Source organism: Corynebacterium coyleae, assembly GCF_030408635.1.
Classification (GTDB): Bacteria; Actinomycetota; Actinomycetes; order Mycobacteriales; family Mycobacteriaceae; genus Corynebacterium; species Corynebacterium coyleae.
Genome location: NZ_CP047198.1, coordinates 1,248,105 through 1,478,790, shown reverse-complemented (window position 1 = coordinate 1,478,790; position 230,686 = coordinate 1,248,105). Strand labels below are relative to the sequence as shown.

The following is a 230,686-nucleotide window of genomic DNA, read 5'->3' as shown; positions in this document are numbered from 1 at the left end:
CGCCCTGCAGATTAGAGAGTGGGCACAGCGACTCGCTGACAGCGAGTAAGGCGCTATTGAGCGCGCTTCCTGCGACGGCGACGTGCTGCAGCTCGCCCAGATGACGGGGTTTTGCCCTGCGGGATTCCTGCTGCTTTCGCTTCAGCTTGGGCCCGTGCGAGCAGCGGTGCCGTAAGGGCGATCTGCCATGGGCGTGCCCCAGCACGCTTCAGTTGCATAGCAGCAGCGTCAGTGCTCCATACGGCGTCGGAGTCTGGGGCGGTCCACATAACTTGTCGCAGCACTGCAGAAGAGAGCAGCATATCTGGACGGATGTTTTGTTGCGCCGCCACTTCAGAGACGTACTTTCGCGCCGACTGCAATGCGTGCCAGGAACGTGGGTAGTCGTGTTCCCACACAATTTTTGCGGGAGGGTCAGTCGGTGCAGGCTGCGCGGGGGTTGGCCATTGTTCGGGGTCCTCAGCGAGCGCCTGTTCGACGAGACTAAACCAGAATTTGGCTTTCGTTGTATTGAGCGATCGGTAGCGCAGGCAGTTTCGTAGTTCCCATGGGGAGGATGGCACAGTACGAGCGATGGTGACGATTGATTCGCTCGAGAGCATGTGACCGGGAGAGATGTCTTCTTTTCGGCAATGTTCGTCGCGGGCGGTCCACAGCGTTTTAGCGAGCTGCAGGCTCCTGGCGGAGCGTAGCCCTGACACTCCCTTCATGTCACGCCATGTCTCATTAAAGGGTGCGTTGTCCGGTCCGAGCTCGTTGACAATCCGCTCAAACTCCTGCTCGGCGAACGAAAGCTTGCCTTCGTTGTCCAATTGCTCGGCGAGAGCCTCTGCGAGATCGTGGAGGTGTGCGACATCTAACGCGGCGTATTCTTGCCACGTTGGTGGCAGAGGTGTGGTGGACCAGTCCTCGTGGCCGTGACCTTTTTTAAGTTCTACTCCCACGAAGTGCTGCACCATCGCCGCCAAATTTGGCCTATTAAACCCTGCGAAGCGGGATGCGAGTTCTGTATCAAAGATTGTGCCTGGGTAGAGACCGAGCATTGCGAGCGACTTAAGATCATCGACGGCAGCGTGGATAATCCAGTCCTCACCGTTGATGACGGGAGCGAGGGCATCATGAAGCGCGTCTCGGTTGCCTTCCGGGGCGAACAGGTACGTATCGGTATCTCGTCGATAAATCTGCACGAGAAACGCTCGGTCGTCATAACGAAATGACGCTGCGCGCTCGGTATCGATGGCGTAAGCGCCTCGACCTTCTGCCAATGCCGCCGCTGCGCGAGAGAATTGCTCGGGAGTTTCTACGAGGTGGTACTGCACCTGGGATGTCATGTTGCGTAAGTATGCCCTAGCGTGCGTTGAGCTGTGTCACACCCTCTGGTGGAAGCCCGGCAACATGGGCCAAAACCTTGGAAAAAGCCTCGACGTGGCTCTTCAAGTCGATCCCCTCAGCAGTCCAGGAGGCGCGCATCTCCAACTGGTATGCGCGGGGAGGTCCACCGATCTCACCGAAGCGTACTGATGCGGTCGACGTAACCGTGCCGCCAAGATTGGTGAACCCAGCACTGGTCTCCGCGAGCGATTCATTGAGCCACTGCCAAGCGACGTCAGGTAGCAACGGGTCTGACGCCACAGCATCATCCATGTCCGCTTGGATATAGGCCACCAGCCGCATGGTGCCCTCCCAGGCCTCCTCGGCGGCAGGGGAGTGCAGCAGGATTAGTCGGCCGAAAGCATCGCCTTCTGAATCGACCGGGATGTTGTCACCGTCCTCGTTCGGGTGAACGACTTCGAGCCCCACAGCATGGCTAAACGGTGCAGGTCGCTGCGGCGGTCGAATGGTCCCGAGGGAAATCTCAGGACGCAGCTGGGCTGCATGCATTGACTCGACGGCCTTAGAAAAATCCGCCGGCCAGTTCTCGTTCGCGCCTTCCCCGAGCGTATCCGCACTATGTGTGGAGGTCTGGTGGGTGGTGTCCGGATTCATCACACGCATAAAGGTATAGACCCGTTGCGTGTGGTGGGGGAGGCGCGCCGACATATCGTCGAGACGCAATGTGCGACAGCGTAGACTCATTACGACTTTAGTTTGATCTGCCGTATCGGCAGGGAAGGAGCGTCATCATGGCCAAGCTTGACTTTGCGAAACTCAACGCCACGCAGCGTTATCTGCAGTTTGCAGTGTTCCGTGCAATTCCCGGTGCTCTTGGGACGGAACGTACTCGTATCATCGAAGAAGCGCAGGCTTTCTTCCGCAAGCTTGAAGAAGAGGGCGTCGTTGTTGTTCGTGGCATCTACGACAACACCGGCATTCGTGCTGATGCAGACTTCATGATCTGGTGGCACGCAGAAGAGTTTTCCGACCTACAAAAGGCACTGGCTGATTTCCGACGTGAGACTGCGTTCGGTCAGCTCGTTGAGGTGAGCTGGCTTGGCAACGGTTTGCACCGTCCTGCAGAGTTCAACAAGTCCCACCTGCCGAGTTTCATTATGGGGGAGGAACCGGGTGACTGGATCACGGTCTACCCCTTCGTTCGCTCGTATGACTGGTACATCATGGACCCCCAGAAGCGTCGCCGAATTCTTTCTGAACACGGCCAAGCCGCCCGCGACTTTGCGGACGTGCGCGCGAACACCGTCGAGGCGTTTACGCTCGGCGACTACGAGTGGATGCTGGCATTTGAGGCGCCAACGCTCGAGCGCATTGAGGCCCTGATGAAGACGATGCGCTACACCGAGGCCCGCCTGCACGTGCGCGAGGAGGTTCCGTTCCAGACCGGACGTCGCGTCAGCGACATCGCGGAGATCATCAACATCCTGCCGTAGGCCGGATGAGGCCCTAGGCCTCTTCCAGCGTCAGGCTAATGGAGTTGATGCAGTAACGCAGGTCGGTGGGGGTGTCAAAACCCTCGCCGGCAAACACGTGGCCGAGATGAGAGCCACAGTTCGCGCAGAGTACTTCCGTACGGATCATTCCGTGAGAGCGGTCTTCGCGCTCAATAATCCGATCGCCCGCCAGTGGGGAAAAGAATGCTGGCCACCCGCAGTGTGCGTCGAACTTTTCTGAGGACCGAAACAGTTCCTCACCACATGCTCTACAACGGTAGACACCTTCAGTGGTGGTGTTGGTGTATTCGCCCACACCGGGTGCCTCGGTGCCGGCCTCCCGCAGGACCCGAAACTCTTCAGGGCTAAGTTTTTCTCGCCACTGTGCTTCGGTGAAGTCCTTGTAATTTGGTTTGGATTCGCTCATTGTCGCGTCCTCTCCTTTTGTGGCGCCGATGTGATTTGAGTAGACCATACCCACGATGCCACCGCGACAATAAACACGGCCCATCCAAATGTGGGAAGAAAAGTGTTCAGCCACCGTCCAAGCAGTATCGCGTCAGGCGTAACCCAACTCAGTGGCGCGAGACATAAAACGGCGCCCAGCCACGTTGGCCAAGTGTGAAGGGGGCTGGCGCGGTGAAACACAGTAAACAGGGCGGGGAAGAGCATCATCGAGTAGTACGCCTGTCCGAGTGAGGACAGTAGGCATACGCCTGCGAGCAGGACGCCGGTGCTCAAGGTCAGCCAAAGCCATTCGTCGCTATAACGCCAGCGGGCTAAACCAATGATCGCCGCCGCAACAGCAGATGCAGCGACGACAAAGAGGATGGTGTGCGCCCAGGCAGGCATACCGAAATAGACGGCAAAACCTGCGAGCGAAGAGTTGGCATAGTCGCGTGTGATGCCTAGATACGGCACAACAACGTCGATGTAGTCGCGAGCACCTGGAGTCAGCGGCCAGGCAATGACGTTGAGGAATACAGGTACGGCGACACCGCTAGCAACGACCTTCCACCGCATTTTCATCAGTGGCAGTACGAGAAGCGGAGCGAACATTGGCTTGACGACGACCGCCAGCCCGAGCACGATACCCGCACCGACATCACGCCTAGCGAGAAACAACGCGATAAACGCAGTCAGGGCGAGAAGCAGTACGCCGTTGATGTTCGAAAACACCAAGGTATTTGTCACGGCTTCCGTCATAAATGCAAGGGCTAATGCGATTGGAAGCACCGGGTGAGACATGCGGAAGCCCGCTAGCCGCGTAAGCCATGTGACTGCAGCAATAATGCAAAGCGCGTTGAACAGGATGAAAAATGGCCTCGCGCTTTCCATACTTGGAAGCATCCCAAGAGGAGAAAGTAGCAGCGTAGCACCCGGGTTATAGAGGTAGTGCGGGTCAACGTGCTCGTAAATCTCGTTGTACACAGGTACTCGGTCGACGAAGCGGCGTGCCGCCGACCAGACCGTAGTGAAGTCGTCGGTCACCGATCCGGTGCGTGCGAGGACAAAAAGCCTGTGCACGATCAAGATGACTGCCAGTGGCCAAGCCAAAGCACCTGCGCCTCGAAGCGTGGAGGTTGGTACCTCCGCGTGGGAACGCGTCGCGACGGGCGCTGGGGCGACCCAAAAATCATGGAGGCGAGTTTGCAACATCACGGGTGATACCGTACCGGCTCGATTAGCCTTTTCGGTCCCGCACCCTTCGGTAACGGCAAAACAGCAGGGAATCGCTTGTTGCTTTAACCGACTCGAGAACAAAGGGGATGTTGCGATCGTCGTCACTGTGCCCGAACAACCTCACTTCAGAAGGCTGCAGCACTGCGTGAGGGCTGATGGTGTAATGAAATACGTCTACCGCGTCTTCATTCAGCATCTGGGTGTTGAGCTGTGGACCTCCCTCGCAAACGATGCGGGACATACCGTGCATGTGCAGCGCTTCAATTGCTGTTCGCATGGAGTCATCTACGAGCGGGAGGATGCTGCCACCAGCCTCGGTGATGTCATGTGCGCGAGCAGCAACCTCAGGGGTATCGAGCATATCCTGGGGGACGGCGAATATCGGCGCTGCGAGACTATTGGAGAAGAGCTGCGAGGACGTATCAAAACCGAGGCTGCGGCTTAACACCACAATCGGAGGTGCGACAGACTGCCCGTTTTCCTTCCGTTGTTGCTGTTTCTCTGGCGAGACTCGCGCACCGAAGTAGTCTTCCTTTCGTACCGTTTCCGCACCAACGAGCACTGCATCAGACCACACGCGAAGGGCGTTGAGCAATGCGAAATCGGTCGCATTTCCCAAGCCGGCAGATGCTCCCTCGATTGCGGCAACCCCGGTGAGCGAAGCAATACCAATCAAGCGTGTCTCGCACTCCCCAGGTGGAAGAACCGGCCCAATCAATACCTGCGTGTCGATCGAGTCGGGAAGCTGGTCTGAGGTGTTGGGGGTAAGCATCGTCGTTAATTGTAAAGCGGTTTTGTTTCTGGCCTCGTGGTTTTGGAACGTGGTGGGTTGAAGCTGATCAGCTTCGGTGAAAGCGTGAGCTGATGCGTGCTCCCGTAAGCGCCAAACCAGCGCAGGTGAGCACGCCGAGCGCCATCGCAGCGGCTGGGTTTGGGCCGAGCGCAACAAGTGGTGGAACGAGTCCACCGATAATGAATTGGAAGAACCCCATGACACCGGTTCCGGCTCCGGTACCGATGTCTCGCACTTCCTCGATAGCGAGAGCGGAAGCATTCGCCATGATGAATCCCGCCATCGCGGAGAGGATTGCGATAAAAGGAATCATTGCGGTGCTTGGACCCAAAATGGAAAATGCGAGGAGTATCGCACCCACTGTGAGATCAACTCCGAGTGCGACGGTAAGGAGCGCGCGCGGCTGGTGCCGCTTGAGCAGCCGCATGTTGAGCGTGTTGCTCAGTGGAATGAGCAACGCGATGCTCCCGAAGACGAGAGAGAATGTGGTTGGGCTCAGACCGAGCTGCAATTGGAGGACTAGGGGAGAAGCCGCGATGTAGGAAAAGAGCGTGCCAAAGCCCAAACCTGCAGCCACCATGTATCCAGTGAACGCGGGACGTTGTAGACAGCGCCCCATCCGCGGAAACATCTGGCGCAAGGTGCCACTTGTCCGCTTGTGGGAGGGCAGCGTCTCGGGAACGAGCCACAAAGCGACAACGAGCTGCGCAAGATTGACTGCAGCGATTGTCCAAAAAACGCCGCGCCAGGTGAATGCGGGAATGATGAGGCCACCAAGCACCGGGGCGATTGCAGGCATAAACCCGGAGATCGCCATGAGCGCTGAAAGTCCGCGCGCGGCTTGTTTTCCGTGAGCAATGTCGGGGACGACAGCACGAGCAACGACGATCGCGCATCCACCTGCGAGGCCTTGGAAGAAGCGGGCGCAAATGAGGAATGCGATGGAATCGGCTAGCGCGCAAGCCACCGAGGCAACAAGGGCAACGGCGGAAGCCACAATAATGACAGGCTTTCGTCCAGTCCCGTCGGAAATCGCCCCAAACAAGAGATTGCCAAGGGCCATACCGAGCATGAACCCGGTAATGGTCATCTGGGCAAATGAGTGTGACGTCGACAAACTCGTCGCAAGCTCTGGCATGCCCGGGAGGTACATGTCGATGCCCAGGGGGCCAGAGGCGGTAAACAAAGCCAGCGCGGCGAGGAGGCCACCAGAAAGTTTCTGCACGCCGGTAGGATAGCCGCTCCGGATTTTGGTGAAGCGATGCCTATTGAAGTCTCATGACCATTGCAGTGAGCGAGAACAGCAGAGGCAACAATCGGGGGAGCTGCACACACAGATTCGCTAATAGGTTGGGAACAGGCATAGCGTGGTTATCATGCAGTTGCCAAAGTACGGTCCGGCGTGGGCCGGTGCCTTGATGGGCACTTCAATTGCCTCCACCTTGTCTGGTTTGCATGGCTTTCGTCTCTGCCAGATCGCGTTCGCCCTGTGTGCCGCTGTGTTGCTTGCGGTTTTTACGGTGGGCGCTCGACATGAGCCTCCTCGCCACCAAAATATGGCGGCGTGGGGCATGTACACGATGGGGCTACTGTCTTGCGGCTCAGCGTGGACCGCGCTGACCGGTAACGATGGATTCCAGTTGGCCAGTTGGTGGATCGGTGCACCGCTTTCCGCACTAGTGTGTTTGTGGCAGCTTTGGGCGTTTTGGAAGCGACCGAGCCTCTATAGAAAACCTGCGTTTCCCTGGGGCCTTGCGTTGGTCACGCCAATGGTGGCCGCAACGTCTGGAGGGCAGCTATCCGATGAGCATGGAGCGCTCTACCACTATGTCGGTGTGGTGTGTTTCTGGCTCACGTTGACAACAGCAATTCCGCTGTTTGCCTATTGCTTTTGGTCATTCATGCGCCACCGTTACCACCCAAGTGGCGCAGCCGCAGGTACAGCCTGGATCCCACTAGGCGTCGTCGGGCAATCGACTGCCGCTTCAACAGTGCTTTTCGACGCCCACCTCTACGGCATTGTCATGTTCGTGATCGGAGTGCCGTGTTCCTTGTTTGCAGTGTATTGCTTCTACCAGGCGGTAGTGGCAATTTCGCCCTACGGTCCGGGGTGGTGGGGTGCCACATTCCCGGTGGGAACGCTGTGCTTAGGCGCTTGGTACCAGGGGTGGTCCCAATTATCCTTTGCGCTGTTGATTCTGCTTCTTGTGCACTGGAGCATTTGCGCGGTACGTTTCTGGGCTTGGCAATTGCAGCGCCTATAGAAAAGGGGATAAAAGAAAGACTGCCTACCGAAACGATAGACAGTCTTTTTTGGAGCGGATGACGAGACTCGAACTCGCGACCCTCACCTTGGCAAGGTGATGCGCTACCAACTGCGCTACATCCGCATCTTGTATTCAGTTGACGAGGGGAAGACCCTCTGTGCGCGATACTGGGATCGAACCAGTGACCCCTACCGTGTCGAGGTAGTGCTCTACCGCTGAGCTAATCGCGCTTGGCTGGTGACAGCTTGGAGGTGGATACGGGAATCGAACCCGTGTACACGGTTTTGCAGACCGTTGCCTAACCACTCGACCAATCCACCGTGGAGTTACCTCCAAAGTATTCGGGAACTCCGAAGTACTTGGAGCGGATGACGAGACTCGAACTCGCGACCCTCACCTTGGCAAGGTGATGCGCTACCAACTGCGCTACATCCGCATCTTGTATTCAGTTGACGAGGGGGAGACCCTCTGTGCGCAATACTGGGATCGAACCAGTGACCCCTACCGTGTCGAGGTAGTGCTCTACCGCTGAGCTAATCGCGCCCACGTTCCTTGATGGAACTGGAGCGGATGACGAGACTCGAACTCGCGACCCTCACCTTGGCAAGGTGATGCGCTACCAACTGCGCTACATCCGCATGCTCTCCGCGCTTACCGCGCTGATTGCGAGAACAAACCTTATCCTCATTCACCGCTTGTATCCAAATCGGCAGTTCACGGCACTTGGTGCGGGTTGGTTAATGAGGTTTCAGCGATGTAATTCTCGGGAGCCGCACGCGATTCAAGGTGTCAAACTAAGCAGGGGAAGGCTCTCTTGGGGAAAGTGGTTGTGGCCTGCGGATTCGTCCGTGGCGCTCCATCCGTGTAATCTAGCAACTCGTTCGGTCCTATGGCTCAGTGGAAGAGCGTTCCGTTCACACCGGAAAGGTCGCTGGTTCGATCCCAGCTAGGACCACAACGCAAACCGTCAGGAAACTGACGGTTTTTCTTTTTCTTCAGGCAGTCAGGCTGGGGCCTGCGATTCCTAGCTGCCAATATTGGGGGTTTTGTGCCAGTGTGGGAACTATTCGGCCGTTTTAGGCGACTACTCATTTCGAGTGCGAAAATTACGCACTCAATAGTTTGAACAAGGAGACGAAATGCCCAAACCTGCACATTGCAGGCAAGTTGCACGAGTGGGCGGTATTGCTGCCGCGGCGTTGGCAACTGCTCTGGTTACCTCGGCTCCCGCGGTTGCGCATGACGTTGTTATCGGATCCAACCCCGAAAACAAGTCTGTGGTGCAGGACTTTCCTGAGCGGATCGAGCTGGAGTTTTCTGGCGAGCCCAAGGAAGGTTTCAATACCGTCGCCATCTCACGTACGGAGAATGGAAGCACGGATGTGCTGTTCACCGGCGAACCGGTAATTGAGGGCCGAAACGTCACACTCGACCTTCCGCCAGATCTGCAGCCGGAGGCCGGAGACTACAAAGTTGGCTTCCAAATCGTCTCGTCCGACGGACACGCAACTAAGGGCATGACCTCGTTTAGCTATCAGCCAGATGGCGCTGGCTCGCAATCGCAACAGGATTCGACCGCTACTAACGCTGCAGAAACGAATGAAAACTCAAGCGTTTCTGCTCTCTGGCTGCTTGCTCTTGGCACCATCGTGCTTGCGGTCATCGCGGTGTTGGCCGTGACGAATCGTTCGAAGAAGAGCAAGACCATAACTGATGACGTGCGCAAAGGCGCGCAGTAAGGAAACTTGATGAAGAATCGTTTGATGGCCACGGCAGTTGTCGCTGCTTTCGCTTTGACCCCGGCGCTGACCGCCTGCTCTAGCGACTCTAATGAGGCGGCAACCGACACAGCTACCTCGTCCGCTGCAACGTCGGCAAGTGAGACTGCCACGGATGCTGCCGCCACCTCGGACGTTGAACTCGTCGATGGCACTGTGCGTGCAAAGGCTGCCAAGGACGCAGAAAATGGCAGTGATATGACGGCGATCTTTGGCACCTTGAAAAATGGCACGGATGAAGACATCCACGTGATTGGCTTCACTACCTCGCTGGGTGAAGCCATGTACGAAATCCACGAGGTAGTGGATGGCGTCATGCAGGAGAAGGAGGGCGGCATCGTCATTCCGGCCGGTGGCACTTACGAGCTGAAGCCGGGCGGTGACCACTTCATGGTGATGGGCTACCCGGATGAGATTCCTGCTGGAGACACCGTTGATGTCACGCTGCTGACTGAGGGTGGCACCACCATTGATATTCCGGAAGTAGCCGTCCGTACCATGCTGCCGGGCGATGAGGACTACGGCGAGGATGGCCAGGTCATGGACCACAGCCAGCACAAGCACGGCGACGATGCAGCGCATGGCGAACACGCCGAGCACAGCGAAACCGCTGAGCACAAGCACTAGGAGGAGCGAATTCAATGGTTGAGCCACAGCGTGGCGGAGTTTCCCGCCGGGTGTTTCTGGCCGGTGCGGCTGGGGTGGCGGGGGTTGCGTCATCAAGCATGGCGCTCGTTGCGTGTAGCGGTGAGGATGATCGCGAAACTGCATCACGGGCACTTACCGAATCAACTATCGCATTCGATGGCGCTCATCAGGCAGGCATCCAAACGACTACACAAGCGAATCTCAACCTCGTTGGGTTCAACCTCAAAGACGGCGTGGAGGCCGATGGAATCCGCCGTCTAATGCGGTTGTGGACGGAAGATGCGCGAGAGCTCGTCTCCGGCCGCAACCCTTTGTCAAGCCTTGAGCCAGAAATGGTAGACAGGCCAGCAAACCTCACAATCACATGCGGCTTGGGCGAGCGAATCTTTGACGTCGCCGCCCCCAAAAGTAAGCCGGCGTGGCTGCACGACATTGAGCCGATGCCACGGGAGAAACTCGTTCCAGAGTGGGGACAAACCGATATCGTTCTCCAGATCTGCTCGGATGACCCGATGGTGTGTGCATGGGTAATGCGCCACATGACCCGCGCAGGGATGGACTACGTAAAAACTGCGTGGGTGCAGCAAGGGTTCATGAACGCCTACGGCAATATTCCGAAAGGCCAAACCCCGCGCAACCTCTTCGGTCAAGTCGATGGAACCGTCAACCCACATTCGGACGATGAATTCGCGGAGCAGGTGTTTCACGAGGACGGCTCTTCCTCACTGGTAGTGCGCCGGATCGCGATGGATCTCGACGATTGGGAGCGGCTCGACCGGGCTTCACGCGAGGAGTCTGTCGGCCGCAGGTTGAGCGACGGTGCCCCGCTCACTGGCGACAGCGAATTCGACAAACCAGATCTCGATGCAATTGATGAATACGGTCTGCCCGTCATTGACAGGAACTCGCACATGGCGCGAGCAATGCCGCCGAAGGACCATCCGGAGCAGCGTTTCTTACGCAGACCGTACAACTACAACCTTCCGCCGGATCCGAACTCGAAAGGTCTCTCAAATGCAGGCTTGGTCTTTCTGACTTTTCAGAAGGACCCGGATACCCAGTTCACTCCGGTGCTTCGCCGCCTGCTGGAGATGGATCGCCTTAACGAATGGACGACTCACATTGGTTCCGCGGTGTACTGGGTGCCACCGGGCACTGTGGAGCCGGGTAGTGGTAACTCCGGTGATACGTACTGGGGCGAAGCCGTACTTTCCGGCACTCGGGGGTAGAATCCCTATCGACCGGCGTGCGTCTGCGCCGTCGGGACAGTGAACAGCACGATGGGGTTGCGTCCAGGTATGACGCAGCCCAATGACGCGCAAAGGAGCGCACGACACCTATGTCAAACGAAGCAGTAGTCGAGTTTGCAACGTTCGAGGTCCCCGCAGGCACCGCCGTGGGTGCAGCGATGCGGGAGTTGAACCTGCCAAACAAGGGCGACGACGCCGTCGTTTGCGTCTTGGATGCAGAGGGCGAACTCAAAGATCTTTCCCACGTGCCGGAGCAAACCGCCACGTTCACTCCTGTCCCGGCAAACACTGAGCTTGGTCGCTCGGTTATCCGCCACTCCTGTGCGCACGTACTTGCACAGGCTGTTCAGGCGGAGTTCCCGGGAACCAAGCTGGGCATTGGCCCTGCGATTGAAGACGGCTTTTACTACGACTTTGATGTCGCCGAGCCGTTTACGCCTGAAGATCTGAAAACGCTTGAACGGCGTATGAAGAAGATCATCAAGCAAGGCCAGAAGTTTGTCCGCGGTGTCTACGCATCCGTGGAGGAAGCAGCCGAGGATCTCAAGGATGAGCCGTACAAGCTCGAACTGATCAACGACAAGGGCAACGTCGACCCAGATTCTGACGAAGCTACTGAAATCGGTGCAGGCGAGCTGACCCACTACGACAACGTCAATCCCCGCACGGGCGAGGTGGAGTGGCATGACCTTTGCCGTGGCCCGCACGTTCCAACGACGAAGTACATCCCGGCATTCGCACTGACCCGTTCGTCCGCTGCCTACTGGCGAGGCGACCAGGACAATGCTGGTCTGCAGCGTGTCTACGGCACTGCGTGGGAGTCGAAGGAAGAGCTCGACGAGTACATGACCATGCTCGAGGAGGCTGAGAAGCGCGATCACCGCCGTCTTGGCAATGAGCTGGATTTGTTCTCCTTCCCAGACGAGGTCGGTTCTGGTCTTCCGGTATTCCACCCGGACGGTGGCATCGTGCGTATGACCATGGAGCAGCACTCGCGTGAGCGTCACGTGGCAGCCGGCTACTCCTTCGTCAACACTCCGCACGTGACCAAGGGTGACCTTTTCACGAAGTCTGGTCACCTGGATTGGTACGCGGACGGCATGTTCCCGCCGATGAAGCTCGACGGTGAGGTTGACGCCGACGGCAACGTGACTAAGCAGCCGGTGGACTACTACGCCAAGCCGATGAACTGCCCGATGCACAACCTGATCTTCGACTCTCGTGGTCGTTCCTACCGCGAACTTCCGCTGCGTTTGTTCGAGTTCGGCACGGTGTACCGCTACGAAAAGTCTGGTGTGGTGCACGGTCTGACTCGTGCTCGTGGCTTTACCCAGGATGATGCTCACATCTACTGCACTGAGGAGCAGCTGGAAGAAGAGCTCACCAGCGTTCTGGAGTTCATCATCTCGCTGCTGCAGGACTACGGTCTGGATGACTTCTACCTCGAACTGTCCACGAAGGACCCGAAGAAATACATTGGCGACGACGACATCTGGGAGCGTTCCACGAGCATTCTCGAGTCGGTGGCGAAGAAGTCTGGCCTTGAGCTGGTTCCGGACCCTGCCGGCGCCGCTTTCTATGGCCCGAAGATTTCGGTGCAGGCACGCGACGCCATCGGTCGCACCTGGCAGATGTCGACCGTCCAGTTGGACTTCAACCTTCCTGAGCGCTTTGACCTGACCTACACCGCCTCTGACGGTTCGAAGAAGCGTCCGGTGATGATCCACCGTGCACTCTTCGGCTCGATCGAGCGTTTCTTCGGCGTGCTGCTCGAGCACTACGCGGGTGCGTTCCCGGCATGGCTGGCGCCACACCAGGTTGTGGGTATTCCGGTTGCTGATGCGTTTGCCGACCACCTTGATGGGGTCGTCGCAAAGCTGCGCGAGCGCGGTATTCGTGCAGAGGTTGACCACTCGGACGACCGCATGCAGAAGAAGATCCGTACGCACACCACGAACAAGATCCCGTTCATGCTGCTTGCGGGTGAGCGTGACGTTGATGCCAACGCTGTGAGCTTCCGCTTCCTTGATGGCACGCAGATCAACGGCGTGAATGTCGATGAGGCAGTGGAGATCATCGCGGACTGGATCGCGGCGAAACGTAACGATCAGCCGAGTGAGGCAAACGTTGCAGCCCAGCGGCAGTAATCATGGCGAGGACCCCTACATCGATACCGGTGTAGGGGCTCCTGACCGTCTTGTACGTCTGTGGGCGCCCTACCGGTCGAGTTACATTGCGTCGGCGCCGAGATCGTCGAAAAGCAATGACCCGTTTCTAGAGATACCGAAACTCAGCGACGAAGACGGATTGATTATTGCCCGTGGCACGCGTGTATACGCGGTGTTGAACCTGTATCCGTACAACGCCGGACATCTCATGGTTGTGCCGTATCGCAAGGTCGCGGAGCTTGAGGCGCTTGACGACGAAGAAACAACCGAACTGATGGCATTTGCCAAGCATGCGGTAAAGACGCTGAAGCATGTGTCGAACCCAGAGGCGATTAACGTCGGTTTGAACCTGGGCAAAGCGTCCGGAGGGTCGGTTGGAGATCACCTGCATCTGCATGTGGTTCCGCGCTGGTCCGGTGACTCGAATTTTATGACTGTGCTTTCCGGAACCAAGGTTCTGCCGCAGCTCCTGCGGGAGACTCGCGAGCTGCTGGCGCAGGGGTGGCGCGAGGTCGAACAGGGCGAGGGGAGAAGCCACGATGCTTAGTGTGCATGGGCGTAAACCGGCAGCTGTTGTCGTGGAACCGGTGGCGAAGGGCTTGTTGAAAGCCGGCGTCACGCCGAACATGATCACTCTTGCCGGCACGATTGCCACGATGCTGGCGATGATGGTTCTCATCCCGACGGATCATCTCGTGTGGGCAGCGGTGTTGAGCACGATTTTTGCAGCGTGTGACATGGTGGACGGCACCATGGCGCGATTACGTGGTGGTGGGACGGCTTTCGGCGCAACACTAGACGCCAGTTGTGACCGTCTCACGGACGGCGCCCTGTTTGGGTCGATCGCTATGTGGATGGTCTACGTTGCGGACTTGTCTGCGGCCCATGTTGCAGCCTGCCTAGCTGTGTTGGTCCTCTCGCAGGCGATCAGCTACATCAAGGCTCGCGCAGAAGCCGGCGGCATCAGCGTCGTCGGCGGCCTCATTGAACGGCCAGAGCGTTTGATCCTTGCTTTGGGCGGGCTAGCGCTCGAGGGGTTTGGGGTGCCGAACGCTGTCGTGGTGTCAATTTGGCTTCTGTTAGCAGGGTCGCTGTTTACCGTGGTGCAGCGGCTGGTCTTCGCCGCGCGAGACGATCAGGCGAACGCGAAGATGGCGCCACCAGCAGGGGCGTAGATGAGCGGCATTGGAATGCGTGTGTCTTCGGCGGGTTACATCGCCGGGTGGAAGATCGTCGGGGCGCTGCCGGAACGCATAACGCGTCCGTTAGCTGCTGCTGGTGCGGATTGGGTATCAAACGACGGCGCCGGAATGGACATGCTGCGCCGCAATCTCACACGCGTCGTCGGTGCAGAAAACGTCACCAAGGAGCTGGTGCGTGACAGCGTGCGTTCCTACGCAAGGTATTGGCTCGAAGCTTTCCAACTGCCTCGCATTGCGGATGATCCAAACTTGGATGAGCGACTCACTGCAGGTCTGGTTGGTAGGGAGTATTTGCAGGAGTCGATCGATGCTGGCAACGGGGTCGTACTGACTCTGCCGCATTCCGGGAATTGGGATATGGCGGGAATGTGGCTTGCAAAGCACTATGGAACGTTTACAACGGTTGCTGAGCGGCTCAGGCCTGAGAAGCTGTTTGATGCGTTCGTGGAGTATCGCGAAAGCCTGGGTTTCGAAGTACTTGCCCTCACCGGGGAGAAAACTCCTCCCTATGCAAGGCTCAAAGAGGTCCTCCAAGGCGGGGGCATCGTGTGTTTGATGGGCGAGCGCGACCTTGGGCGTCGAGGCGTGCCAGTGACATTTTTCGGCGAGGATACGACTTTTCCTGTAGGGCCAGCAAAGTTGGCATTGGAGACAGGCGCGAGCCTTCACACAGTGCATACGTGGTTTGCAGGTTCGCAGACGGATCCTCGCTGGGGGATGAGCGTTGCACCTGCGCTGAAAGTAACCACGCTTGAGCGAACGGTGCAGGCAATTGCAGACGAGTTCGCTGTCGCGATTGCCCACCACCCGCAGGATTGGCACATGCTGCAGCCGTTGTGGCCTGTCGATGTCCCGGTTCGCGGGAGGCGCTGGGCGCTCGACAACCGTTCAGACATCTCAAGGGAGACCTAGCCGATGCGGGTTGGGCTAGTCTGCTCCTATTCTTTTGATGAACCTGGTGGGGTTCAAGCGCATGTCCTTGACTTGGCGGAGCGGTTGCGGGAAATGGGACATCACAGTGAAGTCCTCGGCCCTGCATCTGCCGATACACCGTTGCCCGAGTGGGTAACTCGGGGCGGGCCAGCGGTTCCGATTCCTTACAACGGTTCTGTGGCGCGCTTGTCGTTTGGCCCGCGAGTAGTGAGGACGACCAAGCGATTCATCGAACTCGGCGATTTCGATGTGCTGCATATCCACGAGCCAAATTCGCCGGGCTACGCCATGGTTGCGAACCGAATAGCTGCGGGTCCGATCGTGGCTACCTATCACACCTCTGCGGAGAGCTCCTATGCGCTGAAAGTAGCGCTGCCTGCGTTGCGTGCGAACTTGGAGAAGATTCGTGCCGGAATCGCAGTGAGCGAGTTGGCATGGCAGTGGCAGGCAGAGCAGATTGGCACTGACCCTGTGATCATTCCGAACGGAGTTGACACGCGACGCTTCGCGCGGGCTCGTGGTGTGCGCAATGACTCTTCAGACGTGGAGGTTGTGTTCCTTGGGCGACTCGACGAGCCACGTAAAGGCCTCGATGTGTTCTTGGCTGCCCTGGAGCGTCTTCCGCGCCTTCCTCAGGTGACGGTGATGGGCGGAGGTGCTGCACGCGAAATGGACGGGGTGCGTTTCGCTGGGAAGGTTACGGAGGATGAAAAGGTCGAGATTCTCGGCCGCGCCGACATTTTTGTTGCCCCGAACCTCGGCGGCGAGTCGTTTGGCATCATTCTGGTCGAAGCAATGGCGGCGGGGTGTGCCGTGGTAGCCAGCGATATCCCTGCTTTTGCCGCCGTTGGCTCTGACGCTGCGGCATTCTTCCCACCGGGGGATCCCGATGCTTTGGCGCAGCAGTTGCAGCTGCTTATCGACGACGCCACTTACCGCAACGACTTGATTAACCGAGGTGCACGTCGCGCCACGGAATTCGACTGGGCAGTGGTGGCGAACCGTATTTGCGCTGTGTATGAGGCTGTTTCCTACAACGAGAAGGTGAGGATTGAGCGGTGACATTTGGTGTCGTGCTTCTCGTCGTCGCGCTGATCTGCGTTGTTATCGTGGCTGCCTGGGCGTTTCACACTGCGCAGCGACTTCACCGATTGCATATTCGTTTGGATAGGTCCCGTGATGCGCTGCAGGCTGCTCTTGACCGCCGCTGCGCTGTAGTTGCGGCGCTGTTTCCCGAGCTCGCGCAGCAGGCTCACGAAACGGAGGCGCTTCGGTTCAGCTCGAAGGATCTTCGGCTGCGTCTTGGTACTGAGGGGGATCTGATGCAGTCGGTCAGGGAGTCGTCGCAAAGCGGTGGCGACGTACCGGCTGAACTCCGTGATGCACATACGCGAGTAGAACTCGCCCGGCGGTTCTATAACGATGCGGTTGCGGATACGTTGGCGCTGCAGTTGCGACCTATGGTGCGGTTTTTCCGTCTTGGCGGTACGGCGGTAGTGCCGCAGTTTGCCACCGACGGCCAGTAACAGCGTATTTATGCAGCTGGCGTATACTTGCGCTCTGTTAACCGTCAACAGAGGAATGAAGGGGTGCTCGATGGCAGGCCACTCAAAGTGGGCAACGACCAAGCACAAAAAAGCGGCGAACGATGCAAAGCGTTCCAAGCTCTGGGCGAAGATGATCAAGGATATCGAGGTCGCCGCCCGCACAGGCGGCGGTGACCCCGCTGCTAACCCGACCCTCGATGACATGATCCGCAAGGCGAAGAAGGCCTCGGTCCCCAACGACAACATCGAGCGCGCTCGCAAGCGTGGCTCCGGCGAGGAAGCCGGCGGATCCGACTGGGAAACTGTCATGTACGAGGGCTACGGCAACAACGGTGTTGCTGTGTTGATTGAGTGCTTGACCGACAACCGCAACCGTGCCGCAACCGAGGTACGTACCGCCATGACCAAGAATGGTGGCAACCTGGGCGAGTCCGGTTCTGTCGGTTACATGTTTGAGCGCACCGGTGTGGTCACGATCAAGAAGGGTGATCTCTCCGAAGATGACGTGCTGATGGCAGTGCTCGACGCCGGCGCTGAGGAAGTCAACGACCTCGGTGAAGAGTTCGAAATTACCTGCAAGCCGACTGACCTGCCTGCAGTGCGTGAGGCCCTGATCGGTGAAAGCATCGAGATTGAAGACGCTGGCCAGGAATTCCGTGCCGACGTTCAGGTCGATCTGGATCTCGAGGGCGCACAGAAGATGATGCGCCTGATCGACGCGTTGGAAGATTCCGACGACGTCCAGAATGTCTACACCAATATGACGATCTCGGACGAGGTTGCAGCGCAGCTCGACGCGTAACACTTCGTCGTGAACCGGCGCGCCCTCTTTGAGAGGCGCGCCTTTTTCGCACGTTGTGGTAGAACATATGTGTCATGAGCGAAGGAGTGGTTGCGTGAACCTCGAAGGACTACGGGTGATGGGCATTGATCCCGGTCTGACGCGTTGTGGCTTGTCTGTTGTGCAGGCAGGTCGTGGCCGCCAGATCATTCCCGTAGCAGTTGGCGTCGTGCGAACTCCCTCAACAGCGGAGCTTGCGGAGCGCCTGCTCAGAATCTCTCGGGCGGTGGGCGAGTGGATGGATGATTACCAGCCCGATGTTGTTGCTATGGAACGTATCTTTGAACGTGGCAACGTCTCCACGGTGATGCACACAGCGCACGCTGTCGGTGTCATGGTCTTAGCCGCTGCGGAGCGTGACATCCCGGTGCACATGTACACCCCTTCAGAGGTAAAGAAAGCAATATCTGGCAATGGACGTGCGGACAAGAAGCAAATGACCACTATGGTCACGCGCATTCTTGGTTTGAGTGAGGCGCCGAAACCAGCAGATGCTGCTGATGCGCTGGCCATTGCAGTCTGTCACTGCTGGCGCGCGCCACTTATCGCTCGAACGCAACATCTCCAACAACTTCAACACCCCAATACGAAGGCGGCAGTGCAATGATTGATTCTCTCAACGGTGAGGTGCTCACTATTGGTCTCGACCATGCGGTCATTGAGTGTTCGGGGGTGGGGTATAGGTTTCTTGCTACACCGCAAACGCTTGGCGGTCTTGTGCGTGGTGAAACGCGTCGAGTGATGACCTCGATGGTGGTCAAAGACGACGGCGTCACCTTGTATGGCTTTGGCGACAATGAATCGCGCGAGATGTTCCATAAGTTGCAGACCGTGACTGGCTTGGGGCCGAAACTGGCTATTGCCGCGTTGTCTGTTTTTGAGCCTGGCGAGCTTTCGACGCATATTGCAAACGGTGACGCGAAGAAGGTTCAAACGATCCCCGGCGTGGGCAAGAAAATGGCCGAGCGCATGATCCTCGAGCTCAAGGACAAAGTTGAAGCGATGTTGCCGGCGCAGTCACCAAACGGTGTGGGGGCTGGTACAGCAGCAAAGCCAGCCACCACTTACGCCTCGGAACAGGTTGTGGAAGCGCTGGTCGGACTCGGATTCCCAGAGCGTACGGCACAGTCGGTCGTAGATCAGCTGACAACAGACCAGCCGGATCTCGATGCTTCTGCGTTGTTGCGTCAAGCGCTGACGCATTTAGGCAAGAAGTAGGCTAAAGCGCAATGTCTGATGTGGAAAAGACCGAGTTCCAGCTCCCTGAAGGTTTTTCAGCGAAAGCACCGTCGCCTGTCGACGCCAACGTGCAGGCCGACGAACACGATATTGAGCGTTCGTTGCGTCCGAAGTCCATTCAGGAATTCATCGGCCAACCCAAGGTACGAGAACAACTCAGTCTTGTGCTTACGGGCGCCCGAAATCGTGGTGTGACGCCGGATCATATCTTGCTGTCTGGTCCGCCTGGACTGGGCAAGACCACCATGGCAATGATCGTCGCACAGGAATTAGGCACGTCGTTGCGCATGACCTCCGGGCCTGCTCTTGAACGGGCAGGCGACTTGGCGGCGATGTTGTCTAACTTGATGGAGGGCGATGTGCTCTTCATCGATGAGATTCACCGCATCGCACGGCCGGCTGAGGAAATGCTCTATATGGCCATGGAGGATTTCCGTATCGACGTCATTGTTGGCAAGGGCCCGGGCGCGACATCGATTCCGCTAGAGATTCCTCCGTTTACCCTTGTCGGGGCAACCACGAGGGCAGGTATGCTCACCGGCCCGTTGCGTGACCGCTTTGGGTTTACAGCTCAAATGGAGTTTTACGATGTCGACGACCTCACCAAGGTTGTCAGCCGTGCAGCGAACATCCTTGGGGTGCAGATTGATACTGACGCTGCGGTTGAGATCGCCTCGCGTTCACGTGGAACCCCGCGAATTGCGAACCGACTCCTGCGTCGAGTGCGCGACTGGGCTGAGGTCCATGGCGACGGCAGGGTAAACCTGGATGCCGCACGAAGTGCGCTCGAAGTGTTCGATGTCGACGAGCTAGGGCTAGATCGCCTCGACCGTGCTGTGCTTGGTGCCCTGATCAGGGGACATGGCGGTGGCCCGGTAGGTGTAGGGACCCTTGCGATCGCGGTTGGCGAGGAATCCGGCACCATCGAAGAGGTCTGTGAGCCTTATCTGGTGCGCGCGGGACTGATGTCGCGAACAGGCCGGGGGAGGGTTGCTACCGCCGCCGCGTGGGAGCACTTGGGTTTGCAGGCACCTCCCGAAGCGCCTGGGCAGATGCCGCTCTACTAAGCCCACGATTGTGTTGTGCAATGATGGTTTCTCATGGAACCAATTTTGCTCATTGTCATTCTGGCCTTGTTCTTGCTGCCTTCCATCCTCATGATGCGTGGCCAGAAGAAGCGTCAGGCTCAGATTGAACAACTGCGTCAGTCGATTCAGCCTGGCGATCAGATTGTCAACGTTGCAGGCTTCCACGCCACGGTCGTGGAGCACAATGGCGAGACCATGCTTGTGGAGCTTGCCCCGGGTGTAGCCGTGACGATGGATACGGCTGGTGTGATGCGCAAGATTGAGCCTGTGGCACCTGTCGACACAAATGAGGTACCCAACTAAGTTTTTCTGGCCTGATGGCGTAGCATATTTGCGTTGTGCCATCACCGGCTCGCGCGATTGTTTGTGTCCACCGCACCTTGAAAGATGCTGCTGGATCGGCGTGTGCGCCGGTGTAAGGCGGAAAACCCGAGCCTGAACAAAGAGGAGTCTGCTCAGTGTCTACACGCACTCGGCGATCCGGCGAGGCGAAGTCGAAGCGGCAGTGGCCCGCGAAGGCGCTTGCCCTATTCGCTCTCATCGTCATCGGCGTCTACGCCCTTGTATTTTTTACCGGCACGAAGAGTGCTACCCCGAAGCTAGGTATTGACTTGCAGGGCGGTACTCGTGTGACACTGGTGCCGCAGGGTGAAGAGCCTACGTCAGAACAGCTCCAGGATGCTCGTCGGATTCTGGAGAACCGTGTCAACGGCATGGGCGTCTCGGGCGCATCGGTCGTCGTCGATGGCAACACCATCGTGATCGAAGCAGCTGGTGACGATACCTCGGAGATCCGTAACATCGGACAGACCTCCCAGCTGTTCTTCCGACCTGTGCTTGACCCTCCGGCTGCAAACCCAGCTGAAGCAGATAAAGCCATCTTGGATATGGCGAACGAGTGGGTAAAGTACGGCATCTTCACGCCCGAAGAGGGCCAGTCACTGCTGAAACAGTTCGCGGCTCGCAAGGAGCAGGCTGAGAAACAAGCCGAGGAGCAGGCCAAAGCTGCTGAGTCAGGCGATGCAAACAACCCAGAGGTTGGCAAGGACGTCGCGCCAAGCGAGGAAGAAGCGCCAGCAGAGCCGAAGAACGTCCCACAGATTTCCGCTGAACCACTGCCGGAACCGAACGGTCCGGTTGAGGCCGCTGAGCGCCGCCAGGAAACAACCGAAATGCTGCGGAAGACCCGCCAGTCGACTGACCCGACTCAGCAGTACGCTGCGTTGACGTTGATGTCCGCACGCTGCTTCGGCCAGGCAACCGACCCGCTCGCTGGCTCGGATAAGCAAGATCTTCCGCTAGTCGCTTGTGACCCGTCGACCGGTCAGGCGATGTTGCTTGACGAGGTCCCGCTGCTCAGCGGTGTAACAGATCCGGAAGGGCCCCGCCTGACCGGCGAGCAGATTGATACCAGCCGCGCGATTACCGGCGGATACAACCCGCAGTCGGGACAGATGGAGATCAGCTTCGCCTTCAGCCAGGCTGGTGATGTCAACGGTTCCGCTACCTGGGCGAAACTCACCAGTGAGATGCTGCAGAAGCAGATCGCAATCACACTTGACTCCCAGGTGATCTCCGCTCCAGTTATCCAGGGCGCAACCCCAGTCGGTTCCGCAACCTCGATCACGGGTCAGTTCACTCAGGAGGAAGCTGAGGGTCTCGCGAACAACCTGCGATACGGCGCGCTGCCGCTGTCGTTCGCCGGTGAAAACGGTGAGCCAGGCGGAACTGCGATGACGGTTCCCCCTTCACTCGGTCAGGCCTCCTTGAAGGCTGGCCTGTATGCGGGGCTGGTGGGTCTTGCCATGGTGGCGATCTTCGTTTTCGCCTACTACCGCCTCTTCGGCTTCATCTCGTTGGTCACCCTGGCAGCAGCAGGTTTGCTTGTCTACGGCATGCTCGTGTTGCTCGGTCGCTGGATTGGATACTCGCTCGACCTGTCGGGCATCGCTGGTCTGGTCATCGGTATCGGTACGACCGCAGACTCGTTCATCGTGATTTATGAGCGCATCAAGGACCAGGTACGCCACGGCAAGACATTCCGTTCGGCGACCGCGTCCGGTTGGGAACGGGCCAAGGAGACGGTCATCACAGGCAACATGGTGACCCTGATTGGTGCGGTCATCATCTACTTCCTGGCAGTTGGCGATGTCAAGGGCTTCGCCTTCACCATGGGTCTGACAACCATCTTCGACCTGTTGGTCACCTTCCTGGTCACTGCGCCGCTTCTCGTGCTCGCATCTCGCAGCAATTTCTGGTCGAAGCCGTCTGTCAACGGTATGGGTGCCGCATTCCGCACCGCAGAAGAACGCCGCGCTGCAGGTGATCTTGAGGAGGGCGACGGCGTCGTCGTCAAGCAACAAGCTTCCGTGGAAGCATCCGCCGCGAATGAGGAGGCCTAATCATGTCGAGCACTGTAGCTACGACCGAAACCCCCACGACGAAGCGCGGCTTTGCACGTCGCGACCGTGAATCGCTGTATGACGGCTCCGGCGGCCTCGACTTCGTTGGGCACCGCAAGACCTGGTACAGCATCACCCTCGGACTTATTGTGGTCGCGATCCTGGCGATGTTCATTCGTGGCTTCAACATGGGTATCGACTTCGAGGGCGGCACCAAACTGACGATGCCTGCCGGCGATTTGGTCGCGACCGAGGTCGAGGAAACCTTCGTCGAGGCCACTGGTGTGACACCTGAGCTCACACAGATCGTTGGCGCTGGAGACGCCCGCACGCTGGAGATCAACTCTGCCCACCTCTCGCAGGAGCAGATCGATGCCGCGCGTCAGGCTATTTTCGATACCTACCACCCACAGGATCACAACGGTGAGCCGAGCGCTGACGCTATCGGTGACTCCACCGTGTCGGAGTCGTGGGGTTCCACGATTACGAACCGCATGCTCCTGGCTATGGTCGTGTTCCTTTTGGCAGCTTCCGTGTACGTCGCGGTGCGTTTGCAGCGCGCGATGGCGCTGGCTGCAATGGGGGCGCTGTTGGTTGATGCCATCCTCATCATGGGTATTTACGCATTGTTCGCCCTTGAGATCACCCCAGCGATGATCATTGGTTTCCTGACTGTGTTGACGTTCTCGCTTTACGACACGGTGATTGTGTTTGACAAGGTCAAGGAGAACACGTCGGGAGTGCTTGATTCTCGACGATCCACCTACGCGGAAGAGGCCAACCTCGCGGTCAACCAGACCGTAATGCGTTCGATTTCCACCTCGGTTATTTCTGCGCTGCCGATCATCGCACTGATGATTGTCGCGGTATGGATGCTGGGTGTGGGTACTTTGAAGGACCTTGCGCTCATCCAGCTCATTGGCGTCATTCAAGGCGTGATCTCCTCGTTGTTCTTGGCCACCCCGATGTTGGTCAGCCTGGTAAACCGCCGTCAGGAGCACAAGGACCACAATGCTGCGGTTGAGGCATTCCGTAGCCGTGGCCAGGTCGAAGAAGTTGAAGAGGAACCGGTCGAAGAGAAGAAGCGCCACGTGGCTACTCCGATTCGACCTGTGGAAGACACGGGTGCATCTTCGACAAGCACCTGGCGTCCGAACGCGTAAGAAAGCGGCAAAAACCTAGTGGTGCGTGGACTCATGAGACCGAAAATGGTGATTGGCAGCAAGGTTGCGGCTGTGTTGGCCGCAACGGCGCTGGTGCTTTCCGGGTGCGCATCTTCAGACAACGACGATGATGAGTCCACGAAACTTTTCGGTTACCAGGTAACAAGCAATCTGCGCACCACAAACGCTGGATCCCTCGAAGGATCGACAGACTTAGCGCAATCGTTGTCCGGTCGCCTGTACCCCGGGGTGTATGTTCCCGGTCCAAGCGGACAGTTGATCCCCAACACTGACCTTGTAAAAACCCAGGTGCTGCCGGGGGATCAGCGCAAGGTGATTTACACCTTGTCGGAAGCGGCAGTGTTTTCGGACGGCACTCCCGTCACCTGCGCTGACTATCTTTTGACGTTTGCTGCCGGACAATACCCGGCGACGTTCGGTTCGAATATGCCTTTGTTCGGCGACACGGATTCGCTGTCATGCACACCCGGATCGAAAGAGTTCACTGTGACCTTCAAGGAAGGCCGTGGTGCACGCTGGCGTGGCCTTTTTGAACCAGGCACGGTCCTTCCCGCACATGCTGTTGCTGCAAAGACCAATCGATCTGTCGAGGACCTCGTCGCTGATCTACTCTCGGATGATCTGGAGCGACTCAAACCAATCGCGCAGGTGTGGCGCCACGGGTTTGACCTCAAAGAGTTCGATCCTGAACTCCAAGTCTCGTTTGGCCCGTTCAAGGTTGCGGAGGTAGGAGAGAAGGGCCAGGTTCGGCTCGTCGCTAATGAGCATTACTACGGGGACGCTCCGCAGACAGCAGCAATGGTGGTGTGGCCTGGTTCCGTAGATTCTGCGGAGCTGGCAGCATCCAAGGCGATGAAGATCGGCGACCTGCGGCAGTTGCAACCACAGTGGTACGACGAGGACGCAGAAGGCAATCGATTGGATGTGAAAACGGCCATCGGTGAGCTCACCGAGATGTTGACCCTGCCGGAGGTTGGTTTTTGGGCGGATCCGGAGAACCGGAAGGCACTTGCACGTTGCATCGATCCTCGCGCTGTTGCCGCCGCTTCAAGTGAGAAGGCCGGGGTTGAAGTGCCAGTTGCACCGTTGCATGTCATTCAGCACACCGATCCGTTGGCTCAGCGTATGGCAGATATCGCTGCTCCGCTTTTGGACGTGAATATCCAGGAAGCTTCCGCACTTCGGGGTTCCACGTTGCGTATCGGTTACGTGTATCCGGACGACCGTTGGGCCGCGATGGTGGAATCGATGCGCCGCACCTGCGAGCCAGCAGGAATTACGATCATCGACGTCACAGGCGAGGGGAAGACGCTCGCTGACCTGCCTCACGTGGAGTACGACGAGTGGCGCAACGAATCCGTGCATGACGGCGAAGCCGACGCTATCTTGCGAGTCGTTGACCCGATGAGCGAGTACCCAGCGGCCAACAATCGCGCCCAGGATCTGGGGGCGTTGCGTGCCCAGGAGGGGCATCTGTGGAAGACGCTGCCATCGATTCCGCTGGCCGCACAACCCCGAACCTTTGTCGTCGATAATGCAGTGCGCAACGTGGTGCCGTATACAGGACTTTCCGGCATTGGCTGGAACATGGACAGATGGTCCAACTGACCAAACTTAATTCCCGACCCTAAAAACCCGATAAACCTGACCAGGAGACGATCCGAAATCATGTCGCCCACCCCGTCGATCAGCCCGCATGGCGGTCAGCCTTACGCTTCCGCTCTTGAGGCACTGCAGGACAAGATTCGCCGCGTTCCGGATTTTCCGGAGCCGGGAGTGCTGTTCGAGGACCTGACTCCGGTGCTTGCCGACCCAGCCGCGCTCAACGTGGTCATTGCAGAGATGGCCGAGGCGAGCAAGGAGCTCGGCGCCGATCTCGTCGGCGGTCTTGATGCCCGAGGGTTTTTGCTCGGCTCCGCTGTGGCGTACGAGATGGGCACCGGCATCCTTGCGATTCGCAAGAAGGGCAAGTTGCCGCCACCGGTGATTACCCAGGAGTACACCACGGAGTACAGCTCCGCTGCGCTGGAGATCCCCGCGAATGGGGTGGATATCTCTGGCAAGAGCATTGTGCTTGTCGACGACGTCCTGGCTACCGGCGGGACGTTGATCGCGGCGCGCGACTTGATTGAGCGCGCCGGCGGGCGAGTTGCCGGCTACGTCGTCGTCTTGGAAGTCCCGGGACTTGGAGGGCGCGAGCGACTCGACGGCGCTCCGCTTGTGGTTTTGGGGAAACAAGAAAACTAGCCGGGTAGTATCACAGACTTAGTACCTGCTGACAGTGGAGGAGTCCTGACATGACAGATAAACCAGTCAAACGGTCGGGCCCGACCGTGCGCAGTGTCTCCGCCAGGTTGGCCCGCTCTCTTACGGGAGGTGGGCGTCCGCGAACGAACCCAGTGCTCGATCCGCTGTTGTCGATTCACCACAAGTATCACCCGAAGGCTGACGTAGAGCAGCTTGGATTTGCATACGAAACGGCAGAGCGGTTGCACGAGGGTGTGTTCCGCAAGTCAGGTGATCCCTACATCACCCACCCGCTCGCCGTCGCAACGATTTGTGCCGAGATTGGTATGGATACCACCACGCTGGTGGCGGCTCTGCTCCATGACACGGTAGAGGACACCGACTACTCACTTGATGAGCTCACCCGTGATTTTGGCCCTGAAGTGGCCAAACTTGTCAATGGCGTGACCAAACTGGACAAGGTCGCGCTCGGCGCCGCCGCAGAAGCGGAAACGATCCGCAAAATGATCGTTGCTATGTCCGAGGATCCTCGCGTACTGGTGATTAAGGTCGCGGACCGATTGCACAACATGCGCACAATGCGTTTCTTGCCGCCGGAGAAGCAGGCGAAGAAGGCGCAGGAGACGCTCGACGTCATCGCACCGTTGGCGCACCGCTTGGGTATGGCGACGGTGAAGTGGGAGCTAGAAGATCTCGCGTTCGCTATTTTGCAGCCGAAGAAGTACGAGGAAATTGTGCGTCTTGTGGCGGATCACGCTCCGTCACGCGACCGTGCCCTGCGCGAGATCACTACCGATCTGCAGCGCGAGCTGAGCACGAATGGCATCCAGGCTGAGGTCATGGGCCGTCCGAAGCACTACTGGTCGATCTATCAGAAGATGGCTGTGCGCGGTCACGACTTCGCGGAGATCTTCGATCTGGTCGGTATCCGTGTTCTGGTGGATACGGTGTATGACTGCTACGCCGCTGTTGGTGTGGTCCACTCGCTGTATTCGCCGATGCCGGGCAGGTTCAAGGACTACATTTCCAACCCGCGTTTCGGTGTCTACCAGTCGCTGCATACGACGGTGATGACGACGACCGGTCGCCCCCTTGAAGTGCAGGTGCGTACACACGAGATGCACTACAACGCCGAATACGGTGTGGCTGCCCACTGGCGTTACAAAGAGACGAAGGGCTCCCACAAGGGCGATCAGGCCGAGGTCGACCAGATGGCGTGGATGCGTCAGTTGCTTGACTGGCAGAAGGAAGCCGCGGACCCGAATGAGTTTTTGGACTCGTTGCGTTACGATCTGACAAGCCAGCAGATTTTCGCGTTCACTCCGAAGGGCGATGTAGTGGATTTGCCGGCAGGCTCTACTCCGGTCGATTTCGCCTACGCCGTGCACACTGAAGTTGGCCACCGCTGCATTGGTGCGAAGGTTAACGGCAAGTTGGTCACCCTAGAAACCGAGCTGAAGTCCGGCGACAGGGTAGAGATTTTCACTTCAAAGGATCAAAACGCTGGGCCAACGCGCGATTGGCAGGACTTTGTTGTCTCCCCGCGCGCGAAGGCGAAGATTCGACAGTGGTTTGCCAAGGAACGTCGCGAGGAGCAGCTCGACGCGGGTCGCGATGCCCTGGCTGCTGAGGTGCAGCGTGGCGGGCTGCCGTTGCACAGGCTGTTTACCAACGAGTCGATGCGCCAGGTAGCAACGCGTTTGCACTACCAGGACGTTGATGCGCTGTATACGGCTATCGGCGCGGGAACAGTGTCTGCAGCGCACGTCGCGCACTTGCTCATGGACATGTTCGGCGGCGACGATGACGCCGTAGACGCCCTCACAGCGCGTACCCCTGTTTCTGCACTTGTTCGCCCGCAAACAACCGGCGACGGCCCTGCGATCCTGGTTGAGGGCAGCCCGGATGTGATGGCGAAGTTGGCGAAATGCTGCCAACCCGTCCCCGGCGATGCCATCTTCGGGTTTGTCACCCGTGGTGGGGGAGTTTCCGTGCACCGGACTGACTGCACGAACGCGACCAAACTTAACGACGAGCCAGAGCGTCTCGTCGAAGTGTCATGGTCCGCCCCCGGTGGCACCAAGAGTGCGTCACGCGCGACGATTCAGCTGGAAGCACTCGACCGCAATGGTCTGCTTACCGAGACCACCGGGGTGCTCTCCGAGGCGAAACTCCCAATCCTCGCGATGTCGTCTCAAGCAGGGGAGGACCGAGTGGCGACGATCCGACTGACCATTGAGGTGTCAGACATCAAACAACTCGGCTCGATCATGAACCAGATTCGCAACATTGAAGGTGTGTTCGACGTCTACAGAGTGACTGCGTAACCTAAGCTCGTTCGAGACCTGTTCAACGTTGCGTTGATAGGAAGGTTGCGATGCGGTTCAAACGGGTCACCCTTGCACAAAAGTTGACAGGGGATGCGTCTCTTGTGCGACTGCTTTCCTCATTGGCAATGCGAGCGAGTGCGGATACGTATCCGCTTCGTAATGTTGCAGCTTGCGTTGTTGAAGACGGAAAGGCCAACTTTGCTGGGCTCGGGGCGGATGAGCACGCTGAGTTCGAGATTGCCTCAATAACCAAGACGTTCAATGCCGAGCTGCTCGAGCAAGCCATTACCAAGGGGTTGGTTGACACCGATACAACGGTCGGAGATGTGCTTGGGCAGCGTGTGCGAGGTAACGCATTAGCAGATGTGACGCTGGCTGAATTGGCGAACCACACCTCGGGCTTGCCACGAACCGGCAAGCAACGACCGCGAAACATTGCACGAGCACTACTCGGCTTGAATCCTGACGTAGGAGTCACATCCGAGGATGTCATCGAGCAGGCACTGTCAGCGACACTGCGAGAGCGTGGCGTGGAGGAATACTCTAACCTCGGCCACGACTTGCTCGGGCTTCTACTGGCCAGGGTTTCCACCACGACCTACCCGACGTTGATCAAAGAGTGGGTGCTCGACCCGTTGGGGATGACGGAGACTTACGTCGCTTTGCCTGGAACAGTCGGACCGGATAGACCCAGGGGAGTCTCCGCACTCGGTCTACCTGTTCAAGCTTGGGAGATGGACGGCACAGCTCCATCCGGCGGCCTGCGTTCGACCACCTCGGACATGGCGAAGTACGCCATGCATATCCTTGAGCGTCGCAGTACGCGATTTACGTGGGCGAACATTAAGGGCACGGAACTGTACTGGCATAACGGTGCAACGCGGGGATTCTCCTCGATGCTGCTGCTGGACTTAAGCACTCAGCGTGCATCGTTTGTCACGACGGATTCGTATGCAGACATTGAATGGATTGCGTTTGAACTCATAGGCCTGCATGACCCAGCGCGAGAGAAATGACCACGAAACAGAAAAGCGTCTCCGGCGAGAAACCGGAGACGCTTTTCGCAGTGACGCGTTTTAGCGCATGAACTTCATGGCAACCGTAGCCACCTGGCTCAGGATGCCGATGATCGCGGTGACAACTGCGAGCCAATCCTGGATCTCGGACGGGCTCATGTCGCGGATGGACGAGCCCTCTTCGTTGGACGAAGATCCATTGTCGTTAGTGGTGTTGGTGGTGTCATCGCCGACGACGGTCGGCGCAGCCTCAGCCACACCTGCACCGGTGAAAGCGACTGCGGTGACGGTAGCGGCTGCAACAAGGCTGGTGCGAGTCTTCATGAGGGTCCTCACTGAAAAGGTTTGAAACGGAATCTCTGCAGGATGCTATCGCCTGCGAGGGTTGCGTGCAATAGCGATATGTATGTGAGTGCTACTTCACGCTTGCTGCGGTGATACGCACTTCCTCGGCCGGTGCGCCGCCAGTCCCGCCGCCTTCAACGCCCTTTTCGGCGATCTTGTCCAGGGTGGCAAGGCCCTCGTCGTCAATCGTGCCGAAGTAGGTGTACAGCGGCGGCAGGACCGAGTCGCCGTAGTTTAGGAAGAACTGGGAGCCGTTGGTGTCCGCGCCGGCGTTAGCCATGGCGATCGTGCCACGGTCATAGCGCTTAGGCTCGTTTTGCAGCATCATCTGCAGGGTTTGGTTTTTGGTTGCCTCATCCATATCGGCTGGTAGGTCGAGACCTTCGGTGTCGATGCCGTCGAGTGCCTCGTCAGTGGGAAGCTCATTGGCGAACTGGAAGCCAGGGCCACCCGCACCGGTGCCATCCGGGTCGCCACACTGCAGCACCTTCAGCCCGTCGGCAGTGGTCAGACGGTGGCAGACCGTGTCGTTGAAGTATCCCTCGGAGGTCAGGTACTCGATGGCGTTGACCGTGCACGGGGAAGCTGCGCGATCGAGCGTCATGCCGATCGGACCCTGGTTGGTCTCGAGCTCGACGGTGACGGTGCCTTCGGTGGACACGTTCTCGGTCGGCGGGGTGCCAGCGCGCAGCTCGGCGCCGTCCTCGTTTTCATAGGTGCACGAGACGGTAGCCGGCAAGGCCTTCTCGCGCTTCGTAGCAATCGGCGCGAAGGTGGAAGCGTCGAATTCTTCCTGTTCCGCGTTGTCAGTCTCCGAAGCGGCGGAGGTATCGTCAGTTGCTAGATTGTCCTCGTCGCCCTGGTTGGCTGCGACGTAGATGCCGCCACCAATCAGCGCGATGGCAACGGCGGAAAGCGCTGCGACAGACCACGGGCGGGACTTTTCCTTGCGGTCGCGGGAATCGAGTTCCCGTTCCAGATTGGACAGGGCCTCTTTGCCACGCTGTTCGTTGCTAGCCACTGGCGATGCACCTCTTCGAGTATCGGGGAAAGCGCGTGCGTGATGTCGTCGAAAAGCACGCGCGCATTGAACGGTGCAAAAGCCTAGCAGGGCTAATCGCAACAGCGGTGGAAAGACCACAGCGACAAGTGCGCCCGCACAGGGGAGAGGTTGGTTAGACTAAGGCCTCGTGAGTGAGAATCAAGCCGAGCAGTTCCAAAAACTTTCCGCACCGAAAGGCGTGCCCGATTATGTGCCGCCCGCCTCGAGTGCGTTCATCCATGTCCGCGACGAGTTCGCGCGCCAGGCACGGATCGCTGGCTACCAACACATTGAGCTGCCGGTGTTCGAAGACACCACCTTGTTTGCCCGCGGCGTCGGTGAATCTACTGACGTAGTGAGCAAGGAGATGTACACCTTCGAGGACCGCGGTGGCCGTTCGGTAACGCTGCGTCCCGAGGGCACCGCCGGCGTCATGCGCTCCTTCATCGAGCACAACATGGACCGCGGTTACCTGCCCGTGAAGCTCAACTACTACGGACCGTTCTTCCGCTATGAGCGCCCGCAGGCCGGACGCTACCGTCAGCTGCAGCAGGTGGGCGTGGAAGCCATTGGTGTCGACGATCCGCTGCTCGACGCCGAGGTGATCGCCTTGGCAGACCGCAGCTACCGTGCGATCGGCCTGAGCGGTTTCCGTCTGGAGATCACCAGCCTCGGCGACAAGAATTGCCGCCCGGCCTACCGCGAGAAGCTGCAGAAGTTCCTGTTTGATCTCCCACTCGACGAGGAAACTCGCCACCGTGCTGAGATCAACCCACTTCGAGTGCTCGACGACAAGCGTGAGGCGGTCCGAGAGATGACCGCCGATGCGCCGTTGATGCTGGATCACCTTTGCGACGAATGCCGTGCCCACTTCGAGGCCGTCACCGCAGCGCTGGATGACTTCGGCGTGCCGTACGTCATTAACCCACGCATGGTTCGTGGTTTGGACTACTACACCAAGACCACCTTCGAGTTCGTCCACGATGGCCTCGGCGCACAGTCCGGCATCGGTGGCGGTGGACGATACGACGGCCTGATGGCCCAGATTGGCGGCCCGGACCTCTCCGGCATCGGCTACGGTCTCGGCGTTGATCGCGCGGTACTCGCCCTCGAAGCTGAACGCGTCGAGCTTGAAGCAGCAGCCCACCGTGTCGATGTGTTCGGTATCGCGATTGGTGACGAAGCACGAGTGAAGATGAGCAAGCTTGTCGACGAACTCCGCGCGGCCGGTATCAGCGCCGACATGGCTTACGGCCACCGCGGGCTCAAGGGCTCAATGAAGGGTGCTGACCGCGCGGGCGCACGCTTCGCGCTGGTGCTCGGCGAGCGTGAGCTGGAGGCAGGCGAGGTTGCAGTCAAGAACCTCGCCGAGCACTCACAGGAGGCCGTTGCGCTTTCCGCTGAAGCGGTCGCGCAGGCAATCAGCACTCAGTAATGTTCACGGGCAGGCCGAGCTGGACTGCGAGGCCACCCATGGACGTTTCCTTGTACTGAGTCATCATGTCGCGGCCGGTGGCTGCCATGGTCTCCACCACGTCGTCGAGGGTGACGATGTTGGTGCCATCTCCAAGCTTCGCCAACCGTGCCGCGTTGATGGCCTTTACACCACCAATTGCGTTGCGTTCGATGCACGGAACCTGGACCAGACCGCCCACAGGATCGCAGGTCAGGCCAAGGTTGTGCTCGAGCGCGATCTCAGCTGCGTTTTCAACCTGCTCAGGGGTGCCGCCCAGGATTGCGCACATGCCAGCAGCGGCCATCGAAGAAGCCGAACCGACCTCGCCCTGACAGCCGACTTCTGCGCCTGAAATCGAGGCGTTGGTCTTGATGATCGACCCGATCGCACCAGCCGTAAGCAGAAATTCGCGGGCGCGCTCAGCAGTGAAGTCGTCGGTGAAGTCGCGGCAGTAATGCATAACTGCAGGGATAATGCCGGCTGCGCCGTTCGTTGGCGCGGTAACCACCTGGCCGTGAGCCGCGTTTTCTTCGTTCACGGCAAGCGCGTACAGGTTCACCCATTCCATAGCGTCAAGCCCACGGGCAGTGGATGCTTCGTACTCTGCTGTCAGTAGACGGTGAAGACGGTTCGCGCGACGCCTTACGTTCAAGCCGCCGGGAAGGATTCCCTCTGTCTTCAGGCCATGCGCAACGCATTCCTGCATGACGTCCCACACCGCATCCAAATGGGAGTTGAGTCGCTGCGCCCCGTGGATCGACTCCTCGTTCGCACGCATGATCTCTGCGATTGTCATCCCATGTGTTCGGCACTGCTCCATGAGTTCTGCGCCATTGTTAAACGGGTAGGGGACCGTCGCAATTTCACGAGCGGATGCAACACCGGATTCTTGTCGGTGCGCTTCCATCTCCCAGCGATCCAGAATGAAGCCGCCGCCGACAGAGTAATAGTCCTCGCGTTCGGCGATCATGGTGCCGTCTGTGTCCCACGCATCGAAGATGAGACAGTTCGGGTGCTCGGCCACCGGTGCCGGGTCGAAGCGAAGCTCGTACTCCACGCGCCCTGTCGGGCCTTCGATCACGCCTGTGGAAGGGATCGGCTCCCCAGGTTTTGGAGCAATGTCTGCAGAAGTGGTGGTGGGGGTGTACCCAACCAGCCCGAGCAACGCAGCACGGTCGGTGCCGTGGCCGACTCCCGTGGCGGCGAGGGAACCACGCAACTCTACGACAACCTTCGCCGGCACTTTCCCGAGTTTCTCCACAAACGTCATTGCGGCCCGCATCGGGCCAACGGTGTGAGACGAGGAAGGACCGATGCCGATACTGAACAGGTCGACAACACTGACAAAGTTTGCTGACATGCGGCGAATCCTACCGCAGAAACCGGTTGTGGCTCGTCGATAAGCGGGATGCGCTACTGCGCTTGAGATAGTGCAGGGATGTCGGTTGCCCCCAGAACCGAGATCGGCCGCTGGTTTGCCTTGCCGTGCTCGGTAATGATGGCCAGGCGCGGCACCGCGCCGGTTTTCAATGGAGTGCTCAACGCATCAACAGCACGTGCGGCGGTTACGGTCCGTGGAAGAAACACCGGGTGGTCGAGTTTGCCACTGTGGGTGAGCACATCGCGAACGGTGGTAGCCGGAATGCGGTCATCATCTGTCAGTTCCGCCGCCACCCAGCGCGCGATTGCATTCGTGGTGAGCAGCCCGACGCACTTACCTTCGTCGTAGATCGGGAATTGCGTTAGTCCCTGTGTCGCGATTGTCTTCAATGGCTCATGAATGTCCGTCTCCGGCGTAAACGTCACCACCTTCTGATGCGGGACCACCTCAAGGGCCAACGGCGGGGAGAGTATCGCGTCGCGCAAATGCTCGATTGTTTGAACCGTCTCGGGGAGCGGCTCTGCAATCGGGCGGAGATTGTCGTACTCCCCATGGCTAATCGCGTTGCGCAGATCCGCAAACTCACGCAAGGTCTCGGCCTGGTCGCGAGCAAGAATCCCTTTCTTTGCGGCGAGGCCCACCATCCACGTAAACGAATCGGATCGTTTGGCATCCAATTCGCTGCGCAAATGCGACTCGATCGAATTGAAGGCGGCAAGGAACGGGATAGCGCGGTTTGGTGCGGACTTGGTCATAAGCGAACGGTGCCTTTTAGTTGTAGACGCCGCGGTTCAGCGTGTCACAGGCGGCCATTTGTCCGGAGTTGTACCCGGAATTAAACGCTTCCATACGCTGCTCAGAGGAGCCATGTGTCCACGCATCCGGGTCGACGTCGCCGCCTGAGCGTCGTTGAATGTTGTCGTCGCCAATCGAACGAGCGGTCTGGAGCGCCTGCTCGAGCTGTTCGTCAGTAATCGGCTCCAAAACACCCTGTTCAGCAGCGTGTTTTGCCCAGATTCCGGCGTAGCAGTCCGCCTGCAGCTCAATTGCGACAGCCGCAGAATCCTGGCCTGGGTTCTTATAGTCGCTTAGCCCCAACGTTCCTTCCAGATGCTGGATGTGGTGGCCGTACTCGTGGGCAGTCACGTACTCCTGAGTAAGCGGACCGTTCGCGCCACCGAGTTGGCCCAGCTGCTCAAAGAAGCTCACGTCAAGGTAAGCGGTGGTATCGCGAGGGCAGTAGAACGGGCCGGTATCGGAGGTAGCGTAGCCGCAGCCAGTGGTGACATCGTTGCGGAAAAGCACCATATCTGCCGGCTCGAACTCGACATTCGCCTGCGCAGGGAGTACTTCGCTCCAAATCTGTTGGGCAGACCCGAAGGTTGCCGCCGCGCGGCAATCGTCGTAGGTGTTCGAGGATCCTTGTTCGTTGCAATGCTCGAGTGAGTAGTCACCCTGCGACTCAGACTGGGATTGAGAATTGCTCCCGCCGCCAAGGAGTCCATCTAACGCACCGCTGAAGTACAGCACCGCGAGCAATATCAAGATGACAGTCCCTCCGCCACCGCCGCGAAGCAGCATCGGAAGAATTGCCATTGCGCCGGGGCTGACCCCGCCGCCTCCGCGACCGGAGCCGGAGCTTGTCCTGACGTTGCCGCCCTGACCCTGCGCGTAATCACCACGAAATGTCATGGCTGAATTGTGCCAAAGATCCCTACCGAGTGTCGCGGTTGGGCCAAAACATCGTGTCTCGAGCGACTGGGGTGGTGTGGGGCGGACCTCGCCGAGGCACCACTCAGCCAGGGTAGGTAGACTTTGTCAGGTTAGATTCGCCATCACGTGGAAGGACGTGGAAGAAACCGTGCTGCGCACTCACCTTGCGGGGAACTTGAACAAAGAACTCGACGGTCAGACCGTCACGCTCACAGGTTGGGTGGCCCGCCGCCGTGACCATGGCGGGGTCATCTTTATCGATCTGCGGGACCGCTCTGGTCTCGCTCAGGTTGTATTCCGTGAGTCCGAAGTAGCGGAGGCTGCACACGACCTGCGCAGCGAGTTCGTCATCCAGGTCACCGGTGTGGTTGAGCCACGCCCGGAAGGCTCTGCGAACCCGAACCTCGCATCCGGTGAAATCGAGGTCAACGTCACTGACCTGAAGGTGCTGAACAAGGCTGCAGCCCTGCCATTCCAGATCGAGGATGCATCCTCCAATGAAGTTGGCGAGGAAGCACGTCTGAAGTACCGCTACCTGGACCTGCGCCGCGAGCGTCAGGCTAAGGCAATTCGCCTCCGCGCTAAGGCCAATCAAGCCGCCCGTCGCGTCTTGGACAACCACGACTTCACCGAGATCGAAACGCCTACGCTGACGCGTTCGACCCCGGAAGGTGCACGTGACTTCCTTGTTCCTGCTCGTTTGAAGCCAGGTTCTTGGTATGCGCTGCCGCAGTCGCCGCAGCTCTTTAAGCAGCTGCTGATGGTCGCGGGCATGGAACGCTACTACCAGTTGGCACGCTGCTACCGCGATGAAGACTTCCGCGCAGACCGTCAGCCTGAGTTCACCCAGCTCGATGTCGAGGCATCCTTCGTTGATCAGGACGACATCATCGAGCTGGCCGAGGAAATCCTCGTCGAGCTTTGGAAGCTGATCGGCTACGACATTCAGACGCCGATTCCGCGCATGACCTACAAGGAAGCGATGGAGAAGTACGGCTCCGACAAGCCGGACCTGCGCTTCGACATTCCATTGGTCGAGTGCACCGACTTCTTCAAGGACACCACCTTCCGCGTATTCAAGGCCGAGTACGTGGGTGCTGTTGTGATGGAAGGTGGCGCATCCCAGCCTCGTCGTCAGCTTGACGCATGGCAGGAGTGGGCAAAGCAGCGCGGTGCGAAGGGCCTGGCCTACATTCTCATTCAGGAAGACGGCGAGCTCACCGGTCCGGTGGCGAAGAACATCACTGACGAGGAAAAGGCTGGCATCGCTGCGCACGTCGGCGCGAAGCCGGGTGACTGCATCTTCTTCGCAGCAGGCGAAACCAAGGCATCTCGTGCACTGCTTGGCGCAGCCCGCGGTGAGATTGCGCGCAAGCTTGACCTGATCAAGGAAGGCGATTGGGCGTTCACGTGGGTTGTGGATGCACCGCTGTTTGAGCCTGCTGCAGACGCAACCGCATCCGGTGATGTCGCGTTGGGCCATTCCAAGTGGACCGCAGTCCACCACGCGTTTACCTCTCCGAAGCCGGAGTTCCTGGACAACTTCGAGCAGAACCCGGGCGAGGCTCTCGCCTACGCATACGACATTGTGTGCAACGGTAACGAGATCGGTGGCGGCTCCATCCGTATTCATGAGCACGATGTACAGAAGCGCGTGTTCGAGGTCATGGGCATCACCGATGAGGAGGCCGAAGAGAAGTTCGGCTTCCTGCTCGAAGCGTTCAAGTTCGGTGCTCCTCCGCACGGTGGTATTGCCTTTGGCTGGGACCGCATCGTGTCGTTGCTCGGTGGGTTTGAATCGATCCGCGATGTGATCGCTTTCCCGAAGTCCGGCGGCGGTGTCGACCCGCTTACCGACGCGCCTGCTCCAATTCCGGCTGAGCAGCGCAAGGAAACTGGAGTGGACTTCAAGCCGAAGAAGGTTGAAGACAAGGCAGACGGCGAAACGGACACGAAGTAGCCGATTGAATGCAGCCACCGCAGGAACCTGCTCCTGCGGTGGCGCACGACAAAGGGGACCGGATGCAGCCCGAGCAAGTAAGTGACGAGCAAGTCGTTGCAAGCGCTACAGACATTCTCACTCGCCGTTACGGCGGTGAGCAGTCGTTGTTTGAGGTTGAACGCCTTAATGGCTCCGGTCCCTCGATCGTGTTGAGGGCTCGTGTTAAAACGAACCCGTTTTTCCAGCAGCGCTCAGTCATCATTAAGCAGGCGCCGCCAACGGAGTCTGTCTTCGAAGAGGCGGCGTACCTTCGAGAGGTTGTCGCGTACCAATTCGCCACTTCCTTAAGTGAAAAGACCAGGCCTGGCCCTGCGTTGTTGGGCTACGACACGCAGCAACGCATCATTATCATCACCGACTCCGGTGATGGGGAAACTCTCGCAGAAGCGCTTGAGACTGCAAGCGAAGAGGACCACATCGCACTGTTGCGCAGCCTGGGCACAGCACTTGGCCGAATGCATGCAGGTACTGCCGATGAAGAGGAAGCGTTTAACGTCTTACTGCATCGGATGACGCGTTCACGGCCCAACGCTGCACCGCTGCAACGTTTGAGGGACCGGTTGCTGTCCCATCGGATCAGAGTTGGCTTGCGGATCATGCGTGAGGCCGGAATTGAGATTCCTCAAGAGGTGGTTCTCACCGCTCGTAACATCGAGCGCCGGCTGCTGCGTGGCGGTATGCGTGCTTTTACGCCGTTTGACCTGGCACCAGATAACGTCATTCGGTCTGGGAACTCGTTTCACTTTCTTGATTATGAATCAGCGGGCTTTCGGGATGTTTCATTCGATGTTGCCTACGTAGTTGCGCGGTTCCCGGTGTATTTGGCTTCGCAGCCGTTTAACGAGGAAGCGACCAAGGCGTTCGTCGATGCGTGGCGGATACAGGTCTCTGACCTTTGGCCAGGAGTGCAGCATCCTGATACGTTGCAGGCGCGCATCACGGGTGCACTGGTGGGGTGGGCGCTTAGTAGCGTCGCCATGTTGGAACCGAAGCCTATGGCCGCGTTGTTGCAGGATGATCCGACATTTGAGAAAGAGCTTGAAGCTGCTGGTCTTTCGGCAGGTGATATTCAGGATTTTGATCTTGTAGATGGGGTAGCCGAAGCCATTGGCGACGACGCCGAAGAGAATGCTGGCGTTGTGCTTCGACCGCGAGGTGGAGAACCATTGACCGAAGATGAGCTTCTCGTGCGGCGTGATTTGCGCGAGACGTTCGAGTCGTTGGCAGCTTATGCGGGTAGCGGTAAAGACCCCGCATACGTTGTCGTTGCTGAGTTCGCGTCCGAGGTCGCAAGGCGGTTGCGTTAAGGCAATGGGCCAAGAAGAACTTTTCGCGGCTGCTTCTAGCAACGACGTTCCCGGTGCAGCATCGGGAAATAGGGGTACCTCATTTTTTGAAGCTGGCTCGACAGCACCGCTGGCCGCACGGATGCGCCCCCAGTCCCTAGATGAGGTAGCGGGGCAGAAGCATTTGCTCAGCGAGGGAAAGCCGCTGCGTCGGCTCATCGAAGGCTCTGGTGCAGCATCGGTGATTTTGTATGGTCCGCCTGGGACAGGTAAGACCACGATTGCATCGTTAATCGCAAAAACGATGGGGCAGAACTTTGTGGCGTTGTCCGCGCTGTCTTCCGGCGTGAAAGAAGTCCGCGCGGTTATCGACGAGGCGCGGCGTGACCTCATCCGCAGTGAGAAAACCGTGCTCTTTATCGACGAGGTCCACAGGTTTTCTAAAACGCAGCAGGATGCGCTGCTTGCGGCCGTCGAAAATCGCACAGTGTTGCTGGTTGCCGCCACGACGGAGAACCCGAGTTTTAGCGTTGTTGCTCCGTTGTTGTCGCGCTCGCTGCTGCTCAAGCTCGAGTCGCTTAGCGACGAAGACCTTGGCGGAGTCATCGACCGCGCATTGGCAGATGAGCGGGGGTTGCAGGGGCAGGTTTTGCTTGACGACGAAGCCCGCGCACAACTCATTCTGCTCGCTGGAGGCGATGCGCGTCGGGCGCTGACGTACCTCGAAGCTGCCGCTGAAGCTGTTTCTGGCGGTGGCACGATCACGCTGGAGATTGTGCGTGAAAACGTCAATCGTGCGATTGTTCGCTACGACCGCGATGGCGATCAGCATTACGACGTGGTCAGCGCCTTTATCAAGTCGATCCGCGGGTCTGATGTCGATGCAGCGCTGCATTATCTGGCGCGAATGATCGAGGCCGGGGAGGACCCCAGGTTTATCGCACGACGTCTGGTCATTCACGCTTCGGAAGATATTGGTATGGCAGATCCGACTGCGTTGCAGACTGCTACCGCTGCGGCGAATGCAGTGCAGTTTGTCGGCCTGCCAGAAGGGCGTCTTGCGCTAGCACAGGCGACAATTCACCTGGCTACGGCGCCGAAGTCGCCTGCCGTCATTAAGGCCATCGATCGTGCTTTAGCGGACGTGCGTGAGGGGCATGTGCCTCCAGTGCCGGCCCATTTGCGCGATGGCCACTATGAGGGCGCAAAACAGATGGGCAATGCGGTTGGATATGTCTACCCGCATGACGACCCGCGGGGAGTGGTCGAGCAGCAATATATCCCGGATGGGCTGGAAGAAGCGGTGTATTACGAGCCGACGGAACACGGCGCGGAGCGCCGAATTAGCGAGTTTATTGGTCGGTTACGCCGGCTTGTTCGCGGGCGGTAGCCCAACTGTAGAGGAGTCGCGGGTAAAGTAAGCGCGGAAAAACTCCGGAGCAGTTGAAAGGACACCGAAGCGTGCAAACCCATGAGATCCGAGAGCGGTTTACCAACCATTTCGTTGAGGCCGGGCACACCCCGGTACCGAGCGCCTCGCTGATTCTCGACGATCCGACGCTGCTGTTCGTCAACGCAGGAATGGTGCCGTTTAAGCCGTACTTCTTGGGCGATCAGACCCCAGACTTTGCCAACGGCACGGCGACTTCGATTCAGAAATGCGTGCGTACCCTCGATATCGAGGAAGTGGGTATCACCACCCGCCACAACACGTTCTTCCAGATGGCTGGCAACTTTTCGTTTGGTCAGTACTTCAAGGAAGGCGCCATTACTCACGCGTGGAACCTGTTGACGGGTGCTGTTGCTGACGGTGGCTATGGCCTTGATCCGGAGCGTCTCTGGGTTACGGTCTTCCTTGACGACGACGAGGCGGCCGCAATCTGGCGTGACAAGGTTGGCGTTCCGGACGAGCGTATTCAGCGCATGGGCATGGAGGATAACTTCTGGTCCATGGGTATCCCCGGTCCGTGTGGCCCTTGCTCTGAGATCTACTACGACCGGGGTCCGGAGTACGGCAAGGAAGGCGGCCCAATCGCCGACGACAACCGCTACATGGAGATCTGGAACCTCGTGTTCATGGAGTCCATTCGCGGCGAAGGCGACAAGAAGGGCAACTTCGAGATCGTCGGCGAGCTGCCACAGAAGAACATCGATACCGGTCTTGGCATTGAGCGTGTGGCCTGCATCCTGCAGGAAGTAGACAACGTCTACGAGACGGACCTTCTGCGTCCAGTCATCGATGCAGCCGTGGAGCTCACCGGTTCGAAGTACGACGGCGGCAACAAGGAAGACGATATCCGCTTCCGCGTGATCGCTGACCACGCCCGTACCGGCATGATGATCATCCTCGACGGTGTTACCCCGTCGAATGAGGGCCGCGGCTACATCCTGCGCCGTCTGCTGCGTCGCATCATCCGTTCCGCGCGTCTGTTGGGTGCGACGAAGCCGGTTATGGAGACGTTCATGAACACCATCATGGACACCATGACGCCGTCCTTCCCCGAGATTGCGGACAACCGCGAGCGCATTTTGCGTGTTGCTGTGGCGGAGGAGAAAGCGTTTTCCAAGACACTGGAGTCCGGCACGTCGCGTTTCGACGAAGCCGCAACCGCTGTGAAGGCTTCGGGTGCTGCTGTCCTGCCGGGTGATCAGGCCTTTGAGCTGCATGACACCTACGGCTTCCCGATCGACCTGACGGTCGAGATGGCGCGCGAGGCCGGCCTGGACGTCGATATGGATGCCTTTAACGCTGCGATGCAGGAACAGCGAGAGCGCGCGAAGGCCGACAACAAGGCGAAGAAGCACCGCAACGTTGACGAGTCGCTGTACCGCGAATGGGTTGACAACAACCCGACGGAATTCGTCGGCTACGAGCAGTTGGTTCACGACGGCACGGTCATTGGCCTCGTGCGCGACGGTGAGAAAGTTGGCGAGGTTTCCCAGGGCGACGAGGTCGAGGTCATCCTCGACGTCACCCCGATGTATGCCGAATCTGGTGGTCAGATGGCCGACCGTGGCCGCTTGATCATGGGGGACACGATCCTCAACGTCAACGACGTGCAGCGCGTGGGCAAGAAACTGTGGCTGCACAAGGCGACGGTCCAAAACGGTGGACTGGATCTCGGCTCGACGGTCACGGCTGAGGTTGACGGTGCGTGGCGCCACGGTGCCCGTCAGGCGCACTCCGCAACGCACCTTATTCACGCTGCGCTGCGTGAGGTGCTCGGCCCCACAGCAGTCCAGGCTGGTTCCTTGAACAAGCCGGGTTACCTGCGCTTCGACTTCAACTACACCGAGGCGCTGACCGAGGCGCAACTGCAGGAGATTGCGACGATCACGAATCAGGCTGTCGACGCAGACTTTGCTGTCAACACCATTGAGACCACGCTGGACAAGGCGAAGGCCATGGGTGCGATGGCGCTGTTCGGCGAAAGCTACGGCGACGTTGTCCGCGTCGTGGAGATCGGCGGACCGTTCTCCGTCGAGCTTTGTGGCGGTACCCACGTGGAGCACGCCTCTCAGATCGGCCCTGTCGCCGTGCTTGGCGAGTCCTCGGTCGGTTCCGGAGCCCGCCGTATCGAGGCGTACTCCGGTATGGATTCCTTCAAGTACCTGTCGAAGGAGGCAGCGCTGGCTTCTGGCCTGGCTGCGGAGTTCAAGACGCCGATGGAAGATCTTCCGGACCGTATTGCCCAGCTTGCTGAGCGACTGCGTGCGGCTGAAAAGGAAATCGAGAACCTGCACCGTCAGCAGCTGTTGGCTTCCACTGCAAGCCTTGCGGAGGAAGCAGAGACCATCGGCGCGCGTCGCCTCGTCGCAAAGCAGCTGCCCGACGGGATCAACACGGGTGATCTGCGCACGATTGTTTCTGACCTGCGTGGCAAGTTGCAGTCCGAGGATGCGCTGATCGTGCTGACCTCGAAGGTTGGCGACAAGGTTTCTCTGGCGGTTGCAGCAACAAAGGCTGCAGTGGAAGACGGCATCAAGTCGGGCGATGTGGTCAAGGTGCTTGGCGAGTACGTCGATGGCAAGGGTGGCGGAAAGCCTGACCTTGCGCAGGGCTCTGGTGCGAAGCCCGAAGGCATTCCTGCTGCTTTGTCCGCTGTGCGTGACTGGCTTCGCCGGGACTAAGCCTCGCGTTCGCGGACAAACTCGACGCTGACACGCCGAATGCGCGTCCGACGAGACGCACAGCTAACGGCTAGGTTGAGACCAGGCCAGCAGACACGGAAAGGAGCAGCGATGAAGGTGGAGCCAGATCGCCCTGGGGTCGACGACCCCGGTGCGGGACGCCGACTTGGCATTGATGTCGGCACTGTGCGCATTGGCGTTGCCCGCTCCGACCGGGATGCCCGCCTGGCAACACCGGTCGAAACGATTGACCGTGTGACCGGCTTCAAGGACCGCGATGGGCAAGATATCGAGCGGATATTGGAACTCATCGCTGAGAATGAAGCAGTCGAAGTCATTGTGGGGCTTCCTCGTGATCTGCAAGGCAATGGATCAAAAAGCGTGAAACATGCGAAGGAAATCGCATTCCGTATTCGCCGGCGTAGCGATGTGCCGGTGCGGATGGCGGATGAGCGTCTCACCACAGTTGCTGCGACGCATTCATTGCGGATGTCTGGTGTGAATGAGAAAGCAGGCCGTGCGGTCATTGATCAAGCAGCTGCTGTAGAGATTTTGCAATCGTGGCTTGACGGCCGACTGAACTACCTCAAGGAGAACTAACCGTGTCTACCCGTGAAGCCGCACGCCGGCGTACCCGAGGCACCGCGGTGCTAGTCGCATCCATTTTGCTCATCATTGGCCTTGTCGCTTGGATTGCCGTCTTGCGCAACCTTTCGGGTTCGGCAGACTTTGAGGGTGCAGGCAACGGTGAGGAACAGGTCGTTCAAATCAAGGAGGGATCGAGCCTGTCAGCGCTCGGCCCCGAGCTTGAAGAGCGCGGCATTGTTGCCAGCGACGGTGCTTTCCAAACAGCGGCAGCGAATAACCCTGATGCGGGAAACATTCAGCCCGGCTTCTACAGATTGCAGGGCAAAATGAGCGCGAAGTCAGCGGTTGAGGCACTCCTTGATCCCGCGCAGCGCATCACCCCTCTGCAGGTTTACGGAGGTGCGACGTTGATGGATATCAACGTCGTTGGCGGCCAGACTCGGTTCGGTATTTTCTCGATGATCCAGTCGGCTACCTGTGGCGAGGAGGTAACACCGGATTGTGTCAACGCGGAGAAGCTGAACAACGCTGCGGCGAACAGTGATCCTGAGAAGCTCGGTGTGCCGGAGTGGGCTCGTGAAACGGTTGCTGCCCGTGCTGGCGACGCGAAGCGTTTGGAGGGCCTCATTGCCCCTGGTGAGTACATCATCGACCCGCACGCGAGCGCCGAGGATATTCTTTCGGATCTGGTGACGCGCTCTGCGAAGCAGTATGACGCAACTGACATTGTCAACCGCGCGCAAGCGATTGGCTTGAGCCCGTACGAGTTGCTTGTCGCTGCGTCCTTGGTTGAGCGTGAGGCGCCGGCCGGAGAGTTTGACAAGGTCGCTCGCGTCATCTTGAACCGTCTCGATGAGCCGATGCGACTGGAATTCGACTCCACGGTGAACTACGGGTTGCCGAGCGTTGAGGTTGCAACCACAGATGAAGACCGCAAGCGGGTTACTCCGTGGAACACGTACGCAATGGATGGCCTGCCGCAAACGCCGATTGCATCTCCGTCCATTGAGGCGATCGATGCAGTAGAGCACCCAGCTGACGGCAACTGGCTGTTCTTTGTCACCGTGGACAAGGACGGCACAACCATCTTCAACGACACGTTCGAGCAGCACCTCAATGACACGCAGCGCGCGATCGAGTCGGGCATCCTGGACTCGCAGCGTTAGTTATGGAGTCGTCGCGCAGCATGAACTCAGCCAAACCTGTGTCGGGGACTGTGACGAATCGGGCAGCGGTCCTCGGTTCACCGATCGAGCACTCCTTATCGCCGGTTCTTCACAATGCGGGTTACGAGGCGGCGGGCCTCACTGGGTGGCATTACTCGCGCCAACAGTGTGTTGCGGATGATTTGGCTGATCTCGTCTCCAACGCTGATCCGAGTTTCCGGGGCTTTTCTGTAACCATGCCGTGCAAGTTTGCCGCTCTCGCGGTGGCGGATGAAGTCACTGACAGGGCACGTGAGATCGGCTCCGCAAACACGCTGACGCGTATCGACGACAACCGTTGGCGCGCCGACAACACTGACTGCGAGGGCGTGATTGCTGCCATTGGGGAGCTACTTGGTCCCGATTCCCCGGTTCACGCCGTTATCGTTGGCGCGGGCGGTACAGCGCGCGCAGTCATGTGGGCCTTGCGGCATATCGGAGTCCGTGAGGTAACCGTGGTCAACCGCACTGACCGCAGCGGGGAGTACACAGACCTTGCTGCGGGGATGGTGCTTAACTTCGTGGATTTCGAGGCACCTCTAGCGGACATTACGTCCGCATCGGACCTCGTCATTTCGACTGTCCCCGCCGGGGCAGCTGACTACGTGGCATCCGATCTTGCACACGCCCCGGTGTTTGACGTGATCTACGACCCGTGGCCCACGCGGCTCGCCGTAGAGGCTGCAGCGAACGGCTACCGCACCGTTGGTGGACTGTCGATGCTTGCCGGACAGGCGTACGCTCAGTTCGAGCAATTCACCGGTGTGGACGCACCGCGACAGGCGATGCGCGACGCGCTGATGCGGCACGCGAACTCGTAAGAAGCAGCTCGCTTGCCAGAGCGGTTCGAAGTACTCAACTTCGGTACGCTGTCCATATGGAATTCGGGGGAGTGTTGGGGGCCACTGTTGCTGCCTGCTGGACAGCGGCCCTGATGGTGTTTGATGTTGCGTTTCGGCGTCTGCCGAATGCGCTGACAGTGCCGCCGGCCATTGTGGCGCTGATTGCTTGCCTTCTCGCGCCATTTCTTGGCGAGGCGACGTTGCTGTGGGCACTGCTGTGGCCGGGGCTGTATCTGTTTTCGCCTCAGGGGGTCGGTGGTGGGGACGTTAAGTTGGCGCTGCCGCTGGCGATGGTGTGTGTGATCTCCGGAAAACTGCCGGCGGTACTCGTTGCGATTAGTGTGTCCGGCCTGCTCACAGTCTTAATGGCGTGGTTAAGTCGCAGCCGAACCGTCGCACATGGTCCATCGATGCTTGCCACAACGTGGCTCGTCGTAATGTATTTCGGGGTATAAGCACATCTATCGCAGCTGCTTGTGCGAGAATGTCGCCATGCTTCGTTGGACTACAGCCGGTGAATCGCACGGCCAGGCCCTCGTAGCCCTCGTTGAGGGCATGCCTTCTGGGGTGCCGGTATTGAAAGAAGAAATTGCTCATCAGCTCGCTCGTCGCCGTCTCGGTTATGGCCGTGGCGCGCGAATGAAGTTTGAGGCGGATGAGCTCACTTTGCTGACGGGCGTCGTGCACGGCTCATCTATCGGTAGCCCGGTGGCTATCCAGATTGGCAACACCGAGTGGCCGAAGTGGACCACGATCATGTCTGCTGAGCCGGTTGATGCCTCTGACCCTGAGGTGGCAAAAGAGTTGAGCTCTGGTCGCGGTGCGTCGTTGACCCGTCCGCGTCCGGGGCACGCCGATTTCGCCGGCATGATCAAATACGGTTTCGGTTCTGCACGTCCTGTGCTTGAGCGTTCCTCTGCACGAGAGACTGCTGCCCGCGTAGCAGCCGGTACGGTTGCCCGTAGCTACCTGCGTGAGGTTCTCGGGGTTGAGGTGTTTTCCCATGTGGTGTCGATTGGGGAGTCGGTGCCGTACGCAGGAGAATCGCCAAGTTTCGGAGATATCGAGGCAATTGATGCTTCCCCTGTTCGTGCGTTTAACAAGGACGCCGAGGCGGACATGGTCGCGTGCATTGAGGCTGCGAAGAAGTCGGGCGACACGCTCGGCGGGATCGTTGAGGTCATTGTGGATGGGCTGCCGATCGGCCTTGGCTCCCACATTTCTGGCGAACGACGCTTGGATGCGCAGTTGGCAGGCGCGCTGATGGGTATCCAGTCGGTGAAAGGCGTCGAAATCGGCGACGGTTTCGAGGAGGCGCGTCGCCGTGGATCGCAGGCGCACGATGAAATCGAGCGCACCGAAGATGGTGTGCGGAGGCTGACCAACCGTGCAGGTGGTATCGAAGGTGGCATGACGAATGGGGAGCAGTTGCGCGTTCGCGCTGCGATGAAGCCCATCTCGACTGTCCCTCGTGCCTTGAAGACGGTTGATATGAGCACCGGCGACGCTGCCACGGGGATTCACCAACGCTCCGATGTCTGTGCCGTGCCCGCTGGTGGTGTCGTTGCAGAGGCAATGGTTGCGCTTGTTCTGGCACAGGCTGTCTCTGAGAAATTCGGGGGAGACACGATTGAGGAGGTGAAGCGCAACGTAGAGTCGTACAAGGAGTACGTCGCGCAACGTCTTGCGTTTGATCAAGGTGGGGGTGCCGATGACTGAGCTCACTGATTTGCAGGCAGTAGAGGCATGCAACGAGGAGACAACGGGTACAACTCCGGCGACGGTTCATACGGCTCCTCGCGTGGTGCTCGTCGGTATGCCGGGGTCGGGTAAGTCAACGATTGGTCGTCGAATAGCTAGCGCGCTGAACCTGCCGATCGTGGATTCGGATCTGCTCATCGAGCAGGCTGAAGGCAAAGCATGTGGCGAGGTGTACGCCGAGTTGGGTGAGGATGCCTTCCGTGAGCTCGAAGTCGGGTTTGTGGCACGTGCTCTGGCCACCGGTGGGGTAGTGAGCCTCGGGGGCGGTGCGATCGTGACCGAGGAAGTGCGACAGCTGCTGCAGCGCCACACTGTTGTTTGGATCGATGTCAGCGCGGAAGAGGGTATTCGCCGCACAGCACAGGATTCCACTCGACCAGTGCTTGACAGTGATAATCGCGAGCAGCGTTACCGCGACCTCATGGATCAACGTGAACCGCTGTACCGCGAAGTGGCCACGTTCCGCGTCCGCACGGACGCGCGGCCACCGCAGCGTGTTGTCGCAGAGATTTTGGGTTTCATCGACGGCGAGTAGTTTCCGTCAGGCTTCAGTTCTGTCAAGCGAAGGAGCAAACAATGGCAGTGGTATCCGTCACGGGCCCAAGTCCGTACGACATTCATATTGGCAGCAATAACCTTGACGCCGTAGCAGGTCACCTTGCGGATTCCGGCGCACGCCGTGTGCTGGTGGTCCACCAGGAACCGTTGCGTGCCGTTGCTGAGGACCTTGAGCACATGCTTGAGCAAGCGGGCCTGGCGCCGGTCTTGGCATGTGTTCCCGATGCGGAGGCTGGAAAGGATCTTCCGGTGCTTTCCCACTTGTGGGACGTGTTAGGGGAGCACGGGTTCTCGCGCCAGGACGCCGTTGTCGGTTTGGGTGGCGGCGCTGTGACAGATCTTGCCGGTTTCGCCGCGGCCACGTGGATGCGCGGCATCAAGGTTGTGCATGTGCCGACGACATTGCTCGCCATGGTTGATGCGGCAGTCGGCGGCAAGACTGGCATCAACACGACGGCAGGCAAAAATCTCGTCGGTGCGTTCCACGAGCCGAATGCGGTGTTTATTGATCTCGCTCGTATTGCAACGCTGCCTGAGCAAGAGGTTGTTTCAGGTTCTGCTGAGTTGGTAAAGACGGGCTTTATTGCGGACCCGCGGATTTTGGAGCTCTACCAGGAGGGCCCAGAGCATCACTGGGCGGAGCTTGTCGAGCGCTCTGTCAGCGTAAAAGCCAAGGTCGTGGGGGAGGACCTCAAGGAAGCTGGGCTGCGCGAGATTCTTAACTATGGCCACACTCTGGGCCATGCGATCGAACGTCGCGAGCATTACACGTGGCGCCACGGCAATGCCGTCGGGGTGGGCATGATGTTTGTGGCACACCTTGCTCATGCGCGCGGGCTTATCGACGATGACCTGGTCGCCCTCCACGAGACCGTCATCAGTGGTGCGGGACTTCCCACGCGCTACGAGGCCGGTGCGTTTGAAGAGTTGCATGAGGCGATGCTTCTGGACAAGAAGAACCGCGACGGCAAGATCCGATTTGTCGTCCTGGACGGCCTTGGGTCCTGCACTCGCCTGGAGGACGCAACTGTGGAAGAGATGCGCGCGGCGTACGCAAAGATTTCGGAGTAGAACATGAAAATCTTGGTACTCAATGGTCCGAACCTCAATCGACTCGGCAAACGCCAACCGGAGGTGTATGGGACGGTCACGCTGGCGGACGTCGAAAAGCAATTGCACGATCACGCAGCCGATCTTGGGGTTGAAGTGGAGTGCCGCCAGTCCAACTACGAGGGCCAACTCATTGACTGGGTGCATGAAGCAGCCGATAACACTTGGCCGGTGATCATTAACCCGGGTGGTTTTACCCATACCTCGGTTGCGCTTCGTGATGCACTGGTAGAACTAAATGATCACCAAGGTTTTATTGAGGTGCATATTTCGAACGTGCACGCGCGCGAGTCGTTCAGGCACCATTCGTACCTCTCGCCAATCGCCGTAGGCGTGATCGCGGGGTTGGGTACGGAAGGCTACCGGCTCGCGTTGGACTACTTCGCAAGGAGGAAATGATGGCATTGGCCGATACTCGTTTTGAAACTCGTCGGAGGAAACTCTCGTCGCAACTTGCGGCACAGCGTATCGACGACATGCTGGTCACCCATTTGACCCACGTGCGTTACCTGTCTGGTTTCTCCGGCTCGAACGGCGCGCTTCTGGTGTCGAAAGACCGTACTGCGAAGATCGCAACCGACGGTCGTTACACCACCCAGATTGCTGAAGAGGTCCCGGATATCAAGGCGACGATTGCTCGCGCGACAGCAACCGAGTTGTTGTCGCAGGTTACCGAAGGCCACCGTGTGGGCTATGAGGCCGATTTCGTTTCCGTTGCGGAGCTCAAGCGCCTCGAGGATGCATGCCCGGAGGGCGTAACCCTTGTGCCGGTTTCTGGCGTGATTGAAGGGATCCGCTTGTTTAAGGACAACCTTGAACTCACCCGTCTGACTGAGGCTGCCGAGCTGGCCACACAGGCGTTGGAGGAACTCGTCGCCGCAGGAGAATTGCGAGCAGGCCGTTCTGAGCGTGACATTGCCGCTGACCTTGAGTACCGCATGCGTCGACTTGGTGCAGAACGCCCAAGTTTTGACACGATTGTCGCCTCCGGCCCGAACGCCTCGAAGCCACACCATCAGGCCGGCGACCGTCTTATCGCCGAAGGCGATTTGGTGACCATTGATTACGGTATGCACCGCCTCGGGTTCAACTCCGATATGACCCGTACGTTTGCTATCGGGGAAATCGGTCAGTTGGAGCGCGAGATTTACGAAGTGACGCTTGCATCCCAGCTTGCTGGCGTGAAGGCAGCCACGGCGGGAACGGCACTTGTGGATGTAGACAAGGCCTGCCGCGACGTTATTGAAGAGGCAGGCTTCGGCGAGTACTTCGTTCACTCCACTGGCCACGGTGTCGGCCTGGACGTGCATGAAGCCCCGTCTGCCGCACAGACCGGCAAGGGAGACCTAAAGGAAGGTATGACCCTGACCATTGAGCCGGGGATCTACATTCCGGGCAAGACCGGTGTGCGTATCGAGGACACGTTGATCATCACATCAGGGAAGCCACGGATTATCACCAAGTACCCGAAGGAATTGACGGTGCTGTAGCATTGCTGTGTTTGTACACGTTCCGAAACAATTACGAGGAAGGTACCACCCATGGCAACTACCGCCGATTTTAAGAACGGTCTTGTGCTGAAGGTCGATGGCAAACTGCAGCAGATCGTTGAGTTCCAGCATGTCAAGCCCGGTAAGGGACCGGCATTCGTGCGCACCAAGCTTAAGGATGTCGTCTCCGGAAAGACCGTGGAGAAGACGTGGAACGCAGGTGTGAAGGTGGAGACCGCGACGGTTGATCGTCGCGATATGACCTACCTGTACAACGACGGCACGAGCTACGTTGTCATGGACGACAAGACCTTCGAGCAGTTCGAGCTGCCGGCCGACAAGTTCGGCGATGCAGCACGCTTCCTGCTGGAGAACATGCATGTTCAGGTTTCTTTCCACGAGGGTGAAGCACTTTTCGCTGAGCTTCCGATCTCTGTGGACCTCAAGATCGAGCACACCGAGCCGGGTCTGCAGGGCGACCGTTCCACCGGTGGTACCAAGCCGGCAACGCTGGAGACTGGTGCTGAGATCCAGGTTCCGCTGTTCCTGGAAACCGGCAACGTGGTCAAGGTTGACACGCGTACTGGCGAGTACCTCTCTCGCGTGAACAACTAATGCTCGACTACAAACGTCATGGCGCCCGTTACCGGGCGCGCCGTCGTGCGGTAGACATGCTGTTCGAGGCGGAGACACGGGATATCGATCCCGTTGCCATCGTTGAGGACCGCACTGAGCTTTCGCGGAATCCGTTGAACGCAGTTGCGCCGGTTGCTGACTACACTCGCGAGATTGTCGCAGGCGCTGCTGAAAAGCTCGACGATTTGGATGACGCGATCGAGCGCTCACTCAGCGAGGACTGGGAGCTGTTTCGCTTGCCAGCCGTCGACCGTCAGATCCTGCGTGTGGCCGCCTGGGAGATTTTGTTTAACGACGAAGTCGATGCGCCAATCTCGATCAAGGAAGCTGTCGAGATGGCTTCTGAGTACTCGGGCGCCAAGGCTGCGCCTTACATCAACGCTGTGTTGGATCGGATTGCATCGTCCGTTGATCCGAATTCGCCGTTCTTCGTGTCGCCTGATAGCGAAGAAGACGCCGAAGATACCGACCAGTCCGCAGACCAGGACGGTGGCGTAGGCGTGGCGGAAACGTCGGAGGATGACGCCTCCGAGTAATCCAACTCGCTCAAACCCAGATAGGCCGTTGCCAGCAGGTTTTCCTCATTAGGGAATGAACCTGCTGGCAACGGTTTTGTTTTTCTTCGGTTCTTCCTCGGCTGTGCCCAGACACCTGTAAGGTTACTAACGACAATCATTTTCAGTAACCTTAAGGAGCGGCCATGCCCCGCCGTACTACTTCCGCTATGGGCGATCTAAAAGACGTGCATCCTCGGAAGAGCTTTGTGGCGCTGTTATCCGCGGTAGCGCTCACGGTGCTGTGTGCACCGTTGTCGTGGAGTGAAGCCTCACAGCCGGTTGTGCGAACCCAAACACACGTCGACTCACCCCACGCTGTGTGGGAGGATGGAACGTTTCGCCTCATGTCCAATAGTGCGGGCTACCTGCCCATTGAGGACACCGTGAACTGGGTGAGTAGGGGACGCGTGGACGGCGGCCTAGGCGCCTACGCCTGGCGTGTTCCCGACGATCCCCGATTCGATTTCCTCGACCCGTACGACGAGCAACTGATGTACTTCGGTGGGCCCGCGCACGGTTTCCCTAAGAACACCATGCCGATTTGGGCAGGTTTCGGAGCGGCCGCTGACTTGCCGACAGAGGATTTCCGTGCGGCTTCCTTCAATATGGAGATCGTCGATTTCCACGGTCCCGGAAAGATGGAGTTGTTTAACTACAGCGACGAGGTCTATCCGCTTAACCGGCTCTGGTCGTCCCACGATCCAGGTTTCCGTGCAACGTGGGTCAACGCCGGTACCCACACTCACAACTCGACGACCTTCACTCGACCGGGGCGCTATGAGGTGACGTATCGGGCGACAGCCCGTCTCAAAGACGGTTCCTTTATCCATTCGGAACCCCAGACACTCGTGTGGCAGGTCGGCGGTACGAACCCGGCTGACCGCACAATCAACGATTTGCCCCGAGCCTATAGTCAGGCAAACACGTCGGGGACAGGTTCCCCAACGTTCCAGATGCGCCCTGCACAAGGAGAGACCAAGGGCGCACAGGAGGGGATCCTGACCAATTTGGCGTTTGATACCGGTAACCCGAAAGATGCTGGGCATGTCGTGTTCCTTATCAACGGCTTCTACCTTGCGGAACGGGAAGTAGTCGACGGCAAGGCCTCGTGGGATGAGATGATCGGCGAAGAGTTTTCCGACTTCCAGGCGGTCTACATTCCTGTATCTGGATCGCCGTCGCCACGTTGGATTTCTGCGCCGTTGACGTTTAGGACTGGGGCGGTGGCGTCGTCGACAAGCGAGCGCGCTGAGGAGCTTCCAACCCCGCAGATGGATGACATCGCGCCTTTTGAAACCGAGCCGTTCAACATCACCAGTCCAGATGTCGTGGTGTCTACGGGAGAGGTCTACGGCGAGGACGACCGCAACATCGACATCACGGTGCGCCCAGCTGATGATCGCACCACGCTTCGTGTCTCCGGTGGTTTCTACCGCATCGACGGTGACCCGTTGACTGAATTGCCAGAACACGCTATCGCCGATTGCGAAATTGAATTCACCTCAGCACCTGGCACCCGAACCAGCAAACAACTCGTTGACGGTTGCCGCCGTCCTGGGCATCAATTGATCTTCAAGATTGTGCCCGAAGCGCGATCGAACGCCACTGACGCAGCTTTGTTTAACCACCTGCAGGAGGCTGATTACTCGCCGATTCCCGAGACCACAGTGACGTTGGGTGAAGCACCTGCAACGCCACCTGCAGCGCCGACTGCAACCTCTGAAGCGCCGTCGCCGCAGCCGTCTTCACCGGCGCCTTCACCGGCGCCTTCGGCGGAACCCTCACCATCGTCGACGCCCACTCCAGCGCAGGAGAAAGTGCTCAACCTGCACTCCGGGCACGTCGATATTGCACCGCTCTACGAATCAGGCACACTTCACCTGCGCGTGAAAGACGAGACGAATCTTTACGACAAGGGTGCGGTGTGGCGCTCGCCATCCAGCGTTGCTTTCACCGTGCCGAAACAGGTCGGGACAGTGCTGGATGACGATATCGAAGGCTTCGCAAAAGCAGGGGAGGTCGCATATATTCTCCCAGAAACACAGCGCCGTGGAGTTGTCTGGCCTGGCTTAAGCACAGAACATGCTTTCGGTGAGACAGGGAAGAACTACACCTTCACGCTGACACCTGTATCTGCACCACGGGGCGGTAACTGGATCGCGTTTCGCGGTGATCAGACAGATCCGAGCATGCGTCTTGCAGGCAACGACGCAACCCGTGCGTACACCACCGACGGTCCAGAACACATGCATGTTTCCTGGGCCTTTAATAAGCCAGGCAGCTATGAAATCGGAGTGTCCGTCGCCGAGGTAGGAGGATCCACATCAAAGCAGGAAATTCTGCGGTTCGAGGTAGCAGCCGACGGGGAGTTCGTTCCGCCGACGGTGCCCGACACGACCGGGCCCGACACGACGGTCGCGACAACGGCACCGGCACCAACGCCGGCACAGACAACGGCACCAACGGCAGCACCGACTACGTCTGCCCAGGCGACGACCCTGCCGTCCTCAGAACCTCCAGCTGAGACTACGCCGGTCGAGATCACCACAGGCCATGTTGATTTTGGCCCAAAGGTTATCGACGGCAAGACTGGCTTCTTCGTCCACGAAGGAAGTACCCATCACATTCCCGAATCGGTTGCACTGCGTGTGTTCGATGCTCGAAAGATCACAGTCGATCAACGCACTGCACAGGTTGCAACGAATGTCGGATTCCTCCAGGAAGGTGACACGGTGTATCACCTTCCGCTCGGGCAGCTTCACGACGCCGTCTGGCCCGGGTGGGACACGATGAAAGTAGCGGAGACTTACCCAGATGGTGTCAACATTGAAGTGCGCCCGAAAACTGCGCCAACAGGTGGACGTTGGTGGGCGGGGCACCTGCCAACTATCGGCGTGCCGCCTGCGACGTTGGCCGATGATTCCCAAACGCACACCATCACGGGAGTCACACCGGGCAATTTCCACGTGCACGCAGACTGGATCTTTACGCAGCCCGGCGTCTATGACATTGAGATGCGTACCGTTTCGCTTAGCGGCGAACCTGTGACGGAATGGTCAACGGTGACGTATCTCGTTGGCGATGACACGCAGATTTCCAGCAGGAACGACGTGCCTCAGGCGTCGCCATCGGCCAGCGGCTCGACATCGGCCAGCGGCTCGACATCGGCCAGTGGCTTGCCAACGCCTACCAGCCCAACGAGCACTGTGCGAGAGAGTCAACAGGCAACCGCTCGGCCAACTGTGTCTGCGACGGTGACTGCGTCCGCGTCACGGACTTCGGCATCATCAACGGGCTCGAAACAGAAAACCCCTACGAGCCTCACGACCCCCACGACGCAGCGGTCGCGTGCAAACTCGGTGGTTGCGCAAGGCGCAGCCGTCGGCAGCACACAGAAGGTGGCGCGGGGGACCGGAGAAGGTACCGCGCAAAGCCCTCGTGTCTCTGATGAACAACGAGGAGGTTCGCTGGCCTCGACGGGAGCTGAAGTCCGCAATGCTCTCGGCTTGGCAATCGCGTGCCTCATCGTTGGAGGCGTTTTGATGAGCAGGCGTAAATAGGGGAGAAGGGCGACCTAAGCGGTGAGAAAACCGCTTAGCTCTCCTCGGTATCGTTCTGCGCTGCGCTTGCTTCCTCAGCGGTGCGCTTGATCTCGCCCACCAGCACCTGCATGGCATCTTGGGTTTCCAACACACCAGCAACAGCGGCCTTGAGCGAGGACGCGAGTTGCTCGTCGCTTAGCCCTGCGCCGATCGCGATTTCCGATTCGGTGCGCACAACGATCGTCTCGGTGCGGTTGACCACGAGCGCACGCGCGTCGAGGTACGAGCTGTTGACCTGGTTTGCGGCCAGGTACAAGGTGGCATCGGGCGTGTCGGACGGGGTGTCGGTAACCGAGTCCGCACGCAGGATCAACACTGAGTCCAACAGGACAAACAGCAGGTTGAATCCCTTGTAATGGGCGTGGCCTGCGCGGCCAGACGGGTCGTCGGAAACTTCGATGCCCTGCTTCGCCATCGTTTCGATGACGCGGTCGATGGTTACTTGAGTTGCGGTGCTCACTGCTGCGGTTCCTCCCAGTTCACGACGGTCGGGAAAGTGGTTTTGAGGTAGTCGAATGCCTGAAGCGTGGCGTCGATAGACGTCACAATGAAAGAGCCGAGCTGGTTGAATGAGGCTCCATCGGCGATGTTCATCGAGCGAATGGCGCTCACAGCCAGGTTGTCCTCACCGCGTTCGAAGAAACGCAGGGTCGGTGCAAAATGCGTCTGGTTGTGCTCGTTGCAGGCAAACAGCACCTGCGATGCGCTATCGCGGGGAAACTCGCCACGCCACAGGGCCTCGAAGATGAGGTGATCGCCGTCGAGGGCAATGACGATTGCTGCGTTGATAAAACCAGAGCGCACGGCTTGATCTTCGACGCGGTATTCAAGATTTTCTTCCTCAAAAATCGCGGCGATTGCTTCGGTAGTCACCGGTTCCGGAACGTTGCGTTCTGGGTGCTCGTTGGGCTGGATGGCTTCAGTCTCTTCTGTAGTCACACTTGCGAGAATACCCATCTGGGTGAAACTCCTCGCGATGGCGCGGTGCTGGTGCTAATGTGAAGCGCAGTCTCCGAGACTTCACACGGCCCCGATAGGCGGGACCGCGTCGATATTTCCTTTAAATGCCGCACAGAGAGGCGGGGAAGGAGGTTCGATGAGTGGAAACGAACGGTCGACGGTTGAGCTGCTGAACGCTCAGGACGTCGGTCGCACTGTTGCACGCATCGCGCACCAGATCATCGAGAAGACAACGCTGGACGACAGCGACGGACCGCAGGTCATTCTGCTGGGGATCCCGTCCGGTGGTGTTCCGTTAGCGCAGCGTATTGCGGAAGCGGTTGAAGAATTTTCAGGCGTGAGCGTGCCAGTAGGCAGTCTCGACGTCACTTTGTACCGCGACGATCTCCGCGACAAGCCACATCGGGCACTGCGCCCAACCCACATTCCGGTCGACATCGACGGGGCAATTGTCGTGCTTGTCGACGATGTCTTGTACTCCGGCCGAACCATTCGCGCCGCCCTTGATTCGCTGCGCGACATCGGTAGGCCAGCCGCGATCCAGCTCGCAGTGCTGGTCGATCGTGGCCACCGGGAGCTGCCAATCCGCGCGGATTACGTAGGCAAGAACATCCCCACATCTAAGGACGAAGATGTCACTGTCGCGATCGCCCAGCTCGACGGTGAAGATCGCGTGACCCTGGAACGGGAGGCGTAAATGAGGCACCTCATCGATATTGCAGATCTCAGCCGCGAAGAGATCATCGAGCTGATGGATGAAGCGGACCGCTTCCGGGAAGCTCTGGATGGTCGTGAGATCAAGAAGCTTCCGACCCTGCGCGGCCGCACTGTGATGACGTTGTTCTACGAGAACTCGACGCGTACCCGCTCGTCGTTTGAGACAGCGGGCAAGTGGATGAGCGCCGATGTGATCAATCTGTCTGCGTCTTCATCTTCGGTGAAGAAGGGTGAATCGCTCAAAGACACCGCTGCAACTTTGGAGGCAATCGGTGCAGACGCGATCATCATGCGCCACCCTGCTTCGGGTGCTGCACAGCTTCTGGCCAAGTGGTTGCCGAATACAAGCATCGTGAACGCAGGTGACGGCCAGCACCAGCACCCGACACAGGCTTTGCTGGATGCGGTGACCATGCGCCAGCACATTGGCGATGTCGCTGGAAAGCGCGTCCTGATCGTCGGCGATATTTTGCACTCCCGTGTTGCTCGCTCCAACGTGGATCTACTGCACATCTTGGGCGCAGAGGTTGTGTTGGTTGCGCCGCCGACGCTGCTGCCTACCGGTGTGGAGTTCTGGCCGGCACGTGTCTCGTATGACTTCGATGCCGAGATTGAGCACGCAGATGTCGTGATGATGCTGCGCGTGCAGGCCGAGCGCATGAACGGCGGGTTCTTCCCGTCGCACCGCGAGTACGCCACCTTGTACGGCTTGAGCGTTGACCGAGCCGACCGCATGAAGGATTCGGCGTTGATCATGCACCCGGGTCCGATGCTGCGTGGCATGGAAATTAACTACGACGTGGCCGATCGCGACAATGCTGTCGTTCTCGGCCAGGTCTCTAACGGCGTGTACACCCGCATGGCCGTGTTGTTCACACTGCTCGCCGGCACTGGCGGCGAAGAAGGAGCGATCAAGTGACCAAGCTTGCACTCAACAACGTTCGTCCATATGGCGAGGACGTGACCAGCATTCTCATTGATGTGGAAGACGGTGTCATCGACTCCATTGGGGACAACCCGTTTGACGATGCTGATGAAACCATCGACTGCGGTGGCAACGTGTTGTTGCCTGGTCTCGTCGATATGCACGTGCACCTGCGTGAGCCGGGCCGCGAGGACACCGAAACCATCGCTACCGGCTCGGATGCTGCCGCCAAGGGAGGCTTCACCGCTGTATTCACCATGGCGAATACCAACCCGGTGATCGACCAGCCGTTCCTCGCCGAGGCGGTCTGGGAGAAGGGCCAGACGTACGGTAAGTGCGATGTCTACCCGGTGGGCTCGATTACCAAGGGACTCGAGGGCAAGACGCTCACCGAGATCGGTCTGATGGCCCGCAGCGGTGTGCGCATGTTTTCCGACGATGGCAAGTGCGTCAACGACCCGCAGCTCATGCGCCGCGCTATCGAATACGCCAAGGCACACGACGTGATTCTCGCCCAGCATGCGGAAGATCACCGCATGACCGAGGGCGCTGTCGCCCACGAAGGCGAGCAGGCAGCGCGCCTGGGGCTTCGCGGTTGGCCACGTGTCGCGGAGGAATCCATCGTCGCACGCGACGCCATCATGACTCGTGACTACGGTGGTCGTTACCACCTCTGCCACGCGTCGACCGAAGGCACGGTCGAGCTGCTTCGCTTCGCCAAAGCACAGGGCATCAACGTTACGGCAGAGGTCACCCCGCACCACCTGCTGCTTACCGACGAAATGCTGTCCACCTACGACGGCCTGTTCCGCGTCAACCCTCCACTGCGCGAAAAGCGCGACGCTGAAGCGCTCAAGCAAGCGCTTCTCGACGGCACCGTGGACGTCATCGCCACCGACCACGCTCCTCACGGATCTGAAGACAAGTGCGTGGAGTTCGAGCACGCCAAGCCAGGCATGCTCGGCCTAGAAACGTCCATGGCGATCGTGCACCGAGTCTTCGTCGAATCGGGTCTTGCTGACTGGCGCTTCGTGGCCAAGGTCATGAGCGAGCGCCCTGCCGAAATTCTGCGGCTTGAGGACCAGGGCCGTCCGATCGCGGTTGGCGAGCCAGCAAACCTCACCTTGATTGATCCACAGGACACCTGGACCGCAAAGGGCAAGGATATGGCGTCGAAGGCGTCGAACACTCCCTACGAAGGCATCGAATTTAACGCACGCGTAGTTGGCACCTGGCTGCGCGGCACCCAAACCTACTCTGCAAAGAAGGCCTAAACCCATGACAAAAACACAGCAGCAGCGCACCCGCGCACAACTCGTCCTCGACACAGGCGAGAAATTCACCGGCTTCGTCTTCGGCGCAGCACCGGAAGGTGACATTGAAGGCGATCTCAAGAGCATCATCGATATGTTCGGTTACGAGCGCGAAATGTGCTCTGCCGATAACGACGGCAAGATCCTGGTGTTCGCTACACCGCACATCGGCAATGTTGGCTGGACAGGTGAAGGAGCAGGGGAGGAACGTACGGCAATCACGGCAAAAGCCGTGGTGATCCGCGATCTCGCTCGCATCGCATCGAACCAGGAAGCAAAGCACAGCCTGGAAGAAGAAATGAAGGCGCAGGGCATTACCGGCATCTGGGGTGTAGACACCCGCAGGCTGGTCCGCCACGTCTCACAAGCGCAGCACGAGGGTAAGTCGGTGCGCGTGCAGGTAATCGTCGAAAAGCAAGAAGCTTAAAAGAAAGACCAGGAGAAACATTATGAAGCGAGAAGATCTCAACCACGTCCTGGTCATCGGCTCCGGGCCGATCGTCATCGGACAGGCGTGCGAGTTTGACTATTCCGGCACCCAGGCGTGCCGCGTGCTCAAAGAAGAAGGCCTGCGTGTCACCCTGGTGAACTCGAACCCGGCGACGATCATGACCGACCCTGAGTTCGCCGACCACACGTACGTAGAGCCGATCCAGCCGGAGTACATCGACCGCATCCTCGCCCGCGAGGCAGAGCAAGGCCACCCGGTTGATGCGATTCTGCCGACGCTCGGTGGTCAGACTGCACTCAACACGGCCATCAAGCTGGACCGGCTTGGCATTCTGGAAAAGCACGGCGTTGAACTCATCGGCGCAGACATCGACGCGATTGAACGTGGCGAAGACCGCCAGAAGTTCAAGGACATCGTGGAAAAGATCGGCGGCGAGTCTGCCCGTTCCCGTGTCTGCTACACCATGGAAGAAGTGGAAGAAACCGTCGCGGAGCTCGGCTTCCCAGTCGTCGTGCGCCCGTCGTTCACCATGGGTGGTCTCGGTTCCGGCCTTGCCTACGACATGGACGACTTGCACCGCATCGCAGGTGACGGCCTGACCGCATCGCCAGAAGCGAACGTGCTCATTGAGGAATCCATCCTCGGTTGGAAAGAAATCGAGCTCGAGCTCATTCGTGACTCGGATGACAACTGCATTACGGTTGCGACGATTGAGAACGTGGATGCCATGGGTGTCCACACGGGCGACTCTGTCACGGTGGCGCCGGTGTTGACGATGACCGAGCCCGAGGTCACCAAGATGATCGAACAGGGCAAGGCCATCATCCGTGAAGTCGGTGTCAGGACCGGTGGCTGCAATATCCAGTTCGCCATCAACCCCAAAGACGGCCGCATGATCACGATCGAGATGAACCCGCGCGTGTCGCGTTCGTCTGCACTTGCGTCGAAGGCGACCGGCTACCCGATTGCAAAGGTGGCAACCCGACTAGCTATTGGCTACACGCTCGACGAGATTGCCAACGACATGACCGGTGGCGCGACCACTGCGCTTGAGGAGCCGTCCCTCGACTACGTCATCGTCAAGATGCCACGCTTTACCTTTGAGAAGTTCCCGGGCTCGGACGAGACTCTGGGCACCTCCATGAAGGCGGTTGGCGAGGCCATGGGGATTGGCCGCAACTACATCCAGGGCCTGAACAAGGTCATGCGCTCGATGGAAGACAAGCCAAACGGCTTCTGGACTCGTTCCGACGAGTACGTCGCAGGAGAGCGTGCAAATGACGTCGCAGCGGTGCTCGAAGACCTTAAGGTGCCGACCGACAAGCGTCTCTACGATGTCGAGCTTGCGCTCCGCCTCGGCGCGAGCGTTGATGAGGTCTACGCAGCCTCCGGCATCGATCCGTGGTTCCTCGAGGAAGTCACTGGGCTGGTCGAATTCCGCCAGGTGCTTATCGACGCCCCTGTGCTCGACGCAGATCTTCTGCGTGAGGCAAAGGCTCAAGGCTTGTCCGACGCCCAGATTGCTACGCTGCGCCCAGAACTCGCGGGCGAAGATGGCGTGCGTCAACTGCGATGGACGCTGGGTATCCACCCGACCTTCAAGACCGTGGACACCTGCTCGGGCCAGTACGAGGCGAAGGTTCCGTACTTGTACTCGGCGTACGAACTCGACCCGGCTGCCGAGTCTGAGGTTGACCAGTTCACCGGTGCAAAGGAAAACAGCAAGGGCAAGGTCATCATCCTGGGCTCTGGTCCGAACCGCATTGGTCAGGGCATCGAGTTCGACTACTCCTGTGTCCACGCCGCCCTGGAACTGTCCCGCGTTGGCTACGAGACCGTGATGGTCAACTGCAACCCGGAGACCGTTTCTACCGACTACGACACCGCGGACCGTCTCTACTTCGAACCGTTGACGTTCGAAGACGTGATGGAGATCTACCGTGCGGAAGCCGCTACCGGTGAGGTCGCTGGCGTTATTGTGCAGCTCGGCGGTCAGACCCCGCTGGGCCTCGCGCAGCGACTCGCGGATGCGGGCGTGCCAGTCGTCGGTACGAGCCCCGAGGCAATCGATCTGGCGGAGGACCGCGGCGAGTTTGGCAAGGTGCTCGAAGCAGCCAAGCTTCCAGCTCCCGCATTTGGCACCGCAACCTCCTTCGAAGAGGCTCGCGAAGTGGCCAACAAGGTTGGTTACCCCGTCCTCGTGCGCCCGTCTTACGTGCTCGGAGGCCGTGGCATGGAGATCGTTTATGACGAAGACTCCCTGCGCAACTACATCGAGCGCGCAACCGAGCTCAGCCCGGACCACCCAGTGCTTGTGGACCGCTTCCTTGACAACGCCATCGAAATTGACGTCGATGTGTTGTCTGACGGCAACGAGGTCTACCTCGGTGGTCTGATGGAACACATCGAGGAAGCCGGCATTCACTCTGGCGACTCCGCCTGTGCGCTTCCGCCGATGACGCTCGGCCCCGACGACATTGAAAAGGTCCGTCGCTCCGCTGAGGCACTCGCTCACGGTATCGGGGTGAAGGGTCTGATGAACGTCCAGTTCGCATTGAAGGACGACATCCTCTACGTCATCGAGGCAAACCCGCGCGCATCGCGTACGGTGCCGTTCGTCTCCAAGGCGACCGGCGTCCACCTTGCGAAGGCTGCAGCACGCGTCATGCTCGGCGCGACGATCGCTGAACTTCGCGACGAGGGCCTCATCCCGTCCGACTACGATGGCGGATCCTTGCCGCTGAACCACCCGATCGCTGTGAAGGAAGCGGTACTACCGTTTAGCCGCTTCCGCCGCCCAGACGGGTCGATTCTGGACACCATCCTCGGCCCGGAAATGAAGTCCACCGGTGAGGTCATGGGGCTTGCCCCGTCGTTCGGTGTGGCATTTGCTAAGACCCAGGCCGCTGCTTACGGCGAACTGCCAACGGAGGGCACGGTCTTTGTCTCCCTGGCTAACCACGACAAGCGCACCCTGATCTTCCCGATCCAGCGTTTGTCCACCATGGGGTTCAAGGTGATCGCGACGGCAGGTACAGCGCAAATGCTGCGCCGCAACGGCATCGAATGCGAAGTAGCACTCAAGGGCTCCGAGGTCCGCGAAGGTGCGAAGGGCCGTTCCATCGTGGAGCGGATCTTGGACGGCGAGATTGATCTCATCCTGAACACTCCGGCGGGCTCGACAACCGCGCGCCACGATGGCTACGACATCCGTGCCGCAGCCGTGATCGCGGATGTACCGATCATGACCGATGTGCAGGGTGTTACCGCCACAGTCCAAGGCATCGAAGCAGTGCGCAGCAACTCTATTGATGTGACCAGCCTCCAGGAGCTCGAGCACAGCGTCTCCAAGAACGCAGAGGGTGGCCAGTAGTGGTACAGCCCCATGCCTCCTTCGGGGAGCGTCTCGTTGCCGCTGGTAACGAATATGGCCGACTGTGTGTAGGCATCGACCCGCACGCGGCGCTGCTAGACAAGTGGGGTCTTCCGGACACCATTGATGGTCTGCAACGGTTTTCCTCGGCTTGTGTCGAGGCCTTTGCAGGATCAGTTGCGTTGGTCAAGCCACAGGTTGCCTTCTACGAGCGGTTCGGCTCTGCGGGTTTCGCGGTACTCGAGGAGACCCTCGCCGCACTCCGTGAGAGCGGGACGCTCGTCGTCGCGGACGCCAAGCGCGGCGATATCGGCTCCACGATGGCTGGATACGCCGCCGCGTGGCTGCAACCAGGCTCACCGTTGGAAGCGGACGCGCTCACGCTGACACCGTATCTGGGTGTCGGGTCGCTGGAGCCTGCCATCTCACTTGCTGCAGCGCACGGTAAGGGCGTGTTCGTGATGTCTGCGAACTCCAACCCTGAAGCTGAAGCGTTCCAGACGAGTGAAATCGATGGACGCATGGTGTCGCAGTGGATGGTCGATGAATGCGCCACGTACAACCAGGGCGCTGCAGTAGGCCACGTTGGTGTCGTTGTCGGTGCAACTGTGGCGAAGCCGCCGGTGCTCGACGCGCTCAATGCTCCAGTGCTTATGCCTGGAGTCGGAGCGCAGGGAGCGACGATGGAAGACGCGGCGCAGATTGCAGGTGCAAACGCACACCTGGTGTTCCCGAATGTTTCCCGTTCCGTCTTGTCTGCTGGACCGGACGTTACTGAACTGCGGAAACGTGTCGCTGAACTGGTAAAACAGCCATAACTAGCGGGTCCATTTCATCGGCTGAGAAAAACCCTGGTAGTTTAGGTGCGTCGCAACGGTGACATGGAGAAATGCAGCAAGAATGCGCTCCATTTTCCCGGTGCCAACCAGATGCAGTGTTAGACTGTGTCGGATGCGGTGCGCCTTCTGAAACGCAGAGTGTGGAGGAGGCCCCGCGCCGGCACGAGTCGGCCTGAACATATTGAATGAACTACCTACATGGAGGAACCCGTGGCACTTCCACAGTTGACCGATGAACAGCGCAAGGCAGCCCTCGAGAAGGCGGCTGAGGCTCGCAAGAAGCGCGCTGAGCTGAAGGCCTCCCTGAAGCGCGGCGAGACCACGCTCAAGGACGTGCTGGAGAAGGCTGACACCGACGAGATCATCGGCAAGACCAAGGTTTCCGCTTTGCTCGAGGCCATGCCGAAGGTTGGCAAGGTCAAGGCTCGCGAGATCATGGAGGAGCTGGAGATCGCTCAGACCCGTCGCCTGCGTGGCCTGGGTGAGCGTCAGCGTCGTGCTCTGCTCGAGCGCTTCGGCTTCGAAGAGAACTAAACATGGCTGAGGTGGCGCCCCGCGGGCAGCTGGTCGTTTTGGCCGGACCGTCTGCCGTAGGTAAGTCAACGGTGGTTAGCCGCCTGCGCGGCGAGGTGCCGGACCTCTACTTTTCTGTCTCGATGACAACTCGGGCTCCACGCCCGGGCGAAGTCGACGGCAGGGATTACTACTTCGTCTCCTCGAATGATTTTCAACAGCGCATCGATGCTGGTGAGATGCTGGAATGGGCTGACATTCACGGAGGCCTTCAGCGCTCGGGCACGCCTGCGGGTCCGGTCCGTGAAGCTCTTGCAGACGGGCGCCCGGTACTCGTAGAGGTGGACCTCGCAGGTGCTCGCAACATCAAGCAGCTCATGCCTGAAGCGCGTACAGTGTTCCTTGCACCCCCGTCGTGGGAAGTCCTCGTTGAACGTCTCACGGGTCGTGGGACCGAGACGGAAGCTGTGATTGAGCGCAGGCTCACCACCGCGCGCGAGGAGCTCGATGCGCAAGGGGAGTTCGACACCGTTGTTGTGAATGACGATGTCGACGATGCCGTTGCACACATTGCGCGCATCCTTCTAGGCGCAACATCCGACAACAATTAGCGAGTGGGTTTTAGTGACTGAATCAACCAATGACCTGTCGCAGGACACCGCTGTTGAGGAGACTCAGCAGGAACGTGTCTACGACACCCCGGACGGCATTACCGCGCCGCCGATCGATGAACTGCTGACGAAGGTCTCGTCGAAGTACGCTCTGGTGATCTTTGCGGCCAAGCGTGCACGTCAGATCAACAGCTTCTACCAGAACTCCGAAGATGGTGTTTTCGAGTTCATCGGCCCGCTGGTAACGCCAGAGCCTGGTGAGAAGCCGCTGTCGATCGCGCTGCGTGAGATCGAGGCAGGCCTCCTCGAGCACGAGGAAGGCCAGTAAACGCTTCTGCTAATGACGCCGTTGTGTGAGCCATTGGGGCTTCCGCAACGGCGTTTTTGTATGCTTGGCCCACATGAACGAAGCCACGTCTGCCCCCAAGAACGTTGTGATCGGTGTCTCCGGCGGAATTGCTGCGTATAAGGCATGCCACTTGGTCCGCGACTTTAAAGAGCATGGCGATAATGTGCGCGTTATCCCTACGGAAAGCGCGTTGTCGTTCGTGGGCGCAGCAACATTTGAGGCGCTGAGCGGAAACCCAGTTGATACTGGGGTATTCAAGCGTGTCGACGAAGTCCAGCACGTCCGTCTCGGTCAAGAGGCCGATCTCATCGTTGTTGCACCTGCAACCGCTGATCTCATGGCCCGTGTCGCAGCAGGCCGAGCAGATGACCTGCTGGCTGCAACCATTCTTGTGGCCACATGCCCCGTCGTGCTTGCGCCTGCAATGCACACCGAAATGTGGCATAACCTAGCGACGCAACACAATGTAGAGGTGCTTCGTTCGCGTGGGATTACGGTTCTTGAGCCGGCGCATGGGCGCCTGACGGGTAAGGACACGGGCGCGGGTCGTTTGCCGGACCCTGAGGCGATTGCGCAGCTAGCCCGTACGGTGTTGGCAACCGGTCCAATGAAGCAGACGCTCGCAGGAACCCGCGTACTTATTAGCGCGGGAGGAACGCAAGAAAATATTGATCCTGTGCGTTTCATTGGTAACCGATCCTCTGGCAAGCAGGGGTTTGCACTCGGGGACATCGCAGCGCAGCGGGGAGCACAGGTCACGATCGTGGCTGGAGCAACCGCGGAACTATCTGTGCCCTCAGGGGCGGAGGTGGTGCGTGTGCAATCCACACGTGAGATGAAAGACGCGATGGATGAGCGTGCCGCAGGCGCAGACATCATCGTGATGGCGGCCGCTGTGGCCGATTACCGTCCAGAATCTGAAGCTACGACGAAACTGAAGAAGGGCAAGAGCGATGACGCGCTCTCCGTTGTTCGCTTGACCGAGAACCCGGACATCCTTAAAGGTCTCGTCGAAAAGCGAGATGCTGGCGAGACTCATGCCACGATCGTCGGGTTTGCAGCTGAGACGGACAACGAACTTGAGAATGGTCGCGCGAAACTCAAGCGTAAGGGCGCGGATTTGCTCATGCTGAACTCGGTTGCTGGTGGCAATGTGTTTGGCCAGTCAACTAACCGCGGTTGGTTGTTGAGTGCGTCTGGCGAAGAACTGGAAATTGAGGACGGAACGAAACACGAGGTAGCTGCTCGGATCTGGAATGCGATTGAAAAGCTTCGCGCTTAGCTTTGCGTACTTAGACCGCTTGGTCTAGTGTGTTGGAGAATCAGCCTCAAGGCCACGTAAAGGAAAGATCCGTTGTCACTCGACACTTACTACCGACTGTTCACCAGTGAGTCCGTCACTGAAGGGCACCCAGACAAAATCTGCGATGCGATCTCGGACGCGATTTTGGACGACATGCTCGCGCAGGACCCACAGTCCCGCGTTGCAGTGGAAACGCTCGTTACCACTGGACAGGTTCACGTTGTTGGAGAGGTTCGCACGTCTGCGTACTCCAATATTGCGAAGATCGTGCGCGACAAATTGGTGGAAATCGGGTTCACCTCTTCCGAGGTTGGTTTCGACGGCAACAGCTGTGGCGTCAACATCGCAATCGGTGATCAGTCGCAGGAGATTGCGGATGGCGTGACCACCTCCCAGGAGGTGCGCGAACAGTCCTCCACTGAAGAGACTGACCAGTCTGGTGCGGGTGACCAGGGACTGATGTTTGGGTACGCCTCCAACGAGACCCCTGAGTACATGCCGCTGCCAATTGCGACTGCGCACCGCCTTTCACGCCGACTGTCCCAGGTGCGCCACGAGGGCATCGTCGATGGCCTTCGCCCAGACGGCAAGACTCAGGTCACGTTTGCGTACGACGGTGATACTCCGGCGTTTATCGACACGATCGTGATCTCCACGCAGCACGACCCACACTTCACTGGTGAGGCACTTGAGAAGGCGCTGCGAGAGCACGTTATCGCTTGGGTCATGGAAGACGCCGGTCTGGAGAAGTTCTACCGCGAGGACACCAAGGTCCTGATCAATCCGTCTGGCTCGTTTATCTCCGGTGGTCCGATGGCGGACGCAGGCCTGACCGGACGCAAGATCATTGTGGATAGCTACGGCGGTATGGCACGCCATGGCGGTGGCGCGTTCTCTGGCAAGGATCCCTCAAAGGTGGACCGCTCCGGCGCGTATGCGACACGTTGGGTGGCGAAGAACATTGTCGCTGCGGGCCTCGCAGACCGTGTTGAGGTTCAGGTTGCGTACGCAATTGGTCGTGCAACCCCGGTTGGCCTGTACGTGGAGACGTTCGGTACCGCCGCTGAGGGGCAGACCAACGAGTCGATCCAGCAGGCAGTGGAGAAGGTCTTCGATCTGCGACCGGATGCGATCATCCGTGATTTGGATTTGAAGCGCCCGATCTACAGCCAAACCGCTGCCTACGGCCACTTTGGTCGCACAGACATCGATGTGCCTTGGGAGCACACCGACAAGGTGGACGACTTGCGCGCAGCCGCAGGCGTTTAAGTTTCCTTCGAAGCCGCTTGGGGTTTGTCCCAGGCGGCTTTTTGCTGTTCAGACTTCTTGTGGTTGCGCAAGGCCACGATTCCGACAACCACGCCAATGAGGATTGGCAGCCAGATCTTGGAGTATTCGAGCGCAACAAGAACCCACTCGGGCAAGTCCGGGAGGTCTAATTCAGGCCAGTTGATCTGGGGGAGCGGAAGATCCATTTGGGGAAGGTGCGGGACCGGAAGATCCATGTGCGGCAAGGTGATGTCGGGGAGTTCCCAGTCCGGAAGGTAGCGCAGAAGCCGGTCGATGATTCGGCTTACGATCGGACCGAGGACAATCACCGCCAGCGCCCAGCCACCTTTGCCCAAGCCTTCGGCCATAGGGATGAGTGTGCGCTTGAGCGAACTCGATTCCATTGTCCGACGCCGTTTCGCACCGCGTGAGCCTTCTGGAGGGTCGAACTCGACGATGGTGTCGCCCTCCCGAAACTCGACACTGAGCAGTTCGTCGAAGCCACTTGCACGCAGTTTAAGGTGAGGCTTTTGGCGGTCAACGCCGATCCCCATTGGAGTCTCGAGTTTTGCCCCGCCGTTTCCAAAAAGGGGGAGTCGCCCGCTGTTCACGTCGTTGTAGCGGTGCTGCACGGTGCCGTCGACACGCACTTCCATGCGCTCACTCGGATTCTTTGCCCAGAGTTCGACGCGTTCGGGCAGCGTGTGTTTGTCTGTGGCCAGGGTGCCTTCCTTGTCAGTCTCATCTCCGGGCCACTCAGGGTCCTCTGCCGCGAAGTCGCGGTCGAATCCCACACGCAGTTCGATAAGCCCATACTTCGGGTGGTTGAGGCTCCAGGTTTCCATCGGCTACACCTGCGCACTGCTTGTCGACGACACCGGGGCCGGCTGCTTGCGCACCAAAGACATCAGCCATACGCAAAGTGCCGACACGACAGCCACGCCGAGTGCATAGATGAAGGTGCCGTCATTGAAGTAAAGCATCTTCGCCACCCAGAAACCGCCAGCGGCGGATAGTGGCAATGTCCAAGAGGGACGGAAGCAGTAGCCGTCGACAAGCCCTGCGATGGCAGCGACAGCAAAGATGAAACCAACGAGGAGCCATGGCGTGCCAGCGACGGGAATGACGAGTGCAGGTGCGATCACATACAGTGCAAAAACGGCATAGGGAAGTGCCTTGAGCCAACCTTCGCGGTCTGCAGTGTCTTCCGATTGCTCGTCTGTATGCTCGCCATGCTCGCCTGGATCAGTCATGGCGACGAAGTCTAACGGCTAATTCGCGTGGGTGTACACACGCCCCGGGACGGGGTCCTTAATCATCTCGTCGAGGCTTACCGGACGCAGCCCCTTGGCGCGCAGACCATCGATGATGCATTCCGCTGCGTTGATGGTCGGCTCGTGGATGTCGTGCATGAGCACAATCGATCCAGCTTGCGCCTGATTGACCGCTATGGAGCAGGTGCGTGCGGTGTCACGGTGGCTCCAATCCATCGTGTCAACGTCCCAAATTGCCAGCGATAGGCCACGGGCCTTGGAAGCATTGATTACACGGCCGTCGTAGGAACCATAGGGCGGGCGCACCCAGTGCACCTTCACTCCCGATTGCTTCTCAATGGCAGCACTCGTGTCGCTGAGCTGTGACCCGATCGTTGCGTCGGATTGGCGCGCCAGGTCCGGGTGTGAATACGAGTGGTTGCCAATCGTGTGGCCCTCGGCGCGGATGCGGCGCAGGATCTTCGGGTTTGCATTGACGTTGTTACCGACGACGAAGAACGTCGCATGCGCATTCTTGCGCTTGAAGATGTCGAGCAGGCGGTCCGTACCGGGAACCGGTCCGTCGTCGTACGTAATTGCTACGCAATTGCTGCAGTTGGCCGCGTTAGGAGACAACGTTGGCTCCGCTGCCGGGACCACGGTTACCGGCACAGTCTCTTCTTCCTGCGGTGCAGGGCGCAGGTGAGGTGGCACGCTATCTCGAACTTGTTGGGGGAGTTGGTTGTATGCCTTGCGCCAGTTGTCCTGTACGGCTTGCTGTGCGCCTTGCGACGAGCCGTGGATGTAGGCGGATACGTTGTCGATCGGCGAGCCGTTACCTGGACTAAGTATCGGGCCAAGGGAGGAGCCTGCAAAAAGCAGTTGTGTCTGCTTGCTTCCTAGCGAAAGATTTGTGACGTCAACCGCATGTGTTTGGGGAGCAGTCATGGCTCCTGCGGCAACTGCAGCGGATATACAGACGGATAAGACTGCGGGAAGCAGACGTTTCATGGCGGAAGCGGGTCCCTCATCGGCGCGATTGATTTGTGATGCATCTATTACTACCGCACTGTTTCGCACAGCTGAGCCTTAGGTCCGGAGTGTCGTGTCGTGGCGTGGTTTAGAATGCTGCACCATGTCGAACACGCGAGCTGCTAACCTGCCTGTGGCCCGCGTGCTGCCTATGTTGGGGCTCGCGCACCTTGATCGGGCCTTCGATTATCTTGTCGACGAGCAGGATGCCGATGCCGCACAGCCAGGCGTCCGCGTGCGGGTTCGGTTTGCAGGCAGGCTCGTGGATGCGATCGTGCTGGAGCGGGTGTCGTCGACAAGCCATGAAGGCTCACTGCGCTTCATCGAACGCGTCATCTCACCCGAGGTCGTGGCCCCGGAGCACACGCGCATGCTTATCGACGCACTCGCGGACCGGTACGCAGGCATCCGATCCGACATTTATCGTTCTGCAATACCCGCACGACATGCGAAAGCGGAAGAAACGGATACCTCCACACCATGGGTGGAGCTCGGGGAGGTAGCCGAGCCGGACCTTTCCGCATGGACGACGTACACACACGGTGAGTCCTTCGTCGATGCCGTAGTAGAGGGAAAGCTGGCTCGTGCCGCGTGGCAGTTGGTGCCGGGCGAGGATTGGCCTGCCGCGCTTGCCGCACTCGCTGTCAAGGTGGCAAAGGACGGCGGTGGCGCGCTCATTGTGGTTCCGGACCAAGATGCTGTTGACCGTTGCGAGGAAGCGCTACGCGAGCTCGTTGCGGCAAAACAAGTGACGACTCTGACCGCCTCCCAGGGACCCCAAGCACGGTATTCCCGCTACCTGTCCGTTCTCCACGGCCAAGGGCGCATCGTGGTAGGGACCCGCTCCGCCGCGTTCGCGCCGGTCCAGAACTTGCGGTTGATGGTCGTGATGTTCGACGGCGATGACAACCTGGTGGATCCCCGCGCGCCCTACGTTCACGCCAGGGAGGTGCTCACGACGCGCTCGAGCCTTGAGCGCGCATGTTTGGTCATCGGTGGATTCTCACGCACAGCAGAGGCGCAACTGTTGGTGGAATCTGGCTGGATGCACGAACTGGTCGCACCCCGCCAAACGCTTCGTACACGTTCGCCTTACATTCACGCCGCGGGCGATTCTGACTTTGAGCTTGAACGGGACCCGAGGGCTAAACAGGCGCGTCTGCCTTCGTCAGCATTTGCAGCCGCGACGAAAGCCCTCGAGCGGGGCACACCCGTGTTGTTCCAGGTGCCACGCACCGGCTATATCCAATCTCTTGCGTGTGGGCAGTGTCGTACACCGTCGCGTTGCCGTTGGTGCAACGGACCGCTGGGGTTGCCGTCCGGTGGTGAAGCAGCGGCACCGACGTGTCGGTGGTGTGGCCGAATGGACCCTGCACATGTGTGTCCGTCATGCGGTTCCCGGCGCGTGCGGGCCGTCGTGCTGGGCACTGAGCGCACCGCGGAAGAGCTTGGCCGTGCCTTTGCCAAATACAGGGTGAAGACGTCCGGGGGCGATCGTATTTCGCGCACGATTGACGCGGGGCCTGCGATTGTCGTCGCCACGCCAGGTGCGGAGCCTCGAGTACCAGGCGGATACGGCGCTGCTGTGTTGCTTGACGCGTGGGCGCTCGTGCAACGCCCTGACTTAAGGGCAGTGGAGGACACGCTGTCGAAATGGATGGCTGCTGCCACGCTCGTCCAGCCGCACGCCGACGGCGGGGAGGTCGTGGTGGTAGCGGAGCCAAGCATGCCGGTGGTGCAGCACCTCATTCGCTGGGATGCGCCAGGGTTCGCGGCGGCAGAGCTGGCGCTGCGTCGGGAGGCAAGGTTTCCACCGGCGGTCCACGTTGCCGTGGTTGACGCGCCTCGCGACGCGCTGGAGCAGTTCTTCGAACGCACCGACCTGCCGGACTACGCGGAGATTCTGGGGCCTGTGGATCTGCCACCAGGTGTTCGTCTGCCGGGCGAGTGGGATCGGCGTGAATACGGACCGGCACAACGCATGTTGGTACGTGCGCCGCTGACCGGGCGGTCGGCGCTGGGCAAGGCGCTGCGGGCAGGGGCAGTCGCGTGGACGACGTCCAAGCAGGAACTGCCACTGCGTATCCAGGTCAATCCGGTGGATATCGGGTAAGCGAAATTTCGCTTGTCCAGGTCAGTACACTTGGCGTTCATGGCCATACGCGACATTCGTCTATTCGGGGATCCGGTGCTCAACACGGCAGCGGAGGAGGTGGATGTGTTCGACGAACGCCTGCACAGGCTCGTGGGTGACATGCTTGAGACGATGGATGCGGCTGGGGGTGTTGGCCTAGCGGCAAACCAGGTCGGTGTCGCACAGCGAGTGTTTGTGTTCGATTGTCAGGGCCTTCGGGGACACATCGTGAACCCGGTGTGGACGCCGTTGGGCGAAGATACCCAAATTGGTGTGGAGGGATGCCTTTCGGTGCCTGATGTTCGCGGGACTGTTGAGCGGCACAACACCGTGGTTGCCCATGGCGCCGACATGTGTGGGCGCCCGCTGACACTACGCGGCAGCGGATTGCTCGCACGCTGCATTCAGCACGAAGCAGACCATCTCGACGGCGTGATGTTTACGGCCCGAATGTCGCCAGCTGACCGCAAAGCGGCACTCGATGCGATTGCCGCGGCGGAGTGGAATAAGGAGAACTAACCGTGAGACTTGTATTTGCAGGCACCCCTGAGCCGGCGGCAGTGGCACTGGAGCGGCTGCTGGCATCGGAACATGAGGTAGTGGCCGTGCTGACGCGACCCGATGCACGCAAAGGCAGGGGGCGCACGTTGCATCCGTCGCCGGTGAAGGCAGTTGCACTCGAGCATGGCATTGAGGTGCTCACACCCGAGAAACTTGACGACGACACCGCAGCCCGACTGCGCGACATCGCCCCAGACGCGATCCCGGTCGTTGCGTACGGCAACCTGATTCCTGCTGGCATGCTCGATATTCCGACGCACGGTTGGGTGAACTTGCACTTCTCGCTGCTGCCGCAGTGGCGCGGTGCTGCGCCGGTACAGGCCGCGATCCGCGAGGGCGATGCCACCACCGGTGCGACGACGTTCCGGATCAACGAAGGGTTGGACACCGGCGACATTTTGGACACGCTCACAGACACAATTTCCGACGACGACACCGCCGGTGTTCTTCTCGAGCGTTTGGCGTACTCCGGCGCAGACCTGCTCGTTCGCACCATGGATGGTCTTGAATCCGGCACACTGACGCCGAAAGCACAGCCTGAAGAGGGAACCTATGCGCCAAAGATTCTCACTGCAGATGCGCGCGTTGACTGGGCCGCCGATTCCACGGTCATCGATCGGGCAATTCGGGCGCATACTCCAGCGCCTGGTGCGTGGACTATGCGAGGCGAGGAGCGGTTCAAGCTCGGGCCAGTAACGTCTGTCGATTCAACCGAGCTCGCCCCGGGCCAGGTTGCATTTGGCAAGAACGAGGTGCGAGTGGGAACCGGTACTCGTGACGTCGTGCTCAGCACGATTCAGGCACCCGGCAAGAAAATGATGAACGCAGCTGATTGGGCTCGAGGCTTGGCAAACGACGTGCGGGCGGAAGGGATGACGTTCGAATGAGTGGTGGATTCCGGTCACGCGCAGCAGGGCGCCGTGAACACCAGCCGAAGCGAAACGGGCGAGCAAACACGCGGCAGGCGCCGAGGCGTCGCAAAGAAGCAGCACCCGTGAACGAAACCGCACGCATCGGTGACCCGGCGCGCGAGGCGGCATTTGAGGTGTTGGTACGCGTCGAGCGCGACGCGGCGTTTGCAAACCTCACTCTGCCGACGGTCTTGCGTGAGCGAAAGATCACCGGTCGTGACGCGGCGTTTGCAACCGAGCTGACTTACGGTACGCTGCGCAGCCTTGGTGTTCTTGACGCTGTGATTGCAGACAACGCATCCCGCGGCCTGGACCGAATGGCTGTTGAAGTGCTGACTGCGTTGCGGCTCGGCACCTACCAGTTGCTGTACACGCGAGTGGAGGACCATGCGGCCGTCGACACCTCCGTGCGTTTGGTTGAAGCGGCCGGTCAATTCAAGGCCAAGGGCTTTGTCAACGGCGTATTGCGCTCGATTACGCGGACTCCAGCGGAGGAGTGGCTGCGCAAGCTTGAACCGGAGGACCCGCTTGCTGCGGTGGCGTTCCGCCATGCGCACCCGGTGTGGATCGCGGAATCGATCCGTGCTGCACTGGGCTCGAGAGAAGACGAGCTTGAGGCCGCACTTGAGGCCGATTCAGCCCGTCCGGTCGTACATCTTGTTGCGCGACCAGGCGAGATGAGCGCAGAGGAGTTAGCGCTGGTCACTGGCGGGGAAGAGGGGCGCTACTCACCGTACGCCGTCTACCTCCCCGAAGGAGATCCAGGACAGTTGCAGCCGGTACGCGAGGGGCTCGCCGCAGTCCAGGACGAGGGCTCGCAGGTGATTGCGCGTGCGGTAGTGGACGTGCCGGTCGAAGACGAACAAGGCCGATGGCTCGACTTGTGCGCTGGGCCGGGAGGTAAGGCGGCACTCATGGGGGCGTTGGCTGCTATCGATGGCGCAGTAGTTGATGCCGTCGAAGTGAGTCCGCACCGTGCTGAACTCATTCGGAAAACCGTGCGTGATCTTCCTGTGCGCGTCCATACTGCCGATGGTCGTCGTTCTGGCCTTGAGCCGGGCTACGACCGTGCTCTCGTCGACGCACCCTGTTCCGGTCTCGGAGCGCTTCGCCGCCGCCCAGAGGCGCGTTGGACCAAGCGTGAGGAAGACATCGCGGAACTCAACGTGCTTCAGCGCGAATTGCTCTCGGCTGCAATCGAGCTAGTTAAGCCCGGCGGTATTGTCGTCTACTCCACGTGCTCACCCGATGTGCGAGAAACCAGGGGAATCGTCGACACGATCCTCGCTGATGGCAAGGTCGAGGAGCTCGATGCGAGCCAGTACGCAGCGGGCATGGATGACGTTGGCGACTTGCCAAGCGTCCAGATGTGGCCGCACCGACACGGAACAGACGCTATGTTTTTCGCTGTACTGCGAAAACTCGGACCCAAGCCGACCACCGAAGTTTAAGGACACCTCATGATTTACATCGCACCATCAATTCTTGCCGCTAATTATGCAGCGCTTGGCGACGACGTCCGCAAGGTCCCCAACGCAGACCTGATCCACGTTGACATCATGGACGGCCACTTTGTGCCCAACTTGTCCTTTGGTCCCGACGTGACCAAGGCGGTTGACGGCGTGACGGACCAATTCCTGGATATGCATTTGATGATCGAGGAGCCGGAGCGGTGGTTTGAAACCTACGTCAAGGCCGGCGGCGACCGCCTCGTGTTCCATGTCGAAGCGACCGACGACCATGTAGCTGCTGCGAAGCAGTGCCGCGAACTCGGTGTACAGTCCGGCTTCGCCATCAAGCCAGGGACCGCAATCGAGCCGTACCTCGATGACCTCGAGCATTTTGATCAGGTCATGGTCATGAGTGTCGAGCCAGGATTTGGCGGCCAGAAGTTCATGCCCGAGGTCCTGGGCAAGGTGATGACGCTTCGCGATCGCATTGCGGAAGCGGGCCTGGACACCATCATTGGTATTGACGGTGGCATTGCCAACAGCACTATCGCACAAGCGGCAGCGGCCGGTGTGGACGCATTCGTTGCTGGTTCCGCCGTATTCGGCGCTGATGACCCAGCCCAGGCGGTAGAGCGCCTCCGCGAGTTGGCAACTGAGGCTGCGCAGGCGTGACACGTGATAACCCCGCGTTAGCCAACGCGGTTTCTGCGGCCATAGCGGCGGGTGACGCAGTGCGCGGGACGACCTCGCCGAACCCGCCGGTGGGCTGCGCAATCGTGACCGCATCCGGGGAAGTTATCGCGACTGGCGGGACCTCTCCCGCGGGCGGGCCCCATGCTGAGGTCAACGCCCTGCGTGAAGCGGGACCACGGACGAAGGGCGCGACAGCCGTTGTCACTTTGGAACCGTGCAACCACACTGGCAGGACAGGTCCGTGCACCCAAGCGTTGGTGGATGCCGGAATTGCGAGGGTGGTGTATCTGACCGCTGATCCGTTTGAACCTGCATCCGGCGGCGCAGATTGGCTGCGAACACATGGATTGGATGTGGCCCTACTTCACACCCGTGTGGAGGCACTGCAGCCCTGGCTTCGCTCGGTGCGCAACAACCGCCCGAGTGTGACGCTGAAGTTTGCGTCGACGCTGGACGGGTTTACGGCAGCGGCCGATAAGACGAGCAAGTGGATCACTTGCGACGAAGCCCGCGCCGCTGTGCACGCAGATCGCACGAAACGTGACGCGATTGTCATTGGCACGGGGACCGCGCTTGCTGACAACTCATCGTTGACCGCCCGCCACAGCGATGGCGCTCTGTATGAGCACCAGCCGCGACGTGTGGTCGTCGGTAAGCGGGCTGTTCCCAGCGGCAACCTGACCGAGCTCGGGTTTGAGCAATACGACACTCCACAGGCCGCGCTGACAGCGCTGTGGAATAGCGGCGCGAGAGATGTGCTTGTAGAAGGCGGGGCAACATTGGCGGCGAGTTTCCTGGAACTCGACCTGGTCGACGCGGTGCAGGCCTACATTGCCCCTGCACTGCTGGGGGCCGGGCGGGGAGTGCTCGACCGCGAAATCGCGGGAACGATTGGCGACGCTAAACGTTTCCGCACCACTGATGTGCGCCGGATCGGCAACGATGTGCTTATGGAAATGGAGAAGGACTGAACTGTGTTTACGGGACTCGTTGAGGAGATTGGTGTCGTCGACACGCTTGAGCAGCTCGAGGATGCCGTTCGGATCGCGGTGCGTGCGCCGAAGGTCACCGAGGATGCATCACCGGGGGACTCCATCGCGGTCGACGGCGTGTGTCTGACGGTGGTTGACAACGTTGCTGGCGTATTCACCGCTGACGTGATGCGCGAAACGCTGGATCGCTCGCGTCTCGGCACCTATAGCGAGGGGAGCAAGGTCAACCTAGAGCGCGCGTTGGCTGCTGGTCAGCGCATGGACGGACATATCGTGCAGGGCCACGTCGATGGTGTCGCCGAGGTTGTCTCTCGCACGCCTTCGCAGCACTGGGAGGTAGTGCGCTTCACTCTGCCCGCGAATCTTGGTCGGTATGTGGTGGAGAAAGGATCCATTACGGTCAACGGAACGTCGCTGACGGTTTCCGCGGTTGGAGACGATTTTTTCGAGGTGTCGCTGATCCCCACCACGCTGCGCGATACCACTGCTGGTGACCTTACGGTCGGTGATCCGGTGAACCTTGAGGTGGATATCGTGGCCAAGTACGTTGAGAAAATGGTGCAGGGCTAGGGTTGAACGGTATGACAGCATCCGCCGGTAGCGCCGGTAATCACACCACCGACTTGGACACCGAGTTGAACACTGTGGAGGAGGCGATTGCCGCCATCCGCGAGGGCAAAGCAGTCGTCGTCGTGGACAGTGAGGATCGCGAAAACGAGGGCGATCTCATCTTCGCCGCACAAGACGCCACGCCGGAGTTGGTGGCGTTTATGGTGAGGTACACCTCTGGCTACATTTGCGTGTCCATGTCGGACGAGCGGGCTACTGCCCTCGATCTGCCCCCGATGGTTGCGCAAAACCAGGACCTGCACGGGACTGCCTACGCCGTGACCGTTGATGCAGCAACCGGCACCACCGGTATTTCCGCACGTTCGCGCGCCACGACGATCGCATTGCTTGCCGACGATTCCGCGACCCCAGAGTCGTTTACGAGGCCCGGACACGTTGTGCCCCTGCGGGCGCGTGACGGGGGAGTACTTGTCCGGGATGGACACACGGAGGCAGCGGTAGACCTTGCGACGCTTGCGGGTAAGGCCCCTGTCGGTGCCCTGTGCGAGATCGTTTCTGAAGATGACCCTGCAGACATGGCTCGATTCGACGAGCTCCGCAGGTTCGCGAATACGCACGGGCTTCCGATGATTTCGATCGAGCAGCTCGCTGCGTACCGTCGCCAGCATGAACGATTTGTCGAACGCAGCACTGCTACTCGTTTACCAACGGAGTTCGGTGAATTCACTGCGGTTGGCTACCTGGATACGTTGACTGAGACCGAGCATGTTGCGCTGATCGCTGGGGAACTTGATGCACTGCGCGACGCCGAGGACGTTCTCGTCCGCGTGCATTCGGAATGTCTCACCGGCGATGTGTTTGGCTCCCGCCGTTGCGACTGTGGTCCGCAGCTTCAGGAATCAATGCGCCGCATTCAGCAGGAAGGCCGCGGCGTTATCGTCTACTTGCGTGGACATGAGGGACGCGGAATCGGGTTACTCGCCAAGCTGCGCGCCTACCGTTTACAGGACGACGGGCTCGACACCGTTGATGCAAACCTTGAACAAGGCCTGCCAGTCGACGCACGCGACTATTCCGCAGCAAGCGACATCCTTGCAGACCTGGGTATCGGTTCGGTCGATCTGATGACCAACAATCCCCAAAAAGTCGATGCCTTTGCCGGTCTGATCCCCAAGGTTGCTCACCGCAGTAGGATCGAAGTGGTTCCTAACCACGACAACATCGCCTATTTGCGGACGAAGCGCGACAGGATGGGACACGACCTGCCCGGCATTCTCGGTTGGACTGAAGAACACAACACACAACACCCACAACACCACACCAACTAGGTATCAAGGAGACCCACCAGTGGCAGCTACTGGAGCACCCGAGGACTATTCCCTGCAAGCGGAGGGGCTTACCGTCGCCGTCGTTTACACCCGCTGGAATGAAAAGATCGTCGAGATGCTGCGCGCTGGCGCACGAGATGAGGCCCGAGAACTGGGCGTTAAAGTCGATGAATATGCGGTAGCAGGCGCGTTGGAGTTGCCAGTTGTGGTGCAGGCATGCGCAAAGCGCTACGACGCGGTAGTGGCCCTCGGCTGCGTCATCCGTGGCGAAACTGCCCACTTTGATTACGTTTGCGACTCTGTCACCGCTGGCCTCACCCGTATTGCATTGGATGAGGAAACGCCGGTAGGCAACGGCGTGCTCACGGTTGAAGAAGAAGACCAGGCTTACGAGCGTGCCGGTGGGGAAGACGCGAAAGAAGACAAAGGCGCCGAAGCGATGCGTGCGGCCGCTGGAGCCTTAGTTGAACTGCAGAAAGTTCGCGCTTTGCCGCTAAAGGGTTAAAGTAGCCGGAGCGAGCGCGGCACGGAGTCGTCGAGAAGCAAGAGCGTTTTCAAGTTGACAAGGAGTGCGGAAGTGACTGATCAACCAGCAGGCACACACATAACGAACGAGCAGGAAGCTGCTTACCTGACTGCGCTTGATCCGCACGCCAACACCTCGACGAAGCCGTGGGAGCTTGAGATTTCGTCGAGGTACCTGCGAACCGTGGCGATCGGCTGGATCATCCTTGTCATGGCCGTGCATTTCTTCATGGCGTGGGCCGTGGACGCGCAATTCTCGGGCATCGCGATTACCAGCGTGGATAAGTTCGCGTTCGTGGGCGTTGGCCTGATTATTTCCGTCCTGTCCTGGATCGCACTGACTCGCCCTCGGGTGCGCGCCAACGAAGACGGTGTCCAGGTAGCCAACATCATCGGCACCCGTTTCTACCCCTGGACCGTCATTTACGGTTTGAGCTTTCCCAAGGGCTCCCGCATGGCGCGACTCGAACTTCCGGAATTCGAGTACGTCACCCTGTGGGCGATCCAATCAGGCGATAAAGAGCGCGCGATTCAGGCTGTCGAGCAATTCCGCAAGCTCGAAGCCAAATACATGCCTAAGGATTAACCCTTGGCTGACCCCCAGTCTTACCGCCCAGCGCCCGGAACGATCCCAACCGATCCGGGCGTGTATAAGTTCCGGGACCGCGACGGGCGTGTCATCTACGTTGGCAAAGCCAAAAATCTTCGTGCGCGCCTGAGCAACTACTTTCAGCCACCGGAGACTCTGCACCCGCGGACCCGGCAGATGGTCTACACCGGCGCTTCAGTCGAATGGACCGTTGTCGCATCCGAGGTAGAGGCGCTCCAGCTCGAATACACATGGATCAAGCGCTTCGACCCATGGTTTAACGTCATGTACCGCGACGACAAGACGTACCCAATGCTTGCCGTCAGCGTGCGCGAACGCTACCCGCGCGCGTTCTTCTACCGTGGCCCCAAACGTAAGGGCGTGCGCTATTTCGGCCCGTACTCGCACGCGTGGGCGGTGCGCGAGACCCTCGATCTGCTCACGCGCGTGTTCCCGATTCGGACGTGTTCCAACGGTGTGTTTAACCGTCACGAATCCCTTGGACGCCCTTGCTTGCTTGGGTACATCGACAAGTGTGCGGCACCCTGCGTCGGTCGTGTCGACGAAGCCGAGTACGACGAGATCGTCCAGGGCTTCCTTGGCTTCATGGCAGGTCGCTCCGAGAAGCTTGTCCGTGGCATCACCGCACAGATGGAGGAGGCCGCGGAAAACCTCGAGTTTGAAAAGGCGGCGCGGCTTCGCGACGACCTCGGTGCCGTCGAAAAGGTAATGGAGCGCCAGACGGTCGTCCTCAGCCAAGACACCGACGCGGACATCATCGCCTTTGACACCGACGAGCTTGAAGCGGCGGTGCAGATCTTCAACGTCCGTGATGGACGCATCCGTGCACAGCGGGGCTGGGTCGTGGAAAAAACGGGCGATGAGCCCGGAGCCGCAGAACGTCTGGAGGAAGGCCAGACCGACCCAACGTTGCCAACGTTGATGCAGAACTTCTTGGTCCAGTACTACTCGGATGCGGTCGAGCGAGTGAAGCAAGAGCGTGAAGAGGACCGCAAGATCGAAGCGCAGAAGGTTCGTCGCCGAGGCGTAGATCAGGAGTCACGTGCGCAAGCGGCGGCACCGATGCCGGTGCCGCGTGAGATTCTCGTCGAGACGCTGCCTGCGGAACTGCCGGAAGTGACCCAACTGCTCGAAGAACTACGTGGCGGGCCTGTGGACCTTCGCGTGCCGCAGCGTGGGGACAAGCGCGCACTGATGGAAACAGTGCACAAAAACGCCGCCGAAGCGCTCCACCAGCACAAGTTGAAGCGGGTCGGTGACCTGACCGCACGATCGCAGGCCCTGCAAGATATCCAGGACGCGCTCGGGATGGACGAAGCGCCGCTGCGTATTGAATGCACCGATATTTCCCACATCCAAGGCACCGACGTTGTAGCCTCCCTCGTGGTGTTCGAGGACGGTTTGCCCAAAAAGAACGACTACCGTCGATACCGCATCAAGGAGGCAGCCGGCGATGGTCGATCCGACGACGTCGGGTCCATCGCCGAGGTCACACGCCGGCGCTTCAAGCGCTACAACGAGGACAAACTCGCCAACCCTGATGAGGTCGCTGAGGCGCAGACCTTCGAGGACGAGGCCGACGAATCGACCGGTGCGAAACGCTTCGCTTACCCTCCTCAGTTGTTCATCGTCGACGGTGGCAAACCCCAGGTTAATGCCGCACAGGCTGTGTTCGACGACCTCGGCATCGTCGATGTACAACTCATCGGATTGGCCAAACGCCTCGAGGAAGTGTGGGTGCCGGACGACGACGAGCCGGTGATCCTGCCGCGAAACTCCGAAGGCATGTATCTGCTCCAGCAGGTGCGTGATGAGGCCCACCGGTTCGCCATCACCTACCACCGCCAGCAACGCTCGAAGCGCATGCGAGCGTCCGCCCTCGACGCAGTCCCGGGACTAGGCCCCGCGCGGAGAACCGATTTGGTGAAGCACTTTGGCTCGGTGAAGAAGATCAAAGAGGCTTCTATCGAGGAGATCCAGGAGGTTAAAGGCGTCGGTCCGAAACTCGCCGCGACGATCTACGAGCACCTTCATACGTAGCTGGTTGTGAGGCTGGCTTTGCGGCAGCTTTTGCGGCAGCTTTTGCGGAACCGCGACGCGGCTCGCTGCGCTTCGTTAGGATGAGCGCCATGTCCACAGCTTCTGCTCAAGCATTGCCACACGATTTGCGTTCCGCCAGTTGGCGTCCGGTGATCATCACCGGTTTGTCCGGTGGCGGATTGTCCACCGCAGCGAAAGTATTCGAGGACAAAGGTTTCTTCGTTTCTCAGAATCTGCCACCCCAGTTAATTCTAGAGCTTGTGGACCTTGCAGCAGCGGACGATTCCCCAGTGGAACGGCTGGCGGTCGTGTCGGACGTGCGCGCAGACCGGTTCAACGGTTCATTGGCCGACACCCTTGAGGGGCTCCGTCGACGTGGTTACTCACCGTTCGTGCTGTTTCTTGAGGCGCGTGACGATGTGCTGATCCGCCGATTCGACTCCGTGCGGCGCACGCACCCGCTGCAGGGCGATGGTACCTTGCAGGACGGCATCGATCGCGAACGCGAGGAAATGGAAGGCATCCGTTCGGCCGCAGATGTCATCATCGACACGTCCAATTTGTCTGTGCACGACCTACGCCGCGCTGTTGAGGCATCGGTCGGCGAGCTGCCGGTGGAGCGTCAACACGTCACTATTGAGTCTTTCGGATTCAAGCATGGTTCGCCACGTGACGCTGATCTGATCATTGATGTGCGATTCCTACCCAACCCATATTGGGTTGAGGAGCTGCGCGACTTCCGCGGTATCGACGCACCTGTAGCAGACTATGTCCTGTCGCAGGATGGTGCGAAGGAATACGTGGACCATTTCGTTGATCTGTTGTCGAGCACGTTGAAGGGCTACCGCCACGAAGGTAAGGACTTCATCACTGTGGGCGTTGGCTGCACAGGTGGGCACCACCGCTCGGTTGCGGTCGCAGAAGCGATCGGGAAGCGACTGCGACAGCAGGGCCAAGTTGATGTCAATGTCATCCACCGTGATTTGGAGAAGCACTAATGCGCGCGACTGATCCCGCGGCGATGACGTACACATGCCTCGGGGGAGGGCATGGGCTCTACCAGACGCTCACGGCCGCGCGCGTTGCCGGCGCAGCTCGTATTAACGCTGTGGTGACAGTTGCCGATGACGGCGGCTCGTCGGGCCGCCTGCGTCGCGAGATGGAGATTGTTCCTCCGGGAGATCTCCGCATGGCGCTGGCAGCGCTTACCGACGACAGCGGGGACGGCGCAATGTGGCGCGACACGCTCCAGCACCGCTTCGGTGGGCATGGCGCAATGGCTGGACACGCCTTGGGAAACTTGATCATCGCCGGACTTGCGGAGCGCCTTGGTGACACACAAGCGGCGCTGGACCAGGTTGGCAAATGGACCGGCTCCCAGGGACGAGTCATTCCAGTGAGCCCACAACCCCTCGACATTGAAGCTGATGTTGCAGGGCTTGACGACGACCCACGGGTGCTGCGCTCTGTACACGGCCAAGTCGCCGTTGCGACGACACCGGGCACTGTGCGCCGTGTGCGGCTGACTCCGTCCGAACCGCCAGCGAGCCGGGACGCCATCCAGGCGATCATGGACGCGGATCTGGTCACCATTGGGCCTGGTTCGTGGTTTTCCTCTGTGATCCCGCACCTGTTGGTGCCTCAAGTGCGCGATGCGTTGAACGAGACCGAAGCGAAGGTGGTTGTGGTACTCAACCTCTCCCCAGAAGCAGGGGAGACCCATGGTTTTACCACCGAGCGTCATATTCATGTCTTTGCGCAACACGCCCCCAACCTGCGGGTTGATTGCTTCCTGGCGGACAGCGACATGGTGACTACGCAAGGCGAACGTGAAAACGTCCGCCGTGCGGCGGAACGGCTCGGCGCGGACGTCGAATACCGCTCCTTACGTGTCGAAGGCGACGATGGTGTGAAGGGCAACCTTCATGATCCGTTGAAGCTTGCTGCTGCGCTCAAGGACCTCTCGACGAGCAGCTAAGAGCAGCAAGCTACACTGCTCCGGGTTAAAGGGGGCGATGAAAGGACGGAAACATTGGCGCTTACGGGCAAGGTGAAAGAAGAGCTACTCGCCGTATCTTGTGGTACCACCGAGGCTCGGGCGGCGGAAGCCACCGCGCTTATTCGTTTCGCCGGCTCGATCCAGCCTTCCGATAACGGTCTGGCCATCGTCGCAGAATTCGGCGAGAAGCCGGTGGCGGTGAGGCTCGCGGAATCCATTCAAGAACTCTGCTCAGTTCAGCCTGCCATCGAGACCGTACCCCCTGCCCAAGGCAGTAAAGACACCACGTATGTCGTTCGGGTGGAACGTGACGTGGCTGATGTCATCCGCCGGCTGAAGCTTGTGACAGCGTCTGGTCACCCGGTGGTTGGTATGCCGCGACAGGTGATTTCAGGATCAATGGCCGGCGTTGAGGCAGCTTGGCGTGGCGCGTTTCTCGCGCGAGGAAAGCTGATGGAGCCTGGCCGTACCGCGACCCTTGAAGTGGCGTGCCCGGGCCAGGAAGCTGCGCTCGCACTCGTTGGGTTGGCCCGTCGTCTGTCGGTGACCGCGAAGACCCGTGAAACCCGAGGTGTGGAGCGAGTGACTATCCGCGACGGCGAGACCATCGGAATCCTGCTGAGTCGTATGGGGGCACCACTGACCCGCCTGGAGTGGGACCGCAAGCGCGCGGCGAAGGCTGTGACAGCGAAGGTAAACAACCGCTTGGCTACCTTCGATGACGCCAATACTCGCCGTTCGGCGCAGGCTGCAGCAGCTGCTGCAGCTCGGGTGGAGCGTGCGATGGACATTCTTGGCGACGATGTTCCTGAGCACCTTGCGGAAGCGGGCTACCTCCGCGTGGAACACCGCCATGCTTCACTCGAGGAACTTGGTCGTTTGGCTGACCCGCAGATGACCAAGGACGCCGTTGCAGGACGTATTCGACGACTGCTGTCGCTCGCTGATCGTCGAGCAGCCGAGATGGGAATCCCGGACACACACGGAGTGGAAACGGCTCCGAATCCTGTGAATTCAGATTAACGCCCAGAACGTGTTCGGAATCACAGTTTCCTCTGGGGTACATGAGATGCCCTGAGCGGGCGGTATTTTCCCCAGGGGGAGTGGGGGTGCTGAGGTGTCGTGGTGTGGGAAACCACATTCAGAATCGGCACGGCGGGGGAATGCTCCCCCTGGTTGCGGGGAGGGGGCCTTGGGGCGAATTTGCGCCCTGCAGGCTGTGAGAGGCGCAGATACACTGGCTTGCGTACGAGGTTTTCTACAACCATCGAGGAGAAAATACAGTGACTACGCGCATTGGCATTAACGGTTTCGGTCGTATCGGACGTTCCGCGCTCCGCATCATCGAGGACGAGTACAAGGGCGAGCTCGAAGTCGTCAAAATCAATGACTTGACGAACAATGAGACTCTCGCACACTTGCTGAAGTACGACACGGCCTACGGCCAGTTCAAGCACGACATCGAGTACGACGACCACTCGATCTCTATCGATGGCCGCCGTATTGAGGTCTCCGCTGAGAAGGACCCGGCAAACCTCGCCTGGGGTGACCTGGATGTTGACATTGTGCTGGAGTGCACCGGCGTATTCCGCAAGGGGCCGGAGGCTCAGGCGCACATCGATGCCGGCGCGAAGAAGGTCATCATCTCCGCACCGGGCAAGGAAGTTGATGGCACCTACGTGTGGGGCGTGAACCACGCCGACTACACGGGCAAGGAGAACATCATCTCCGCGGCATCGTGCACCACGAACTCGCTCGCGCCGGTTGCGAAGGTCCTCGACGAGGCGTTCGGTATCGAGCGTGGCCTGATGACCACCATCCACGCTTACACAGGTGACCAGCGGATCCAGGATGCTCCGCACAAGGACCTGCGTCGCGCCCGCGCGGCAGCGCAGAACATCGTTCCGACGACCACCGGTGCAGCTAAGGCTGTGGCGCTCGTGCTCCCGAGCCTTGAGGGCAAGCTCGATGGCTTCGCAATGCGTGTGCCGACCATCACCGGTTCCGCCACCGACCTCACCGTGACCCTGGGCAAGGATGTCACTGTCGAGGAGGTCAATGCGGCAGTGAAGAAGGCTGTGGAGGACAGCGAGTTCGGCCAGGCGCTGAAGTACACCGAGGACCCGATCGTCTCTTCCGACATCATCGGTGACCCGCACGGCGCTATCTTCGACGCTGGCATGACTCGCGTCATCGACGGCAACCTAGTCAAGATCATCTCGTGGTACGACAACGAGTGGTCTTACACCGCCCAGTACATCCGTCTGACCAAGCTGGTCGCGGACAAGCTCTAAGTTATGGCACCCCCGGGTCCGTGGCGCTTCCAGCGCGGCGGACCCGTTTTTCATACGATGGGATGCGTTCACCGAACTAAAAGGAGAGACCCCTTGACTAAGAACTTGCAGCAGCTTCTCGACGAAGGCGTCGACGGCCGCCACGTCCTCGTTCGTTCCGACTTCAACGTTCCGCTCGACGAGAACGGCAACATCACCGATGCCGGTCGCATTGACGCGTCGCTGCCTACGCTGAAGGCGCTTCTCGACGGCGGCGCGAAGGTCATCGTTATGGCACACCTCGGCCGCCCGAAGGGCGAGGTGAACCCGAAGTTTTCTCTCGCACCGGTTGCAGAGGCACTGTCGGAACGTCTCGGGCAGTTTGTCCCGCTGGCAGGCGACGTCAGTGGCGAGGACGCCCACGAGCGTGCCAACGGCCTGACCGAGGGCGAGATTCTGCTCCTGGAAAACGTTCGTTTCGATCCGCGCGAGACTTCAAAGGACGAGGCGGAGCGCGCGGAGTTCGCAGCTGAGCTCGCTGCGTTGGCGGCTGACAACGGCGCGTTCGTCTCTGACGGTTTCGGCGTTGTGCACCGTGCCCAGGCGTCCGTGTACGACGTTGCGAAGAAGCTGCCGGCGTACGCAGGCTTCCTCGTCGATAAGGAAGTAGAGATCCTGTCTGCGGTCAAGGACAAGCCAGAGAACCCCTACATTGTGGTGCTCGGTGGCTCGAAGGTGTCCGACAAGCTCGGTGTGATCGAGGCGCTTGCAGAGAAGGCAGACAAGATCATCATCGGTGGTGGCATGTGCTTCACCTTCCTTGCGGCCCAGGGCCACAACGTGCAGAAGTCGCTGCTGCAGGACGACATGATCGATACCTGCAAGGAGCTCATCGCACGTTTCGGCGAGAAGCTGCTTCTGCCGGTTGATGTCGCTGCGGGTGCTGGGTTTGACAAGGACACCGAGAAGAAGGTCGTCGGTCTGGATGAGATTCCGGAGGGCTGGATGGGCCTGGATATCGGACCGGAGACCGCAAAGAACTACGCCGAGGCAATCAAGGGCTCCAAGACGGTGTTCTGGAACGGCCCCATGGGTGTGTTTGAGTTCCCGAACTTCGCCGACGGCACCAAGGCAGTGGCTGAGGCAATGATCGCAGCGACGAAGGACAACGGTTCCTTCACGGTTGTCGGCGGCGGCGACTCGGCGGCATCCGTGCGCACTCTGGGCCTCGACGAAGAGGGCTTCTCCCACATTTCGACCGGCGGTGGCGCTTCCCTCGAATTGATTGAGGGTAAGGACCTGCCTGGCGTTTCTGTTCTGCAGTAAGGAGGTCTATCCATGGCACGTACACCACTCATCGCGGGCAACTGGAAGATGAACCACGATCACCTTGAGGCGATCCAGAGCGCGCAGAAGCTTGTCTTCGCGTTCCCGAAGGATGGTTACGAGGTAGTCGATATCGCCCTGACTGTCCCGTTCACAGACCTTCGTTCAATCCAGACGTTGGTGGAAGGCGACAAGCTCCAGATCACCTACGGCGCGCAGGACGTGTCTGAGCACGACAACGGCGCGTACACCGGCGACATTTCTGCCGCGATGCTGGAGAAGCTCGGCTGCACCTGGGTGGTCGTCGGCCACTCGGAGCGTCGCGAGTACCACGGCGAAACCAATGAGCAGGTCGCTGCCAAGGCGAAGAAGGCCCTTGAACACGGCATCACGCCAATCGTCTGCGTCGGCGAGCCACTCGAGGTCCGCGAGGCGGGCGACCACCTCGACTTCGTGGTCAAGCAAACGCGTGAGTCGTTAGCTGGTGTGGATGCGTCCAAGGTCGTCATCGCCTACGAGCCCGTCTGGGCAATCGGTACTGGCAAGGTAGCCTCCGCCGCGGACGCCCAAGAGGTCTGCCACGGCATCCGTGAACTTGTCCGTGAGCTTGCGGGCGACGACGCAGCCGATCAGGTCCGCATCCTCTACGGCGGTTCGGTGAAAACGGACACCGTCGCAGAGATCGTGGGCCAGCCCGACGTCGACGGTGGACTCGTCGGCGGCGCCTCCCTGGATGGCCAGGAGTTTGCGAAGCTTGCCGCCGCTGCCGCGAACGCGTCGATGTAAGGTCCCACCAGAAAGTGGTGTAGGCTCAACAGAGTTTGCACCAATGTGATTTGGAAAGGTATCGCAGATGGCTCTTGCTCTCGAGATCGTGCTGGTGATTTCGGCGATCCTCATGACCGTGTTCGTCTTGCTGCACAAAGGCAAGGGCGGCGGTCTGTCCAGCCTCTTCGGTGGCGGTGTTCAGGCGAACCTGTCCGGCTCCACCACCGTGGAGCGCAACCTGGACCGCGTGACCGTGCTGATGGCGATCATCTGGATCGCCTGCATCATCGGTCTGAACCTGATCCAGACGTTCGCGTCCTAACAGCGAATTAGTTCAACGGTCCTGCTGCATCATCGGTGATGCGCAGGACCGTTTCTTTACGCCCAACTGCGCCGGCGACCGGCCAATCCTGAGCTGCCGTAACACCGTCACCTGCGTGGGAGGCAGCCTCGGCTTTCTCTGCGCCGGAAACGAGCAACCACACACGGTCGGCTGACTGGACCGCAGGCAGGGTCAGGGTTGCCCGCTCGGCTGGTGGCTTGGGGGAGTCAGTAACCGTGACGACCATGGCATCATGTTCGCGCACGGCGCTGGTGTGAGGGAACAGCGAGTTGATGTGACCCTCGCCGCCCATACCGAGCAAGTGGAGGTCGAAGCCATCCGGCGCAAACTCCGCTAAGGCTGCTTCATAACGCGCTACCGCGGCATCCATGGGCCCACCGTCCAACCCGTAGCCGTGGATGTTCGCTTCGGGTATGTCGACATGGTCAAGCAACGCCTCCCGGGCCTGGCCCTCGTTGGACTCGGGGTGGTCTACCGGTACGTTGCGTTCATCGCCGAAAAACACGTCTACGTTTGCCCAGTCGATCGCTTCGGTGCGCAGACGTCGCAGGAGAGCGATGCCCGCGGTTCCGCCGGTCAGTACCACTCGAGCGCGGCCGTCGCCAGAGCGCTGAGCGTCGCGGATGGCGGCCGCAACGTCGGCGGCGGTGTCGTCGATAAGAGCCTCGAGATTCGGATAAATCATGCGTGTCGTACCTTTCCTAAGCCGTTCAAAGCGTTGCCGTAGATGGCATCGGGACCGAGGTGGCGAAGTTCTTCGGCAAGACATTCGGCGTCAGTGCGCTCACCCATTGCGACGCGCGAGTCAGCCATGTCTGGTACCGAAATGCGTACCGTGTACTCACCCTCAGCAACGACTTCAACATCGCCGCCGTCAGTGTGGATGATGGTGTGGGCGATGGGGAAGCCGGAGATATGCTCATCGCAACGTGTTACCTCCACATCGAGGCTGTCAGCGAGCCAGCCGGCCGCAAGATCCACGCTGGGGTCTCCAGGAGCACCGGCGACCTCTGCACCCGTGATTGTGTGCTCAGGGAACCGGTCAAGCGCCGAAGCGAGAATTCCCCTCCAGGGAGTGATTTGAGACCACAACATATCGGAATCGCCGGGCGTATAGCCTGCCGCCAACTCCGCGAGCGATCCATCGCGGCTCGCACCACGAATGTTGGTAATGCGACGTTGCGCAATGTGTCCCAACTGATCTTCGGCGGGCCGTTTTGGAGCAGCGCCTGGCCAATATGAGACAACGGGGGTGTCGGGAAGCAGAAGGGGTGTCACCACCGCACCGAGGTGCTGCGTCAATTCCCCGCGCAGATGCATGACGACGACCTCGGAGGCGCCTGCGTTGGACGCAACCATCACTTGGGCGTCGAGACGCGATTCCTTAGCCGGGTCGCCGGAGACCAGCACGAGTACACGTGCTGGGTGCTCGAAAGAGGCGTCCCGGAGGGTGGACAAGGTGTCGTCGAGAAGCTCGCTGTCTTCATCTACCGCAACCAAAAGCGTCAGGACGCGACCGGTAGCTAGCGAATGGCTCTCGCGCACGCGTGCGAGTGACGTCTCAATCAGTTTCGTGGTGGTGTTAGGAAGATCGATGATCATACGTCGAACCCTTTCTGCTCCGTTACGGACGACGCCACGCCCGGCCCTCGCGGGCAAGCATCTCATCAGCGGACGCAGGACCCCAGGTGCCTGCCTCATAGTCTTCAGGGGCGCCATGTTCCGCCCAGTAGTCCAACACCGGATCCAGAATCTGCCAACTGCGCTCCACCTCGGCGTTGGTGGGGAACAGGCTGGACTCGTCAAGCAGCGCATCAAGGATGAGACGCTCGTACGCCTCTGGGGACTGTTCCGTGAACGCCTCCGAGTAGTGGAAATCCATGTTCACGTCCCGAAGCTCCATACCCGCACCAGGGACCTTCGAACCGAAGCGCATGAGAACACCTTCGTCGGGCTGGACGCGGATGACCACTGCGTTGTTGGTCAGCAAATCCGTCTGGCCTTCTGTAAACGGCTGGTACGGGGGTTGTTTGAAGACAAGCGCGATTTCGGTCACCCGTCGGCCTAGGCGCTTGCCGGTGCGCAGATAAAACGGCACACCAGCCCAGCGTCGCGACGCGATTTCTAGCGTGCATGCTGCGTACGTCTCAGTTGTCGAATTCGGATCGAATCCGTCTTCCTCCCGCAGCCCTACGACGCGTTCAGAGCCCTGCCAACCCGCGGTGTACTGGCCGCGTGCCGTCGTCTCAGAGAACGGGCCGACAGCGGTGGTGGCACGAAGCACCTTAAGCTTCTCCGCGCGTAGCTGCCGTGGCGAGAACGATGTCGGCTCCTCCATGGCAACCAACGCGAGCAGTTGAATCAGGTGGTTCTGGATAACATCGCGCGCTGCGCCGATGCCGTCGTAGTAGCTCGCCCGACCACCGAGGCCGATGTCCTCGGCCATGGTGATCTGCACATGGTCGATGTAGTGCGAGTTCCACACGGGCTCGAAGAGCTGGTTAGAAAAGCGCAGGGCCAAAATATTTTGGACGGTTTCTTTGCCCAGATAATGGTCGATGCGGAACACGGAGCGCTCGTCGAACACGGCGCCTACCACCTCGTTGAGCTGGTGCGCTGACTGCGCGTTGTGCCCAAATGGCTTCTCGATGATCACGCGCCGCCACTCGCCTTCACCTGCGTGGGCCATACCACTGCGATCAAGTTGGTGGATCACATCCGCGAAAAAATCGGGAGGTACCGACAGGTAGTACGCCCAGTTGCCAGCAGTGCCGCGTTCCGCGTCGCTGCGTTTCAACGTGGCCGCAAGGACGTCGAAGGCGTCGTCGTCATCAAAGTTGCCCTTGACAAACTGAAGACCTTCAGCGAGGCGCTGCCACACATTCTCATGAAAGCTAGTGCGCGCGCCCGCATCGATTGCTTCACGGACATAGGCCTGAAAATCAGCCTGTGTCCAGTCCCTCCGCCCGTAGCCGACGAGCGTGAACCCGCCGGGGAGCAGACCGCGATTCGCTAGATCATAGATCGCGGGAAGAAGCTTTTTGCGGGCCAGATCGCCGGTCACACCGAAGATAACCATGCCGGAAGGTCCGGCGATCTTGGGCAGCCGCTTGTCCTCAGGGGAACGGAGTGGGTTAGTCACATTAGGCGAGTTTAGCTTTCATCGAATCGAGCAGCTCCTGCCACGCGTCCACAAACTTCTCTACGCCTTCGCGCTCTAGCGTGGCGACGACATCCTCAACGTCAATGCCAACCTCACGCAGCGCCGCAAACACCTCGCGGGAGACAGCTTCGGTGCCGGTGAGCGTGTCGCCGTGCACACCGCCATCCGCGAGCGCCGCGTCAAGAGTCTTCTCCGGCATCGTGTTTACAGTATCCGGTCCGGCCAGCTCCGTGACGTACATCGTCGCAGGGTACTCAGGGTTCTTCACACCCGTTGACGCCCAGAGCGGACGCTGCTTGTTCGCGCCGTTAGGCAGTTCGTCGATGAGCTCCGCCTCGAACTCCTTTTGGAACAGTGCATACGCCAAGCGGGCGTTCGCAATGCCTGCCTTGCCACGAAGCGCGAGAGCCTCGTCGGTGCCGATGACCTCGAGGCGCTTGTCCACCTCGCTATCCATACGGGATACGAAGAACGATGCCACCGAATGGATAGCGCTGACATCGTGGCCGTTCGCGGCAGCCTGACGGATGCCTTCCTTGTACGCGTCGATGACCTGCTGGTAGCGCTCTACCGAGAAGATCAGCGTCACATTGACCGAAATGCCTTCAGCGAGGGCGGCGGTGACGGCCGGAAGCGACTCGTCGGTCGCGGGAATCTTGATCATCAAGTTCTCCCGGTCGACCTGGTTCCAGAGCTCCTTTGCCTGCGCGATGGTCTTTGCCTCGTCGGCTGCGTAGCGAGGATCTACTTCAATGGACACGCGACCGTCCTTGCCACCCGTTGCCTCGAACGTATCGCGGAACAGGTCGCACGCATCTTGAACGTCCTTGACGCTCATTGCGTAAACCGCTGCATCAGCAGCAGATCCAGCAGCCTTCAACTCGGCGAGTTGCTCGTCGTAGTGTGTGCCCGAGCTCATCGCCGCAGCGAAGATCGCCGGGTTAGTGGTTACGCCGACAATCGATTTCGATGCCTTCACTTCAGCGAGGTTGCCGGTAGCAATGCGTTCACGCGACAGGTCATCCAGCCACGTTGACGTGCCTACGTTGTACAGATCGTCGATAGCAGTCATGCACTCCTACTTTCCGTCGCCGCGGGTTGGTTCGGACTCGGTGTCGCCAACACGCTGGCTCGTTGGCACGCTGCGGTTATCTCGCACGCATGCAAGAGTCTCGCGGGCGACGCGGACAACGTTGTCGGTGGTGAAACCAAAGCGTTCGAAGAGCTCCGCGCCCGGGGCAGAAGCACCGAAGTGCTCCAGCGACACAGCGCGGCCGAACTCGCCGAGGAAGCGGAACCACGGCATGGAGGTTGCTGCCTCGACAGACACACGGGCCTTGACCTCGCGAGGCAAAACAGCGTCGATGTAGTCGTCGTCCTGTTCCATGAACCAATCAATGGACGGCACGGAAACCACACGCGTTGCGGTGCCATCTTCCTCGAGCACCTTGGCGGCCTCAACCGCGTACTGCACCTCGGAGCCGGTCGCCATGATGATCAGGTCCGGAGTCTCCTTCGAACCCTCGACCAGGACGTAAGCGCCGCGGGCGACACCGTCGAACGCCTTCTCCTTGGTGCCCTCGAGCACCGGCAGGTTCTGGCGCGACAGGGCCAGGGCCTTCGGCTGTTCCTTCGCCTCGAGTGCGGCGATCCACGCAGCAGAAGTCTCGTTCGCATCTGCCGGACGAATCACGGCAACGTCCGGGATGGCGCGCAGCGCAGCCAGAGTCTCCACCGGCTGGTGAGTTGGGCCGTCCTCGCCGAGGCCGATCGAGTCGTGCGTAAACACGTAGTAGCCATCGATGCCGGACAGTGCGGCAACGCGGATGGCGGGGTAGAGGTATTCAGAGAAGATGAGGAAGGTGCCACCGTATACGCGAGTACCACCGTGCAAGGCAATGCCGTTCATGACAGCGCCCATCGCGTGCTCACGAATACCGAAGTGGAGGTTGCGGCCGTACGGGTTCGCCGTGAACATCTCCGTAGAGATCGACTCAGGACCGAACGACGGCTCGCCCTTAATGAGGGTGTTGTTGGAACCAGCAAGATCCGCAGAACCGCCCCAGAGCTCAGGCAGCATAGCGGCCGCAGCCTGGATCGCAGCTTCAGAAGCCTTTCGGGTAGCTAGGCCCTTGGCATCCGGTTCCCAAGTGGGGAAGTCCTTCTTCCAATCCGCAGGCAGCTCACGAGCAGTGAGGCGATCCAGCAGCGCCTTGCGTTCCGGGTTTGCCGCAGCCCAGGCGTTGAACTTCTCATCCCACTGGGCACGCTTTTCGGCTGCGCGCTCACGCAGCTTGCGGGTGTGGTTGATCACGTCGGCTTCCTCAGGGAAGTGAACGTCGGTATCGAAGCCGAGTTCAGCCTTCACCGCAGCTACCTCGTCCGCGCCGAGAGCTGCGCCGTGGATCGCACCAGTGTTCATCAGGTTCGGGGCCGGGTAGCCGATGACGGTCTTCACACGGATAATGGTCGGCTTCGTGGTCTCGGCCTTCGCCTCTGCGACGGCTGCTTCGATTGCCACGACATCCTCGCCCGACTCGACGGTCAGCGTCTGCCAACCGTAGGCCTCGTAACGCTTCATCACGTCTTCGGTGAACGCGATTTGGGTGTCGTCCTCAATGGAGATCCGGTTGTCGTCCCAGAACAAGATGAGGTTGCCCAGCTGCTGGGTACCTGCAAGCGAAGATGCCTCTGCGGTAACGCCTTCTTGGAGGCAGCCGTCGCCGGCGATGACATAGATGTAGTGATCGAACGGGGACTCGCCAGCAGGCGTCTCAGGGTCGAAGAGGCCGCGCTCTCGTCGAGAAGCCATTGCCATGCCCACAGCGGAGGCAAGGCCCTGGCCGAGTGGACCCGTAGTGATCTCCACATGGTCCGTGTGGTTGTACTCCGGGTGCCCCGGCGTCTTTGCACCCCAGGTGCGCAGATCCTTCAAGTCCTGCAGCTCGAGGCCGAAACCACCGAGATAAAGCTGGACGTACTGGGTCAACGACGAGTGGCCGTTGGACAAAACGAAACGGTCGCGGCCAACCCAATCCTTGTCGGACGGGTCAACATTCATCACACGCTGGAACAGGGTGTAGGCGAGCGGCGCCAGGGACATCGCCGTACCCGGGTGTCCGGACCCGCAGTTCTCCACCGCGTCGGCCGCCAGCACGCGGGCAGTATCAACTGCACGGGTGTCAGTATCGGTCCAATCCGACGGGTAGTTGCGGACAGTCATGGCTTGCAGCTCGGGTGGCAGCGTCACTTCATTCCTCGCTTAAGTTGAGTCTGATGAGGTCTCCCAAGAGCATACTGCGTGACCCTTATGGCGTGTTCGATTCGTGCCTACAGTGGGGGAACGGCTACCATCGTCCAAAGGTATGAGTGCCCTGCGCCACCTGAAGAATAAAAAGGAGAGAGTTGTTGGAGACCATTAAGGCATATTTCGCGTTGACGAAGCCGAGGGTCATTGAACTACTCCTGGTCGCCGCAATCCCGGCGATGCTCCAGGCTGACCGCGGCGAAGTTCACGTTTGGCTCGTCCTCGCAACTCTCCTCGGAGGCTGGATGGGCGCCGGCGCCGCAAACACGTTCAACATGGTGGCCGACTACGACATCGACCAGAAGATGGGGCGTACGCGCGCCCGCCCGCTGGTCCGTCACAAGATCACCAAGCTAAAGGCCGCCATCTTTGCATGGGCACTGCTGATCATCAGTGTGCTGTGGCTTGGTTTGCTCTGTAAGTCCTGGTTGGCGGCGTTCTTCATCATCTTGACCAACGCGTTCTACATCTTCGTCTACACGAAGTGGCTCAAGCGCCGCACGTGGCAAAACGTGATTTGGGGCGGCGCGGCTGGCTGCATGCCGGTGCTCGTCGGTTGGGCCGTGATCCGCGACAACGTCACCGACGGAACGCCAGACCACTGGTGGCAGGCCATCGTGATGTTCCTGATCATCTTCTTCTGGACGCCACCGCACACCTGGGCGCTAGCAATGAAGTACAGGGAAGACTACGCGCGTGCGAATGTGCCGATGCTGCCGGTGGTGGCCTCGCCAGAAGAAACCAGCCGTCAGATCGTGCTGTACTCCTGGCTGACCGTCATTGTCTCGTTTGGCCTCGTGCCGGCTGCGTCGTGGATTTACCTCGTGATTGCCGTGGTATCCGGTGTCGCATTCCTCGTCATGGCGACCAAGCTGCACAACGGCATCGTCCGTGGCGAGAAGGTCAAGCCGCTAAAGCTGTTCATCTTGTCGAACAACTACCTCGCGGCCCTGTTCCTCGGTCTGTCCTTTGACGCCGTGCTTGGCTGGGAGACTATAGGAGAACTGCTCTTTTAATCCCGCTCGATCTTGAGCACCACAGAACCTGTGGTCTTACGCGCCTGCAGATCCTCATGGGCTTTGCGGGCGTTCTTGAGCTCATACGGCGGGTGGACGCGCATCCGGACGGTACCGTCCTCGATCGCACGGACAACTGCCTGTGCGCGCATGAGGAACTCCTCGTCTGTGGCAACGTAGTGCTTCAGCGAGGGGCGGGTGAGGAACAGCGCTCCGTGCTGGTTCAACTCTTGAATCTTGAACGGCTCCACGTCGCCCGACGCGGAACCGAAGGAGCACACGAGGCCGCGCGGACCTGTGACCTCAAGGGCAAACTGGAAAGTGTCCCTGCCAACGCCGTCGTAGACCACGTTGACGCCCTTGCCACCGTTGGCTTCCTTGATTTCCTCTGCGAGAGCGGAGCCCTTGTCTCCGTATCGGAACACCTTGGTCGCTCCGGCTTTGTACGCGAGATCCTCTTTCTCGTCACTCGAAACAATCGAATAAACCGTGGTTTCGAGCGCCGCAGCCATCTGGGTCAGGATAAGGCCGACGCCACCGGCGCCAGCAGTGATGACCATGGTGTCTCCCGGCCTGGTATCTCGAACACCGTGGAGAAGGTAGTGCGAGGTCATCCCCTGTAGAAGCATGGATGCCGCGACCTCGGGCTGCACGCCTTCCGGCACTGCGACGAGACGGTTGCGGTCGACGGCAACCTTTTCTGCGTAGGACCCTGGAGCGTCGTGCCAAGCGACGAGCGTACCCGGCGCGATTTCCCCCAATGGGTCGTCGACCACTCGGCCGCAACCTTCGGTGCCGGGGATGTAGGGAGGCTCAGAGGCGTACGTTCCGGAGCGGAAGTACGTGTCTATGTAGTTGACGCCGGCATAGTCGACGTCGACAAGCAATTGCCCCTCGCCTGGAACGGGATCGGCGATCTCGGTGTATTCGAGTACCTCCGGGCCGCCATGTTTGGTAACAAGAATTGCCTTCATGTCACACTAGCGTAGGCAAACGACGCTTTCCGTGTGCGAAAAGGAATGCACTAAATGCCACGACCGTTGATGACATGCCGATGTGGACTGGGATTGTCCAGCGTGGAACACCCATCCTGAACTGGATGACGCCGATGGCCCACTGCACAAAAATCAATGCAATGAGCACCCAGACGGTTCGTTTTGCGTCTGCAGGGGCATCAGAGCGGCGCAAGATGAAAGCGACGACGAAGGTTGCGATGAGGTAGACGTACATGCAGATGGCGTGGACATAGGCGAGCATCCGGGTGTCGAGGTCGAGACGACCTTCCATGCCAACACCGGAATCACCCGAGTGTGGACCCGAGCCGGTAACCATAGTGCCGGTAACGAGGACAAAGCAGAGCGCGACGGCGGCGATGACGGTCCAGGTCTGAGCATGCGCGGGGAAGCGGCGCGTCGGATCGGCCGCATCGGTTTCTGCGATGCGCATGTAGAGCACTGCCGCAACCCACACGAGCAGCATCGACGGCAGGAAGTGCACCGCGACGGACCACCATTGCAGGTCGAGGCGTACTGAAATGCCGCCGATGACGGCCTGGACAACAACGCCGAGGAAGGAAACCCAAGCCATCGTCTTGATTGCGTCGCTGCGCTTCGCTTTGTATACCGCAATTAGGACAAGGACTGCGGCAGCGGCGACGACGAAGGCGAGCAGGCGGTTACCAAACTCGATTGTCTGGTGAATCCAAGGTGCAGCGCCCGCAACCGGCACGAGTGAGCCCTCGTGGCACAGCGGCCAGGTGTCGCAACCGAGACCGGAACCCGTCACGCGGACAAGCGAGCCGGTGACCGTAATGCCACCTTGGCAGATGAGCAGCACCATGCCGAGAACGCGCTGCAGGTGAAGTGAGGGATCTTGCCAGGCCTCTTTGAAGCGGCTTTGGGACTTTGGTTGGGCAGTGGTGGTCGACAAAACTTCTCCAACTTTCGGATGAATAACGGCTTGAGTGTATCGCGGTTAGTCGTCAAAGCGGAACAGGCGCACCGCCCCGATGATCGCTAGGACAGTCCATACTGCGAGCGAGACCCAAGCCGACACGTTAAAACGCAGGTCAACAGCATCTGCCAATGCACCGGCTAGCGCGACCGTGGGCACAGCATTCCATACACCGGCACTAGAAAGGTCTCCGGAATAGACCACCCATCCAACGATGCCCATGAACGCAATCCAGATCAGGTTTGCCAGCGCAAGGACTATCTCGGAGCTCAACGTGCCGCCCATCAGTAGTCCCATGGCGGTAAACGCCGCCACGCCGAACAGTAGGGTAATCAGGCCGAATCCAGCGCCTGCGACTGAGACTCGCCAGCCCAGGTACAGGGCAATCGCGCCGAGGACGACGATCTGTACCAAAACGGTGGCGAGAACACCGAAGATTTTCCCGGCGACAATGGTCCATGGTGGCACGCCCGAGGCGCCCACGCGCTTGAGCGCTCCGTATCGACGATCAAACGCAAGGGCAATCGCCTGGCCCGTGAAGCCAGCCGAGGTAGCAGCAACAGCAAACACCATCGGAACGAGTGCGTTGAAGTCGGTGTCGTCGCCAAACATCGGCATGTGCGTGGCTGCGATGAGCACCGCAGCAGGGATGATGAGGTTGACGAGGAGCTGTTCGCCGTGGCGCAGCATCAGCCTTGCTTCAACGCGGCCTTGTGCCAGTGCCATCTGTGCAAGTGATGCACGTTGCGGGTTCGGCGTGAAAATACCAGGGGTAAGAGCTCGGTCGGTGGTCTGGGCTTGCGTGGTCATTGCGTTAGCTCCTCAACTCTCGTCCGGTGATATCCAAAAAGACGTCCTCAAGGTCGCGGTGCGACATCGACAAATCCCGGATCAGCACGTTTTGCTGGGCAGCACTTCGCGCAAGCGCTTCGATGACGGCCGGGGAACCGGCGCCAAGAATTCGGTAGCGCTGAGAGCTGACTGCCTCGGCGGTAATGTCGAGCGCTCGGAGTTCGTCGTTAAGCAGGTGCACATCGAGCTTACGGTCCGTGCGGACAGCAACAACCGGGTACTCCTCATGACTGGTCAACTCCGCTGGGGAGCCTTGGGCGACGAGTTTGCCATGGTCAATGATCGCAACGTCGTCGGCGAGCGTTTCCGCTTCGTCCATCAAGTGGGTGGTAAGGAGCACAGTGGTGCCGTCACGCTTCATCGCCTGGATGATGTCCCATACTGCGAGGCGCGACTGGGCATCCATGCCTGCGGTGGGTTCGTCGAGGAAGATGAGTTCCGGGCGACCAATCATCGCGAGCGCGAGCGACAGTCGCTGCTGTTGGCCACCCGACAGGCGGCGGTACGTGGTCTTCGCTACGCCTTCAAGCCCGAGCAGCTCGATAAGCCAGTCCGGGTCGTGAGGATTGGTGTTGTACCGCGCAGCGAGCTGCAGGATCTCGCGAACCTTTAACGACGCATAGGATCCGCCCCCTTGCAGCATGATGCCGATGCGGTCACGGACCTTCTGCGGTTGCGTGACAGGGTCGATGCCAAGCACCCGGATAGACCCGGAGGTTGGTGTGGTAAACCCCTCGCACATCTCAATCGTCGTCGTTTTGCCGGCACCATTCGGGCCGAGCAGTGCTAAAAGTTCACCACGTCGCGCGGTAAACGTCAGTCCGTCGACAGCCCGCTTTTCGCCGTACTCCTTGACGACATTGTCGACTTCAAGAGCAAGATCACTCATGGCCGATCAGTCTAGCCCGCGGCCCCGCCAGTACCGGAAACCCAACCAGGCAACGAGCACCAACGCAGCGAACGCAACAGCAGCTGACCCGTAGATTGTCACCACAGCAAACGGCGGCAGTGCCAGCCCGCGCGGGAGCACGAGGAAGCTAAAAACCGCGCTATAAGACGCCACAATCACCCGGAAAAAGAACCGGTTCGCCCAGGCCGCTAGCGGCAAGATCGCCCAGAGCGGATACCAGGGGTGCACCACCGGGAACAGGATCACGAGCACCAGCATGGATACGCCGAGCCCGCCGACGGGGTGGATCGTGCCTTTAAACGTTGCCCACAACATTCGCACCGCGAACGCCGCCGCGACGGCGAGCCCTGCGCCACGCGTAATGACGAGTATCGCCTCGGTCTGATCGCCGAGTCCCAGCAGCATCCCAATGAATCCACTGATGACGCCGATGTCGGTGGTCAGCGAGAGCCAACTGCGTATCGACGCAGCACCGCCCTGTCCCGTCACCCACCCGAACCCGATGCCGGTACCGAGGGAGACGAGTGTGATCGTCGCTAAGAAAATAAGCGTTTGCACGGCGACTGCCCGCGCAATGGAGCGCACCGTAGAGACTCCCCTGAGGTGAAAACTGCGCGCGAGCGCCATGCCAATAAACCCCAGCGGGATGAACCCGGTCACCTTCACCAACCCCGCACAGGAGAGGAGGGCGCCCGATGCTATCAGGATGATCCAAGTACGGAAGGTTGCATCGCCAGTTCGGATCGGATCGACTGCTCTGAGCCCGAGCTCGAGGCCGACGAGGACGAAGCCGACCAGTAACGCCTCGTTGTGAATACCTCCGACCAGGTGCAGGATGGTCAGTGGGTTGAGCAGACCGAGCCACAGCGCAGCCGCGGCGTTGACGCCACACCGTTGCGCAAGGGCGCGCAGCCCCCACGATGCTGCGAGCAATCCCGCGACAGAAAGCACACGGTGCAGGAAGACCCCCCAAAACACTGCATCGGCGGTAACAATGGAAATTAACGCCGCGATGCCCAGTGCTACCGGCCCGTACGGGCTTGGAGAGTGCGCCCAAATGAACGGCACAGACCTGGCCAGTGGGTGGTCGACGCCGAGGATTTCTACTGGCCCGGCGGCGTACGGATCAAGCCCCATGCGCACAATCGCGCCGTTAGCCAAATAAGAATAAATGTCCTGAGTGAACAGGGGAGCTGTCAACATGAGTGGCAGCACCCATGCGACGAACGTGCGCTGCAGCGCCGGTGCTCCGATGCGTGGTGCGTGCCCACCTGCACCGACAAACGGCGCCATAAGCAGCCATGATGCGACAAGCATGCCCACGCCGATGAGCACGATGGCGTTAGAAGCCAGCATCATTCGACTCATGGTGGCCCCAAAGGGGAAGGCGAACCACGGATTATCGACGACTGGGAGCGCCCCGGCACCTAAACCACCGAGCGCGATGAGACACGCGCCCAGGGCTCCGAGCCAGCGCAAAATGAAAAACCGGTCCCGCTCCCGGTAAGACGGTTGTGGAATGGACGAACCACCATCAAACCCGGGCGACGGATTGTGCAGTTCCGAGGAACGCGAACCGGGCCGCCCCATGTGGGGAAACTCCGCAAGGACCGCACGGCCAGGGCGCCGCAGATGCGGCAATCTCGGCGAGCGGGGAGGCTGGGCAGTCACGTCGCTAGAGCTTACTTGGTGCGCGCCACGCCAAGGAGACCCGCTTCGGCGGGAATAATTACGACACACTAGTGTTGTGTAAAGGCGAGCAGAGAGCCAAGGAAAGGGGTTGCATGGTGGCAGAGAAAGACACTGCATACCGCGCGAACGGAACAACCCGTTCGCAGGTGATGTCTATCCTGCTCAAACAAGGGCCCGTTGCGGCGGCCGAAATCGGCACCGAGCTTGGACTTTCGCCCGCCGGCGTACGACGCCATCTGGACAAACTCGTTGAAGAAGGGATGGCAGAAACCTGCCCGCCGCGTGCGGTAGCAGGGGATCAGGCATCCCGCGGCCGTCCGGCAAAGCACTTCCAGCTCACCGTCAAGGGCAGGGAAGAGTTCGGTACGAGCTACGACACCATCGCACTTGAGGCCGTTGATGTGATTGAATCTATCGGCGGCGAGGAAGCGGTGCGTGAATTCGCTCGCAGGAGGGCCGAACGCATCTTCGCAGATGTCCAGACTGGTGCTGACAGTGACGACCCGGAAGCAGCAGTGCAAGCTGTTGCTGCCGCGCTCGAAGCCCACGGATACGAGCCCACCGTCAGGCGTACGCCAGCAGGTATCCAACTGTGCCAACACCACTGTCCAGTCTCCGCGGTAGCGGCTGAGCATCCAGAATTGTGCGAGGCGGAACACGAGGCCATTGCGCGCATCGTCGATACGCATGTGCAACCGCTCGCCCTTATTGTGGACGGACACGGCATCTGCACGACTAACATCCCTCTCGCCCCAAAGGCGGGAAACGAAACGAAAGGAGCGGCTGACAATGACTGAAGCAAAGCCAACGCCAGGTCTTGAAAAGCCGATGAACGACGACGAGATCATCGAGTCCATCGGCGCTTACAACTACGGCTGGCACGACTCCGATGTTGCCGGCGCATCCGCGCGACGCGGCCTCAACGAGGACGTTGTCCGCGACATTTCCGGCATCAAGGAAGAGCCGGAATGGATGCTGAACCAGCGTCTCAAGGCGCTCGAGATCTTTGAAAAGAAGCCGATGCCGACCTGGGGCGCAGACCTCTCCGGCATCGACTTTGACAACATCAAGTACTACGTCCGCTCCACCGAGAAGCAGGCGACCTCCTGGGAAGATCTGCCGGAGGACATCAAGAACACCTACGACAAGCTGGGCATCCCCGAGGCAGAGAAGCAGCGCCTCGTTGCAGGCGTTGCAGCACAGTACGAGTCCGAGGTTGTCTACCACCAGATCCGCGAGGACCTGGAGGAAAAGGGTGTCATCTTCGTCGATACTGACACCGCGCTGCGTGAGCACGAGGACCTGTTCAAGGAGTACTTCGGCTCCGTCATTCCGGCCGGCGACAACAAGTTCTCCGCGCTGAACACCGCAGTGTGGTCTGGTGGCTCCTTCATCTACGTCCCGCCGGGGGTCCACGTGGACATCCCGCTGCAGGCCTACTTCCGCATCAACACGGAGAACATGGGCCAGTTCGAGCGCACCCTCATCATTGTCGACGAGGACGCGTACGTGCACTACGTCGAGGGCTGCACCGCCCCGATTTACAAGTCGGACTCGCTGCACTCCGCCGTGGTGGAGATCATCGTAAAGAAGGGTGGTCGCTGCCGCTACACCACCATCCAGAACTGGTCGAACAACGTCTACAACCTGGTCACCAAGCGTGCCAAGGCTGAAGAGGGCGCGACCATGGAGTGGGTCGATGGCAACATCGGCTCCAAGGTGACCATGAAGTACCCGGCTGTCTGGATGACCGGCGAGCACGCCCGCGGTGAGGTTCTTTCTGTCGCATTCGCAGGTGAGGGCCAGTTCCAGGACACTGGTGCGAAGATGACGCACATGGCGCCGCACACGTCGTCGTCGATCGTGTCTAAGTCCGTCGCCCGAGGTGGTGGCCGCGCTGCCTACCGTGGCTTGGTTCAGGTCAATACCAATGCGCACGACTCCGCATCTAACGTTGAATGCGACGCGCTTTTGGTCGACAACATTTCCCGCTCGGACACGTACCCCTACAACGACATTCGTAACGACCGCGTCACGCTCGGGCACGAGGCGAAGGTGTCGAAGGTTTCCGAGGACCAGCTGTTCTACCTCATGTCCCGTGGCATCGCCGAGGAAGAGGCAATGGCAATGATCGTGCGCGGCTTCGTCGAGCCGATCGCCAAGGAGCTACCTATGGAGTACGCCCTCGAGCTGAACCGTCTCATCGAGCTGCAAATGGAAGGATCGGTGGGCTAAATGTCTGAAACCGTCAAGAACGCCACCACACACAACAACAAGGGCGACCTGTACTCCTCCTTCAATGTCGAGGATTTCGAGGTTCCAGGCGGCCGCGACGAAGTCTGGCGCTTCGTCTCCCTACGTCGCCTGCGCGGCCTGCACAACGGCCAGTTTGCGCCGCAGGCTCCCGCCCAGATCACAGTTGACGCTCCGTCTGAGGTCACCGTTGAGCAAGTTGCGCTTGACGACGACCGCGTGACCGCCGCCGGAGCCCCCGTCGACCGCATCGCCGCCCAGGCGTGGACCTCCTCCGAAAACGCCACCCTGGTATCGGTGCCAGCAAACGTCGAGCTCAACGACACAATCACCATCACTGTGACCGGTGCAGGCGCAGACGTCACGACGTTTGGCACCATCGTTGTCGAGACCGGCGCGAACTCCGGCGCAACCGTGCTGGTGCGCTACGAGGGCTCCGGCACTCACGCCGACAACGTCAACTGGGTCATCGGTGAGGGCTCCCGCGTCAATGTCGTCATCGACGCCGAATGGGATCTTGATGCAGTACATGTTGGCCAGCAGGCGATCGTCGTCAAGCGCGATGCAACCCTGCGTCACCATGTCGCAACCTTTGGCGGCGAGGTCGTGCGAATCTCCCCACGCGTGTCCTTCGAGGCACCGGGCGGCGACGCTGAGCTGACCGGCGTGTACTTCGCCGATGCGGGCCAGTACATTGAAAACCGCCTGCTCGTCGATCACGGCGTACCGAACTGCCGCTCCAACGTGCTCTACAAGGGCGCCCTCCAAGGCGACAAGGCCTCCGGCTTGCCCGAGGCCCGCACCTGCTGGGTCGGCGACGTACTCATCCGCGCCGAAGCGCAAGGCACCGACACTTACGAAACCAACCGCAACCTGGTGCTTACCGACGGTGCACGCGCCGACGCGATCCCGAACCTGGAAATCGAAACCGGCGAAATCGCAGGAGCAGGCCACGCAGCAACCGTCGGCCGCTTCGACGACGACCAGCTGTTCTACCTGCGCTCCCGCGGTATCCGCGAGGAAGACGCCACCCGTCTGATCATCCGTGGCTTCTTTAACGAGGTCCTCAACCAGATCCCAATCGAGTCGGTCCGTGAAGACCTCATCGCCCGCGTCGCCGGCGAACTCGAGCGCAACGAAAACTAAAAGGAGCTTCTATGTCCACCCTCGAAATTAAGAACCTGCACGCCAACGTCCTTCCCTCCGAGGAAGGCCAGGAGCCGAAGCCCATCCTCAAGGGCGTCAACCTGACCATTAAGGGCGGCGAAACCCACGCCATCATGGGCCCCAACGGCTCTGGCAAGTCCACCCTTGCCTACACCTTGGCCGGCCACCCGAAGTACGAGGTAACCGAAGGCGAGGTTCTCCTCGACGGCGAGAACATCCTGGAGATGGATATCGACGAGCGCGCACGCGCAGGCCTCTTCCTCGCCATGCAGTACCCGGTCGAGGTCCCAGGCGTGTCCTCCTCGAACTTCATGCGCTCCGCTGTCACCGCAGTGCGCGGTGAGGCTCCGAAGCTGCGCGAGTGGGTTTCCGAGCTCAACGCAGCGCGCGAGGCACTCCAGATGGATGCGTCCTTCTCCGAGCGTTCCGTCAACGAAGGCTTCTCCGGTGGCGAGAAGAAGCGCCACGAGGTCATGCAGCTTTCCCTGATGAAGCCGAAGTTCGCCGTTATGGACGAGACCGACTCCGGCCTTGACGTCGACGCGCTTCGCATCGTCTCCGAGGGCATCAACCGCTACCAGGACGAAACCGGTGGTGGAGTGCTCATGATTACGCACTACAAGCGCATCCTGAACTACGTCAAGCCGGACTTCATCCACGTCTTCGCGGACGGCAAGATCGTCAAGACCGGCGATGCTTCCCTCGCTGATCAGCTAGAGGCCGAAGGCTACGAGAAGTTCATCTAATGACGCTCGACGTATCTGCAATCCGGCAAGAGTTCCCGATCCTGGGGCGCACCGTGCGCGGCGGAAAGCCGTTGGTGTACCTGGATTCGGGGGCGACGTCGCAACGCCCGCAGCGGGTATGGGACGCCGAGCGTGATTTCGTACTCGGCTGCAACGCCCCCGTGCACCGCGGTTCATACCTTCTCGCAGAGGAGGCGACCGATGCATACGAAACGGCGCGCGAGGCGATCGCGGCGTTCGTAGGCGCGCGTAACGACGAGATCGCGTTCACCAAAAACGCCACCGAAGCCCTGAACTTGGTTGCGTACGTCCTGGGTGACTCGCGGGCGGGCTCGCTCGCGGTCGGGCCCGAGGACACGATCGTGATCACCGAGCTTGAGCACCACGCGAACCTGGTGCCATGGCAGGAGCTCGCCCGTCGCACAGGCGCGACGTTGAAGTGGTACAAGATGACCCCGGACGGGCGCATCGACCTCGACTCGCTCGAGCTCGACAACTCCGTCAAGGTGGTCGCCTTTACCCACCAGTCAAACGTCACCGGTGCGGTTGCAGATGTCGAGGAGATGGTGCGCCGCGCAAAGGCTGTCGGGGCTCTCACCGTGCTCGACGCTTGCCAATCCGTGCCGCACATGCCGGTCGATTTCCACGCCTTGGACGTCGACTTCGCTGCCTTCTCCGGGCACAAGATGTGCGGCCCCAGTGGCGTGGGCGCGGTGTACTCCAAGCACCTCAACGAGCTGCCGCCGTTCTTGACCGGTGGCTCCATGATCGAGGTCGTGCGCATGGAGGAATCCACCTTCGCTCCCGCACCGCAGCGCTTCGAGGCGGGGACCCAAATGACCTCGCAGGTTGTCGGGCTCGGCGAGGCAGTGCGTTTCCTCACCGAGATCGGAATGGACGAGATCCAAGCCCACGAGCATGAGCTCACCGCGTACGCCCTGGAGCAGATGCAGGCAATTGATGGGCTGCGCATTGCTGGCCCGCTGACGGCTGAGAATCGCGGTGGCGCGATCTCGTTTACTGTCGACGGTGTCCACCCGCATGACTTGGGTCAGGTGCTCGACTCTGAAGGCGTTGCGATTCGCACCGGCCACCACTGTGCGTGGCCAGCGCACCGCGGCCTCAATCTGCAGTCGACCTCCCGAGCCAGCTTCTACCTGTACAACACCCTCGACGAGGTTGATACCTTGGTGTCGTCGATTAGCAAAGCGAAGGAGTTTTTCGCGCGATGAACCTCGAATCCATGTACCAGGAAGTCATCCTGGATCATTACAAAAACCCGCAGCATGCCGGGCTTCGCGAGCCATACGAGGCGGAGGTGCACCACGTCAACCCGTCCTGTGGCGACGAGCTGACCCTGCGCGTGCACCTGTCCGAAGACGGCTCCACCGTCGAGGACGTTTCCTACGAAGCCGTGGGGTGTTCCATCTCGCAGGCTTCGACTTCCGTGATGGCTGAGGAGGTCATCGGGCTGCCGGTTGCTGAAGCAATGAAGAAGCTCGAAGCTTTCGACGAGATGATCACCTCCCGCGGCACCGTCGAAGGCGACGCGGAGATGATCGGCGACGGAGTCGCCTTCGCGGGCGTTTCCCAGTTCCCGGCTCGTGTGAAGTGCGCGCTGCTCGGGTGGAAAGCATTCCAGGCCGCAACGTCTGATGCGTTAGAAGAAAAGGAGTAACTGTGACCGAATCGAACAAGCAGTCCGAGCGACCACAGCAAACCGAAGAGCAACTCAAGCTGGTCGGTGAGGTTGAGGAATACCTCCACGACGTCATCGACCCGGAGCTGGGCATCAACGTTGTTGACCTCGGCTTGGTCTACGACATCTGGATCGAGGAGCGCGAGGGTAAGACCGTCGCGGTGCTCAACATGACCCTTACCTCGCCGGCGTGCCCGCTGACCGACGTGATCGAGGAGCAGGCCACCTCAGCCGTGGTTTCGAACACTGCCGTCGACGACCTCGAGCTCAACTGGGTCTGGATGCCGCCGTGGGGCCCACAGTTCATCACGGAAGAGGGACGCGAGCAGTTGCGCGCGCTCGGGTTTGCTGTGTAGAGACCTACAAAAGTCAGAAGCTCCCCCGTACCGTAGAAAAGGTACGCGGGAGCTTCATTCTGCGTTGAGGCTATGTCTTAGAGGTCCTCAATACCGTACTCGGACTTGCCGCCGTATACGACGATGAAGGCATACTTGCCATTACGCTCAGCCACCGCGGTGCCTGCGTAGTGCCAGTGGTAGCCTCCGGGATTGAAGTACTCTTTATTGCCGGCGCGCAGCTTGTCTTCCATTTCGCTGTGGGGTTTGTCGCTCGTCTCCCAGATTGCGGCGTGGAATTCGAATGGTGCAGGCGTCCGGTAGTTTTCGATTAATCCGTTGATATTTGTGTTGCCGTTTACAGCCTCATTCGCTATTCGCTGTGCCATTGCGTCCAGCTGCGGGCTGCGCTTCATTGTACTCGGACGGGAATACAAGACCCCCCCTGTTGGCACTGGGTGCGCCCGGTTGTAGGTATCGACGCCCGCATTGATCGCGTTGAAGAGAGAATTTGCGGTGGTCCTCGGTCCTGCGACAGGCTTCCGGGGAGGGAGGAACTGTGCGACCAGCGGATCGAGGACCGGCTTGAGCTGCGGGAAGGTACGAATCAGCTGCTCGTAGGGGCCCCACAGATTCATGAGCGCGTTGCGGGTAGTGGCGTCAATCTGCTTCTGGATCTGTTGGAAATTCGGCGCTGCCGGCTGAGCTTCAGCAGGTGTGACAACCAGCGTGGTAGACATGGCCACGCTCAGCGCGAGCGCGGAAAGGGGGGGGGGGTCTTCTTCATGGAAACCTCTCGGGAAGGAGAACAAGACATGCCGACGGCACGTAAAGATAATTATAAATTAGCGCACAGCCCGCGTCAAGTGATTTGACAGACTTTGTTCTGCAGTTTGACCAGGCTTGTAAGGTATCTAGCCGTGATTGTCACCAATGATCTCGAGGTCCGCGTCGGCGCGCGCACGCTTCTCGACGCACCAGGCCAGCACCTTCGCGTCCAACCCGGCGATCGCATCGGGCTGGTTGGCCGCAACGGTGCGGGCAAGACGACGACGATGCGCGTCCTGGCGGGGGAGACCGAGCCTTACGGTGGCTCGGTGACTCGGTCTGGCGAGATCGGCTACCTTCCGCAGGACTCCAAGGAAGGCGATATCGAACAAACCGCTCGGAACCGTGTGCTCTCCGCGCGCGGGCTGGATCAGATCCAGCGCTCCATGGCGAAGCAGCAGAAGCTGATGGAGGAGACGGACGGGGAGGAGCGCGACAAGGCGATTGCGAAGTTCTCCCGCCTGGAGGAGCGCTACCAGGCGCTCGGCGGCTACGAGGCCAACGCTGAGGCGGCGCAGATCTGTGACAATCTCGGCCTGCCGGCGCGGGTCCTCGATCAGAAGCTCAAGACGCTTTCGGGCGGTCAGCGTCGCCGCGTCGAACTGGCCCAAATTCTCTTTGCTTCTCGCCAGGGTTCGGGTAAGTCGAAGACAACGCTTCTTCTCGACGAGCCCACTAACCACCTCGACGCCGACTCCATCACCTGGCTGCGTAACTTCCTGTCCAAGCACGAGGGCGGGTTGATCATGATCTCGCACGACGTTGAGCTCCTCGACGCAGTCTGCAATAAGGTCTGGTTCCTCGACGCCGTCCGCGCCGAAGCCGACGTGTACAACATGGGCTTCTCCAAGTACAAGGACGCGCGCGCCCTGGACGAGGCCCGGCGTCGCCGCGAGCGCGCCAACGCCGAAAAGAAGGCCTCGGCTCTGCAGAAGCAGGCTGCGAAGCTGGGAGCGAAGGCGACCAAGGCTGCCGCCGCGAAGCAGATGCTGGCGCGTGCCGAGCGCATGATGGGCGAGCTTGACGACGTTCGCGTCGCCGACAAGGTCGCTTCCATCTCCTTCCCGGAGCCGGCACCGTGTGGCAAGACTCCGCTCTTTGGCAAGGGGCTGACGAAGATGTATGGCTCCCTCGAAGTGTTCGCGGGTGTCGACCTTGCGGTAGATAAAGGATCCCGGGTGGTTGTCCTCGGCACGAATGGTGCGGGTAAGACCACGTTGCTCAAGCTGCTCGCCGGGGTGGAGCGCACCGACGGGGAGGGTGGCGTCGTATCCGGCCATGGGCTCAAGATCGGGTACTTCGCGCAGGAGCACGACACGATCGATGGCTCGAAGTCGGTTTGGGAAAATACGATCGAGGCTTGTCCGGATGCCGGCCAGCAGGACCTGCGTGGTCTGCTTGGTGCCTTTATGTTCTCCGGCGACAAGCTCGATCAGCCAGCAGGTACGCTCTCCGGCGGTGAAAAGACCCGTTTGGCGCTGGCGACGCTTGTATCGTCGCGCGCGAACGTGCTGCTTCTCGACGAGCCCACCAACAACCTCGACCCACAATCCCGCGAACAGGTCCTCGACGCGCTAAAAACCTATACGGGTGCGGTCGTGCTGGTCACCCACGACCCGGGTGCGGTGCGGGCGCTGGAGCCTGAGCGCGTCATCATCATGCCAGAGGGCGATGAGGACATGTGGAGTGACGAGTACATGGAGATCGTCGAGCTGGCATAGCAACGCGCCATCATGGCAGACGTGGCCAGGCTAGCGCCCACCTACGTTCGTTCGAGGCAGGCGTGTTCCGGGAGGCGGCCTAAAACGGCGGGTGAGGGGATTGGCGGTTTGCCCAGGGTGGTGGCTCGGTAGGCTCGCGCGGTGGTGGTTTCGCTGTAGCTGTCTTCGGTCGGTGGTTTCGTCTACGGATCCGATTGACGGCTGAGTTTTCCGCAGCATCGGCATGATTGAACCTGATTCCGGTGGACCCGGGTTGCTTCACGCCGGCGCGACCAGTTGCGAGGTCTCGCTCGATGTGACTCGTGTTGTCTCTGTGATCTTTGAAGTCGTTGTTACACCGGTGATGGGTTCTACAGAGTGCGGCGAGGTTATCGATGTTGGTGTCACCGCCTTGCAGCCACGACGTGATGTGGTGGATCTCGGTTTGGGTCAGTGGGGCGGTGCACCCCGTCCAGGCACACACGCCTTGCACCGCGAGCAGCGTGATCTTCTGTGCCAACGATGCAAGGCGGCTCGTGCGGTAGAGGTTCAAGGGCAAAGAAGTCGCCCCATCAACGCTGAGGATGAAGTCAGCGGTGCCGTCCATCCCGAGACGGACGAGATCGAATGCTGTGAGGTCGATGCCGGTATTGGTTTGAAACTTCGTGGTCGGGGAGGCATCGGCGAGCTCGTCGAGCGTTACGGAGACGACAACGGACGCACAGCCGCCACCTGTTGGCTTTTGGCACGTGTCGTAGTGCTTCAGCATCTTGGCGAATTGGTCGTAGGACCGTTGGGCCGGAGTTCGGTAGTCGTCGACATCCTTCGGCATGTTTGAGTTCGGCGCTAGCCCCTTGTCGGCGAGTGCCTTGAACAATGCGGTGTCGCTAGCAGTGGCGTCGATAGTTATCTTGTGGGTGCCGTCGGCACGCTGCGGTCCGATGTGTAGCCCACGTTTCTCCATCCCTGCGTTCGGGTTCGCGGGGTCGAGGTGTTCGCGGTTGGCTTCCTCCACCCAACGTCGTACGGTTGCGCGCAGGTCCTTGACGGTACGGCGCGGAGCCTCTGCGAGCGCCTTAGCCTGGAGACGAGCGCGGGCACCTTTGGCGGCCTCAACGAGGCGATCCAGCTCGAGACGAATCACGCGTTGTTTTTCGGCATTGACGCGCTCGGCGTTTCGGCGTGCCGTTTCCTGTTCGCGGCGCGCCTGCTCGCGTGCCGCTTGCTGTGCAGCTGCTTTCGCTGCCGCCTGTGCGGCATCGTCCGACGTGGAATCTGCGTTGGAGTCGAAGAGGTCAGCATCAGCAGCGTCGTCTGCGGTCTCCTCGACGGCCGGCTCCCCGTAGTAGTCGCGGCCACGGGCGAGACGGTCGTAGGCCTCCTTGGGCTCAAGGCCAAGCTTCTTCTGTAAGTACTGGGTCGGATGTTTCGCGCCGACGGTGCGGCCAGCTTCATCGCGCTCGCAGAGGAATGCGAAGAAAGCGTCGAGGCTTGCCTTGACGTTGAAGGCTGCTTCGAAGCGTTCCATCTCTTTGTGGATGTCGTCGAAGTGCAGCGTTGCTGGGTCGTGAAAGAGGTCCTTGATTGCGAAAAGGGCATGGGAGATGGTGTCGACGTGGCGCGAAAGCTCCGTTGACATGGTTTCTCTCCCTTAACGCAATCGGAATTAGTGTTAGAACGGACCTTTAACAGTTGTAGGGCTGGAGTCAGCCCAGGATGTGTCGGTAAGAAAGTCAACTGTGATGGATTCTCGGCGTGGTTGTGTCAGCCGTTCATGTACGCGCTTCATCGAGTCTTCGTTGACGTCGACTACCATGATCAACCTGCCGGAACTATCGCTCAGGCGCAATGAATTTTCCGGCGAATCAATGGTGAGGAATGGATAGTCGCTCGGGAAGTGTGGCTTCACTACCGTCTCGTATTCGTCGCCAAGCAATGCGTCCTGGAAGGGGCGAATCTGGACGTGTGGTGGCTTCCAGTGGAATAGGTATTGCGCCAAAATCTCCGCAGTAACGGATCCTTCATCCCGGAGTGAAAGCAGATTGGTCAGGATCCTGTCTCCGCCGGCGGGGAGCAGGATATCCATGCCTGAACAGTACTCGCCGTTGCGCTTTGAGATAACCCGTATGACTTTGCGTTCAAGAAGTGGCGGTAGCTGCAAGTACATGTCCGTGTTGCTAGCGCGAGCCAATTCGTAAAGTGGCTTAACGTTTTCATGATCAAACGTGCAGCGGTCCGGCTTATAGTTGTCGATCCTGAGCGTCACTTCGCGTCGGGCGTAGTCGAGGATGAGGTAGTCTTCGCACAGCTCGTCGAGGTACGGGGTGTCCACATATTGCGTGGATAGTGGCGCTGGAAATTGGGCGAGAAGATTTGCGATGTCTCCGAGTCCCCGAGTGGGATTTCGTGTGTCGATCCTATATGCGTAAATAGATTCGAGTATGGATGTGAATCCGTCCCCGTGAAGATAGAAAGTTGCGCCAATGGGCTCGCAATCGATGCGTTCGGTTATGACATGTAGTAGCGGTTCTGGGAACATTTTTGCGCTCCTTAGGTCGTAAAAATTGCGTTACCAGTGACCGTAATGAGCTAAACATTGCTCGCACAAGTGTTTGATCACTATATTGTGCATTGGACCCTAGATAAAAGAAATATCCGAAATTTTGCGAGAGGGGCAACACGCTTATCGACGATCAACCCGACCGGCTAAACTTCAAACCATGGCTAAAAACAATGAGTTCATCGACACCATCAAGGACGCATGGAACAGCTTGTCTTCGGATCAGAAGACAATTGCTGGCGTCCTGGCCACGATCGATACGGCAGGCAAGGCCTTTGCGCTTCGCGACCTCGCTCGGACCAATTCCAAGAGGATTCGTGGCCCGAAGTGGCTGTGGACTCCGATTATCGGCGCAGTTAACACGTTTGGCTGGGTTGGCTACTTCATTATCGGGAAGAAGCGCTAGGCACCTTGGTTCCGTTACCGCGGTAGTAACGTATCTTCCTAACGCGTACGGGAACTGGTCGCTGCCACGGGTAGCGATCGGGATAGGCCAGCACGTCCTCATGTAGGCAGATGAGTGTGTCTGTTCCGGCAGGACCGCCGAATGTGAGTACGCCATCGGCGACCTCGACCGCAGAAGTATATGAAGGGGAGTCCGTCACACTGTGCACGGAGGTCGTTGGTATTTCCGTAAAAAGCGTTCGTCCGCGACGAAGCACGACGGTCTTGTCGTCGAAATAGCTGGGACGAATTCGCTCCGCGGCGATTAGACCCCACACGAACACGAGGGCCCACAGCGACAGTAGTAGCGCAACGACTCGAATGATCCCTTCAGGCAATACGAGGTGAACAACCCCGGCCTCAATTGCGAGCACCGCCGTGACTATTCCAAGCATTTGTAATCGACCCGGTTGGTGAGGAATCGCAACTGCCCCTTCAGGGATGAGTGTCTCTCGGCGGATCCAGCGAATGAGATCTCGGTATAGCCCGAGTTCATACTTGGCTAGTCGGAAGCCGGGGTGTTTTCGAAGTAAGCGGAGGAAGCTACGCAGGAAAATCACCTGCCAGCATTCGAAGCGCTAATCCTTGTGCGCCCTTCGTAGGAACATCGGACAGTGCAAGTGGTACGTCTCCGGGGTTAAGGGTTGGGAAGATACCTCGCATCAGGCCGGCTTGCGCCAGCGCTTGTAGCCGGCGCACCAGCATGGCAACGGCAGGGTCTGTTGGCTTCATCTCGCCGAGTTCTTGCCAGAGAGTCTCCGCCTTTTGGGTAGCAGCGAGACAAGTCGGATCGTGAAGATTCTTCCGAAGCTGCTCCCAAGTGTCCGGCGTAGCAACGCCGGTGAAACCCATGAGATCCCATGAATCTAGTTCAATCTGAAAAAGTGACGGGTCGTTGATTGCAGATTTGAGGGAGTTACGGATGTCCTCCGGTGCTCCATGTGGCGAGGATGCCAGGGCGAGAAGGCGCTGTTTTTGCCGTTGGTGTCAGATGCGGGTTTTTGGTACCGGTGTTCCGGAGACCCGGTACTGCTGTGTTCCGGGTAGTTGGTACCGGGGCCGGGCCGACGGAGTCGGCCCGGCTGTTTGTCTTATTCGTCCGGTTCTATTGGGGCGGTGGCCTTGCGCATGTCGAAGTCTCCGATGCGGATTCGGTGGCCGTTGTTGAGGCGGCTAACGAGTGAATCGGCTCCGACTCTGTCGGGGAGGGCTTCGACCCAATAGGCGGCGGCCGATTGGGAGGAGATCAGTGTTGGGAGTCGACCGTCGCGGTCGAATATGATCTTGCTCAGGTCTTCTTGCCCGCGCTGGTTGATGCTCATGGTCATAAAATCGTCGATGATAAGGACATCGACATTGATCAGTTTCCGCATCTTATCGAGGTAGTTTTGGTCAGTCGGTGAGAAGACCGCCAACATGTCTACGAGTTGGTCTAGCCGGTAGTAGGCCACGGAGTATCCGGCTTGGCATGCGGCGACGCCGATGGCGCAGACTATGTATGTTTTCCCTGTTCCGGTCGGTGCGAGGATGTGAATGTTGGTCGGGTTTTCCCGCCAGTTGGTCGCCGCGATTCGTTTCAGTTGGCGCATGTTGATGCCGCGTTGTTCTGCTCGGGTGACTTCAGCAAGGCTCGCGTCCGGGTATCGGAATTGTGCCTGGGTGATGGCTTTGGCGATGTTGCGTTGTTGCCGTTGTGTGTAGGCCTCTTCGACTGCTGCGAGGAAGATGTCCTCTGGTAGCGCATCCGCGTAGGCCTCGTCGTTGACAATCTCGTAGAAGACATCAGCGAAGGTCGATACGCGAAGCTTTCGCATTTTTGCCCGTACTGTTTCGTCATTGATGTTGCTCATGGTTCACGCTCCTTCTAGTTTTCGTAGTGGTCAGCAGGCCGGATGAAGACGGCGTCAGCTGCGTCGCTGGTAAGCGGGGCGCTTGGGCGTTGTTGGTTCTTCGTCGCGGGCTGTGTCTTTCGCCCTGGTGCAGCAGGGTGCTGCTGAGCGTGCGCAATGTCAGTCTGGATGCGCTTGATCACAGCCATAGTTGGAGCCAGCTTCTTTTCTAAGACCTGCTGGCACGCCGGCTCGAGGGTGGCTTTGCTGTGCTTTTTGCCCAGGTTGGCCAGCACGTTGCGAGCTTGAAGAAGTCCGCGGGGTACGGCGGCACTATTACGATCGAGGATCATCGCTATGACTGTGTGCGTTGCAGAACCGAACGACGAGGCCCAAGCCAAGAGTTCGTCGCGGGTGAGCGCCTTGTGGCCTTCGTCATCGCTGCTTGGCCCATGGTTGGGATCAGTGGAGTACCGGTATTTGAATCCGTGAAGGCGTGTGTGTTCAGCAACTAGTTGATCACCGTTGAAGATGCTCACCAGTTGCGGGGTGAGCCTGACCGTCACTGCCTCTCCTACCAGCTGAAATGGCACAGAATAGTACTGGTAGTCACAGGTGATGTGCCAATTACGGTCGACTTTGAGCCGCTTGTATGACACTTCCGTAAACGGTGTCGGCGGCAGATCGCGCATCACTGGTGCTTCTTCTTGCTCAAAGCGCATGCGCCGTGTTGTGCCATCAGCCCGTGTCATTGCGCTGTTGATATCGGCAAGCCGGTCAGCGATTGCCTCATTGAGTTCATCGAGATTGTAGAAGACCTCGTCGCTGAAATACCCGAGTATTTTGGTGTAGGCGATTTTCACAGCACGTTCTACTGCCGCTTTGTCGCGTGGCCTGCCAGGTCTTGTCGGCACAATCGTGACCCCGTAGTAGTCGGCAAACGCTGCGTAGCGGTCAGTGACCATCCGGTAGCCTGAATGCTTCCTCGGCCGGTAGGTCGCCGTAGAGGCATTATCCGGCACGATGACCGCCGGTAATTTGCCAAGATAGTTCAACGCTTTGACGTGGCATGCAATCCAAGCCGGCATCTTCTCATTCGCAGCAGCAGTGACGTACATCAGCCCTGAGTACGGGCATACCGCGACAAACAGCGACGCCTTGAATGCGGTATCACCACTGGCCTGATCCACCACCGGCACTTTGTCGCCAGCCCAGTCGACGTAAAGCTCTTGCCCCGGCTCATGGGTGACGACTTCGACAAGATCATGAGCACGGAGAAATTCATTGAGCCCACTGCAAAACTGGGAGTACTGGTACTTTGTCTTGTCCGTCGGACACGGCTGCGACAAGTAGTCCATCCACAGCTTGTGCCTGGTCACGTGCTTTTTGCTTTGGAGCTTGCGTGCAAGGGCTTGAAAATCAGGCTGGTCGTAGGACATCGTCCGCTTACTCCGGCCGTCGCTGAATCGATCATCGAACCATCCCGGTGGGAGTTGGCGGAAACGCTCTGGCGTTAGTGCCTCATCAGCGATGACTTTCTTTGCGCGGGATACTTCTCGTCGTGAACATCCCAATGCGTGTGTGATCTGCGCGTAGCTTGCACCGTCAAGGCACATCGCGATGATCTGTTTGAAGTTAGCCACAAGGACCGGCTCCTTCCAAGTAGATGTTGACGCGACACCACCGGATTGTGGTGTCGCCAACATCAACTATGAAAGAAAACCCCTTGCAGTACCGGGTACGTGGAACACCGGTACCAACTACGCGGACTCGCGGTACCAACTACCCCGAATCGACAGTTGGAGCTGTGTGATGCGTTCGTCGAGAAGGACGAGCGATTTCTCAACAGCATTCGGGCTCTGGACTTCAGATACCGGAACGCCGGCGTCGATAAGTGCTCTGGCGCGAAGGACCGCCGCGAGATCGGATACGGAATAGTTGCGGTAGTTACCACTGGTCCGAGCCGGTTCGGGAACTGCGCCACTCGTATGCAGGTGACGCACGGCCCGCACAGAGCAGCCTGCAACTGCAGCGACTTCTGAAATCTTCACACGACCATTCTCAACCCTGACACTGTGTCAGGGTCAAGATGCCCGTGAAACTAATTAGTTCCTAAACCCGTGTACCGGTGCGGGGATGAAGCCGCCACGGTGAATGAATTCGTCGTTGCCTACCTTGTTTACGGGGATGACCGGTGCGTAGCCGAGTAGACCACCGAAGTTGACCTCGTCGCCAGGCTTGGTGCCCGGGACTGGGATGAGGCGTGCTGCGGTGGTCTTATGGTTCATGACACCGATTGCTGCTTCGTCGGCGATCATGCCGGCGATGAGCTCGGCGGAGGTGTCGCCTGGGATCGCGATCATGTCGAAGCCGACGGAGCAGATGGAGGTCATTGCCTCGAGTTTGTCCATGGAGATCGCACCGGAGTTTACGGCGTCGATCATGCCTTTGTCCTCGGAGACCGGGATGAACGAGCCTGACAGGCCACCGACGCGGGAGCATGCCATCATGCCGCCCTTCTTCACGGCGTCGTTAAGCAAGGCTAGCGCTGCGGTTGTGCCGTGGGTGCCGACCTGGTCGAGCCCCATGCGTTCGAGGACGTGTGCGACGGAGTCGCCCATTTCGGCGGTCGGTGCAAGCGAGAGGTCGACGATGCCAAACGGGACGCCGAGGCGCTCAGCAGCAAGAGTGCCGACGAGCTGGCCCGCACGGGTGATCTTGAACGCGGCCTTCTTGATCTCCTCGGCGACTTCGTTGAGCGTCGCGCCCTTGAGCGGAGCGATCGCATTGTCAACGACACCTGGGCCCGACACGCCGACAGAGATGACGGTGTCTGGCTCTTCGATGCCGTGGAATGCGCCGGCCATGAACGGGTTGTCGCCGACCGCGTTGGCGAAGACGACGAGCTTCGCACAGGCGATGGAGGAGCGGTCCTTGGTCAGTTCCGCCGCTTCCTTCACAATCTCGCCCATCTTGGCCACGGCGTTCATGTTGATGCCGGCGCGCGAGGATGCGATGTTGACGGAGCTGCAGACGTTGTTGGTCTCCGCCAGAGCTTCCGGGATGGAGTAGATCAGGTTCTTGTCGGCACGCGTGCCGCCCTTTTCTACGAGCGCCGAGTAGCCACCGACAAAGTTCACACCAAGTTCGGCCGCTGCGCGATCAAGTGCACGAGCGATCTCAACAGGGTTGCCCTCGACACCTGCAGCGACGAGTGCGACCGGGGAGACTGAGATGCGCTTGTTCACAATGGGGATGCCAAGCTCGCGTTCGATGCCCTCGCAGACGGGGACAAGGTTGCGTGCGCGCTCGGTGACGCGGTCGTACACGGCCTGTGCGGTCGCTTCCATCGTGGCGCGGGTGCAGCCGATGAGCGAGATACCCATGGTTACGGTGCGGATGTCCAGACGATAGTCCTCGATCATCCGGATGACGTCGAGGAATCGTGCGTCAGAAAACTCGAGTTTCACGGTCGTCCCTTAGATGTCGTTGATGGCGCTGAACAGTGCTTCAGATTGGATCCGGACTACCATGCCGAGCGGCTTGCCGCAGGCGTCGAAGGCGTCCTGGAGGACACCCATGTCAACGTTTCCTTCGGGGAGCTCGACGCGCATGATCATGGTGAAGAAGTCATCCATGATGGTTTGCGATACATCTACGATGTTAAGGCCCTGGTCGGCTGCGGTTTTCGATACCGCTGCAATCACGCCCGGGCGATCCTTACCTGTGGTTGTAATAATTGCATGCATGCGAAAAGTATAGGCGGGAAATGTGCGTTAAGGTCGCATTTATGAAAACTCAGCATGTACTTGTTCTCGGTGCGGGTGGAAACGTCTCGCGCTTCACTGTGCCCAAACTAGTGGGCAATGGCCATAACGTTAGTGCTCTTGTCCGGAATCCTGACCACGCCAAGCAGCTTGTCGACGATGGCGCCACCGTCATCGTTCGCGATCTCACCACTCTCGACCAGGAGGGATGGGCACGCCTCCTTACACCATTCGATGTGGTTGTCTGGTCCGCGGGCGCAGGCGGGGGATCTGCGGAGCGGACCTGGGCGGTGGATCGCGACGCTGCGATGACGATGATCGACGCGCTCGAAGAGCTAGACGAGTTCGCCCCATTTCTCGTCATGGTGTCCTATGCAGGTGCCACCGAGGCCTCCACTGAGGATGATGGCGGTTCGTGGTACGCCTACGTTGAGTCAAAAAAGGCCGTTGATCGGCGCCTGCTTGATTCGAGCCTGCCACACCAGATCGTCGGCCCAACGCTGCTGACCGATGACCCAGCAGAGGGCATCGCGCTTCTCGACGAACCACGTGGCACCGAATCCGAAACCCCTCGAGAGCTCGTAGCAGATGTGATCGTCGAATCGGTTGGCCGTGGCGAGCCGTTTGCACGTAACCCGCTGGACTTTGAGGGTGGCAGCGGGTCAGTCGCAGGCCTCTAATTGTCGAGGGAAAAGTAGTCCTCGCGGCACAGCCGGGCGAAGTTGCGTAGAAGCATGTTCGCCCGGCTGACGTCATGGTTGGGCAGATCTGCGACGATGCGGGCGTACTCCTCGGCAGGGAAGTAGCCGTAGTCGTGGAAGAAATCCATGCGTGTACGCATGGCGTCGGCGTCCATTTCGGCGTGAAACTGTGTGGCCCACACGTGGTCGTCGTAACGCACCATCTGCACTGGGCAGGAGGGACCTGTAGCGAGCACGGTCAACGAATTGGGCAACTCTACGGGGTTCTCTGTATGTCCCGTCAGCGCGGTAAACGTGCCGGAGCCACTGACTACGGGGTCAAGCTCCCCTTCGGCTGTCACGTCAACGATGGTAGGTCCAGAAGGCTCAGGCGAGGTGCACCCAACGGTGCCGCCGAGGTGGTCGACGAGCCAGGAGATGCCGAAGCAGACGAAAAAGACGGGCTTGCCAGACGTAACCACGGTGGATAACACGTCGTCGATATGCAGGTGCCAGGCACCACGTTCTTCATTGGTGACGTTCAGCGAGCATCCGCCGACGATAATCCCGCTGACCGTGTCGAGCGGGCCTAATTCAGCGTCAGGCGAATTGATGATGCGAAGCTCCATATCCAATTCGCTCAGGCCAGTTGCGCGCAGCGTGTCGTGATACTCGGCGTGCGCGACATCTGGGCCGATCTCGCCGTTGCGAAGTGAAAGGAAAAGGAGCTTAGCCATGCCGGCTACTCTATACCGCTCGGTCTATTCCTGATTCATTGGGTGCCGAACGGCTTGCTCCACGATGTCAAGCATCGATTCGAGGCGTTCCACAGGCTCACCGGCAGCGAGTTTGGTGATAAACCCTTCGAGAACAGTCTCCAAGTAGGTCTGCACTACCTCCACGGGGACGTCGTCGCGCATATGCTTGTTCGATTCCAAGCGCGTGCGCACCGCCTGGTCGAGCACCTCTTGATGTTCCCGCCAGCGTGCTTCGAACTTCGGGTCAGTTCGCAGTCTCCGCAGGATTTCCGCACGGGTGGTGAACCAATCGTTTGCTTCAGTGTCGTGGAGCATCCCACGCATGACCTCAACCAAACCCTGCTCACTGACCACTTGTGCCTGGCGCTCCGCGTCCGCTTTCGCAATAGCAAGGAACAGTGATTCCTTGTCTCCGAAGTGATGGAAGATCGCGCCTCGGGTTTTACCGGTGGCTTCCTCGAGCCTTGCAACAGTGGCGCCCTCGTAGCCGTAATGGGCGAAGCATTTGCGTGCGGTATCGATAATCTCGCTACGGCGGCGTGCGAGCTCGGCCTCGCTCACGATAGGCATGTCAGTGCTCCTTGGCGTAGTTCTAGGTCAAAAGTGGTCGAAGACTAGCGGAGTGCGGAAACAAAGGATTAGGGGGTAAAAATGCGGAAGGGGCCCCGCGTAGTGCGGTGGCCCCTTCGCGGCGATGGCGTCAGGAGAGCTGACTAGCTCTTGACCATCTGGCGAAGCACGTACTGCAGAATGCCGCCGTGGCGGTAGTACTCAGCCTCACCTGGGGTGTCCACGCGGACAACAGCGTCGAACTCGACAGCGTCAGCGCCGTCCTTCTCAGCCTTGACGTGAACCGTTGCCGGGATGTCACCCTTGTTGAAGTCGGTGATACCGGACAGGGTGAAGGTCTCGGTGCCGTCGAGGCCGAGGGACTCGTGGGACTGGCCCTCCGGGAACTGCAGCGGCAGAACACCCATACCGATCAGGTTGGAACGGTGGATGCGCTCAAAGGACTCGGCGATAACTGCCTTCACACCAAGCAGGTTGGTGCCCTTAGCAGCCCAGTCACGGGAAGAACCGGTGCCGTATTCCTTACCAGCAAGGACGACGAGCGGAATGTTCTTCTCGGCGTAGTTCATCGCAGCATCGTAGATGTATGCCTGCGGTGCACCCTCCTGGGTGAAGTCGCGGGTGAATCCACCCTGCTCATCAACCAGCTGGTTGCGCAGACGGATGTTTGCGAAGGTACCGCGAACCATGACCTCGTGGTTGCCACGACGGGAGCCGAAGGAGTTGTAGTCCTGGCGCTCAACACCGTGGGAATCGAGGTAGTTCGCAGCCGGGGTGCCCGGCTTAATGGAGGAAGCAGGGGAGATGTGGTCCGTGGTGACCGAGTCGCCCAGCTTCGCCAGAACGCGAGCACCCTCGATGTCCTTGACATCCTCCGGCTCCTCCGGCATGCCGTCAAAGTACGGTGCCTTGCGGATGTAGGTGGAGTCTTCGTTCCACTCGAAGGTCTTGCCGGTCGGGATGTCGAGACCCTGCCACTGTGCGTCGCCCTTGAAGACGTCGGCGTAGTCAGCCTCGTACATCTCACGGGAGATGGTGCCAGCGATGGTCTCTTCGATCTCCTCGGTGGACGGCCAGACGTCCTTGAGGAAGACGTCGTTGCCGTCTGCGTCCTGGCCGAGCGGCTGGGTTTCGAAGTCGAAGTCCATGGTGCCGGCGATTGCGTATGCAATGACCAAGAGCGGGGACGCGAGGTAGTTCATCTTCACGTCCGGGGAGATACGACCCTCGAAGTTGCGGTTGCCGGAAAGCACTGCGGTTGCGGTGAGGTCAAACTCGTTGACAGCCTCGGAGACCTCAGCCGGCAGCGGGCCAGAGTTGCCGATGCAGGATGCGCAGCCGAAGCCGGACAGGTAGAAGCCAACAGCCTCGAGGTCCTTCCAGAGGTCTGCGCGCTCGTAGTAGCCGTCGACAACCTGGGAGCCCGGAGCCATGATGGTCTTGACCCATGGCTTAGCCTTCAGGCCCTTCTCAGCAGCCTTGCGTGCGAGCAGGGCAGCGCCAACCATGACGGACGGGTTGGAGGTGTTGGTGCAGGAGGTGACTGCAGCAATTGCGACGAAGCCGTGGTCGAGGGTGTACTCGCCACCCTGCGGGGACTCGACGATGACCGGCTTGGAAGCGCGGCCCTCAGCACCCACAGCAGCGGACTCGCCGTTTGCCGGCCAAGACTCGTTGTAGGAGACGCTGTCGACCTTTGCTGCACGAACCGGCTCGGACGTGCCCTCGCCAGCGGTGTTGTAGTCCGGCAGCTGCTTGCGGAAGGTCTCCTTGGACTCCGCGAGCAGGATCCGGTCCTGCGGGCGCTTCGGGCCAGCGATAGACGGCTTGACGGTGGAGAGGTCGAGCTCGAGGTACTCGGAGTACTCAGCTTCCGCAGCGTCCTGCTCAAGCCACATGCCCTGTGCCTTGGCGTATGCCTCGACGCGGTCGATGTCCTCCTGGTTACGACCGGTCAGGTGCAGGTAGTTGATGGTCTCCTCGTCGATCGGGAAGATCGCGCAGGTGGAGCCGAACTCTGGGGACATGTTGCCGATGGTGGCGCGGTTTGCCAGCGGGATCTGCTTGACACCGTTGCCGTAGAACTCGACGAACTTCTGGACCACGCCGTGCTCACGCAGCATCTCGGTGATGGTCAGCACCACGTCGGTTGCGGTCACGCCGGTCGGAATCTCGCCGGTGAGCTTGAAGCCGACAACGCGCGGGATGAGCATGGAGACCGGCTGGCCAAGCATCGCTGCCTCAGCCTCGATACCGCCGACGCCCCAGCCAAGGATGCCCAGGCCGTTTTCCATGGTGGTGTGGGAGTCGGTACCAATGCAGGTGTCCGGGTATGCAACGCCGTCGTTGTCAAAGACAACGCGGGAGAGGTACTCGATGTTGACCTGGTGGACGATGCCGGTTCCCGGCGGGACAACGCGGAAGTTAGAGAAGTTCTCTGCACCCCAGCGCAGGAACTGGTAGCGCTCCTCGTTGCGCTGGTACTCAATCTCTACGTTCTTCTCGATGGCATCGGTGGAACCAAAGGCCTCGATGATCACAGAGTGGTCAATAACCATCTCTGCCGGGTTCAGGGGGTTGACCTGATCCGGGTTGCCGCCGAGCGACGATACGGCCTCACGCATGGTGGCAAGGTCGACGACACACGGCACGCCCGTGAAGTCCTGCATCAGCACACGTGCTGGGGTGAACTGGATCTCAACGCTCGGCTCTGCCGACGGGTCCCAGTTTGCAATGGCCTTGATGTGGTCTTCGGTGACGTTCTTGCCGTCCTCGGTGCGCAGGAGGTTCTCGCCCAACACCTTAAGGGAGTAGGGGAGTTTCTCCATGCCTTCAACAGCATCGAGAGCGAAGTAGTCGTAAGACTTACCGCCAACCTCGAGCGTCTTCTTGGCACCGAAGGAATTCTTGCTTTCTGCCACGGTGAGCTCCATTCCTCGTCGTAATCAAAAACAGGGATGATGACCCTATGGTCAAGTCCCATACTAAGCGACCCGCCATAGATCCGTACTGATGATAACAGTACGTTCGTTATGTTTTCATATTTTGCTTATCGACTACAGCAAAATCACTCAGATTAGAATCGGCCCAGCAGTTTGGCATGAAGGAGTAATCGTGGAGCCGGAGACAACATTGGACGAGCTAATCGGCCAGCTTGAAACCTCTGGCGTGGCTTTTGGTACGGAGAATCCGGTAAACGATGACCTGCGAAATGGCATTGAAGGCGTGCTGAGCTCGCCGCATTCGGATTCGATTGACCCTGCCGCAGTAGTCGTTTTAGAGCGCACTCCAGAAAAGATTGCCCAGCTCCGAGATCTTGCCCAGGACATTGCAAACGCTACGGATTATTCAACGGTGCTGATCCGAACGCCCCACACCGCAGTGGGGGTAAGCGAAGAGTTGAGTCGTGCGCAGATAGAGACAGGGGAGCTCGCGATGATGTCGCATGCGGATTATGTCGAAGGACTGAAAGCGTTTACAGGGGAGGCGAGTTCCTTCTCTCCAATGTGGCCGGTAGTTGTTGGGGTGGTGCTGGTCGCGTTTGCCCTCCTCGCGATCGCTGCGCGGCGCCCAAAGCCGTCGCGCTAGACAAGTTGCAAGACTTGACGGAATTAATGTCAGGAGCATCTCGGGTTACTGAAGGGTGCCTGCTCCGCGGCCCTTATTTCGCCATTTGCCCACGTCAAAACATATAAGTAACGGTTCGGTAACCTTGGATGTGAGCAAACTCACACATCAAATAAGCGTGTCAATACATGCAGGTGAGGCGCGTGTGAATCATGTGACAAGACTTGACTTGATCAACTTTATGTAACGAAAGGGATACAAGTCGGTTGGCTTGACGTATGGTGCTCCTATCGGCTCGCGGGTCGATAGTTGTCACACGTTTCGCGTGAAGTTTCATTGAGCGCTCTAGTCAAGCGTTCGACTGATGGATCGGGCTTGTGGGGAAGCACGCCGAGATCCTGAAACATTGTTGAAGCGCCACGGAGCCTTGTGATGGCTACTTCTTCGCGCTGCCGCGTTAGTAGTCAACATCGAGGCCGCACGTTCTTACCCCTAGTCAGGGTTTATGTGTGCCTTGGCGCGCCTGCAGGTTTCTTGATCACCTGCGGGCCTGCCACGGTATGCGCGTGTGGCGTGAAGGAGCACCTTCGTGGCAAATCCACTAAGGGGCACCCGGTTTGGACGTGCACGTAATGTGTTCGGTACTGCCGCGTGTGTCGTTACCGTGTCGTTGGCGGTGGGCCTCGTCAGCCCGGCTGCCTCTGGTCAGAGCTCGACGTCTACCGTCAGCGAACTCGTTTCCGCAGTCACCCGCGCTCAAGCGGACGTGGACGCCCGAAACTTGAACCTCGGCGAACTGCAAGAGGCGGTTAACCAGTCGCTCGTCGATTTGCACGACGCTCATGCAAAGGCCCAGCAGGCCCGCCTCGGCGAAGAGGAAGCTAAGCGTCGCCTGGACGAGGCTCAGGCTCGCGTCGAAAAGCTGCGCGCCGAGCTTGATGAGTTAAGCCGTTCCCAGTATCGCGGGGCGTCGACAAGCGATGTGCTCACGTCGATTAGCGGTAAGGACACGCAGCGCGACGTGCTGGATCGCTCGCTGTTCCTGCGCCAGCGTTCTGAAGAAAAGCGTGCGAAGCTGCAGGAAGCGGAGCAGGCCCGTGCAGAGGCGGCGAACGAAGAGTCGACGCTGCGTCAGACGCGTGAGCTTGCCGACTCGGCTGCTCAAGAAGCCGAGGCTGCGGAGGCGCAAGCGCGTCAGCTTCTCGACGACAACCGCGCAGCGCTCGAGGCAAGCACGGCTGAGCGCGACGCCGCGCAACGCGAGCTCGAAGCAGCACAATCTGATCTCCAGGAGCAGCGTGCGCCTGAGCAGCAGGAAGCATCCGATGAGTCAACGGAGGGCCCTGTGGCCAGCCCGTACGCTTCAACCCTGACCATTTCGCGCGGCGATGCCACCTATGAGGTCCCAGAAGAGGTCGTGGACCGTGTTCGGGAGCGCATCTCTGGTACCTCCCCTGAAGCCGGTGAGCCGAGCCGTGAGGCCATCGTGGATGCCGTGCGTGTTGTCGCCCAGACCTCTTCTTCAGATACGACGTCCGACGACGTGTCCCAGGTTGCTGCGCTTTCTTCGGCAGCAGGCTTGCCACAGCTTGACGACGACGCTATCGCGAAGGCTGGCGCCATCGCCGTCGGCGTGGCCCTGGTTGGCGGCGTTGCTGCGAACCACGGCTCCTTCTCTGATGCGGTGAATAGCGGTGACGCAGGCCAACTTGTGACTGCGTTCGCAGAAGGGCTCACTGGTGCCTTGGGCAATGTCGATAGCACCTCAGGCACTGTGGCTGACGTATTGCCGCAGGTGCAGACTGCGACAGATCTTACTGAGAAGGCTCGTGCTGCCTCTGCGGCCGTATCCGACGCCTCTCAGGTTGAGACGGTTATCGCACGCGCTCAGTCGATGATCGGCACGCCGTATGTCTGGGGCGGTGGCGATGCAAACGGTCCAACCACGGGCTTGGAAGGTGGCGGTCAAGCTGGTTTCGACTGCTCTGGCCTCGTGCTTTACGCATTCGCCGGCGCTGGCATTGCATTGCCCCACTACACGGGCTACCAGTACCAGCGTGGCACGCATGTGCCGGCGAGCGAAGCGCAGCGCGGCGACTTGCTGTTCTGGGGTCCGGGCGGCAACCAGCACGTTGCCATCTACCTCGGCGACGGCACCATGATCGAGGCACCGCAGTCCGGCATGAACGTGCAGATTTCTCCGGTCCGTTGGTCCGGCATGGCGCCTAACGCGGTCCGCCTGCTCTAATTTTTCGGGGCCACAGTCTAGGCTCAAGGCTATGGCTCTCAACGACTACGACGCACTCCTCCTCCTTTCCTTCGGTGGACCCGAAGGAAAGGAGGAGGTTATTCCTTTTCTAGAGAATGTCACCCGTGGCCGCGGGATTCCGCGTGAGCGGCTCGCCAAGGTAGGGGAACACTACTTCCACTTCGGTGGTGTTAGCCCGATCAATGAACAGAACCGAGTGCTGATTGGCAACATCGAAAAACAGTTGGAGGCTCGGGGGATTGAACTTCCGGTGTACTTCGGCAACCGGAACTGGCACCCCTTTGCGGAAGATGCTGCGAAGCAGCTGGAGGCTGACGGGCATAAGCGCGTGCTGGTTTTCGCGACCTCGGCATGGGGTGGGTACTCGGCCTGCCGACAGTACGACGAAGACATCCAGAGGATCCGCGAAGTGACGCCGCAGCTTGAGTACACCAAGCTTTGGCAGTTCTACGCCCACCCGACGTTCGTGCGGCTTATGGCGAACGTGTTGCGTAGCGCCGTCGATGCAGCGCCGGCTGGTGCAAAAGTACTGTTCACTGCTCACAGTGTTCCGAATGCTGCGGATGATGTCTCAGGTGGCCCGGAGGATGCCAACCTGTACTCACGGCAGGTGCATGAGGCGGCCCGGCTGGTCGCTGCAGAGGCCGGCGTCGAAGAGTACGAGGTTGTCTGGCAGTCTCGCTCCGGCAATCCGGCAACGCCGTGGTTGGAGCCGGACATCGTCGATCGCACCGAGGAACTCCATGATCAAGACAGCACCTTTACGCACTTGATCTGTGTGCCACTCGGCTTCATCACCGACCACATGGAGGTGATCTGGGACCTCGACACCGAGCTGCGACAGGCCTGCGAGGCACGCAACATCACGCTAGATCGCGTTGCGACGGTGGGGCTCGAGCCCGATTTCGCTGGCATGCTCGTCGATATCGCGCAAGCTATCGCTGATGGTGACAAGCCTGAAACCTTGTCTAACGTTACAGTTCAGGGTTGTACCGTCAACGGCGCGCCGTGCAAGCCGCATTGCTGCGAACCGTTGAAGCACCCGGGCCGACCGGGTAGCGCAAACTAATTCGCTAGATATTCGCGCCGGTAATCGATCACTGCGTCTGCGACCCCCGCCATGCGGGCAGTGCGGACGTGCCGCCACAGTGCAAACAGGTGAGGGTCGAAGGAGTGGTCGTCGAGGCGCTCCGTTACCGTCTCGATCGTCGCGGCAACACGGTCAGCCCTGGCAAAAAGCTTTGCCGCTCGCGCAGTCACCCCGGCCGGCAGCCCGGGTGTGTCGTAGAAGTCCGCGAGCGTGCCGACGGTAAGCCGTGGATTCGGCAATTCCTTCGAGGTGCCACCAGCCGCCTCAATCAAAACGGCGGCTTCATCGGTTGCGCGCGACAGCAGTTGATCTGCCTCACCTGGAGCTAGCCAATCCGGTTCCGGCAGCCGCTCAGTTTCTTCAAACCAACGCCAGCGCACTTCCGCCCCCGAGTAGTCGGGGACAAGGATGTGGCTGATCCCATCTCCCCGGACAACCAACGCACCAGCCTGGGAGAGGGCGTCCATTGCGGGGGATCCAGCTCGGAGGTGCGGTGCCTGTCCTGGCCCCCACAGAATCAAGCGGATAACTGGATCCGGAGACTCAAGGTCGGCGACGGCGCGGACGTCGCTAAGCAATTGCACCATGGGCGCGTCGCAATAGGTGTGGGTGCCGCCGAGGTCTGTTAACGCGTCGAGGGTGTCGTCCGTGGATTCGACGTTGTACAGCCAGGCGGCAAGCCAGACTGCAGTGTTTTGGAGAGGCGAGTAGACCTGAGCGCGCGTGTGCATCCAGTTGAGTCTAGCTAGGGGGATAGAATACGGAGCCACTATGGGAGATAGCCGGTATAGCGGAGATATTTTTCAAGGCCACGCGCGCAAGAGGAGGCCAACGTATCCAGAGATGCCTGCAGAGCCAGGCATCATCGTGGAGATCGTCGGCAACGACTTTGTCGGCGCAGTGGTTGGATTCGAGCGAACCTACGACGGCGACTTCGTCCGCCTGGAGGACCGCTATGGAACCCAGCGGCTGTTCAAAATGCTGCCGGGGGCATTCATGGTCGAAGGGCAGCGTGTCACCCTCACCCGATATGTTGCACCGCGTAACGACGAACCAAAGCGCTCCAACTCGGGCTCACGCAAGGTTGCTAACGTGCAGGCGAAGGTTGCAATGCCGTCACGCATCTGGGTGGAGGGCATCCACGATGCTGCGATCGTTGAGCAGGTGTGGGGGCACGACCTGCGTGTTGAGGGGGTTGTCGTCGAGTATCTGGAAGGGCTAGACAACCTGCAGATGCGTCTCGACGAGTTCCAGCCTGGACCGGACCGTCGCGTCGGTGTGCTCGCCGATCACCTCATTAGGGGGACTAAGGAGGCTCGGCTCGTCGAAAATGTAGGACCTCATGTGTTGGTGACGGGGCACCCCTACATCGATATCTGGGCTGCGGTGAAACCGAAGAGCGTCGGCATCGCCGCCTGGCCGGAGGTTCCGTACGGCGAAGACTGGAAGACGGGCGTGTGCCGTCGCTTGGGTTGGTCTGATCCAAAGGAAGGCTGGCGCCGCGTTTCATCGTCCGTGCGCACTTTCCGCGACTTGGATTCAACACTTATCGGTGCAGTTGAGAGACTGGTGGACTTCGTCACTAATCCCGAGCTCACGAAGGAAGATCTCACACACATGTAAGATTTGCGCCGTGGGAGCATTGATTTGGTTTATTGTCGCGGCAGGTTTCGCGCTACTCGAGCTTGGCGTGGGCGAATTGACGCTGCTCATGCTCGCTGCGGGTGCGTTGACAACATCGGGGGTCGCCTTATTCGACGTTCCACTTGCAGCTGAAGTCGCGGTGTTTATCGCTTCCTCGTTGCTGTTCTGGTTCTTCCTAAGGCCACGTCTGCGCAAGCGGATGGATAAGCCGCTGGTGCTCGATGAGACGCCACGCGCGCTCGTCGGAAGTCGTGCAGAGGTTGTCGAGGACATCGGCCCCGGGGGTGGGCAAGTGCGTTTCGACGGCAGCCTGTGGTCGGCACGCGCCCTGGATCCGGCAAAAACTATTCCTGCAGGTTCCCACGTGACCGTTTACGATATCGACGGACCCGTAGCCGTCGTTTGGAAGGAGTCCTAAATGGGTGGGTTAGTTACCTTCGCCGTCATACTTATTCTGTTTATCGCGCTGCTTACAGCGTCGATCAAACTGATTCCGCAGGGAGAAGCTGCGGTTATTGAGCGTCTGGGACGCTACACGCGCACTGCGTCCGGTGGGTTGACGTTCCTGGTGCCGTATATCGACCGCATCCGTGCGCGCGTAGACACGCGTGAGCGCGTGGTGTCGTTCCCGCCCCAGGCAGTAATTACCCAGGACAACCTGACCGTGGCGATTGACACGGTGGTGACGTTCCAGATCAACGAGCCTGCGAAGGCCATCTACGGCGTGGACAACTACCTCGTCGGTGTGGAGCAGATTTCGACGGCAACGCTGCGTGACGTCGTTGGTGGCATGACGCTTGAGGAGACGCTGACCTCTCGCGAAACCATTAACCGCCGCCTGCGCGGTGAGCTAGATGCTGCGACCGCAAAGTGGGGCCTGCGCATTAGCCGCGTGGAGCTCAAGGCGATTGATCCGCCACCGTCGATTCAGCAGTCCATGGAGATGCAGATGAAGGCGGACCGCGAAAAGCGCGCGATGATCCTCACCGCTGAAGGTAAGCGCGAGTCCGACATCAAAACCGCTGAGGGTGAAAAGCAGGCTCGCATTCTTTCTGCCGAGGGTGAGAAGCACGCAGCGATTCTCGCCGCTGAGGCTGAGCGTCAAGCAATGATGCTGCGCGCCGAAGGTGAGCGTGCCGCGAAGTACCTCGCTGCGCAGGGTGAGGCGCGTGCGATCCAAAAGGTGAACGCCGCGATTAAGTCCTCTGGAGTGACGCCGGAACTCCTGGCATACCAGTACCTGGACCAGTTGCCGAAGATTGCCAACAACGAGGCGGCCACGATGTGGATGATTCCGTCCCAGTTCGGCGATTCGTTGCAGCAGTTTGCCAAGGCGTTTGCCAACAAGGACGACGACGGAGTGTTCCGCTACGAGGCGGCGCAGGTTGACGAGCGCGATCTTGAGATGGCCGATGAGGGCAATCCGGAGCGTTGGTTCGACACCTCGACCGACCCGGAGCTAGCCAAGGCGCTTGCAGAGGCCCGCGCGGTGGCGAACAAACACGTAGACGATCCAGATCCGACCCAACCTACCGCTGGCACGGCTTCCAGCGACTCGGGGTTGCGAGAGATCAGTGCCCCTGCGAACAAGCCGACCGATTTCGGGTTCAATGACCAGGTGTCGAACCCGCTTAATCAGCCAGATCAGCAGCCCGAGTAATCAGGTTGAGGGCCAGTTGCCAGCCGGCTTGTTCGGCTGGCCATCCCGCTGCCTGGAGCCTCTGGCTGATTGCCTGCTTGGATATGCCGAGCTCGGCTGCTGCTTCATTCTGATTCAGCCCGCGGCGCACGAGCGAGGTCGCTTCTCGTCCCTCGAATGTCCGCTTGTGCAGCACGTGGGCTAGCAGGGCGAATGCGGCAGCGATATCCGCAGCCTCAGTAGTTGCGCCTTGCTTGTCGACGACCACACGCACCTGGCCCGCTTTCACCCCAACCGCCTTTGAGGCAGCTTTCAAGGCATCGCTGTTGCTTGCAGCGACCCCTAGGCCGATGGCCCAGTTGCCGTCGGAGAGCAGCGCCATGATCAGGTTTAACGAAGCCTCAGCGTCATCCACCAGGGTGCGGATATCTTCAACACCGAGCACTTCAAACGGGCTGATGCCTGGGAGAGTGCCAAGCGCCTCCGCGGAACGCTCGACGACGGCAGCACGCCCTTTTTCGCGGCCCCTGTATTTCGCATGCACGGCAATCATGGCTGCCAATACTACGCGGGTCTACCCGTGAGCCTTTACTTACGCGCCGGAAGTCGTGCGTCGAGAATCAACCCGCTAAGGCCAATCACTGCCAATACAGCCATCACTGCGATGACCACAGGGTTTGCCTCACCCGTGAGGGTGTCGCCAAAGATAGTGACCAACACGGTTCCTGGAAGTGAACCCGCAAACGTTGCGATGGCAAACGGCAACACCGGAACGCGCGTGAGCGCTGCTGCGTAGTTGAGGACGGAAAATGGAACGGCTGCAATGAGGCGCAGGCTGAAAATCGCGAGCCAGCCGCGTTCTTCGAGGCGCCGGTTGATCTGCTCAACAGCAGGATGTGTCAGTCGCGCTTCTACCCAATCCCGCAGCAGAGTGCGCACGATCAACAGTGAGATAACTGCGCTGACTGTCGTCGCGGTAATCGCGATCAGGATCCCTTGTACCGAACCGAAAAGAATGCCGGCAGAGACGGTCATCACGGTGCGCGGGATAGGGAATTGGGTAATCAAGATATAGAGCAGCCAGAACGCTACTGGGAACCAGGGGCCGAGTGTGTCAGCCCAGGTGCGAAGTGTGGAGAGTGGTGGGACGTCGAGAAACACCCAGCCCGCTATGAACACGACGATAAGCACTGCGAGTACGAGCTTGTTGCGGGCGGAACCCGATATCTTGGGCATACGCACTCCTCGACCATGTCTGTAAATATAAATGTCCCGCTCCGCAGTTCTATTGACTGCTGAGCGGGACTTATCTGTGCCCGGAGGGGGACTTGAACCCCCACGTCCGTTAATAGGACACTAGCACCTCAAGCTAGCGCGTCTGCCATTCCGCCACCCGGGCTAGGGTGTTTGTTCAGCCTCTCGGCTGGGCACCTGCACTACTATAGGGTCGGTTCTTGCAGGTACCAAATCGCCAGCATAACGCGCAGATTCTGCTAAATTTTGCGGGGTGATAGCTCCACCGCGCAGAATGCTGACGTACCGCTGGTTCGTCCCACAAGTTCCGCCTGCTCATGACCCCGCCCGGCTCCACCCGGCGCGATGGGAGGAAGGTAACCGGGTCGTTCGGGACATGGTTTCCGCGTATCCGGGTGTGCTCGCGCTGCATATTCTGAGCTACCTTTTTGGCTCCGGTATCGCAGCGTTCGTGCCGGTGGTGGTCGGCATGATCGTGGACGGTCTCCTTGGCGAAGAAACGTTTAACGCGTGGTGGCTGTTTGCGGTACTGGTGGGCATTTTTGTTTTGTCGTTCATCGGTGAGGCAACCGGCGACGGCCTTGCGGCAGCGTCGGTGGGCCGGGTTACCCACAACGCCCGGTTACACTTATCCTCCGGAGTGCTGCGCGATGGTGCAGGCGCGATGAGCCCGGGTACGGTGCTCAACACGATCGATGCAGACGCAAGCACGGTCGGACGGTACCGCGAACTGCTGTCGTTTCCGCTTATGGCGATCGGTTATGCCGCGGGTGCAGTGGTGGCGATGTGGTCTGTGTCCCCGTGGGTGGCACTTGCCATTCCGGTTAGCGCGATGATCATTGGGCTTTTTGCGGCGTGGACCGCAGGACCAGTGACGCGGATCTCGTTGAAGCGTCGCGCTGCGGAAGCGGATGTCGCGGGCTTGGCCACGGATGTCTCTCAAGGCATTCGTGCTGTGAAGGGCCTTGGCGCGGGTGCATCTGTTGCACAACGTTTTGCAGTTGAGACGGCCAACGCCAGGGCATTGATCTTGAAGCACCTGAAGGTTGAAGTCGGGCTGGGCTTTGTTCGTCTTGTGGTGGCTTGGCTGTGCAATCTGGCGATCGTGGCACTTGCTGCCTGGTTGACGCTTCGCGGAGAGATCACGCCTGGGCAGATGACATCGGTTGCGCTGCTAGTGCCGCCTGCGCTGAATATGGCGGGATTTGCCTTCGGTGACCTAGCTAGTGGGTGGGGCAGGGCGGTTGCCAGTGGCAAGCGCATCGTGGAGTTGCACCATGCAGCCGAAAAGGTGTCTGAGCCGCAGCCAACCTCCAACGCGATCCCCGGTCCAGGGCTGTGGATCCTCGCTCCGGATGAGCGATCGTTTGCGGTCGTTGAGGCATGGGCGGAGCGTGAGGGGGTGCTGTTCCCACCGCACACCGTCAACGTATTTGAGGGCACGATCGCGGATAACGTGAATCCGCGCGGTGATTTGCCGGCAGTCGTCGTCAAGCAGGCGCTCGCTGCGGCGCATTGTCAGGACATTCTGCGTCGCCTCGGAGGTGTCCGAGAGAACGGTGAATTGCCTGATGCGCCGCTGGGGGAGGCGGGGCTGAATTTGTCGGGCGGGCAGCGGCAACGTGTGGCACTTGCACGCGCACTCGCAGCGGATCCGAACGTGCTCATTTTGGACGACCCAACAACAGGGCTGGACTCTGTCACCCAAGCTGACGTCGTTGCGGCGGTTAAGACGCTACGTGCGGACAAAACAACCATAGTGATCACTGGAAATGCCGCGTGGCGCTCTGCAGGTAACGCATTGGAGGTACAGTAAATGAAGCGTGAATACGAGCGCGTCGATGCCGTTGCCCCCGCTGGGGTGAAGGAGACCTTCGCGTACCTTGCGGAACTGCCGAACGCACTGGATCGTCGGTGGTGGGTAATGCTGTTGAGTATCCAGGCTGTGATCGTTGCTGTGAACACGACACAGTCGAACCTGTTTGGGCGCAGCGTTGACCCGTTGATCGGTGGCTCGATACCCGGGCTCGGCTCTGGCAGCAGTGCTTTTATTTGGGCCATCGCATTGGCAATGTTGTGCATGCTGATCGAGCTGTCCCTCCGTGGTCTGGGCAACTATGTGGTGGGCCAGAAGGTCGCCCGTGCGTCGATCGATCTGCGCCGTCGTTGCCTCGACGCTATCTTGCGCGCGCCTGTGCCGCGGGTGATGGAGTTGGGCACCGGCAACGTGATTACGCGCATGACGAAGGACATCGATGATGTGGTGCAAACGATCACCGCGATCGGATCCAGGGTCCTCACCACAGCCTTCGTGTTTCCGATTACCTTTCTCGGGCTTTTGCTTATCGACGTCCGCTTTGCCCTCATCCTCGTCATAGTCGGTATCTGCACGTACCCGTTCGCGCGAGCCGTTGTGCGTGCAATCCCTGCTGCGTCGAACGCAGTGAGTGTGGCGGAGGCTCGTAGAAACGCAGTGCTGCTTGATACGGTGCGTGGCCTGCCGACGCTTCGCGCGTTCGGACTAGAACGTTGGGCGCTTGGGCGCATGCGTCGCACCTCCTGGGGTGCGGTGGAGGCGACGATGGATCGTGTGCCCTGGTTCATTCGTCTCATGGGCATCGGACAGTTCGCCTTCGCAGCATGGGTGCTGCTCACTCTTGGTGTGGGTGCCTGGTTGGTGTCTACAGGCGCTGTGACACCTGGGGAGGCCAGCGCTGCTGTGTTCATGGTGATCCGTGCTGAGGTCGTCGTGTTTAATGCGCTGTTTTTCATCGGAGAGCTCCAAAGCGCCGCCACGTCTGTTGGGCGCGCGGTGAGTTTGGCCAAACTGGCGGACGGCCGAGCGGCCACCGTGGTACCTGATGACCTCGATGCCCCTGAAGACGTTGAGATCAACCACGTGTCCTTTGCCTACCCCGGCGGAGCTAACGTTCTTGAGGACCTCTCGGTGACGCTCGCAGCGGGCACGATGACGGCGCTCGTCGGCACGTCTGGCGCGGGCAAATCCACGCTGGCAGCGCTTATCGCAGGCTTGGTGGAGCCGACTTCGGGGAGCATCCGAGTTGGTGGGGTAGATACCTCCCATGTCAGCGACGTCTGGACTGCGAAGAACGTCACCCTGCTCACCCAGGACGTGCATATCTTCGCGGGCACGCTGCGCGAAGACCTGTCTATGGCTGCTCCGGGAAGTGACGACACTGTTTTGCTCAAGGCGCTCGCCAGTGTCGGGTTGGATCCGAACAGCACGCAGTTTGCCCGACTCTTCCCCAATGGGCTCGACACCGCTGTGGGGGCAGGCGCAGATGACCTCCCACCCGAGGTGAAGCAACAGGTCGCGCTCGCGCGTGTGGCGTTGGCAGGTCCGAAGATCCTCATCCTGGACGAAGCGACAGCAGAGGCGGGCAGTGATGCCACAAACACGCTCGAAGATGCTGCTGCAAGGATTACTGAAGGCACGACGGCGTTGGTTGTCGCGCATCGCCTCGATCAAGCTGCAACCGCTGATCGCATCCTGGTGATGGAAGCAGGACGCATTATCGAAGACGGCACCCATGCCGAGCTGCTTGCTGCCGGTGGGAGATATGCACAACTCTTTGAGGCGTGGAGTGGCGAGGGTCACTGATTTTCAGGTAGGAATGGGTCTATGACTGCTTCCTATGTTTCAGACCGTTTCCCCGGCCCCGATCCGTATGCGCCCCTGGCGGACGTGCCTTCGTTCACGGTGACCTCGGATGACATTGTTGAGGGCGAGCGTCTCAACGACACACTTGCCGGCGATAACGCCACCAGCCCGCAGCTTGCGTGGGAAGGTGCGCCTGAGGGGACGAAGACTTACGCAGTGACGTGCTTCGACCCGGACGCACCAACCGCGTCGGGTTTTTGGCACTGGTCCGCGTTCAACATCCCGGCAGATATCACCGAGCTGCCTGCTGGCGCAGGCGCCAAGGAGGACCTGGGCGTCGGCGCGGTTGTGCTCACCGGTGATTCCGGAGTTAAAGGGTTCTACGGTGCAAACCCGCCGGCAGGCCACGGGCCGCACCGCTACCTGTTCGTAGTCCACGCGGTGGACACGGAATTGCCGGCAGATCAGATCGCGAACCCAACGCAGCTCGGGTTCAACCTGAACTTCCACTCGTTGGGCCGGGCAATCATCTGGGGTTGGTACGAGAACCAGTAGTATTCGGCGAATGGTACCTGTGCAGCTTCGCGTCGGCGGTGCCTTTTTAGGTCTTGCCGCCGCACTCGTCCTCTATGCAGTCGTCGGATTTACCCGTGGTGATGAGGGGTTTGTGATCACCCCTCAGGTGCTCACGGTGCTTGTGGCTGTCGCTCTCGTCGGTGCGTTTGCGACCACGAACAAAGAGCAGCAAGGCTCGCGCACGCAGGTTATCGCCCTTTTCATCGCGATCGTCTTGATCGGCCTTGGGGTAATTTTGCCGAACACCGCATTATTCATGACGACGCCGGTGTGGCTTGTCGCTTGGGCTATCGCCGCGGGCTTCTGCGCCGTGATTCTACGGCGCAGCGTGCAACCGAAGGCCTAGAGCGCTTTCCACTCAAGCCCACTGCCCACGGCCTGCTCAATAGAGTTCAGACCGTGGGCCTTAATCTGTGCAGCAATGCCCCGGTGGATATCCCGGATCCAACCCGGGCCGCCGTAGATGAATGGCGTGTAGCCCTGCAACAGATTGGCACCTGAAGTGATGCGTTCCCACGCCTGTTGGGGTGTGGAGATACCGCCAACACTGATGATCGCCAATTGGCCGCCGATGCGGTCGTAGAGGCGCTTGAGCACCTCGAGTGAGCGTGCCGCAACGGGTGCACCAGAGATGCCACCCGCACCCATGGCTGCAACCTCGTCTGCATTGGTGTGCAGCCCGTCGCGGGAGATCGTGGTGTTGGTCGCCACGATGCCGTCGAGTCCGAGTTCGACAGCGAGGTCTGCAACAGCGTCGATGTCCTCGTCCGAAAGATCTGGCGCGATCTTGACCAGCACCGGGGTGGTGGTCGACTCTTTCACCACGGAAAGGATGGGGCGAAGCTCCTCCACCGCCTGCAGGTCGCGAAGACCCGGCGTGTTCGGGGAGGACACGTTGACCACGAGATAGTCGGCCAGCGGGCCAAGGGCGGTAGCGGTTGCGCGGTAGTCGGCGACAGCGTCTTCGGCGGTCTTGTTCTTGCCGATGTTAATCCCGACGATGTCGTCGGACTTCCTGCTGCGCAGGTTATCTGCGACAACGAGTGCACCCTTGTTGTTGAACCCCATACGGTTCAAAATTGCCTTGTCCGCGGGAAGGCGGAACAGGCGTGGGGCGGGATTACCCGGCTGCGGCTTCGGGGTCACCGTGCCCATCTCTGCGTAGCCGAAGCCAACGGCGCCCCAGGCGTCGATAGCTTCAGCGTTTTTATCAAACCCAGCCGCAAGTCCGAGCGGGGCAGGGAAGTCAACGCCGAACACTGTCTGGCGCAGCACGGGGTCGTGGACGCGTACAACCTTCTCGAGTGCGCGGTTGATGGGACTCGCGGCATCCAGCACACGCAGGCCACCGCTGATGATGCCGTGGATGCGCTCCGGCGGGATGCGGAACATCAGTTGCAGGGCGCGGTCGTAAAGACTCATGTTGGTCTCCTAGTTAATCTGCTCGTCGGGTGCGACGATTTGGATGCCATCGCCGGTGGCGGATGCGAGGACGACGGTGCCGTCGTCAAGCGAAATGATGCTCTGAGCGTTCGCGACAGTGGCGAAACTCTTCTTTTCGATCGGCACACCCTGGGAGATGTCGTATCCGGTTGCGGTGTTTTCAGCCAAGGAACTTACCCATGCAAGGCGTTGCGACGAATCCCACGCGACGTCCCACGGGCCTTCCGGCACAGGTGCGCTCTGCTGGAGACGAATGATGTCGTCGGTGGTGTAGACGTGGATCTGGTTGCCGGTGGAGTCGGCGGCGAGCACAAGCCCGTGCTCGCCTGCGGCAACCTTGCCCACGCCGAGGCCAACACGCAGCGTGCCGCCCTGGCGGGAGCCCTGCCAGTCGATGTCCTGGATGGTGGTGTCGAAGCTGCTGATGCGAACTACCGCGTCATCTTGGCCGTCGAGGGCGACCGCCTGCAGCTGGTCGGTCTCGCGGGCAACATCGATCGTGTCCGACAGTTCCCCGTCCTTAAACACCCACACTTTGCGCTCTGTATCGCTTGCAGCGAGCACTTCACCGCTGGAAACAACAGTCGCCGAAGTCACCGGAAGGTCGGTGCTAATAGTTTGCGCGGCTTGGCCGAAGACGTTGACAGCCCCATCACACGCCACTGCGAACGACCCATCGCTGGCAGATACATCCCCGCACGACGCGTCGAGTGGATGCTCTTCAGCCTTGCCGTTGGCAATGTCGTCGATCGACCCAATCAGCAGGGCATTTTCTGTGCGCACCCCGACAACACCGTTTGTCGTGTCGAGGTCGCGCACAGCCTCAAACTGCACTACACGCCCAGCCGGGTTCTCGCTCGCAGGGGACTGGGCAGGTTCGGCGCTGCCCATGTTGGCTGCGGCGTCGCCACCCGCCTCCTCGATTTTTGCGTTCGGGGTGGCGCTGCATGCTGCCAGCGCGAGCGGTAACACCGCGCTAAGGCAGAGTGCGGCAGTAAAACGGGAAGCAGTACGTCGAACAATCACGCACGTAAGCCTAGCAATCAGCCTGCTGCGTTCAGTGATCAAGCGCGGTGCGGAGTAGGGTGTGCAGCCATGATGTCGTGGCTACAGGTGATCGTCCTCTCCATCGTGCAGGGCTTGACGGAGTTTCTCCCGGTGTCCTCGTCAGGTCACCTCCGTATCGTCTCGGAGCTGTTTTGGGGGGAGGACGCTGGCGCAAGTTTTACCGCTGTGATCCAGCTCGGTACCGAGCTTGCCGTGCTTGTGTACTTTGCCAAGGACATTTGGCGGATTCTCACCGCTTGGTTCGCTGGACTGTTCGACAAGGCCAAGCGAGGGTTTGATTACCGCATGGGCTGGATGGTCATCGCCGGCACGATCCCAGTCGGGTTGGCAGGTGTGTTGCTGAAGGACCTGATTCGCGAAAACTTCCGCAACTTGTGGATCACCGCGACCGTGCTCATTTTGTTCTCTCTGGTGTTCATTCTTGCGGAACGCCGCGGCAAGAAGTCTCGTGGGTTTGAGGAGCTGACTATGAAGGACGCCGTTCTCATGGGCCTGTGGCAGTGCCTAGCGCTGATTCCTGGTGTGTCGCGCTCCGGCGGAACGATCTCGGGTGGTTTGTTCCTCAACCTCGACCGCGAGGTTGCTACCCGGTTTAGCTTCCTTCTGGCTATCCCCGCGGTACTCGCGTCTGGTCTGTTCTCCTTGCCCGATGCGTTTGACCCGCAAGCGGGACAGGCTGCCTCCGGAATGCAGCTGCTTGTCGGCTCCGGAATTGGCTTTATCGTCGGTTACATCTCCATTGCGTGGTTGCTGAAGTTCGTTTCTAACCACTCGTTTGCCTGGTTCGCTGCCTACCGCATCCCACTCGGTGTCATTGTGATGATTCTGCTTGGCACTGGTGTCATGCAGCCTGTGTAGGGTTGGGCGCATGCAAGCTTGGCCGAACCCAATTGTTCCTAACGTTGCCGGCACTTCGGTGCCGCTGAAGCTCTACGACACCGCTGATCAGCAGGTGAAACCTGTGGATACCACGCCGGATGCGAAGGGCGAAGTGGGGTTGTATGTCTGCGGTATCACTCCATACGACTCGACCCACCTGGGACACGCTGCCACCTATCTCACATTCGACCTTGTGCAGCGTCAGCTGATCGCTAACGGTCACAAGGTGCACTATGTACAGAACATCACCGATGTTGATGACCCTCTGTTCGAGCGAGCCGAGCGTGACGGTGTGGATTGGCGCGAACTCGGCTCAAACCAGATCGATCTGTTCCGCAGTGACATGGAGATTCTCTCCGTCATCCCGCCGCGCGATTACATCGGCGCGATGGAGTCTGTCGATGAGGTCATCGAGATGGTGCAGAAGCTTCTCGACGAAGGCGTGGCCTACACACTCGACCAGGGCGATGTGTATGCCTCGATCGATGCAACCGAGCAGTTTGGCTACGAGTCGAACCTCGACCGAGCAACGATGGAGGAGTACTTCGCTGAACGCGGTGGCGACCCGGAGCGTGAAGGCAAGCGCGACAAGCTTGACGCGCTGATCTGGCGTGGTCACCGTGAGGGCGAGCCAGCCTGGGACTCGCCGTTCGGCCCAGGTCGTCCGGGATGGCACGTAGAGTGCTCCGCGATTGCGACGAACCGCTTAGGAGCAAGTTTCGCGATCCAAGGTGGTGGTTCGGACCTTGCGTTTCCACACCACGAGTTCTCGGCCGCGCACGCAGAGGCCGCGCTGCACGTGGACCGGATGGCCGGCCACTATGTGCACGCGGGCATGATCGCACTTGATGGTGTGAAGATGTCGAAGTCACTAGGTAACCTCGTCTTTGTTCACAAGCTCACCGAGCAAGGCCACGAGGCTTCCGCGATCCGGCTGGCGGTGTTTTCCCAGCACTACCGGGAAGACCGTGATTTCTCCGACGCGATTCTTCACACCGCTGAGGAGCGACTCGACCGGTGGCGTGAGGCCCTGGCGAACGAGGTGTCTGAAGACGAGGCGCTCGGTGTCGTCGATAAGTTGCGCGCTGCGCTGGCAGACGACCTTGACACGCCCACAGCTCTTCGTGTGGTCGATGAAGCACGAGGCGACTACGACGGTGTGATTGCGACAGCACTTGAGGGGCTACTCGGTGTGCATCTCTAGGCCTCATCCAGCACAATGGTGGTCATGAGCGCAGCAGCACACACGATTCGTGCCCAGTTCCAGCCTGAAGTCGACGAGTTTATCGATGACCTGACGATGTTCGCCTCAGGCTCCTACCTTTCTGAGGAAGACAAGGAGTTGTGGGACGAGCCATTCGACCCGTCCGTGTTACCCGAGTTGCGGAAAATGCTTGAGCAGTACCTCGACGAGGTCGACGCACTCGGTTCCCAGCCAGAGGACCAGCAACTGGTGGGGCTAGTTGGACCGTTCTACGAGCGCTTGGAGGCATTCAATGTCCGTCATGCGGACGCGGTGCTTGAGCCAGAAGAAAAGGCAGATATTGAGACGCTCGTGATTCGGGTGTGCACCGCGGCGGGCGCGACCGATGAGGCGCTAGAAGCGCTGCCGGAATTTGAGTAGGCAGCGTCCGGCGGCCGTCTTCTGGGATATGGACGGCACGCTGATAGACACAGAGCCGCTCTGGGGACAGGCGACCTACGAGTTAGGGGAGTTGCTTGGTCGGCCACTGACCCCAGAGGTTCGCGAGCGCACCATTGGCGGGAGTTTCCCGAACACGCTTCGCATTGTGGCGCAGTGGGCGGGGCACACACTGACTGACGGCGACGAACAGCGATATAAAGATTGGATGTTCGGTCGAATGGCTGAACTGTTTTCTGCAGGTATCGAATGCAACCCAGGGATTCTTGAAGTGCTGCAGTCGCTGAAGGAAGACCACATGCCTATGTTCGTGACGACGAATACAGAACGCGTCCTGGCAGATCCGTGCATTGATGCGATTGGGCGTGTGTTCTTCACCGGCACCATTACTGGCGACGAAGTGATCCACCCGAAACCTGCCCCCGACATGTACCTCGAAGCAGCCCGGCGCGTCGGCGCCGCTCCGCAAGACTGTCTCGTGGTCGAGGACTCGTTCAGTGGCATGTCAGCTGCGGCTGCAGCGGGATGTGCAGTGTTGGGGCTCGCGGATCATGTACCTGCCGGTGTGTATCGGTTTGATCCCCACCTGTTTGTGGGGGCCAGTGCCGACGACGTTTACCGCTGGTTTGCTGCAGCCTGCGGGGCGTAGGTGTCACGCACACAATCGTCGAGAGGCTTCGCTTTGCTACGTATAGTGGTGTGCCATGAGCACTCGTATTGAAGAAGACCTGCTTGGCAAGGCTGAAGTCCCCGCTGATGTGTACTACGGAGTGCATACGCAGCGAGCAGTAGACAACTTCAAGTTGTCGGCCAGCACCCTGAACGATTTGCCGGAGTTCATCCGTGGCATGGCCCAAGTGAAGAAGGCTACCGCTATTGCGAACCGTCGCCTGCATGTGTTGCCGCGCGAGAAAGCCGAAGCAATTGCGTGGGCCTGCGACCAGATTCTGGAAGAGGGACGCTGCATGGATCAGTTCCCGATCGACCTGTTCCAGGGTGGCGCGGGTACCTCGGCAAACATGAACACGAACGAGGTGGTGGCTAACCTCGCACTGGAATACGTTGGTGCTGAGAAGGGCTCCTACGACATCATCAATCCGAACGATGATGTGAATATGTCCCAGTCCACCAACGATGCGTACCCGACTGGTCTGCGTCTCGGTGTGTACTACGCGGTGCAGGGCTTGCTTGAGGAGCTCGACGAGCTGCAGAAGGCACTGCGCGCGAAAGGCGACGAGTTTTCCGACATCATCAAAATGGGTCGTACTCAGTTGCAGGACGCGGTTCCGATGACGCTGGGTCAGGAATTCACTGCGTTTGGCGCAAACCTCAATGAAGAGCAGCGCACCATCAGCAACGCTGCGACGTCCCTGCTGGAAGTCAACCTTGGCGCAACCGCAATCGGTACGGGAATCAACACTCCGAACGGCTACAAAGACCAGGTTGTCACGGCACTTCGTGAGGTCACTGGCCTCGACATTCAGGCCTCTCCGGATCTGATTGAGGCGACCTCGGATACCGGCGACTACGTCATGATGCACGGCGCTATCAAGCGTGCGGCAATGAAGCTCTCCAAGATGTGTAACGACCTGCGTCTGCTGTCGTCCGGTCCTCGCGCTGGTCTGAACGAGATCAACCTTCCGGAGCGCCAGGCTGGTTCCTCGATCATGCCGGCCAAGGTCAACCCGGTCATCCCAGAGGTTGTCAACCAGGTGTGCTTCAAGGTCTTCGGCAACGACGTGACGGTCTCCATGGCTGCTGAGGCAGGTCAGCTCCAGCTCAACGTCATGGAGCCGGTCATTGCTCAGTCCTTGTTTGAGTCGATCCGTCTGCTGGCCAATGCGGCACGTACGCTGCGCGAGAAGTGCGTTGTGGGCATCACTGCGAACAAGGACGTGTGCGAGGCTTACGTGACTAACTCGATCGGCATCGTCACCTATCTCAACCCGGTGATTGGTCACCATAACGGTGACATCATTGGCCGTGAGGCTGCTTCCACCGGTAAGAGTGTCTATGACCTGGTGCTGGAGAAGGGCCTTATTGAGGAGGAGGACCTGAAGCGGTTGCTGAGCAAGGAGAACCTCATGCACCCGGAATTCCGCGGCAAGCTCTATGTCGACGAGGAAGATGCTCAGTAGCGTGATGTGCTCATGCATTTCCGCCTAGGCGGTGAGCGGGGCAGGTGGTAGTCAATCTCACACCTGCCCCGTTTCCTTTTGGTGTGATCATTGCGGGATAATGGCGGAAGTCCTTGCTCACCCGTAATGAAGGAGCGCATACCATGTTGGTTGCCTTGCACACCCTCATTCTTTTCGGGGCAATCGTGTTGGGTGCACGCATTGGCTCGATCGCGATCGGTTTCGCCGGGGGATTGGGGGTGTTGCTTCTCGGTGCGACCGGTATGACGGTCACCGCAGATGCAATTCCGTTCGATGTCATCGGCATCATCATGTGCGTTATCGCAGCGATTTCTGCAATGCAGCTCGCGGGCGGCATGCAATACCTCGTGGATCTTGCGGAGCGACTCTTACGCAGGAACCCTAAACGCATCACTGTCTACGCCCCGATGGTGACGTGGTTGATGACCGTCTTCGCTGGAACTGGGCATACGGCGTTTTCCACGATGACGGTCATCACAGAGGTGGCGAAGGAAGGAAACGTTCGTCCTTCGCGCCCGCTGTCAGCGGCCGTGATCGCTTCGCAGATGGCGATCGTCGCTTCACCAATCTCTGCAGCAGTTGTGTTCATGGCGTCAGCGCTGGAACCACTTGGGGTGGGGTATCTCCAGATTCTTGCGGTGATGCTTCCCGCGACGTTCCTGGCAATTTTCCCGACGGCGTGGGTTGCCAATCATATGGGCAGTGAGCTTGACGGCGACCCCGTGTACCGCAAACGCAAGGCCGCTGGGCTCGTCGCAACGCACCAAGCTCATGACGATTACGTTCCCGCACCAGGAGCGAAGCGCTCAGTCGCTATCTTTCTGGCAGCGATCATCATCGTGATGGTCTACGCAACGTTGATTTCGGATCAGATCGGTCTGATTGCGGAGCCAACAGTGCCACGGAACGAGGCAATCATGGCCATCATGCTCGGTGCCGCGGTCGTCATCATTATGAGCACCCGCACTGCTGCCGCGGAGATTCTGAACACCCAAGTCTTTCGATCCGGCATGTCCGCATGCGTGTGCGTTCTCGGCGTGGCGTGGCTGGGTACGACGTATATCAACTACTACATCGACGACATCCAAAACATCGCCGGTAACGTGCTGACCTCAAAACCCTGGCTGCTTGCGGTCGTGCTCTTTGTCGCCGCATCACTGTTGTATTCACAAGCCGCTACGGCGAAAGCGCTCATCCCCGCCGCATTGGCGATAGGGGTCAGCCCACTCACGGCACTTGCAGCATTCCCGGCGGTCTCCGCACTATTCGTCCTGCCCACGTACCCAACGCTGCTCGCGGCAGTAGAGATGGACGACACGGGCTCGACCCGCATTGGCAAGTATGTGTTTGACCACCCATTCCTCCTCCCCGGAGTGGTCTGCATTTTAGTCAGCGTAATCCTGGGATACCTCATCGGTGCGGCGGTAGTGTGAGATGCATGACTGCACAACCATTGACTGACGTCGAAATCGCTCAAGCACACGAACTCGAACCCATCACTGACATTGCCGCCCGGGCCGGCGTGGATGAGGATGCGCTCATCCCGTACGGCAAGTACATGGCCAAGGTGGACATCAACAAGACTCCGGAGGGCAAGCCGGGCAAGCTCGTTTTGGTGACCGGTGTTTCCCCAACCCCTGCAGGTGAGGGCAAGTCCACCATGCTGATCGGCCTGACCGATGCCCTTGCCAAGCTTGGGCACAAGGCGATGGTAGCGCTTCGTGAGCCTTCGCTGGGCCCGGTCATGGGCGTCAAGGGTGGTGCAGCCGGTGGTGGTTACTCTCAGGTCGTCCCGATGGAGCAGATCAACCTGCACTTCACCGGCGACTTCCACGCGATCACCAGCGCCAATAACACCTTGGCTGCGCTGATCGACAACCACATCCATCAGGGCAATGAGCTCAACATCGACCCGCGTCGCGTGACCTGGCAGCGTTGCGTGGACGTGAACGACCGCGTGCTGCGCAACGTCATTACCGGCCTCGGCGGCCCGACCTCGGGTGTTCCGGCAGAAACCGGCTTCACCATCACGGCTGCGTCCGAGATTATGGCGATCCTTGGCCTGGCCACGGACCTGGAGGACCTGAAGCGTCGCCTCGCTGCGATCACCATCGGTCTGACGTACGACGGCAAGCCGGTCACCGCCGGTGAGATCGGCGCACAGGGCGCGATGGCCGCTCTGCTCAAGGACGCTGTGAACCCGAACCTGGTGCAGACGCTCGGCGGTACCCCCGCCTTTATCCACGGTGGTCCGTTTGCCAACATCGCACACGGCTGCAACACGCTCATCGCAACTCGCACGGCACTGGACTACGCCGACATTGTGCTCACCGAGGCTGGCTTCGGCTCTGACCTCGGTGCGGAGAAGTTCTTCGACATCAAGGCACGCTACGGTGATCTGGATGTCGCAGGTGCGGTGATCGTCGCTACGATCCGCTCGATCAAGCACCACGCTGGCATTGCGAAGGAAGACCTTAAGGCTGAAAACGTCGATGCGCTGGCAGAGGGCATCGTGAACCTGGAGCGCCACGTGGAAAACGTGCGCAAGTTCGGCGTCACCCCGGTGGTTGCGCTCAACCGCTTTGTCACCGATACCGACGCCGAGCTCGAGTTCGTGCGTAACTGGGCAGAGTCCAAGGGCATTGCGCTTGCCGACGCCAACGTGTGGGCCGAAGGCGGCGCCGGCGCCACCGAGCTCGCTGAAACCCTGCTGGCGAACCTCACCGAGGGCGAATCGCACCCGCTGTACGACCCGGCTGAGGGCGTGGAGAAGTCCATCGAAACCATCGCCAAGGAGATCTACCGCGCAGGCGAGGTGCAGTACTCCGCTGCAGCTCTGAAGGACCTGAAGACGTTGAAGGACAACGGCTTTGACAACCTGCCGGTCTGCGTGTCCAAGACGCAGTACTCCTTCTCCGACGACCCGACGGAGCTCGGTGCGCCTGCGGGCCACACCCTGCACGTACGCAATCTCATCCCGCGCACTGGCGCAGGTTTCGTCCTCGCGCTGACCGGTGATGTGATGACCATGCCTGGCCTGCCGAAGAAGCCGGCAGCCAACAACATCGACGTCGACGAGAACGGCGTGGTCAGCGGACTGTTCTAGTCCGTTTCCGGCCCCGGCTCCTCCTCTGCGCGGGAGCCGGGCCAACCGGGATACTCGGGTGGTGTGCCGCCAAACGCTGGACACAGTGATTGGAAGGCGCACCACCCGCAAAGCTTTGACTGCTGTGGACGGAACGAGCCGGCTTTGCCGTCGGCTTCGATCTTCCACCACAACTCCGCCAGGTCGCGCTCGAAGTACTCCAGCTCCTCGCGTGAAGGGGTGAGGATCATTGAGTCCATCACCTTCAGGTACATCAGTTTCAGCTGGGTCGGCACAACGCCGAAGAGCCGCCAGTACACCAGCGCATAAAACCGCATCTGGAACTGCGCGTCCTGGGAGTAGCGGGGCAGTGGCTTCTTGCCGGTCTTGTAGTCGACAACACGCACCTCGCCGGTCTGCGCGATGTCCACCCGGTCGATGAACCCGCGCACGGGAACCCCGTTAGGCAACGTGAAATCGACCGGCATTTCTTGTGCGTGCGCGTCGAATCCGAGCGGGTTTTCCATGGTGAAGTAGCCACGCAGGAGCGTGCGGGCATCCACGAGCAGCTGGTAGTCGTCTTCGACGGGTTCGGCGCAGGTGGGGTCGTCGATACGCATTTGCTCCCACGTCGGCTTGAGCCGCTTCACGGCGGCGGGGTAGGTGCGCTCCTCGCGGGGCCAGGAAAACATCTCTTCCAGCACGGCGTGTACGAGCGTGCCTTTCACCTGCGCTTCCGTGGATGGTTCCGGCAGGAGGTCGATCGCGCGGAACCTGTATTGCAGCGGGCAGCGCTTGTAATCGGACGCGCGGGAGGGGGACAGGGCGAGTGGTCGTGGCGTATTGCTGGGAGTCATGGTGCCCAACATCTTAGAGTGGGGGTATGACACAGCCGTTCATCGATTTCATCAGCCAGAGTCCATCCGCTTATCACGCGGCGGAAAACGTCGCCACAAGCCTCGAGGCAGCAGGGTTTACTCGCCGGGCAGTGCTTGACGACGACGCCACACGCCCCGGCGGCCACCTCATCATCAGCGATGGCGCCGTGATTGCGTGGTGGGTCCCGGAAAACCCCAACCCGCGGTTCCGTGTTGTCGGCTCGCACACGGACTCGCCTGGGCTGATGGCCAAGCCCGATCCGGATGTCGTGCGCGAAGGGTTCCGCCAGGTTGCCACCGAGGTCTACGGCGGGCCGATCCTGGCGAGCTGGTTCGATCGCGACCTCACCTTCGCCGGTCGAGTGGTGACCACCGACCGTAAGGAACACCTCGTGAACACGGGTGCGGTTGCGCGCGTTCCCAACCTGGCTATCCACCTCTACCGGGGTGACATGCCGGAGATCGACCGCCAGGTCCACACCCAGCCGATCCTGGGTGTGGACCGTCCGCTGCTCGAGCTAGCGGCGGAGTCGGCGGGCCTTGCTGCAGACGACATCGTGGCGCACGAACTTATCACCGCGGACGCACAGCGGGGCGAGGTCATCGGTGATCTTCTGGCCGCTGGTCGCCTGGATAACCTGACCAGTGTGTGGGCGTCGCTCGAGGCGATGCTCGCAGCCAAGGACGATGCCCAGGACATCCTGGTGCTTGCGGCGTTTAACCACGAGGAGGTGGGCTCTGCATCCACCGCCGGAGCCGGTGGCCCGATGCTAGAGCGCGTCCTGACCAAGGTTGCGGCGGCATTCGGCGAACCGTCTGAGATTATCGCGAACTCCATCCAGGTTTCCGCCGACGCGGCGCACGCGGTGCACCCGAACTACCCGGGCAAGCACGATCCGACGCATCACCCGCTGATCAACAAGGGTCCGGTGCTGAAGATCAACGCCAACCAGCGCTACGCATCCAATGCAGCGACGGAAGCCGAGTGGATCCTGGCGTGCCGCGCTGCCGGCGTGCCACACCAAACCTTTGTGGGCAATAACGCTGTGCCGTGCGGGTCGACGATTGGACCGATTTCCTCGACGCGTCTGGGCCTTCCGACGGTCGATGTGGGTGTGTCGCTTTTGTCCATGCACTCCGCGCGCGAGCTGTGCGGAGTGGACGACATGGATTACTTCGTGCGCGCACTGTCGGCTTTTTACACCGGCGCACAGTAGGGCATACTTACCGGCATGTATTCGGGACCGTTCCAGCCAGGCGACAAGGTGCAGCTCACTGACGCGAAGCGCCGCCACTTCACCATCGAGCTCAAGGAGGGTGGCCAGTTCCACTCCCACAAGGGCATCGTCAGTCACGATGACATCATCGGTGCCGACGAGGGCACGGTGGTCAAGTCCACGCTGGGTTCGGACTACCTCTGCTTCCGCCACCTGCTGGTGGATCACGTGCTGTCCATGCCCCGCGGCGCCGCGGTGATCTACCCGAAGGATGCGGCCCAGATCCTCGTTGAGGGTGACATCTTCATGGGCGCACGCGTGCTGGAGGCGGGTGCCGGCTCCGGCGCGTTGACCATGTCGCTGCTGCGCGCGGTCGGTCCCGAGGGGCACGTGTACTCCTACGAGATTCGCGACGACCACCTGGCGTTCGCCAAAGACAACGTCGCTGAATACTTCGGTGGCGAACCGGAGTGGTGGACGCCTCGCCTGGGCGACTTTGGCGAGGTCACCCCGGAGGACCTCGATGGTCAGGTGGACCGCGTCATCTTGGACATGGTCGAGCCGTGGCACTTCATCGACACCGTGAAGAACGTGCTCATCCCAGGTGGTGTGTTCATGACGTACGTGGCCACCGTGCCACAGCTGATGAACATTATGGAGGCTATCCGCGAGGCGAAGTGCTTCACTGAGCCACGCGCCTGGGAGACCCTGCTGCGTGAGTGGAAGGTCGATGGCCTGGCTACCCGCCCGGAGCACCGCATGAACGCACACACCGCGTTTCTTGTCTGGACCCGCAGGCTCGCTGATGGTGTGACGCCGCCGCGCCCGCAGCGTAAGGCTCGTCGATAAGCACTTGCGTCCTATCGACGATAGGTAGGCTCGGATCCATGGTTGGACACATTGAAGACGATGCTTTCGGGCCCGAATTGCGCAACCTCAAGCGCGAGAATCAAGATCTGGGAGCGCGCAACAAGCGGCTTGCGGAGCTTCTGAAGTCCAGCCGCGACAAGCTCAATGACCTCTACGTCAAGGTCGAGGAACTCGGCGAGCCCGCGTCCACCTACGGCATCTACCTTGCCCCGGGTACTCGCGATGGGGAAGCGGAGGTGCACACATCAGGTCGGCGGATGCGCCTGAAGATTTCGCCGCTGGTCGAGCCACAAGCCCTTGTACCGGGCACGCTTGTGCGCCTCGGCGAGGGAACCGTTGTGGTGGAAGCCTGTGGGTTTACCCCAACAGGCCAGATTGCCACGATGGTGGAACGCATCGGCACAGATCGCGCCGTGGTGGCCGACCAGCAGGGCGCGGAGTCGCTGGTCATGCTCGCCGAACCGCTCCTCAAAACCACGCGTGCAGGCGATATGGTGCTGGTGAACTCATCCGCCGGTTACGCGTTTGAGCGCATCCAGAAAACCGAGGTCAACCAACTCTCGCTCGAGGAAATCCCGGATGTGACCTACGAAGATATCGGCGGGCTGTCCTCCCAGATTGAGACGATCCAGGATTCCGTCGAGCTGCCGTTTTCCCACCCCGAGCTCTACGCCACGTACGACCTCACCCCGCCGAAGGGCTTGTTGCTGTACGGCCCTCCGGGTTGCGGTAAGACGCTCATTGCAAAGGCGGTGGCGAACTCGTTGTCGCAGCGCATTGGAGACGGGGGGCAGGCGCACTTCATCAACGTCAAAGGCCCCGAGCTGCTGAACAAGTTCGTCGGGGAGACCGAACGCCGCATCCGCCTGATCTTCGAGCGCGCCCGCGAGCTCGCCTCCGAGGGCAACCCGGTCATCGTCTTTTTCGACGAGATGGAATCCATCTTCCGCACCCGCGGATCGGGTGTCTCCTCTGACATGGAGACCACCGTGGTACCGCAGCTGCTTACTGAGATCGACGGCGTGGAGGACATCGCGAACGTCATCGTCATCGGCGCGACCAACCGTGAGGAACTCATCGACCCGGCAATCTTGCGCCCGGGCCGCCTCGACATCAAGGTCCGCGTGTCGCGGCCCAACAAGGAGGAGTCGAAGGACATCCTCGCCCGGTACCTCACCGACTCGATCCCCCTTGCTGCTCCTCGCGAGGAACTTATCGACGCAGCTGCTGCCGCCATGTTCGCCCCGCGCCCCTTCGTGCGCCTCGAACTTGTCGACGGCACCGCCGAGGTACTGCACTACTCCGACTTCGTCTCTGGCGCCTTGATTGCCAATGTGGTGGACCGCGCGAAGAAGCTCGCGATCAAGGACCACCTCTCAGGTGTGTCCACCGCGGGAATCACCGCCGATCACCTGCGCGAAGCAGTACGCAACGAGCAGGACGAAAGCGAAGACATGCCGAACACTGCGAACCCAGACGAGTGGGCGCGTATTACTGGCCGCCACGGCAAACGTGTCGTCGCCGCAGAGGTCATCGGGTAGTAGAGGAGTCTATTCCCCGTAGTGGTAGCGACAAGCCGCAATTCGGATCTCGGTTTCGGTCATTTTGTACACGAGTCGGTGCTCGCTGGTAATCCTCCGGGACCAATAGCCACTGAGCTCATGTTTGAGCGGTTCAGGCTTGCCGATGCCTTGATTGCCGTTGCGTTGAATATCGCGGATGAGCATGTTGATGCGTTTGAGCACACGCTTGTCCGTGGTTTGCCATTCGACATACTCGGCCCAGGCATCTTCGTCCCAAGACAGAATCATCTATCTTCCTCGATGAGCTCATTCTGAACCGACGTTCCTTTTTCCAAGCGTTCGATTCGCTCCTTGAGTACGCGAGCATTCGCTGGGGATTGAAGCAAATAAGAGGTCTCCTTCATCGATTCGTATTCCGCCAGCGAGACAATGACAACCGGATCGTGGCCGGAACGGGTGATGACGACCTCCTCGCAATCGTCAACAACTGTGTTCAGAACCTCCGCGTAGTTTGCACGAGATTCCGAGTAAGACATGACTTTCATCATTTGCCTCCAATAACCCCGATAAGTACAACTTCCTGTACAACTCTATTCATTATTGAACGGGCGTGTCAATGAGATCACACAATCCGTGTGACGATCTCAACGGCGAGGTCGAAGTCAGTTGCACTCAAGTGGGCAAAGCTCAACACCAGCCCGTCGCCGCTGTTGGTCCACAGTGCAGATTCGTGACCAGACTCGATACCTACCTCGAGCAGGCGTTGTTCAAATTCATCCCGTTCGTTTCGTGTGTCAAAACGCACCGTGAGGTCTGCGCCATCGCCGGGCGCGAGTTCGGCACCGTTGATTAACGGAACCAGTCGCTCGTTGAGTACTTTGCGTCGCTGTGCCAGCCCACGATGCACGGCGCGAGATGAGCGGCGAGCGACGCCGTCGTTCAGCAAGTACGCGATGGCGCGCTGCGTGACTGAAGAAACCGGCATGCCGAGGACGCTGCGGACCTCGCGCAGCACCTCAACGGTTGCTGGCGAGGCAACGACGTAGCCGGCCGCGAGTTCGCGGGAAAGCAGCGTGGAAAACGTGCCGAGTGTAAACACGTCCGCGCGTGTGGCCAGCGAGGACAGCGCCGGCTGCGGGGAGATGCGGTAGCGCAGTTCGGTGTTGAAGTCGTCTTCGATTACCACGGTTTCGGTGCGCGCAGCCCATTCCAGCAGCTCCACCCGGCGAGTGGCGGGCATGGCGCCGCCGAAGGGGTAGAGGTGCGACGGGGTGACCAGCAGAGCGTCGAGGGAGTCGGGGAGAGCGCTCACCACGACGCCGTCGGTGTCCGTGGCGCATTCCACGACCTCGTGGCCGCCGAGCGGAATCACGCGTCGCAGTCCCGGGTGCCCGGGGTCTTCCACGCCCACGCGCAAATTCGGCCCAAGCGCAAAGAGAATGCACATGAGTCCCTCGCGGGAGCCGCCGGTAACCACGATCTGGTCCGGTGACACGCGCATGCTGCGCGCGAGACGGAGGTGCTCTGCTACCGCATGGCGCAGCTCCGGTTCGCCGGACTTGTCCACACTGTTCCCGGGCTCCGCGGCGGCCTCGCGCCACGCCTTTCGCCAGGTGGCGGGGCGGATAGTGCCCGCGCTGCCGGGCGAGGGCTTGAGCGAGATTCGGGCCTTCGGGGTTGTGCGGGCAGGCGAGCCGCCGGCGGGTTCGGGTACGGGCGCTGCGACAGTGAGGTCTGGGTGGATCCGCGTGGGCGCTCCCTGGCTGGTCAGCAGGTAGCCCTCACCCTCGAGCTGGTCGTATGCAGTGACCACACTGCCTCGCGATACCCCAAGTTGCTCGGCGAGAACACGGGTGGACGGGATTGCGTCGTTAGGCGAAAGCGCGCCGGTGGCAACAGCGTCGCGGATCCCTGCCGCGATTTGAGCAGGAATGGGCGTGGGATAGTCGCGTGAGACGTCGAGAAGCATCAACTGGTCCAAAGAATCTAAATATAACTGGCACTTGGAATCTACCAGTTGTCAGGGCAGACTAAGCGGTATGTCTCATGTAGAACAGCTGAACCAGAAATTCATCGGCGGCGTGATCATGGACGTGGTCACGCCCGAGCAGGCCAAGATCGCCGAGGATGCCGGCGCCTCCGCCGTCATGGCGCTCGAGCGCGTACCGGCCGACATCCGCGCGCAGGGCGGCGTGGCCCGCATGTCGGACCCAGACCTGATCGAGGGCATCATCGAAACCGTCGACATCCCGGTCATGGCCAAAGCGCGTATCGGCCACGCAGTGGAGGCAAAGATCCTCGAGCACCTGGGTGTGGACTACATCGACGAGTCCGAGGTGCTCAGCCCGGCGGACTACGTCAACCACATTGACAAGCGTGGCTTTTCCGTGCCGTTCGTCTGTGGTGCAACCAACCTCGGCGAGGCGCTGCGTCGCATCAACGAAGGTGCATCCATGATCCGATCCAAGGGTGAAGCTGGCACGGGTGACGTGTCCGAGGCCACCAAGCACATCCGCAAGATCACCAGCGAGATCGCTGGCCTCCAGGCTATTTGGGAGAACAACCGCGACGAGCTCTACGTGGCCGCCAAGGAACTGCAGGCTCCGTACGACCTTGTGGCGTGGGTTGCCGAGAACGGCAAGCTGCCAGTGCCATTGCTTGTCGCTGGTGGCGTGTCTACCCCGGCTGATGCGGCCTTCATGATGGAACTCGGCGCAGACGGTGTCTTTGTCGGATCCGGCATCTTCAAGTCCGGCAACCCTGAGGCCCGCGCAAAGGCTGTGGTGAAGGCGACGCAGAACTGGAACGATATCGCGGTAGTCACCGAGGTGTCCCGTGGCCTGGGCGAGGCGATGGTCGGCATCAACGTCTCCGACCTGCCAGCACCGCACCGCCTGGCTGAGCGCGGCTGGTAACGCATTTATTCGTGCATCGACCAACCGGTTGAGAATGGCCATAGTTGTACGACCCTAAGTTCTCTGCGACTCGAACCTGTCAAACACATCGCCCCCAGGTCGTGCGTGATACTTGGGGGCGAAGACTATTTCCTCATAACCACTCGAATTGGGCGGTCGAATCTATGTGTCTCTTCGAATTGCGAAAGCACTAGCACCGGCAGTGCGGAACTGCACCAGAAAACTCGCAATCAGTACTAGCCCTGTAGTGCATAGGTGCTCCGTAGAGAACCACGGTCCAGCATCTAGAAGTACCGCAAAAGGCCATGGGGTGAAGTTGGTAAAGAAAACCAAAGGCGTATTACAAAGCGCCCACAGGATAATGGTGGCGAGTGTCCCCAGTGATTTTCCCCACTGCGTGATCAGTATTGCACCTGCCGCAAATATCAACACACTGTTGTTGATAATCAGTTCGCTCTCTGGACTGACGGCGGAATCGGTCCCCGGCTCAAGATGATAAGCAACATTGCTCTGGATCGAGGCGAAATAGGCGACAATCACGACGATCATCGCACCAAAGGTTTGTCTAAATACTGATAACCACTGAGCCCGCCGTCTCCGCAGATCAATGTGAGGCATCGAAGGTGTTACAAGCACAACCGTGGTCAAAGCGAAAAGAAGCGAAACTAGCTCAGCAGCTGTAATGACAAAGGGCTTAGTGGGACTACCTCCGATCTCAAACGTTATCCCACGAACTAAACGAATCATTACTCCGCAAAATGCCCCCAAAAGGCAAATGACGTGCCACGGGGTGGACAAGAGAATACTACGGATCGGCATCGGGCTACCTCTGAGTAACTAAACGATGGTCAATGATTGACCTAGGACTCCTCCGTCAACATTTCCCATGTAGCTTGACAAGACACAATTGCTCTCCAGTTTTCCGCTATGTTTTTGTCAACCACGCTGTGGTCAAGGGAAGATAGCACGTCCTCCGGTGCTGGATCCGTCTCACCGCTCTCGGAAATGCTTTGGTAGAAAGCACCATTTTTCTCAACGCTCTTGGAATAAACACCAGTGCGCTTAGTGATATAGACCCCAACTCGGTCGATCACAAAGGCTCCTTCGGACGTCGGATCTGTACATGACCCGATTCCTAGCTCATCGAGAAGAAGCCCACTGATGTCTAGGCGCCGATCCTCGCCGGCGGTCGTAAAGTTTTGGTAACCGTGGTCCCCGGACTTGATCCGGTAAGCCGAATTGCTGGCGAGTTTCCTCGGTCTTACGCCGTCCGGTAAATATTCTTCGAGGGCGGAGATATCACGAGTCATTTGCTCAAGCCCGGGCTCATCGGCCGAATCCACACATATCTCTGACCCGCCCGACGAGAATGCGCAAGAGTCTCGATCGACGATCGCGACGGGACCTGCAGCTGCCTGCAACAGACCTGCAACACCGACAATCGCCGTAATAGCAATTACTCCGCTAAGACTAATGTTTTTCGAAGCACCAGCAGCCAACAAAAGAAGTCCACCAGCTACCAGTGCGAGGCAAACGCTTACACCCAAGGCAACTACCAGGTTTCGAGGCTCAGTGAGATCAGTCGGATCAACCGCCTGCAAAACAATTGGAGCGACTGCCCAAGTTTTGGCACTGTTAGCACCGAACGCGACAACAAAGTAGGTGACAATAACTGCAATCAATGGCGAGACAGCGGGATGAAACTTGCGAAAGGCAAGCGCAACGAAAGCGGACAGCGCAGCAACCGTGGAGAGAAAAACAGTGCTGACAGCGACTACCAGCAGAATCCAGACGGATCCATCTGCACTTTTAGCGATAGCATCGGTAAAAGCAGGAATAGCCCCAAGTGATATTGACGCGGCTGTAATTAATGCTGGGGCGAGGGTCAAGAATAGAACCTGCAGTTTTAGCGGGTATCGGCCAAGTGAGTTGGCAGTTCCCACGCGAGGAGAAGCTAACGCTGCCACGTTGTAGGAGACGATGACTGCTAGTCCAAAGCAGGATAAAGCAGTTGCATCTCGAAATGCCTCAGCGATATCCGCAGTTCGCGGATACGCAAATTGCATTTGTTTAGAGGTCACCCAAAAGGAAACCCCAACACCGAATACCACCTGAAGGACACCGAGCACCATGAGCACTGGTGAGCCAAATTTTCTAGTGATCATAAGCTGAAGTCCTGAATTAATGTTTCGATGCCACGTAAGCGAGGGCGCGTTCTAGGGGATCGGTTGACACCGAGGAAAAATTGTCTGCGGAAACAGCTTTTAACCGATTCCATTCTCCCTCGTACGCGATGCGACCGTTGTGGAGCGCAACCACGTTGTCAGCCACATGCTCGAGATCATCCTGCAGATGCGTGGAGAGAATGATTGTTGCGCTATCTTTGAGACGATTTAGGAGATGTCGCACCTCAATCCTCGCCTGCGGGTCAAGACCTGCGGTAGGTTCATCCAAAAATAGAATATCGGGCGAATGGATCAGGGAAGCTGCAATTCCAACGCGCCGAGTTTGTCCTCCAGACAGGTTGCTGACTCGGGAATTCTCAATCTCTGGGAGCTCGATCATCTCCAATACTTCCGGGATTCGTCGCAAATAGGCGCGTCTATCAAGCCCTGCAACCCAGCCTGCGTATGCAAGGGCGTCACGGCATGTCATAGTCGAGGCGAAACGTACATCTTGGGGTACATAGCCAATACGACGCCGATAGTTAACTAACGCTCTTCCTGCGATCTCCGTTCCATCGACCGAAAATCCACCTCGTGTCGGCTTTTCTATGGTGCACAGGAGACGTATCAACGTAGACTTTCCACTGCCGTTGCCGCCTATCAGGACCGAGAGACCCGGCGGGAACGTTACAGACACGTCTTTGACTGCTTCCGTAGTGCCAGTGCGTGACTTGAAAGTCTTGCTTAAGGAATTGGTGCGGATCAAGGAGCGTCCTTCCTATTTATCGGCAGGCCCCGGAGTTAGCTCCACGTAACGTGTTCCCTGTGTTGCTGACCACCTGGCCGTAGTAGCTCCTAAAAAGTTCGGAGGTGAAGCACCTCCATCAGAAACTTACAGGTGTACGGAATATAGCATGGATCACTACCGTGCGACAATAGCGACAATCATCACACTTCCCCCAGCCTGTAGTCTGTTGAAGTGATGAGTAATAACCAATTGCGCTACATGGGTACCGAGACCGAATACGGCATCACTTGCCCCGACAATCCGCTGATCAGCCCGCTCGTTACCTCCACTCACGCGGTGGTGGCGTACGCGGCGTTGCGCACAAAAGCGCGTACGCGATGGGACTATGCGGAAGAAGCCCCGCTGAAGGACGCCCGTGGGTTCGATCTGCAGCGCTACCGCAGTGTGCCGGTGGTGGACGCGAATGCGATCGGGGTGGCGAACGTTGTCGTCGCTAATGGTGCGCGTTATTACGTTGACCACGGCCACCCCGAGTACTCAAGCCCAGAATGCTCGAACGCTTTGGACACCATGATTTATGACGCAGCGGGCGATCACATCCTCAATGACGCCGCTGCTGACATCCGTCACCTGTGGGAAGAGCAGGTTTCCGTCCTCGCCAATCACGATCCGTGCCCGCCGCTGAAGTTCTACAAGAACAATGTCGACGGCAAGGGTCGCTCCTACGGCAGTCACGAAAACTACCTGTACTCGCGCCACACCAATTTTGAGCGGCTCACGCAGGCGTTGATTCCGTTCTTCGTCACTCGCCAGGTGATCATCGGCGCCGGGCGCGTCGGCATCGGCCAAGCGTCGGAGAAGCCTGGTTTCCAGATCTCGCAGCGCGCAGACTACTTCGAGCAGGAAGTCTCGCTCGAGACGACACTCAACCGCGGCATTGTGAACACGCGCGACGAGCCACACGCACCGGAGGAGGACTTCCGTCGCCTCCACGTCATCGTGGGCGATGCGAACATGAGCCAGTTCTCCAACTTCCTCAAACTCGGCATGACGAAGTTGGTGCTCGACGCCATTGAGCAGGACGTGGACTTCTCAGACCTGCGTCTGAAGGACCCGGTTGCGGAGATTCATGCGGTTAGCCACGACCCGACGCTGAACCATGAGCTTTCGCTTGTCGACGACACCTCGCGCACCGCAATCTCCATCTTGCGGATCTACCGTGAGCGGTGTGCAGGCCTTGAGGGACTTGGGGTCGTCGATAAGCAAGTGCTCGAAATGTGGGGCGAGATTCTCGATGACTTGGAGCGCGATCCGCTCTCGACGGCCGACCGGCTGGACTGGACCGCAAAATGGTCGCTGATCCGGCGTTTCGAGCAGCGCGGCGCGACAATGGCGAAACTGCAGGCGATTGACCTGCAGTACTCGGACATTGACCCGTCGCAGTCGCTGTACCACGCGCTTGTCCGCAAGGGTGCTATGCGCACGCTGGTTGATGCGGAAACGATCAAACGCGCCGCCGCAGAACCACCGCGCGACACCCGTGCGTACTTCCGCGGCACTGCCGGCCAAAAATTCGGCGAAAACCTGGTCGCCTCCAGCTGGCAATCTATGCTGTTTTCTATCGACGAGCAGCTCTACCGGGTCCCGCTCGACCTGCTCGGGGAGCACACCGCGGCGGACACCGAAGAACTTATTGCCCAATCCAACACGGTGTCCGAATTGCTGGCCGGACTGGGCTTGAAAACGAATAGGTAAAGGTAGGCTGATAGCCATGGCTACGCAACAGATGCACGCCGCAGGTGGCGGCGGTGAAGATAACGGTGACAACTTCGACGCATCGCAAGGCGCCGGTCAAGCCCAGATCAACACAACCGGTACGGATGATCTGCTCGACGAGATCGACGCGCTGCTGGACACCAACGCGGAGGAGTTTGTGAAATCCTTCGTGCAAAAGGGTGGTCAGTAAACGCAATGGTGGCTGGGTACCCGCGGCGCATCATGGGCGTCGAAACAGAATTCGGCGTGGCTGCCTACGACGGTGCCCGCCAAGTGCTCACCCCGGAAGAGATCGCCAGGTACCTCTTCCGCCCGGTAGTGGCGCAGCACCGCAGTTCCAACGTGTATGTGGACAACGCTGCGCGTCTCTACCTGGATGTCGGATCACACCCGGAATACGCGACGGCGGAGTGCGACTCACTGTCCCAGCTCCTCGCGCACGATAAGGCCGGCGAGTGGATCTATGCGGATCTTGCAGAAACGGCTGACAAGGCCCTTGCGGCAGACGGCCTCGGCGGGTCGACCTATTTGTTTAAGAACAACGTGGACTCCCGTGGCAACTCCTATGGCGCACACGAGAACTACCTGGTCAGCCGCGAACTCGCGCTGAAGTCCTTCGGTCAGCAACTGCTGCCGTTTCTAATCACACGCCAGCTCATCTGCGGCGCCGGCAAGATCGCAGGCGACACATTCGTCATCTCGCAGCGCGCAGATCAAGTGTGGGAAGGCGTCTCGTCCGCAACGACGCGCACCCGCCCGATCATCAACACCCGCGACGAACCCCACGGGGATTCGCACCGGTTCCGTCGCATGCACGTCATCGTGGGCGATTCCAACATGTCCGAGCCCACCTTTGCGCTGAAGGTTGGCTCGATGCTGCTGGTCATTGAGATGCTCGAGGCGGGCTTCGACCTGCCAGACATGGAGCTCACAGACCCCATCGCGCATATCCGCGATATTGCAGCCGACCCGACCGGGTCGACGCCGCTCGACCTAGCTGCGGGTGGAACCGTGACCGCCCTGGAGGTGCAGCGCACAACGCTTGAGGCTGCGAAGCGCTGGTTGGCGCAACGCCCAGACGAGGGTACGCCGAACGAGGAGATGGCCCGCGTCGTGGACCTGTGGGAGCGCACCCTCAATGCGATTGCGACACAGGATTTCTCCCAGGTAGATACAGAGATCGACTGGGTGATTAAGCGCAAACTGCTTGAGCAGTTCCGCGCCAAGCTCGGTTGTGGCTGGGACCACCCAAAACTCGCCCAGATCGACTTGACGTATCACGACATCAACCGCAAGCGCGGACTGTTCTACCTGCTGGAGCGCAAAGGTCTTGCCAAGCGCTGGATTACCGACGACGCGATCGCACAGGCTGTGGCGAACCCGCCTGAGACCACACGTGCCGCCATCCGCGGGAGGTTCCTCGCGGCAGTACGTGAAGCAGATACGCCACACAACGTCGATTGGGTGCACCTGAAGGTCAACCGTCCGGAGCCGCGCACGATTGAGTTGCTCGACCCATTCGCCAACACCAGCGCCGAGGCAGATGACCTCATCGACTACGTCAACGCTCACGCGGGGGAAGGGGAGTAGCGCATGGCCGACGATTCCGACATGATCATCCGCCAGGTCGGCCTCACCTTTGCACTGCTCAACTCACCCGAAAAGCGGGACGTCGCGTGGGTGCAGCGCCACGTCGACGGTTACGGGGGTCGCAGCCGTGACGCTGCAGGTCATCTCATCCGCCGTGACGTCGCAGAACTGCGCCGACTCTGGGTTCCCGCCCACTTTGTAGACGGGGAAGTGTGGGTTGATAAAGACCTCTACGAACTTCCGCCGGTGGATCTCACCGCCGAGGAAGCATCCGTCGTCGGGCTAGCAGTTGATCTTTCCCAGCCAGGCTCGCTTGGCAGTTTCGCGCGTTCGGGATGGACGAAGCTCGCCGCGTCCGGTGCGACGCGGAACCTGGATGCTCCGACGTTGGTGTCGGTGTCCAACGATATCTTCCAACTCCGCCCAGAGACGTTGCGCGCCATCGTTGCGTGTGTGCGCAACAAGCAGCGCATGTCCTTCGACTTCGTCCGCGCACCAGGCAAGGATCCTGAGCGTCGCGTAGTGGACCCGTGGGGCGTGGTGTCGCTGAACAACCGCGCCTACTTCGTCGGCTACGACATCGACCGCGGCGCCGAGCGTGTCTTCCGCGTGAAGAAAATTTCCCAGGTGAAACGCGTCAACACGTCAGAGCCGTTCCACGAGCAGGAAAGCGATCTCCAAAGCATTGTGGAGGCATCGTTGCGAGGCGACCTGGTTGATGCCACCGTCACCGTTACCGATGGCGCTGGTGAAGAACTCGCCTTGCGGGGCAAGCGTATTGCCGACACCATCACGCTCACCTCCGTCGACCGCGATTGGGTTGTGCGCGCAATTGCCAGCATTGCGGGCAACGTTGTCGCGGTGGAGCCAGCTGGGGTGCGGGAGGACGTCGTCAAGCTTTTGCGTACAGCAGCGGGAGAGGAACGCCGATGAGTACTGATCTGCAGCGACAAGAGCGCGTGGTGCGTTTGCTCAACCTGGTTGCTTACGCATCCAACCACGCGGACCTGACGGTAATGGAGATCGCGCGCGACCTCGGCGCAGATCCGCAGCAGGTGCGCGATGATCTGGACTTGCTGTACATGTCGGGCGTTGGCACTGGCCCGGGGGAGATGATCGAGCTGGAGCATTCCTGGAAGGGCGTGCGGATCATCGACGATCAAGGCTTGACCAAGCCGCTTCGCCTTACCCCAGTCGAAGCAAGTGCGCTGCTGGTGCTGCTCGACTCGTTAGAGACAATGCCTGGGCTTGTGGATGCCCGCGCGGTCCGCTCCGCAGCCGACAAGATCCGTACCGCGACAACCGCCAGCGGCATTGGCGATGCGGAGCACCCCACGACGTCGAGTATTGCGTCTACGGTCGCCGAGGCACTCTCTGCCAAGCAGCAACTTGAGGTGACGTATTACTCGGCAACCTCAGACACGACGAGTAAGCGCACAATTGAGCCTGCGAGCCTCTTCCACGAGGACGGCAACACCTACCTCCGAGCAGCAGATGCCGGGGATATAAAGACGTTCAGGCTTGACCGTATCCGGGAAGCGGTACTTCTCGACGAGCCGTCCACCGCCACGGACACCGACTTCGACAGCGCCGATCCTTTCGGGATGGCCCAGCAGGCAAAGGCGCAACTGCTGATCCATCCGGACGCGACGTGGCTCGCGGACTACTGGGACATCGATATCGAAAGTGACGTAATTGACTCCGAAACGGGGTGGATTTCGGCCGCCATGCACTACGGCAGTGGCGACTGGTTGATCAGGTTCTGCCTAGGTCAAGCCGACCGCGTACGCATCCAAGAGCCAGCGAAGCTGGCTGCTGAACTCGAGGCGCGCGTGAATTCTGCGCTCGAGGCGTTAGACTAAGAGCCCTTACACGTCTGTTGTTGAAAGGAACGCAATGACTTTGCCGAGTGGAGCAGAACTACTCCTTATTCTTTTCGTAATCTTGCTTTTGTTTGGTGCAAACAAGCTGCCGGATCTCGCACGCTCCATGGGTCGCTCCGCCCGTATCTTTAAGTCTGAAGTCAAGGAGATGCAAAACGACGAGGCTGGCGAACAGCCGAAGCAACAGCACGAGATTGAATCCGCGGCTGCCCAAGAGACCCGCAGCGCCGCGCAGGACGCCGATTTCTGGGAGCGCCCGGAGAACCAGCCGCGCTCCTAAGTGGCAATGAAGGCAAAAGTGACTAATCGGAGGAAGAATCCTACCGGCGAGATGTCGCTGGTCGAGCACCTCCAGGAACTTCGTCGGCGGGTGCTTGTCTCCCTAGCCGCTATTCTCGTCGGGACGATTGTCGGCTTCATTTGGTATCAATATGCGCCTTGGCGCTTGATGCCGCTGGGCGAAATCATTCGTGGCCCATATTGCAGTTTGCCTGATGAACTTCGAGCAGATTTTACCGGAGACGGTGAGTGCCGTCTTTTGGCAACAAGACCACTAGAGATGTTCATGCTGCGACTGAAGATTGGTGCTCTCGCCGGTCTGGTACTGGCATCTCCGGTGTGGCTATCCCAAATTTGGAAGTTTATTACGCCAGGACTGCTAAAGAACGAACGCCGCTATACGTTTGTCTTCGTAACTATTGCAGTGATTCTTTTTGTAAGCGGCGCAACTCTGGCCTATTTCATCCTTGACCAGGGATTTCTGATCTTGATGTCAATTGGATCTGAGTTTCAGATCGCTGCACTGTCTGGTGGAGACTACTACAACTTCCTGCTGTCTCTCATCGTGATCTTCGGCGTGAGCTTCGAGGTGCCGCTGATCATCATCATGCTCAACCTCGTCGGAGTGTTGCGCTACGAACATGTGAAGGACAAGCGTCGCTTCATCATCGTGTTGATCTTCATCTTCGCGGCCGTCATGACTCCGACACAGGATCCATTTTCCATGACGATCCTTGGTCTTTCTATAACGTTTTTGGTCGAGCTCGCGTTCCAGTTCTGCCGTTTCAACGACCGCAAGCGCAAGCGTGAGCGTCCAGACTGGATGGATCTTGACGACGAGCAGGGTTCCGGCCCGATCGACGCTCCGACTCCGGTTGGGTCTGCGAGCCCGATTGGCTCGTCGACAAGCATTAGGGCTGCACCAATCGAGCGCCCACAACCGGTACACCGTGCCCCGGCGACAAAGTCGAGCACCTCGCAGAAGCGAGGCTTCGAAAACGACATTGACTTTGGGGACGTACTGTAGGGGGCATGCTTTCCCCCGAGAACTCCACGCCGTTTCTGCAGGAATTCGCCGCAGCGAAGCCTTTCGATCTCGACGACTTCCAGATTGAGGCCTGCAAAGCCGTCGAGGAAGATCGTGGCGTGCTGGTTTGCGCGCCAACCGGCTCGGGCAAAACCATTGTTGGCGAGTTCGCCGTGTCCCTCGCCCTGCACCGTGGGACGAAGTGTTTCTACACCACGCCGATCAAGGCGCTGAGCAACCAGAAGTACAACGACCTCGTTGCCGAGCATGGCGAAGAGGCTGTCGGTCTGCTCACCGGGGACACCAGCATCAACGGCTCGGCTGAGATCGTCGTCATGACCACTGAGGTGCTTCGTAACATGCTCTACGCCGAGTCACCACAGTTGGATCGCCTGACCCATGTGGTGATGGATGAGATCCACTTTCTGGCAGATCGGGACCGTGGTGCCGTGTGGGAGGAGATCATCCTCAACTTGAGCGACTCGGTCAGCCTCATTGGTCTTTCAGCTACGGTGTCAAACTCCGAGGAGTTCGGCGAATGGCTGTCTACCGTCCGTGGCGATACAGAGGTGATCGTCTCTGAGCACCGCCCGATCCCGCTGAGCCAGTACATGATGGTGGGGCGCAAGATGTTCCCGCTGTTCGAACCCGGCACCGACGGGCGAGTCAACCGCTCCCTCGAGCACGCCATTGAGCGCATCGAGTCCGGCCATTCCAATGAGGGTCGCCGCGACTTCGAAGAAGGCCGTGGCTTCCGTTCGCGCTCTCGCAGCGGCCGTACCCGCGGCCAGGACAAAGTGCGTCCAGTAGGGCGCCCGGAGGTCGTCTCCGTCCTGCAGGGCCAGGACATGCTGCCCGCGATCGTGTTCATCTTTTCCCGCGCCGGCTGCGACGGCGCACTGTTCCAGTGCCTGCGTTCCCGCAAGGAACTGACGACTCCGGAGGAGCGCTCCGAAATCGAGCAGATTATCGACGACGGCGTGGAAGGCATTCCCGGCGAAGACCTTGAAGTGCTCAACTTCAAACAGTTGCGCACCGCTTGGATGCGTGGCTTTGCCTCCCACCACGCAGGTCTGCTGCCAGCGTTCAAGCACATCGTTGAGCAGCTCTTTGTACGCGGTTTGGTCAAGGTGGTCTTCGCCACCGAAACCCTCGCGCTGGGTATCAACATGCCGGCGCGAACTGTGGTGCTGGAGAAGATGGTCAAGTTCAATGGCGAGGCCCATGTCGATTTGACTCCTGGCCAGTACACGCAGCTGACCGGGCGTGCGGGGCGCCGCGGCATCGACCACATCGGCAACGCCGTCGTGCAGTGGGCACCGGCGCTGGACCCCCATGCGGTTGCCGGGTTGGCCTCCACTCGCACATACCCGCTTATCTCGCAGTTTCAGCCTGGCTACAACATGGCGATCAACATGCTGGCCATGAATGGCTTCGATGATTCGATCCGACTGATCGAGCAGTCTTTTGCCCAGTTCCAGACCGACCGCTCCGTGGTGGGCGAGGTCCGCGACATTGAGCGTCTGCAAACCAAGGTCCGGATCCTTCGTGAGAAGTTGGAGCGCGACATCTCCGCGTTCGCGCCGCCGTCCGAAGACCCGGCTGCAGAGCTTGTGGAGTACTCGAGGTTGCGTCGAGACCTCAACGATGCGGAGAAGAAAGCGCGCCGCGAAGCGATTGAGAACCGCCACACGGAGACCGTCAAGATTCTCGCTCGCCTCCAAGTAGGCGAGGTGATCGCACTGCCGGGTAAGCGCAAGCCGGAACTGGCCGCTGTCGTGCAGCCTGCGGCGAAGCAGCACGACCCACGTCCCTGGGTGACAACGGAGCGCGGATGGTCGGCACGTATTGATGCTGCCTCGTTCCGCAACCCGCCCATGGTCGTCGGCCGCATCAAGGTGCCTCGTCATATGCAGCAACAGCCACGAAAGCACGCCCGCAAGGTCGCGGACATGCTGCACCGCGGCCATTTCAATGCACCCAAACGTTTGCGTGAGAAGGCGCGGACCCGTCCGAACAAGCAGGTGCTTGCGCTGCAGAAGGCTATTCGTGATCACCCGGTGCATCATTGGCCAACGCACGACCGCGAACTTCTTGCCAGAACAGCCGAAGACATCGTGCGCGACGAGCGCAAACTCGCCTCACTTGAGCGTCGTGTGGATACCTCGACCGACTCGCTTGGCCGAACCTTTGAGCGCATCATCGGGCTGCTCACGGAGATGGACTACGTCGAACTAGTCGACGGCGAACCCAACGTCACCGACGAGGGCGAGCGTCTATCGCGTATTCACAACGTCTCAGACCTTCTGGTCGCACAGTGTCTCAAGCGCGGCATCTGGGACGAGCTAGATCCAGCGGAACTCGCCGGTGTCGCATCCATGGTGGTGTTCGAAAACCGTCGTGCGACCCAGGGTTCGCCGGAGGCGGCAACCGACGCGATGGCTGATGCGATGAACGACACCATGCGCATCTACGGCGAACTGGTGTCTGATGAGCAACGCCATAATCTTCCCGCAACACGCCTTCCGGATGCCGGGTTTAGCCTATCCATGCATCAGTGGACCGCGGGTGCCCCCTTGGGTTACGCCCTCGCAGCTGCGGCAGAATCCGGCGCAGAACTGACACCTGGCGACTTCGTGCGCTGGTGCCGCCAAGTCATCGACCTGCTCGAGCAGATTAAGAAGACCGGCTACTCTGACCAGATTCGTGATAACGCCAACCGTGCAGTCGACGCGATCCGCCGCGGTGTGGTGGCTATCGGTAACTAGCGGGCAATAGCGACACGGTGGCGATGCGCAGGTTTCGGTTCATCGGATCCATGATGAGCGACTGCACTGCGAACACCTTGCCGTGTGCAAAGACCGGCCCGCCAGAGTCTCCTTTGATCGCCGGGGGAGAGGCGTAGACCAAGCCCGCGGGGCGGATACGCGTGGCAAACGACCGTGACGCAGAAAACGGCAACTTGCCCAGGTAGAGACCTGGCTTTCCCTGAGGAGTTTTCGCACGTCCGCCGAAGCCAACCGTCAGCGTCGATGCGCCAATCTTCGGAGGAGCCCCAATCGCAAGCAGCGGAGCCGATGAGCGTTCGGTGAGCCTTGCCAATGCAATATCAGTACCGGGAATCGGTGCGGCGGATTTGAGGCGGTACGTGGTGTCGTCGATACGCACACGCACCTTCGATTCATCCACACCGCGAAAGAAATGCGCACACGTGAGCACCGTATCGGGCGTGATCAGCGCGCCTGAACAGTAACTACGTCCAGGCATACTGATGCGGGCGATTGATCGTGCGAGGGATTCAGACACAGCAGCGATGGTATCGATCTACCATGGCCAGCATGACGTTTGATGCAAGTGTGTATGCGAAGCGCCGACAAATGGCTGCCGACTTGGTAAAGCAACGTGGCTTGAGCGGATTGGTGATCGGGACTGGTGCAGAGTTTGCCTACCTCACCGGCTCCTGGGCGTCCTCCCACGAACGCCTCACCGCCCTCGTCATCTCCGCCGATGGCGCGCGTGTCGTCGCACCGATGACAGACCTGCTTTCGTTGGGGCTCGACGGCGCGGACGACGTCGAGGTGATTGGCTGGCGCGATGGTGAGAACCCGTACCGTCTCGTTGCTGACTCGCTCCCGGATGGCCCGGTCGGTCTCGGCTCCTCTTTGACCGCCGACCACGTGTTCGCACTGCAGGCCCTGCTGCCACGTACAGATCTGGCTGAGACTGAGGTCGCGGAATTGTTCATGGTGAAAGACGCTGCAGAGCTTGAACAACTCGAGGCCGCAGGCAGGGCAATCGACCGTGTGCACGAACGTGCTGCGGAGCTGCTTCAGCCGGGCCGTACGGAACGCGAGGTCGCTGCAGAACTGAACGCGCTGATCCTCGAAGAGCACGAAACGGTGGCGTTCGTCATCGTCGGTTCTGGTCCCAACGGCTCGAACCCGCACCACGACTTCTCAGACCGTGTGCTCGAGGAGGGCGACCCGGTGGTCGTCGACCTGGGCGGTGCGCTGCCATCTGGCTACCAATCGGACTGCACCCGTACTCACGTCGTGGGTGGCAGGAACAAGGCGAAGCCAGACTTCCTGGAGGCGTACGACGCGCTGGAGCGCGCGTTCCAGGCGGCCTGCGACGCAGCCCGACCCGGCATTACCGCAGGTGAACTCGACGCCGTCGCACGAGGCGTACTGGAGGAGGCCGGCTACGGCGAGTGGTTTACCCACCGTCTTGGACACGGTATCGGATTGTCGGGCCATGAGCAGCCGTTCATCATCGCAGGTAGCGACGTCATCTTGCGCGAGGGAATGGCCTTTTCCATCGAGCCTGGCATCTATAAGCCAGGTGAGTGGGGCATGCGCATCGAAGACATCGTGACGCTGACTGCTACCGGCATGAAGACCTTCAACACCACTCGTCGCGACCTGGATGCAGCGCGTGGATAACCCCGGAACAGTGCTCCTGCTCGGTGCTCGCAGCGACATCGGCGGCGAGATCGCTGTGCGCATCTGCAGTGGTCGTGAAGTTGTACTCGCAGCGCGTAGCAGCGATGGCCTCGACGACGTGAAACGTCGTTTGCTTGCAGCGGGAGCGACTGTTGTCCGAGCCGTTAATTTTGACGCTACCGACCTCGACTCACATCGCCGCATCGTCCGCGAGGCAGGGGAGGTCACGTCCGCCATCGTGGCCTTCGGCATTTTGGGCGATCAGGAACTGGCAGAGCGCGAAGAACGCGAGGCCGCTCGCATTGCCACGGTGGACTACGTGGCACAGGTCAACATGCTCACCGTCCTTGCCGACGAAATGGCACGCGGCGAGATCTTCGCCTTTTCTTCCATCGCGGGCTGGCGGGCACGTCGCGCCAACTACGTCTACGGATCGACGAAGGCAGGCCTCGACGCGTTTTGCCAAGGACTCTCCGACAAACTCCATGGGACAGGCCTGAACCTGATACTGGCGCGCCCCGGGTTCGTCATTGGCGCGATGACTGAGGGGATGAAGCCTGCGATTATGTCTGTGACGCCGGATGTCGTCGCTGATGCTGTCGTTGACGCTGCGGCCAAGGGACGGAGTACGACAGTGTGGATTCCGCGTCGCCTCGCCGTTTTGGCCATGATTATGCGCTTGGTTCCACGTCCAATCTGGCGCCACATGCCGAGGTAGCTCATGGCGTCGTTGCTCCTTCCTCGTGTGCGCTCGCTCGCCGGGCTCGGCCTTGACTTAGTTCGTCCTGCTCAACGAACCGGGCCAGACTTCGGCCGAGCTACCTGGCTTATGGGCGTGACGCCGGGGTCCCTTCTCGAGGCCGTACAGATCCGACCAGTAGGGGCAAGCGGGCTGTTGAACCCCTCAGACTCCTGGCGAATCGAATACGCCACGAGCGATACTCAAGGCCGGATCTTGTCCGCGACAGGCGCAGTGTTTCGCTCTCGTACGCCGTGGATGGGGAAAGGTGAACGGCCCACGATCGCGTTTGCGCCATCGACGCAGGGCGTTGCACGGCGTTGCGACCCGTCATATTCCTGCACCGTGGGCATCGGACCACGTATCAAGCCCATAGACTTGATCGCCGCGTATGAACAACCCGTAATCAACTTGTTCCTTGCAGCCGGCGCCGACGTAGTCATCACCGACTACCCACGCGACCCCGGGGACGATGTGGAGCTCTATTGCGACCACGTTGCGGCAGCACGCTCCCTCGCCGATGCCGTGCGCGCCAGCACCAACCTCGGCGTAGGAACAGCCAAACTCGGTCTGTGGGGTTTCTCCCAGGGCGGGGGAGCCGCCGCAGCGTGGCTCGAGGAACCTGAGTACGCACCCGATCTCCAACTGCTGGCAGCTGTGGTCGCAGCTCCGCCAGTGGACATGGTCAGCATGCTCCATCACGTCGATGGCGCGCTTGCCTCCGTAGTGATCCTCTACGCGGTCGCGGGCCTCATGGCCAGCGACGACGCAATTGCTGCCGAGATTGCTCCGCACTTGAGCCCAAGAGGTGTTGCGGCCATTGCGAACGGGGCGCGCACGTGTGCTTTAGGGGCGGTGCTGCATCGCCCGTGGTCGCATACTCGCTCTTGGACGAGGACCGGAGTGAGCATGGCATCGCTTCTCGACGACCTCCCGTTGACCAGCAGCCACCTTGATGCAACACGCCTAGGCACCAAACGCCCGCTAGGTATTCCGATTCGTCTGTGGAGTTCGCCATACGACGACCTTGTCCCGCACTCAGATGTCTCAGCCTTGGCAGAGAGTTGGGGAGTGGAGTTCCTCTCACGTACGGCCAAGCGTATCCGTGGCAGGACTGGCACGAACCACTTCGGCCCGTATTTTCTCTACGCTGCAACTGACGTGGGTTGGTTGCTCGATCGGCTCAACGGGTAGTCTCTGGCCCATGCCTGTGCTCCTGTTGTCCTACTTCGTTGTTGAAGCGATCGCGTTCTTTCTCGTCGCCAAGTGGATTGGTGTCGGATGGGCGCTGTTGGCAATTTTCGCACTGATGATCTTCGGCGGCTTTGCCGCCAGCATGTCGCTTCGCAGTGAACTTACGCAGATGGCTCGTGGGCGAACCAGCCTTGGCAAGTTGGCTGGCGACTCCGCGCTGTTGATGGCGGGTTGGGCGCTAAGTCTCGTCCCTGGTTTCGTGAGCTCGGTCATCGGCCTGCTATTAGTGTTCGGTCCGACACGAGCAATCGCGCGTCGTTCGATGACCAAACGCGCCCGTCGCGGCATGGAAGACCTCGGCGCGCGCCTCTACGAGGCCACCCCGATGTCGCAGTTCACCACCTCCTACGGTTCGTTTACCAATCCCAATCAGCCCTATCCGCAGAAAGGAGCGGATGCTGACGACGTCGTTATTGATGCCGACGAGTTGGAGGAATGGTTCCGCAACAGCGGCAATGAGCCGGGGGAGAAGTAGGTGACGGCCCTTACCCGCTTCCTCCGGTTCGTACTCGCGGCCTGCTCTGGCTGGCTGGTGTTCTTCTCGTACGAACCGCACGGACACTGGTTCTCCGCCATCGTCGGCATATCCGTGTTTTATCTTGCGCTCATGCCATGGCAACGCTGGCCGGGTACTGATCGTCCTTCCGCAGCCTTCGGCGGCCTACTGGGCTTTACGCAGGCTGCGTTTTGCTACCTCTACCTGCTGCCGTGGATCGGGGAGTTTGTCGGCGCAATGCCGTATGTCGCTTTGTCGATCTTCCTCGCGCTCTACGGCATCGCTATAGGTGTGTTTGGTGTGATCGTCGCGCGTTGGCGCTTTGGCTTCCTCGCGTTTGCGCTGATCTACCTTGCGGTTGAGTTTTGCCGCTCGTCGTTTCCTTTCGGCGGGTTTAGCTGGGTACGCCTGGCGTGGGGGCAAATCAATGGTCCACTAGCTGCTCTCGCACCTTGGGGTGGTCCGGCGCTGATCTCAATTGCGGTGGCGCTGGCAGGGGCAGGTCTCATCGTGGCCATCCTGCAGCGTGGGACGCAACGCTGGGCCGGCCTTGTAGCCGCAGTACTGCCCCTCGGTCTCGGCACCGTGGCGCAGATCGGGGTCAATAACCCTGCCTCGACAGTGGGCGAAGCAACCGTTGCCGCGGTACAGGGCAACGTCCCTCGCATGGGGCTTGATTTCAACGCACAGCGCCGCGCGGTGCTGGCCAACCACGTCAACGAAACGCTTGCGCTTCGCGACGACCTCCGCGCGCAAAACATGGATGTCGACGCCGTTTTCTGGCCAGAGAATTCCTCTGACGTCAATCCGTTCACCGACTCGGAAGCACGAGCGCTTATCGACGTCGCCGTGCGCGGCATCGACGCACCGTTGCTCGTTGGCACACTCACACGTGACGACGTTGGCTCCCGCAACACCATGGTCGTCTTCGACCCAAAAGATGGGCCAGGGGAGTACCACCACAAGCGGTTCCTCCAGCCGTTCGGCGAGTACATGCCCATGCGTGACTTTTTCCGGAGGTTCTCCGACATGGTTGACCTGGCTGGCGACTTCAAACCTGGTGACGGCAACGGCGTGGTGCACCTCGGCAACATCGCAGTCGGTGTGGCGACTTGCTACGAGGTGGCGGAGGACGAGGCCTACCGGATGGCGATTCGCAACGGCGCCCAGTTGCTCAGCACACCGACGAACAACGCCACGTTTGGGTTCACCGGCATGACGTATCAACAATTGGCGATGAGCCGCATGCGTGCACTGGAGACCGATCGCGCAGTGGTTGTTGTAGCCACCTCGGGTGTCTCCGCCATCGTCCATCCCGACGGCTCAGTATCGCAGCAGACGGAAATCTTCACGGCAGATCATCTCGTCGAAAAGCTGCCGCTGCGCGATTCTGTCACCCCGGCTGTGCGATTTGGAAAGATTCTGGAGTGGTTGCTTGTCGCGGCAGGGATCATGCTGATGGCTGTGGCAGGCGTTTCCGCACGTACCCGGGCGCACGGGTATGCTGCACCAAGGAATAAATAAGTGTGACAACGAGGAGACGTAGCACCGTGGCGAATACAACCCTGGTGATTATCCCGACCTACAACGAAGTGGAAAACATCCCGCTTATCGTTGGACGCGTGCTGGATGCCAACAAGGATGTGGACGTCCTTGTGGTCGATGACAACTCGCCTGACGGCACCGGAGCAAAGGCTGACGAGCTCGCAGCTACTCATGATGAAGTTCACGTGCTCCACCGCACCGGAAAAGACGGCCTGCTGGCTGCGTACCGTGCCGGCTTCGAATGGGCCCTTGAGCGCGAGTACGAGGTCATCGTTCAAATGGATGCAGACGGCTCGCATGCCCCTGAGGAACTCGTGCGTTTGCTCGACGCAGTAGCCAACGGCGCAGATCTGGCAATCGGTTCGCGCTACGTCGACGGTGGGGAAGTAAAGAACTGGCCGCGCAGCCGCTACCTGCTGTCCAAGCTGGGCAATGAGTACATCTCGATCGCGCTTGGCGACGATGTCAAGGACATGACCGCTGGCTACCGCGCGTTCCGCCGCGAAGTCTTGGAAGATCTCGACCTGGATGCGCTGTCCAACAAGGGCTACATCTTCCAGGTGGAGATTGCCCACAAGGTAGCAGACGCTGGATTCGGGGTTGTTGAAGTCCCCATCACTTTTGAAGACCGCAAGCTTGGCGAGTCGAAGCTGGACGCAAGCTTCGCTGCCGCATCGTTTGCAGAGGTAACCAAGTGGGGAGCGAAGGAAAAGGCTTCCTTCGTTGGCAACCTGGCGAGCGAAACCTGGCGACAGATTGAGTACGCTGCCGCCAACTCAAAGCTTGCAGATCTTCCAAATCGTGCGACCAAGGCTCCGTCGCAGGTAGCTGACTTGGCTAACGAGGTTGCTTCCTTGACCAAGTACGAGCTTTCCGGCAAGAACCTGGATAAGGTCGGCCGTCGCGTTGCAGAAGGTGCACAGACGGCAAAAGACCTGACGACGGAAACCGTGCGTCAGGTCCTTCACGTATTCAATTCCGGTTCGAAGTAGGGAATTAGCCTTCCTTCTGCGCGGCCTGCTCCTTAGCGAGGCGGGCCGCGGTGCGACGGCGCTTCCGGAGCTGCTCTAAGCGCTCCTCAAGCAGCACGTCAAGCTCCTCAATGCTGCGACGTTCCAGCAGCATGTCCCAGTGGGTACGCGGCGGCTTCGTCGGCTTCGACTCGACACCTTCGCCCTCCATGAGCGTGCCGGTCTGGCCGTTCTTGCACATCCACTCTTCGGGGATCTCAGCCTCATCGGCGAACGGAACCTCAAACACCTCACCATTGGGTGTTTGGTACTTCGCCATGCGACGCGGCGCGAGATCATGGTCGCGGTCAGTTTCGTAGCTCACGGCACCCATGCGGCTACCGCGTAGCACTCGATCAGCCATGTTGTCTCCATCCTTGTCGTCGTTATTGCCCGGTTGCCCAGCAATCGCTCAAGTATAACGGTCCACTAATTCGTTTTGTTCCCTGACCTCACCCGGGCTTGACACCTGTAATAGACTTGCCGCCGTGAAGATCAGGAAGCGGAGAGTAAACGAGACTACAAACGTTTGCGCGTGGTGCGGTAAAGAGATTGAAATCAACCAGGGGCGTGGCCGCAAGCGGAAATATTGCAGCTCTTCGTGCAAGCAGCGTGCGTACGAACAGCGCACACTCCTTGCAGGTACGACCGTGGACCCTGACGCTGTGATTCTGAGCCGTCAGCGCGTCGCAGAGATCCGCGATCGACTTTACGAGTTGCGCTGTGCCGCTGAGGATATCCAAACTGCAGCGGCCGAAGGCGCGACGGCGGACGAGTTGCATTCGTTGTGTGACGAATTAGTAGGCTTGGTCCAGAAACTCGAAAAACTGAGGTGAGGTACGTGAAGACCAGCTCCCGTAATACGAAGCTGCTTATGATCGCAGTTTTAGCCTTTGCCATTCTGGCGCTTGCAGTGGCGTTCATCCCGTTGGGAAGGACGCTGTTTTTTAGTCACGGTGTCAAAACTGAGGGTATCGACGAGTCCAGCCTGAAATCCGCCACAACGGAAATTGACGGCGTCTGGGAGGTAACAAACAAGCCTGGACCCAACCAAACGTCTGCAGGCTTCACATTCGCCGAGGTGCTGCCAGGTGATCGCCGGACTACGTCAGGCTCGACACAAGGCGTTCGCGGTAGCGTGACTATCGAGGCGGGCACGCTGAAGGCTGGCGAGATTGTCGTCGATATGACAAACATTCGCACCGACTCTGATGTCCGCGATGAAAGCGTGCGACGCAAAATTTTCCATACGGACGATTTCCCGGAGGCAAAGTTCGTTGTCACCGAGCCAGTGGACCTTAGCAGCGTGCCAGAGGACGGGACGATGGGCACCGTAGACCTGACGGGCAACATGACCATCCACGGCGAGACGAACACGATCACGCAGACATTCAATGTCGCGCGCTCGGGCGATCAGCTGCTCGTCGCAGCAGACATTCCGATCAACCGAGAGGACTACGGAGTGAAGACTCCGGAGCTGGTGGCCGCAAAGATCGCCGAGGACGGCGAAATTAACGTCCGTCTGGATATGCGGAAGTAGCCCTATATAACGTCACCTGACGTTATATAAAGGATATTTGTCCGATAATGTACATTATGTCAAGTAACATTTGGTGGCACCACGGCGTAATCTGTCCCCATGGCAAAGCTCCTCTCTCCCGATCCCCGCAGGATCCCCAAGCCGGTTTACGACGATTCCTACCCGGACGCTGTCAGTAAGCAATTCACTGGCGGCTCCGACCCGGAACTCGTCGCGGCGCTCGCAGCAATCGTCGGCGCGGACAATGTTCAATCACGCGTCTCAGATCTCGTGCGTTACGCCTCAGACGCTTCTCCGTACCGCGACATCCCGTCCGTGGTCGTTCAGCCACGCAACGCGCAAGACCTTTCCGCGCTGATGCGCTATGCCCGCCGTGCAGGTCGGACGCTGACGTTCCGCGCCGCCGGGACGTCTCTTAACGGCCAGGCGATGACGAACGACATCCTCGTCGATGTGAAGACCCACTTCGCCGGCATGGAGGTCCTCGACGGCGGCAAACGCCTTCGTACGTTGCCGGGCGTTGTGCTTGGCGACGCTCAAGCGGTCCTGCGACGCCACGGCTACATGCTCGGACCTGATCCCGGCTCGACCGCATCTGCTTGTATCGGTGGCGTCCTCGCTGACAATGCCGGCGGCATGCGCTGCAAGATTGAGCGTGATTCCTTCCACACCATCGATCAGGCTGAGTTTGTATTGACGTCTGGCGAGATCGTCGATACGCGCAAAGGCGACGACGTCTTCCGCAAACAGTGCCCTGAACTGCACAAACAACTCTCTGATTTCCGTGATCGATTGCGTGCTAACGAGACGCTAGTCGCTCGCCTACGCGCAAAGTTCTCCATCCGCAACACCAACGGCTTGCGCATCGATGCATTCTTGGACGAGGACGAGCCGGTCCGTATCCTCATGCGCTTGCTCGTCGGCTCCGAAGGCATCCTCGGCGTGTTTACCGAGGCTGAGATTCGCACCATCGAGTTGCCAAAGAAAAAGGCTGTGACCTGGGTGGTTGTACCCGACATCACTGATGCTGCCAACTATGTTGCACAGCTTGTCGACGCCGGCGCTGAAGCCTGCGAACTGCTCGTCTCCGATGTCATGCGCGGATCAGTTGGCCAATTTAGTGCTGCTCCTGCTGAATGGGCAGATATTGACCAGTCCACCGCTGCCCTGCTCCTCGAGGTCGGTGGCACCACCGAAGACGAGCTTCAGCAGGCCATTGCCGCCGCCGAGGCCGTGCTCGAAGGCGCGGAGCTGCTAGCACCGCTGCACTTTGAGACCGACCCAAAGAAGCAAAACGCCATGTGGCAGCTGCGTAACGGCCTGTTTGGCCTGATCGGGCAAAACCGCCCGCAAGGCGCCGCGCTGATTACTGAGGACGTGTGCTTCCCACCTGCGCAGGTCGGCGAAGGCGCTGCTGAACTCATGGAGTTGCTCCGGCGCTACGGCTACCCCGAAGGCGTGATGGGACACGCACCCTACGGGAACCTGCACTTCTTTATCACCCCGGACTTCTCCAACCCTGAGGAGCTCGAGAAGTACTCGCGCTTCCTTGACGAGCTGGTTGAGTTGGTCGTCGACAAGTACGACGGCTCGATGAAGGCTGAGCACGGTACCGGTATCAACATGGCGCCGTTCGTGCGCCATGAATGGGGCGACGAAATCTGGAACCTGTTCTGGGAGGTCAAGGAGATGCTTGACCCGGACATCATCCTCGCGCCGGACGTGAAGTTGACTCGCCAGTCGGACATCCACCTGCAGCGCTTCAAGTCCTTTCCCAAGGTCGAGCAGGAGATCAATATGTGCGTCGAGTGCGGCTTCTGCGAGCCGGTATGCCCGTCACGCCACGTCACTGTGACTCCACGTCAACGTATTGTGCTGCGCCGTGAGATGGCGCGTCAGCCGGAAGGCTCGGAGGTCTTGGGGGCGCTGCGCGAGCAATACCAGTACGACGCGATCGACATGTGCGCTGCCGACGGAACCTGCGCTATCCCCTGCCCTGTTGGCATTGATACCGGCAAGGTAATGAAGCAACTGCGCGCAGCTCAGGCAACACCTGCAGAGAAGCGTGTCGCAACTGGGATCGCGAAGGGATACGGCGCGGTCGAGGCGTTGGGCCGCACTGCGGTATCTGGCGTCAATATTCTCGGGCCTGCGCTAGCCAATGCTGTCACCCAGGTTGGACGTGCACTCATCTCGCCCGAGCGCCTCCCCTCTGTGCCGGGGCCCATGCCGCACAAGGCACCACAGATGCCGGAAACCTCGCGCAACGGTGCCGCAGCTGTCTACTTCCCTGCCTGTGTAAACCGTATCTTCGGCCAACCTGCTGGTTCTGCTGATCAGATTGCTGTGCCGCAGGCGGTTGTTGAACTCGGCCGACGAAGCGGAGCACCTGTGTGGATCCCGGAAAACGTTGACGGCGGTTGCTGTGGCATGCCGTTTTCTTCGAAGGGATTCGACGATGCATACCGTGCGAAGGCACTCGACCTGCTGGAGCGCATGTGGCAGTGGTCAGAGCAAGGCGCACTGCCTGTGATCATCGATGCAGCCTCGTGCACCCATACCGTGGTGGATTCCATGCCGGAGGTACTCTCCCCTGCTGATCTTGAACGTTTCGAGGCGATTCGCGTTCTTGACCTGGTGCAGTGGCTCGACGAAGAGATCATGGAGCACCTGCCCATCACTCAGGACCAGGGGCGTATTGCTGTCCACCCGCCATGCTCCGGTCAGCACCTTGGTACCACGGAAGCGCTCATGCGTGTCGCAGCTGCGTGTGGCGATGCGGAAGTGCCCGCTGGGGCGGCCTGCTGTGGCACAGCTGGCGATCGTGTGATGTTGCACCCTGAGCTGGTTGAGTCGGCGACTCGCGAGGAACGCGAGGGGCTCAATCGTGGCAATTATGCACGCTTCGTGTCAGCAAACCGCACCTGCGAGATGGGCCTACAGATGGTGGCCGGAAAGCCATTTGAGTCGATTGCAGTACTGGTCGAGCGTGCATCCCGACCGGAGGTCACGTTAGCCTAGCGACGGCCTCCGCGATGGCGCTGCACCATCGTGACCTGCGCGAGGTCCAGCATTTCCAATCGTGCAAGGGCTTCGCGCAGGGCTAGCTGCCAAGTCCACATCCTGCGGAATACAACGTCGTAGCCATCCGCTGCGGCGTCGCGTAAGTGGGCGTCGAAGGCCATTCGCTGCAGCCTCAGCGATGCTGCGAGGTGTTCAGGTGCGGTTGTCACCGCAGTCACGCGCAATGCAGTGTGCTTATCGACGATCCGGGCAACGTCATCGCAACTCACAACGTTCATCCGTGGCCACGCATAACCGGTGGTTGAGGCCAAGGCTGCCGCTGCACTCCGGGAATAGTTGTTCGTGCGGACAATTGTTTGCAGCACTACCTTGCCGCCCTGTGCGAGCATCTGTTCCGCGGATACGAGATACGCGATCTGTTCCTGGTGCGGCATGTTCTCAAACGCCTGCATGCTCACTACTGCGTCGTACACCCCGCGACGCTGCCGTGCCAACGCTTCGATTTCGGCTGGGCAATCCAACACGTCAATGCGTGCAGCACCTTCAGCACCACTGAGGATCAACTGTTCTTCAAGGCTTTTCCTCACGCGGGCGTCAAAGGTAACCACATCCAGGGTGCAGCGTCGAGCAAGTGCTTCCGCAGCCACCGCTCCTCCACTGCACGGCATCTCAAGCAAATGTGTGCTGGGACCGGCAGCGGCGGCGTCGAGAAGCATCGAAATGCTCCTGCGTTGCGCATCAGCTAGGTCATCGCGATGAGCGTCAAGTGGAGCGCCGATTTCGGTGACGTCGACGAAGTGGTGCCCTGGCTCGTTTCCTCGCCCTGCCCCCGGAGTGTGGGACTTCATCCGCGTGCGCTGAGTCGTCGGCACACCCGTGCCAAAGTGTCCCTGCGCATGCGTTGCGGTGCCACCAGCAAAATGCTGCACCAGATCCGGAGGTAGCTCCCCGATCACCCCAAGGGGTGTGCGACCGTGCTTCGGAGCAGACACGCGTGCTGGTGACGGCCTGTACCCCGCACCGATCAGTGCCTGGAGTGCATCTACAAGCCCTTCGGACGTCGAGGTCACCCACTCGCCTGCCATATAACTTTCAGCAAGGCCAGTCCACCCACGCGCAGCGATACGCTCAAACATGTCCGCGGATTCCACGGTGAGCGCTGCATCGTCTCCTTCTAGAGCAAGTTCTGCTTTCGCACAGGCACGAGCAAATGTCGCCTCAGCGATCTTCGTGCGCAGCGCTCCTCCACGGGCCCTGGGTACCGCAGCGACAGCCGGCCAGGCCGCGGCGTCGATGGAACTTTTGCGTGCGCGGGAGATATCGGCCATTTCACAAATGCTAGTGGCCAAGAACCTGCTTCTGCGGTACGCCACGGCTCAGATAAAATGCGGCGCGTACTATATAGGCGTTGCACATATAAAAATTCAACCGAGGAGAGATACTTATGGCCTCTACGGTCATTCGCCCAGACGGAAACCGCCATCATGTTGTCATCATCGGCGCTGGCTTCGGTGGCGTCAACGCAGCCAAGGAACTTGCGGATGCTGATGTCGATGTGACCCTGATCAACAGCACCAACCACCACCTTTTCCCGCCACTGCTCTACCAGGTGGCAACCGGCCTGATGTCCTCGGGCGAGATCACCGGTGACATCCGTCAGATGTTTGCTAACCAGCAGAACGTCCGCGTCGTTCGTGGCACTGTTGAGACCATCGACGTCAAGGGCAAGACCGTCACCTCTGTTGAAAGCGGCAAGGAGTACACCTTCGGCTACGACTCGCTCATCGTCGCCGCTGGTGCTGGCCAGTCCTACTTTGGCAACGACCACTTCGCCGAGTTCGCGCCGGGCCTGAAGACCTTGGATCACGCGTTTGAGATCCGCGCACGCCTCATTGCAGCATTCGAGCGTGCAGAACTCGCGGAAACCGCAGAAGAGCGCGATCGCGCTCTGACCTTCGTCATCGTTGGTGCTGGCCCGACCGGCGTCGAGCTTGCTGGCCAGGTTGCGGAGATGGCGCACCGTGCCTTCACCTCGGGCCGATACTCCTTCAGCACCGAGCAGTCGAAGATTTACCTGCTTGATGGCGCACCGCAGGTGCTGCCTCCATTTGGCAAGCGCCTGGGCAAAAAGGCACAGCGTGAGCTTGAAAAGGCCGGCGTCACCGTGATCCTCAACGCCATGGTGACCAACGTTGATGCGGACTCTGTCACCTACAAGGACATGAAGACCGAACAGGAAACCACGATCCAGACTCCGACCAAGATCTGGTCCGCTGGTGTTGCGGCTTCCCCGCTGGGCAAGCAGGTCGCAGACCAGATCGGTGTTGAAGCGGACCGTGCCGGCAAGGTTGCTGTTAACGCGGACCTTTCCGTCGGCGACGAGCCCAACGTCTTCATCGTTGGCGACATGATGAATCGCGACCGTCTGCCAGGTGTGGCCCAGGTTGCAATCCAGTCCGGCGCTTATGTCGGCAAGGTCATCAAGAACCAAGTCGAGCACGATATCGCTCCGGAGGATCGCGCTCCGTTCGAGTACTTCGACAAGGGCTCCATGGCGATCATCAACCGCTTCAATGCTGTGGTGAAGATGGGCAAGGTCGAGATCACCGGCTTCATCGGCTGGCTGATGTGGCTTGGCGTCCACATGTCCTTCCTCACCGGCCGCCGTAACCGCATTGTGGCTGCCAACGAGTGGACGATTAACGCGTTCTCCCGCACCCGCCACAACCTGGCTGTCACCGAAGGCCAGCTGGAGAACATCCACCTGGAAAACGGCGAAAAGTAAGCGTTCATAGCGCTCCAACTTCCCCGGTTCTTCGCTCTCAACGAGCGCAGGACCGGGGTTTTTGCTACTCTCCACCCCCGAAGACTTTGTGTGACCAACACCACGCCAAACGTATTACCTATAGTCGGAGAACTTCTTTATACTCATAGGTAAGCGGCAAGCGCTTTAAAGAGACTGTGTTTGGGAATGGGTAAGCGCAGCCGCATGAAGACCACTAGTTATCTATGTGAAAGATCGTGCAACTGTGACTGTTTCTACAGAGCCGCAAATCCAGAACAAGGCGTGGGAAGGTTTCACGCCAGGACCGTGGACCGAGCACATCGATGTCCGCGACTTTGTTCAGCGCAATTACACCCCGTACGACGGGGACGCATCCTTCCTCGAAGGCGCAACCGACAAGACACTGCGCCTCTGGGACTACCTGGATAAGAATTACCTCGCCGTTGAGCGCGAGCGTCGCGTCTATGACGTTGACACTGACACTCCGGCCGATATCGACGCCTTCAAGCCCGGATACATCTCCGAGGATGATGACGTGATCGTCGGTCTGCAGACTGATACCCCGACCAAGCGTGCCATGATGCCTAACGGTGGCTGGCGCATGGTTGAGCAGGCCATCAAGGAGGCCGGCAAAGAGGTCAACCCGGAGGTGAAGAAGATCTTCACCCACTACCGCAAGACCCACAACGATGCCGTCTTCGACATCTACACCCCTCGTATCCGCGCAGCACGCTCGTCCCACATCGTCACGGGCCTGCCGGACGCCTACGGCCGTGGACGCATCATCGGTGATTACCGTCGTGTGGCGCTATACGGCGTTGACTACCTCATCGAGCAAAAGCAGCTGGCCAAGGATGCGTCTTTGGAGAAGGGCTTCTCCGAGCACTGGGCCCGCTACCGCGAGGAACACGCCGAGCAGATCAAGGCGCTCAAGAAGCTCAAGAAGATGGCTGAAGACTACGGCTTCGACATCTCCGGCCCGGCAACCAACGCCAAGGAAGCCGTGCAGTGGACCTACTTCGGCTACCTTGCCTCCGTAAAGAGCCAGGACGGCGCCGCAATGTCCATTGGTCGCCTCTCCCCGTTCTTGGACGCATACTTCGAGCGTGACCTAGCCAACGGCACCTTGACCGAGGTTGAGGCGCAGGAGATCATCGACGCGCTCGTCATCAAGCTGCGCATCGTGCGCTTCCTCCGTACAGAGGACTATGACCAGATCTTCTCTGGTGACCCGTACTGGGCAACCTGGACCGACGCTGGTTTCTCTGAGGACGGCCGCCACCAGGTCACCAAGACCGCCTTCCGTCTGCTGCAGACGCTGCGCAACCTGGGTCCTGCTCCGGAGCCGAACATCACCATCTTCTGGGATCCGGCGCTGCCGGAGGGCTACAAGGAGTTCTGCGCCGCGATCTCCATCGAGACCTCTTCGTTGCAATACGAGTCTGACAAGCAGATCCGTGACCAGTGGGGCGACGACGCCGCTATTGCGTGCTGTGTCTCTCCGATGAAGGTTGGCAAGCAGATGCAGTTCTTCGGCGCACGCGTTAACGCTGCGAAGGCACTGCTCTACGCCATGAACGGTGGTCGTGACGAAGTTACCGGCAAGCAGATAACTGACGGTGACCACAAGCCGATCGAGGGCGATGGCCCACTCGACTTCGACGAGGTCTGGCAGAAGTACGAGGAGATGCTCGACTGGGTTATCGGTACCTACGTCGAGGCGCTGAACATCATCCACTACTGCCACGACCGCTACGCCTACGAATCCATCGAGATGGCACTGCACGACTCCGACATCGTCCGCACCATGGGCTGTGGCATCGCTGGCCTTTCAATCGTTGCTGACTCTCTGTCCGCGATTAAGTACGCGAAGGTCACACCGGTGCGCGACGAGACAGGCTTGATCGTCGACTACATCACCGAGGGCGACTTCCCGTTCTACGGCAACGACGATGACCGCGCGGACGACATTGCCGCAACTGTGGTCCACACCGTGATGCAGAAGATCAAAGCGATCCCGATGTACCGCGACGCTATTCCGACCCAGTCGGTACTGACCATTACCTCTAACGTGGTCTACGGCAAGGCAACTGGTTCGTTCCCGTCCGGGCACAAGGCCGGCACTCCGTTCGCCCCAGGTGCGAACCCGGAGAACGGCGCAGACAATCACGGCATGGTCGCTTCGATGCTGTCCGTGGGCAAGCTCGACTACAACGACGCATTGGACGGCATTTCGCTGACCAACACGATCACCCCGTCGGGCCTGGGCCGTAACAAGGAAGAGCAGATCACCAACCTGGTTGGTGTTCTCGACGCCGGCTTCATCATGGACAACGCCGATGCGGTAGTTAACCCCGCCTAATCAGACTTTCCCACTCACCTATTCACTCCGAAGGAGACGACATCATGACCACCCCTACTTTCGACGAGCGCCTCGCTTCCATGAAGGCTTCCCGTTCCGCGAACAACATGGACTCTGGCCTGTACCACGCCAACATCAACGTGCTTGACGAGTCCACGCTTGAGGATGCAATGGAGCACCCAGAGAACTACCCGAACCTCACTGTTCGTGTCTCTGGCTACGCCGTGAACTTCGTGAAGCTGACCAAGGAGCAGCAGCGCGACGTCATCTCTCGTACCTTCCACCAGGGCGCGTAGTTTATGGCCCAAGACGGAACGAGCGGCGTCGTCACGCTATCGCCTGAAGCAGGCGAGCGCGTGCGCGGCGTCGCTGCCGGTTTAGGCGGACTTTCCACCGACGACCTTGAGATCACTCGCCCAGAGTTGTTTGAGGCTCGCCGTACTGGCGAGATCGGCCTCATCCACTCTTGGGAACTGGTCACTGCCGTCGACGGACCGGGCACCCGTATGACGATTTTCTTGTCGGGCTGCCCACTGCGGTGCAAGTACTGCCACAATCCGGACACGATGGAAATGAAGGAAGGCACACTCGAGCGTATCGACGACGTCGTGCGCCGTGTGCTGCGATACAAGCCTGTGTTCAACGCTTCAGGCGGTGGGCTGACGCTTTCCGGCGGAGAACCGTTGTTCCAGATCGCGTTCACACGCCGACTGCTCAAGGCTGTGCATGATGCTGGTGTCCACACCACGATCGATACCTCTGGTTACCTTGGTGCACGCTTGACCGACGAGGACCTGGACAATATTGATTTGTTCCTTCTCGACGTTAAGTCCGGCGATCCGGACACGTACGAAAATGTCACCGCGCGCCAATTGCAGCCAACCATCGATTTTGGTGATCGACTGCACGAGAAGGGCAAACCGGTCTGGATCCGGTTCGTTGTAGTCCCAGGTCTGACCGACGCTGAGGAAAACGTGCAGCGAGTCGCCGATATCGTCGCGCGTTGGAAGGGCACCGTAGAGCGTGTGGAAGTGCTTCCTTTCCACAACATGGGTGCCGACAAGTGGGACAAGATTGGCCTCGACTACGAGTTGCAGGACGTCACTCCCCCGTCCGCAGAGTCCGTTGAGCATGTGCGATCAATCTTCCGCTCGCGTGGTTTGACGGTGTTTTAACCCGGGGTATCACCCCCGTTAGACATTAAGGCGCGCACGCGTAATATCACTTTCGGTATTCGTGCGCGCCTTTTGCGTGCCTATTCATTACAGGGCGACCTCTCATACGGCAAGCCCCACAAGCGTGAAAGGGGGCTAAAGCTATGCCGCCACGTATTTCAATTCCAGGACAGCGTCCTAAGAAGGTGCAGCCCCCGTCTGTGAACCAAATCCCGGTGCCTGTCGAGCGTCAGATCGACTTTTGCCGCGTTTTTGTCGACGGCAAACGCCAGCCGGGAAATGTGCGCATGACTCACGCACTTGAGGTGGCAGAACGCTACGACAACGCTTTCGTATGGCTGTCTCTGAAAGAGCCCACAACGGAGCAAATGGAACGCATCGCCGAGGTCTTCGATATTGAGGACCTGGTTGTGGACGATGTTGTCGCAGCCCATCAGCGACCGAAGGTTGAACGCCACGACGAGCAGTTGTTCCTGGTTGTGCGTTCAGTGTCGTATCGTGACGACGAAGAGGTGTCGGACGCCCGTGAAATCATTTCCACCGGCGAAGTACAGATGATTATCGGCGAGAAGTTTGCCATCACGATTCGCCATAATGTCCGTCTCCCTGACCTCACCAACAAGCTCGAGGACGAAGAAGAGCTAGCGCTGCTCGGGCCTTCCGCTGTGGCGTGGGCGGTATCTGACTATCTGGTAGACAACTACCTGAAGGTCGCGGATTTCCTCGAAAGCGACGTCGACGAGCTGGAAAACGAAGTGTTTACGCCACGTCGCACGATCAACATTGACAAGATCTACACCTACAAGCGTGAGATTTTGGAGATGCGTCACGCGATCGACCCACTGTCGCCAGCGCTTCGCAACGGGTTGACGAACAACAAGGACTTTATGCGTAAGGCTCTGCGTACCTACTTCCGCGACGTCCAAGATAACTCCACGATCGTCAGCGACCGTCTTTCAGGCTTCGACGAACGTCTCACGTCCCTGCTGGACGCGTCGGTAGCGAAGATTACGATGCAGCAGAACTCTGACATGCGTACGATTTCGGCCGTTGTGGGCATGGCGGCGGTGCCGACCTTGGTTGCCGGAATCTACGGCATGAACTTCGAAGTCATGCCAGAGCTTGGCTGGCGTTACGGCTACCCCGCTGCACTTCTCGCAATGTTCATTGCTATCTCGGTGATGTGGTGGTGGTTCCGCAAGAACCACTGGCTTTAAACAGCCGCTATTTGCTCAAGATCATCAGTTTGAGGTTGGTCACCGCGACCAACCTCTCCTCGCAGTACATGTTCACGCGCCACAGGTGGGTGCGCGCACCGATGTGGACCGGCTCCGCGGTGGCGTCGATACGTTGCCCCGCGCGCACGCTGCCCAGAAGGTCGGTGGAGTTGCTCATCCCCACTGCTGGCTTGGCGCTAGCTGCCACCGCCGCAATTGACCCCATGGTTTCACCGATTGCGCAGTAGACACCGCCGTTGACAATGCCGGTTGGCTGCAGATGCTCCTCAGTTGCGACGAGGTGTGCATCCATCCGTTCTTTTGAGCAATAATCCAGCACCAAACCGAGTCGCTGGGCGAAGTCAACGTTGAGGTTGTTGATCACGGCGAGTTCTTCTTCGCTCAACGGCGTGTCAAGCACTTCGTTGTACAGGCGAAAATCGAATTCTAGGTTCATGCTCGTCGATGATACGGATGATCTGTCCTCAGCCACGTAGAATTCGCACTATGACTGCAGATGCTTCAGAACCTCTTGCTCAAATCGGTGTCGTCGGTATGGCAGTAATGGGCTCAAACCTTGCCCGTAATTTTGCGTCGAAAGGCCATACCGTCGCTATTTACAACCGCTCACCAGAGAAGACGCGGGCGGTTATCAACGAGTATGGCCATGAGGGAAACTTCATCGCCGCCGAGACCATCGAGGACTTTGTCGCATCTCTGCAGCGCCCCCGCAAGGCAGTGATCATGGTGCAGGCCGGTGCAGCAACTGATGCGGTCATCGAACAGCTCGCTGATGCGATGGAAGACGGTGACATCATCATCGACGGTGGCAATGCCCTGTTCACCGACACGATTCGCCGTGAACGTGAGATGGCCAAGCGCAATCGCCATTTTGTCGGCGCGGGTATTTCCGGCGGTGAAGGAGGTGCGCTGCGTGGCCCGTCGATTATGCCGGGTGGCCCAGTCGAATCCTGGGAGACACTTGGACCACTCCTCGAAGACATTGCTGCAAAGGTCGATGGCACCCCGTGCGTGACCCACATTGGCCCGGACGGCGCAGGTCACTTTGTCAAGATGGTGCACAACGGCATCGAGTACGCCGACATGCAAGTGATCGGCGAGGCGTACCACCTGCTACGTTACGCAGCAGGCCTGGCCCCTGCGGAGATCGCCGACATTTTCACTGAATGGAACAAGGGCGATCTGGATTCCTACCTCATCGAAATCACCGCGGAGGTGCTTCGCCAGGTCGACGCCCGCACCGGAAAACCGTTTATCGACGTCATCGTGGACGCTGCCGGCCAAAAAGGCACCGGACGGTGGACCGTCAAGGAGGCACTGGATCTCGGTGTACCGACCACTGCTATTGGCGAGGCAGTGTTTGCCCGCGCGCTGTCGTCGGCACTTGCCCAGCGCGAGGCTGCGACGGAAGCCGAACTTCCGGCGGGCGAGTTGAGTACCCTCGAAGCACTTGGCGTGGAGAAGACTGCGTTTATCGACGATGTCCGCCGAGCCCTGTACGCCTCCAAGTTGGTCGCCTACGCGCAAGGCTTCGACGAGATTAACGCTGGGTCCGCCGAGCACAACTGGGATATCAAACCGGGCGATCTCGCACGTATTTGGCGCGGTGGCTGCATCATTCGTGCGAAGTTCCTCGACCGCATTACCGAGGCCTACGAAAACGATCCGAATCTCCCGTCGTTGTTGCTCGATCCGTACTTCACCGGAGAACTGCAAAAGGGCCTGGTAGACGCATGGCGCCGTATGGTTGTCGTCGCTACGCAGCTTGGACTCCCAGTGCCGGTGTTCGCTTCCTCGTTGTCCTACTACGACTCGCTGCGTGCCAAGCGGCTGCCAGCAGCACTGATCCAGGGACAGCGCGACTTCTTTGGTGCACACACCTACCGCCGCGTGGACATGGAAGGCACGTTCCACACCACCTGGTCCGGCGAGCGGGAAGAGTTGAGCTTCTAAAACAACGACGCGCGTACACTGATCTGAATGACTACATTCGCCGACCTCGGCCTACCCCGTGAAATCGTCGCCACGCTGAAAAAGCAGGGCATCACGGAGCCCTTCCCTATCCAAGAGGCGGCTATCCCCGATGCCCTTGCGGGCCGTGATGTTCTCGGGCGGGGTCCAACAGGCTCGGGCAAAACGTTTACGTTCGGTTTGCCTATGCTTACCCGTCTCGTTGGAGCCCCATCACGCCCGGGTCACCCGCGAGCGCTCGTGCTTGCGCCGACGCGTGAACTTGCAACGCAGATTCGCGAGCGTCTCGACGACTCCGCTGCTGCCCTCGGCCTACGCGTCCTCGATGTTGTCGGTGGCGTGAACATCAATAACCACATTCGTGCGTTGGCCTCCCCAGTCGATCTCCTTGTGGCTACCCCAGGGCGCGCCGAGGATCTCATCAACCAGAAGAAACTCTTCCTGGATCAGGTGGAGGTCACTGCTCTGGACGAAGCCGACCAGATGGCCGACATGGGCTTTTTGCCACAGGTACGCAAGCTGCTCGACCGCACTCCCAAAAACGGTCAGCGTTTGCTGTTTTCCGCCACACTGGATGGCGACGTACAAAAGCTCATCGACCGCTACATGCACAACCCAGTGACGCACTCCACTGCGCCGGTGGAAGCGGCTGTGGACACCATGGAGCATTTTCGACTTTTGGTCGGTGGCCGTGAGCAACGCAATGAGATCGCGATGCAGATCGCCGCACGTGACGGCAAGACCATCATGTTTATGCGCACGAAACACGGTGTTGACCGTCAGGTGAAGAAGCTGCGACGTGTCGGCATCAATGCCCAAGGGTTGCACGGCGATAAAACCCAAGGGGCGCGTACGCGTGCCTTGGACGGCTTCAGCGACGGCACCACCCCGGTGCTCGTCGCTACTGATATTGCCGCACGCGGTATCGATGTTGACGACGTCTCGCTTGTCGTCCACGTTGATCCGCCAGCCGAGCACAAGGCATATTTGCACCGCGCAGGGCGCACCGCCCGTGCTGGCACGTCCGGCACAGTGGTCACGCTCGTCATGGACGAGCAAGCTAAGGAAGTCGCGCAACTGATGCGCAAGGCAGGCGTGAAGGCTCCGGAGGTCAGAGTGGCTCCAATGTCGGAGTCGTTGGTTACGATTACAGGAGCACGTGTCGCAGATGGAAAGCCACTGCCTCCGCCGGGTGCTCCGAAGCAGGCTCCCCGTGGGGGTGGCGGGCAAGGCTCCCGCGCTGGGCGTCGGTCGTCGCAACGATCGAGCCGCGCTGGACGTTCCCGTTCTACACGTGGGCAACGCGGCAACTCGCAGGGTCGTCGTGGAGAGAACAAACGAAGGAGTAACGGCCGCTAAGGCGCAGATCAACACACATGGACATATTCATATCCATACTTTCTCTTCTGGCGTTCGTATTGCTGACAGCCTCTACCGGGTTGTTCGTCGCAATCGAGTTCGCCATGACGGGGCTCGAGCGCTCCACAATCGATGCCCACGTTAAACAACGCGGGGATGCTACAGCCCGCGCTATCGCGCGTGATCACGCGAATCTTTCGTTCGTCCTCTCAGGCGCCCAGCTCGGCATTACGGTGACGACGCTGGCGGCAGGTTTCCTTGCCGAGCCTGTACTCGGTAAGTTCTTCACCCCTGCGTTGGAGGCCGTCGGACTTAGTGCGTCGGCCTCAACCACTGTCGCACTTATTTTGGCCCTTGTCATCGCAACGTTTTTGTCGATGGTTTTCGGCGAGCTTGTACCGAAAAACATGGCTATTACGGACCCGCTGGCGACAGCTCGCGTGGTCGTGCCACCGGTGCACTGGTTTAACACGGCGATGAAGCCGTTTATCAACCTTCTCAATACCTCCGCTAACTGGATTGTGCGCAAGATGGGTATCGAGCCTGCCGACGAGCTTGCCTCGGCCCGCTCTTCTCAGGAGCTTGGCGCCATGGTGCGCTCGTCGGCAGAGGCTGGTGGTTTGGATGCTGAGACCGCTGCAGTGATCGACCGATCACTGCGCTTCGGCGAGACCACAGCTGAAGAGGTGATGACGCCCCGTTCCACCATCGACTCCCTCGACGCGGAGGATACTGTTGTCGACCTGATCGCACTCGCTCGCGAAACTGGGCGTTCGCGTTTCCCAGTGCGGCGTGGAGATCTCGACGACACCCTCGGAGTCGTCCACATCAAGGACGCATTCTCCGTGCCACCCGACGAGCGTGCGACCACACAACTTGCCACGCTTGCCCGGCGTGTCCCAATCGTCCCGGGCACGCTGGACGGCGATTCCGTGCTGAACCGGGTGCGCTCTGCTGGTTCGCAGGTCGTGCTTGTTGCCGATGAATACGGTGGCACCATGGGCCTGGTTACCATCGAAGACCTCGTTGAGGAGATTCTTGGCGAGGTGTACGACGAATACGATGACCGCGAAAGCGAAAAGGACTTTGTCCGTTACGGCACCTCATGGGAGGTTTCCGGGCTCGTGCGTCTCGACGAGCTCGAAGAGCGCCTCGCCTACACAGCACCCGACGGCCCCTACGAGACGTTGGGCGGTCTGATCATGGCAACACTCGGTCGCATCCCGAAGGTTGGCGACGAGGTCGTCCTGCGCGAAACGTTCGGTTCGCTGCAGGAGGAGTTCCAATCGGCAGGCGCCGGATCATGGCTTGCCCAGGTCACCGCAATGGACGGCCGCCGTGTGGATAAAGCGATGCTGCGCCCGATTACCCCTGAGGAGGCCGACCGATGAGTATCTGGCTCGCTGTTGTCCTGATTGTCGCCCTCCTCGCTGCTAACGCATTCTTTGTTGGAGCCGAGTTCGCTCTCGTATCCTCGCGCCGCGACCGTCTCGAGTCACTCCAGGCCCAAGGCAAAACCAAAGCCCAGGACGTGATGTACGCAACCGAGCACCTTTCCATCTACTTGGCTGGTGCGCAGTTCGGCATTACTGTGGCCTCGCTGATATTGGGCAAGGTTGCCGAGCCGGCGATTGCAAAATATCTGGAGGAGCCGTTCCTCGCGCTGGGTGTACCGGCAGATATTCTGCATCCAATTTCGTTCGTTATTGCGCTTGCATTCATTTCTTTCCTGCACATTTTGTTCGGCGAGATGGTGCCGAAGAATATTGCCATCGCGGGGCCTGAGCAATCCGCAATGTGGCTGACCAGACCGATGACGGTTTGGATGAAGCTAACCCGCCCCGTGCTGGAAGCACTTAACTGGGTGGCTCGTAAGACATTAGCTGCGTTCGGTATCCAACAGCGCGACGAGTTGGATTCCACTGTCGACCAGGAGCAGTTAGCCACAATGATTCAGGAGTCTCGCAAAGAGGGGCTCCTGGATGCCGAGGAAACTGTCCGTTTGGCAAAGGCGTTGCGTCAGGATTCCCGCAGCCTCAACGAGGTGCTCATCCCGCTTGTAGAGGTAAAGACGATCCCCTACGACCCGCGCGGCATCCGTCTTTCGATCATCGAGCAGGCAGTGCAAGACACCGGTTTTTCACGCTTCCCGGTACTGATCAGTACGGGATCCCTGGCGGGCTACCTGCATGTGAAGGACATTCTGGACTTGATGGAGACAGATGAGAAGGATCCACGCGTGCCGCTTTCACGCATTCGACCGCTCATCACAGTCGACGGCCACGAGTCAATGGACGACGCTCTTACTTTGCTGCACCGACGTTCAGCGCACATGGCGGCAGTGCATGAGAACGGCCGCCTCGTCGGGATCGTCGCCCTCGAAGACCTCATCGAGGAATACGTGGGTACGGTGTCGGACTGGACACACGAAAACGAATAGTTAGCGTGCGTATGACCACAACCCTGCAACCTGAGGAATATCTCGCACGCATACACGAGCACGAGCAGCGTGCGGCTCCTTGGGCGGACGCCCGTGCGGCTCGGCGTGCGCATGGCGAGTACCACCCAGTATGGGACTTCCTCTTTGAGTACTACCCCGTTCGCCCATCGCATTTGAAGCGCTGGCATCCAGGGGTTGGGGTCGCTCTCGCGCAGGCTGCGGATACACCGCAAGCGTCTTGGCGCGACTACGTCACAGCACCTGACGGAACCGTGTCCTTGAGTCTAGGCCTTTTCCTCCAGCATCGACGCAATGATGTGGAGATGGTTGGCCGGCTGCTGCGTGCCGTCGATACGCGTCCTGCTCACTTTGATTGCTTCGGCATGCACGAGTGGGCGATGGTGTATAAGACCGGCCACCCACGTCACGATTTGCCACTTCGCCTTGGAGCAGAGGGCACCAACGGCGTGGTTGAGTCTCACCACATCAAGTGCTCACATTATGACGCGTTTCGTTTCTTCACCCCTGCAGCGCGTCCGCTGAATCTGACTGTTCTTACTCGCGAGTCTCAGCCTGATCACGACCAGGCTGGCTGTGTACATGTCAGCATGGATCTGTACAAGTGGGCGTTGAAGTTAGGACCGCTGGTACCTGGCGAGCTTTTCCTGGATTGCTTTGAGCTTGCGGCACGGGCTCGGCGCTTGGATATGGAAGCGTCGCCATACGACTGCCGAGAGTTGGGCTTTGATGTTGTCGCGGTAGAAACCGCTGAAGGTAAAGCGGAATACGTTGCGCGTCAACGGGCATTGGCTCAAGCCGCTGCTCCACTGCGCGCCAGGCTTGTCGCGACCGTAGAAGCTGCGTTGGACAGCTAAGCTCGGAGCAGGTTTTCTCAATCGTTCGACGTTGAAGGGGCTACGACCACAATGGCTAGGCACGCAAGCGGTAAAAACAATTTCAGGCTAGCGGGTTGGCTTATCGCCCTGCTTGTCGCTCTCGCTGTAGCTGCAGTGCTTGCAGTGGTTTTGTGGCAGCGCGACGGCACCGACTCGAGCGCTGCAGCTCCTGATTGCGTATCCGGTGATCTGGTTCTGCCGGTCGCCGCTTCCGATGAGAAAGTGGGCCGTGCACTTATCGACGACTACGCAGCCGCCAACCCCGTTGTCCGGGACTACTGCATCAAGCCGCAGTATGTTGACTCGATCAAGGAAGCAGCAGTCTATATCGCTCCGAATACCTCGATTACGCATAATGCGTTGAAGTCGGCTGAGCGCACTGCAGCGGTTGCTGACCCCCAAGCCGTCCATAGTGAACCTGTAGGAGTCGCTGGCACCGAACAGGTGAAGTTGGAGGACGTGAAGACCGAGTCTGTGCTGTTCCCTGTTGAGGAAGAGCCTGAGGCTTCCGCGTTGGTGGCGGCAAAGGTCGCCGGCAACGACAATGATGCTGTGAAGGCCCTCACCGATCAGCGTCTGGGTAAGCTGGCGGACTTCGCAGGAGCAGACGGCAAGCTTGTGGCGACTGCGAAGGACAGTGTTCCGGAAGGTCTTTCATTTACCTCAGTCGGCGCAGACATTGTTTACGCGGCGATCCCATTGAACCAGAACGACACAGTAAACGAGGATCAAGCGCGCGCTGGCCAGGACTTCGCACGTGCCGCAGCCGAGAAGTTCGATGGCTCCGAGAAAGATCAGCCGGTGATTTCGGATCTGGTCTGGGCTGCTGCCCTGCCTTCTGGTGGAGAGAAGCTCGGCGATCAAGCTGAGGCTGCAAAGGTGATCGAGCCGGTCAACACGTTGTTCCTGCTTGACACTTCTGAGGCAATGGCGCCGTTTATCGAGCCAGCCAAGGACGCGATTGGCAACACCGCGCTTGAACTTGCCGGTGCAGGGAAGGAAGTAGGTCTGTGGAACTACTCCTCACCGCTGACCCCTGGCGTGGTGAATGGTTTCCGCCAAAACATCTCCGTCTCCCCTGACGCGGAGTCGGTCAACGTGGCGGTGCGTCGCTTCCTTGTCGGCGGAGTCCCCCAGACCCGCGAAGCACTCCAGGCTGCGGCTGCTACATACGGCAACGCAAATGCGCCAATGCGAATTGTGCTCGTTACCACCGGCACCGCTGATGCCGGAGATGACGCAGCATTTATTGACGGCTTCCGGCAGGCAGCGGGCAACAACCTGGACCTGACTGTGGTGCGCGTCGGAGAAGGCGATCCGGATGCGGCACTCGAGCAGATCGCCAAAAAACAGGTCGATGCCAAGACTGCAGAGAACATCGCGGATGCGGTGAAGCAGGCCGCAGGGTTCTGACGACTAACATCGGCGAGCAACAAAGGCCCGGACTGGAGGGAGTACCCAGCCCGGGCCGTTGTTGTGTGGCCTGTTTAGGAAGTCTTGCGACGACGGCGATCAGCCAGTTCGTCGAAACCAATGACGTTTGGAGCGTCGATCTCTTCTTCGACACGCTCGGACGGGAACGCGGAGATGGTGCCGGTGAGTTCCTTCATAATCTGCGGCACCGCAATGCCGAACACGCCCTGGCCGCCGCCAAGGAGGTCGATGATCTCTTCGTTGGAGCGGCACTCGTAGACGGTTACACCGTCGGAGACCAGGGTGATTTCCGCAATGTCGGAGACACCGCGGTCACGCAGCTTGTCCACCGCGAGGCGAATGTTCTGCAGGGAAATGCCGGTGTCCAAAAGACCCTTGACGATCTTGAGTACCAAGATGTCCTTGAAGGAGTACAGACGCTGGGAACCAGAACCCTTTGCGCCACGGATCGACGGGCGAACGAGCCCAGTGCGTGCCCAGTAATCCAGCTGACGGTAGGTGATGCCTGCGACCTGGCATGCGATCGGTACGCGGTAGCCCACTTCGTCGGACGGGCCGACGTCGAAAAGCGATTCCTGCACCGCAGCCGAGGTGGTCTCCTGCTCGCCTACCTGGTTGAGATCGTTGATACTCACGTAATTACTCCCATGAAAGTTATATGAGGGCCTGCTGACTATTAAATGCCAAGCATAGGACCTGGGTCAAGAGTTTCACGCGCAACACGCCGAACTCTCAACCTCAACTTTACACTGAGACTTTATTTCGCCTCGTCTGCCCCATCGTCCCCATCAGTATCAGGAGTATCACCGGTGTCGAGGTCATCCACACCAAGATTGCGCATGAGCTCTTCAAAATCAGCGTCAGCCTGGGCGTCGCCGCTTGCTGAAACAGATTCCTGAGGATCAATGACCTTGAGTTCAGCACCAAGAAAACGCTGCGCGTCTTCCGGCGAAAGGTAGATCGATGCCTGGCTTGCTACGAGGTCATCAACGCTGAGTTCGTGGTCTAATTCAAGCGCAAGCAGAAGCGCGTCACTCGCCCGCAGGTCCAGTTCAGAGCCGTCCGCAAACGACACGGTTGCCATAAACATGCCCTCTAAGTACGAAGACAGCTCAATGGTTTCTACTGTTTTTCCGGTGTTGCGAATCAGATCCACAACGGCATCTATGGTGCGGGGGCGGATTGGCGACCAACCTGAAAGCCGGGCAGCCAATTCCCCACCCTCATGCGTTGGTACCCAGACAGGAATGCACCGGCCGTTAGAGGATCGCTGCAGCAATGCGCAAAGGTATTGCTCGGGACCGACGGGGTACACCCCGACCAGCTCGACTGCTTCCATAACGACTAGTTGCCGGACTGCTTGCGCAGTTCGTTCTTCACCAGCGAAGCGTGCAGCGAGACCACCAGCGCGGACATCTGCTGGCCAATCTCTTCTGCTTGCTGCTGCGCATTGACCTTGCCGGACTTTGCAACCGGTTCGGTGACCTGACCGATCATGTCAGCCTGACGAGCAGCAGCGGTACGCAGCGTCTTCAGATGACGCGAGTCCAAGCCGAACTCAGCCAGGGACATTGCGGTAGTGACAGTGCGGACATCGTCGACATTGAACAGCCCTGCCGCGTCTGGGGTGATGAGGCCTACCTTGATGTATTCCTCAACCGTGGACTGCGAAGCCTGAGCCTGTTCCGCAACATCCACGTCGGTCAGGCGCGTCGGTGCTGGGGCCCGGAAGTTCTCTGGAGAGATCATCGGCTCAGCATCGTTTGCAGTCAGGATCGCGGTGACCTGGCCGGAATCCATGGCCTCGAGCTGTTCGCGGATCACCTTCAGCGGGAGGTAGTTGTCACGTTGGGTGACCAGAATGTAGCGCAGGCGCTCCACGTCCTGATCAGTAAAACGGCGGTAGCCCGACGCCGTGCGCTGCGGTGTGATCAGTCCCTCAGATTCGAGGAAACGGATCTTGGAGACAGTCACGTCCGGAAATTCAGTCCGCAAACGCTCAAGCACAACACCAATCGACATGGTCTTTGCCGGTTTGTTGGGCTTGGCTTGCTTCGCGGCCGTCTGCTGCGGTGCGGTTTTGCGGATTGCGCTCACGTGATCGTGCTCTTCTTCTCGTGGGACGTCGGGCTAAGGATGAACGGAAGTTTAGGCTTCCGCGGTGATGAATACGAGTCGGAACTTGCCGATCTGGATTTCATCGCCATTGGTCAGCTGCTGCGTGTTTCGCGGCTCGCGGTTGACGTAGGTGCCGTTGAGCGATCCGACGTCGACAACCTCGTAGCCATCCTCGTTGGCTCGGAACTCGGCGTGACGACGAGACACGGTCACGTCATCGAGGAAGATATCCGCCTCTGGGTGGCGGCCTGCCGTGGTCGACTCCTGGTCGAGCAGGAAGCGTGCACCAGCGTTCGGGCCACGCTTGACGACGAGCAGCGCCGCACCTTCGGGGAGGTTTTCAGTTCCTGCTGCGGAATCCACAGATGCCGCGGCACCAGATTCCATCTCCTTGAGCAGGTCTGCTCGGAATACCGAGGTGGTTTCGACCTGGTTCTGCGGCGTGTTGTCGCTCATGACTAACTCCTTGACTATCGAGTCGAGATTGAGAACTTCTGCAATAGTACCGCCCAAGTCGGGATTGGGTGGTGTTTAGTGACTTAACGGAAAATATTGCCGATGCCACTAATGACAGAATTGCCTGACCCGGCAAGCGGATTATCCGAAACCATGTAGGTCCATGTGGCGCTTGGACGCTTCCATCCTGCATCAGCAAGATGCGCCCCGGATTCATCGATATCCACGGTGTTAAAGGTTTCTACGGCTTGGTCAACCGCACGGTTGGCGAGGTCTTTGAACTCGCGCACAGCAATACGGTGGTACTCATCGATCGGGGTCTCGCGTGCGATAGCGCGAAGGTGAATAGATTCACGGACATCGTCCATCAGCGCGAGGTGTTCGGACCACTCTGCGTCGAGATGGAACAGCATGATTTCGCGCGCTGCTTGGTCGAGAGCCGGCTGCGGTAGGTGCGACAGTTCGGCGGCGCGCTGCGGGGAGCGCTCAGAGAGTTCTCGCCACGCTGTGTCAGTATCCAAAATGGTGGCGCGACGCTCGTCGAGAATGTCGCGGTGGTCTGCGAGAAGCTTGTTGTACTTCCACGTCTGGGAGTGGATCTCCAACAGTTGGCCTTCGGTGACGCGCTGGCAGTGCTCAACGAACTGCTGGGCTCGATTGCCGGTGAGGCGCCCATCCGGTTCAGGCTGCGCGGAGAAGGATTCGTCGGCCCCTCCGGTGGTGATGATGTCGTCGTCAAGGGAGACGAAGAACAGGCTCAAGCCTGGATCGCCCTGGCGCCCTGCACGGCCGCGAAGCTGGTTGTCCAAACGCGCGGTGCGGTGACGTGCCGTGCCAATCACGGCGAGTCCGCCGAGGGCGGCAACTTCGGCATGATCGCTTTCGTTCGCGCCGCCGAGACGGATGTCGGTGCCGCGACCGGCCATCTGGGTCGAGACGGTGACACGTCCGATGTCGCCGGCTTCTGCGATGATGCGTGCCTCTTCTGCATCGTTTTTCGCGTTGAGCACGTTGACGTCGATGCCACGTGCCTCGAGTGCTTCCGCGAGCGCTTCAGATTCGGCCACATCATGCGTACCCACGAGCACCGGCTGGCCAGTGTGGTGGATGTGCTCAATCTCGTCGACAATCGCCGCGTTCTTATCTGCCATGGTGGCGTAGATCCGGTCTGCCTCGTCGAAACGCTTGAGCTCGTTGGCTCGGTCGATAACGGAGACGTGCAGGCCGTAGAAACTGCGCAGCTGGTCGGTCGCCTCGACGGCGGTGCCGGTCATGCCGCACACGAGCGGGTAGCGGCGCATGAGCGCCTGCAGGGTGATCGAGTCTAGGATGCGCCCGCCCTCGGACACGTCGAGGCCTTCCTTCGCCTCGACCGCAGCCTGCAAACCATCTGGCCAGCGCTGGAGCTCAGCGACGCGGCCACGTGAGGCGTCGACAAGTGCGACCTTGCCGTCTTCGACGATGTAGTGGACATCGCGGATCAGCAGCGCCTTCGCATGCAGCGCCAGGTTCACGCGCACGAGTGTGGTGCCAATGTTGTCGTCGGAGTACAACGAGTCGATGCCGAGCAAGCGCTCGACTTTCTGCGCGCCTTCGTCGGTAAGAAACGCGTTACGCCCATCCGAATCGATGGTGTAGTCCTTGTCCTCCACCAGGTGCGAGACGGCCTCAGTGATCTGCCCGGTGGCCTGTTGGGCGCCTTCGGAGCCGGCGAGGACGAGTGGGACCAGGGCTTCGTCGACAAGCACACTGTCCGCCTCATCGACGAGGGCAACATCTGCCGGCGCCTGCACCGTCTGGTCGCGGGAGGTGATCTGGTTGTCGCGCAGGTGGTCGAAGCCAATCTCCGTCACCGGGGCATAGATGACGTCGCAACGGTAGGCAGCGATGCGCTCTTCGCGTGTCGACGACTCCGTCACCGCAGCCACCGACAACCCGAAAAACTCCACGAGCGGGCGCATCCACTCCGCATCACGGGCGGCAAGGTAGTTGTTCACCGTGATCAGGTGGACGCGCTTTCCCTGTAGTGCAAAGCCGGTCGCGGCCATCGCGCCGACCAGGGTCTTGCCCTCGCCGGTGGCCATCTGGATCACGTCGCCTTCGAGTAGGCGAAGCACCGCTTGGTTCTGCACGTTAAACGGAGTCATGCCGAGCGTGCGTTGCGACGCAACGGACAACCCGGCGAGGAAACGAGACTTGTCCTTGACCTCCCCATCTGTGACGGCGGCGCGGACGGTTTCGGCGAGCGCGGTGTCGTCGAGAAGCGAAAGCTCCTCAATGAGCCCATGTGCGTCAGCGACGACAGCCTTGGACTTCTTATTGTTGCGCTCCGCCGTGGAGCCCATGGCTTTCCAGAACCAGTCGAATTTGCCCATAAGGCTTAAGGATAATGCGGTTTGACGCAACGTTCCGCTGAAGGGGTGCGCCAACGTGCGAAATTGATGGTGACACGATTACGCTGATGGTCAAAATTAAGGAGGGAAGCCAAACCATGCTGTCTATGAACGTGAAAGTCCCCTCGTCAACGGGGAAAATGATGGCAGGCACCATCGACCGACCGGACGGGCCGGCCCAGGCATACGCGATCTTCGCGCACTGCTTCGCCGGGTCCCGCCACACGCCGGGCGCATCGCGCATTTCCAAGCGCCTGACCGAGCACGGCATTGCCACGCTTCGGTTCGACTTTCCGGGCCTCGGCCAGTCTGAAGGCGAATTCAAAGACACGTCGTTTTCGCAGAACGTCGACGACATCGTCGCCGCAGCGCAGTGGCTGGAGGAGAACTACAAGGCCCCGCAGCTGCTGATGGGCCACTCCCTCGGCGGCGCGGCTGCGCTGAAGGCAGCAACCCGCCCTGAGCTGAAGAAGATGCTCAAGGCGGTGGCCACTGTGGGCGCGCCGTTCGACCCCGCCCACTCGGTGCTGCACTACGCACATTCCATCGGCGACGCCGACATGCACGGCTCCGTCCCTGTCACCCTCGGCGGGCGCGAACTGATCATCTCGCGCGAATTCCTCGAAGACCTCGCAGAGACCAACCCAGAGGAATATCTGCCGAAGTTGCGCAAGCCGTTGCTCATCGTGCACTCGCCTATCGACGTCACCGTCGGTATCGACAACGCCCAGAATATTTTCACCAAGGCCCGCTACCCCAAGTCGCTTATGACGCTGGACAAGGCAGACCACCTACTCACCCGCGAAGGCACTGCACAACGCGCTGCAGACATCATCGGGTCCTGGGCCGTGCAATACCTCCAGCCACTGTTTGTGCCAGCGAAGACCACCGACGACAACGCGGTGTCCTACTCTGCCCGCGGCACGAAGTACGGCGACGTGGTGCGCACCTCTAACCGCGCCATCACCACGGACCGCTCGAAGAACACCGGAGGCAAGGGCCAGGGTGTCACCTCCACAGGCCTGTACATGTCTGCACTCGCCGTGTCCTGCTCCCAGGCCGTGCGCGAGGCAGCCAAGGGCATGTCGCTTGACGACGTCCGCGTGGAAGTCAACCACAACGGCGACGGCACCTTCACCCGCTTGATCACCCTCTACGGCGACCTGACCGATGACCAGGTGGAAACCCTGCGCGCCGCCGGTGCCTCATCCACCGTGGACGGCTACGTGGCCAAGAGCGAGATCGAAACAACTGCGGAGACCGCTTCGCTTGAGCGTCGCCGTCGCCAGAACCAACTGCACCGCGCAGAACGGTTGGGCAAGTAATGGCTGACGTTAAGGGCTCTGGGGGCGCTGCTGGCTCCGGTGACTTGTGGAGCGAAGTACGCGGGCTTTGCCGATGTGGGCTTGGCATGCCATATGAAGCCTGCTGCGGCCGCTACATCTCCGGTACTGCGAAAGCCCCCACCGCTGAGGCCCTCATGCGGTCGCGCTACACCGCCTTCGTCATCGGCGACGGTGACTACATCGCCCGCACCTGGGCACCGGAAAAGTTGCCCGCCGGCCTCGACGTGAATCCTGAAGGCGAGCCGTTTACCCGCCTGATCGTCCTGGAAACTGAAGGCGGCGGCCCCTTCGACACCGATGGTGTCGTGGTCTTTGAAGCCCACTACCCCGGCGGTTCCCTTCGGGAGCGCTCCACTTTCGAACGGCGCGACGGCGCCTGGGTTTACGTCGACGGCGTAGTTCGGTGACCAGCCAGTTTTGGGCGCGTATGACAGTGTTGTAATATCGGGCGAGTTACGGTTTCAGCCTCGCGCTGAGCAGTAACGGATCGGGCTGTGGCGCAGTTTGGTAGCGCACCACACTGGGGGTGTGGGGGTCGCAGGTTCAAATCCTGTCAGTCCGACAAAACACCCCTGGGGCCGCTGCGATAAACGCCAGGCCCCAGGGGTATTTGCGACTGTAGGTTAAGACACGATCTTGCCGTTCGCGTCGTAGGTGTAGAAGCCCTGCCCAGCCTCCAGGCCGGTCCTACCTTCTGCGACCATCGGCTTCAGTGTCGTCTCAACGAAATCCTTCTGCCACTGCGGGGCATTCTCGTTGGACTCGATCACGGCGACCAAGGTGCGCACGCCGACTAGGTCCATGATCTCAATCGGCCCGCGCGGGGAGCCGGTGGAGTTGCACCAGTCGCGGTCGATGTCGACGGGGTCAGCGATGTCGTGGTGCAGCAGGTACATGCCGGCACTGAGCAGCGGCACCAGCAGGGTGTTCAGCACGTAGCCGGGCTGCTCGCGCTTGAGCGGGACCGGTACCATGTTGATCTGCTCCGCAAACTCCACGAGTTGGTCCACATACTTCGGGTCAGTGCCCTCGTGAGGCATGATCTCGGCGGTGTTCTGAATCCAGATGTGGTTGGCAAAGTGCAGTGCCAAGAAGCGCTCCGGCGCACCCGTCGCGTCCGCGAACTTGCTCGGCATGAGCGTCGACGTGTTGGTGGCAAAGACGGTGGTCGCCGGGGCGTACTGCCCCACTTCGGCCCACACCTTGCGCTTGAGCTCGAGGTTCTCCGGGATCGCCTCGATGACCAGGTCCGCGTTCGCTAGCGCTTCCTTAAGGTCCGAGGTCTGGGTGAGGTTTTCGTGCGCCGCCGCGATGGTTTCGTCGTTAGCGGACTCGAGCTCCACCTTCATTTGCTCACCGATGGCGTCGAAACGCTGTTTGCCGGCCGCGAGGGCCTCCTCGTTAATGTCGTAGGACACTACCTTCTTTCCCGCGAACGCAGAGCAAAAAGCGATCTGCGCGCCCAGGACACCTGCACCAAGTACTGTTACGTTATTGAATGTCATGCCCGTCACGTTACTCCTGTTTATGTGACTTTCACAGCAGTTCTAGTGTGAAGCTTTACGTAAGCGACGCCCGGTCCACCGCCATGAGACCTGTCGCTGCCCGCCGGCCCAGCTCCACGTAATACGCCGCGTGCCTCAACCGCGCCTCAAAGGTGTCCGACTCGAGTGCGCGCTTGACCTTTGCCGGCACACCTGCTGCAAGAGAGAACTCCGGCAACTGCTGCCCCTCCAGTACCACTGCCCCGCCGGCAATGATGCTGCCCTTGCCGATGCACGACCGCGACAGCACCGTCGCATTCATCCCGATCAGGCAGCCTGGCTCGATATGGCAACCGTGGATCATCGCAAGGTGGCCAATCGTCACGTCCTCTTCCAGCACTGTCTCCCCATCCGTGTCCACGTGCACGACTGAGCCGTCCTGCACGTTCACACGTGCACCGATACGGATTGCGCCCACATCGCCACGGATGACCACGCCGGGCCAGATGTTGGCGTCCTCACCGATCTCTACGTCGCCGATAATCGTCGCCTCGTCAGAGATGTACGCCGATGGATGAATCTTGGGGGTTTTGCCCTCGAAGCTATAAATCATGCGTTCCAGTGTGCCGGAATTGCCCAACGCGTGGCACTGAAAAGTGCGTAACCGCGTCTGTACGGGTGGTCGTCGTCAAGCAGTGCGCTACTGCTGCGTCGCCCGGCCGAGCCGGAAGAACTTCAGCATGGCGTCGGTGGCGAATCCTTTCGGCACCGTCCCAGATGAGTCACCGGCGCCGCCTGGCCACACGTGGGGGCCATTTTCGATGCGGTAGTGGGCAAGTTCAGCGTCGCAACCTGTCCACGCCTCGCGGATAACGCCAGGGGCTACCTCAATGTCTTCGTAGCGGGCGTCGCAGTGGTTGCGCGACGCGGACTCGTGAAGCATTTCCTCCACCGAGTTGTATGCCGTGGCGTGGCGTTGCCCGCCGTTGTAGGCAATGACATTGTCGCCCGTGCCGTGGAAATCGACGTGCATCATCGGGATCTGGGAACAGCCTGCAGAAACGCGTTGATAATATGCGCCTGCAACCGTGGCAATACCTGTGAATGCCTGTGGTCGTTGGCAACCCACAAACGCGGCGAAGCCCCCACCGTTCGAGAACCCCGCCGCAAAAATACGAGAGCGGTCAACTGAAAACTCACCTTCAATCTCAGCCAGGACGGCGTCGACGAACGCCAGGTCTTGCTGCCCGGAGGTTGAGGCGTATGGTGCGGGCGCCCAGGCGGAGTCTTTGCCGTCGAGGTACGCCACGATGGCGTCGGCAGCATCGAGCCCTGAGTTCTTCCGTATCCTTTCGGCGTCTTCCTTGTAGCCGTGGAACACGAAGATGACGGGCAGTCGGTCGCGCTGACGGGCACCCGCGGGCATGGAAACGATGTAGTCGCGCTTCAACCCACCCGCGGTGATGTTGCGATGATCAACCCCGGCTGGACCCCACGGTTCGACCTCTCGCACGTCGTCTATTGCGGGTAGTGCCCTCGTGGTGACCCCGGGCTCCGTGAGATCCCCATCTCCGGAGCAGCCGGTGAGTACGAGCAGGACTGTGGACAACGCCGCCGCGGTGACGGTTGAAACTTTGCCCATTACGTCTGCTGCTCCGGATAAAACACGACAGGTAGATTAGTGCATCATGCCAATAAGCGGAACACAGCCAGGTCCGAGCAAGAAGTCGCAGCCGACCTTTCGTGACCGCGCTCACCAACACACCGCGGCGAGTGCGTTTGTGCGCGATGCGGATCGCTACCACGATGCGCGTCCGTCGTATCCTCGTGAGGTTGCCGAGTTGTTCGACGGCGCCGATGTCGTGTGCGACGTCGGCGCCGGCACTGGGAAATTAACGCAGTTGCTTATCGACGACCACCGCACCGTCTATGCATGCGACCCCTCCCCCGACATGACGCGGGTACTCCATCACCAGTTGCCGGAGGTGCCTGTGTGGCGGGCGACGGCGGAAGCGACGGGGCTCGCGGACAATGCCGTCGATGCGATCGCGTGCGCACAGACCTGGCACTGGGTGGACCCGGCAGAGGCCAGTGCTGAGGCAGACCGCGTCATTCGCGATGGCGGATCTCTCGTTTTGTGTTGGAATACGCTCGCGGTACATCACCCTTGGGTGCTGCGGCTCAGCCGCATCATGCACTCGGGTGATGTGCAGCGCGAAGGCTTCTACCCCACCGTGCATGCCCCGTGGAAACTCGAACGGGAGGTCCGCACGGAGTGGGTCGATCAGATCCCAGTCGAACACTGCTTCGAGCTCATGGCCACACGCTCGTACTGGCTGAAAGCCTCCGAGCGCACCCGGGCAAAGATGGAGGCGAATCTGACGTGGTACCTCTACGAGCGCCTCGGGTTCGATGAGGGACAAATCATCCCGCTGCCCTACCGCACGGACGCGTTTGTGTACCGCCGATAGGGCGGGCTGCTAAAACAAGTCGGTCCGCTTCTCAATCCCGAAGAAGTGGAAGATCTCCTCGGTCACGTCGATGCCACGATGCGCAGCCCACGGTCCGGTAGGCCACTCGTGGCCCATGCCCTCCACTCGGTGGTGCAGGGTACGAGCCTTGTCGCCATTGCGACGCTCAAACGCGGCAACCACTTCGGGAGCGCCGAGAATGCCGTCCTCAGCGGGGCTGCCGTATCCCGGCCGGACCTCGCCGTTATATGGCACTACGTCGTCGTGGGTGCCGTGGATGTTGAGGTAGTCCACCGGCTCGGCTGCCTCGATCTGCGCCTCGGTGCAGCGCACAGCCGCAGACACAGAGGCAACACCCGCGAAGGTATCGCTGAGCGTCGACAAGTAGACCGCGAGACCGCCACCATTGGAGAAACCGACAGCATAAATGCGTTCGGGGTCGATGTCGAAGTGTTCGCTGGTTTGGGCGATGATGTCGTCGATACGCGCCTTGTCCTGCTCAATCGTGTTCAGCGCATACGGCGCAGGAGCCCACGCCAGACCGGCACCCGTCGGCGCAACGACCACTGCGTTGGCCTGCACGAGGCCGGTACCGCCGAGGAAGTTCCGCCCATTATCGCCACGACCGTGCAGCGCAACAATCAGGGGCAACGGCCCCTTCGGATCTGAGGGCGCGGAATAGACCGTCGAGTCCATAGTCCTGCCTACTTCTTTCCGCGACGCTCACGCACACGCACCGCGATGCGCACCGGAGTGCCGTGGTAGCCGAACTGCTCGCGGAACTTGCGCTCAAGGTAGCGGCGGTAACCGCCATCGAGGAAGCCCGTGGTGAACAGAATGATTGTCGGCGGGCGCGTCGTCGCCATGGTGGCAAAGAGCAGCTTGGGCAGACGGTTGTTCTTCATCGGAGGCGGGTTCGCGGCAATCGCCTCACGCAGCCAGTTGTTGAGCTGGCCGGTAGAGATGCGCTTGTCCCAGTTCTCCAGCGCTTCCTTCATCGCTGGCTCCAGGCGGTGCAGACCACGACCGGTGTCCGCGGAAATGTTGAGCTTGGTTACCCACTTCAACTGGCCCATGGTCAGGTCGAATTCGCGGTCGAACTCGTAACGACGATCCTCGTCCATCAGATCCCACTTGTTAAAGCAGATCACCATGGCCTTACCGGCTTCGAGCACCATCGAGATCACGCGCTGGTCCTGCTCGGAGATCTCCTGGGAGGCGTCGATGAGCACCACACACACTTCAGCGGCCTCGATCGTGCCGCGAGTGCGCAGTGATGCGTAGTACTCGTGGCCCTGGGCGTTCTTAACTTTCTTCCGCAGGCCGGCGGTATCGATGAACGTCCAAAGGTCCTCGTCCAACTGCACCAACTCGTCGACCGGATCGACGGTGGTGCCGGCGACGTTGTCCACGACAGAGCGATTGGACTTGGTCAGCTTGTTCAGCAGGCTGGACTTGCCCACGTTCGGGCGGCCCACCAGCGCGACACGTCGCGGGCCCTGAGTGACCGACGCGGCAGCACGCGGAACCTCGGGGAAGTTGCGCAGGATCTCATCGAGCACGTCGGCACCGCCGCGGCCGTGCAGCGCAGAGACCGGCCACGGATCGCCAAGACCCAGCGAATAGAACTCGGCGACCTCGCCCCACTGACTGTCGGACTCAAACTTGTTTGCAACGAGGATGACAGGCACCTCAGCGCGCTGCAGGTTGCGGGCCATCACCATGTCTGTCTCGGTCACGGTGGTCTTTGCGTCGACAACCATGACGATGACGTCCGAGGTCTCCATGGCTGCCTCGGACTGGCGCGCGATCGAGGCGTGGATGCCCTTTGCGTCCGGGTCCCAGCCACCGGTGTCCTGCACCCAGAAACGACGTCCGTTCCACTCCGCCATGTAGCTCACACGGTCGCGGGTCACACCAGGGTGGTCCTCCACAACTGCTTCACGACGACCCAAGAACCGGTTTACCAGCGAAGACTTACCCACATTCGGGCGGCCCACGATAGACACCGTCGGCAACGCTTCCTTTACCACGTCCGGGCGGATGATGCCGTATTCGGCTTCGATTTCGGCCCATTCTTCGTCGGTGTAGTCGTCGGTCTCGTCGCCAGCATCGGTATCGTCGCCGAAGTCGGCCTCGCTGAACTCCGACTCATCGAAGTCCTCGAGGTCGTCGTAGTACTCAGCGTCGTCCGCATCGACCTCATAGGCTTCAAGGTCGTCGTAGCCAGAGGCATCGATGCCGGGTTGGATGAATTGAGTCTCCGGCTCGAGACCGTCTTCAATGTTCTTCTTGTCGCTCATCGTGCGCTCCTTTCCACCACGGCAGTCAGCGCAGCGAGCACCTCATCCGGGGTCATTTCAGACGTATCCACGATCTCGGCGTCGTCAGCGGGACGCAGCGGGCTGGTCTTGCGTGACGAGTCCGCCTCGTCGCGCCGCTTCACATCCGCCAACACTGCATCAAAGTCCACGTCGCGGCCAGCGGCTACATCCTGATCGAAGCGACGCTTCGCACGTACTTCAGCGCTTGCCGTCATGTAGACCTTTGCCGGAGCATCCGGCAACACGACAGTGCCGATATCGCGGCCCTCCACGATCGCGCGGCCGGCCTCGCGGGCCAACTTGCGCTGCAGTTCCACAAGGTTCACGCGGACCTGCGGGATCGCAGAGACCGCAGAAACGTGCTGGGTGACTTCCGGTCCTCGGATTTCGCGGGCAACATCCTCACCTGCAAACAACACTGCGGTGGAATCCGGATCGTCGGATACCTCAAGCGGTAGGTCAGCGGTCGCCTCGATCACCGCATCCGTATCAGCCGGGTCGACACCAGCGCGCAAGACGGCCAGGGTGGCAACGCGGTACATCGCACCCGTATCCACATACTTTGCGTCGAGCTTCTTCGCTAACGCGCGACACATCGTAGATTTACCGGTGCCGGACGGGCCGTCCACTGCGAGAATCAGCCCGCCGTCAGCCAAGTTGGAAATCTTCTGGTCTGCCATTACATCCCCACCGCCTTGTACAGCGACGCAAGCTCGGAGGAATTGAGCGCACGCATCATGCCTGGCTTCATCTCGCCGAGCTGGACCGTGTGGAACTTGGTGCGAACCAGTCGTTGCACCGGGAAGCCAGCTTCCTTCAGCATGCGGCGCACAATGTGCTTACGGCCTTCGTGGAGCTCCACTCGGATGATCGACTGCCCATTGTGGACATCCACGATCTGAGCGTAGTCGGCCTTCGCGGGGCCGTCGTCAAGCTCAATGCCCTCCTTGAGCTGCTTGACCAGCGCATTGTTCGCCTCACCCAGGACAGTGGCCATGTAGGTCTTCGACACCTCGTACTTCGGGTGCATCAGACGATTCGCCAGTTCACCGTCGTTGGTCAACAGCAACAGACCCTCCGTGTTGGCGTCGAGGCGTCCCACGTGGAACAGACGCTGACCCGCGGCGGTGCGCTCCGAAAGGTAGGAGCCGACCGAGGTGCGGTCAAGCTCATCCTTCATCGTCGAGTGCACGCCACGCGGCTTGTTAAACACGAAGTATTCGTGCTCCTCGTTGACGTTGATGCGCTCCCCGTCCACGCGGATGATGTCCACGTTCGGGTTAACACGCATGCCTTGCACGTTGACGATCTTGCCGTTGACCTCAATGCGGCCCTGGTCGATCATGGCCTCTGCGTGACGACGAGACGCCACACCTGCCTGCGCCAACACCTTCTGCAGACGGATCCCCTCAGTTTTGCGGGTCTTATCCTGCGGGTTGTCGTCCCACCAGTTGTCATCCAGCGGGTGGGGCTCATTCTTCGCGGCATTTGCGCGTCGCTTGTCCAAACGGACATTCTGCTTCTTTGCCGGCTTCGCGTACGAGATGTAGAACGTTTCGTCCTTCTCGGGCTTGTCCGGTGTGCCGTCTCGGCGAGCGGGAGGAGTCATGTTTCCTCAATTCCTTTTCAGTCGTATGCGGTTTTTGGGCCGATCCTACCAGGCATCTTCGATTGCATCGATGTCCGGAAGCAGTGGCGCAAGGTCAGGAAGGCGCTCAAGCGAGTCAATGCCCAGAAGTTCGAGGAACAGCTCCGTCGTCACATAGCGGTGTGCGCCAGATTCTTGCTCAGGATCAACCTCCGCAATCAAGCCGCGCAGCGCAAGGGTGCGCATGACGCCATCAACATTGACCCCGCGCACTCCGGCAACCTGCGAGCGCGTCACCGGCTGGCGGTAAGCAACCACTGCGAGCGTCTCCATTGCCGCGCGCGAGAGTTTCTTCTGCGTGCCGTCGAGCAAGAACGCCTCGACCGCATCGGCATTTTCGGGCCGGGTATACAGCCGCCAGCCCTCTGCGGTCTCACGCAAATCAATGCCACTGCCACGGGTGTCGAGTTCTCGCGACCACGCGCGAAGGTGATCCGACACTTCCGCAGTCGTTGCTCCGAGCGCACCCGCGAGGTCCTCCACGGACACCGGCGTATCGACGACCAACAGCACCGACTCAATCCGCGAACGCAACTGCGCAACCATCGGCATGTCTTCCATACCGCAGGAGTCTAGCTGCCCGTACTTGTTCAGTGACTAGTTCCAGTTCGATGCCGCAACGACCGCCGGATCGACCTCAAGGCCGGTCCATGACACATCAAGTTGGCCAAGCGCTTCGGGCTGCTCTGTTTCCACCGCGCGGGCCTTGTACAACTCCAGCAGGGCGAGGAACCGGCCGACCACCTCCATGGACCTCGTGCAATCGCGTGTCAGTGCGGCGAACGTCATCCAGGTACCTGAGCCGGCGAGCTTGAGTGTATCCAGGATCTTGCCCGCCTGCTCAGGCACGGACACAGCAACGGCGTGCAGGTGGTCGGTGCGTACTTCCTCCGGCGGCTTAGGCCGGAAAACACTGGCCGCAAGTTCCGCGAAACTCGCCGCTGTATGGCCGAGTTCCACCGGAGGCAAAAGGTCCACGAACCGGGGCTCCATGGATACGGCACGCGGGTGTCGTCGATTAGCAGATGCTTGCCACGTAGCAAACTGGTCAGCAACCTGCTGATATGCACGGTACTGCAGAAGACGTGCGAACAGGAGGTCCCGGGCCTCCAGAAGGTCGTAGTCTTCCTCCAGGTCATGATCACCACGTGGCAACAGCCGCGCAGTCTTCATGTCCAACAAGGTGGCCGCGACCACGAGGAACTCAGTGACCTCGTCAAGCGACTCCGTCTGCCCCAACGCACGGGTATACGCAATGAACTCGTCGGTCACCTCGGCGAGCGCAACCTCGGTCACGTCGAGTTTCTTCGCCTGAATCAAGCTGAGCAGCAGATCAAACGGCCCCTCGAAGTTATTCAGCGCGAGGGTAAAGCCCGTGATCTCCGGCTGGGGGTACTGCTCAGGTGCCTGGGCCACTAGCTAGTGCGCTCCAACACCTCAAGGGCCAGATTGCGGTACTGTTCCGCACCTTGCGAGTTGGGAGCCCACGTAATAATCGGCTCACCCGCGACCGATGTCTCCGGGAAACGCACGGTACGGGTAATCACGGTGTCGAAGACGCGGTCGCCGAACACCTCAACTACACGATCCATGACCTCACGGGCGTGGGTCGTGCGACGATCAAACATAGTGACAAGGATGCCCACGATGTCCAGGTCGAAGTTGATGCGGTCGCGCACCTTTTCCACGGTATCGGTGAGCAGCGCGAGACCTCGGAGCGAGAAGTACTCACACTCCATGGGGATGATCACGCCCTGCGAGCACGCCAACGCATTCACAGTGAGCAAACCGAGCGACGGGCCACAGTCCAGGATGATGAAGTCGTACTCCCCGCGCACCGGGCGCAGCGCACGAGCTAGCGTGTGCTCGCGGCCGACTTCGTTGACCAGTTGGATTTCAGCCGCAGACAGGTCAATATTCGCGGGTACCAGATCAAGCCCGGACACGTTTGAGCGCTTGATCGCCGCGTGAATGCTGGCAGTGTTGTCAAACAGCAAGTCGTAGACCGTGACCTGATCCTCCTCATAGGACACACCAAGGCCAGCGGAGAGTGCACCCTGCGGGTCGAGGTCTACCAGTAGCACCTTGCGCCCTTGCTCTGCCAAGCATGCACCGAGATTGATAGTGGACGTGGTCTTACCCACGCCGCCCTTTTGGTTCACCATCGAGATGATGGTTGCGGGACCGTGCCGCTCAAGCTCCTTCGGCTTGGCAAACTCACGCCACGGCCGACCCGTCAAAAACGTCTTCTGGTCAGCCGCGTCAAACAGCGCCTCGTCCGCCATGGCCGATCCTTCCCTCGATCACGTCTAAACCCTTGACTGCAGTCATCTTACAACGCTGTGATTAGACCTGCCCACGGCTTCGCTTCCGAAGGAAGATAATCAGCAGCGCAAGTGCCGCGATAAGCGCACCACCACCAATGATGAGCGGGACAAGATCACCTACCGACGAACCCGAGTCAACGCTATCGCCTTGACCTTTGTTGTCTGCTCCCGCATACGGGTTTTCTTCATCCGTTTCGGCAGCCTGCTCAACCGGAGCATTCGTCGACGTAATCACCGCGACAAACGTCGCCGCGCCGTTCTCCACGACCTCCATAATGAACGGGTTGTCAGGCGTCTCGCCTTCCGGGTACGTCAGCGTCAACGTGCGCCCTGCGACGTTCACGTCACGCTTGACCCCTTCGATGATGTTGCCGTTGACATCGAGGTAACGCAGCTTCGCATTCGACGAGTCGTAGTTGGCATACTTCATCAAATCGCGCGCCTTACTCAACGGCACCTTGACCACGATCTCGTTGCCGTGGATCTCTCCCTCGAAATCGAGCCGCTTCGCATCCGCGGTGTCCGCCTTTTCCGCTGGCTTACGCTCAGGGCGATTGACGGCGCCGCTGCCACTGCCTGCACCCGCACCGGATCCGCCGTTCGAGGCTTCACCGTTTGCGTCGCCACCGCCGTTTGCGCCACCACCGTTGTCTTCGGCGTGGCCTCCACCACCGTGGTGCTCGGTGTTTTCTCCAGCGCCACCGCCCGCAATTTCGTCTGCATCAGTTGCCTGTCCGCCGCCCACAGCGACGAGGTTAACTGTCGCCGTGTAACCGCCGGCGCTCGCAGGCACTGCTGCGGTCGCGCCCTCTTCCGCTGGAGCGGTCACCGACACCGACGTGCCATTGGATGTGACCACCCAGCCGCCTGCGGAGTAATTCACATCCACCGGCACGCCCACATCAACCGTCGTCGTCTGCCCCGCAGGCACGGTGATCTCCGAGGGAATCATGTTCGCCATTGCATCCGGGCTTAGCCCGCCCGGGATCTGCGCCGAGGCAGGGTGTGCTCCCACACCTCCGCCAAGCCCCACGGCAAGCAGCAGGGCTGCCGGCACCGTAAGTGTTGCGCGACGTGCTCGTGCAAATGTGTACTCACTCATAAGCGCAAAAGCTTACGCACGTGGATGCGAACTACGCCAAACCTCGCGCAGGCTATCTGCTGTGACATGTGTGTAAATCTGCGTAGTCGTCACTGAAGCGTGCCCCAACAATTCCTGCACGGAGCGCACATCTGCGCCACCTTCCAGCAGATGCGTGGCAAATGAGTGCCGCAGTGTGTGCGGGGAGATCTCTTTGTCTATCCCCGCACGCTCCGCAGCCTGCTTGATTACAGTCCAGGCGCTCTGGCGAGTTAAGGCTCCACCGCGCCTATTCAAGAACAACGCGTGTGACTTCCCGGTGGCGAATACGGGTCTGCCTCGCACGAGATACGCCTCGATCGCATCTTGTGCATGCCGGCCGAGCGGGACGAGGCGCTGCTTACTTCCCTTGCCAGTCACGGTCAGAATGCCTTCAGTATCTATTGCGGCTGTCGCATCATCGACGCTCAGATCAAGCACCTCAGAAACTCGCGCACCTGTGGCATACAGCGTTTCCAACAGCGCCTTGTCGCGTAGGCCGAGGGGCTGTTCGGTCGGGCAGGCATCGAGAAGCGTCGCCACCTCCCCAATGCTCAAAGTGTCGGGTAGCTTCTCGCCAGCTGACGGTGGGGAAACTTCGGCAGCGGTATCTGCCGGCAATACGCCTTCTTCTACGCCAAAACGGTGCAAGCCTCGGGCGACAGTCAGCGCACGCGCAGCCGAAGATGCCGCGAGGGGGCGTGCGCCGTCCACCCCGCGGCGCAAGTCAGCAACGTACGCCTCTACATCGGTGGCACTGACTGTTGCCAAGTCGCTTTTCCCAGCGGCTGCCAACCATCGTGTGTACCGGTTGACGTCGCGGGTGTAGTTACTCAACGTGTGAGGGGAGACTCCCCGCTCAACAGCGAGATGCTGCAACCAGCGCGCAGCTAGTTCGTCGGCTTTTACCGCCATCTAGATGCGCTTCATATCCGGCACGATGCCACGCTCGGCTCGCCGCTTCGGCAGCGATTGCGGGCGCAACTCGAATGGCTCCGACACATCACGTGGCTGCGCTTTACCCTCTGCGACGCGGCAAGCAGCCAAAATGCCGCCCACGGCGATTGAGTTCACAATCTCGCCTCGAAGCACCATTTGTGCGGCCTCGCTCAGTGGCACCCACCGAAAGTCCATGTCGGCTTCTTCGTCCTCGGCGTCCGGGCGTTCCACCTCGCGCAGTTGCTTTGCGACGAATACCCGCACCGCCTCTTCCGCAAATCCCGGAGACGTCACCAAATCCACCAGCACGCCCCACTGCTCAGCCTCGAGACCGGCTTCCTCAACCAGTTCGCGCTTCGCGCATACCAACTCGTCTTCTTCGTACATGTCCAGAAGCCCCGCAGGCAGTTCAAGCAGCCGCTTGCCTACGCTGTGCCGGTACTGCTCGACGAGCGCGACGCGCCCGTCGTCGTCAAGTGCAACTACTGCCACTGCGCCGAAATGCTCGACGATCTCACGGTTAGCTGGCTTGCCACCCGGCATGACCACACTGTCGCGGCGCACAGCGATGATTGGGGCGTCGATCAGTACCTCGGAGGACTCGACGGTAAATTCGTGGCTCACTCTGCCACCGCCAGCACTGAAGAAATCCTGCCGGACTCGTAGCTCACGTTGCCTACCGTTGTCACGCCGCGCAGTTCCTTTGGCGCGATGTCTTGACTAGTCAGCACGGTTTTGCCTGCATGGCCAAGTGCTTCCGCAAGGTCCTGCACCAGCTTCGCACCAAAGTCTCCGCCGGCGTCACCGGAGGCGCCATCCACAATCACGACAGCCTCCGCGGGCACGATCTCACCTTTCGTCTCGACGAAACCGGATTGTTGCAGCGTGTCAATTACGATTTTGCGATCCGAAGCCTGTGCTGGCGCTTCCTTCGTCTCAGGGTCGATCAACATAATCGACGCCAACGACTCACCCGCATGGGTGCCCGGTGAACGGTTCTCCACGCTCAACTGCGCACCGGACGGCAACGTCGACGCAATCACCGTGGACAACTCGTCGGCAGAGTTTTGCGACGTAAACTTCTCTGTCAGTTTCAACTCACCAGCATCGGAAGCGCCCGCCGCGTTGAGCAGCCACCGCACGGAATCAACATCGATATCGGCGGCCGTATGCGTACGCACGATAGCGACCGGCACCTCTTTGAGCGCTCCAGAGACGATGGACACCGACTCACTGCCCAGAAGAGCATCGGCAGCATCAAGCCGCTGCTGCGCTTCGCTGCTCTCCTTTGTCGGTTCCTCGGCTCCATCACCATTCGCGTTCCGGTCGATGTCGCTGAGAAACGCACCATTGAACAGATCCGGGCCGCCAGGAATAGCCGGCGCGAGTACCGAGGCCCCCAACACCACGCCGAGAGCTAACCCCCAACACAGACCAGCAGTGACAAGCCCACCCGTCCCTTTTTGCTTTCCCACGGTTTACTCCCCTTCCCCTGCCGGAATCCAGCCGCGCACCGTGTTGGCAACTGTGTCCCAGGTATTGACCAGGTTGTCGGCGAACGTCCCATTTCCGCCAAGCCCAACGACGAGAATGACGGCGGCAGCAGCGACCAGCAGGCCGAGTAACGCCCAGGCCCATGCGACACCGCTGGTGGATTCGACTGCGTAAAGATTCTCAATAACCGTAGAATCAACAACCTTGCGGCCGGCCTTCAAGCGAGCAAGCAACGCAGCCGGATCGGCATTCGCCGGGTCCGTGAGCATCCCGTCCAACTCCACCGGCTCGCCTACGGTGACAATCGTCTCCGCATCATGGAACGCAGCAAGCAAGATCGCGAGGTCTGTCGGCGAATCAGTCGCTGTTGGGAACGTCATCGCACCCACACCCAAATCTTGGATACGCTCCAAGCCAGGCGCATAACCGTCTGGGTCAGCCGGCAGAATCACCCGTGCTTCAGAACGCAAGTTCTCCGACGCGACATCCGCGGGGTCACCGACAATGAAATCAGCGGCATAACCCATCTCTGCCAGCGTGTTCGCGGCGCTTCCCACACCAATGATGACCGGGGTGTACTCCCGCATAAAGTTGCGGATGCCTGTCAGACGGCGCCGCGTGTCATCCCCTGGAGAGACAACAACGACCTTGCGGTCCGCCATCGCGTCGCCAAGTTCGGGTGCGCCGACACCGTCGATAAGCAACGGCGCTTCCGAGTGGATGAACTCAATGGTGTTGCCGAAATAGGCTTCCATGTTCTCCACGAGACCTTGCTGTGCCTCAGCGAAGGAGTTGTCCACCTGCTCACGTGTGACACGCTGTGCAACACCGACGTCTTTCCTTCCGACGGTGATCGTCCCCTCTGGCGTGACCGTGACCTTCTTGCCGTCGCGGATCTTCTCGCGAACAGCGGCGTCGGCCACTTCGAAGATCGGAACGTTGGCGTCGAGAAGCAAATGCGGACCGAACGTCGGTAAGGATCCAGTGCTGTACGGCGCAAGATTGATCACCGCAGCAGGACGGCGGGCAATGAGCTGCTCTGCTAAACGACGCTGCATGTCCGGCGCATCCACAATCGCAATATCGCCCTCATGCAGGCGAGCAAGGCCTTTGCCCCGCGGTGTGCAGTCGCGCAGCGTACCGCGCAATTCCTGCGCGGGCGCTTCCCCAGTTCCAACAGTCATAGCGACCATTGTGCAACGTTGACCTGCCAGAACTGTGGAGGCGCGCGGGCTACGCCCGCATTTCCTCCACTTCGCGCTGCGCACGCTTGAACAATTCTGCCGCGTGGGCACGCCCTGTATCCGAATCATCAAGGCCCGCCATCATGCGCGCGAGCTCCTCAATCCGCTGCTCGTCAGTCAGATTGCCCACACCCGACGTCACCGCCTCGTCGCCCACGTCCTTTGACACATGCAGGTGCGTGTTCGCATACGCCGCAACCTGGGGCAGGTGCGTAACGACGATGACCTGATGCCTCAACGCCAACCTCGCCAAACGGCGCCCAATCTCCACCGCAGCACGTCCACCGACACCAGCGTCCACCTCATCAAAGACCAGCGTGCCGCCCGCCGACGACTCCGAAAGGATCACCTCAAGTGCCAGCATGACTCGTGAGAGCTCACCACCAGATGCGCTCGTGGCCAACGGCTTTGGCTCCAACGCGCTGTTCGGTGCGAGCGTGATCTCCACAGCGTCCGCACCATCGCGGCCAAACTTGGCCTCCGCCAGCTCGACGCGCAGCTGCGCCTTCGGCATGGCAAGCCCGTGAAGCTCTTCCGTCACCGCCTCCCCGAGGTTTTTGGCAGCCTTGTTGCGTGCCTTGGTCAACGCTGCCGCTCGCTTTTTTAGTTCGGCTTCAAGATCAGCAACGCGGCGCTTCAGCTCGTCGATAGCTTCTTCTGACGTATCAATCTTGCTCAGCCGTTTCCCGGCCTTCTCTCGCCACGCCAACACACCCGCGATGTCCGGAGCATATTTTCGTGTGAGCCCCTTGAGTTCCTGTTGGCGCTGCAGAAGGCGCTCTAGCTCATCCGGGTCGGTCGGAAGATCTGCGGTGAAACTACCGAGTTCCGCAGACACATCCGCAAGCACACCGGCGACCTCCCCGAGGCGCACACCAAGCTCCCGTAACTCCTCGTCACTAGCTCCTACCAACGCCGCCTGCGCCCTGCCAACAAGGTCTGATGCAGCTTCTTCCGCCTCTGTGCTGTAGCCGCCGACGGCTTCAGCACCATCAATTGCCACCAGCGCGGTCTGGGCGGCCTCACGCAGCGCATCAACATCCTGAAGACGGTTAATGGTTGCAACGAGGTCGGCATCTTCGCCGTCTACGGGTGCAACTGCGTCGATTTCCTCGATTGCAAACCGCAGCCGGTCCATCTCCTGTGCCAACTCAAGGCGTTTCTCGGTGCGGTCCTTCAGATCTTTCGATGCCTCGCGCCACTGGACATAAACATCGCGATAGGAGGAAAGCTTCTGAGCGATCGCCGGGTCGAACCGGTCCAACGCCGCCAGCTGCTGTTCCGGCGCGAGAAGCCTCAACTGGTCGTTCTGGCCATGAATCGTGAGCAGATGCCCAGCAAGATCACCCAGTGTCGCGGCCGGAACCTTTCGGCCTCCTAGGTGAGCGCTCGATCGCCCCGTCGCTTTCACAGCACGTGAGACGACGTATTCGCCGTTTTCATCAGGCCCTGCACCAGCGCCCTCTGCAATCGCATGCACGGCGGACAATGTCGATTCCGGCAGATCTGCGATGCTGAGCGCGCCTTCCACCACAGCTTCCTGCGCCCCGGTTCGCACTCGGGAGGCATCAGCGCGGCCTCCTGTCAGCAGCCGCAAGCCGGTGACAACCATGGTCTTACCTGCACCGGTTTCACCGGTGAGCACCGTCAACCCAGGAGCAAGCTCCGCTGAGGCATGACGGATCACGCCCAGGTTCGAAATCGCGATCTCTGCGAGCACTCTGCCTCCCTACGCATCAACGCCGCGTACACCACGACCCGTCCGCGGGCCGCGCCAGCCGGACACCGGCAGCCGGAACTTATCCACCAGCCTGTCGGTGAACGGTTTGTCGTCCAAGCGTACCCACCGCACCGGACGCGACCCCCTACTTACTTCAACCCTCGAACCAGGAGGCACCGGGATGCGACGGAACCCATCCATTACCGCCATGGCACTCGACGTCGTGTGTTCTGACTCCACAGCAACCGTCGAGCGCGGCGAGACAACAAGTGGCTTTGCAAACAACGCATGTGCGTTATTCGGCACCACCAGCAACGCATCGAGTTCTGGCCACATCACCGGACCGCCAGCAGAAAACGCATAGGCTGTGGATCCGGTCGGCGTGGCCACCAGTACGCCATCGCAGCCAAACGACGACACAGGCCGAAAATCAACCTCCAACGTGGCATCAAGCACCCGGGTACGGTCCAGATTCTCCACGCTGCATTCATTCAGCGCCCAATCCGTCCCAACAACCTGCCCCTCTTGGTCGATGACTGCCACGTCGATGGTCATTCTGTCGACAACGCGGTACGTCTTATCGACGACCTGCCTCACCGACTCCTCAAGACTCTCCGCGTCACCTTCTGCGAGGAACCCGACATGTCCGAGGTTGACTCCCAACACCGGAATATCCTGCGCCCGGGCATGCTCTGCGGCGCGCAGAAATGTTCCATCTCCGCCGAGCACCAGCACCAGCTCGCAGCCAAGCGCCGCATTGTCGTCAGCAGCGGCACGTGTCAGCCCACTGAGCACCGGATGCGTCTCAATCGCATCCATCTGTTCCTGTTCAAGCAACCGCACCGTAATGCCGGCTTCCTGGAGCATCTCCGCAGCCCTCGCTGCGGACGCGATATTCGACTCGCGGAACAAGTGCGGAACCAACAAGATCTCACGCTCAGCCGTCATTGCGGCCCCTCCTTCACGGCCTTTTGGACTGCGGCGGCGAGGGAATCGTCGTCAAGCATTGCCTCGCCTCCATCCTTTACAAGCCACAGGAAGTACTCCACGTTACCGCTCGGCCCTGGCAGAGGCGACGCAGCCACCCCACGCACGCTGAGCCCCAGCCCCTGTGCGAACTGGGCGACATCCACAGTGACTTCTTCGCGCAACTCCTGTGAACGGACAACGCCACCAGAGCCTAAACGGTCCTTGCCAACCTCAAATTGAGGCTTGACCATCGGCAACAAGTCAGCGCCATCCTCAAGACATTCCACCAGTGCCGGCAACACCAGCTTCAACGAGATGAAAGACAGGTCCCCGACCATCAGGTCCGCGAGTCCACCCATCATGTCCGGCGTCAGGTTTCGGATATTCGTCCGATCGAGCACCCGCACCCGCGGATCGTTCTGCAAGCGCCACACGAGCTGACCGTAGCCAACGTCCACGGCAACAACCTCACGTGCGCCGTTTCTGAGCAACACGTCTGTAAACCCACCTGTCGACGCGCCAGCATCCAGCGCCCTACGCCCTTCGACGCTCAGGCCACGTGGCCCGAAGGCTTCCAACGCTCCAAGTAACTTGTGCGCGCCACGAGACGCCCAGTCATCAATGTCCTCGACATTGACGCGTATCGACGCCTCTGGCTCTACCACCGTCGCAGGCTTCGACGCCACAAACCCACCGACCTCGACACGGCCCTCCTTGATCCACGTTTGAGCCTGCTCGCGCGAACGTGCAATCTTGCGGCGCACAAGCTCTGCATCCAAACGCCTCCGTTTGGGCGGCATTAGCTGTTCCTTTCTTGCAACGCATGCCCCAGTACCGCATGCGCGCGCGTCAGTGCGTCAACCTCATCGGCAAGCGATTCAGTATCTTCCGCGAGAATCGCTTCAAACTGTGACGTGACCTCCTCAGGCGTTGTATGCGGCGCCCGCGGATCCCTGGGCATGGGTGGCTTCATGTCACCACCACTGAGCTGTAGCAGCTTCAGCAGCCTCTGAGTTGGGCCGCACAAACTCCGGTGGAGTCTCCATATGCCACGCGACCTCCAAAACCGTGCGCAAGGCCTGAATCGGTGTCGCACCATCCTTGCCGTAGCTCAAAATGATGTCGTTACCGTCGATTCGCGCAGCGAAACCGCCCTGCGGTCCCGGGAGCAAAACCTCTGGGTTCTCGTTGAGTCCGCGCATATCCTCCGCGATAAACGTCGGTCGCTGCTCCTTGGGCGCCTCCATGAGCGCCAACGGGCCAGAAACACCGGTAAGCACGTGCAGCGACGGAATCCCCGCCGCAACGCCACCTGCAATATCAGTATCTAGCCTGTCTCCCACGGCAAGCGGACGCTTCGCATTCATGCGTTCAGCGGCCTGAATGAACATCGCCGGCCCCGGCTTGCCCGCGCTTTCCGGAGTCACACCTGTCGCCGATGTCACCGCAGCAACCATCGAACCATTGCCGATCATCAACCCACGTTCCATTGGCAAAGACGTATCCAGGTTTGACGCAAGATAGATTGCGCCCCGCTGAATTGCCAACGCAGCTTCCGACAACTGCACCCAACCGGTCCCCGGGTTGTGGCCGTGCAGCACCGCCTTCGGATTCGCATCTGCACTATCGACGACGACGTAACCCGCTTCGTCGACAAGCTGCTTAAACGACGGCGCGCCAACCACAAGAACAGGATCTCCGGGGGCGAGGTGCGCCTCAGCCATCGACAACGCAGCCTGTGCTGAAGTGATCACGTCTTCGGTCTTCGTATCGAGGCCAATCTTGCCCAGCATCGCAGCCACATCCGCTGCGCTACGCGACGCATTGTTCGTCACATACATAGCCGGAATCCCCGACGCCGTAATGGCCTCTACAGCGTTTGGAATCGCCACTCCGCCATTCCACACAGTGCCGTCGAGGTCAAGCAGGAGAGCGTCGTAGTTATCCTTCAGCGCCATTGTCTAGTCCAATTCTGCGGCGCGCTCCGCCGCATCCGTGAAACCATCCGTATCAATCTTCGCAGCGTGTTCAAACCACGTCTTGGCCTCACCACGCTGGCCAGTCGCAAGAAGGGCATCAGCATATGCGTAGGAAAGACGCACTTGCTCAAATCCCTGCGAATCCAAAGAAGGATTCATGCGCTGCAGCGTCGCAAGTGCAGAATCGTGCTGACCGAGATCATGGCGTGCGCCGGCAAGCACAATCGCCAATTCGATCTTCCCCGCTTCGTCCAATTCATTAGCTTCAGGGCTACGACCAAGTTCAAGCGCCTTCTGAGGTCGGCCCAAGCCACGCTCCGCATCAGCCATCACAGCTAGCAGCCCCGGGCCACCAGACATCCGCCGCGCCGCACGAAGTTCTGAAAGCGCTTCCTTCCACTCACCAGCGCGATATGCAACTACGCCAGCAGTCTCACGGACAACGCCGACACGACCAGCACGGTTCTTCGCGGCGCGGGCGTGCTCAAGTGCGAGCTTCGGATCGTCTTCCAGGAGATCAGTAGCCATCAGCATGTGCTGTGCAACGCGTTCCGCATTGTCCTTGGAAAGCACCTTGAGGTCCTGCAGCACAGACGGGTCAAGGTCGTTAATATCCAGGCCCGACGGCAAGTCAGGTTCGCGCTCCTTCTGAGCCATCCGTTCCTCGCGGTATCCCTCACGATATGGGTTCGAGCGATCGTGGCGGACACGGTTGTCCTGCCCGCCGTGGCCCGGGCGGCCGCCCTTACCGTGGGGCTTGCCACGGCCGCGGCCACCACCGTGACCGCCGCGTTTGTTGTCGCCGCGTGCTCCACCGTAGCGATCCTCGCGACGTCCGCGCTCTCCGTCGCCAAATTCACGACGACCACGAGACTGCCCGCGGTTATTCCTACCGCGACGGTCTCCGCCACCACCATAAGAACGTTGACGTCCCTGGTTATCTCCGTTGCCGGCCTCTGCCATGGAATCCCTCCAATTCGTATCCAAGCCATTATAGGGATGCTCAACACAGTTATGCTGATCCCCCTCAGCCGAGCGGACTTGGCGAGCATTCGACTCCGTAATGGGCTATCAAGGATTCGTTCTCCGCATTGCGGTTACGTCCCTCTCCTGGCTGTGCTGTATGCAAAACCCGACGTCATATCTTTCGCTGACTTGGGCAGAGTGTAAAACGCTGCGGCCGTGAAGCTTCATTTTGCATTTACGACTGTGTGCTGGTGGCTTTAGTCGAGTCTTCGGTGGCGTGAAGTCGCTTCGCTCCGCATTGCGGACAAGTGGGTAGACACCAACTATTTCCTTGTATCGGCTGGGCTACTTTTCCAAGAGCGCTGACAAGAGCGCCGCCGCTGGCATCGACTCCGTGCTCCACATTGCGGACTAATGGGTGTACGCCAACTATGCAGTGGCATAGTCAGGCACGCAATGTTTCTGACTCTGTATTGCGGTCTGGTGGGTGTGCACCAATGCTGCTGTTGTCGGCGACAACAATCATGTGGGTATGCGCAAAAACACCCGTAGGTGAAACCGGTTGGGTTTAGTTTCGTCTACGGGTGTTTGTGTGTGAAGTTGTTGGGTCGGCGGTAACCTACTCTCCCACTCCCTCCCGGGAGCAGTACCATCGGCGCGGGCGGGCTTAGCTTCCGGGTTCGGAATGGGACCGGGCGTTTCCCCGCCGCTATCAACCACCGACACATCTATAGGGGTTCATAGAGTGTCCATGTGTCGTGGACTGTATTGAGATGTCATTGTGACAATTTTGGGTGTGTTGTGTCAGTGACTGCATAGTGGACGCGAACAGTGTTTCGTTTTGTGTTTGGTTTGTTGAAAAACCGGGTGTTGGTTTGTTTGGTGTATTAGTACCGGTCGCCTCCACACATTGCTGTGCTTCCAGTTCCGGCCTATCAACCCAGTCGTCTTCTGGGAACCTCAAATGAAACCTCATCTTAAAACAGGCTTCCCGCTTAGATGCTTTCAGCGGTTATCCCTTCCGTACGTAGCCAACCAGCTGTGCTCCTGGCGGAACAACTGGCACACCAGAGGTACGTCCGTCCCGGTCCTCTCGTACTAGGGACAGCTTTTTTCAAGTTTCAACGCGCGCGGCGGATAGAGACCGAACTGTCTCACGACGTTCTGAACCCAGCTCGCGTGCCGCTTTAATGGGCGAACAGCCCAACCCTTGGGACCTACTCCAGCCCCAGGATGCGACGAGCCGACATCGAGGTGCCAAACCATCCCGTCGATATGGACTCTTGGGGAAGATCAGCCTGTTATCCCCGGGGTACCTTTTATCCGTTGAGCGACACCACATCCACAAGTAGGTGCCGGATCACTAGTCCCGACTTTCGTCCCTGCTCGACTTGTAAGTCTCGCAGTCAAGCTCCCTTGTGCACTTACACTCTAAACACCTGATTGCCAACCAGGCTGAGGGAACCTTTGGGCGCCTCCGTTACATTTTGGGAGGCAACCGCCCCAGTTAAACTACCCACCAGGCACTGTCCCCAACCCAGATCATGGGCCAAGGTTAGATATCCACTACGGTCAGAGTGGTATTTCAACAACGACTCCACAACCACTGGCGTGGCCGCTTCAACGTCTCCCACCTATCCTACACAAACCGCACCGAATGCCAATACCAAGCTATAGTGAAGGTCCCGGGGTCTTTTCGTCCTGCCGCGCGTAACGAGCATCTTTACTCGTAGTGCAATTTCACCGGGTCTGTGGTTGAGACAGCAGGGGAGTCGTTACGCCATTCGTGCAGGTCGGAACTTACCCGACAAGGAATTTCGCTACCTTAGGATGGTTATAGTTACCACCGCCGTTTACTGGGGCTTAAATTCTCCGCTTCGGACACAATGTCCTAACAGGTCCTCTTAACCTTCCAGCACCGGGCAGGCGTCAGTCCGTATACATCAACTTCATCGTCTTCGCACGGACCTGTGTTTTTGATAAACAGTCGCTCCCCTCTATTCTCTGCGACCCACGCCAGCAACCACGATCGCATAGATCGGGCACCAGTTTGGGTCCCCCTTCTCCCGAAGTTACGGGGGTAATTTGCCGAGTTCCTTAACCACAGTTCTCCCGACCGCCTGAGTATTCTCTACTTGACTACCTGTGTCGGTTTCGGGTACGGGCCGTATACACACATCGCTAGAGGCTTTTCTCGGCAGTAGAGGATCACCAACATCACCCATATATGGGCTACGCATCACGCCTCACACTATTGACAGCCGCGTTTGACATGCTGTCGTGCCACACGCTTGCACCGCAATCCAATAAGCGGCTTGGCTACCTTGCTGCGTCACCCCATCACTGACCTACAACGGATCAGGCCCCACGCATCACCACCAACCACACATCAAAGATGTGCATGTCGGCGGATCTGGGTGGTTAGTATCACCGCTTCGATACTGGGCGCGTATATACGGGTACGGGAATATCAACCCGTTGACCATCGACTACGCCTGTCGGCCTCGCCTTAGGACCCGACTCACCCTGGGAAGACGAACTTGACCCAGGAACCCTTAGTCATTCGGCGGATACGATTCTCACGTATCATTCGTTACTCATGCCTGCATTCTCACTCGCGTGCAGTCCACCGCTTCTTCCGATACGGCTTCACCCCACACACGACGCTCCCCTACCCATAGTAAAAACTATGCCGCGGCTTCGGCGGTGTGCTTGAGCCCCACTACATTGTCGGCGCAGAACCACTCGACCAGTGAGCTATTACGCACTCTTTCAAGGATGGCTGCTTCTAAGCCAACCTCCTGGCTGTCTTCGCGATCCCACATCCTTTTCCACTTAGCACACCCTTAGGGGCCTTAACCGGCGATCTGGGCTGTTTCCCTCTCGACTATGAAGCTTATCCCCCACAGTCTCACTGCAATGCTCAAACTTCACCGGCATTCGGAGTTTGGCTGACGTCACTAAGATGATAGTCCCGCTCGGCCATCCAGTAGCTCTACCTCCGGTAAGCACACATCACGCTGCACCTAAATGCATTTCGGGGAGAACCAGCTATCACGGAGTTTGATTGGCCTTTCACCCCTACCCACAGCTCATCCCCTCAGTTTTCAACCTAAGTGGGTTCGCGCCTCCACAACCTCTTACAGCTGCTTCACACTGGCCATGGGTAGATCACCCCGCTTCGGGTCCAGGACATGCCACTTGACACCCTCTTAGGATTCGCTTTCGCTACGACTACCCCACATAACGGGTTAACCTCGCGACATGCCGCTGACTCGCAGGCTCATTCTTCAAAAGGCACGCCATCACACACAAACGGTGCTCTGACGGATTGTAAGCGCATGGTTTCAGGAACTCTTTCACTCCCCTCCCGGGGTACTTTTCACCATTCCCTCACGGTACTATTCACTATCGGTCACACTGGGTATTTAGGCTTACCGGGTGGTCCCGGCAGATTCACAGCAGATTTCACGAGCCCGCTGCTACTCGGGGAAAACATGATCAGACAACATATGCAACGCCTTCACGTACGGGGCTAATCACCCGCTCCGGCACGCCATCCCAGACGTTTCCGCTAACGCACACACACCATCTTGCGGTCAGGTAGCCCGCAACGATCACACCCCACAACACCGCACACGCAACCCCTACCCAGGTATCACACGCACACGGTTTAGCCTCATCCGCTATCGCTCGCCACTACACACGGAATCACAAATTGTTTTCTTCTCCTGTGGGTACTGAGATGTTTCACTTCCCCACGTCACCTCCACACAGGCTATGCATTCACCTGCAGGTAACACCACACAACTGGTGTTGGGTTTCCCCATTCGGACATCCTCGGATCAACGCACTGTTGGCAACTCCCCGAGGCTTAACGCAGCCTCACACGTCCTTCATCGGCCCAGCATGCCAAGGCATCCACCATACGCCCGTAACACAAAACAACAATTACGGTCGCTACAAAAACTGCAGACAACTCAACAAACAAAAATTACACAAAAGAACAAGATGCTCGCGTCCACTATACAGTTCTCACACAACACACACCCCACGAAGACCAACCACCACAACAGATGATCAACCAACAATGGAATGCCACAAAAAGGAACACACAATGTTGCCCCAGACACCCAACAGCATGCCAACACACCATCATTTTCATTGCTGCATACACACACTTGATATCCATGCACCCAAGCGTGCACACCCCACAACCACACCCCATACTCACATAAGCATGATGATCATGGTTGGGTGTGTCTCCACCCGGACATTTTTAAAACAAACTGGTGGCAGTACCACACTCGGATACTCAACCACCACACCCACAACTGTGGGCGAAAAATAAAAGCTCCTTAGAAAGGAGGTGATCCAGCCGCACCTTCCGGTACGGCTACCTTGTTACGACTTCGTCCCAATCGCCGATCCCACCTTCGACAGCTCCCATGACAGGCCACTGGCTTCGGGTGTTACCAACTTTCATGACGTGACGGGCGGTGTGTACAAGGCCCGGGAACGTATTCACCGCAGCGTTGCTGATCTGCGATTACTAGCGACTCCGACTTCATGGGGTCGAGTTGCAGACCCCAATCCGAACTAAGGCCGGCTTTCAGCGATTAGCACACCCTCACAGGCTCGCAAACGCGTTGTACCGACCATTGTAGCATGTGTGAAGCCCTGGACATAAGGGGCATGATGATTTGACGTCATCCCCACCTTCCTCCGAGTTAACCCCGGCAGTCTCTCATGAGTCCCCACCATCACGTGCTGGCAACATAAGACAAGGGTTGCGCTCGTTGCGGGACTTAACCCAACATCTCACGACACGAGCTGACGACAACCATGCACCACCTGTACACCAACCACAAAGGGAAACCGTATCTCTACGGCGATCTGGTGTATGTCAAGCCCAGGTAAGGTTCTTCGCGTTGCATCGAATTAATCCACATGCTCCGCCGCTTGTGCGGGCCCCCGTCAATTCCTTTGAGTTTTAGCCTTGCGGCCGTACTCCCCAGGCGGGGCGCTTAATGCGTTAGCTACGGCACGAACCCCGTGGAAGGGACTCACACCTAGCGCCCACCGTTTACGGCATGGACTACCAGGGTATCTAATCCTGTTCGCTCCCCATGCTTTCGCTCCTCAGCGTCAGTTACTGCCCAGAGACCTGCCTTCGCCATCGGTGTTCCTCCTGATATCTGCGCATTCCACCGCTACACCAGGAATTCCAGTCTCCCCTACAGCACTCAAGTTATGCCCGTATCGCCTGCAGTCCCGCAGTTAAGCTGCGGGCTTACACAAACGACGCGACAAACCACCTACGAGCTCTTTACGCCCAGTAATTCCGGACAACGCTCGCACCCTACGTATTACCGCGGCTGCTGGCACGTAGTTAGCCGGTGCTTCTTCTCTAGGTACCGTCACTTGCGCTTCGTCCCTAGCGAAAGGAGTTTACAACCCGAAGGCCGTCATCCCCCACGCGGCGTCGCTGCATCAGGCTTGCGCCCATTGTGCAATATTCCCCACTGCTGCCTCCCGTAGGAGTCTGGGCCGTATCTCAGTCCCAATGTGGCCGTACACCCTCTCAGGCCGGCTACCCGTCGACGCCTTGGTAGGCCATTACCCCACCAACAAGCTGATAGGCCGCGAGCTCATCCCACACCGAAAAAACTTTCCACCACAACCTCCAAGAAGTGGTCCTATCCGGTATTAGACCCAGTTTCCCAGGCTTATCCCGAAGTGCGGGGCAGATCACCCACGTGTTACTCACCCGTTCGCCACTCGAGTACCCAAGCAAGCTTGGGCCTTTCCGTTCGACTTGCATGTGTTAAGCACGCCGCCAGCGTTCATCCTGAGCCAGGATCAAACTCTCCACAAAAAATGTTTCAGCAGAAACAGGCCGTGAAAAGCCCAATACCCAACCAAAAACAAACCAACCAACACCACAAACAGATGCTGGACTGGCAAAATAAAATCCAAAAATTACCGGAAGCCAAAAAACTTCCAACCAACCCCCACCCTGACGGGGCAAAAACAAGGGTTGGCAACATGCATCATGCACTCACAAAAATGAAGCACACCACACAGATGATCAGGCAATCAATGGTTCACCCAACCACCACCGGCACACACCAAACAAGGCATGCACACCATGGCACACAACACCAAGCACACAACAACAAAAAATGCATTGGCACACTATCGAGTTCTCAAACAACACCAGCACACCCAACTACCACAACTTTCAAAGTCACGGCCGTCTAAGCGGCGGAACCAGAGACTACAACACAACGTAAACCAAAGTCAAACCCAAGTTCAACCAGCGTTTACCTTGAACACGTAACCTCATGAAATTAACTTGTTCCCTCTCGCCAGCCCCTCAAGGCCGCTCGAAGCAACGGATGAAGATATAACCACGAACTCGCAAACAACACAAACACCCAGGCAGATGGTGGTTTCTGCCTGGGTGGTGTCGTCGATAAGCAGTTGCTTATGCGCGCTTAGCGCCTGCGAAGTTCTTCTTGCCTCGGCGCAGGACCAGCCATGTGCCGTGGAGGAAATCCTGGTCAGACGGCGCCCACGCCTCGTCTTCGACGCGCTCGTTGTTCACGTACACGCCACCTTCCTTGATGGAGCGGCGCGCTGCACCCTTCGACTCTGCAAGACCAGCACCGACGAGAAGCTCCACGATATCCGTGGTTTCGCCGGCTGGGATCTCAAAGACAGAGGTTTCAGAGACTGCCGATGCGAGGGTCTTCTCGTCGAGGTCAGTAAGTTCTGCGCGACCGAACAGAGCTTGCGATGCGAGTTCGACAGCCTCACGGGCTTCCTTGCCGTGGACCAGATCGGTCATCTCCTGCGCCAAGCGACGCTGGGCTTCACGCTTGAATGGGCGCTCCGCCACTTCGGTCTCCAGGCGGTTGAGCTCTTCCTGGTCAAGGAAGGTGAACCAACGCAGGTAACGGATGACATCGGCGTCCGCAGTGTTTACGAAGTACTGGTACCAGGTGTACGGACTGGTCATCTCGGGATCCAGCCACAGCGAGCCGCCACCAGTGGACTTGCCGAACTTCTTACCTTCGGAATCCGTCACCAGCGGAACGGTCAACGCGTGAACCTGCTCGCCGTCCATACGACGATTCAGGTCAACGCCCGCAACGAGGTTGCCCCACTGATCGCCGCCGCCAACCTGCAGCACGCAATTGTGGTTGCGGCGCAGCTGCACGTAGTCATTCGCCTGCAGCAGCATGTAGGAAAACTCGGTGTAAGAAATGCCGTCGTTCTCCAGACGACGCTTCACCGTGTCGCGGCCGAGCATCGTGGACAGCGAGAAGTGCTTGCCCACATCACGCAGGAACTCGATAACGCCAAGGTCTTTAATCCAGTCGTTGTTGTTGACCAGGCGTGCTGCATTGTCGCCATCAAAGTGCACGAAGCGCTTGAGCTGGCCGCTGATCCGGTCCGCCCAATCACGGACGGTGTCCGCGGAGTTCATAGAACGCTCCCCCACATCGCGGGGGTCACCGATCATGCCGGTAGCGCCACCAGCAAGCACGATCGGTGTGTGGCCTGCTTCTTGGAAGCGGCGCAGCATGAGCAGCGGAACGAGGTGGCCGGCGTGCAGCGAGGGACCAGTCGGGTCGAAGCCGCAGTACAGCACGATCGGCTGCTCGGTTTCCTTCCGCAGTGCGTCGAGGTCCGTGGACTGGTTGATCAGCCCGCGCCACTCAAGCTCATCAATGATGTTTTTGCTCATTGGGTTTTTCTCCGTCTTCTACTTTGCCGAGATGTATGGCTCTGCTTCGTCGATGAGCAGAACTGGGATGCCGTCGTCAATGCGATAGGCAATGCCGAGGCGTTCGTTGACCAGCAGCTCCCGCTCTTGGTCATACTCCAGCGTTCCCTTGTCTTTGGGACACGCGAGGACGTTAAGAAGCTTCGGATCCAGACTCATGCTTTCGGATCGTACCCGCTGCCTCCGTGGTAGCTGTCGTCGAGTCCGGGCAACTCACCGAGCTCTTGACGCAGGAACTGCGCTTGTGAATCCATGGCGCGCAGATTGTCGTCCAAAATCCCCTGCTGCACCCGCTCAGCAGCGCGAGTGAGCGTGGTTAAAGAGTCCACAACCACGCTCACCGCAGACTTGTCTCGGTACTGAGGGGCATCAAGGTACGTATCGACGACCTCCGGGTAGTACACATTGACTACATTCCACATCGTCTGCCGGTGCTTAGGCGTCGGCTCGAGGTGTTCCCACTCGGACAATACGAACTTGGAGGCTTTTTCAAACGCTCGCGCCTGCATCATCACCTGACGTGGTGGCTTCGCCGATTCCAACCGATCAGTCGTTTGCCGCAGCGCATTCTCGAGAACTTGCGACGTGGGCAGGGTTGGTGCTGCTGGAAGTTCCTTGGTTTTCCGGGACGGCGCAAGAGCCGCGCCGGCGCCATACGCGGCCGCCGCGGCGACCGGCCAGAACAGTCCGATACCTACCGCAATATGAACCACAACCACGAGGGTGGCCAGCACCAACCCAAGCTGGTTCTTGGGTGAGGCGAAATACCGGGCTGCTTTTCCCGCAGACGAATTATTGGAATCCACGAATCTCCTTAAAGGCAGCAGCCAGGTCGCCACCAAGCGCGTCAAACACCTCACCACCGGTGAGATCTGCAAGTGCTTGCATCTCTATCGCATTAGCATCGCCGTACAAGATAACGAACACAGGCACGTTACGCAGCTGTTCTGGCAATGCTTCATACTGCCTCTTGAATTCGACATAGTCTGGGGCAACGGTGCTTTCACCATCACTCAGCAAAACTATCGACGGAATACCTCCGTTCGGGTCCGTATTCCTCAATGCCTTCAGCAAGGTTTCATACACCGCGGTTCCGCCCTCAGCCTGGAGACCATCGACGAAGTCAGATAGTTTTTCAGCAGACTTCGGATCTTCCCGGGAGAAGCGAACTGTCAACGGTTCGTGTGGTGCGAAATCAAAGGCTTGCAACGTGACGGTTTCCCGGTCGCGTAGGGAGACGTCACCGGTGAGTGTTGAAGCGGAGCCGTCGATAAGCGAGTGCATGATGCTTTTCAGCGACGCCAACCGCTGCCCTTCCATCGACCCGGAAGTATCTAGCACAAACGTTGTTCGGCCTGGTTTGCGGTAGGAGTTGTCGTACGCATAAAGCAGCTCATCGACGACTCCCTCGTTGGCTGGGAACGGCAGCTCGATGACGTGTTGGTTGGCTATCTCCACCGGCACGTTATCCACGCCGGTCACAGGCCTGCGATAGGTCTGAGCGATGTCCTCTTGGTGTTCCAGGAGCCAGCGCGACAGCTCTTCTACCCGACCCCGCGCGTCTGCATGCGCAGGGTTAGCCAGTGCCGATAACGGGTAATCTGCGGAAATCACGCCATCGGCGGGGACAACAACCTCAATAGGCACACCTTGGGCCTTTAGCTGGTGAAGTGTTGCTTCGTAGTTGATGATGCCATCGCCTCGGGACGAATCATTGACAAACGTCTCAGCCAGCCACCCGGAAGAACCGGAAACCATAGATTGCGCTTCGAACATTTCCTTGAGCTGTGGCCCAACGCGCTCCAAGTCAGTAGGGGAAATCGCATCGCCGGTGTCTGCGAGCGCAGTCGCCACCGAGACGAGTGCGGAGAATCCCGAGTTCGAGGCTTGCGGGTTGGTCATCCCGAACGTGAACTTGCCGCTTGCGGCAGCGTCGGCAAACTCGGCCCAGGTGGGCTGCTTGGTGTCCCAGCCGAGACGCTTTGCGCTGTCCTCCCATACACCGAACGCGACGGGGCTTGTGGCAATCTTTGTCTCACCGTCCAACTTGTCGGAGGCGCCGATCAGGTTGACGTAGCGGTTCGTAGCAAACCATGTGGCATCCACTTCCCCATCGAAACCTCCCTGTTTGAGCGTTTGGGAGTTTTCTAAAGTTCCGCCGGGGAACTGCATGTCGATAGTGAAGCCGAGCTCCTCTGCTGCACGATCAACCAATTCTTCGAGGTCTTTGAGCTCGGTTGCAGCGACAATGGTCAGATCGGCATTACCGCTGGGCCCTGCGCCGGATGTATCAGGAGTATTGGAAGTGCCTTCTTCGAAAGTGCTACACGCGACGAGCACCAGAGACATGAACGCAGCAAGCGCCGCGACGAGGCGATTCATTATTCCTCCTCCTTCACCGGTGCGGGTGCTCCGCCATAGCGTTGACCGACACCGTCGATGAGTTGTTCAAGCCTGTCGTAGGAGGGTGGGTCGATGGAATTGACGTAATCCGCAGGCGCATCGAGCCCTCGATCCTCCATCTCTTGGGCCAGGTTGCCTGAGGTCGCGGGCCGGAATCCGTGGTAC

General features: G+C 59.6%; 218 protein-coding genes, 9 tRNA genes and 3 rRNA genes (2 of these 230 only partly in view). 135 read left to right on the top strand and 95 right to left on the bottom strand.

What is annotated here, in order from left to right:
• A protein-coding gene (dxs, locus tag CCOY_RS07225) for a 1-deoxy-D-xylulose-5-phosphate synthase (RefSeq protein WP_092100101.1) crosses the window boundary here: on the top strand, positions 1-49 show its 3' portion. The gene continues 1,871 nt to the left of window position 1, outside the view; only the last 49 of its 1,920 coding nucleotides appear in the window; the start codon falls outside the window, past its left edge; its stop codon occupies positions 47-49.
• Between the two features lie 4 nt (positions 50-53).
• On the opposite strand, the gene CCOY_RS07220 is transcribed toward dxs, so the two are convergent.
• Positions 54-1,331, bottom strand: coding sequence for an HRDC domain-containing protein (locus tag CCOY_RS07220; RefSeq protein ID WP_070820295.1), 1,278 nt, complete (start codon positions 1,329-1,331; stop codon positions 54-56).
• Between the two features lie 16 nt (positions 1,332-1,347).
• Entirely contained in the window at positions 1,348-1,986 is a 639-nt protein-coding gene (locus CCOY_RS07215) for a DUF3000 domain-containing protein (protein ID WP_373270687.1), read from the bottom strand.
• Between the two features lie 134 nt (positions 1,987-2,120).
• Here CCOY_RS07215 and hemQ point away from each other — a divergent pair, with 134 nt between their 5' ends.
• Entirely contained in the window at positions 2,121-2,825 is a 705-nt protein-coding gene (hemQ, locus tag CCOY_RS07210; RefSeq protein WP_180950015.1) for a hydrogen peroxide-dependent heme synthase, read from the top strand.
• 13 nt (positions 2,826-2,838) lie between these two features.
• Here the strand turns inward: hemQ and msrB are convergent, their stop codons facing one another.
• From msrB to CCOY_RS07190, 4 genes are all read right to left on the bottom strand, one after another.
• Entirely contained in the window at positions 2,839-3,252 is a 414-nt protein-coding gene (msrB, locus tag CCOY_RS07205) for a peptide-methionine (R)-S-oxide reductase MsrB (protein ID WP_070483781.1), read from the bottom strand.
• Complete coding sequence (locus tag CCOY_RS07200; protein ID WP_070569919.1) at positions 3,249-4,484, bottom strand: glycosyltransferase family 87 protein; 1,236 nt, start codon at positions 4,482-4,484, stop codon at positions 3,249-3,251. Before CCOY_RS07200 ends, msrB begins: the two co-directional genes overlap by 4 nt.
• Positions 4,485-4,509: 25 nt before the next feature.
• Entirely contained in the window at positions 4,510-5,280 is a 771-nt protein-coding gene (locus tag CCOY_RS07195) for a pyrimidine reductase family protein (protein ID WP_070614504.1), read from the bottom strand.
• 67 nt (positions 5,281-5,347) lie between these two features.
• Entirely contained in the window at positions 5,348-6,526 is a 1,179-nt protein-coding gene (locus CCOY_RS07190) for a multidrug effflux MFS transporter (protein WP_070771382.1), read from the bottom strand.
• 151 nt (positions 6,527-6,677) lie between these two features.
• On the opposite strand from CCOY_RS07190, the gene CCOY_RS07185 reads away from it, so the two are divergent.
• Complete coding sequence (locus CCOY_RS07185; protein ID WP_092103116.1) at positions 6,678-7,565, top strand: SLAC1 family transporter; 888 nt, start codon at positions 6,678-6,680, stop codon at positions 7,563-7,565.
• A gap of 50 nt (positions 7,566-7,615) precedes the next feature.
• On the opposite strand, the gene CCOY_RS07180 is transcribed toward CCOY_RS07185, so the two are convergent.
• From CCOY_RS07180 to CCOY_RS07155, 6 genes are all read right to left on the bottom strand, one after another.
• Positions 7,616-7,691 (bottom strand) — tRNA-Gly (locus CCOY_RS07180).
• 35 nt (positions 7,692-7,726) lie between these two features.
• Positions 7,727-7,798, bottom strand: a tRNA-Val gene (locus CCOY_RS07175).
• Positions 7,799-7,814: 16 nt separating this feature from the next.
• A tRNA-Cys gene (locus CCOY_RS07170) sits at positions 7,815-7,888 on the bottom strand.
• A gap of 40 nt (positions 7,889-7,928) precedes the next feature.
• Positions 7,929-8,004, bottom strand: a tRNA-Gly gene (locus tag CCOY_RS07165).
• Positions 8,005-8,039: 35 nt separating this feature from the next.
• Positions 8,040-8,111: transfer RNA gene (locus CCOY_RS07160), tRNA-Val, on the bottom strand.
• Between the two features lie 19 nt (positions 8,112-8,130).
• Positions 8,131-8,206: transfer RNA gene (locus tag CCOY_RS07155), tRNA-Gly, on the bottom strand.
• Between the two features lie 245 nt (positions 8,207-8,451).
• On the opposite strand from CCOY_RS07155, the gene CCOY_RS07150 reads away from it, so the two are divergent.
• The 21 genes from CCOY_RS07150 (at position 8,452) to CCOY_RS07050 (ending at position 29,441) form a co-directional block, all read left to right on the top strand.
• Positions 8,452-8,523: transfer RNA gene (locus tag CCOY_RS07150), tRNA-Val, on the top strand.
• Positions 8,524-8,707: 184 nt separating this feature from the next.
• The gene (locus CCOY_RS07145; RefSeq protein ID WP_070423061.1) at positions 8,708-9,307 is read left to right on the top strand and encodes a copper resistance CopC family protein; all 600 of its coding nucleotides are present in this window, start codon (positions 8,708-8,710) and stop codon (positions 9,305-9,307) included.
• A gap of 9 nt (positions 9,308-9,316) precedes the next feature.
• The gene (locus CCOY_RS07140) at positions 9,317-9,973 is read left to right on the top strand and encodes a copper chaperone PCu(A)C (protein WP_070484859.1); all 657 of its coding nucleotides are present in this window, start codon (positions 9,317-9,319) and stop codon (positions 9,971-9,973) included.
• A gap of 14 nt (positions 9,974-9,987) precedes the next feature.
• Positions 9,988-11,223 carry a Dyp-type peroxidase gene (locus CCOY_RS07135; protein WP_092102712.1) on the top strand — a complete coding sequence of 412 codons (1,236 nt, stop codon included), beginning with the start codon at positions 9,988-9,990 and terminating at the stop codon, positions 11,221-11,223.
• Positions 11,224-11,333: 110 nt separating this feature from the next.
• On the top strand, positions 11,334-13,391 hold the full coding sequence (gene thrS, locus CCOY_RS07130) for a threonine--tRNA ligase (RefSeq protein ID WP_092102709.1): 2,058 nt from the start codon (positions 11,334-11,336) through the stop codon (positions 13,389-13,391).
• A complete protein-coding gene (locus tag CCOY_RS07125; RefSeq protein WP_083284803.1) occupies positions 13,303-13,959 on the top strand; it encodes an ATP adenylyltransferase in 657 nt (218 codons plus the stop codon). Before thrS ends, CCOY_RS07125 begins: the two co-directional genes overlap by 89 nt.
• The gene (pgsA, locus tag CCOY_RS07120; RefSeq protein WP_092102706.1) at positions 13,952-14,587 is read left to right on the top strand and encodes a phosphatidylinositol phosphate synthase; all 636 of its coding nucleotides are present in this window, start codon (positions 13,952-13,954) and stop codon (positions 14,585-14,587) included. The genes CCOY_RS07125 and pgsA overlap by 8 nt, the downstream gene beginning before the upstream one ends.
• Positions 14,588-15,526, top strand: a complete 939-nt coding sequence (locus CCOY_RS07115) for a phosphatidylinositol mannoside acyltransferase (RefSeq protein WP_092102703.1) — start codon at positions 14,588-14,590, stop codon at positions 15,524-15,526.
• Positions 15,527-15,529: 3 nt separating this feature from the next.
• Entirely contained in the window at positions 15,530-16,609 is a 1,080-nt protein-coding gene (locus CCOY_RS07110; protein ID WP_092102700.1) for a glycosyltransferase family 4 protein, read from the top strand.
• The gene (locus CCOY_RS07105; protein ID WP_244268735.1) at positions 16,606-17,073 is read left to right on the top strand and encodes a hypothetical protein; all 468 of its coding nucleotides are present in this window, start codon (positions 16,606-16,608) and stop codon (positions 17,071-17,073) included. Before CCOY_RS07110 ends, CCOY_RS07105 begins: the two co-directional genes overlap by 4 nt.
• Before the next feature lie 70 nt (positions 17,074-17,143).
• Positions 17,144-17,896 carry a YebC/PmpR family DNA-binding transcriptional regulator gene (locus tag CCOY_RS07100; RefSeq protein ID WP_070423069.1) on the top strand — a complete coding sequence of 251 codons (753 nt, stop codon included), beginning with the start codon at positions 17,144-17,146 and terminating at the stop codon, positions 17,894-17,896.
• 94 nt (positions 17,897-17,990) lie between these two features.
• Positions 17,991-18,542: a crossover junction endodeoxyribonuclease RuvC gene (gene ruvC, locus CCOY_RS07095; RefSeq protein ID WP_070451330.1), complete on the top strand. Its 552-nt coding sequence runs from the start codon at positions 17,991-17,993 to the stop codon at positions 18,540-18,542.
• A complete protein-coding gene (gene ruvA, locus CCOY_RS07090) occupies positions 18,539-19,153 on the top strand; it encodes a Holliday junction branch migration protein RuvA (RefSeq protein WP_070770965.1) in 615 nt (204 codons plus the stop codon). The genes ruvC and ruvA overlap by 4 nt, the downstream gene beginning before the upstream one ends.
• A gap of 11 nt (positions 19,154-19,164) precedes the next feature.
• Positions 19,165-20,241: a Holliday junction branch migration DNA helicase RuvB gene (gene ruvB / locus CCOY_RS07085; RefSeq protein ID WP_070423072.1), complete on the top strand. Its 1,077-nt coding sequence runs from the start codon at positions 19,165-19,167 to the stop codon at positions 20,239-20,241.
• A 33-nt stretch (positions 20,242-20,274) separates the two neighbouring features.
• Entirely contained in the window at positions 20,275-20,565 is a 291-nt protein-coding gene (locus CCOY_RS07080; protein ID WP_070451334.1) for a preprotein translocase subunit YajC, read from the top strand.
• 155 nt (positions 20,566-20,720) lie between these two features.
• On the top strand, positions 20,721-22,664 hold the full coding sequence (secD, locus tag CCOY_RS07075; RefSeq protein ID WP_070570428.1) for a protein translocase subunit SecD: 1,944 nt from the start codon (positions 20,721-20,723) through the stop codon (positions 22,662-22,664).
• 2 nt (positions 22,665-22,666) lie between these two features.
• Positions 22,667-23,827, top strand: coding sequence for a protein translocase subunit SecF (secF, locus tag CCOY_RS07070; RefSeq protein ID WP_070423075.1), 1,161 nt, complete (start codon positions 22,667-22,669; stop codon positions 23,825-23,827).
• Positions 23,828-23,860: 33 nt separating this feature from the next.
• Positions 23,861-25,456 carry an ABC transporter substrate-binding protein gene (locus CCOY_RS07065; protein ID WP_244268734.1) on the top strand — a complete coding sequence of 532 codons (1,596 nt, stop codon included), beginning with the start codon at positions 23,861-23,863 and terminating at the stop codon, positions 25,454-25,456.
• A 60-nt stretch (positions 25,457-25,516) separates the two neighbouring features.
• A complete protein-coding gene (locus tag CCOY_RS07060) occupies positions 25,517-26,095 on the top strand; it encodes an adenine phosphoribosyltransferase (RefSeq protein WP_092102694.1) in 579 nt (192 codons plus the stop codon).
• A 50-nt stretch (positions 26,096-26,145) separates the two neighbouring features.
• A complete protein-coding gene (locus CCOY_RS07055; protein ID WP_083279516.1) occupies positions 26,146-28,422 on the top strand; it encodes a RelA/SpoT family protein in 2,277 nt (758 codons plus the stop codon).
• Positions 28,423-28,550: 128 nt separating this feature from the next.
• Positions 28,551-29,441, top strand: a complete 891-nt coding sequence (locus CCOY_RS07050) for a serine hydrolase domain-containing protein (protein WP_167594525.1) — start codon at positions 28,551-28,553, stop codon at positions 29,439-29,441.
• A gap of 60 nt (positions 29,442-29,501) precedes the next feature.
• Here the strand turns inward: CCOY_RS07050 and CCOY_RS07045 are convergent, their stop codons facing one another.
• Positions 29,502-29,765: a hypothetical protein gene (locus tag CCOY_RS07045; RefSeq protein ID WP_070570422.1), complete on the bottom strand. Its 264-nt coding sequence runs from the start codon at positions 29,763-29,765 to the stop codon at positions 29,502-29,504.
• A gap of 91 nt (positions 29,766-29,856) precedes the next feature.
• Positions 29,857-30,807, bottom strand: a complete 951-nt coding sequence (locus tag CCOY_RS07040; RefSeq protein ID WP_092102690.1) for a peptidylprolyl isomerase — start codon at positions 30,805-30,807, stop codon at positions 29,857-29,859.
• A gap of 169 nt (positions 30,808-30,976) precedes the next feature.
• Between CCOY_RS07040 and hisS the strand changes: the two genes are divergently transcribed.
• On the top strand, positions 30,977-32,263 hold the full coding sequence (hisS, locus tag CCOY_RS07035; RefSeq protein ID WP_070423081.1) for a histidine--tRNA ligase: 1,287 nt from the start codon (positions 30,977-30,979) through the stop codon (positions 32,261-32,263).
• Here the strand turns inward: hisS and CCOY_RS07030 are convergent.
• Genes CCOY_RS07030 through ypfJ form a run of 3 tightly spaced genes read right to left on the bottom strand, consistent with a single transcriptional unit; the run spans position 32,250 to position 35,357 of the window.
• The gene (locus CCOY_RS07030) at positions 32,250-33,644 is read right to left on the bottom strand and encodes an L-serine ammonia-lyase (protein WP_070484848.1); all 1,395 of its coding nucleotides are present in this window, start codon (positions 33,642-33,644) and stop codon (positions 32,250-32,252) included. The genes hisS and CCOY_RS07030 overlap by 14 nt on opposite strands.
• A 53-nt stretch (positions 33,645-33,697) precedes the next feature.
• Positions 33,698-34,420, bottom strand: a complete 723-nt coding sequence (locus CCOY_RS07025) for a CBS domain-containing protein (RefSeq protein ID WP_070770972.1) — start codon at positions 34,418-34,420, stop codon at positions 33,698-33,700.
• 16 nt (positions 34,421-34,436) lie between these two features.
• Positions 34,437-35,357 carry a KPN_02809 family neutral zinc metallopeptidase gene (gene ypfJ, locus CCOY_RS07020; RefSeq protein WP_070451349.1) on the bottom strand — a complete coding sequence of 307 codons (921 nt, stop codon included), beginning with the start codon at positions 35,355-35,357 and terminating at the stop codon, positions 34,437-34,439.
• A 169-nt stretch (positions 35,358-35,526) separates the two neighbouring features.
• Between ypfJ and aspS the strand changes: the two genes are divergently transcribed.
• From aspS to CCOY_RS06940, 16 genes are all read left to right on the top strand, one after another.
• A complete protein-coding gene (gene aspS / locus CCOY_RS07015) occupies positions 35,527-37,338 on the top strand; it encodes an aspartate--tRNA ligase (RefSeq protein WP_070423235.1) in 1,812 nt (603 codons plus the stop codon).
• 62 nt (positions 37,339-37,400) lie between these two features.
• On the top strand, positions 37,401-38,687 hold the full coding sequence (locus CCOY_RS07010; RefSeq protein ID WP_083279517.1) for a phosphotransferase: 1,287 nt from the start codon (positions 37,401-37,403) through the stop codon (positions 38,685-38,687).
• Between the two features lie 4 nt (positions 38,688-38,691).
• On the top strand, positions 38,692-40,056 hold the full coding sequence (locus CCOY_RS07005) for a replication-associated recombination protein A (protein WP_070451351.1): 1,365 nt from the start codon (positions 38,692-38,694) through the stop codon (positions 40,054-40,056).
• Between the two features lie 71 nt (positions 40,057-40,127).
• Complete coding sequence (alaS, locus tag CCOY_RS07000) at positions 40,128-42,797, top strand: alanine--tRNA ligase (RefSeq protein WP_092102687.1); 2,670 nt, start codon at positions 40,128-40,130, stop codon at positions 42,795-42,797.
• 111 nt (positions 42,798-42,908) lie between these two features.
• Positions 42,909-43,397 carry a Holliday junction resolvase RuvX gene (ruvX, locus tag CCOY_RS06995; protein WP_070423088.1) on the top strand — a complete coding sequence of 163 codons (489 nt, stop codon included), beginning with the start codon at positions 42,909-42,911 and terminating at the stop codon, positions 43,395-43,397.
• Between the two features lie 2 nt (positions 43,398-43,399).
• Positions 43,400-44,551: an endolytic transglycosylase MltG gene (gene mltG, locus CCOY_RS06990; protein ID WP_092102685.1), complete on the top strand. Its 1,152-nt coding sequence runs from the start codon at positions 43,400-43,402 to the stop codon at positions 44,549-44,551.
• Between the two features lie 20 nt (positions 44,552-44,571).
• Positions 44,572-45,411 carry a shikimate dehydrogenase gene (locus tag CCOY_RS06985; protein ID WP_092103110.1) on the top strand — a complete coding sequence of 280 codons (840 nt, stop codon included), beginning with the start codon at positions 44,572-44,574 and terminating at the stop codon, positions 45,409-45,411.
• 56 nt (positions 45,412-45,467) lie between these two features.
• Positions 45,468-45,887, top strand: a complete 420-nt coding sequence (locus CCOY_RS06980; protein ID WP_092102682.1) for a prepilin peptidase — start codon at positions 45,468-45,470, stop codon at positions 45,885-45,887.
• 37 nt (positions 45,888-45,924) lie between these two features.
• Positions 45,925-47,151: a chorismate synthase gene (aroC, locus tag CCOY_RS06975; RefSeq protein ID WP_092103107.1), complete on the top strand. Its 1,227-nt coding sequence runs from the start codon at positions 45,925-45,927 to the stop codon at positions 47,149-47,151.
• Positions 47,144-47,728: a shikimate kinase gene (locus CCOY_RS06970; RefSeq protein WP_092102679.1), complete on the top strand. Its 585-nt coding sequence runs from the start codon at positions 47,144-47,146 to the stop codon at positions 47,726-47,728. Before aroC ends, CCOY_RS06970 begins: the two co-directional genes overlap by 8 nt.
• Positions 47,729-47,769: 41 nt before the next feature.
• Positions 47,770-48,822: a 3-dehydroquinate synthase gene (gene aroB / locus CCOY_RS06965; RefSeq protein WP_092102676.1), complete on the top strand. Its 1,053-nt coding sequence runs from the start codon at positions 47,770-47,772 to the stop codon at positions 48,820-48,822.
• Between the two features lie 3 nt (positions 48,823-48,825).
• Positions 48,826-49,260 (top strand): type II 3-dehydroquinate dehydratase, encoded by a 435-nt coding sequence (gene aroQ, locus CCOY_RS06960; RefSeq protein ID WP_070423092.1) that lies wholly within the window; start codon positions 48,826-48,828, stop codon positions 49,258-49,260.
• Positions 49,260-50,351, top strand: coding sequence for an aminopeptidase P family protein (locus CCOY_RS06955; RefSeq protein ID WP_070451367.1), 1,092 nt, complete (start codon positions 49,260-49,262; stop codon positions 50,349-50,351). The genes aroQ and CCOY_RS06955 overlap by 1 nt, the downstream gene beginning before the upstream one ends.
• Positions 50,352-50,402: 51 nt before the next feature.
• Entirely contained in the window at positions 50,403-50,966 is a 564-nt protein-coding gene (gene efp / locus CCOY_RS06950; RefSeq protein WP_070451369.1) for an elongation factor P, read from the top strand.
• Positions 50,966-51,523, top strand: coding sequence for a transcription antitermination factor NusB (gene nusB, locus CCOY_RS06945; RefSeq protein WP_070451371.1), 558 nt, complete (start codon positions 50,966-50,968; stop codon positions 51,521-51,523). Before efp ends, nusB begins: the two co-directional genes overlap by 1 nt.
• 164 nt (positions 51,524-51,687) lie before the next feature.
• Positions 51,688-55,104 carry a choice-of-anchor M domain-containing protein gene (locus CCOY_RS06940; RefSeq protein WP_425284117.1) on the top strand — a complete coding sequence of 1,139 codons (3,417 nt, stop codon included), beginning with the start codon at positions 51,688-51,690 and terminating at the stop codon, positions 55,102-55,104.
• 34 nt (positions 55,105-55,138) lie between these two features.
• Here CCOY_RS06940 and CCOY_RS06935 read toward each other — a convergent pair whose 3' ends face one another.
• Together CCOY_RS06935 and CCOY_RS06930 are read right to left on the bottom strand one after the other, a co-directional pair.
• Positions 55,139-55,606, bottom strand: coding sequence for a YbjN domain-containing protein (locus CCOY_RS06935; protein WP_070451375.1), 468 nt, complete (start codon positions 55,604-55,606; stop codon positions 55,139-55,141).
• Complete coding sequence (locus CCOY_RS06930) at positions 55,603-56,085, bottom strand: YbjN domain-containing protein (RefSeq protein ID WP_224212667.1); 483 nt, start codon at positions 56,083-56,085, stop codon at positions 55,603-55,605. The genes CCOY_RS06935 and CCOY_RS06930 overlap by 4 nt, the downstream gene beginning before the upstream one ends.
• A 157-nt stretch (positions 56,086-56,242) precedes the next feature.
• On the opposite strand from CCOY_RS06930, the gene pyrR reads away from it, so the two are divergent.
• The 11 genes from pyrR to metK all read left to right on the top strand — a co-directional run bounded on the left by pyrR (position 56,243) and on the right by metK (position 67,769).
• Entirely contained in the window at positions 56,243-56,803 is a 561-nt protein-coding gene (pyrR, locus tag CCOY_RS06925; protein WP_070423098.1) for a bifunctional pyr operon transcriptional regulator/uracil phosphoribosyltransferase PyrR, read from the top strand.
• Positions 56,804-57,742 (top strand): aspartate carbamoyltransferase catalytic subunit, encoded by a 939-nt coding sequence (locus tag CCOY_RS06920; RefSeq protein ID WP_070423099.1) that lies wholly within the window; start codon positions 56,804-56,806, stop codon positions 57,740-57,742. It abuts the gene before it with no gap.
• Positions 57,739-59,022, top strand: coding sequence for a dihydroorotase (locus CCOY_RS06915; RefSeq protein ID WP_070451380.1), 1,284 nt, complete (start codon positions 57,739-57,741; stop codon positions 59,020-59,022). Before CCOY_RS06920 ends, CCOY_RS06915 begins: the two co-directional genes overlap by 4 nt.
• Positions 59,023-59,026: 4 nt before the next feature.
• Positions 59,027-59,488, top strand: a complete 462-nt coding sequence (locus CCOY_RS06910) for a carbamoyl-phosphate synthase domain-containing protein (RefSeq protein ID WP_070816216.1) — start codon at positions 59,027-59,029, stop codon at positions 59,486-59,488.
• A 22-nt stretch (positions 59,489-59,510) separates the two neighbouring features.
• Positions 59,511-62,885 (top strand): carbamoyl-phosphate synthase large subunit, encoded by a 3,375-nt coding sequence (carB, locus tag CCOY_RS06905; RefSeq protein WP_244268732.1) that lies wholly within the window; start codon positions 59,511-59,513, stop codon positions 62,883-62,885.
• Positions 62,885-63,703, top strand: coding sequence for an orotidine-5'-phosphate decarboxylase (gene pyrF, locus CCOY_RS06900; RefSeq protein WP_070570393.1), 819 nt, complete (start codon positions 62,885-62,887; stop codon positions 63,701-63,703). Before carB ends, pyrF begins: the two co-directional genes overlap by 1 nt.
• Positions 63,704-63,934: 231 nt before the next feature.
• Positions 63,935-64,258 carry an integration host factor, actinobacterial type gene (gene mihF, locus CCOY_RS06895; protein WP_070423240.1) on the top strand — a complete coding sequence of 108 codons (324 nt, stop codon included), beginning with the start codon at positions 63,935-63,937 and terminating at the stop codon, positions 64,256-64,258.
• 2 nt (positions 64,259-64,260) lie between these two features.
• Positions 64,261-64,848 carry a guanylate kinase gene (gmk, locus tag CCOY_RS06890; protein WP_070423104.1) on the top strand — a complete coding sequence of 196 codons (588 nt, stop codon included), beginning with the start codon at positions 64,261-64,263 and terminating at the stop codon, positions 64,846-64,848.
• A gap of 13 nt (positions 64,849-64,861) precedes the next feature.
• Positions 64,862-65,176, top strand: a complete 315-nt coding sequence (gene rpoZ, locus CCOY_RS06885; RefSeq protein ID WP_371325710.1) for a DNA-directed RNA polymerase subunit omega — start codon at positions 64,862-64,864, stop codon at positions 65,174-65,176.
• Between the two features lie 73 nt (positions 65,177-65,249).
• Positions 65,250-66,479: a bifunctional phosphopantothenoylcysteine decarboxylase/phosphopantothenate--cysteine ligase CoaBC gene (gene coaBC / locus CCOY_RS06880; protein ID WP_092102666.1), complete on the top strand. Its 1,230-nt coding sequence runs from the start codon at positions 65,250-65,252 to the stop codon at positions 66,477-66,479.
• A gap of 72 nt (positions 66,480-66,551) precedes the next feature.
• Positions 66,552-67,769, top strand: coding sequence for a methionine adenosyltransferase (gene metK, locus CCOY_RS06875; RefSeq protein ID WP_092102663.1), 1,218 nt, complete (start codon positions 66,552-66,554; stop codon positions 67,767-67,769).
• Here metK and CCOY_RS06870 read toward each other — a convergent pair.
• The 3 genes from CCOY_RS06870 to CCOY_RS06860 are packed head-to-tail and all read right to left on the bottom strand — an operon-like array spanning position 67,766 to position 69,970.
• The gene (locus CCOY_RS06870; protein ID WP_070423107.1) at positions 67,766-68,614 is read right to left on the bottom strand and encodes a hypothetical protein; all 849 of its coding nucleotides are present in this window, start codon (positions 68,612-68,614) and stop codon (positions 67,766-67,768) included. The two genes, metK and CCOY_RS06870, sit on opposite strands and share 4 nt — an antisense overlap.
• 3 nt (positions 68,615-68,617) lie before the next feature.
• A complete protein-coding gene (locus CCOY_RS06865; protein WP_092102660.1) occupies positions 68,618-69,022 on the bottom strand; it encodes a hypothetical protein in 405 nt (134 codons plus the stop codon).
• Between the two features lie 18 nt (positions 69,023-69,040).
• Entirely contained in the window at positions 69,041-69,970 is a 930-nt protein-coding gene (locus CCOY_RS06860; RefSeq protein WP_167594522.1) for a polysaccharide deacetylase family protein, read from the bottom strand.
• Between the two features lie 187 nt (positions 69,971-70,157).
• Between CCOY_RS06860 and CCOY_RS06855 the strand changes: the two genes are divergently transcribed.
• From CCOY_RS06855 to secG, 18 genes are all read left to right on the top strand, one after another.
• Positions 70,158-72,167, top strand: coding sequence for a primosomal protein N' (locus CCOY_RS06855; RefSeq protein ID WP_092102654.1), 2,010 nt, complete (start codon positions 70,158-70,160; stop codon positions 72,165-72,167).
• 39 nt (positions 72,168-72,206) lie between these two features.
• Positions 72,207-72,707 (top strand): peptide deformylase, encoded by a 501-nt coding sequence (gene def, locus CCOY_RS06850; protein ID WP_070423242.1) that lies wholly within the window; start codon positions 72,207-72,209, stop codon positions 72,705-72,707.
• A 2-nt stretch (positions 72,708-72,709) separates the two neighbouring features.
• On the top strand, positions 72,710-73,636 hold the full coding sequence (gene fmt, locus CCOY_RS06845; RefSeq protein WP_070820273.1) for a methionyl-tRNA formyltransferase: 927 nt from the start codon (positions 72,710-72,712) through the stop codon (positions 73,634-73,636).
• Positions 73,633-75,111, top strand: a complete 1,479-nt coding sequence (locus CCOY_RS06840; protein WP_092102651.1) for an RsmB/NOP family class I SAM-dependent RNA methyltransferase — start codon at positions 73,633-73,635, stop codon at positions 75,109-75,111. The genes fmt and CCOY_RS06840 overlap by 4 nt, the downstream gene beginning before the upstream one ends.
• 9 nt (positions 75,112-75,120) lie before the next feature.
• Positions 75,121-75,783, top strand: a complete 663-nt coding sequence (gene rpe / locus CCOY_RS06835) for a ribulose-phosphate 3-epimerase (RefSeq protein WP_070423113.1) — start codon at positions 75,121-75,123, stop codon at positions 75,781-75,783.
• Positions 75,780-76,775: a bifunctional diaminohydroxyphosphoribosylaminopyrimidine deaminase/5-amino-6-(5-phosphoribosylamino)uracil reductase RibD gene (gene ribD, locus CCOY_RS06830; protein ID WP_092102648.1), complete on the top strand. Its 996-nt coding sequence runs from the start codon at positions 75,780-75,782 to the stop codon at positions 76,773-76,775. Before rpe ends, ribD begins: the two co-directional genes overlap by 4 nt.
• Positions 76,776-76,778: 3 nt before the next feature.
• Entirely contained in the window at positions 76,779-77,366 is a 588-nt protein-coding gene (locus tag CCOY_RS06825) for a riboflavin synthase (RefSeq protein ID WP_092102645.1), read from the top strand.
• Positions 77,367-77,377: 11 nt separating this feature from the next.
• A complete protein-coding gene (locus tag CCOY_RS06820) occupies positions 77,378-78,694 on the top strand; it encodes a bifunctional 3,4-dihydroxy-2-butanone-4-phosphate synthase/GTP cyclohydrolase II (RefSeq protein WP_092103104.1) in 1,317 nt (438 codons plus the stop codon).
• A 19-nt stretch (positions 78,695-78,713) separates the two neighbouring features.
• A complete protein-coding gene (ribH, locus tag CCOY_RS06815) occupies positions 78,714-79,199 on the top strand; it encodes a 6,7-dimethyl-8-ribityllumazine synthase (RefSeq protein WP_070423117.1) in 486 nt (161 codons plus the stop codon).
• A gap of 72 nt (positions 79,200-79,271) precedes the next feature.
• Positions 79,272-79,805: a PH domain-containing protein gene (locus CCOY_RS06810; protein WP_244268731.1), complete on the top strand. Its 534-nt coding sequence runs from the start codon at positions 79,272-79,274 to the stop codon at positions 79,803-79,805.
• A 3-nt stretch (positions 79,806-79,808) separates the two neighbouring features.
• On the top strand, positions 79,809-81,869 hold the full coding sequence (gene uvrC, locus CCOY_RS06805; protein ID WP_070451404.1) for an excinuclease ABC subunit UvrC: 2,061 nt from the start codon (positions 79,809-79,811) through the stop codon (positions 81,867-81,869).
• Positions 81,870-81,958: 89 nt separating this feature from the next.
• The gene (gene rapZ / locus CCOY_RS06800; protein WP_070615004.1) at positions 81,959-82,867 is read left to right on the top strand and encodes an RNase adapter RapZ; all 909 of its coding nucleotides are present in this window, start codon (positions 81,959-81,961) and stop codon (positions 82,865-82,867) included.
• Complete coding sequence (locus tag CCOY_RS06795; RefSeq protein WP_092102642.1) at positions 82,867-83,847, top strand: gluconeogenesis factor YvcK family protein; 981 nt, start codon at positions 82,867-82,869, stop codon at positions 83,845-83,847. Before rapZ ends, CCOY_RS06795 begins: the two co-directional genes overlap by 1 nt.
• Positions 83,848-83,901: 54 nt before the next feature.
• On the top strand, positions 83,902-84,891 hold the full coding sequence (gene whiA / locus CCOY_RS06790; protein WP_070839051.1) for a DNA-binding protein WhiA: 990 nt from the start codon (positions 83,902-83,904) through the stop codon (positions 84,889-84,891).
• 260 nt (positions 84,892-85,151) lie between these two features.
• Positions 85,152-86,162, top strand: coding sequence for a type I glyceraldehyde-3-phosphate dehydrogenase (gene gap, locus CCOY_RS06785; RefSeq protein WP_070451412.1), 1,011 nt, complete (start codon positions 85,152-85,154; stop codon positions 86,160-86,162).
• A 93-nt stretch (positions 86,163-86,255) separates the two neighbouring features.
• Complete coding sequence (locus CCOY_RS06780) at positions 86,256-87,467, top strand: phosphoglycerate kinase (RefSeq protein WP_070770984.1); 1,212 nt, start codon at positions 86,256-86,258, stop codon at positions 87,465-87,467.
• Positions 87,468-87,479: 12 nt separating this feature from the next.
• Positions 87,480-88,253 carry a triose-phosphate isomerase gene (tpiA, locus tag CCOY_RS06775; protein ID WP_070484828.1) on the top strand — a complete coding sequence of 258 codons (774 nt, stop codon included), beginning with the start codon at positions 87,480-87,482 and terminating at the stop codon, positions 88,251-88,253.
• A gap of 67 nt (positions 88,254-88,320) precedes the next feature.
• Positions 88,321-88,557 (top strand): preprotein translocase subunit SecG, encoded by a 237-nt coding sequence (secG, locus tag CCOY_RS06770; RefSeq protein ID WP_070423126.1) that lies wholly within the window; start codon positions 88,321-88,323, stop codon positions 88,555-88,557.
• 7 nt (positions 88,558-88,564) lie between these two features.
• On the opposite strand, the gene pgl is transcribed toward secG, so the two are convergent.
• From pgl to tkt, 5 genes are read right to left on the bottom strand one after another with little or no spacing between them, the layout of a single operon-like run.
• Positions 88,565-89,263, bottom strand: coding sequence for a 6-phosphogluconolactonase (gene pgl / locus CCOY_RS06765; protein ID WP_092102639.1), 699 nt, complete (start codon positions 89,261-89,263; stop codon positions 88,565-88,567).
• Positions 89,260-90,180 (bottom strand): glucose-6-phosphate dehydrogenase assembly protein OpcA, encoded by a 921-nt coding sequence (locus CCOY_RS06760; protein WP_070451416.1) that lies wholly within the window; start codon positions 90,178-90,180, stop codon positions 89,260-89,262. Before CCOY_RS06760 ends, pgl begins: the two co-directional genes overlap by 4 nt.
• A 22-nt stretch (positions 90,181-90,202) precedes the next feature.
• Positions 90,203-91,720 carry a glucose-6-phosphate dehydrogenase gene (gene zwf, locus CCOY_RS06755; protein WP_092102636.1) on the bottom strand — a complete coding sequence of 506 codons (1,518 nt, stop codon included), beginning with the start codon at positions 91,718-91,720 and terminating at the stop codon, positions 90,203-90,205.
• 1 nt (position 91,721) lies between these two features.
• Entirely contained in the window at positions 91,722-92,813 is a 1,092-nt protein-coding gene (tal, locus tag CCOY_RS06750) for a transaldolase (protein WP_092102633.1), read from the bottom strand.
• A gap of 6 nt (positions 92,814-92,819) precedes the next feature.
• On the bottom strand, positions 92,820-94,964 hold the full coding sequence (gene tkt, locus CCOY_RS06745; protein ID WP_092103101.1) for a transketolase: 2,145 nt from the start codon (positions 94,962-94,964) through the stop codon (positions 92,820-92,822).
• Positions 94,965-95,146: 182 nt separating this feature from the next.
• Between tkt and CCOY_RS06740 the strand changes: the two genes are divergently transcribed.
• Positions 95,147-96,064 carry a heme o synthase gene (locus CCOY_RS06740; protein ID WP_342027968.1) on the top strand — a complete coding sequence of 306 codons (918 nt, stop codon included), beginning with the start codon at positions 95,147-95,149 and terminating at the stop codon, positions 96,062-96,064.
• On the opposite strand, the gene CCOY_RS06735 is transcribed toward CCOY_RS06740, so the two are convergent.
• Genes CCOY_RS06735 through mptB form a run of 5 tightly spaced genes read right to left on the bottom strand, consistent with a single transcriptional unit; the run spans position 96,061 to position 101,369 of the window.
• Entirely contained in the window at positions 96,061-97,038 is a 978-nt protein-coding gene (locus CCOY_RS06735; protein ID WP_070423132.1) for a quinone oxidoreductase family protein, read from the bottom strand. The genes CCOY_RS06740 and CCOY_RS06735 overlap by 4 nt on opposite strands.
• 1 nt (position 97,039) lies before the next feature.
• Positions 97,040-97,993, bottom strand: a complete 954-nt coding sequence (locus tag CCOY_RS06730) for a COX15/CtaA family protein (protein ID WP_244268730.1) — start codon at positions 97,991-97,993, stop codon at positions 97,040-97,042.
• 45 nt (positions 97,994-98,038) lie between these two features.
• Positions 98,039-98,827: an ABC transporter permease gene (locus CCOY_RS06725; RefSeq protein ID WP_092102628.1), complete on the bottom strand. Its 789-nt coding sequence runs from the start codon at positions 98,825-98,827 to the stop codon at positions 98,039-98,041.
• A 4-nt stretch (positions 98,828-98,831) separates the two neighbouring features.
• Positions 98,832-99,758 (bottom strand): ABC transporter ATP-binding protein, encoded by a 927-nt coding sequence (locus CCOY_RS06720; RefSeq protein ID WP_092102625.1) that lies wholly within the window; start codon positions 99,756-99,758, stop codon positions 98,832-98,834.
• A 6-nt stretch (positions 99,759-99,764) separates the two neighbouring features.
• Complete coding sequence (gene mptB / locus CCOY_RS06715) at positions 99,765-101,369, bottom strand: polyprenol phosphomannose-dependent alpha 1,6 mannosyltransferase MptB (protein ID WP_092102623.1); 1,605 nt, start codon at positions 101,367-101,369, stop codon at positions 99,765-99,767.
• A 194-nt stretch (positions 101,370-101,563) separates the two neighbouring features.
• Here mptB and CCOY_RS06710 point away from each other — a divergent pair, with 194 nt between their 5' ends.
• The 7 genes from CCOY_RS06710 to CCOY_RS06680 are packed head-to-tail and all read left to right on the top strand — an operon-like array spanning position 101,564 to position 107,692.
• The gene (locus CCOY_RS06710; protein ID WP_070423137.1) at positions 101,564-102,268 is read left to right on the top strand and encodes a helix-turn-helix transcriptional regulator; all 705 of its coding nucleotides are present in this window, start codon (positions 101,564-101,566) and stop codon (positions 102,266-102,268) included.
• The gene (sufB, locus tag CCOY_RS06705) at positions 102,261-103,706 is read left to right on the top strand and encodes a Fe-S cluster assembly protein SufB (protein ID WP_092102620.1); all 1,446 of its coding nucleotides are present in this window, start codon (positions 102,261-102,263) and stop codon (positions 103,704-103,706) included. Before CCOY_RS06710 ends, sufB begins: the two co-directional genes overlap by 8 nt.
• Positions 103,707-104,870, top strand: coding sequence for a Fe-S cluster assembly protein SufD (gene sufD / locus CCOY_RS06700; RefSeq protein ID WP_092102617.1), 1,164 nt, complete (start codon positions 103,707-103,709; stop codon positions 104,868-104,870).
• Positions 104,871-104,881: 11 nt separating this feature from the next.
• Entirely contained in the window at positions 104,882-105,637 is a 756-nt protein-coding gene (gene sufC / locus CCOY_RS06695; RefSeq protein ID WP_070484815.1) for a Fe-S cluster assembly ATPase SufC, read from the top strand.
• Positions 105,637-106,869, top strand: coding sequence for a cysteine desulfurase (locus tag CCOY_RS06690; protein ID WP_092102614.1), 1,233 nt, complete (start codon positions 105,637-105,639; stop codon positions 106,867-106,869). Before sufC ends, CCOY_RS06690 begins: the two co-directional genes overlap by 1 nt.
• Complete coding sequence (gene sufU, locus CCOY_RS06685; RefSeq protein ID WP_092102611.1) at positions 106,866-107,315, top strand: Fe-S cluster assembly sulfur transfer protein SufU; 450 nt, start codon at positions 106,866-106,868, stop codon at positions 107,313-107,315. Before CCOY_RS06690 ends, sufU begins: the two co-directional genes overlap by 4 nt.
• 2 nt (positions 107,316-107,317) lie before the next feature.
• Complete coding sequence (locus CCOY_RS06680; RefSeq protein ID WP_092102608.1) at positions 107,318-107,692, top strand: metal-sulfur cluster assembly factor; 375 nt, start codon at positions 107,318-107,320, stop codon at positions 107,690-107,692.
• 77 nt (positions 107,693-107,769) lie between these two features.
• On the opposite strand, the gene CCOY_RS06675 is transcribed toward CCOY_RS06680, so the two are convergent.
• On the bottom strand, positions 107,770-108,411 hold the full coding sequence (locus CCOY_RS06675) for a hypothetical protein (RefSeq protein ID WP_092102605.1): 642 nt from the start codon (positions 108,409-108,411) through the stop codon (positions 107,770-107,772).
• Between the two features lie 180 nt (positions 108,412-108,591).
• Here CCOY_RS06675 and CCOY_RS06670 point away from each other — a divergent pair, with 180 nt between their 5' ends.
• Positions 108,592-110,220 carry an ABC-F family ATP-binding cassette domain-containing protein gene (locus CCOY_RS06670; protein ID WP_092102603.1) on the top strand — a complete coding sequence of 543 codons (1,629 nt, stop codon included), beginning with the start codon at positions 108,592-108,594 and terminating at the stop codon, positions 110,218-110,220.
• Between the two features lie 79 nt (positions 110,221-110,299).
• Here CCOY_RS06670 and CCOY_RS06665 read toward each other — a convergent pair whose 3' ends face one another.
• Positions 110,300-111,838, bottom strand: coding sequence for an HNH endonuclease signature motif containing protein (locus tag CCOY_RS06665; RefSeq protein ID WP_092102600.1), 1,539 nt, complete (start codon positions 111,836-111,838; stop codon positions 110,300-110,302).
• Between the two features lie 33 nt (positions 111,839-111,871).
• Complete coding sequence (locus CCOY_RS06660) at positions 111,872-112,531, bottom strand: hypothetical protein (RefSeq protein ID WP_143028480.1); 660 nt, start codon at positions 112,529-112,531, stop codon at positions 111,872-111,874.
• Positions 112,532-112,919: 388 nt separating this feature from the next.
• On the opposite strand from CCOY_RS06660, the gene CCOY_RS06655 reads away from it, so the two are divergent.
• Positions 112,920-113,165, top strand: a complete 246-nt coding sequence (locus CCOY_RS06655; protein WP_083279521.1) for a PLDc N-terminal domain-containing protein — start codon at positions 112,920-112,922, stop codon at positions 113,163-113,165.
• A 581-nt stretch (positions 113,166-113,746) separates the two neighbouring features.
• Here CCOY_RS06655 and CCOY_RS06650 read toward each other — a convergent pair.
• From CCOY_RS06650 to CCOY_RS06625, 6 genes are all read right to left on the bottom strand, one after another.
• Positions 113,747-114,055 (bottom strand): hypothetical protein, encoded by a 309-nt coding sequence (locus CCOY_RS06650; RefSeq protein ID WP_092102594.1) that lies wholly within the window; start codon positions 114,053-114,055, stop codon positions 113,747-113,749.
• Positions 114,056-114,294: 239 nt separating this feature from the next.
• Positions 114,295-115,053 carry an ATP-binding protein gene (locus CCOY_RS06645; protein WP_092100363.1) on the bottom strand — a complete coding sequence of 253 codons (759 nt, stop codon included), beginning with the start codon at positions 115,051-115,053 and terminating at the stop codon, positions 114,295-114,297.
• 14 nt (positions 115,054-115,067) lie between these two features.
• Positions 115,068-116,675: an IS21 family transposase gene (istA, locus tag CCOY_RS06640; RefSeq protein WP_092101128.1), complete on the bottom strand. Its 1,608-nt coding sequence runs from the start codon at positions 116,673-116,675 to the stop codon at positions 115,068-115,070.
• A gap of 117 nt (positions 116,676-116,792) precedes the next feature.
• On the bottom strand, positions 116,793-117,083 hold the full coding sequence (locus tag CCOY_RS06635) for a MerR family transcriptional regulator (protein WP_244268729.1): 291 nt from the start codon (positions 117,081-117,083) through the stop codon (positions 116,793-116,795).
• Between the two features lie 54 nt (positions 117,084-117,137).
• Positions 117,138-118,502, bottom strand: coding sequence for a PFL family protein (locus CCOY_RS06630; RefSeq protein ID WP_083316637.1), 1,365 nt, complete (start codon positions 118,500-118,502; stop codon positions 117,138-117,140).
• Positions 118,503-118,511: 9 nt separating this feature from the next.
• Entirely contained in the window at positions 118,512-118,781 is a 270-nt protein-coding gene (locus tag CCOY_RS06625; protein WP_070423148.1) for an ACT domain-containing protein, read from the bottom strand.
• Positions 118,782-118,822: 41 nt separating this feature from the next.
• On the opposite strand from CCOY_RS06625, the gene CCOY_RS06620 reads away from it, so the two are divergent.
• Positions 118,823-119,479: an NAD(P)H-binding protein gene (locus CCOY_RS06620; protein WP_092103098.1), complete on the top strand. Its 657-nt coding sequence runs from the start codon at positions 118,823-118,825 to the stop codon at positions 119,477-119,479.
• Here the strand turns inward: CCOY_RS06620 and CCOY_RS06615 are convergent.
• From CCOY_RS06615 to acnA, 3 genes are all read right to left on the bottom strand, one after another.
• Positions 119,476-120,216 (bottom strand): glutamine amidotransferase-related protein, encoded by a 741-nt coding sequence (locus CCOY_RS06615; protein WP_092102591.1) that lies wholly within the window; start codon positions 120,214-120,216, stop codon positions 119,476-119,478. The two genes, CCOY_RS06620 and CCOY_RS06615, sit on opposite strands and share 4 nt — an antisense overlap.
• A 24-nt stretch (positions 120,217-120,240) precedes the next feature.
• On the bottom strand, positions 120,241-120,807 hold the full coding sequence (locus CCOY_RS06610; RefSeq protein WP_070570340.1) for a TetR/AcrR family transcriptional regulator: 567 nt from the start codon (positions 120,805-120,807) through the stop codon (positions 120,241-120,243).
• Positions 120,808-120,950: 143 nt separating this feature from the next.
• Complete coding sequence (gene acnA / locus CCOY_RS06605; RefSeq protein WP_208856595.1) at positions 120,951-123,728, bottom strand: aconitate hydratase AcnA; 2,778 nt, start codon at positions 123,726-123,728, stop codon at positions 120,951-120,953.
• Between the two features lie 193 nt (positions 123,729-123,921).
• Between acnA and CCOY_RS06600 the strand changes: the two genes are divergently transcribed.
• The 3 genes from CCOY_RS06600 to CCOY_RS06590 all read left to right on the top strand — a co-directional run bounded on the left by CCOY_RS06600 (position 123,922) and on the right by CCOY_RS06590 (position 127,712).
• Positions 123,922-124,395, top strand: coding sequence for an Rv1476 family membrane protein (locus CCOY_RS06600; protein ID WP_092102588.1), 474 nt, complete (start codon positions 123,922-123,924; stop codon positions 124,393-124,395).
• 568 nt (positions 124,396-124,963) lie between these two features.
• Positions 124,964-126,622: a DIP1281 family NlpC/P60 protein gene (locus CCOY_RS06595; RefSeq protein WP_244268728.1), complete on the top strand. Its 1,659-nt coding sequence runs from the start codon at positions 124,964-124,966 to the stop codon at positions 126,620-126,622.
• Positions 126,623-126,653: 31 nt separating this feature from the next.
• The gene (locus CCOY_RS06590) at positions 126,654-127,712 is read left to right on the top strand and encodes a ferrochelatase (protein WP_092102582.1); all 1,059 of its coding nucleotides are present in this window, start codon (positions 126,654-126,656) and stop codon (positions 127,710-127,712) included.
• On the opposite strand, the gene CCOY_RS06585 is transcribed toward CCOY_RS06590, so the two are convergent.
• Positions 127,709-128,464 (bottom strand): Rv1486c family protein, encoded by a 756-nt coding sequence (locus CCOY_RS06585; RefSeq protein WP_092102579.1) that lies wholly within the window; start codon positions 128,462-128,464, stop codon positions 127,709-127,711. The two genes, CCOY_RS06590 and CCOY_RS06585, sit on opposite strands and share 4 nt — an antisense overlap.
• A 40-nt stretch (positions 128,465-128,504) precedes the next feature.
• On the opposite strand from CCOY_RS06585, the gene CCOY_RS06580 reads away from it, so the two are divergent.
• From CCOY_RS06580 to CCOY_RS06570, 3 genes are read left to right on the top strand one after another with little or no spacing between them, the layout of a single operon-like run.
• Positions 128,505-129,356, top strand: coding sequence for a DUF3097 domain-containing protein (locus CCOY_RS06580; protein WP_070423154.1), 852 nt, complete (start codon positions 128,505-128,507; stop codon positions 129,354-129,356).
• A 10-nt stretch (positions 129,357-129,366) separates the two neighbouring features.
• Positions 129,367-129,795, top strand: coding sequence for an NfeD family protein (locus tag CCOY_RS06575; protein ID WP_070423155.1), 429 nt, complete (start codon positions 129,367-129,369; stop codon positions 129,793-129,795).
• Positions 129,796-131,037 (top strand): SPFH domain-containing protein, encoded by a 1,242-nt coding sequence (locus CCOY_RS06570; protein ID WP_083279524.1) that lies wholly within the window; start codon positions 129,796-129,798, stop codon positions 131,035-131,037.
• Here CCOY_RS06570 and CCOY_RS06565 read toward each other — a convergent pair.
• From CCOY_RS06565 to CCOY_RS06555, 3 genes are all read right to left on the bottom strand, one after another.
• The gene (locus CCOY_RS06565) at positions 131,009-131,569 is read right to left on the bottom strand and encodes a MarR family transcriptional regulator (RefSeq protein ID WP_070423156.1); all 561 of its coding nucleotides are present in this window, start codon (positions 131,567-131,569) and stop codon (positions 131,009-131,011) included. The two genes, CCOY_RS06570 and CCOY_RS06565, sit on opposite strands and share 29 nt — an antisense overlap.
• Before the next feature lie 35 nt (positions 131,570-131,604).
• On the bottom strand, positions 131,605-132,252 hold the full coding sequence (locus CCOY_RS06560) for a TVP38/TMEM64 family protein (protein WP_070484803.1): 648 nt from the start codon (positions 132,250-132,252) through the stop codon (positions 131,605-131,607).
• A gap of 77 nt (positions 132,253-132,329) precedes the next feature.
• Positions 132,330-132,415: transfer RNA gene (locus tag CCOY_RS06555), tRNA-Leu, on the bottom strand.
• A gap of 231 nt (positions 132,416-132,646) precedes the next feature.
• Between CCOY_RS06555 and CCOY_RS06550 the strand changes: the two genes are divergently transcribed.
• The 4 genes from CCOY_RS06550 to CCOY_RS06535 are packed head-to-tail and all read left to right on the top strand — an operon-like array spanning position 132,647 to position 136,814.
• The gene (locus CCOY_RS06550) at positions 132,647-134,086 is read left to right on the top strand and encodes an ABC transporter transmembrane domain-containing protein (RefSeq protein ID WP_353959155.1); all 1,440 of its coding nucleotides are present in this window, start codon (positions 132,647-132,649) and stop codon (positions 134,084-134,086) included.
• Positions 134,087-135,892, top strand: a complete 1,806-nt coding sequence (locus CCOY_RS06545; protein WP_092102573.1) for an ABC transporter ATP-binding protein — start codon at positions 134,087-134,089, stop codon at positions 135,890-135,892. It begins immediately after the preceding gene.
• Positions 135,893-135,913: 21 nt separating this feature from the next.
• Entirely contained in the window at positions 135,914-136,447 is a 534-nt protein-coding gene (locus CCOY_RS06540; RefSeq protein WP_092102570.1) for a YbhB/YbcL family Raf kinase inhibitor-like protein, read from the top strand.
• Between the two features lie 10 nt (positions 136,448-136,457).
• The gene (locus tag CCOY_RS06535) at positions 136,458-136,814 is read left to right on the top strand and encodes a hypothetical protein (RefSeq protein ID WP_092102567.1); all 357 of its coding nucleotides are present in this window, start codon (positions 136,458-136,460) and stop codon (positions 136,812-136,814) included.
• On the opposite strand, the gene CCOY_RS06530 is transcribed toward CCOY_RS06535, so the two are convergent.
• Both CCOY_RS06530 and CCOY_RS06525 read right to left on the bottom strand, forming a co-directional pair.
• Positions 136,811-137,890, bottom strand: a complete 1,080-nt coding sequence (locus CCOY_RS06530; protein WP_070423162.1) for a quinone-dependent dihydroorotate dehydrogenase — start codon at positions 137,888-137,890, stop codon at positions 136,811-136,813. The two genes, CCOY_RS06535 and CCOY_RS06530, sit on opposite strands and share 4 nt — an antisense overlap.
• 9 nt (positions 137,891-137,899) lie before the next feature.
• A complete protein-coding gene (locus CCOY_RS06525) occupies positions 137,900-138,937 on the bottom strand; it encodes a YncE family protein (RefSeq protein WP_244268727.1) in 1,038 nt (345 codons plus the stop codon).
• 72 nt (positions 138,938-139,009) lie between these two features.
• Here CCOY_RS06525 and CCOY_RS06520 point away from each other — a divergent pair, with 72 nt between their 5' ends.
• The 7 genes from CCOY_RS06520 to CCOY_RS06490 all read left to right on the top strand — a co-directional run bounded on the left by CCOY_RS06520 (position 139,010) and on the right by CCOY_RS06490 (position 146,765).
• The gene (locus CCOY_RS06520; RefSeq protein WP_070423249.1) at positions 139,010-139,837 is read left to right on the top strand and encodes an undecaprenyl-diphosphate phosphatase; all 828 of its coding nucleotides are present in this window, start codon (positions 139,010-139,012) and stop codon (positions 139,835-139,837) included.
• Positions 139,838-139,847: 10 nt separating this feature from the next.
• Positions 139,848-141,062, top strand: coding sequence for a cysteine--1-D-myo-inosityl 2-amino-2-deoxy-alpha-D-glucopyranoside ligase (gene mshC / locus CCOY_RS06515; protein WP_092102563.1), 1,215 nt, complete (start codon positions 139,848-139,850; stop codon positions 141,060-141,062).
• 24 nt (positions 141,063-141,086) lie between these two features.
• The gene (locus tag CCOY_RS06510; RefSeq protein ID WP_070451478.1) at positions 141,087-141,482 is read left to right on the top strand and encodes a hypothetical protein; all 396 of its coding nucleotides are present in this window, start codon (positions 141,087-141,089) and stop codon (positions 141,480-141,482) included.
• Positions 141,475-142,149 carry an HAD family hydrolase gene (locus tag CCOY_RS06505; protein WP_280137906.1) on the top strand — a complete coding sequence of 225 codons (675 nt, stop codon included), beginning with the start codon at positions 141,475-141,477 and terminating at the stop codon, positions 142,147-142,149. Before CCOY_RS06510 ends, CCOY_RS06505 begins: the two co-directional genes overlap by 8 nt.
• 55 nt (positions 142,150-142,204) lie before the next feature.
• Positions 142,205-143,638 carry an aspartate ammonia-lyase gene (aspA, locus tag CCOY_RS06500; protein WP_092102561.1) on the top strand — a complete coding sequence of 478 codons (1,434 nt, stop codon included), beginning with the start codon at positions 142,205-142,207 and terminating at the stop codon, positions 143,636-143,638.
• A 143-nt stretch (positions 143,639-143,781) separates the two neighbouring features.
• Positions 143,782-145,092 carry an anaerobic C4-dicarboxylate transporter gene (locus tag CCOY_RS06495; RefSeq protein ID WP_092102559.1) on the top strand — a complete coding sequence of 437 codons (1,311 nt, stop codon included), beginning with the start codon at positions 143,782-143,784 and terminating at the stop codon, positions 145,090-145,092.
• Positions 145,093-145,097: 5 nt separating this feature from the next.
• The gene (locus CCOY_RS06490; RefSeq protein ID WP_092102557.1) at positions 145,098-146,765 is read left to right on the top strand and encodes a formate--tetrahydrofolate ligase; all 1,668 of its coding nucleotides are present in this window, start codon (positions 145,098-145,100) and stop codon (positions 146,763-146,765) included.
• Here CCOY_RS06490 and CCOY_RS06485 read toward each other — a convergent pair.
• Positions 146,762-147,601: a RecB family exonuclease gene (locus CCOY_RS06485; RefSeq protein WP_092103091.1), complete on the bottom strand. Its 840-nt coding sequence runs from the start codon at positions 147,599-147,601 to the stop codon at positions 146,762-146,764. The genes CCOY_RS06490 and CCOY_RS06485 overlap by 4 nt on opposite strands.
• Before the next feature lie 26 nt (positions 147,602-147,627).
• On the opposite strand from CCOY_RS06485, the gene CCOY_RS06480 reads away from it, so the two are divergent.
• The 3 genes from CCOY_RS06480 to arc are packed head-to-tail and all read left to right on the top strand — an operon-like array spanning position 147,628 to position 151,250.
• Positions 147,628-148,839, top strand: coding sequence for a M18 family aminopeptidase (locus CCOY_RS06480; protein WP_092102555.1), 1,212 nt, complete (start codon positions 147,628-147,630; stop codon positions 148,837-148,839).
• Positions 148,840-148,854: 15 nt separating this feature from the next.
• A complete protein-coding gene (locus tag CCOY_RS06475; protein ID WP_070423170.1) occupies positions 148,855-149,688 on the top strand; it encodes a tRNA (adenine-N1)-methyltransferase in 834 nt (277 codons plus the stop codon).
• A gap of 38 nt (positions 149,689-149,726) precedes the next feature.
• Complete coding sequence (gene arc / locus CCOY_RS06470) at positions 149,727-151,250, top strand: proteasome ATPase (RefSeq protein WP_092102553.1); 1,524 nt, start codon at positions 149,727-149,729, stop codon at positions 151,248-151,250.
• A gap of 9 nt (positions 151,251-151,259) precedes the next feature.
• Here arc and CCOY_RS06465 read toward each other — a convergent pair whose 3' ends face one another.
• From CCOY_RS06465 to pdxR, 3 genes are all read right to left on the bottom strand, one after another.
• Complete coding sequence (locus CCOY_RS06465; RefSeq protein ID WP_070423172.1) at positions 151,260-151,520, bottom strand: Txe/YoeB family addiction module toxin; 261 nt, start codon at positions 151,518-151,520, stop codon at positions 151,260-151,262.
• The gene (locus tag CCOY_RS06460) at positions 151,517-151,777 is read right to left on the bottom strand and encodes a type II toxin-antitoxin system Phd/YefM family antitoxin (RefSeq protein WP_070423251.1); all 261 of its coding nucleotides are present in this window, start codon (positions 151,775-151,777) and stop codon (positions 151,517-151,519) included. The genes CCOY_RS06465 and CCOY_RS06460 overlap by 4 nt, the downstream gene beginning before the upstream one ends.
• Positions 151,778-151,854: 77 nt before the next feature.
• The gene (gene pdxR / locus CCOY_RS06455) at positions 151,855-153,213 is read right to left on the bottom strand and encodes a MocR-like pyridoxine biosynthesis transcription factor PdxR (RefSeq protein WP_244268726.1); all 1,359 of its coding nucleotides are present in this window, start codon (positions 153,211-153,213) and stop codon (positions 151,855-151,857) included.
• Positions 153,214-153,271: 58 nt separating this feature from the next.
• Between pdxR and pdxS the strand changes: the two genes are divergently transcribed.
• Positions 153,272-154,147, top strand: coding sequence for a pyridoxal 5'-phosphate synthase lyase subunit PdxS (gene pdxS, locus CCOY_RS06450; RefSeq protein WP_092102547.1), 876 nt, complete (start codon positions 153,272-153,274; stop codon positions 154,145-154,147).
• 162 nt (positions 154,148-154,309) lie between these two features.
• Here pdxS and CCOY_RS06445 read toward each other — a convergent pair whose 3' ends face one another.
• The 3 genes from CCOY_RS06445 to CCOY_RS06435 all read right to left on the bottom strand — a co-directional run bounded on the left by CCOY_RS06445 (position 154,310) and on the right by CCOY_RS06435 (position 157,078).
• Positions 154,310-154,696 carry a hypothetical protein gene (locus tag CCOY_RS06445; RefSeq protein WP_143028479.1) on the bottom strand — a complete coding sequence of 129 codons (387 nt, stop codon included), beginning with the start codon at positions 154,694-154,696 and terminating at the stop codon, positions 154,310-154,312.
• Between the two features lie 311 nt (positions 154,697-155,007).
• Complete coding sequence (locus CCOY_RS06440; RefSeq protein ID WP_092102541.1) at positions 155,008-156,312, bottom strand: hypothetical protein; 1,305 nt, start codon at positions 156,310-156,312, stop codon at positions 155,008-155,010.
• Positions 156,313-156,328: 16 nt separating this feature from the next.
• A complete protein-coding gene (locus tag CCOY_RS06435) occupies positions 156,329-157,078 on the bottom strand; it encodes an ABC transporter ATP-binding protein (RefSeq protein WP_083279525.1) in 750 nt (249 codons plus the stop codon).
• Between the two features lie 216 nt (positions 157,079-157,294).
• Between CCOY_RS06435 and dop the strand changes: the two genes are divergently transcribed.
• Genes dop through CCOY_RS06395 form a run of 8 tightly spaced genes read left to right on the top strand, consistent with a single transcriptional unit; the run spans position 157,295 to position 166,383 of the window.
• Complete coding sequence (gene dop / locus CCOY_RS06430) at positions 157,295-158,815, top strand: depupylase/deamidase Dop (RefSeq protein WP_244268725.1); 1,521 nt, start codon at positions 157,295-157,297, stop codon at positions 158,813-158,815.
• Between the two features lie 16 nt (positions 158,816-158,831).
• Entirely contained in the window at positions 158,832-159,026 is a 195-nt protein-coding gene (locus CCOY_RS06425; protein ID WP_070423179.1) for a ubiquitin-like protein Pup, read from the top strand.
• A gap of 32 nt (positions 159,027-159,058) precedes the next feature.
• Complete coding sequence (gene pafA, locus CCOY_RS06420) at positions 159,059-160,426, top strand: Pup--protein ligase (RefSeq protein WP_425284115.1); 1,368 nt, start codon at positions 159,059-159,061, stop codon at positions 160,424-160,426.
• 3 nt (positions 160,427-160,429) lie between these two features.
• The gene (locus CCOY_RS06415) at positions 160,430-161,359 is read left to right on the top strand and encodes a helix-turn-helix transcriptional regulator (protein ID WP_092102533.1); all 930 of its coding nucleotides are present in this window, start codon (positions 160,430-160,432) and stop codon (positions 161,357-161,359) included.
• Complete coding sequence (locus tag CCOY_RS06410; RefSeq protein WP_092102530.1) at positions 161,356-162,288, top strand: helix-turn-helix transcriptional regulator; 933 nt, start codon at positions 161,356-161,358, stop codon at positions 162,286-162,288. The genes CCOY_RS06415 and CCOY_RS06410 overlap by 4 nt, the downstream gene beginning before the upstream one ends.
• Before the next feature lie 34 nt (positions 162,289-162,322).
• Positions 162,323-162,589, top strand: coding sequence for a Sec-independent protein translocase subunit TatA (gene tatA, locus CCOY_RS06405; protein ID WP_070484785.1), 267 nt, complete (start codon positions 162,323-162,325; stop codon positions 162,587-162,589).
• Positions 162,590-162,595: 6 nt separating this feature from the next.
• Positions 162,596-163,615, top strand: a complete 1,020-nt coding sequence (gene tatC / locus CCOY_RS06400) for a twin-arginine translocase subunit TatC (protein WP_224212712.1) — start codon at positions 162,596-162,598, stop codon at positions 163,613-163,615.
• Positions 163,616-163,620: 5 nt separating this feature from the next.
• Positions 163,621-166,383 carry a DEAD/DEAH box helicase gene (locus CCOY_RS06395; protein WP_092102528.1) on the top strand — a complete coding sequence of 921 codons (2,763 nt, stop codon included), beginning with the start codon at positions 163,621-163,623 and terminating at the stop codon, positions 166,381-166,383.
• Here the strand turns inward: CCOY_RS06395 and CCOY_RS06390 are convergent.
• Positions 166,370-166,921 (bottom strand): S1 family peptidase, encoded by a 552-nt coding sequence (locus tag CCOY_RS06390; RefSeq protein WP_224212714.1) that lies wholly within the window; start codon positions 166,919-166,921, stop codon positions 166,370-166,372. The genes CCOY_RS06395 and CCOY_RS06390 overlap by 14 nt on opposite strands.
• Positions 166,922-166,944: 23 nt before the next feature.
• Between CCOY_RS06390 and CCOY_RS06385 the strand changes: the two genes are divergently transcribed.
• The 6 genes from CCOY_RS06385 to CCOY_RS06360 all read left to right on the top strand — a co-directional run bounded on the left by CCOY_RS06385 (position 166,945) and on the right by CCOY_RS06360 (position 173,083).
• Positions 166,945-168,057 carry a M24 family metallopeptidase gene (locus CCOY_RS06385; protein WP_070615078.1) on the top strand — a complete coding sequence of 371 codons (1,113 nt, stop codon included), beginning with the start codon at positions 166,945-166,947 and terminating at the stop codon, positions 168,055-168,057.
• A complete protein-coding gene (locus CCOY_RS06380) occupies positions 168,050-168,775 on the top strand; it encodes an SDR family oxidoreductase (RefSeq protein ID WP_425284114.1) in 726 nt (241 codons plus the stop codon). The genes CCOY_RS06385 and CCOY_RS06380 overlap by 8 nt, the downstream gene beginning before the upstream one ends.
• A 399-nt stretch (positions 168,776-169,174) precedes the next feature.
• Positions 169,175-169,990: a lipase family protein gene (locus CCOY_RS06375; protein WP_224212716.1), complete on the top strand. Its 816-nt coding sequence runs from the start codon at positions 169,175-169,177 to the stop codon at positions 169,988-169,990.
• Positions 169,991-170,000: 10 nt separating this feature from the next.
• Positions 170,001-170,525, top strand: coding sequence for an FxsA family protein (locus tag CCOY_RS06370; protein ID WP_070451519.1), 525 nt, complete (start codon positions 170,001-170,003; stop codon positions 170,523-170,525).
• Positions 170,526-172,070, top strand: a complete 1,545-nt coding sequence (lnt, locus tag CCOY_RS06365) for an apolipoprotein N-acyltransferase (RefSeq protein WP_092102519.1) — start codon at positions 170,526-170,528, stop codon at positions 172,068-172,070.
• A 26-nt stretch (positions 172,071-172,096) separates the two neighbouring features.
• The gene (locus CCOY_RS06360; RefSeq protein ID WP_070828958.1) at positions 172,097-173,083 is read left to right on the top strand and encodes a polyprenol monophosphomannose synthase; all 987 of its coding nucleotides are present in this window, start codon (positions 172,097-172,099) and stop codon (positions 173,081-173,083) included.
• A 4-nt stretch (positions 173,084-173,087) separates the two neighbouring features.
• Here the strand turns inward: CCOY_RS06360 and CCOY_RS06355 are convergent, their stop codons facing one another.
• Positions 173,088-173,465 (bottom strand): RNA polymerase-binding protein RbpA, encoded by a 378-nt coding sequence (locus CCOY_RS06355; RefSeq protein WP_070423193.1) that lies wholly within the window; start codon positions 173,463-173,465, stop codon positions 173,088-173,090.
• A gap of 124 nt (positions 173,466-173,589) precedes the next feature.
• Here CCOY_RS06355 and CCOY_RS06350 point away from each other — a divergent pair, with 124 nt between their 5' ends.
• The 3 genes from CCOY_RS06350 to CCOY_RS06340 all read left to right on the top strand — a co-directional run bounded on the left by CCOY_RS06350 (position 173,590) and on the right by CCOY_RS06340 (position 177,662).
• Positions 173,590-173,937: a hypothetical protein gene (locus CCOY_RS06350; protein WP_244268723.1), complete on the top strand. Its 348-nt coding sequence runs from the start codon at positions 173,590-173,592 to the stop codon at positions 173,935-173,937.
• A gap of 38 nt (positions 173,938-173,975) precedes the next feature.
• The gene (locus tag CCOY_RS06345; protein WP_083292066.1) at positions 173,976-174,641 is read left to right on the top strand and encodes a YceI family protein; all 666 of its coding nucleotides are present in this window, start codon (positions 173,976-173,978) and stop codon (positions 174,639-174,641) included.
• 99 nt (positions 174,642-174,740) lie between these two features.
• Positions 174,741-177,662 (top strand): FAD-binding and (Fe-S)-binding domain-containing protein, encoded by a 2,922-nt coding sequence (locus CCOY_RS06340; RefSeq protein WP_092102517.1) that lies wholly within the window; start codon positions 174,741-174,743, stop codon positions 177,660-177,662.
• On the opposite strand, the gene CCOY_RS06335 is transcribed toward CCOY_RS06340, so the two are convergent.
• Positions 177,659-178,993 carry a class I SAM-dependent methyltransferase gene (locus CCOY_RS06335; protein WP_092102514.1) on the bottom strand — a complete coding sequence of 445 codons (1,335 nt, stop codon included), beginning with the start codon at positions 178,991-178,993 and terminating at the stop codon, positions 177,659-177,661. The two genes, CCOY_RS06340 and CCOY_RS06335, sit on opposite strands and share 4 nt — an antisense overlap.
• Before the next feature lie 116 nt (positions 178,994-179,109).
• On the opposite strand from CCOY_RS06335, the gene CCOY_RS06330 reads away from it, so the two are divergent.
• From CCOY_RS06330 to CCOY_RS06310, 5 genes are all read left to right on the top strand, one after another.
• Positions 179,110-180,450, top strand: coding sequence for an NAD(P)/FAD-dependent oxidoreductase (locus tag CCOY_RS06330; RefSeq protein ID WP_092102512.1), 1,341 nt, complete (start codon positions 179,110-179,112; stop codon positions 180,448-180,450).
• 244 nt (positions 180,451-180,694) lie between these two features.
• Positions 180,695-182,812 carry a pyruvate formate lyase family protein gene (locus CCOY_RS06325; RefSeq protein WP_070423198.1) on the top strand — a complete coding sequence of 706 codons (2,118 nt, stop codon included), beginning with the start codon at positions 180,695-180,697 and terminating at the stop codon, positions 182,810-182,812.
• Positions 182,813-182,856: 44 nt separating this feature from the next.
• Positions 182,857-183,108: an autonomous glycyl radical cofactor GrcA2 gene (grcA2, locus tag CCOY_RS06320; RefSeq protein WP_034999039.1), complete on the top strand. Its 252-nt coding sequence runs from the start codon at positions 182,857-182,859 to the stop codon at positions 183,106-183,108.
• 3 nt (positions 183,109-183,111) lie between these two features.
• On the top strand, positions 183,112-183,987 hold the full coding sequence (gene pflA, locus CCOY_RS06315) for a pyruvate formate-lyase-activating protein (RefSeq protein ID WP_070451534.1): 876 nt from the start codon (positions 183,112-183,114) through the stop codon (positions 183,985-183,987).
• Between the two features lie 143 nt (positions 183,988-184,130).
• Positions 184,131-185,204: a magnesium and cobalt transport protein CorA gene (locus CCOY_RS06310; protein WP_070423200.1), complete on the top strand. Its 1,074-nt coding sequence runs from the start codon at positions 184,131-184,133 to the stop codon at positions 185,202-185,204.
• Between the two features lie 7 nt (positions 185,205-185,211).
• Here CCOY_RS06310 and CCOY_RS06305 read toward each other — a convergent pair whose 3' ends face one another.
• A complete protein-coding gene (locus tag CCOY_RS06305) occupies positions 185,212-185,661 on the bottom strand; it encodes a PaaI family thioesterase (protein ID WP_070451538.1) in 450 nt (149 codons plus the stop codon).
• A 50-nt stretch (positions 185,662-185,711) separates the two neighbouring features.
• On the opposite strand from CCOY_RS06305, the gene gnd reads away from it, so the two are divergent.
• Genes gnd through CCOY_RS06275 form a run of 6 tightly spaced genes read left to right on the top strand, consistent with a single transcriptional unit; the run spans position 185,712 to position 193,304 of the window.
• A complete protein-coding gene (gene gnd / locus CCOY_RS06300) occupies positions 185,712-187,178 on the top strand; it encodes an NADP-dependent phosphogluconate dehydrogenase (protein ID WP_092102509.1) in 1,467 nt (488 codons plus the stop codon).
• 27 nt (positions 187,179-187,205) lie between these two features.
• The gene (locus CCOY_RS06295; protein WP_092102506.1) at positions 187,206-188,555 is read left to right on the top strand and encodes a DEAD/DEAH box helicase; all 1,350 of its coding nucleotides are present in this window, start codon (positions 187,206-187,208) and stop codon (positions 188,553-188,555) included.
• 17 nt (positions 188,556-188,572) lie between these two features.
• Positions 188,573-189,946 carry a hemolysin family protein gene (locus CCOY_RS06290; protein WP_070423204.1) on the top strand — a complete coding sequence of 458 codons (1,374 nt, stop codon included), beginning with the start codon at positions 188,573-188,575 and terminating at the stop codon, positions 189,944-189,946.
• A complete protein-coding gene (locus CCOY_RS06285; RefSeq protein WP_070484767.1) occupies positions 189,943-190,995 on the top strand; it encodes a hemolysin family protein in 1,053 nt (350 codons plus the stop codon). The genes CCOY_RS06290 and CCOY_RS06285 overlap by 4 nt, the downstream gene beginning before the upstream one ends.
• Positions 190,996-191,006: 11 nt before the next feature.
• Positions 191,007-191,870: a 3-methyladenine DNA glycosylase gene (locus CCOY_RS06280; protein ID WP_092102503.1), complete on the top strand. Its 864-nt coding sequence runs from the start codon at positions 191,007-191,009 to the stop codon at positions 191,868-191,870.
• A gap of 51 nt (positions 191,871-191,921) precedes the next feature.
• Positions 191,922-193,304 carry a vWA domain-containing protein gene (locus CCOY_RS06275; protein ID WP_092102500.1) on the top strand — a complete coding sequence of 461 codons (1,383 nt, stop codon included), beginning with the start codon at positions 191,922-191,924 and terminating at the stop codon, positions 193,302-193,304.
• 74 nt (positions 193,305-193,378) lie between these two features.
• On the opposite strand, the gene CCOY_RS06270 is transcribed toward CCOY_RS06275, so the two are convergent.
• From CCOY_RS06270 to secA2, 5 genes are all read right to left on the bottom strand, one after another.
• Positions 193,379-193,954, bottom strand: coding sequence for a MerR family transcriptional regulator (locus tag CCOY_RS06270; RefSeq protein ID WP_070423253.1), 576 nt, complete (start codon positions 193,952-193,954; stop codon positions 193,379-193,381).
• Between the two features lie 128 nt (positions 193,955-194,082).
• A complete protein-coding gene (locus CCOY_RS06265; protein WP_070423208.1) occupies positions 194,083-194,664 on the bottom strand; it encodes a bifunctional nuclease domain-containing protein in 582 nt (193 codons plus the stop codon).
• A gap of 5 nt (positions 194,665-194,669) precedes the next feature.
• The gene (gene ftsR, locus CCOY_RS06260) at positions 194,670-195,422 is read right to left on the bottom strand and encodes a transcriptional regulator FtsR (protein ID WP_070423209.1); all 753 of its coding nucleotides are present in this window, start codon (positions 195,420-195,422) and stop codon (positions 194,670-194,672) included.
• Between the two features lie 51 nt (positions 195,423-195,473).
• Entirely contained in the window at positions 195,474-195,899 is a 426-nt protein-coding gene (odhI, locus tag CCOY_RS06255; RefSeq protein WP_070423210.1) for an oxoglutarate dehydrogenase inhibitor Odhl, read from the bottom strand.
• 83 nt (positions 195,900-195,982) lie between these two features.
• Positions 195,983-198,274 carry an accessory Sec system translocase SecA2 gene (secA2, locus tag CCOY_RS06250; protein ID WP_092102497.1) on the bottom strand — a complete coding sequence of 764 codons (2,292 nt, stop codon included), beginning with the start codon at positions 198,272-198,274 and terminating at the stop codon, positions 195,983-195,985.
• 116 nt (positions 198,275-198,390) lie between these two features.
• Here secA2 and CCOY_RS06245 point away from each other — a divergent pair, with 116 nt between their 5' ends.
• From CCOY_RS06245 to CCOY_RS06235, 3 genes are all read left to right on the top strand, one after another.
• The gene (locus CCOY_RS06245) at positions 198,391-199,617 is read left to right on the top strand and encodes a bifunctional alpha/beta hydrolase/OsmC family protein (RefSeq protein ID WP_092102494.1); all 1,227 of its coding nucleotides are present in this window, start codon (positions 198,391-198,393) and stop codon (positions 199,615-199,617) included.
• A gap of 86 nt (positions 199,618-199,703) precedes the next feature.
• On the top strand, positions 199,704-200,045 hold the full coding sequence (locus tag CCOY_RS06240; protein WP_092102491.1) for a YchJ family protein: 342 nt from the start codon (positions 199,704-199,706) through the stop codon (positions 200,043-200,045).
• Between the two features lie 81 nt (positions 200,046-200,126).
• Positions 200,127-200,200 (top strand) — tRNA-Pro (locus CCOY_RS06235).
• Between the two features lie 61 nt (positions 200,201-200,261).
• Here CCOY_RS06235 and CCOY_RS06230 read toward each other — a convergent pair.
• From CCOY_RS06230 to CCOY_RS06220, 3 genes are all read right to left on the bottom strand, one after another.
• On the bottom strand, positions 200,262-201,152 hold the full coding sequence (locus CCOY_RS06230; protein WP_342027963.1) for a 3-hydroxyacyl-CoA dehydrogenase: 891 nt from the start codon (positions 201,150-201,152) through the stop codon (positions 200,262-200,264).
• 46 nt (positions 201,153-201,198) lie between these two features.
• Positions 201,199-201,735, bottom strand: a complete 537-nt coding sequence (locus CCOY_RS06225; protein ID WP_092102488.1) for a gamma carbonic anhydrase family protein — start codon at positions 201,733-201,735, stop codon at positions 201,199-201,201.
• An 87-nt stretch (positions 201,736-201,822) separates the two neighbouring features.
• Positions 201,823-202,764 (bottom strand): CE1 family esterase, encoded by a 942-nt coding sequence (locus tag CCOY_RS06220; protein ID WP_092102485.1) that lies wholly within the window; start codon positions 202,762-202,764, stop codon positions 201,823-201,825.
• 46 nt (positions 202,765-202,810) lie between these two features.
• On the opposite strand from CCOY_RS06220, the gene CCOY_RS06215 reads away from it, so the two are divergent.
• Positions 202,811-203,593 (top strand): class I SAM-dependent methyltransferase, encoded by a 783-nt coding sequence (locus tag CCOY_RS06215; RefSeq protein WP_070570261.1) that lies wholly within the window; start codon positions 202,811-202,813, stop codon positions 203,591-203,593.
• Between the two features lie 9 nt (positions 203,594-203,602).
• Here CCOY_RS06215 and CCOY_RS06210 read toward each other — a convergent pair whose 3' ends face one another.
• The 21 genes from CCOY_RS06210 to CCOY_RS06110 all read right to left on the bottom strand — a co-directional run bounded on the left by CCOY_RS06210 (position 203,603) and on the right by CCOY_RS06110 (position 226,201).
• Positions 203,603-204,289, bottom strand: coding sequence for a CE1 family esterase (locus tag CCOY_RS06210; protein ID WP_070570258.1), 687 nt, complete (start codon positions 204,287-204,289; stop codon positions 203,603-203,605).
• Positions 204,290-204,297: 8 nt separating this feature from the next.
• Positions 204,298-205,896: a ribosome biogenesis GTPase Der gene (der, locus tag CCOY_RS06205; RefSeq protein WP_070484762.1), complete on the bottom strand. Its 1,599-nt coding sequence runs from the start codon at positions 205,894-205,896 to the stop codon at positions 204,298-204,300.
• Positions 205,893-206,597 (bottom strand): (d)CMP kinase, encoded by a 705-nt coding sequence (gene cmk / locus CCOY_RS06200; protein WP_092102482.1) that lies wholly within the window; start codon positions 206,595-206,597, stop codon positions 205,893-205,895. Before cmk ends, der begins: the two co-directional genes overlap by 4 nt.
• A complete protein-coding gene (locus CCOY_RS06195; RefSeq protein ID WP_070423219.1) occupies positions 206,597-207,526 on the bottom strand; it encodes a pseudouridine synthase in 930 nt (309 codons plus the stop codon). The genes cmk and CCOY_RS06195 overlap by 1 nt, the downstream gene beginning before the upstream one ends.
• A gap of 45 nt (positions 207,527-207,571) precedes the next feature.
• Positions 207,572-208,126: an SMC-Scp complex subunit ScpB gene (gene scpB / locus CCOY_RS06190; protein WP_070423220.1), complete on the bottom strand. Its 555-nt coding sequence runs from the start codon at positions 208,124-208,126 to the stop codon at positions 207,572-207,574.
• Between the two features lie 36 nt (positions 208,127-208,162).
• The gene (locus CCOY_RS06185) at positions 208,163-208,981 is read right to left on the bottom strand and encodes a segregation and condensation protein A (protein ID WP_070423221.1); all 819 of its coding nucleotides are present in this window, start codon (positions 208,979-208,981) and stop codon (positions 208,163-208,165) included.
• Positions 208,981-209,850: a ParA family protein gene (locus tag CCOY_RS06180; RefSeq protein WP_070423222.1), complete on the bottom strand. Its 870-nt coding sequence runs from the start codon at positions 209,848-209,850 to the stop codon at positions 208,981-208,983. The genes CCOY_RS06185 and CCOY_RS06180 overlap by 1 nt, the downstream gene beginning before the upstream one ends.
• Positions 209,851-209,911: 61 nt before the next feature.
• Positions 209,912-210,994, bottom strand: coding sequence for a hypothetical protein (locus CCOY_RS06175; protein ID WP_244268722.1), 1,083 nt, complete (start codon positions 210,992-210,994; stop codon positions 209,912-209,914).
• Positions 210,995-211,006: 12 nt separating this feature from the next.
• Complete coding sequence (gene xerD / locus CCOY_RS06170; protein ID WP_070423223.1) at positions 211,007-211,927, bottom strand: site-specific tyrosine recombinase XerD; 921 nt, start codon at positions 211,925-211,927, stop codon at positions 211,007-211,009.
• Positions 211,928-212,575 (bottom strand): NUDIX domain-containing protein, encoded by a 648-nt coding sequence (locus CCOY_RS06165; RefSeq protein ID WP_070820497.1) that lies wholly within the window; start codon positions 212,573-212,575, stop codon positions 211,928-211,930.
• Positions 212,572-213,426, bottom strand: coding sequence for a copper transporter (locus tag CCOY_RS06160; RefSeq protein ID WP_083279531.1), 855 nt, complete (start codon positions 213,424-213,426; stop codon positions 212,572-212,574). The genes CCOY_RS06165 and CCOY_RS06160 overlap by 4 nt, the downstream gene beginning before the upstream one ends.
• Before the next feature lie 3 nt (positions 213,427-213,429).
• A complete protein-coding gene (gene steA / locus CCOY_RS06155; RefSeq protein WP_092102479.1) occupies positions 213,430-214,638 on the bottom strand; it encodes a putative cytokinetic ring protein SteA in 1,209 nt (402 codons plus the stop codon).
• 40 nt (positions 214,639-214,678) lie between these two features.
• Complete coding sequence (gene recN, locus CCOY_RS06150; RefSeq protein WP_092102476.1) at positions 214,679-216,409, bottom strand: DNA repair protein RecN; 1,731 nt, start codon at positions 216,407-216,409, stop codon at positions 214,679-214,681.
• 9 nt (positions 216,410-216,418) lie between these two features.
• Positions 216,419-217,357 (bottom strand): NAD kinase, encoded by a 939-nt coding sequence (locus tag CCOY_RS06145; RefSeq protein WP_070451574.1) that lies wholly within the window; start codon positions 217,355-217,357, stop codon positions 216,419-216,421.
• Positions 217,354-218,178, bottom strand: a complete 825-nt coding sequence (locus CCOY_RS06140) for a TlyA family RNA methyltransferase (RefSeq protein ID WP_070423228.1) — start codon at positions 218,176-218,178, stop codon at positions 217,354-217,356. Before CCOY_RS06140 ends, CCOY_RS06145 begins: the two co-directional genes overlap by 4 nt.
• The gene (locus tag CCOY_RS06135; protein WP_167594521.1) at positions 218,178-218,351 is read right to left on the bottom strand and encodes a hypothetical protein; all 174 of its coding nucleotides are present in this window, start codon (positions 218,349-218,351) and stop codon (positions 218,178-218,180) included. Before CCOY_RS06135 ends, CCOY_RS06140 begins: the two co-directional genes overlap by 1 nt.
• Position 218,352: 1 nt before the next feature.
• Positions 218,353-219,336 carry an HAD-IIA family hydrolase gene (locus CCOY_RS06130; RefSeq protein WP_092102473.1) on the bottom strand — a complete coding sequence of 328 codons (984 nt, stop codon included), beginning with the start codon at positions 219,334-219,336 and terminating at the stop codon, positions 218,353-218,355.
• A gap of 3 nt (positions 219,337-219,339) precedes the next feature.
• Positions 219,340-220,320, bottom strand: a complete 981-nt coding sequence (locus tag CCOY_RS06125; protein WP_083279532.1) for a hypothetical protein — start codon at positions 220,318-220,320, stop codon at positions 219,340-219,342.
• Between the two features lie 609 nt (positions 220,321-220,929).
• A 5S ribosomal RNA gene (gene rrf / locus CCOY_RS06120) occupies positions 220,930-221,047 on the bottom strand.
• A 142-nt stretch (positions 221,048-221,189) separates the two neighbouring features.
• A 23S ribosomal RNA gene (locus tag CCOY_RS06115) occupies positions 221,190-224,273 on the bottom strand.
• 412 nt (positions 224,274-224,685) lie between these two features.
• Positions 224,686-226,201: ribosomal RNA gene (locus tag CCOY_RS06110) — 16S ribosomal RNA — on the bottom strand.
• The 16S, 23S and 5S rRNA genes sit together here, the layout of an rRNA operon.
• 2 nt (positions 226,202-226,203) lie before the next feature.
• On the opposite strand from CCOY_RS06110, the gene CCOY_RS06105 reads away from it, so the two are divergent.
• Positions 226,204-226,587 carry a hypothetical protein gene (locus CCOY_RS06105; RefSeq protein WP_143028478.1) on the top strand — a complete coding sequence of 128 codons (384 nt, stop codon included), beginning with the start codon at positions 226,204-226,206 and terminating at the stop codon, positions 226,585-226,587.
• A gap of 226 nt (positions 226,588-226,813) precedes the next feature.
• On the opposite strand, the gene tyrS is transcribed toward CCOY_RS06105, so the two are convergent.
• The 5 genes in view from tyrS to CCOY_RS06080 are tightly spaced (at most 18 nt apart) and all read right to left on the bottom strand, a layout consistent with a single transcriptional unit that may run on beyond the window.
• The gene (gene tyrS, locus CCOY_RS06100) at positions 226,814-228,079 is read right to left on the bottom strand and encodes a tyrosine--tRNA ligase (RefSeq protein WP_070422900.1); all 1,266 of its coding nucleotides are present in this window, start codon (positions 228,077-228,079) and stop codon (positions 226,814-226,816) included.
• Between the two features lie 18 nt (positions 228,080-228,097).
• Positions 228,098-228,277 carry a Trm112 family protein gene (locus tag CCOY_RS06095; RefSeq protein ID WP_070422901.1) on the bottom strand — a complete coding sequence of 60 codons (180 nt, stop codon included), beginning with the start codon at positions 228,275-228,277 and terminating at the stop codon, positions 228,098-228,100.
• Positions 228,274-228,924 carry a hypothetical protein gene (locus tag CCOY_RS06090; protein WP_070422902.1) on the bottom strand — a complete coding sequence of 217 codons (651 nt, stop codon included), beginning with the start codon at positions 228,922-228,924 and terminating at the stop codon, positions 228,274-228,276. Before CCOY_RS06090 ends, CCOY_RS06095 begins: the two co-directional genes overlap by 4 nt.
• A complete protein-coding gene (locus tag CCOY_RS06085; protein ID WP_070449945.1) occupies positions 228,911-230,500 on the bottom strand; it encodes a VWA domain-containing protein in 1,590 nt (529 codons plus the stop codon). Before CCOY_RS06085 ends, CCOY_RS06090 begins: the two co-directional genes overlap by 14 nt.
• Positions 230,500-230,686, bottom strand: the end of a protein-coding gene (locus CCOY_RS06080; protein ID WP_070569199.1) for a hypothetical protein. Its footprint extends 1,001 nt past the window's final position; 187 of the gene's 1,188 nt are visible here — the last part of the coding sequence; its start codon lies beyond the right edge, outside the window; the stop codon is at positions 230,500-230,502. The genes CCOY_RS06085 and CCOY_RS06080 overlap by 1 nt, the downstream gene beginning before the upstream one ends.

Coding starts and splice junctions, on each gene's coding strand:
- CCOY_RS07220 (WP_070820295.1), bottom strand. CDS start 1,331: ATGACATCCCAGGTGCAGTACCACCTCGTAGAAACTCCCGAGCAATTC.
- CCOY_RS07215 (WP_373270687.1), bottom strand. CDS start 1,986: ATGAATCCGGACACCACCCACCAGACCTCCACACATAGTGCGGATACG.
- msrB (WP_070483781.1), bottom strand. CDS start 3,252: ATGAGCGAATCCAAACCAAATTACAAGGACTTCACCGAAGCACAGTGG.
- CCOY_RS07200 (WP_070569919.1), bottom strand. CDS start 4,484: ATGTTGCAAACTCGCCTCCATGATTTTTGGGTCGCCCCAGCGCCCGTC.
- CCOY_RS07195 (WP_070614504.1), bottom strand. CDS start 5,280: ATGCTTACCCCCAACACCTCAGACCAGCTTCCCGACTCGATCGACACG.
- CCOY_RS07185 (WP_092103116.1), top strand. CDS start 6,678: ATGCAGTTGCCAAAGTACGGTCCGGCGTGGGCCGGTGCCTTGATGGGC.
- CCOY_RS07145 (WP_070423061.1), top strand. CDS start 8,708: ATGCCCAAACCTGCACATTGCAGGCAAGTTGCACGAGTGGGCGGTATT.
- CCOY_RS07140 (WP_070484859.1), top strand. CDS start 9,317: ATGAAGAATCGTTTGATGGCCACGGCAGTTGTCGCTGCTTTCGCTTTG.
- CCOY_RS07135 (WP_092102712.1), top strand. CDS start 9,988: ATGGTTGAGCCACAGCGTGGCGGAGTTTCCCGCCGGGTGTTTCTGGCC.
- thrS (WP_092102709.1), top strand. CDS start 11,334: ATGTCAAACGAAGCAGTAGTCGAGTTTGCAACGTTCGAGGTCCCCGCA.
- CCOY_RS07125 (WP_083284803.1), top strand. CDS start 13,303: ATGAGGCAGTGGAGATCATCGCGGACTGGATCGCGGCGAAACGTAACG.
- pgsA (WP_092102706.1), top strand. CDS start 13,952: ATGCTTAGTGTGCATGGGCGTAAACCGGCAGCTGTTGTCGTGGAACCG.
- CCOY_RS07115 (WP_092102703.1), top strand. CDS start 14,588: ATGAGCGGCATTGGAATGCGTGTGTCTTCGGCGGGTTACATCGCCGGG.
- CCOY_RS07110 (WP_092102700.1), top strand. CDS start 15,530: ATGCGGGTTGGGCTAGTCTGCTCCTATTCTTTTGATGAACCTGGTGGG.
- CCOY_RS07100 (WP_070423069.1), top strand. CDS start 17,144: ATGGCAGGCCACTCAAAGTGGGCAACGACCAAGCACAAAAAAGCGGCG.
- ruvA (WP_070770965.1), top strand. CDS start 18,539: ATGATTGATTCTCTCAACGGTGAGGTGCTCACTATTGGTCTCGACCAT.
- ruvB (WP_070423072.1), top strand. CDS start 19,165: ATGTCTGATGTGGAAAAGACCGAGTTCCAGCTCCCTGAAGGTTTTTCA.
- CCOY_RS07080 (WP_070451334.1), top strand. CDS start 20,275: ATGGAACCAATTTTGCTCATTGTCATTCTGGCCTTGTTCTTGCTGCCT.
- secF (WP_070423075.1), top strand. CDS start 22,667: ATGTCGAGCACTGTAGCTACGACCGAAACCCCCACGACGAAGCGCGGC.
- CCOY_RS07065 (WP_244268734.1), top strand. CDS start 23,861: ATGAGACCGAAAATGGTGATTGGCAGCAAGGTTGCGGCTGTGTTGGCC.
- CCOY_RS07060 (WP_092102694.1), top strand. CDS start 25,517: ATGTCGCCCACCCCGTCGATCAGCCCGCATGGCGGTCAGCCTTACGCT.
- CCOY_RS07055 (WP_083279516.1), top strand. CDS start 26,146: ATGACAGATAAACCAGTCAAACGGTCGGGCCCGACCGTGCGCAGTGTC.
- CCOY_RS07050 (WP_167594525.1), top strand. CDS start 28,551: ATGCGAGCGAGTGCGGATACGTATCCGCTTCGTAATGTTGCAGCTTGC.
- CCOY_RS07045 (WP_070570422.1), bottom strand. CDS start 29,765: ATGAAGACTCGCACCAGCCTTGTTGCAGCCGCTACCGTCACCGCAGTC.
- CCOY_RS07030 (WP_070484848.1), bottom strand. CDS start 33,644: ATGTCAGCAAACTTTGTCAGTGTTGTCGACCTGTTCAGTATCGGCATC.
- CCOY_RS07025 (WP_070770972.1), bottom strand. CDS start 34,420: ATGACCAAGTCCGCACCAAACCGCGCTATCCCGTTCCTTGCCGCCTTC.
- ypfJ (WP_070451349.1), bottom strand. CDS start 35,357: ATGACATTTCGTGGTGATTACGCGCAGGGTCAGGGCGGCAACGTCAGG.
- CCOY_RS07010 (WP_083279517.1), top strand. CDS start 37,401: ATGCAGCCCGAGCAAGTAAGTGACGAGCAAGTCGTTGCAAGCGCTACA.
- CCOY_RS07005 (WP_070451351.1), top strand. CDS start 38,692: ATGGGCCAAGAAGAACTTTTCGCGGCTGCTTCTAGCAACGACGTTCCC.
- ruvX (WP_070423088.1), top strand. CDS start 42,909: ATGAAGGTGGAGCCAGATCGCCCTGGGGTCGACGACCCCGGTGCGGGA.
- CCOY_RS06985 (WP_092103110.1), top strand. CDS start 44,572: ATGAACTCAGCCAAACCTGTGTCGGGGACTGTGACGAATCGGGCAGCG.
- CCOY_RS06980 (WP_092102682.1), top strand. CDS start 45,468: ATGGAATTCGGGGGAGTGTTGGGGGCCACTGTTGCTGCCTGCTGGACA.
- aroC (WP_092103107.1), top strand. CDS start 45,925: ATGCTTCGTTGGACTACAGCCGGTGAATCGCACGGCCAGGCCCTCGTA.
- CCOY_RS06970 (WP_092102679.1), top strand. CDS start 47,144: ATGACTGAGCTCACTGATTTGCAGGCAGTAGAGGCATGCAACGAGGAG.
- aroB (WP_092102676.1), top strand. CDS start 47,770: ATGGCAGTGGTATCCGTCACGGGCCCAAGTCCGTACGACATTCATATT.
- aroQ (WP_070423092.1), top strand. CDS start 48,826: ATGAAAATCTTGGTACTCAATGGTCCGAACCTCAATCGACTCGGCAAA.
- CCOY_RS06955 (WP_070451367.1), top strand. CDS start 49,260: ATGGCATTGGCCGATACTCGTTTTGAAACTCGTCGGAGGAAACTCTCG.
- efp (WP_070451369.1), top strand. CDS start 50,403: ATGGCAACTACCGCCGATTTTAAGAACGGTCTTGTGCTGAAGGTCGAT.
- nusB (WP_070451371.1), top strand. CDS start 50,966: ATGCTCGACTACAAACGTCATGGCGCCCGTTACCGGGCGCGCCGTCGT.
- CCOY_RS06940 (WP_425284117.1), top strand. CDS start 51,688: ATGCCCCGCCGTACTACTTCCGCTATGGGCGATCTAAAAGACGTGCAT.
- pyrR (WP_070423098.1), top strand. CDS start 56,243: ATGAGTGGAAACGAACGGTCGACGGTTGAGCTGCTGAACGCTCAGGAC.
- CCOY_RS06920 (WP_070423099.1), top strand. CDS start 56,804: ATGAGGCACCTCATCGATATTGCAGATCTCAGCCGCGAAGAGATCATC.
- CCOY_RS06910 (WP_070816216.1), top strand. CDS start 59,027: ATGACAAAAACACAGCAGCAGCGCACCCGCGCACAACTCGTCCTCGAC.
- carB (WP_244268732.1), top strand. CDS start 59,511: ATGAAGCGAGAAGATCTCAACCACGTCCTGGTCATCGGCTCCGGGCCG.
- gmk (WP_070423104.1), top strand. CDS start 64,261: ATGGCTGAGGTGGCGCCCCGCGGGCAGCTGGTCGTTTTGGCCGGACCG.
- coaBC (WP_092102666.1), top strand. CDS start 65,250: ATGAACGAAGCCACGTCTGCCCCCAAGAACGTTGTGATCGGTGTCTCC.
- CCOY_RS06870 (WP_070423107.1), bottom strand. CDS start 68,614: ATGGAAACCTGGAGCCTCAACCACCCGAAGTATGGGCTTATCGAACTG.
- CCOY_RS06865 (WP_092102660.1), bottom strand. CDS start 69,022: ATGACTGATCCAGGCGAGCATGGCGAGCATACAGACGAGCAATCGGAA.
- CCOY_RS06860 (WP_167594522.1), bottom strand. CDS start 69,970: ATGACTGCTCCCCAAACACATGCGGTTGACGTCACAAATCTTTCGCTA.
- CCOY_RS06855 (WP_092102654.1), top strand. CDS start 70,158: ATGTCGAACACGCGAGCTGCTAACCTGCCTGTGGCCCGCGTGCTGCCT.
- def (WP_070423242.1), top strand. CDS start 72,207: ATGGCCATACGCGACATTCGTCTATTCGGGGATCCGGTGCTCAACACG.
- CCOY_RS06840 (WP_092102651.1), top strand. CDS start 73,633: ATGAGTGGTGGATTCCGGTCACGCGCAGCAGGGCGCCGTGAACACCAG.
- rpe (WP_070423113.1), top strand. CDS start 75,121: ATGATTTACATCGCACCATCAATTCTTGCCGCTAATTATGCAGCGCTT.
- CCOY_RS06820 (WP_092103104.1), top strand. CDS start 77,378: ATGACAGCATCCGCCGGTAGCGCCGGTAATCACACCACCGACTTGGAC.
- rapZ (WP_070615004.1), top strand. CDS start 81,959: ATGTCCACAGCTTCTGCTCAAGCATTGCCACACGATTTGCGTTCCGCC.
- CCOY_RS06795 (WP_092102642.1), top strand. CDS start 82,867: ATGCGCGCGACTGATCCCGCGGCGATGACGTACACATGCCTCGGGGGA.
- tpiA (WP_070484828.1), top strand. CDS start 87,480: ATGGCACGTACACCACTCATCGCGGGCAACTGGAAGATGAACCACGAT.
- secG (WP_070423126.1), top strand. CDS start 88,321: ATGGCTCTTGCTCTCGAGATCGTGCTGGTGATTTCGGCGATCCTCATG.
- pgl (WP_092102639.1), bottom strand. CDS start 89,263: ATGATTTATCCGAATCTCGAGGCTCTTATCGACGACACCGCCGCCGAC.
- CCOY_RS06760 (WP_070451416.1), bottom strand. CDS start 90,180: ATGATCATCGATCTTCCTAACACCACCACGAAACTGATTGAGACGTCA.
- tal (WP_092102633.1), bottom strand. CDS start 92,813: ATGACTGCTATCGACGATCTGTACAACGTAGGCACGTCAACGTGGCTG.
- tkt (WP_092103101.1), bottom strand. CDS start 94,964: ATGACTGTCCGCAACTACCCGTCGGATTGGACCGATACTGACACCCGT.
- CCOY_RS06735 (WP_070423132.1), bottom strand. CDS start 97,038: ATGAAGGCAATTCTTGTTACCAAACATGGCGGCCCGGAGGTACTCGAA.
- CCOY_RS06725 (WP_092102628.1), bottom strand. CDS start 98,827: ATGACCACGCAAGCCCAGACCACCGACCGAGCTCTTACCCCTGGTATT.
- CCOY_RS06720 (WP_092102625.1), bottom strand. CDS start 99,758: ATGAGTGATCTTGCTCTTGAAGTCGACAATGTCGTCAAGGAGTACGGC.
- mptB (WP_092102623.1), bottom strand. CDS start 101,369: ATGGGGCGGCCCGGTTCGCGTTCCTCGGAACTGCACAATCCGTCGCCC.
- CCOY_RS06710 (WP_070423137.1), top strand. CDS start 101,564: ATGGTGGCAGAGAAAGACACTGCATACCGCGCGAACGGAACAACCCGT.
- sufB (WP_092102620.1), top strand. CDS start 102,261: ATGACTGAAGCAAAGCCAACGCCAGGTCTTGAAAAGCCGATGAACGAC.
- sufD (WP_092102617.1), top strand. CDS start 103,707: ATGTCTGAAACCGTCAAGAACGCCACCACACACAACAACAAGGGCGAC.
- sufC (WP_070484815.1), top strand. CDS start 104,882: ATGTCCACCCTCGAAATTAAGAACCTGCACGCCAACGTCCTTCCCTCC.
- CCOY_RS06690 (WP_092102614.1), top strand. CDS start 105,637: ATGACGCTCGACGTATCTGCAATCCGGCAAGAGTTCCCGATCCTGGGG.
- sufU (WP_092102611.1), top strand. CDS start 106,866: ATGAACCTCGAATCCATGTACCAGGAAGTCATCCTGGATCATTACAAA.
- CCOY_RS06675 (WP_092102605.1), bottom strand. CDS start 108,411: ATGTCTACCACGCTGGTTGTCACACCTGCTGAAGCTCAGCCGGCAGCG.
- CCOY_RS06665 (WP_092102600.1), bottom strand. CDS start 111,838: ATGTCAACGGAGCTTTCGCGCCACGTCGACACCATCTCCCATGCCCTT.
- CCOY_RS06655 (WP_083279521.1), top strand. CDS start 112,920: ATGGCTAAAAACAATGAGTTCATCGACACCATCAAGGACGCATGGAAC.
- CCOY_RS06650 (WP_092102594.1), bottom strand. CDS start 114,055: ATGGGTTTCACCGGCGTTGCTACGCCGGACACTTGGGAGCAGCTTCGG.
- CCOY_RS06645 (WP_092100363.1), bottom strand. CDS start 115,053: ATGAGCAACATCAATGACGAAACAGTACGGGCAAAAATGCGAAAGCTT.
- CCOY_RS06625 (WP_070423148.1), bottom strand. CDS start 118,781: ATGCATGCAATTATTACAACCACAGGTAAGGATCGCCCGGGCGTGATT.
- CCOY_RS06620 (WP_092103098.1), top strand. CDS start 118,823: ATGAAAACTCAGCATGTACTTGTTCTCGGTGCGGGTGGAAACGTCTCG.
- CCOY_RS06615 (WP_092102591.1), bottom strand. CDS start 120,216: ATGGCTAAGCTCCTTTTCCTTTCACTTCGCAACGGCGAGATCGGCCCA.
- CCOY_RS06610 (WP_070570340.1), bottom strand. CDS start 120,807: ATGCCTATCGTGAGCGAGGCCGAGCTCGCACGCCGCCGTAGCGAGATT.
- CCOY_RS06590 (WP_092102582.1), top strand. CDS start 126,654: ATGGCTCTCAACGACTACGACGCACTCCTCCTCCTTTCCTTCGGTGGA.
- CCOY_RS06585 (WP_092102579.1), bottom strand. CDS start 128,464: ATGCACACGCGCGCTCAGGTCTACTCGCCTCTCCAAAACACTGCAGTC.
- CCOY_RS06580 (WP_070423154.1), top strand. CDS start 128,505: ATGGGAGATAGCCGGTATAGCGGAGATATTTTTCAAGGCCACGCGCGC.
- CCOY_RS06570 (WP_083279524.1), top strand. CDS start 129,796: ATGGGTGGGTTAGTTACCTTCGCCGTCATACTTATTCTGTTTATCGCG.
- CCOY_RS06565 (WP_070423156.1), bottom strand. CDS start 131,569: ATGATTGCCGTGCATGCGAAATACAGGGGCCGCGAAAAAGGGCGTGCT.
- CCOY_RS06560 (WP_070484803.1), bottom strand. CDS start 132,252: ATGCCCAAGATATCGGGTTCCGCCCGCAACAAGCTCGTACTCGCAGTG.
- CCOY_RS06550 (WP_353959155.1), top strand. CDS start 132,647: ATGGTTTCCGCGTATCCGGGTGTGCTCGCGCTGCATATTCTGAGCTAC.
- CCOY_RS06545 (WP_092102573.1), top strand. CDS start 134,087: ATGAAGCGTGAATACGAGCGCGTCGATGCCGTTGCCCCCGCTGGGGTG.
- CCOY_RS06540 (WP_092102570.1), top strand. CDS start 135,914: ATGACTGCTTCCTATGTTTCAGACCGTTTCCCCGGCCCCGATCCGTAT.
- CCOY_RS06535 (WP_092102567.1), top strand. CDS start 136,458: ATGGTACCTGTGCAGCTTCGCGTCGGCGGTGCCTTTTTAGGTCTTGCC.
- CCOY_RS06530 (WP_070423162.1), bottom strand. CDS start 137,890: ATGAGTCTTTACGACCGCGCCCTGCAACTGATGTTCCGCATCCCGCCG.
- CCOY_RS06520 (WP_070423249.1), top strand. CDS start 139,010: ATGTCGTGGCTACAGGTGATCGTCCTCTCCATCGTGCAGGGCTTGACG.
- mshC (WP_092102563.1), top strand. CDS start 139,848: ATGCAAGCTTGGCCGAACCCAATTGTTCCTAACGTTGCCGGCACTTCG.
- CCOY_RS06510 (WP_070451478.1), top strand. CDS start 141,087: ATGAGCGCAGCAGCACACACGATTCGTGCCCAGTTCCAGCCTGAAGTC.
- aspA (WP_092102561.1), top strand. CDS start 142,205: ATGAGCACTCGTATTGAAGAAGACCTGCTTGGCAAGGCTGAAGTCCCC.
- CCOY_RS06495 (WP_092102559.1), top strand. CDS start 143,782: ATGTTGGTTGCCTTGCACACCCTCATTCTTTTCGGGGCAATCGTGTTG.
- CCOY_RS06490 (WP_092102557.1), top strand. CDS start 145,098: ATGACTGCACAACCATTGACTGACGTCGAAATCGCTCAAGCACACGAA.
- CCOY_RS06485 (WP_092103091.1), bottom strand. CDS start 147,601: ATGACTCCCAGCAATACGCCACGACCACTCGCCCTGTCCCCCTCCCGC.
- CCOY_RS06480 (WP_092102555.1), top strand. CDS start 147,628: ATGACACAGCCGTTCATCGATTTCATCAGCCAGAGTCCATCCGCTTAT.
- CCOY_RS06475 (WP_070423170.1), top strand. CDS start 148,855: ATGTATTCGGGACCGTTCCAGCCAGGCGACAAGGTGCAGCTCACTGAC.
- arc (WP_092102553.1), top strand. CDS start 149,727: ATGGTTGGACACATTGAAGACGATGCTTTCGGGCCCGAATTGCGCAAC.
- CCOY_RS06465 (WP_070423172.1), bottom strand. CDS start 151,520: ATGATTCTGTCTTGGGACGAAGATGCCTGGGCCGAGTATGTCGAATGG.
- CCOY_RS06460 (WP_070423251.1), bottom strand. CDS start 151,777: ATGAAAGTCATGTCTTACTCGGAATCTCGTGCAAACTACGCGGAGGTT.
- pdxS (WP_092102547.1), top strand. CDS start 153,272: ATGTCTCATGTAGAACAGCTGAACCAGAAATTCATCGGCGGCGTGATC.
- CCOY_RS06445 (WP_143028479.1), bottom strand. CDS start 154,696: ATGATCGTCGTGATTGTCGCCTATTTCGCCTCGATCCAGAGCAATGTT.
- CCOY_RS06440 (WP_092102541.1), bottom strand. CDS start 156,312: ATGATCACTAGAAAATTTGGCTCACCAGTGCTCATGGTGCTCGGTGTC.
- dop (WP_244268725.1), top strand. CDS start 157,295: ATGAGTAATAACCAATTGCGCTACATGGGTACCGAGACCGAATACGGC.
- CCOY_RS06425 (WP_070423179.1), top strand. CDS start 158,832: ATGGCTACGCAACAGATGCACGCCGCAGGTGGCGGCGGTGAAGATAAC.
- pafA (WP_425284115.1), top strand. CDS start 159,059: ATGGGCGTCGAAACAGAATTCGGCGTGGCTGCCTACGACGGTGCCCGC.
- CCOY_RS06415 (WP_092102533.1), top strand. CDS start 160,430: ATGGCCGACGATTCCGACATGATCATCCGCCAGGTCGGCCTCACCTTT.
- CCOY_RS06410 (WP_092102530.1), top strand. CDS start 161,356: ATGAGTACTGATCTGCAGCGACAAGAGCGCGTGGTGCGTTTGCTCAAC.
- tatA (WP_070484785.1), top strand. CDS start 162,323: ATGACTTTGCCGAGTGGAGCAGAACTACTCCTTATTCTTTTCGTAATC.
- tatC (WP_224212712.1), top strand. CDS start 162,596: ATGAAGGCAAAAGTGACTAATCGGAGGAAGAATCCTACCGGCGAGATG.
- CCOY_RS06395 (WP_092102528.1), top strand. CDS start 163,621: ATGCTTTCCCCCGAGAACTCCACGCCGTTTCTGCAGGAATTCGCCGCA.
- CCOY_RS06385 (WP_070615078.1), top strand. CDS start 166,945: ATGGCCAGCATGACGTTTGATGCAAGTGTGTATGCGAAGCGCCGACAA.
- CCOY_RS06370 (WP_070451519.1), top strand. CDS start 170,001: ATGCCTGTGCTCCTGTTGTCCTACTTCGTTGTTGAAGCGATCGCGTTC.
- CCOY_RS06355 (WP_070423193.1), bottom strand. CDS start 173,465: ATGGCTGATCGAGTGCTACGCGGTAGCCGCATGGGTGCCGTGAGCTAC.
- CCOY_RS06345 (WP_083292066.1), top strand. CDS start 173,976: ATGATCGCAGTTTTAGCCTTTGCCATTCTGGCGCTTGCAGTGGCGTTC.
- CCOY_RS06340 (WP_092102517.1), top strand. CDS start 174,741: ATGGCAAAGCTCCTCTCTCCCGATCCCCGCAGGATCCCCAAGCCGGTT.
- CCOY_RS06335 (WP_092102514.1), bottom strand. CDS start 178,993: ATGGCCGATATCTCCCGCGCACGCAAAAGTTCCATCGACGCCGCGGCC.
- CCOY_RS06330 (WP_092102512.1), top strand. CDS start 179,110: ATGGCCTCTACGGTCATTCGCCCAGACGGAAACCGCCATCATGTTGTC.
- grcA2 (WP_034999039.1), top strand. CDS start 182,857: ATGACCACCCCTACTTTCGACGAGCGCCTCGCTTCCATGAAGGCTTCC.
- pflA (WP_070451534.1), top strand. CDS start 183,112: ATGGCCCAAGACGGAACGAGCGGCGTCGTCACGCTATCGCCTGAAGCA.
- CCOY_RS06310 (WP_070423200.1), top strand. CDS start 184,131: ATGCCGCCACGTATTTCAATTCCAGGACAGCGTCCTAAGAAGGTGCAG.
- CCOY_RS06305 (WP_070451538.1), bottom strand. CDS start 185,661: ATGAACCTAGAATTCGATTTTCGCCTGTACAACGAAGTGCTTGACACG.
- gnd (WP_092102509.1), top strand. CDS start 185,712: ATGACTGCAGATGCTTCAGAACCTCTTGCTCAAATCGGTGTCGTCGGT.
- CCOY_RS06295 (WP_092102506.1), top strand. CDS start 187,206: ATGACTACATTCGCCGACCTCGGCCTACCCCGTGAAATCGTCGCCACG.
- CCOY_RS06290 (WP_070423204.1), top strand. CDS start 188,573: ATGGACATATTCATATCCATACTTTCTCTTCTGGCGTTCGTATTGCTG.
- CCOY_RS06285 (WP_070484767.1), top strand. CDS start 189,943: ATGAGTATCTGGCTCGCTGTTGTCCTGATTGTCGCCCTCCTCGCTGCT.
- CCOY_RS06280 (WP_092102503.1), top strand. CDS start 191,007: ATGACCACAACCCTGCAACCTGAGGAATATCTCGCACGCATACACGAG.
- CCOY_RS06275 (WP_092102500.1), top strand. CDS start 191,922: ATGGCTAGGCACGCAAGCGGTAAAAACAATTTCAGGCTAGCGGGTTGG.
- CCOY_RS06265 (WP_070423208.1), bottom strand. CDS start 194,664: ATGGAAGCAGTCGAGCTGGTCGGGGTGTACCCCGTCGGTCCCGAGCAA.
- odhI (WP_070423210.1), bottom strand. CDS start 195,899: ATGAGCGACAACACGCCGCAGAACCAGGTCGAAACCACCTCGGTATTC.
- secA2 (WP_092102497.1), bottom strand. CDS start 198,274: ATGGGCAAATTCGACTGGTTCTGGAAAGCCATGGGCTCCACGGCGGAG.
- CCOY_RS06245 (WP_092102494.1), top strand. CDS start 198,391: ATGCTGTCTATGAACGTGAAAGTCCCCTCGTCAACGGGGAAAATGATG.
- CCOY_RS06240 (WP_092102491.1), top strand. CDS start 199,704: ATGCCATATGAAGCCTGCTGCGGCCGCTACATCTCCGGTACTGCGAAA.
- CCOY_RS06225 (WP_092102488.1), bottom strand. CDS start 201,735: ATGATTTATAGCTTCGAGGGCAAAACCCCCAAGATTCATCCATCGGCG.
- CCOY_RS06220 (WP_092102485.1), bottom strand. CDS start 202,764: ATGGGCAAAGTTTCAACCGTCACCGCGGCGGCGTTGTCCACAGTCCTG.
- CCOY_RS06215 (WP_070570261.1), top strand. CDS start 202,811: ATGCCAATAAGCGGAACACAGCCAGGTCCGAGCAAGAAGTCGCAGCCG.
- CCOY_RS06210 (WP_070570258.1), bottom strand. CDS start 204,289: ATGGACTCGACGGTCTATTCCGCGCCCTCAGATCCGAAGGGGCCGTTG.
- der (WP_070484762.1), bottom strand. CDS start 205,896: ATGAGCGACAAGAAGAACATTGAAGACGGTCTCGAGCCGGAGACTCAA.
- cmk (WP_092102482.1), bottom strand. CDS start 206,597: ATGGCAGACCAGAAGATTTCCAACTTGGCTGACGGCGGGCTGATTCTC.
- CCOY_RS06195 (WP_070423219.1), bottom strand. CDS start 207,526: ATGACTCCTCCCGCTCGCCGAGACGGCACACCGGACAAGCCCGAGAAG.
- scpB (WP_070423220.1), bottom strand. CDS start 208,126: ATGGAAGACATGCCGATGGTTGCGCAGTTGCGTTCGCGGATTGAGTCG.
- CCOY_RS06180 (WP_070423222.1), bottom strand. CDS start 209,850: ATGGCGGACGAGGCGCTGTTTGACGCGGCTGACCAGAAGACGTTTTTG.
- CCOY_RS06175 (WP_244268722.1), bottom strand. CDS start 210,994: ATGAGTGAGTACACATTTGCACGAGCACGTCGCGCAACACTTACGGTG.
- xerD (WP_070423223.1), bottom strand. CDS start 211,927: ATGGCGGTAAAAGCCGACGAACTAGCTGCGCGCTGGTTGCAGCATCTC.
- steA (WP_092102479.1), bottom strand. CDS start 214,638: ATGGTCGCTATGACTGTTGGAACTGGGGAAGCGCCCGCGCAGGAATTG.
- CCOY_RS06145 (WP_070451574.1), bottom strand. CDS start 217,357: ATGACGGCTGAGCGTGAGATCTTGTTGGTTCCGCACTTGTTCCGCGAG.
- CCOY_RS06140 (WP_070423228.1), bottom strand. CDS start 218,178: ATGCCGCCCAAACGGAGGCGTTTGGATGCAGAGCTTGTGCGCCGCAAG.
- CCOY_RS06135 (WP_167594521.1), bottom strand. CDS start 218,351: ATGAAGCCACCCATGCCCAGGGATCCGCGGGCGCCGCATACAACGCCT.
- CCOY_RS06130 (WP_092102473.1), bottom strand. CDS start 219,336: ATGGCGCTGAAGGATAACTACGACGCTCTCCTGCTTGACCTCGACGGC.
- CCOY_RS06125 (WP_083279532.1), bottom strand. CDS start 220,320: ATGGCAGAGGCCGGCAACGGAGATAACCAGGGACGTCAACGTTCTTAT.
- CCOY_RS06105 (WP_143028478.1), top strand. CDS start 226,204: ATGTTTCAGCAGAAACAGGCCGTGAAAAGCCCAATACCCAACCAAAAA.
- tyrS (WP_070422900.1), bottom strand. CDS start 228,079: ATGAGCAAAAACATCATTGATGAGCTTGAGTGGCGCGGGCTGATCAAC.
- CCOY_RS06095 (WP_070422901.1), bottom strand. CDS start 228,277: ATGAGTCTGGATCCGAAGCTTCTTAACGTCCTCGCGTGTCCCAAAGAC.
- CCOY_RS06085 (WP_070449945.1), bottom strand. CDS start 230,500: ATGAATCGCCTCGTCGCGGCGCTTGCTGCGTTCATGTCTCTGGTGCTC.